Source organism: Streptomyces sp. MS06 (genome assembly GCF_047200655.1).
GTDB lineage: Bacteria > Actinomycetota > Actinomycetes > Streptomycetales > Streptomycetaceae > Streptomyces.
Map to the genome: position 1 here is coordinate 1 of NZ_JBJZOJ010000001.1, position 230,686 is coordinate 230,686.

General features: G+C 73.6%; 182 protein-coding genes and 1 riboswitch (1 of these 183 cut by a window edge). Of the genes, 73 read left to right on the forward strand and 109 right to left on the reverse strand.

Translation table 11 applies throughout. The features are described from left to right. Positions 1-164: 164 nt before the first annotated feature. Complete coding sequence (locus tag ACL02U_RS00005) at positions 165-662, forward strand: nitrate reductase molybdenum cofactor assembly chaperone (RefSeq protein ID WP_412788437.1); 498 nt, start codon at positions 165-167, stop codon at positions 660-662. Positions 663-665: 3 nt separating this feature from the next. Here ACL02U_RS00005 and dnaK read toward each other — a convergent pair whose 3' ends face one another. The 4 genes from dnaK to ACL02U_RS00025 all read right to left on the reverse strand — a co-directional run bounded on the left by dnaK (position 666) and on the right by ACL02U_RS00025 (position 6,187). Then, complete coding sequence (gene dnaK, locus ACL02U_RS00010; RefSeq protein ID WP_412788438.1) at positions 666-2,522, reverse strand: molecular chaperone DnaK; 1,857 nt, start codon at positions 2,520-2,522, stop codon at positions 666-668. A gap of 208 nt (positions 2,523-2,730) precedes the next feature. Beyond that, positions 2,731-3,159, reverse strand: coding sequence for an OsmC family protein (locus ACL02U_RS00015; protein ID WP_412788439.1), 429 nt, complete (start codon positions 3,157-3,159; stop codon positions 2,731-2,733). A 236-nt stretch (positions 3,160-3,395) separates the two neighbouring features. Then, positions 3,396-5,498, reverse strand: a complete 2,103-nt coding sequence (locus tag ACL02U_RS00020; RefSeq protein WP_412788628.1) for a phage holin family protein — start codon at positions 5,496-5,498, stop codon at positions 3,396-3,398. Positions 5,499-5,785: 287 nt separating this feature from the next. Further along, positions 5,786-6,187, reverse strand: coding sequence for a hypothetical protein (locus ACL02U_RS00025; protein ID WP_412788440.1), 402 nt, complete (start codon positions 6,185-6,187; stop codon positions 5,786-5,788). An 82-nt stretch (positions 6,188-6,269) separates the two neighbouring features. Between ACL02U_RS00025 and ACL02U_RS00030 the strand changes: the two genes are divergently transcribed. Both ACL02U_RS00030 and ACL02U_RS00035 read left to right on the forward strand, forming a co-directional pair. Beyond that, positions 6,270-7,043, forward strand: a complete 774-nt coding sequence (locus ACL02U_RS00030) for an MBL fold metallo-hydrolase (RefSeq protein ID WP_412788441.1) — start codon at positions 6,270-6,272, stop codon at positions 7,041-7,043. Further along, positions 7,040-7,687 carry a DedA family protein gene (locus ACL02U_RS00035; protein ID WP_412788442.1) on the forward strand — a complete coding sequence of 216 codons (648 nt, stop codon included), beginning with the start codon at positions 7,040-7,042 and terminating at the stop codon, positions 7,685-7,687. The genes ACL02U_RS00030 and ACL02U_RS00035 overlap by 4 nt, the downstream gene beginning before the upstream one ends. A gap of 51 nt (positions 7,688-7,738) precedes the next feature. Here ACL02U_RS00035 and ACL02U_RS00040 read toward each other — a convergent pair whose 3' ends face one another. The 4 genes from ACL02U_RS00040 to ACL02U_RS00055 form a co-directional block, all read right to left on the reverse strand. Further along, the gene (locus tag ACL02U_RS00040) at positions 7,739-8,809 is read right to left on the reverse strand and encodes an MBL fold metallo-hydrolase (RefSeq protein ID WP_412788443.1); all 1,071 of its coding nucleotides are present in this window, start codon (positions 8,807-8,809) and stop codon (positions 7,739-7,741) included. After that, the gene (locus tag ACL02U_RS00045) at positions 8,806-10,053 is read right to left on the reverse strand and encodes an aminotransferase class I/II-fold pyridoxal phosphate-dependent enzyme (RefSeq protein WP_412788444.1); all 1,248 of its coding nucleotides are present in this window, start codon (positions 10,051-10,053) and stop codon (positions 8,806-8,808) included. The genes ACL02U_RS00040 and ACL02U_RS00045 overlap by 4 nt, the downstream gene beginning before the upstream one ends. Before the next feature lie 260 nt (positions 10,054-10,313). Next, positions 10,314-11,219 carry a hypothetical protein gene (locus ACL02U_RS00050; RefSeq protein WP_412788445.1) on the reverse strand — a complete coding sequence of 302 codons (906 nt, stop codon included), beginning with the start codon at positions 11,217-11,219 and terminating at the stop codon, positions 10,314-10,316. Between the two features lie 242 nt (positions 11,220-11,461). Continuing rightward, a complete protein-coding gene (locus tag ACL02U_RS00055; RefSeq protein WP_412788446.1) occupies positions 11,462-12,307 on the reverse strand; it encodes an RNA polymerase sigma factor SigF in 846 nt (281 codons plus the stop codon). Between the two features lie 490 nt (positions 12,308-12,797). On the opposite strand from ACL02U_RS00055, the gene ACL02U_RS00060 reads away from it, so the two are divergent. Continuing rightward, the gene (locus ACL02U_RS00060) at positions 12,798-13,196 is read left to right on the forward strand and encodes a DUF2795 domain-containing protein (RefSeq protein WP_412788447.1); all 399 of its coding nucleotides are present in this window, start codon (positions 12,798-12,800) and stop codon (positions 13,194-13,196) included. 46 nt (positions 13,197-13,242) lie between these two features. Beyond that, positions 13,243-13,791, forward strand: a complete 549-nt coding sequence (locus ACL02U_RS00065) for a type 1 glutamine amidotransferase domain-containing protein (RefSeq protein WP_412788448.1) — start codon at positions 13,243-13,245, stop codon at positions 13,789-13,791. Positions 13,792-13,841: 50 nt separating this feature from the next. Here ACL02U_RS00065 and ACL02U_RS00070 read toward each other — a convergent pair whose 3' ends face one another. The 3 genes from ACL02U_RS00070 to ACL02U_RS00080 form a co-directional block, all read right to left on the reverse strand. Beyond that, positions 13,842-14,090 carry a DUF6158 family protein gene (locus tag ACL02U_RS00070; protein ID WP_412788449.1) on the reverse strand — a complete coding sequence of 83 codons (249 nt, stop codon included), beginning with the start codon at positions 14,088-14,090 and terminating at the stop codon, positions 13,842-13,844. A gap of 405 nt (positions 14,091-14,495) precedes the next feature. Beyond that, entirely contained in the window at positions 14,496-16,115 is a 1,620-nt protein-coding gene (locus tag ACL02U_RS00075; RefSeq protein WP_412788450.1) for an ABC-F family ATP-binding cassette domain-containing protein, read from the reverse strand. A gap of 95 nt (positions 16,116-16,210) precedes the next feature. After that, positions 16,211-16,867 carry a histidine phosphatase family protein gene (locus ACL02U_RS00080; protein WP_412788451.1) on the reverse strand — a complete coding sequence of 219 codons (657 nt, stop codon included), beginning with the start codon at positions 16,865-16,867 and terminating at the stop codon, positions 16,211-16,213. 67 nt (positions 16,868-16,934) lie between these two features. Between ACL02U_RS00080 and ACL02U_RS00085 the strand changes: the two genes are divergently transcribed. The 3 genes from ACL02U_RS00085 (at position 16,935) to ACL02U_RS00095 (ending at position 19,851) form a co-directional block, all read left to right on the forward strand. Beyond that, positions 16,935-18,428 (forward strand): bifunctional phosphatase PAP2/diacylglycerol kinase family protein, encoded by a 1,494-nt coding sequence (locus tag ACL02U_RS00085; RefSeq protein WP_412788452.1) that lies wholly within the window; start codon positions 16,935-16,937, stop codon positions 18,426-18,428. Between the two features lie 388 nt (positions 18,429-18,816). Continuing rightward, positions 18,817-19,638, forward strand: coding sequence for a class I SAM-dependent methyltransferase (locus tag ACL02U_RS00090; RefSeq protein WP_412788453.1), 822 nt, complete (start codon positions 18,817-18,819; stop codon positions 19,636-19,638). A gap of 42 nt (positions 19,639-19,680) precedes the next feature. Further along, positions 19,681-19,851, forward strand: a complete 171-nt coding sequence (locus ACL02U_RS00095; protein WP_412788454.1) for a hydrophobic protein — start codon at positions 19,681-19,683, stop codon at positions 19,849-19,851. Between the two features lie 185 nt (positions 19,852-20,036). Here the strand turns inward: ACL02U_RS00095 and ACL02U_RS00100 are convergent, their stop codons facing one another. From ACL02U_RS00100 to ACL02U_RS00115, 4 genes are all read right to left on the reverse strand, one after another. Next, the gene (locus tag ACL02U_RS00100) at positions 20,037-20,816 is read right to left on the reverse strand and encodes a GvpL/GvpF family gas vesicle protein (RefSeq protein WP_412788455.1); all 780 of its coding nucleotides are present in this window, start codon (positions 20,814-20,816) and stop codon (positions 20,037-20,039) included. A gap of 212 nt (positions 20,817-21,028) precedes the next feature. Next, positions 21,029-21,205: a hypothetical protein gene (locus ACL02U_RS00105; protein WP_412788456.1), complete on the reverse strand. Its 177-nt coding sequence runs from the start codon at positions 21,203-21,205 to the stop codon at positions 21,029-21,031. Further along, on the reverse strand, positions 21,202-23,049 hold the full coding sequence (locus tag ACL02U_RS00110; RefSeq protein ID WP_412788457.1) for a transketolase: 1,848 nt from the start codon (positions 23,047-23,049) through the stop codon (positions 21,202-21,204). The genes ACL02U_RS00105 and ACL02U_RS00110 overlap by 4 nt, the downstream gene beginning before the upstream one ends. Next, positions 23,046-24,740, reverse strand: a complete 1,695-nt coding sequence (locus ACL02U_RS00115) for an FAD-dependent oxidoreductase (RefSeq protein ID WP_412788458.1) — start codon at positions 24,738-24,740, stop codon at positions 23,046-23,048. The genes ACL02U_RS00110 and ACL02U_RS00115 overlap by 4 nt, the downstream gene beginning before the upstream one ends. A gap of 231 nt (positions 24,741-24,971) precedes the next feature. Here ACL02U_RS00115 and ACL02U_RS00120 point away from each other — a divergent pair, with 231 nt between their 5' ends. Further along, complete coding sequence (locus ACL02U_RS00120; protein WP_412788459.1) at positions 24,972-25,322, forward strand: VOC family protein; 351 nt, start codon at positions 24,972-24,974, stop codon at positions 25,320-25,322. Between the two features lie 90 nt (positions 25,323-25,412). Here ACL02U_RS00120 and ACL02U_RS00125 read toward each other — a convergent pair whose 3' ends face one another. From ACL02U_RS00125 to ACL02U_RS00170, 10 genes are all read right to left on the reverse strand, one after another. Then, positions 25,413-25,964 (reverse strand): GNAT family N-acetyltransferase, encoded by a 552-nt coding sequence (locus ACL02U_RS00125; protein WP_412788460.1) that lies wholly within the window; start codon positions 25,962-25,964, stop codon positions 25,413-25,415. A gap of 65 nt (positions 25,965-26,029) precedes the next feature. Beyond that, entirely contained in the window at positions 26,030-26,278 is a 249-nt protein-coding gene (locus ACL02U_RS00130) for a DUF1049 domain-containing protein (RefSeq protein ID WP_412788461.1), read from the reverse strand. Positions 26,279-26,613: 335 nt separating this feature from the next. Continuing rightward, on the reverse strand, positions 26,614-27,564 hold the full coding sequence (locus tag ACL02U_RS00135) for a S66 peptidase family protein (protein ID WP_412788462.1): 951 nt from the start codon (positions 27,562-27,564) through the stop codon (positions 26,614-26,616). After that, complete coding sequence (locus tag ACL02U_RS00140; RefSeq protein ID WP_412788629.1) at positions 27,561-29,525, reverse strand: prolyl oligopeptidase family serine peptidase; 1,965 nt, start codon at positions 29,523-29,525, stop codon at positions 27,561-27,563. The genes ACL02U_RS00135 and ACL02U_RS00140 overlap by 4 nt, the downstream gene beginning before the upstream one ends. Positions 29,526-29,530: 5 nt before the next feature. Next, positions 29,531-30,835, reverse strand: coding sequence for a M20/M25/M40 family metallo-hydrolase (locus tag ACL02U_RS00145; protein ID WP_412788463.1), 1,305 nt, complete (start codon positions 30,833-30,835; stop codon positions 29,531-29,533). Continuing rightward, entirely contained in the window at positions 30,828-31,661 is an 834-nt protein-coding gene (locus ACL02U_RS00150; protein WP_412788464.1) for a M55 family metallopeptidase, read from the reverse strand. The genes ACL02U_RS00145 and ACL02U_RS00150 overlap by 8 nt, the downstream gene beginning before the upstream one ends. A 250-nt stretch (positions 31,662-31,911) precedes the next feature. After that, positions 31,912-32,637 (reverse strand): methyltransferase domain-containing protein, encoded by a 726-nt coding sequence (locus ACL02U_RS00155; protein WP_412788465.1) that lies wholly within the window; start codon positions 32,635-32,637, stop codon positions 31,912-31,914. Positions 32,638-32,876: 239 nt separating this feature from the next. Beyond that, entirely contained in the window at positions 32,877-35,333 is a 2,457-nt protein-coding gene (locus tag ACL02U_RS00160; RefSeq protein WP_412788466.1) for a SpoIIE family protein phosphatase, read from the reverse strand. A gap of 310 nt (positions 35,334-35,643) precedes the next feature. Then, entirely contained in the window at positions 35,644-38,103 is a 2,460-nt protein-coding gene (locus ACL02U_RS00165) for an MFS transporter (protein WP_412788467.1), read from the reverse strand. A 242-nt stretch (positions 38,104-38,345) separates the two neighbouring features. Continuing rightward, positions 38,346-38,789, reverse strand: a complete 444-nt coding sequence (locus ACL02U_RS00170; RefSeq protein ID WP_412788468.1) for an SRPBCC family protein — start codon at positions 38,787-38,789, stop codon at positions 38,346-38,348. A 259-nt stretch (positions 38,790-39,048) separates the two neighbouring features. Between ACL02U_RS00170 and ACL02U_RS00175 the strand changes: the two genes are divergently transcribed. From ACL02U_RS00175 to ACL02U_RS00200, 6 genes are all read left to right on the forward strand, one after another. After that, entirely contained in the window at positions 39,049-39,300 is a 252-nt protein-coding gene (locus ACL02U_RS00175) for a hypothetical protein (protein ID WP_412788469.1), read from the forward strand. 107 nt (positions 39,301-39,407) lie between these two features. Beyond that, entirely contained in the window at positions 39,408-39,959 is a 552-nt protein-coding gene (locus tag ACL02U_RS00180) for an effector-associated constant component EACC1 (RefSeq protein ID WP_412788470.1), read from the forward strand. Continuing rightward, complete coding sequence (locus tag ACL02U_RS00185) at positions 39,956-41,869, forward strand: caspase, EACC1-associated type (protein WP_412788471.1); 1,914 nt, start codon at positions 39,956-39,958, stop codon at positions 41,867-41,869. Before ACL02U_RS00180 ends, ACL02U_RS00185 begins: the two co-directional genes overlap by 4 nt. A 273-nt stretch (positions 41,870-42,142) precedes the next feature. After that, positions 42,143-43,729 carry an alpha/beta hydrolase gene (locus ACL02U_RS00190; protein WP_412788472.1) on the forward strand — a complete coding sequence of 529 codons (1,587 nt, stop codon included), beginning with the start codon at positions 42,143-42,145 and terminating at the stop codon, positions 43,727-43,729. 255 nt (positions 43,730-43,984) lie between these two features. Further along, entirely contained in the window at positions 43,985-44,383 is a 399-nt protein-coding gene (locus ACL02U_RS00195; protein WP_412788473.1) for a RidA family protein, read from the forward strand. Next, complete coding sequence (locus ACL02U_RS00200; protein WP_412788474.1) at positions 44,380-44,943, forward strand: N-acetyltransferase family protein; 564 nt, start codon at positions 44,380-44,382, stop codon at positions 44,941-44,943. The genes ACL02U_RS00195 and ACL02U_RS00200 overlap by 4 nt, the downstream gene beginning before the upstream one ends. Positions 44,944-45,156: 213 nt before the next feature. Here ACL02U_RS00200 and ACL02U_RS00205 read toward each other — a convergent pair whose 3' ends face one another. After that, the gene (locus tag ACL02U_RS00205) at positions 45,157-45,744 is read right to left on the reverse strand and encodes an adenylosuccinate lyase (RefSeq protein ID WP_412788475.1); all 588 of its coding nucleotides are present in this window, start codon (positions 45,742-45,744) and stop codon (positions 45,157-45,159) included. A 398-nt stretch (positions 45,745-46,142) separates the two neighbouring features. Here ACL02U_RS00205 and ACL02U_RS00210 point away from each other — a divergent pair, with 398 nt between their 5' ends. The 9 genes from ACL02U_RS00210 to pssA all read left to right on the forward strand — a co-directional run bounded on the left by ACL02U_RS00210 (position 46,143) and on the right by pssA (position 57,154). Next, a complete protein-coding gene (locus tag ACL02U_RS00210) occupies positions 46,143-47,948 on the forward strand; it encodes a 3-hydroxyacyl-CoA dehydrogenase family protein (RefSeq protein ID WP_412788476.1) in 1,806 nt (601 codons plus the stop codon). 148 nt (positions 47,949-48,096) lie between these two features. After that, on the forward strand, positions 48,097-48,912 hold the full coding sequence (locus tag ACL02U_RS00215; protein WP_412788477.1) for a TetR family transcriptional regulator: 816 nt from the start codon (positions 48,097-48,099) through the stop codon (positions 48,910-48,912). Positions 48,913-49,354: 442 nt separating this feature from the next. Beyond that, on the forward strand, positions 49,355-50,692 hold the full coding sequence (ccrA, locus tag ACL02U_RS00220) for a crotonyl-CoA carboxylase/reductase (RefSeq protein WP_412788630.1): 1,338 nt from the start codon (positions 49,355-49,357) through the stop codon (positions 50,690-50,692). Positions 50,693-50,709: 17 nt separating this feature from the next. Further along, positions 50,710-52,737 carry a protein meaA gene (locus tag ACL02U_RS00225; RefSeq protein ID WP_412788478.1) on the forward strand — a complete coding sequence of 676 codons (2,028 nt, stop codon included), beginning with the start codon at positions 50,710-50,712 and terminating at the stop codon, positions 52,735-52,737. Continuing rightward, positions 52,734-53,747 carry an HpcH/HpaI aldolase/citrate lyase family protein gene (locus ACL02U_RS00230; RefSeq protein WP_412788479.1) on the forward strand — a complete coding sequence of 338 codons (1,014 nt, stop codon included), beginning with the start codon at positions 52,734-52,736 and terminating at the stop codon, positions 53,745-53,747. The genes ACL02U_RS00225 and ACL02U_RS00230 overlap by 4 nt, the downstream gene beginning before the upstream one ends. A gap of 5 nt (positions 53,748-53,752) precedes the next feature. Further along, positions 53,753-54,277, forward strand: coding sequence for a MaoC family dehydratase (locus ACL02U_RS00235; RefSeq protein WP_412788480.1), 525 nt, complete (start codon positions 53,753-53,755; stop codon positions 54,275-54,277). Positions 54,278-54,279: 2 nt separating this feature from the next. Continuing rightward, positions 54,280-55,485, forward strand: coding sequence for an acyl-CoA dehydrogenase family protein (locus tag ACL02U_RS00240; protein ID WP_412788481.1), 1,206 nt, complete (start codon positions 54,280-54,282; stop codon positions 55,483-55,485). Positions 55,486-55,656: 171 nt separating this feature from the next. Further along, a complete protein-coding gene (locus tag ACL02U_RS00245) occupies positions 55,657-56,313 on the forward strand; it encodes a phosphatidylserine decarboxylase (RefSeq protein WP_412788482.1) in 657 nt (218 codons plus the stop codon). A 22-nt stretch (positions 56,314-56,335) separates the two neighbouring features. Next, on the forward strand, positions 56,336-57,154 hold the full coding sequence (gene pssA / locus ACL02U_RS00250) for a CDP-diacylglycerol--serine O-phosphatidyltransferase (RefSeq protein ID WP_412788631.1): 819 nt from the start codon (positions 56,336-56,338) through the stop codon (positions 57,152-57,154). 172 nt (positions 57,155-57,326) lie between these two features. On the opposite strand, the gene ACL02U_RS00255 is transcribed toward pssA, so the two are convergent. Further along, a complete protein-coding gene (locus tag ACL02U_RS00255) occupies positions 57,327-58,445 on the reverse strand; it encodes a glycerate kinase (RefSeq protein ID WP_412788483.1) in 1,119 nt (372 codons plus the stop codon). A gap of 204 nt (positions 58,446-58,649) precedes the next feature. On the opposite strand from ACL02U_RS00255, the gene ACL02U_RS00260 reads away from it, so the two are divergent. Next, a complete protein-coding gene (locus ACL02U_RS00260) occupies positions 58,650-59,753 on the forward strand; it encodes an ADP-ribosylglycohydrolase family protein (RefSeq protein WP_412788484.1) in 1,104 nt (367 codons plus the stop codon). Between the two features lie 146 nt (positions 59,754-59,899). Here the strand turns inward: ACL02U_RS00260 and ACL02U_RS00265 are convergent, their stop codons facing one another. From ACL02U_RS00265 to ACL02U_RS00275, 3 genes are all read right to left on the reverse strand, one after another. Next, positions 59,900-60,106: a hypothetical protein gene (locus ACL02U_RS00265; RefSeq protein ID WP_412788485.1), complete on the reverse strand. Its 207-nt coding sequence runs from the start codon at positions 60,104-60,106 to the stop codon at positions 59,900-59,902. After that, on the reverse strand, positions 60,103-60,483 hold the full coding sequence (locus ACL02U_RS00270; protein ID WP_412788486.1) for a DUF6415 family natural product biosynthesis protein: 381 nt from the start codon (positions 60,481-60,483) through the stop codon (positions 60,103-60,105). Before ACL02U_RS00270 ends, ACL02U_RS00265 begins: the two co-directional genes overlap by 4 nt. Positions 60,484-60,717: 234 nt before the next feature. Then, positions 60,718-61,908 carry a helix-turn-helix domain-containing protein gene (locus ACL02U_RS00275; RefSeq protein WP_412788487.1) on the reverse strand — a complete coding sequence of 397 codons (1,191 nt, stop codon included), beginning with the start codon at positions 61,906-61,908 and terminating at the stop codon, positions 60,718-60,720. Between the two features lie 90 nt (positions 61,909-61,998). Between ACL02U_RS00275 and ACL02U_RS00280 the strand changes: the two genes are divergently transcribed. The 3 genes from ACL02U_RS00280 to ACL02U_RS00290 all read left to right on the forward strand — a co-directional run bounded on the left by ACL02U_RS00280 (position 61,999) and on the right by ACL02U_RS00290 (position 63,996). Then, positions 61,999-62,547 carry a flavoprotein gene (locus tag ACL02U_RS00280; RefSeq protein WP_412788488.1) on the forward strand — a complete coding sequence of 183 codons (549 nt, stop codon included), beginning with the start codon at positions 61,999-62,001 and terminating at the stop codon, positions 62,545-62,547. Between the two features lie 229 nt (positions 62,548-62,776). Beyond that, entirely contained in the window at positions 62,777-63,307 is a 531-nt protein-coding gene (locus ACL02U_RS00285; RefSeq protein ID WP_412788489.1) for a DUF3761 domain-containing protein, read from the forward strand. 197 nt (positions 63,308-63,504) lie between these two features. After that, positions 63,505-63,996 carry an NUDIX domain-containing protein gene (locus ACL02U_RS00290; protein ID WP_412788490.1) on the forward strand — a complete coding sequence of 164 codons (492 nt, stop codon included), beginning with the start codon at positions 63,505-63,507 and terminating at the stop codon, positions 63,994-63,996. On the opposite strand, the gene ACL02U_RS00295 is transcribed toward ACL02U_RS00290, so the two are convergent. Together ACL02U_RS00295 and ACL02U_RS00300 are read right to left on the reverse strand one after the other, a co-directional pair. Next, entirely contained in the window at positions 63,981-65,180 is a 1,200-nt protein-coding gene (locus ACL02U_RS00295) for a hypothetical protein (RefSeq protein ID WP_412788491.1), read from the reverse strand. The genes ACL02U_RS00290 and ACL02U_RS00295 overlap by 16 nt on opposite strands. Then, entirely contained in the window at positions 65,177-65,593 is a 417-nt protein-coding gene (locus ACL02U_RS00300) for a hypothetical protein (RefSeq protein WP_412788492.1), read from the reverse strand. The genes ACL02U_RS00295 and ACL02U_RS00300 overlap by 4 nt, the downstream gene beginning before the upstream one ends. Before the next feature lie 163 nt (positions 65,594-65,756). Between ACL02U_RS00300 and ACL02U_RS00305 the strand changes: the two genes are divergently transcribed. After that, positions 65,757-66,494, forward strand: coding sequence for an SIR2 family NAD-dependent protein deacylase (locus ACL02U_RS00305; protein ID WP_412788493.1), 738 nt, complete (start codon positions 65,757-65,759; stop codon positions 66,492-66,494). A 60-nt stretch (positions 66,495-66,554) separates the two neighbouring features. Here ACL02U_RS00305 and ACL02U_RS00310 read toward each other — a convergent pair whose 3' ends face one another. From ACL02U_RS00310 to ACL02U_RS00325, 4 genes are all read right to left on the reverse strand, one after another. Further along, on the reverse strand, positions 66,555-67,409 hold the full coding sequence (locus ACL02U_RS00310; protein ID WP_412788494.1) for a DMT family transporter: 855 nt from the start codon (positions 67,407-67,409) through the stop codon (positions 66,555-66,557). A gap of 246 nt (positions 67,410-67,655) precedes the next feature. Further along, complete coding sequence (locus ACL02U_RS00315) at positions 67,656-68,588, reverse strand: ketopantoate reductase family protein (RefSeq protein ID WP_412788495.1); 933 nt, start codon at positions 68,586-68,588, stop codon at positions 67,656-67,658. 151 nt (positions 68,589-68,739) lie between these two features. Beyond that, the gene (locus ACL02U_RS00320; protein ID WP_412788496.1) at positions 68,740-68,880 is read right to left on the reverse strand and encodes a hypothetical protein; all 141 of its coding nucleotides are present in this window, start codon (positions 68,878-68,880) and stop codon (positions 68,740-68,742) included. After that, positions 68,877-69,272: a hypothetical protein gene (locus ACL02U_RS00325; protein ID WP_412788497.1), complete on the reverse strand. Its 396-nt coding sequence runs from the start codon at positions 69,270-69,272 to the stop codon at positions 68,877-68,879. The genes ACL02U_RS00320 and ACL02U_RS00325 overlap by 4 nt, the downstream gene beginning before the upstream one ends. 101 nt (positions 69,273-69,373) lie before the next feature. Between ACL02U_RS00325 and ACL02U_RS00330 the strand changes: the two genes are divergently transcribed. Next, complete coding sequence (locus ACL02U_RS00330; RefSeq protein ID WP_412788498.1) at positions 69,374-69,952, forward strand: SMI1/KNR4 family protein; 579 nt, start codon at positions 69,374-69,376, stop codon at positions 69,950-69,952. A 51-nt stretch (positions 69,953-70,003) separates the two neighbouring features. Here ACL02U_RS00330 and ACL02U_RS00335 read toward each other — a convergent pair whose 3' ends face one another. The 3 genes from ACL02U_RS00335 to ACL02U_RS00345 all read right to left on the reverse strand — a co-directional run bounded on the left by ACL02U_RS00335 (position 70,004) and on the right by ACL02U_RS00345 (position 80,524). Next, positions 70,004-70,537, reverse strand: coding sequence for a hypothetical protein (locus ACL02U_RS00335; RefSeq protein ID WP_412788499.1), 534 nt, complete (start codon positions 70,535-70,537; stop codon positions 70,004-70,006). Between the two features lie 268 nt (positions 70,538-70,805). Next, complete coding sequence (locus ACL02U_RS00340) at positions 70,806-71,339, reverse strand: hypothetical protein (protein WP_412788500.1); 534 nt, start codon at positions 71,337-71,339, stop codon at positions 70,806-70,808. Continuing rightward, a complete protein-coding gene (locus tag ACL02U_RS00345; protein WP_412788501.1) occupies positions 71,333-80,524 on the reverse strand; it encodes a DNRLRE domain-containing protein in 9,192 nt (3,063 codons plus the stop codon). The genes ACL02U_RS00340 and ACL02U_RS00345 overlap by 7 nt, the downstream gene beginning before the upstream one ends. 497 nt (positions 80,525-81,021) lie before the next feature. Between ACL02U_RS00345 and ACL02U_RS00350 the strand changes: the two genes are divergently transcribed. Beyond that, on the forward strand, positions 81,022-82,602 hold the full coding sequence (locus ACL02U_RS00350; RefSeq protein WP_412788502.1) for an FG-GAP repeat protein: 1,581 nt from the start codon (positions 81,022-81,024) through the stop codon (positions 82,600-82,602). 181 nt (positions 82,603-82,783) lie between these two features. Here the strand turns inward: ACL02U_RS00350 and ACL02U_RS00355 are convergent, their stop codons facing one another. The 7 genes from ACL02U_RS00355 to ACL02U_RS00385 all read right to left on the reverse strand — a co-directional run bounded on the left by ACL02U_RS00355 (position 82,784) and on the right by ACL02U_RS00385 (position 93,773). Further along, positions 82,784-83,272: a methylated-DNA--[protein]-cysteine S-methyltransferase gene (locus tag ACL02U_RS00355; protein ID WP_412788503.1), complete on the reverse strand. Its 489-nt coding sequence runs from the start codon at positions 83,270-83,272 to the stop codon at positions 82,784-82,786. Next, positions 83,269-84,768, reverse strand: coding sequence for an AlkA N-terminal domain-containing protein (locus ACL02U_RS00360; RefSeq protein WP_412788632.1), 1,500 nt, complete (start codon positions 84,766-84,768; stop codon positions 83,269-83,271). The genes ACL02U_RS00355 and ACL02U_RS00360 overlap by 4 nt, the downstream gene beginning before the upstream one ends. A gap of 165 nt (positions 84,769-84,933) precedes the next feature. Continuing rightward, positions 84,934-86,346, reverse strand: a complete 1,413-nt coding sequence (lpdA, locus tag ACL02U_RS00365) for a dihydrolipoyl dehydrogenase (RefSeq protein ID WP_412788504.1) — start codon at positions 86,344-86,346, stop codon at positions 84,934-84,936. A 315-nt stretch (positions 86,347-86,661) separates the two neighbouring features. After that, on the reverse strand, positions 86,662-90,639 hold the full coding sequence (locus tag ACL02U_RS00370; RefSeq protein ID WP_412788505.1) for a glycoside hydrolase family 2 TIM barrel-domain containing protein: 3,978 nt from the start codon (positions 90,637-90,639) through the stop codon (positions 86,662-86,664). 258 nt (positions 90,640-90,897) lie between these two features. Continuing rightward, positions 90,898-91,404: an O-acetyl-ADP-ribose deacetylase gene (locus tag ACL02U_RS00375; RefSeq protein WP_412788506.1), complete on the reverse strand. Its 507-nt coding sequence runs from the start codon at positions 91,402-91,404 to the stop codon at positions 90,898-90,900. After that, positions 91,401-92,810 (reverse strand): phytoene desaturase family protein, encoded by a 1,410-nt coding sequence (locus ACL02U_RS00380; RefSeq protein ID WP_412788633.1) that lies wholly within the window; start codon positions 92,808-92,810, stop codon positions 91,401-91,403. The genes ACL02U_RS00375 and ACL02U_RS00380 overlap by 4 nt, the downstream gene beginning before the upstream one ends. A 117-nt stretch (positions 92,811-92,927) precedes the next feature. Then, positions 92,928-93,773: an inositol monophosphatase family protein gene (locus ACL02U_RS00385; protein WP_412788507.1), complete on the reverse strand. Its 846-nt coding sequence runs from the start codon at positions 93,771-93,773 to the stop codon at positions 92,928-92,930. A gap of 412 nt (positions 93,774-94,185) precedes the next feature. Here ACL02U_RS00385 and ACL02U_RS00390 point away from each other — a divergent pair, with 412 nt between their 5' ends. The 3 genes from ACL02U_RS00390 to ACL02U_RS00400 all read left to right on the forward strand — a co-directional run bounded on the left by ACL02U_RS00390 (position 94,186) and on the right by ACL02U_RS00400 (position 97,324). Then, the gene (locus tag ACL02U_RS00390) at positions 94,186-95,193 is read left to right on the forward strand and encodes a glycoside hydrolase family 11 protein (protein ID WP_412788508.1); all 1,008 of its coding nucleotides are present in this window, start codon (positions 94,186-94,188) and stop codon (positions 95,191-95,193) included. A 50-nt stretch (positions 95,194-95,243) separates the two neighbouring features. Continuing rightward, positions 95,244-96,245: a polysaccharide deacetylase family protein gene (locus tag ACL02U_RS00395; protein ID WP_412788509.1), complete on the forward strand. Its 1,002-nt coding sequence runs from the start codon at positions 95,244-95,246 to the stop codon at positions 96,243-96,245. A gap of 395 nt (positions 96,246-96,640) precedes the next feature. Further along, positions 96,641-97,324 (forward strand): hypothetical protein, encoded by a 684-nt coding sequence (locus ACL02U_RS00400; RefSeq protein WP_412788510.1) that lies wholly within the window; start codon positions 96,641-96,643, stop codon positions 97,322-97,324. Positions 97,325-97,472: 148 nt separating this feature from the next. Here the strand turns inward: ACL02U_RS00400 and ACL02U_RS00405 are convergent, their stop codons facing one another. From ACL02U_RS00405 to ACL02U_RS00430, 6 genes are all read right to left on the reverse strand, one after another. Further along, positions 97,473-99,014: an NCS1 family nucleobase:cation symporter-1 gene (locus ACL02U_RS00405; protein WP_412788511.1), complete on the reverse strand. Its 1,542-nt coding sequence runs from the start codon at positions 99,012-99,014 to the stop codon at positions 97,473-97,475. Positions 99,015-99,281: 267 nt separating this feature from the next. Next, positions 99,282-100,304, reverse strand: a complete 1,023-nt coding sequence (locus ACL02U_RS00410; protein WP_412788512.1) for a TIGR03842 family LLM class F420-dependent oxidoreductase — start codon at positions 100,302-100,304, stop codon at positions 99,282-99,284. A gap of 131 nt (positions 100,305-100,435) precedes the next feature. Next, a complete protein-coding gene (gene hydA / locus ACL02U_RS00415; RefSeq protein WP_412788513.1) occupies positions 100,436-101,836 on the reverse strand; it encodes a dihydropyrimidinase in 1,401 nt (466 codons plus the stop codon). A gap of 156 nt (positions 101,837-101,992) precedes the next feature. Next, positions 101,993-103,282: an aspartate aminotransferase family protein gene (locus tag ACL02U_RS00420; protein WP_412788514.1), complete on the reverse strand. Its 1,290-nt coding sequence runs from the start codon at positions 103,280-103,282 to the stop codon at positions 101,993-101,995. Beyond that, complete coding sequence (locus tag ACL02U_RS00425; RefSeq protein WP_412788515.1) at positions 103,279-104,121, reverse strand: nitrilase-related carbon-nitrogen hydrolase; 843 nt, start codon at positions 104,119-104,121, stop codon at positions 103,279-103,281. The genes ACL02U_RS00420 and ACL02U_RS00425 overlap by 4 nt, the downstream gene beginning before the upstream one ends. Before the next feature lie 157 nt (positions 104,122-104,278). Beyond that, positions 104,279-105,922, reverse strand: coding sequence for a hypothetical protein (locus ACL02U_RS00430; protein WP_412788516.1), 1,644 nt, complete (start codon positions 105,920-105,922; stop codon positions 104,279-104,281). Positions 105,923-106,301: 379 nt separating this feature from the next. Between ACL02U_RS00430 and ACL02U_RS00435 the strand changes: the two genes are divergently transcribed. Then, positions 106,302-108,836, forward strand: a complete 2,535-nt coding sequence (locus ACL02U_RS00435) for an ATP-dependent Clp protease ATP-binding subunit (protein WP_412788517.1) — start codon at positions 106,302-106,304, stop codon at positions 108,834-108,836. Between the two features lie 190 nt (positions 108,837-109,026). Beyond that, positions 109,027-109,788 carry a hypothetical protein gene (locus ACL02U_RS00440; protein ID WP_412788518.1) on the forward strand — a complete coding sequence of 254 codons (762 nt, stop codon included), beginning with the start codon at positions 109,027-109,029 and terminating at the stop codon, positions 109,786-109,788. Between the two features lie 848 nt (positions 109,789-110,636). On the opposite strand, the gene ACL02U_RS00445 is transcribed toward ACL02U_RS00440, so the two are convergent. Beyond that, on the reverse strand, positions 110,637-111,092 hold the full coding sequence (locus ACL02U_RS00445) for a DUF6278 family protein (RefSeq protein WP_412788519.1): 456 nt from the start codon (positions 111,090-111,092) through the stop codon (positions 110,637-110,639). A 126-nt stretch (positions 111,093-111,218) separates the two neighbouring features. Here ACL02U_RS00445 and ACL02U_RS00450 point away from each other — a divergent pair, with 126 nt between their 5' ends. Beyond that, positions 111,219-113,021, forward strand: coding sequence for an SGNH/GDSL hydrolase family protein (locus ACL02U_RS00450; RefSeq protein ID WP_412788520.1), 1,803 nt, complete (start codon positions 111,219-111,221; stop codon positions 113,019-113,021). 167 nt (positions 113,022-113,188) lie between these two features. On the opposite strand, the gene ACL02U_RS00455 is transcribed toward ACL02U_RS00450, so the two are convergent. From ACL02U_RS00455 to ACL02U_RS00485, 7 genes are all read right to left on the reverse strand, one after another. Next, positions 113,189-113,968, reverse strand: coding sequence for an exodeoxyribonuclease III (locus tag ACL02U_RS00455; protein ID WP_412788521.1), 780 nt, complete (start codon positions 113,966-113,968; stop codon positions 113,189-113,191). Between the two features lie 50 nt (positions 113,969-114,018). Then, a complete protein-coding gene (locus tag ACL02U_RS00460) occupies positions 114,019-114,654 on the reverse strand; it encodes an MBL fold metallo-hydrolase (protein ID WP_412788522.1) in 636 nt (211 codons plus the stop codon). A gap of 208 nt (positions 114,655-114,862) precedes the next feature. Then, positions 114,863-116,443, reverse strand: a complete 1,581-nt coding sequence (locus tag ACL02U_RS00465; RefSeq protein WP_412788523.1) for an alpha/beta fold hydrolase — start codon at positions 116,441-116,443, stop codon at positions 114,863-114,865. A gap of 495 nt (positions 116,444-116,938) precedes the next feature. Then, a complete protein-coding gene (locus ACL02U_RS00470; protein ID WP_412788524.1) occupies positions 116,939-117,415 on the reverse strand; it encodes a hypothetical protein in 477 nt (158 codons plus the stop codon). A 72-nt stretch (positions 117,416-117,487) separates the two neighbouring features. Further along, complete coding sequence (locus ACL02U_RS00475) at positions 117,488-118,453, reverse strand: hypothetical protein (RefSeq protein WP_412788525.1); 966 nt, start codon at positions 118,451-118,453, stop codon at positions 117,488-117,490. Between the two features lie 125 nt (positions 118,454-118,578). Then, positions 118,579-120,189: a protein kinase domain-containing protein gene (locus ACL02U_RS00480; RefSeq protein ID WP_412788526.1), complete on the reverse strand. Its 1,611-nt coding sequence runs from the start codon at positions 120,187-120,189 to the stop codon at positions 118,579-118,581. Beyond that, the gene (locus ACL02U_RS00485) at positions 120,186-120,974 is read right to left on the reverse strand and encodes an FHA domain-containing protein (RefSeq protein WP_412788527.1); all 789 of its coding nucleotides are present in this window, start codon (positions 120,972-120,974) and stop codon (positions 120,186-120,188) included. The genes ACL02U_RS00480 and ACL02U_RS00485 overlap by 4 nt, the downstream gene beginning before the upstream one ends. Positions 120,975-122,043: 1,069 nt before the next feature. On the opposite strand from ACL02U_RS00485, the gene ACL02U_RS00490 reads away from it, so the two are divergent. The 10 genes from ACL02U_RS00490 (at position 122,044) to ACL02U_RS00535 (ending at position 130,814) form a co-directional block, all read left to right on the forward strand. Then, positions 122,044-123,717: an FAD-dependent oxidoreductase gene (locus tag ACL02U_RS00490; RefSeq protein ID WP_412788528.1), complete on the forward strand. Its 1,674-nt coding sequence runs from the start codon at positions 122,044-122,046 to the stop codon at positions 123,715-123,717. A 164-nt stretch (positions 123,718-123,881) separates the two neighbouring features. Then, positions 123,882-124,433, forward strand: coding sequence for a hypothetical protein (locus ACL02U_RS00495; protein WP_412788529.1), 552 nt, complete (start codon positions 123,882-123,884; stop codon positions 124,431-124,433). A gap of 108 nt (positions 124,434-124,541) precedes the next feature. After that, the gene (locus ACL02U_RS00500) at positions 124,542-125,207 is read left to right on the forward strand and encodes a class F sortase (RefSeq protein ID WP_412788530.1); all 666 of its coding nucleotides are present in this window, start codon (positions 124,542-124,544) and stop codon (positions 125,205-125,207) included. Positions 125,208-125,444: 237 nt separating this feature from the next. Beyond that, on the forward strand, positions 125,445-126,653 hold the full coding sequence (locus ACL02U_RS00505) for a SchA/CurD-like domain-containing protein (RefSeq protein WP_412788531.1): 1,209 nt from the start codon (positions 125,445-125,447) through the stop codon (positions 126,651-126,653). Positions 126,654-126,724: 71 nt separating this feature from the next. After that, positions 126,725-127,150 carry a cupin domain-containing protein gene (locus ACL02U_RS00510; protein ID WP_412788634.1) on the forward strand — a complete coding sequence of 142 codons (426 nt, stop codon included), beginning with the start codon at positions 126,725-126,727 and terminating at the stop codon, positions 127,148-127,150. Further along, a complete protein-coding gene (locus ACL02U_RS00515) occupies positions 127,147-128,436 on the forward strand; it encodes a beta-ketoacyl-[acyl-carrier-protein] synthase family protein (protein WP_412788532.1) in 1,290 nt (429 codons plus the stop codon). The genes ACL02U_RS00510 and ACL02U_RS00515 overlap by 4 nt, the downstream gene beginning before the upstream one ends. Then, positions 128,433-129,716 carry a beta-ketoacyl synthase N-terminal-like domain-containing protein gene (locus ACL02U_RS00520; protein WP_412788533.1) on the forward strand — a complete coding sequence of 428 codons (1,284 nt, stop codon included), beginning with the start codon at positions 128,433-128,435 and terminating at the stop codon, positions 129,714-129,716. Before ACL02U_RS00515 ends, ACL02U_RS00520 begins: the two co-directional genes overlap by 4 nt. Beyond that, positions 129,713-129,970, forward strand: a complete 258-nt coding sequence (locus ACL02U_RS00525) for a phosphopantetheine-binding protein (protein WP_412788534.1) — start codon at positions 129,713-129,715, stop codon at positions 129,968-129,970. The genes ACL02U_RS00520 and ACL02U_RS00525 overlap by 4 nt, the downstream gene beginning before the upstream one ends. A gap of 1 nt (position 129,971) precedes the next feature. Further along, positions 129,972-130,451: an SRPBCC family protein gene (locus tag ACL02U_RS00530; protein ID WP_412788535.1), complete on the forward strand. Its 480-nt coding sequence runs from the start codon at positions 129,972-129,974 to the stop codon at positions 130,449-130,451. Between the two features lie 30 nt (positions 130,452-130,481). Next, the gene (locus ACL02U_RS00535; protein ID WP_412788536.1) at positions 130,482-130,814 is read left to right on the forward strand and encodes a TcmI family type II polyketide cyclase; all 333 of its coding nucleotides are present in this window, start codon (positions 130,482-130,484) and stop codon (positions 130,812-130,814) included. A gap of 32 nt (positions 130,815-130,846) precedes the next feature. Here the strand turns inward: ACL02U_RS00535 and ACL02U_RS00540 are convergent, their stop codons facing one another. The 7 genes from ACL02U_RS00540 to ACL02U_RS00570 form a co-directional block, all read right to left on the reverse strand. Then, the gene (locus ACL02U_RS00540; protein WP_412788537.1) at positions 130,847-131,935 is read right to left on the reverse strand and encodes a methyltransferase; all 1,089 of its coding nucleotides are present in this window, start codon (positions 131,933-131,935) and stop codon (positions 130,847-130,849) included. A gap of 49 nt (positions 131,936-131,984) precedes the next feature. Next, positions 131,985-133,073, reverse strand: a complete 1,089-nt coding sequence (locus tag ACL02U_RS00545; protein ID WP_412788538.1) for a nitrous oxide reductase family maturation protein NosD — start codon at positions 133,071-133,073, stop codon at positions 131,985-131,987. 167 nt (positions 133,074-133,240) lie between these two features. Further along, positions 133,241-135,532, reverse strand: coding sequence for an SWIM zinc finger family protein (locus ACL02U_RS00550; protein ID WP_412788635.1), 2,292 nt, complete (start codon positions 135,530-135,532; stop codon positions 133,241-133,243). A gap of 194 nt (positions 135,533-135,726) precedes the next feature. Next, positions 135,727-138,567, reverse strand: coding sequence for an SNF2-related protein (locus ACL02U_RS00555; protein WP_412788539.1), 2,841 nt, complete (start codon positions 138,565-138,567; stop codon positions 135,727-135,729). 118 nt (positions 138,568-138,685) lie between these two features. Next, the gene (locus ACL02U_RS00560; protein ID WP_412788540.1) at positions 138,686-139,261 is read right to left on the reverse strand and encodes a sugar kinase; all 576 of its coding nucleotides are present in this window, start codon (positions 139,259-139,261) and stop codon (positions 138,686-138,688) included. After that, positions 139,258-140,406 carry an ROK family glucokinase gene (locus ACL02U_RS00565; RefSeq protein ID WP_412788541.1) on the reverse strand — a complete coding sequence of 383 codons (1,149 nt, stop codon included), beginning with the start codon at positions 140,404-140,406 and terminating at the stop codon, positions 139,258-139,260. Before ACL02U_RS00565 ends, ACL02U_RS00560 begins: the two co-directional genes overlap by 4 nt. A gap of 444 nt (positions 140,407-140,850) precedes the next feature. Beyond that, positions 140,851-141,588: a GntR family transcriptional regulator gene (locus ACL02U_RS00570; protein WP_412788636.1), complete on the reverse strand. Its 738-nt coding sequence runs from the start codon at positions 141,586-141,588 to the stop codon at positions 140,851-140,853. 129 nt (positions 141,589-141,717) lie between these two features. Here ACL02U_RS00570 and ACL02U_RS00575 point away from each other — a divergent pair, with 129 nt between their 5' ends. Then, the gene (locus ACL02U_RS00575) at positions 141,718-142,731 is read left to right on the forward strand and encodes a Gfo/Idh/MocA family oxidoreductase (protein WP_412788542.1); all 1,014 of its coding nucleotides are present in this window, start codon (positions 141,718-141,720) and stop codon (positions 142,729-142,731) included. Positions 142,732-142,958: 227 nt separating this feature from the next. Here ACL02U_RS00575 and ACL02U_RS00580 read toward each other — a convergent pair whose 3' ends face one another. The 5 genes from ACL02U_RS00580 to allB form a co-directional block, all read right to left on the reverse strand. Further along, positions 142,959-144,146, reverse strand: coding sequence for a cytochrome P450 family protein (locus ACL02U_RS00580; RefSeq protein ID WP_412788543.1), 1,188 nt, complete (start codon positions 144,144-144,146; stop codon positions 142,959-142,961). A gap of 126 nt (positions 144,147-144,272) precedes the next feature. Continuing rightward, on the reverse strand, positions 144,273-144,980 hold the full coding sequence (locus ACL02U_RS00585; RefSeq protein WP_412788544.1) for a DUF2993 domain-containing protein: 708 nt from the start codon (positions 144,978-144,980) through the stop codon (positions 144,273-144,275). A gap of 334 nt (positions 144,981-145,314) precedes the next feature. Further along, the gene (locus tag ACL02U_RS00590) at positions 145,315-146,130 is read right to left on the reverse strand and encodes an AIM24 family protein (RefSeq protein WP_412788545.1); all 816 of its coding nucleotides are present in this window, start codon (positions 146,128-146,130) and stop codon (positions 145,315-145,317) included. A 179-nt stretch (positions 146,131-146,309) separates the two neighbouring features. Further along, positions 146,310-147,425, reverse strand: coding sequence for an allantoicase (alc, locus tag ACL02U_RS00595; protein ID WP_412788546.1), 1,116 nt, complete (start codon positions 147,423-147,425; stop codon positions 146,310-146,312). Positions 147,426-147,504: 79 nt separating this feature from the next. Then, on the reverse strand, positions 147,505-148,842 hold the full coding sequence (allB, locus tag ACL02U_RS00600) for an allantoinase AllB (RefSeq protein ID WP_412788547.1): 1,338 nt from the start codon (positions 148,840-148,842) through the stop codon (positions 147,505-147,507). A gap of 266 nt (positions 148,843-149,108) precedes the next feature. On the opposite strand from allB, the gene ACL02U_RS00605 reads away from it, so the two are divergent. Beyond that, entirely contained in the window at positions 149,109-149,912 is an 804-nt protein-coding gene (locus ACL02U_RS00605) for an IclR family transcriptional regulator (RefSeq protein ID WP_412788548.1), read from the forward strand. Between the two features lie 225 nt (positions 149,913-150,137). Here ACL02U_RS00605 and ACL02U_RS00610 read toward each other — a convergent pair whose 3' ends face one another. Both ACL02U_RS00610 and ACL02U_RS00615 read right to left on the reverse strand, forming a co-directional pair. Continuing rightward, positions 150,138-150,440: a DUF5955 family protein gene (locus ACL02U_RS00610; RefSeq protein WP_412788549.1), complete on the reverse strand. Its 303-nt coding sequence runs from the start codon at positions 150,438-150,440 to the stop codon at positions 150,138-150,140. A gap of 246 nt (positions 150,441-150,686) precedes the next feature. Then, positions 150,687-152,759, reverse strand: a complete 2,073-nt coding sequence (locus ACL02U_RS00615) for a serine/threonine-protein kinase (protein WP_412788550.1) — start codon at positions 152,757-152,759, stop codon at positions 150,687-150,689. Positions 152,760-152,865: 106 nt separating this feature from the next. On the opposite strand from ACL02U_RS00615, the gene ACL02U_RS00620 reads away from it, so the two are divergent. Both ACL02U_RS00620 and aceB read left to right on the forward strand, forming a co-directional pair. Further along, positions 152,866-153,495, forward strand: coding sequence for a nucleotidyltransferase family protein (locus ACL02U_RS00620; RefSeq protein ID WP_412788551.1), 630 nt, complete (start codon positions 152,866-152,868; stop codon positions 153,493-153,495). Positions 153,496-153,711: 216 nt separating this feature from the next. Continuing rightward, positions 153,712-155,334, forward strand: a complete 1,623-nt coding sequence (gene aceB / locus ACL02U_RS00625; RefSeq protein ID WP_412788552.1) for a malate synthase A — start codon at positions 153,712-153,714, stop codon at positions 155,332-155,334. A gap of 134 nt (positions 155,335-155,468) precedes the next feature. On the opposite strand, the gene ACL02U_RS00630 is transcribed toward aceB, so the two are convergent. Further along, complete coding sequence (locus ACL02U_RS00630) at positions 155,469-156,383, reverse strand: HipA family kinase (RefSeq protein ID WP_412788553.1); 915 nt, start codon at positions 156,381-156,383, stop codon at positions 155,469-155,471. A 425-nt stretch (positions 156,384-156,808) separates the two neighbouring features. On the opposite strand from ACL02U_RS00630, the gene ACL02U_RS00635 reads away from it, so the two are divergent. Then, positions 156,809-158,308, forward strand: a complete 1,500-nt coding sequence (locus ACL02U_RS00635; protein WP_412788554.1) for a SpoIIE family protein phosphatase — start codon at positions 156,809-156,811, stop codon at positions 158,306-158,308. A gap of 717 nt (positions 158,309-159,025) precedes the next feature. Here ACL02U_RS00635 and ACL02U_RS00640 read toward each other — a convergent pair. Both ACL02U_RS00640 and ACL02U_RS00645 read right to left on the reverse strand, forming a co-directional pair. Beyond that, entirely contained in the window at positions 159,026-159,499 is a 474-nt protein-coding gene (locus ACL02U_RS00640; protein ID WP_412788555.1) for an N-acetyltransferase family protein, read from the reverse strand. Between the two features lie 206 nt (positions 159,500-159,705). Continuing rightward, the gene (locus tag ACL02U_RS00645) at positions 159,706-160,728 is read right to left on the reverse strand and encodes a LacI family DNA-binding transcriptional regulator (protein ID WP_412788556.1); all 1,023 of its coding nucleotides are present in this window, start codon (positions 160,726-160,728) and stop codon (positions 159,706-159,708) included. Between the two features lie 234 nt (positions 160,729-160,962). Between ACL02U_RS00645 and ACL02U_RS00650 the strand changes: the two genes are divergently transcribed. Further along, on the forward strand, positions 160,963-162,270 hold the full coding sequence (locus tag ACL02U_RS00650; RefSeq protein ID WP_412788557.1) for an ABC transporter substrate-binding protein: 1,308 nt from the start codon (positions 160,963-160,965) through the stop codon (positions 162,268-162,270). A gap of 482 nt (positions 162,271-162,752) precedes the next feature. On the opposite strand, the gene ACL02U_RS00655 is transcribed toward ACL02U_RS00650, so the two are convergent. Continuing rightward, complete coding sequence (locus ACL02U_RS00655) at positions 162,753-163,892, reverse strand: ATP-binding protein (RefSeq protein WP_412788558.1); 1,140 nt, start codon at positions 163,890-163,892, stop codon at positions 162,753-162,755. Positions 163,893-164,026: 134 nt separating this feature from the next. Here ACL02U_RS00655 and ACL02U_RS00660 point away from each other — a divergent pair, with 134 nt between their 5' ends. Together ACL02U_RS00660 and ACL02U_RS00665 are read left to right on the forward strand one after the other, a co-directional pair. Then, complete coding sequence (locus tag ACL02U_RS00660) at positions 164,027-165,379, forward strand: SWIM zinc finger family protein (protein ID WP_412788559.1); 1,353 nt, start codon at positions 164,027-164,029, stop codon at positions 165,377-165,379. A 103-nt stretch (positions 165,380-165,482) separates the two neighbouring features. Beyond that, entirely contained in the window at positions 165,483-167,138 is a 1,656-nt protein-coding gene (locus ACL02U_RS00665; RefSeq protein WP_412788560.1) for a DUF5691 domain-containing protein, read from the forward strand. A gap of 200 nt (positions 167,139-167,338) precedes the next feature. On the opposite strand, the gene ACL02U_RS00670 is transcribed toward ACL02U_RS00665, so the two are convergent. Then, positions 167,339-167,761, reverse strand: coding sequence for a cobalamin B12-binding domain-containing protein (locus ACL02U_RS00670; RefSeq protein ID WP_412788561.1), 423 nt, complete (start codon positions 167,759-167,761; stop codon positions 167,339-167,341). Between the two features lie 562 nt (positions 167,762-168,323). On the opposite strand from ACL02U_RS00670, the gene ACL02U_RS00675 reads away from it, so the two are divergent. Further along, positions 168,324-169,199, forward strand: coding sequence for a lipase family alpha/beta hydrolase (locus ACL02U_RS00675; protein WP_412788562.1), 876 nt, complete (start codon positions 168,324-168,326; stop codon positions 169,197-169,199). Between the two features lie 292 nt (positions 169,200-169,491). Further along, positions 169,492-171,033 carry a peptidoglycan DD-metalloendopeptidase family protein gene (locus tag ACL02U_RS00680; protein WP_412788563.1) on the forward strand — a complete coding sequence of 514 codons (1,542 nt, stop codon included), beginning with the start codon at positions 169,492-169,494 and terminating at the stop codon, positions 171,031-171,033. Positions 171,034-171,222: 189 nt separating this feature from the next. Here the strand turns inward: ACL02U_RS00680 and pcrA are convergent, their stop codons facing one another. Then, complete coding sequence (pcrA, locus tag ACL02U_RS00685; protein ID WP_412788564.1) at positions 171,223-173,703, reverse strand: DNA helicase PcrA; 2,481 nt, start codon at positions 173,701-173,703, stop codon at positions 171,223-171,225. Positions 173,704-174,188: 485 nt separating this feature from the next. Continuing rightward, positions 174,189-174,359, forward strand: a riboswitch (cyclic di-AMP (ydaO/yuaA leader). An 8-nt stretch (positions 174,360-174,367) separates the two neighbouring features. Here pcrA and ACL02U_RS00690 point away from each other — a divergent pair. Both ACL02U_RS00690 and ACL02U_RS00695 read left to right on the forward strand, forming a co-directional pair. Beyond that, positions 174,368-175,555, forward strand: a complete 1,188-nt coding sequence (locus ACL02U_RS00690; RefSeq protein WP_412788565.1) for an NlpC/P60 family protein — start codon at positions 174,368-174,370, stop codon at positions 175,553-175,555. 268 nt (positions 175,556-175,823) lie between these two features. Next, positions 175,824-176,828, forward strand: coding sequence for a hypothetical protein (locus ACL02U_RS00695; RefSeq protein WP_412788566.1), 1,005 nt, complete (start codon positions 175,824-175,826; stop codon positions 176,826-176,828). On the opposite strand, the gene ACL02U_RS00700 is transcribed toward ACL02U_RS00695, so the two are convergent. Beyond that, on the reverse strand, positions 176,806-177,159 hold the full coding sequence (locus ACL02U_RS00700; RefSeq protein WP_412788567.1) for a hypothetical protein: 354 nt from the start codon (positions 177,157-177,159) through the stop codon (positions 176,806-176,808). The genes ACL02U_RS00695 and ACL02U_RS00700 overlap by 23 nt on opposite strands. A 467-nt stretch (positions 177,160-177,626) precedes the next feature. Here ACL02U_RS00700 and ACL02U_RS00705 point away from each other — a divergent pair, with 467 nt between their 5' ends. After that, the gene (locus tag ACL02U_RS00705) at positions 177,627-178,688 is read left to right on the forward strand and encodes an NlpC/P60 family protein (protein WP_412788568.1); all 1,062 of its coding nucleotides are present in this window, start codon (positions 177,627-177,629) and stop codon (positions 178,686-178,688) included. Between the two features lie 93 nt (positions 178,689-178,781). Here the strand turns inward: ACL02U_RS00705 and ACL02U_RS00710 are convergent, their stop codons facing one another. Both ACL02U_RS00710 and ACL02U_RS00715 read right to left on the reverse strand, forming a co-directional pair. Beyond that, positions 178,782-179,528, reverse strand: a complete 747-nt coding sequence (locus tag ACL02U_RS00710; protein WP_412788569.1) for a LuxR C-terminal-related transcriptional regulator — start codon at positions 179,526-179,528, stop codon at positions 178,782-178,784. After that, the gene (locus ACL02U_RS00715; RefSeq protein ID WP_412788570.1) at positions 179,525-180,853 is read right to left on the reverse strand and encodes a PspC domain-containing protein; all 1,329 of its coding nucleotides are present in this window, start codon (positions 180,851-180,853) and stop codon (positions 179,525-179,527) included. The genes ACL02U_RS00710 and ACL02U_RS00715 overlap by 4 nt, the downstream gene beginning before the upstream one ends. 143 nt (positions 180,854-180,996) lie before the next feature. Here ACL02U_RS00715 and ACL02U_RS00720 point away from each other — a divergent pair, with 143 nt between their 5' ends. Further along, a complete protein-coding gene (locus ACL02U_RS00720) occupies positions 180,997-182,568 on the forward strand; it encodes a PspC domain-containing protein (RefSeq protein ID WP_412788571.1) in 1,572 nt (523 codons plus the stop codon). Then, on the forward strand, positions 182,555-182,797 hold the full coding sequence (locus tag ACL02U_RS00725) for a hypothetical protein (RefSeq protein WP_412788572.1): 243 nt from the start codon (positions 182,555-182,557) through the stop codon (positions 182,795-182,797). Before ACL02U_RS00720 ends, ACL02U_RS00725 begins: the two co-directional genes overlap by 14 nt. Positions 182,798-182,903: 106 nt before the next feature. Here the strand turns inward: ACL02U_RS00725 and ACL02U_RS00730 are convergent, their stop codons facing one another. Next, on the reverse strand, positions 182,904-184,181 hold the full coding sequence (locus ACL02U_RS00730) for a hypothetical protein (protein WP_412788573.1): 1,278 nt from the start codon (positions 184,179-184,181) through the stop codon (positions 182,904-182,906). A 221-nt stretch (positions 184,182-184,402) separates the two neighbouring features. Here ACL02U_RS00730 and ACL02U_RS00735 point away from each other — a divergent pair, with 221 nt between their 5' ends. Both ACL02U_RS00735 and ACL02U_RS00740 read left to right on the forward strand, forming a co-directional pair. After that, complete coding sequence (locus ACL02U_RS00735) at positions 184,403-185,299, forward strand: DUF4429 domain-containing protein (protein WP_412788574.1); 897 nt, start codon at positions 184,403-184,405, stop codon at positions 185,297-185,299. Positions 185,300-185,489: 190 nt separating this feature from the next. Then, positions 185,490-185,981, forward strand: coding sequence for a pyridoxamine 5'-phosphate oxidase family protein (locus ACL02U_RS00740; RefSeq protein ID WP_412788575.1), 492 nt, complete (start codon positions 185,490-185,492; stop codon positions 185,979-185,981). Positions 185,982-186,069: 88 nt separating this feature from the next. Here the strand turns inward: ACL02U_RS00740 and guaA are convergent, their stop codons facing one another. Beyond that, the gene (gene guaA / locus ACL02U_RS00745) at positions 186,070-187,650 is read right to left on the reverse strand and encodes a glutamine-hydrolyzing GMP synthase (RefSeq protein WP_412788576.1); all 1,581 of its coding nucleotides are present in this window, start codon (positions 187,648-187,650) and stop codon (positions 186,070-186,072) included. A 351-nt stretch (positions 187,651-188,001) separates the two neighbouring features. Here guaA and ACL02U_RS00750 point away from each other — a divergent pair, with 351 nt between their 5' ends. Then, complete coding sequence (locus ACL02U_RS00750; RefSeq protein WP_412788577.1) at positions 188,002-188,298, forward strand: chorismate mutase; 297 nt, start codon at positions 188,002-188,004, stop codon at positions 188,296-188,298. A gap of 936 nt (positions 188,299-189,234) precedes the next feature. On the opposite strand, the gene ACL02U_RS00755 is transcribed toward ACL02U_RS00750, so the two are convergent. The 6 genes from ACL02U_RS00755 to ACL02U_RS00780 form a co-directional block, all read right to left on the reverse strand. Beyond that, a complete protein-coding gene (locus tag ACL02U_RS00755; RefSeq protein ID WP_412788578.1) occupies positions 189,235-191,070 on the reverse strand; it encodes a GMC family oxidoreductase N-terminal domain-containing protein in 1,836 nt (611 codons plus the stop codon). A 150-nt stretch (positions 191,071-191,220) separates the two neighbouring features. Further along, the gene (locus ACL02U_RS00760) at positions 191,221-192,858 is read right to left on the reverse strand and encodes a succinic semialdehyde dehydrogenase (RefSeq protein ID WP_412788579.1); all 1,638 of its coding nucleotides are present in this window, start codon (positions 192,856-192,858) and stop codon (positions 191,221-191,223) included. 306 nt (positions 192,859-193,164) lie between these two features. Continuing rightward, positions 193,165-194,922, reverse strand: coding sequence for a serine/threonine-protein kinase (locus ACL02U_RS00765; RefSeq protein ID WP_412788580.1), 1,758 nt, complete (start codon positions 194,920-194,922; stop codon positions 193,165-193,167). A gap of 63 nt (positions 194,923-194,985) precedes the next feature. Further along, a complete protein-coding gene (locus ACL02U_RS00770) occupies positions 194,986-196,908 on the reverse strand; it encodes a serine/threonine-protein kinase (RefSeq protein WP_412788581.1) in 1,923 nt (640 codons plus the stop codon). 169 nt (positions 196,909-197,077) lie between these two features. Then, positions 197,078-199,765 carry a protein kinase gene (locus ACL02U_RS00775; protein ID WP_412788582.1) on the reverse strand — a complete coding sequence of 896 codons (2,688 nt, stop codon included), beginning with the start codon at positions 199,763-199,765 and terminating at the stop codon, positions 197,078-197,080. Positions 199,766-199,955: 190 nt separating this feature from the next. Beyond that, positions 199,956-202,028, reverse strand: a complete 2,073-nt coding sequence (locus ACL02U_RS00780; RefSeq protein WP_412788583.1) for a serine/threonine-protein kinase — start codon at positions 202,026-202,028, stop codon at positions 199,956-199,958. Between the two features lie 195 nt (positions 202,029-202,223). Between ACL02U_RS00780 and ACL02U_RS00785 the strand changes: the two genes are divergently transcribed. After that, positions 202,224-203,321: a serine hydrolase domain-containing protein gene (locus ACL02U_RS00785; RefSeq protein ID WP_412788584.1), complete on the forward strand. Its 1,098-nt coding sequence runs from the start codon at positions 202,224-202,226 to the stop codon at positions 203,319-203,321. Positions 203,322-203,540: 219 nt separating this feature from the next. Here the strand turns inward: ACL02U_RS00785 and ACL02U_RS00790 are convergent, their stop codons facing one another. Then, positions 203,541-205,247, reverse strand: coding sequence for a glycerol-3-phosphate dehydrogenase/oxidase (locus ACL02U_RS00790; RefSeq protein WP_412788585.1), 1,707 nt, complete (start codon positions 205,245-205,247; stop codon positions 203,541-203,543). A 491-nt stretch (positions 205,248-205,738) separates the two neighbouring features. Between ACL02U_RS00790 and ACL02U_RS00795 the strand changes: the two genes are divergently transcribed. Further along, positions 205,739-206,947 carry a nucleotide sugar dehydrogenase gene (locus tag ACL02U_RS00795; RefSeq protein WP_412788586.1) on the forward strand — a complete coding sequence of 403 codons (1,209 nt, stop codon included), beginning with the start codon at positions 205,739-205,741 and terminating at the stop codon, positions 206,945-206,947. 155 nt (positions 206,948-207,102) lie between these two features. Here the strand turns inward: ACL02U_RS00795 and ACL02U_RS00800 are convergent, their stop codons facing one another. The 4 genes from ACL02U_RS00800 to ACL02U_RS00815 form a co-directional block, all read right to left on the reverse strand. Beyond that, complete coding sequence (locus ACL02U_RS00800; RefSeq protein WP_412788587.1) at positions 207,103-208,227, reverse strand: GuaB3 family IMP dehydrogenase-related protein; 1,125 nt, start codon at positions 208,225-208,227, stop codon at positions 207,103-207,105. A gap of 139 nt (positions 208,228-208,366) precedes the next feature. Then, positions 208,367-209,872 (reverse strand): IMP dehydrogenase, encoded by a 1,506-nt coding sequence (gene guaB / locus ACL02U_RS00805; protein ID WP_412788588.1) that lies wholly within the window; start codon positions 209,870-209,872, stop codon positions 208,367-208,369. Between the two features lie 142 nt (positions 209,873-210,014). After that, a complete protein-coding gene (locus ACL02U_RS00810; RefSeq protein WP_412788589.1) occupies positions 210,015-210,605 on the reverse strand; it encodes a sigma-70 family RNA polymerase sigma factor in 591 nt (196 codons plus the stop codon). Positions 210,606-211,556: 951 nt separating this feature from the next. Beyond that, positions 211,557-212,168, reverse strand: coding sequence for a response regulator transcription factor (locus ACL02U_RS00815; RefSeq protein WP_003948568.1), 612 nt, complete (start codon positions 212,166-212,168; stop codon positions 211,557-211,559). Between the two features lie 379 nt (positions 212,169-212,547). Between ACL02U_RS00815 and ACL02U_RS00820 the strand changes: the two genes are divergently transcribed. After that, positions 212,548-212,874 carry a WhiB family transcriptional regulator gene (locus tag ACL02U_RS00820; RefSeq protein WP_412788590.1) on the forward strand — a complete coding sequence of 109 codons (327 nt, stop codon included), beginning with the start codon at positions 212,548-212,550 and terminating at the stop codon, positions 212,872-212,874. A gap of 179 nt (positions 212,875-213,053) precedes the next feature. Here the strand turns inward: ACL02U_RS00820 and ACL02U_RS00825 are convergent, their stop codons facing one another. Then, complete coding sequence (locus ACL02U_RS00825; protein WP_412788591.1) at positions 213,054-213,962, reverse strand: LysR family transcriptional regulator; 909 nt, start codon at positions 213,960-213,962, stop codon at positions 213,054-213,056. Between the two features lie 80 nt (positions 213,963-214,042). Here ACL02U_RS00825 and ACL02U_RS00830 point away from each other — a divergent pair, with 80 nt between their 5' ends. The 3 genes from ACL02U_RS00830 (at position 214,043) to ACL02U_RS00840 (ending at position 216,408) form a co-directional block, all read left to right on the forward strand. Continuing rightward, positions 214,043-214,723, forward strand: coding sequence for an MOSC domain-containing protein (locus ACL02U_RS00830; protein ID WP_412788592.1), 681 nt, complete (start codon positions 214,043-214,045; stop codon positions 214,721-214,723). Between the two features lie 129 nt (positions 214,724-214,852). Next, a complete protein-coding gene (locus ACL02U_RS00835) occupies positions 214,853-215,626 on the forward strand; it encodes an SDR family NAD(P)-dependent oxidoreductase (RefSeq protein ID WP_412788593.1) in 774 nt (257 codons plus the stop codon). An 89-nt stretch (positions 215,627-215,715) separates the two neighbouring features. Continuing rightward, positions 215,716-216,408, forward strand: coding sequence for an ester cyclase (locus ACL02U_RS00840; RefSeq protein WP_412788594.1), 693 nt, complete (start codon positions 215,716-215,718; stop codon positions 216,406-216,408). 244 nt (positions 216,409-216,652) lie between these two features. On the opposite strand, the gene groL is transcribed toward ACL02U_RS00840, so the two are convergent. From groL to ACL02U_RS00860, 4 genes are all read right to left on the reverse strand, one after another. Next, positions 216,653-218,272, reverse strand: coding sequence for a chaperonin GroEL (gene groL / locus ACL02U_RS00845; RefSeq protein ID WP_412788595.1), 1,620 nt, complete (start codon positions 218,270-218,272; stop codon positions 216,653-216,655). Positions 218,273-218,394: 122 nt separating this feature from the next. Continuing rightward, entirely contained in the window at positions 218,395-218,703 is a 309-nt protein-coding gene (gene groES / locus ACL02U_RS00850) for a co-chaperone GroES (RefSeq protein WP_067397107.1), read from the reverse strand. Positions 218,704-218,940: 237 nt separating this feature from the next. Continuing rightward, a complete protein-coding gene (locus ACL02U_RS00855; protein WP_412788596.1) occupies positions 218,941-219,798 on the reverse strand; it encodes a polysaccharide deacetylase family protein in 858 nt (285 codons plus the stop codon). Then, entirely contained in the window at positions 219,795-220,751 is a 957-nt protein-coding gene (locus ACL02U_RS00860; RefSeq protein WP_412788597.1) for a polysaccharide deacetylase family protein, read from the reverse strand. The genes ACL02U_RS00855 and ACL02U_RS00860 overlap by 4 nt, the downstream gene beginning before the upstream one ends. A gap of 90 nt (positions 220,752-220,841) precedes the next feature. Here ACL02U_RS00860 and ACL02U_RS00865 point away from each other — a divergent pair, with 90 nt between their 5' ends. Beyond that, complete coding sequence (locus ACL02U_RS00865) at positions 220,842-222,008, forward strand: THUMP-like domain-containing protein (protein WP_412788598.1); 1,167 nt, start codon at positions 220,842-220,844, stop codon at positions 222,006-222,008. A gap of 69 nt (positions 222,009-222,077) precedes the next feature. Here the strand turns inward: ACL02U_RS00865 and ACL02U_RS00870 are convergent, their stop codons facing one another. From ACL02U_RS00870 to tsaB, 6 genes are all read right to left on the reverse strand, one after another. Then, positions 222,078-223,469: an endo-1,4-beta-xylanase gene (locus ACL02U_RS00870; protein ID WP_412788599.1), complete on the reverse strand. Its 1,392-nt coding sequence runs from the start codon at positions 223,467-223,469 to the stop codon at positions 222,078-222,080. Between the two features lie 255 nt (positions 223,470-223,724). Further along, positions 223,725-224,792: a LacI family DNA-binding transcriptional regulator gene (locus tag ACL02U_RS00875; protein WP_412788600.1), complete on the reverse strand. Its 1,068-nt coding sequence runs from the start codon at positions 224,790-224,792 to the stop codon at positions 223,725-223,727. A 256-nt stretch (positions 224,793-225,048) separates the two neighbouring features. Beyond that, a complete protein-coding gene (locus ACL02U_RS00880; protein ID WP_412788601.1) occupies positions 225,049-225,303 on the reverse strand; it encodes a hypothetical protein in 255 nt (84 codons plus the stop codon). Continuing rightward, positions 225,300-226,472: a tRNA (adenosine(37)-N6)-threonylcarbamoyltransferase complex transferase subunit TsaD gene (gene tsaD, locus ACL02U_RS00885; RefSeq protein WP_412788602.1), complete on the reverse strand. Its 1,173-nt coding sequence runs from the start codon at positions 226,470-226,472 to the stop codon at positions 225,300-225,302. The genes ACL02U_RS00880 and tsaD overlap by 4 nt, the downstream gene beginning before the upstream one ends. Next, positions 226,465-226,986, reverse strand: coding sequence for a ribosomal protein S18-alanine N-acetyltransferase (gene rimI, locus ACL02U_RS00890; protein ID WP_412788637.1), 522 nt, complete (start codon positions 226,984-226,986; stop codon positions 226,465-226,467). Before rimI ends, tsaD begins: the two co-directional genes overlap by 8 nt. Positions 226,987-227,039: 53 nt before the next feature. Next, a complete protein-coding gene (gene tsaB / locus ACL02U_RS00895) occupies positions 227,040-227,696 on the reverse strand; it encodes a tRNA (adenosine(37)-N6)-threonylcarbamoyltransferase complex dimerization subunit type 1 TsaB (RefSeq protein ID WP_412788603.1) in 657 nt (218 codons plus the stop codon). Between the two features lie 113 nt (positions 227,697-227,809). On the opposite strand from tsaB, the gene ACL02U_RS00900 reads away from it, so the two are divergent. Further along, on the forward strand, positions 227,810-228,355 hold the full coding sequence (locus tag ACL02U_RS00900; protein ID WP_412788604.1) for a hypothetical protein: 546 nt from the start codon (positions 227,810-227,812) through the stop codon (positions 228,353-228,355). A 56-nt stretch (positions 228,356-228,411) separates the two neighbouring features. Here the strand turns inward: ACL02U_RS00900 and ACL02U_RS00905 are convergent, their stop codons facing one another. Both ACL02U_RS00905 and ACL02U_RS00910 read right to left on the reverse strand, forming a co-directional pair. Further along, positions 228,412-228,594: a hypothetical protein gene (locus ACL02U_RS00905; RefSeq protein WP_412788605.1), complete on the reverse strand. Its 183-nt coding sequence runs from the start codon at positions 228,592-228,594 to the stop codon at positions 228,412-228,414. A 392-nt stretch (positions 228,595-228,986) separates the two neighbouring features. After that, positions 228,987-230,686 carry the 3' portion of a carbohydrate-binding module family 20 domain-containing protein gene (locus ACL02U_RS00910; RefSeq protein ID WP_412788606.1) on the reverse strand. Its footprint extends 19 nt past the window's final position, so 1,700 of the gene's 1,719 nt are visible here — the last part of the coding sequence; the start codon falls outside the window, past its right edge; its stop codon occupies positions 228,987-228,989.

Sequence of the window (230,686 nt, forward strand, 5' to 3'; positions counted from 1 at the left end):
TGCTTTTCGGATTTCTGGTGCGCACCGGACACCGCGCGGCCGCTCCGCGGACGACGGCGCCGCTTTCGCAACAGACCGCGACGGATCCCGGAGCCGTGCCACGGGCCGGCGGGGAAGCGCGGGCGGACGGCGCTCGGCCGCCGGACGATCGTGAAGGAGGCCCGATGCCCTCGGACGCCGTGTTCTACCAGGCGGCGGCGCTCTGCCTGACCTGCCCGGACGAGGACTTCCGCGCCCGGCTGCCACTGCTGCGGGAAGCGGCTCCGCAGTTGCGCGAGTTCACCGACCACGCCGCGCTGACGCCGGCGGACGAACTGACCGCGCACTACGCGCTGGTGTTCGGCTCCGGCGACCGGCACAGCCTGTACCTGAGCCGGTGGCAGGAGCGGGACGCGGGACGGCGGGCCGCCTCGCTGGAGCGGCTGAAGGACCTGTACCGGGTCCACGGGCTGGAGTTCACCGGCGCGGAGGTGCCGGACTTCCTGCCGGCGGTGCTGGAGTTCACCGCCCGGACCGGCAGCACCGAGCTGCTCACCGAGTACCGGGACGGACTGGAGGGTCTGCGGGCCCGGCTGACCGCCTTCGGTACCCCGTACGCGTCGGTGCTGGCCGCCGTGTGCGCCACGCTGCCGCCGGCCGGACGCAGGGCCGGCGGCGGGTGAGGCTCAGGCCGCTCCGCCGTGCTGCTGGTGCTCCTCGTCGACGATCTCCGCGTCGACGACGGGCTCCTCCTCGGGCGGTGCGGTGCTCTGCCCGCCGCCGTCCGTCTGCTGCGCCCGGGCGTACATGGCCTGGCCCATCTGCTGGCCGGCGGAGGCGAGCGCCTCGGTGGCGGCGCGCAGTTCGGCGGTGTCGGCTCCCCGCTCCAGCAGGTCCTTGAGGGCGGTGACGGCGGACTCGACCTCCGTCCTGGTGTCCGCGGGGACGCGGTCGCCGTTCTCGCGGAGGAACCCCTCCGTCTGGTAGACGAGTTGTTCGGCCTGGTTGCGGGTCTCGGCGGTCTCGCGGCGCCTGCGGTCCTCCTCGGCGTACTGCTCGGCCTCCCGCATCATGCGGTCGATGTCGTCCTTCGGGAGGGCGGAGCCGCCGGTGACGGTCATCTTCTGCTCCCGGCCGGTCGCCAGGTCCTTGGCGGAGACGTGCATGATGCCGTTGGCGTCGATGTCGAAGGCGACCTCGATCTGCGGCACCCCGCGCGGTGCGGGCGGCAGGCCGGTGAGGTCGAAGACACCCAGCTTCTTGTTGTAGGCGGCCATCTCGCGTTCGCCCTGGTAGACCTGGACGCCGACGGAGGGCTGGTTGTCGGCGGCGGTGGTGAAGATCTCCGAACGCCGGGTCGGGATCGTGGTGTTGCGTTCGATGAGTTTGGTCATGATGCCGCCCTTGGTCTCGATGCCCAGGGACAGCGGGGTGACGTCGAGCAGCAGCACGTCCTTGACGTCGCCGCGGATGACCCCGGCCTGGAGGGCCGCGCCGACGGCCACCACCTCGTCCGGGTTGACGCCCTTGTGCGGATCTTTGCCGGTGAGTTCCTTCACCAGCTCGGTGACGGCGGGCATCCGGGTCGAGCCGCCGACGAGGATGACGTGGTCGACCGCGGCGAGCTTCACCCCCGCGTCCTCGACCGCCTGGTGGAAGGGGCCGCGGCAGCGGTCCAGCAGGTCGGCGGTCAACTCCTGGAAGCGGGCCCTGGTGAGCTTCTCGTCCAGGTGGAGGGGGCCCTCGGAGGAGGCGGTGATGTAGGGCAGGCTGATCGTCGTCTCGGTGGAGCTGGAGAGTTCGATCTTCGCCTTCTCGGCGCCCTCGCGCAGTCGCTGGAGGGCCATCCGGTCGCGGCCGAGGTCGACGCCGTTGCGGGCCTTGAACTCCTTCACCAGGTGTTCGACGATCCGCTGGTCCCAGTCGTCGCCGCCGAGGTGGGTGTCGCCGTTGGTCGCCTTGACCTCGATGACGCCGTCGCCGATGTCCAGCAGGGACACGTCGAAGGTGCCGCCGCCGAGGTCGAAGACCAGCACGGTCTGCTCCTCGCCGCGGTCGAGTCCGTAGGCGAGGGCGGCGGCGGTCGGCTCGTTGATGATCCGCAGCACCTTCAGGCCGGCGATCTCGCCGGCCTCCTTGGTGGCCTGCCGCTGGGCGTCGTCGAAGTAGGCCGGCACGGTGATCACGGCGTCGGTGACGTCGTCGCCCAGGTAGGCCTCCGCGTCCCGCTTCAGTTTCTGCAGCACCCGGGCGGCCAGCTCCTGGGCGCGCAGGCGGGCGCCGTCCACCGAACCCTGCTCGGGAAAGCGCCAGCCCGCGTCGCCCATGTGCCGTTTGACCGAGCGGGCCGTGCGGTCGACGTTGGTCACTGCCTGCCGCTTGGCCACCTCGCCGACCAGCACCTCGCCGTTCTTGGCGAAGGCCACGACCGACGGTGTGGTCCGGGCGCCCTCCGCGTTGGCGATCACCGTGGGTTCGCCGCCCTCCAGCACGGCCACCACCGAGTTCGTGGTCCCGAGATCGATCCCGACCGCGCGTCCCATCGCTGTCCCCTTCCGCCCGGGCCTTTCCCCTCTTCCAGCTCAAAACTCGAGCGGTCCGTTGTCAATGGGACCCTCGGTCCGCTCCAGGGGGCCGCAGGGGCCCCGCCGCGGGCGGCATGCCGGTCCGCGGCGGGGCCGGTTCGGATCCTGTGCGGTCGCCCGGAGCGGCGGGAGCCGGTCCGGGCGACCGGTGGGGCGCGGGTGCCGCTCAGACGAGCTTCGCCGACAGGGTGATCGGCACGGCCTTGAGCGCCTGGCTGACCGGGCAGTTGACCTTGGCGTCCTCGGCGGCGGCGACGAACGCGTCGTTGTCGATGCCCGGGACGGTGCCCTCCACCGACAGGTGGACGCCGGTGATGCCCTCACCGGGCTGGAAGGTCACGTCGGCCGAGGTGACCAGCCTGGTCGGTGCGGTGCCGGCCTTGGTGAGGATGTTGGAGAAGGCCATGGAGAAGCAGCTGGAGTGGGCGGCGGCGATCAGTTCCTCCGGGCTGGTCTTGCCGTTCGCCTGCTCGGCGCGCGACGGCCACGACACCGGCTGCCGGTCGATCGCGCCGGAGGAGTCGAAGGCGACGACCCCGCTGCCTTCGAGCAGGGTGCCTTCCCAGACGGTGTGTGCGGAACGCGTGGTGGCCACGTTTGATCCTTTCGCGTCGGGTCCCGCTTGCGGGATTCCTCGGGCCTCCCATCCGATCACACTCCGCCCCGGCGCACGGGCAGGACGAGCCCTCGCGCCGCGAACGGCTGCCCGCGCCAACGCCCTTGCGCCCGCCCGACCGCCCGACCGGCCACCCGGCCACCCGGCCACCCGGCCACCCGGCCACCCGGCCACCCGGTCCGCGACGCCGGGGTACGCCTGGGCGGTGCTTCCCGTCAGGCGCTCTTCCTGTGCCCCGCGGGGTCGGGCGCCGGCAGGTTCTGCCCGGCGTGGTCGGGCTCCGACCGGGCGCGGGTGACGGCTCCCCCGCGGGCCTCCCCCACCGGCACCTGCGGACCGTCGGCCTCGGCCAGCCAGCGGCGCAGCACCCGGTGCACCTGCTCGGCGCCGACGAGATGCTCCCCGTCGGCGACCGGAACGGACAGGTCCAGCGGGGACAGCAGGAACGGCCGGCCCTGCGGACCGCCGAGACCGCCGTGGGAGCCGATCTGCTCCTCGAACGCGAGGACCTCCCCGTCGGCCGGATCGTGGAAGGAGTTGACCATGATGTCGGCGGCGTTCCCGAAGCCGTGCGTGCGGCGGACGGCCTCGGCGGCACCCGGCCCGAACCCGGCGAGCGGCCCCGGCTCCCGCCCCAGCAGCCCGACCGGTATCCGGGCGCCGCGCGCCCCGAGCACCAGCCCGCCGTGCTCGGCACTGCGGACCAGCAGGAAACCGACGCCGGGATGGTTGGCCAGGGTCGGCAGCAGCGCGGGGTGCCGGGCGTCGATCTCCTCCGCGGTCATGCGGTGCGGCACGTCCGGGAAGGAGATCAGGCCCAGGTTGCCGGAGGCCAGCACGATCGGCTCCGAGCGCGGGGAGGGCCGGTACTGCTCCGCCCCCTCCTCCACCGGCCGGCGCAGCGCGGCCCGTACCGCGGCCCGGGCCTCGGCTCCGCTGCGGGTGTGCCGCGCCCGCCGCGGCACCGGCAGCCCGCAGCCGGCCCGCACCAGGTCGGCGAGGGTCAGTCCGTAGCGGGCGCGGAAGGTCTCGCCGGGGCTCTGACCGTGGTCGGACAGGACGACGATCCGGTACCGGCGGGGGGCGTGCTCGGCGGCCTTCTCGATCAGCGCCAGCGAGCGGTCCAGGCGCTGCAGCACCTTCTCCGCGTCGCGGCTGCCGGGACCCGAGTGGTGGGCCACCTCGTCGTAGGCGACCAGGTCGGCGTAGACGGCGGTGCGGCCGGCGAGCAGGTCGCCCATGACGGCGGCCACCACGACGTCCCGTTCGACGACGGTGGCGAAGGCGCGCACCAGGGGGTAGAGGCCGCCGCGCGACACCCGGGGGCGCTGCTTGCGCAGCCGGGCGCGGAGGGACTGGTGGATCTCCCGGCCCACCTCGGCGGCGAAGGAGAGCGCGGTGCGCACGGCGTTGGCGGGGTCGGAGAAGTACGCGAAGTAACCGGCCCGCGACCGGTTGTCCCGGCCCCGGCGGGCGGAGACCGACAGCACCAGGGCGAGCTCGTCGGCGCCGCCGCTGAACAGGTTGCCGCGACTGGCGCCGTCGACGCCGAGCAGGCCGGCGTCACGGGTGCGTTCGACCGCGCGGCGCTGCAGTTCGGCGGCGCTGCTGGGCCGGTTGCACACCATGACCTCCCGGCGGTCCTTCTCGTACCAGCGGAAGGCGGGGACGTCCCGGTTGCTGCCGTGCAGGATGCCGAGCTGGCTGGCGCCGGTCTGGCTGGACCAGTCGGTGCGCCACGGCGTGAGCCGGTGCGTCGCGGCCGGCTCGGGGACGTCGGCGCCCGCGCCCAGCCACCGCGCGGCGGTCGGCATCAGGCCCTTGTCGACGGCGTCGAGGAGGACGTCGTGGCCCACTCCGTCGAGCTGGACGACGACGGTTCCGGGGGCGTCGGGGCAGGGCGGCCGGGCGCGGCGGCGCCGGTCGGCCAGCCGGTACAGGCGGCGCCGGTAGGCGTCGTCGTCGCGTACCGCGAGGGCGCCTCCGGTGGCGGAGGCGACGGCGGACATGACCGCGGCGACGATGACGGCCGTCTCGGGGGCCGCCGCGCTGTCCCCGGAGGGGTTGAGGCGCAGCGCGAGCAGCAGCAGGGAGCCGTTGAGGAAGAACACCAGCAGGCCGAGGACGAGCGCCGGCACGAGCAGCAGCAGCCGTACCATCACCGGCCACACGAGGGCCGACAGCAGGCCGAAGGCTCCGGCGCCGAGCGCGGCGGTGACCGCGATACGGGTGGCGCTGTCCCCGTCGGCGGACTGCAACTGGAAGTCGGGCAGTATCCCGGCGAGGACCAGCATGGTGATTGTGGACACGGCCCACACCGCCACGCTCCGCCCCACCTGGCTGACGGCCCTCCGCCACCACCCCGTTCGCACGACCCGTACACCTCGCGTCCCGGACCGCAGCCACCGCGGACCTGGCTCCACCCTGCCACACGAGCCGACGACCGCGGCGGTGTCCGCCGATGCGCCCGCGGCCCCGGGAGAAGGCGGGGCGAGATCGCGGCCGTGCCGCGGACCAGGGGCCGGGCGAGGCCGCGGCCGTGCCGCGGACCACGGGCCTGGCGGGCTCCGCACCGCCGCCGGCGGCCGCGGGCGGGGGAGGGTGCTCAGCGGCCGTCGTACCCGGCCGTCGGCATGGACAGCCGGCGGTGCACCCGCGCCTTCATCTGGGCGTCGTACGCCGGTTCCGCGCGCCCCACGGTCTCCACCCGAACCCCGCGCCGGGCGCACTCGCCGGTGAACTCGTCCACCGACGCCAGGGCGCTCTCCAGCACCCGGCGGCTGGGCGCGACGAACACGTCGACGCCGGAGCGGACCCCGTCCCAGAGGACGCCGTGGTCGGGCCGCAGTCCGCGGACCAGTAGTTCGCGGGCGACCACGTAGCCGTGTTCGGCGGCCCAGCGGGCGCACATCGCGTGCTGGCTGCGGGAGTCCACCAGGAAGGGATCGGCCTCCAGCTCCTCCAGTGGCGTCAGACTCGCGATCGCCGTGACGCGAACCGGTCTCATGGCGTTCCCCTCACCTCCGGGTTTCGTCGCAGACCCTACTCCTGCCCGTAGGCTTCCGGGAGTCGCGCGAAGGAGGCGGAGGGTGCCGGTGGAGATCACCTGGTGGGGTCATGCCACCTGCGCGGTCGAGGACTCGAACGTACGGGTGCTCACCGACCCGCTGTTCGCCCGGCGCCTCGCCCACCTCCGGCGGCGGCGCGGAGAGCTGCCCCCTCCGTGGGCCCGCCGCGCCGACGTCGTCCTGGTCTCGCACCTGCACGCCGACCATCTGCACCTGCCCTCCCTGGCGCGGCTCGCGCCGGGGACGCACCTGCTGGTGCCGCGGGGGGCGCTGCGCGCCGTACCGGGACTGCGGCGCCTGACCGGGCTGCGGCTGCACGAGGTGGCACCGGGCGACGAGACGGTGGTCGGGGGGCTCCTCGTGCGTGCGGTGCCGGCGGAGCACGACGGGCGGCGGCTGCCGGTCGGACCGCACCGCTGCCCCGCGCTCGGCTACGTGATCCAGGGCGAGGCCCGCACCTACTTCGCCGGGGACACCGGCCTGTTCGAGTCGATGGCAGCGCAGGTGGGGCCGGTGGACGTGGCGCTGCTGCCGGTCGGCGGCTGGGGGCCCCACCTCGGCGAGGGGCACCTCGACGCCGAACGCGCGGCGCAGGCTCTGGCCCGGCTGGCGCCGCGCAGCGCGGTGCCGGTGCACTACGGCACGTACTGGCCGATCGGCATGGACGCGGTCCGCCCGCACGAGTTCCACTCACCGGGCGACGAACTGGTGCGCCTGGCCGCCGTGCACGCCCCGCAGGTCGCGGTGCACCGGCTGGGCCACGGGGAGAGCATCCGTCTGGAGGCCGGGCGGTGACGTCGTGGCTGGGCGGTGCACTGGCGGCGGCCCCCACGACGGTCCCCTCCCCCGCCACGCAGCAGGCCCTGGGGTACCCGTCGCTGTTCCTGCTGGTGCTGTTCGGGGCGCTGGTGCCGGTGGTCCCGACGGGAGCGCTGGTGAGCTCGGCGGCGGTGGTGGCCTTCCACCAGCCGGCGCAGTCGGCGCCGTTCGCGCTGGCGCTGGTGTTCGTGACCGCGTCGCTGGCCGCGTTCTGCGGGGACGTGGCCCTGTACTGGCTGGGCCGGCGCGGGATGCGCTCGCGGGGCGGCTCCCGCTGGCTGGAGACCATCCGGGAGCGGGCGCCGGAGGAGCGGTTGAACCGGGCGCAGGAAGGGCTCGCCGATCACGGGGTGACGGTGCTGGTGCTGTCCCGGCTGGTGCCGGCGGGCCGGATACCGGTGATGCTGGCGTGCCTGCTGGCCGACTGGCCGGTGCGCCGCTTCGCGCGCGGGAACCTGCCGGCCTGCCTGGCCTGGGCGCTCAGCTACCAGCTGATCGGCATCCTCGGCGGCTCGCTGTTCCCCGAGCCGTGGCAGGGCGTGGTCGCCGCGGTCGCGCTGACCGTGCTGATCGGTGCGGCCCCGGGAGTGTGGCGCCGGCTGCGCGGGGAGCCGGCCTAGCGCGGTGGTCCGGTGGGAGGGCGAGGCGGGCCGCCGGTCCGGCGGTGCCCGTCAGTCCAGTACCCGCGAGGCGCCCACCGGCAGGTCCCACAGGTGCTCGGGGTCCAGGCCCGCCTGCCGCCAGGCGGCGCGGACCCGGTCGAGGGGTTCCAGCACGGGCTCGGCGGACAGCACGAACGTCCCCCAGTGCATGGGGGCCATACGGCGGGCCCCCAGGTCCTGGAAGGCCCGGACGGCCTCCTCCGGATCGCAGTGGACGTCCCTGAGCCACCAGCGCGGTTCGTAGGCGCCGATGGGCAGCAGGGCGAGGTCGATGCCGGGGTGACGGCGCCCGATGCGGTCGAACCAGTGGCCGTACCCGGTGTCGCCGGCGAAGTAGACGCGCTGCCCGTCCGGCGCGGTGAGCACCCAGCCGCCCCACAGCGTGCGGCACGTGTCGATGAGGCTGCGCTTGGACCAGTGGTGGGCGGGAACGAAGTCGAAGCGGGTGCCGGACAGTTCCGCGCCCTCCCACCAGTCGAGTTCCGTGACACGGGTGAATCTGCGCCGGTGGAACCAGCGGCCGAGGCCGGCGGGCGCGAACACGGGGGTGTCGCGGGGCAGTCGGCGCAGGGTGGGCGCGTCGAGGTGGTCGTAGTGGTTGTGGCTGATGACCACGGCGTCGATGTGCGGCAGGGCGCTCCAGGCGACGCCGACGGGGGTGATGCGGGCCGGGGTGCCGAGGATGCGGCGGGACCACACCGGGTCGGTGAGCACGGTCAGTCCGCCGATCCGCAGCACCCAGCTCGCGTGTCCCGCCCAGGTGGCGGCGACGGTCCGGGCGTCGGTGCGGGGCAGCGGGCCGGGGGCGAACGGCAGCCGCGGGACGTCCGCGAGTCCGTCCTTGCCAGGGCGGACGGCGCCCTCGCGGGCGAACCTGGCGAAGGCCCTCAGGCCCGGGAGCGGCGCGGTCAGCCGGTCGTGGAAGGCGCGCGGCCACACCCGCCGCTCCCCCAGCGGACGCGGTTCGGCCGGCGGCGGTGACGCGGGTGCGAGGGGGGACGGGGCCGCCGGGGTGCCGGCGGCCCGCACGGTGGCGCCGCCGGCGGCCGTCGGGGTGGTCGGCTCGGACTGGTGCGTCATCGAGGAGGCTCCCATCGCTGGGCGTCGTCTCCGAGGTCGGCGAAGACCGACCTCAGAGTGACCAACGCACGGTGCACCGCGGGCAGTTCCAGCGGCGCGGGGGACGTGAGGGACTCCGTGCGCTCGGCGTCGGTGCCGCCGAGCAGGGGTCCGGTGGAGAGGCGGACGCGCAGCGCGCCGAGATCGTCGCCGAAGCGGTGCCCGCCGGGCGCGGGCATACCGAGCCGGGCGGCCAGGAAGTCCTCCAGCTCCTGCGCGTCCGAGACGCCGTGCCCGGTCAGGCCCGGTCTGAGCGGTCCGAGGTCGGCGTACAGGTGGCGGCCGGCCTGCGGCGGCCGGGCCAGGGCGCCCGAGGCGACGACGGCGGCGTGCGCGGCGGCGGCCAGCCGCGCGTGCAGCCGCACGGTGGCGGCCACCCGGGCGGTGACCGGCTCGGGCTCGCCGAGGGCGTACGCCGCCGCGGAGGCGACGGGCGCGGCCACCCGGGCGCCGAGCGCGGTCAGGATGTCCAGCACGCGGGCGCGGAGACCGTTGCCGTGGCCGTTCGCGGGGAACCGGGCGACCGCGGCGGGCCAGCCGGGCGGCAGCAGCGCCCCGGCCAGGTCGGTGACCACGGTGACCCGGTCGGGCAGCAGGTCGGCGGGGCTGACCGGGACGGTGTCGTGCGGGGCGTGCAGGGTGTCGCGCCAGGTCTCGTCGCTGACCAGGTGCAGTCCGGCCCCGGCGGCCGCCTCCGCGACCTCGTGCAGCACCTCGGGCGGGGCTGCGGTGCCGGTGGGGTCGTCGGCGACGGACAGCACCAGCAGCCGCGGGTCGCCGCCCTCGGCACGCACCCGGCGCACGGTCTCCAGCAGGGCGTACGGGTCGGGGACGCCGCCGCACTCGGCGGGCGTGGCGACGTGGAAGACGGGCCTGCCCAGCAGCCGCGCGTACGGCTCCCACCAGGGCGCGCACGGCCGGGGCACGAGGACGTCGCCGCCGAGCGCGGCGGTCAGCGCCAGCAGCAGCGCCGGCGCCCCGGGGGCGGCGGCCACCCGGTCGGGTGCGGCGGGCAGGCCGCGCCGTTCGAACCAGCCGAGCGCGGCCTCCAGGAGGGCGGGCCCGCCGCCGACCTGCTCGCCGCGGCCGCGGCCGGCGGCCGCGGCGAGGACGGCGGCCAGCTCGGGCAGCACCGGAAGTCCGTCGCCGGGGAAGGGCGGCCCGTAGCGGACGGGGCCGTGGCCTTCGGGAACCGTCCGCAGCATCCGTACCTCCGTGCCGTTGTCGTGCCGTGCCCGCGTGTCCGTGCCCGCGTGCCGTGCCCGCGGTCGCGGTCGCCTGCCACTCGGTCCCCGCGTACGCGACCTCCGCCGCACCCGGCCGGCGCGGGGTGGTCCCCGGCCCGGACCGGGGCGGGATCCGGGAGGACGACCGCGGCCCACGGCGTCCGGGTACCCGCGCGGCCGGTGCGCCAAGGCCGCCGCCCCCGGTCGGGCGGATCGCGCGTCCCCGCCGGCCGTACGGCTCAGCGTCCGGCGTAGTGGCCGCGGTGCCGCAACCGGTGTGCGGCGGCGCCGGCCGCGGCGGCGACGAGCAGACCACCGGCGACCAGCGCGGGCACCGAACCGGCGAAGGCTCCTCCGACCCCGGCACGCGCTCCGTGTTCGAGCACCGCGGCGCCGCAGGAGGATCCGTGCGGTTCGGGACACGGCGTCCGGCTCCCGGCGCCGTCGCGCCGCACGTCGAAGGTGGCGCTCCACGGCTCGCCCCGCCCACCCGGCGGCGCCGGGCAGGTGCCGTCCACCGTCCAGGCCGCGCCGCGGCCGGCACCGCCGTCCGCCGGCCCAGCGGCACCGCGGTCCGCCGGCCACGCGGTGTCCGGGCCGGCCGACCACGCGGTGTCAGGGCTGGCCGACCACGCGGTGTCGGGGCCCGGCGACCACGCGGTGTCAGGGCTGACCGGCCACGCGGTGTCAGGGCCCGCCGACCACGCGGTGTCAGGGCTGACCGGCCACGCGGTGTCCGGGCCCGCCGACCACGCGGTGTCAGAGCCGGCGCCGTGCACGTCCCGGAGGTCGGACTCCGGGGCGATGCGCGCGCTCCCGCGGTAGACCGGACCGGCCGGACCGGCCGGTCCGGCGCCCTCGCCGTCCCCGCCCGGCGTCCTGCGGAGCTCGACGGTGACATCGTCGAAGGCGGCCGAGGTCGCCTCGACCGTCTCCGGCGCGGGTCCGTCCGTCGGGCCGCAGGAGACCGTCACGGTGACCGTGCCGCCCGGCTGCACCGTGCCGGGGCTCACCTCGGCCGCGGGCGCCGCCACCCCGGCGGGCGCGGCGGCCGCGAGGGCGGCACCGGTCAGCGCGGCGACGGTCAGGGTGGCGACGGTCAGGGCACGGAGGGTGCGGCGCGGAGGTCGGACGGTGCGGCGCATGGGGCGGGCTCCTTACCGGGCACGCGTCCGGTGCGGGCCCATACGGCCCATCACAGCCCGCACGGCGCCACGACGCGCGCGGCCGGCCCCGATCGGCGCAAGGAACGCAGCCGACCGGGTGACCACCGCCCGCGGGACACCCGCCCGGCCACCGGAAGGGCCGGACCGGGGCCGGTCCGGGGTCGGTTTGGTTGCGGGTCCGGGGCCGGTCAGACGGCAGGTCCGGCAGGTCCGGGGCCGGATCAGGGCCGAGTCGAGGCCGAGTCGGTCCTGGCAGGCCCGGCCGGCGGTGCCTGGTCGGGTTCCCGGAGCACCTGCTCCCGCAGCCGGCTGCAGGAGCGGTTGATCAGCCGGGACACGTGCATCTGCGACAGCCCCAGTTCCTCGGCTATCCGGCTCTGCGTCATGTCCCCGAAGAACCGCATGTAGAGGATGGCCCGCTCCCGCTCCGGCAGTGCGGCGAGCCGCGGCCGCACCGCCTCCCGGTCGACGACGGTGTCCAGGGCCGGGTCGGGCGAGCCCAGGAGGTCGCCCAGCGCATACCCGTCCTCGCCGCCGGGCAGCTCCGCGTCCAGGGAGAGGGCGGTGAAGCTCTCCAGCGCCTCCAGCCCCACCCGGACGTCCTCCTCGCTGATCCGCGCGTGCGCTGCGATCTCGGCGACGGTCGGCCGGCTGCCGCCGGACGTCTGGGCGAGTTCCTGGCGCGCGAGGCGGACCCGGTTGCGCAGGTCCTGCACCCGGCGCGGCACGTGCACGGTCCACGTGTGGTCGCGGAAGTGCCGCTTGATCTCGCCGGTGACGGTGGGAACGGCGTAGCTCTCGAACGCCTTGCCGCGGTCCGGGTCGTAGCGGTCGACGGCCTTGACGAGGCCGAGGGCGGCGACCTGGCGCAGGTCCTCGTGGTTCTCACCGCGGCTGCGGAAGCGGGCGGCGAGGCGTTCGGCCATGGGCAGCCAGGCCCGCACGATCTCGTCACGCAGGGCCTCGCGCTCCGGGCCGGGCGGAAGGGCGGCCAGCGTGCGGAACGACTCCGACGTGTCGGGGGCGTCGTCGTGGGGGTGGCGCTTCGCGCCGGTTCGGGTACGCATGGTGCCTCGCAACTCCCTGGCGGGTGTGCTCCGGTCGGGCGGTCATCGGGAGGCGCGGCCAGGGGCGGACAGGGATCCGTCCGTCCCGGGACGGTGATCCCTCCCACGGACGTGCCTCCTGTCCGAAGCACTGGTAGAGCACCTGCCCCCGGCGTACAGCGGCAAACACCGGGTCAGGGGTCTGCCCGGATCACCGGGGACGGTGCGGCGGTGCGTGCCCGGATCCGGGCAGCACAGGGCTCCCGTTAGCCGGGCTGCGGGCCGGGAGGTCACCGGCACGGAGGCGGTGGCCCCGCCGCGCCCCGCGTCGCCCCCCGTCGCCCGCGTCGCCCGACGCGCCCCGCGGTGAGGCGGCGGGGGCGGATGCCCGCGCATCGGCTGTTCGGCGGCGGACGGCGCGGATCCGGGAGCGATCCGATCCGCGTGTCCCGTGTCGGTGTGCGCCTCCCGGGTACGCGGGCAGCCCACCCCACAGGACCTGGAGGGACACATGCAGCGAGGCAGCGACCGGATGAGCGTCCACCGGGACGACGAGAGGAAGCACGAACTGCAGGGGCTGCTGCGTTCCGGCCACCCCACCCGCACCGAGGAGTGGCACGATCCCGAGCCGGCGGCCGAGGACGATCCGCAGATCTGGGGCGGCCCGGTGGCGCCCGGCCGCCGGGGCGCGACCGTCGAGTCGGTGCGGCTGGAGCTGGCCCGGGTGCTGGGCCGTACGGCCTTCCCGGCGGCCGCGGGCGAGCTGGCCGGCGAGCTGCGCCGCGGGCATGCGCCGGACGCGCTCGTCGACGCGCTCCTGGGCCTGCCGCGCGGGGAGCGCTTCGGCAACGTCCAGGAGCTGGCGGAGGCCGTGACCGGTACCGGCAGGATCCGGCAGGGGCCCCGGTGAGGGGCCGCGAGCACGGCACGTGCAGGCAGAGTGCGGAGGAACGACCATGCGTATCGCTTTCCTGACCGCTCCCGAGGGCGTCGAGCAGATCGAACTGACCGAGCCGTGGCAGGCCGCGGCGGACGCGGGCCACGAACCGGTGCTGGTGTCGACGAGGCACGGCCGCATCCAGGCGTTCGACCACCTGGACAGGGCGGACACCTTCGCCGTGGACGAGGTGGTCGGCGAGACCTCCGCGGAGTCGTTCGGCGGGCTGGTGCTCCCCGGCGGCGTCGCCAATCCCGACTACCTGCGGACCCACGGCAGGGCCGTGGGGTTCGCGGGGTCGTTCTTCGAGCAGGGACTGCCCGTCGCGGTGATCTGCCACGGCGCCTGGACCCTGATCGAGGCGGACGCCGTACGGGGGCGGCGGCTGACGAGCTGGCCCAGCCTGCGCACCGACATCCGCAACGCCGGCGGCACCTGGGTCGACGAGCAGGTGGAGATCTGCGGCAACGGCCCCAACAAGCTGGTCAGCAGCCGCAGGCCGGCCGACCTCAAGGCCTTCTGCGACGCCTTCCTGGACGTGTTCGCGAAGGAGCAGGAGTCCCGCTGACCTCAGGCACCCCCGCCCTTCGGCCGCCGCGGGGACCGCGGAGGGGGACGCTACGGGCGGGGAGCCTCCGGCTCCCCGCTCCCGCGTCCCCGGGCGCCCTCGCGGGTGCGGCCGGCGGCGACGGGGCGCCGCGGATTGCGGCGCAGGTACTCGCCCTCGAGTTGCGCCATGCGCTCGTTGTGCGCGCGCAGGGCGTCGTTCGAGCCGTACAGCAGGGTGTCGTGGCGTGTGCGGTGGATCGTCTCCAGCTCTCTCATCAGCTGCTGGTCGTCCAGTCGCGTCGGGTCGACTCCGCTCATGGTGGCACCCCGCTCGTCGTGTCGTCCCTCCGGTCCGGGTGCCCGCCCGGGGAGCACGACGTCCTCCGAGCGGCATCCGGGAGGAGCCGTGGATCTCGCCCTTCTCCGTCCACTGTACGAACATTCCGGCCCACCGGCCTCCGTGCGAACCTCCCCCGCCGGGGCAGCCCGGTGGGCACGACCCGGCGGCTGCGGCCCAACCGCGTGGGCGACAGGCCGTTCGTCCGCGTCCGTCCGGACGACCTGACCGGCCTCCTGCACCGTCTCGGGCGTAGTCAGGTGCGAGCGTCGCGGCGTACCAGCGCGGCTCCCGCGCGGTGTCGACCTCTTCGGGCCTGGTGCCGGATGTGCCGGAGCCGGCGAGCGCGCGGTTGAAGCCCGGTGGGGTCGTTGCCTGGTGCGGCGTTACCGGGCCCGTTGCACGCGGCGCTCGTCCCAGACCGGTTCCGGGGTCTCGCGGAGCCGGCCGTCGCTGCCGAAGACGAGGTAGCGGTCGAAGGAGCGGGCGAACCAGCGGTCGTGGGTGACCGCGAGGACGGTGCCCGAGAAGCCTTCGAGGCCCTCCTGGAGAGCCTCGGCGGACTCCAGGTCGAGGTTGTCGGTGGGCTCGTCCAGCAGCAGGGCGGTGGCCCCCTGGAGTTCCAGCAGCAGGATCTGGAAGCGGGCCTGCTGTCCGCCGGAGAGGCGGTCGAAGGCCTGCTCGGCCTGTCCGGTCAGCTCGTAGCGGCGCAGCCTCGACATGGCCGCGCCGCGGTCCTGGGCGTGCTCCTTCCACAGGATGTCCAGGAGGGAGCGGCCGATCAGCTCCGGGTGCGCGTGGGTCTGCGCGAAGTGCCCGGGCACCACGCGTGCGCCGAGCCGCCACTGCCCCGTGTGCGCGACGTCGCCGCCGGCCAGCAGCCGCAGGAAGTGGGACTTGCCGGAGCCGTTGGAGCCGAGGACGGCGACCCGTTCGCCGTAGAAGACCTCCAGGTCGAACGGTTGCATCAGCCCGGTCAGTTCGAGTCCGGTGCAGGTGACGGCGCGGACGCCGGTGCGGCCGCCCTTCAGCCGCATCCTGATGTCCTGCTCGCGCGGCGGTTCGGGCGGGGGCCCGGCCTCCTCGAACTTGCGCAGCCGGGTCTGGGCGGCCCGGTAGCGGGAGGCCAGGTCGGCGCTGTTCTCGGCGGCCTGCCGGAGGGTGAGCACCAGCTTCTTGAGCTGGGCGTGCTTCTCGTCCCAGCGTCTGCGCAGTTCCTCGAACCGGGCGAAGCGCTCCCGGCGGGCCTCGTGGTAGGTGGCGAAGCCGGCGCCGTGCACCCAGGCGTCGGCGCCGGCCGGTCCCGGTTCCACGGAGACGATCCGGTCGGCGGCGCGGGCGAGGAGTTCCCGGTCGTGGGAGACGAAGAGGACGGTCTTGCGGGTCTCCTTGAGCCGCTCCTCGAGCCAGCGCTTGCCGGGGACGTCGAGGTAGTTGTCGGGCTCGTCCAGGAGCAGCACCTCGTCGGTGCCGCGCAGCAGCGCCTCCAGGACGAGCCGCTTCTGCTCTCCCCCGGACAGGGTGCTCACCTGCCGCCACTGCGCCTTCTCGTAGGGCACGCCGAGAGCGGCCGTGGTGCACATGTCCCACAGCGTCTCCGCCTCGTACCCGCGGGCCTCGGCCCAGTCGGCGAGCGCCTGCGCGTAGCGCAGCTGGGCGGCCTCGTCGTCGACGGTGAGGAGGTCGTGCTCGGCCCTGTCGACGGCCCGGGCGGCCTGCCGGATGCGGGGCGGGGCGACGGAGACGAGCAGGTCGCGGACGGTCGTGTCGTCCCGTACGGACCCCACGAACTGGCGCATCACGCCGAGCCCGCCGCTGACGGTGACGGTGCCGCCGTGCGGCTTCAGCTCGCCGGAGAGCAGCCGCAGCAGGGTGGTCTTGCCTGCGCCGTTGGGGCCGACGAGGGCGACCGCGGTCCCTTCGGCCACCCGGAAGGACACGTCGCCCAGCAGCGTCCTGCCGTCGGGGAGGTGGTACTCGAGGTGCGCGGCTTCCAGATGTCCCATGGGGCTGCATTCTGCGAGCCGCCGCGGGGGCACGGCAAACCGTTATCGCCGCCCTTGTCGCCACCGTTGCCGCCGGGGCCCGCCCCGCTGCCGCGTCAGGTGCCCCGGTCCCAGGGCCACCCGGCCGGACCCGGCTCCCCGGACGGGACCACCGTCTCACCGGCCCAGGTCAGCGCCTTCCAGCCGTCGGACGGGGTGCCCTCCAGGACCACCACGCCGGTGTTGCGCAGCCGGTGCGCGGCGGCGAACGGCACGTCGACGTTGTCGGCGCGGGCCGCGCTCCACAGTCGGATGACGGCCCCGTGGCTGACCAGTGCCGCCGTGGTGGGGCCGCCGGCGGCGGCCTCGGCGACGACGGCGTCGTAGCGGCGCAGGACCTCGGTGCCGCTCTCGCCGCCGGGGATGCGCGGGGCGGTGTCGCCGGCGGCCCAGCCGAACACGGTGCGCATGTACCGCCTGCCGGCCTCGGAGTCGCCGGGCTGCGCCTCCAGGTCGCCCGCGGTGATCTCCCGCAGGCCGTCGCGGACGCGTACCGCCAGTCCGCGGGCGGCGGCGAGCGGGGCGGCGGTGAGCTGGGTGCGCACCAGGGTGGAGGCGTAGACCGCGCCGATGTCCTCGTCGGCGAGCGCGGCGGGCAGGGCGGCGGCCTGCTGCTCGCCGAGGGCGGTCAGTCCCGGCCCGGGGACGGCCGTGTCCAGCAGGAGGTCCACGTTGGAGCGGGTCTCCGCGTGGCGGACGAGGAGCAGGCGCATGGGTGGGCTTCCTCCGGGCGGCCGATCCGCAGGTCGGGAAACAGCCACTTCAGGGTATCCGCATCGCATGATTCCCCATTCCGACCTGACCGTGCCCCTGGCGGGCGGGCGTGCTCTGCGCGACCGTCTGCGTGCTCTGGACCACCGGCTGTTCGCGTTCGCCGCCGAGCGGCACTGGCCGGGTGGCGGCCTGGTGCTGCCGCGGCTGAGCCGGAGCGCGAACCACGGGGTGCTGTGGTTCGCCGCGGCGGCCGGGATAGCGGCGAGCCGCAGCCCGCGTGCCCGGCGGGCCGCGGTGCGCGGGCTGGCCTCGCTGGGTGCGGCCTCGCTGGCCGTCAACACGATCGGGAAGCGGTCGGTGCGCCGGGAGCGGCCCGGGCTGGATCCGGTGCCGCTGATGCGGCGGCTGAAGCGTCAGCCGATCACCACGTCGTTCCCGTCCGGGCATGCCGCTTCGGCGGCCGCGTTCGCCGCCGGGGTGGCGCTGGAGTCGCCCGGCTGGGGCGCGGTGGTGGCGCCGGTGGCCCTGTCGGTCGGGGCGTCCCGGGTGTACACGGGCGTGCACTTCCCGAGCGATGTGCTGGCGGGGGCCGCGCTGGGCGCGGGAGCCGCGTTCGCGGTGCGGCGGCTGGTGCCGACGCGGGCCGGCCTGGCGCCGCCGGCCCGGCCGCGTGCCCAGGCCCCGGCGCTGCCCGGCGGGGAGGGCCTGGTGCTGGTGACGAACACGGAGGCGGGCTCGGCGGAGCGGATGCGGGCGCTGCGCGACGTGCTGCCGGGCGCGCGGACGGTGGAGTGCGCGCCCGAGGACGTCGGGGCCGAGCTGGAGGAGGCGGCGACGTACGCCCGGGTGCTGGGGGTGTGCGGCGGTGACGGCACGGTGAACGCGGCCGCCGAGGTCGCCCTGCGGCACGGGCTGCCGCTCGCGGTGCTGCCCGGGGGCACCCTCAACCACTTCGCCCACGACCTGGGGGTGGAGGGCACCCGCGACCTGGCCGCCGCGCTCACCAGGGGCGAGGCGGTCCGGGTGGACGTCGGCCGGTTCACCTCCGGGGAGCGGCGGGGCGTCTTCCTCAACACGCTGAGTCTGGGGGTCTACCCGGAGATGGTGCGGGTGCGGGAGGAGTGGTCGCCCAGGATCGGCGGCTGGCCGGCGGGGATGCTGGCGGCGCTGCGCGTCCTGCGGGCCGACCGGCATCCGGTGCGGGCCGGGTTCGGCGGCAGGGCGCGTCCGCTGTGGTTGCTGTTCGCGGGGAACGGCACCTACCACCGGCTGGGGCTCGCGCCCGGCCGCCGGCTGGACCTCGCGGACGGGGTGCTGGACGTGCGGGTCGTGCACGGCGGTCGCGCTCCGGCGCTCCGGCTGCTTGCCGCCGCGGTCGCGGGCCCGCTGACCCGCAGTCCCGTGCACGCGGCGGTGCAGGTGCCGCGGCTCCGGCTGGACGGCCTCGCTCCGGGCACCCCGCTCGCCTTCGACGGCGAGGTCGTCGAGGTCGGGCCCGAGGTGACGGTGGACAAGCTGCCGCAGGCGCTCACCGTCTACCGCCCGGCGCGCGGGGACTGACGGCGGACCGGGCCCCGGAGCCCCGGCGGACCGGCGCCGGCCCGATGGCGGACCGAGCGGACCGATGGCGGACCGGCCCCGAGGGACCCCGGGCGGCCCCGACCGGGCTCCTATCGGCCCCGGTCGGGCTCGGGCCCGTCCCGGTCCGGCCGCGGTCCGGCGCCGAGCCGCCCCGAGCGGCCGCGGCCCGGCGCCGGACCGCTGGGGAGGGGCGACGGGGGGACCGGCCGAGGGGCACCCGGGCACACCGCCGACCGGCCGGCACACCCCCTCCATGACCACATCACGAGACGCCTATCTCACTATACGGCCAAAGCGCGTACCGTGAAGCCGGTCGCCCCGCCGGGCCCACTCCAGGCGGGGAAGGGACGAGGAGGAGGGCACAGCCATGCCGGAAGCGCGGGAGACGGCCGTCTACACGCACGGGCACCACGAGTCGGTGCTGCGTTCCCACACCTGGCGCACCGCCGCCAACTCGGCGGCATACCTGCTCGGCGCGGTGGAGCGGGACATGAGGATCCTGGACATCGGCTGCGGGCCGGGCACCATCACGGCCGATCTGGCGGAGCTGGTGCCCGACGGGCACGTCACCGGTGTCGACCACGCGCCGGGCATCCTCGACCGGGCCCGCGCCACCGCGGCCGAGCGGGGCCTGGCGAACACCGACTTCGCGGTCGCCGACGTGCACGCCCTGGACCACCCGGACGACAGCTTCGACGTCGTCCACGCCCACCAGGTGCTCCAGCACGTCGGCGACCCGGTGCGGGCCCTGCGTGAGATGCGGCGCGTCACCCGGCCCGGCGGGTTCGTCGCCGTGCGCGACGCCGACTACGCCGCGATGACCTGGTATCCGCAACTGCCCGGTATGGACGACTGGCTGGACCTGTACCACCGGGTGGCCCGGGCCGGCGGCGGCGAGCCCGACGCCGGACGCCGGCTCAAGGCCTGGGCACTGCGTGCGGGCTTCACCGACATCACCGCCACCTCCAGCACCTGGACCTACGCCACCGCCGAGGAGCGGGCCTGGTGGAGCGAGCTCTGGGCGGAGCGCACCGTGGCGTCCTCCTACGCCGGGCTGGCCGTGCGGGGCGGCCACGCGACTGGGGAGCAGCTCGGCGCCGTGGCGCGGGCCTGGCGGGAATGGGGCGAGCGGGAGGACGGATGGTTCGCCGTCCTGCACGGGGAAATTCTCTGCCGCAAGGAAGCCTGAATCCCGTTTTACGGGACACAAGAATGGCAGGAGGTTCACACAATGGTTCCTGTCCTGCTGGTACTGCTGCTGGCATTGCTCCTGTTCGGTCTGGGATTCGCGGTGAAGGTCCTCTGGTGGATCGCGGTGGCCGTCCTGGTGGTGTGGCTGCTCGGCTTTCTCCTCAACGGGGCGAGCGGAAGCGGTGGCCGGCGGCACTGGTACAGATGGTGAAATGCTCCGGGACGTGAGAACCGGGGCAGCGGAGGTCGCGAGCGGCCCGGGCGCCGGACACCGGCCCCGGGCCGCCGCCCGTACCGGACGCACCCCACCGCGGCACCGCGACGCCCGCGGGTGCTCGCGGACACCCTGAGCGCGGGCACGGCGCCCTGCTCACCCGCCCTCCGGCCGGCCGGGGCTCAACCCGCGGCGTCCGCCGCAACGAAGGAGTAGGCCGCCCGCGGACCGTCCAGTTCCACCCGCAGGCCGGGGGCTTCGGCCCGAGCACGCTCCACTTCCGCCACGAATGCGCCGCACCGGGTGCGCGGCACCAGATAGGCCGCGTCGAGCACGTTCCACCCGGCCGCACCGGGAGGTCCCGCGCGCTCCTGGAAGCGGCCCCGGAAATCCTCCGAGAATGCGGTGAGCATTCCGTGCAGCCGTCCCGCGAATTCCTCGGCGTTTCTCCGCGGGTTCTCGCGCACCGCCGCGGGCGTACGCCCCGGTGGCGGCCCGTCCCCGCCGGGTCGGGAATGCGGCACGGCCGGGGAATCCCGCCGACCGCGCGTTCCGGGTGGCGCCGGCTGCTCGATCCGCACCCGGACCGCCCACTCGACGCGGCCGTCCAGCCGGGCCAGCTCGCGCCGGAAGGGCGCCTCCCGCTCCTCCACCATGGAACGCAGCCCGCTGTCGTCCCGGAAGACGGTGCCCGGACGCAGCGGCAGCGGCGTGGTGACGACGGTGAGCGCGTCGACGACGTTGCGGTGGGCCCGCACGGTGGCGTCGAGCCGGTCGGGGTCCGCGAGGCGTGCCCGCAGCGCCTCCTCGGCGAAGTCCCGCTCCGGAACCTCGCTGTGGACGGCGACCAGCCCGCGGTGCGCGAGCCGGCGGGGCGGCGCACCGGCCACCCCGGTCAGTTGCGACTGCAGCGGCGTGTCGAAGGGACGGCACACGGCGTACACGTACCGGGCTCCGGTCATGGCGTTCCTCACCGCCTTTCTCGCACCGGGCCGCGCGGCACCGGTGACGGCCGCGCCTGCCGGACGGGCGCGGCTGCGCCCGATCGGCGCCGTCCCGGGTCCTCCGCGGGGGCATCGGGTGGCCGTGGGACGGCTCCCCGTCCGCCCGTGCCGGTGAGGGCCCGGGCCACCCCTGTCGGTGGGAGTCCCAGGCCACCCCTGCCGGTGGCGGATCAGCCGCCGAGGCGCCGCAGCCGCCGCCACGCGGGCCCCGGCGCATGCCCCCGCCGCGGCAGCAGTCCCTCGTACTCCGCGGTGTCCCCGCGGCCGGGGAAGAGCACCTTGTGGGGCCGGTGCACCCGCACCGTGCGGTGCCCCGCACGGATCGTGCGCCCGGCGTCGCCGCTCACGGCACGACCGCCTCCCCGACCAGCAGCCGCCCGGCCGCCGCGATCGACTCGGCGTCGATGCCCGCGGCGTGCAACTGCTCGGCCGGGCTCGCCGAACCGGGCATCGAACGGACCGCGAGCCGGGCCAGGCGCGGGGCGGGCCGCCCGTCCGAGAACGCCTCCGCGACCGCGTCGCCTAGGCCGCCCTCGGGGTGGTGGTCCTCCACGCTGAGCAGGCATCCGGTGTCCTCGGCGGCCTGCCGCAGGGTGCATACGTCGGCGGGCTTGACCGAGTACAGGTCGATCACCCGGACCGCGATGTCCTCGTCCTGCAGCGCGTCGGCGGCCGCCAGCGCCTCGGGCACGGTGATCCCGGCGGCGACGAGCGTGAGCCGGTCCGTGCCGGAGGAGCGCAGTACCTTGCTGCCGCCGATCGGGAACTCCTCGTCGGGCCCGTACACCACCGGGGTCTTCCCGCGGGAGGTGCGCAGGTAGCGGACGCCGTCCAGCCCGGCCATGGCGGTGACGAGGCGGGCGGTCTGGTGGGCGTCGCACGGGTACAGCACGGTCGACCCGTGCACGGCCCGCATCATCGACAGGTCCTCCAGACCCATCTGCGAGGGTCCGTCCTGCCCGATCGACACGCCCGCGTGCGAGCCCGTCAGGTTGATGCCGGCTCCGCTGACGGACGCCATGCGCACGAAGTCGTGCGCCCGGGTGAGGAAGGCTGCGAAGGTCGCCGCGTACGGCACCCAGCCGCGCGCGGCCATCCCGACGGCCGTCGCGACCATCTGCTGCTCGGCGATGTAGCACTCGAAGTAGCGGTCCGGATGCTCCTTGGCGAAGAACTCCGACCGGGTGGAGTCGCCGACCTCCCCGTCCAGGGCGACCACGTCGCCGCGCGCCGAGCCGAGAGCGGTGAGCGCGTGGCCGTAGGCGTCGCGGGTGGCGACCTCCTCGCCCCGCTCCCAGTGCGGCAGCTCCAGGTGCCCGAGGGGGGCGGGGCGCCCGCCGGCGGCCTCCGGCGGCTCGTGGACGCTCACCCGCAGATCGCGTCGCCCGCCGAGTTCCGTGATCGCCTCGTCCGGTTCGGGCAGCGGCTTGCCGTGCAGGCCCTCGCGGTCCTGGACGGAGGCCACGCCCTTGCCCTTGAGGGTGCGGGCGAGGATCGCGGTGGGCTGGCCGGTGGTGGACAGGGCCTCTCCGTAGGCGCGGTCGACGGCGTCCACGTCGTGGCCGTCGACCTCGACGGTGTGCCAGCCGAAGGCCTGGAAGCGGCGGGCGTAGGCGTCCAGGTCGTGTCCGTGCCGGGTCGGTCCGCGCTGGCCGAGCCGGTTGATGTCGAGGACCGCGACGAGGTTGTCCAGGTGCTCGTACGCGGCGTGCTCGGCCGCCTCCCACACCGAGCCCTCGGCCAGCTCGCTGTCCCCGGTCAGCACCCACACCCGGTAGTCCGCGTGGTCCAGCCGCTTCCCGGCCAGCGCGATGCCGACGCCGACGGGCAGCCCCTGGCCGAGCGAACCGGTGGCCGTCTCGACCCAGGGCAGCCGCTGCGGGGTCGGGTGGCCCTCCAGCCGGCTGCCGCGTTCGCGGAAGGTGAGCAGCTCGGCGTCGTCGATGGCCCCGGCCGCCTTGTACGCCGCGTACAGCAGGGGCGAGGCGTGCCCCTTGGACAGGACGAAGCGGTCGTTGCCGGGGTGGGCGGGGCGGTCGAAGTCGTAGCGGAGGTGGCGGTCGAGGAGTACGGCCATCAGGTCCGCGGCCGACATCGAGGAGGTCGGGTGGCCGGAGCCCGCCGCGTCGGCCGCGCGGACGCTGTCCACGCGCAGCTGCTGGGCGAGTTCCACGAGTTCGGCGGTGTTCATGGGTTCCCTTCCTGGTCGTCGTCGTGGTCGTCGTCGGCCCGCTTCACCGGACCGGGTGCCCGGTGCCGCCCGGCGGGTGCGTCGGCCACCGCCCGGTTCCCGGCCCGCCCGTGCCGCCTCTTCGTCGCCCTTCCGGCCGGCCGGTTCCCCGCCGGCCCACCGCCCGGCTGGCTTCTGGCGGGCTCACCGCCCGGCTGGTTCTTCGCCGGCTCACCGCCCGGCTGGTTCTTGGCGGGCTCACCGCCCGGCTGGTTCTTGGCGGGCTCACCATCCGGCTGGTTCTTCGCGGGCTCACGCGACCGCTTCCGTTGCGGCGCCGCGTCCTCGGGCGGCTCGCAGCCCGCCGTGCTGCTCCGCGTCTCGTCCCCGGCCGTGCCGCGCCGTGGCCCGGCGGGGACCCGGGCCAGTTCCGGCGACGCGGTGTCCAGCGGCACCGAACCCGACCGGACGAGCCCCAGCTGTACGCCCTGGCGCGGCAGCACGGCGTCCAGGAGCCAGTCGGCGGCGACCCGTACCCGGTTCCCCGGCATGGCGGCGAGGTGGTAGCCGCGGGCGACGACGCCGGCCGCCGGGCCGGACAGCGGGAGGCCCAGCGGGTTCGCGGCGGCCTGCACGCCACCGAGGTCGACGACGAACCCCCAGTCCTTGTGCCGGTACGGCTCCAGCTCGCCCCCGCTGAGTGAGGCGGCGACGTTGCGGCCCGCCTGCCGGCCCTGCCGCCAGGCGTGCTGCGCGGTCATCGGCGTGTAGTTCCCCGGCTTCTCCAGGTCGGGCACGGCGGCGGCGTCGCCGCAGGCGAACACCTCGGGCCGGCCCGGCACCCGCAGGCTGGGCTCGACGAGCAGCCGGCCGCGCTCCATCGGCAGGCCCAGCGACTCGGCGAGCGGGTCCGGCCGTACACCCACGCACCACACCAGGCTGCGGGTGTCGACGAACTCGCCGTCGCTCAGCAGCACCCCGCGGTGCGTGGCCTCCCGCACGCTCGTCCCGGTGCGCACCTCCACGCCCCGCTCCCGCAGCACCCGGTCGGCGGTGCCCGACATCCGTTCGTCCAGCCCGGGCAGTACCCGGTCGGCGACGTCGAGGAGCATCCAGCGGGGCCGCAGGCCGGTCCGCAGCGGATGCCTGCGGACCAGGGCGTCGGTGAACAGCTGCCCCTGGGCGGCGACCTCGGTGCCGGTGTAGCCGGCGCCGACGACGACGAAGGTGCACCGCGCGGAGCAGTCCGCGGGGTCCTCGGCGGCGGCCGCGAGCTCGATCTGCCGGGTGACGTGGTCGCGCAGGTACAGCGCCTCGGGAAGACCGCGGAAGCCGTGGGCGTGCTCCGCGATGCCGGGGACGGGCAGCAGCTTGTTGACGCTGCCGGCGGCCAGCACCAGCCGGTCGTACTCCAGGGTGCCCGGTTCTCCCTCGGGGCCGGTGTAGTGCACGGTGCGCCCGTCGAGGTCGACGGCGTCGGCCTCGCCGAGCACCAGCCGCACCCGGCGCAGTGTGCCGGAGAGGGAGACGGTCACCCGGCGCGGTTCGAGGATGCCCGCGGACACCTGCGGCAGCAGGGGGAGGTACAGGAAGTAGTCGGTGGGGTTGAGCAGGGTGACGTCGGCCCGCCCCCTGGCCAGGCGTGCCAGGGTACGGGCCGCGCGGTAGCCGGCGAAGCCGGCACCGACGATCACGATGCGGGGTCGACTCACGGTTCGCCTCCGGCGGTACGGGTCTCGTACGAGGCTGTCCGCGTTTCCCGCGCCGGTCGCACCAAACACCGTCGGCTTGCCGAACACCGGCAGGTTGCCTCCGGCGGCGCCGGGGCACCCGGCGCCGGGGCCGTCGGACGGGGTGCGCGGACCCGGGGACCGGGGCGGGCCGGCTGCGGGGATCGGGCGAAACGATCTCGGGGTCCGGCCGCCGCAACTAAGGTCGTCCGTATGGAGATTCTGGGTGCCACGCTGCGTGTCTACGTCGACGACCTCGACTCCGCGATCCCGTTCTACGAACGGCTGGCCGACGGCCCGGCGATGCGGTTCGCGCGGGGCGGGCTGCAGGTGGCCGCGGTCGGCTGCTTCCTGCTGATGAGCGGCCCGGCGGCCGAGTTGGAGGTGCTGCGCAGGGTGGGCGCGACGATCGCGGTCACGGACGTCGAGGAGGCCCGGAAGACGCTCGTCGAGCTGGGCGCCGACATCATCGCGGGCCCGGTGCCCACCCCGGCCGGCCGCAACCTGATCGCCCGGCATCCGGACGGCACGGTGTACGAGTACGTGGACCGCGGCCGCCCCTGACCGGCCCTCGGTGCCGGTGGCGTGCGCGCCGCCGGGAACCGCACGCCGCGGCGCGGCGGCTTCCGTATCGCCCGGTGGGCGGCGGTCCCGTCAGGCCGACGGGCGGGTCTCGGCGGTGACGGCCCAGCGTTCGTGGTCCCGCCAGTCCCCGTCGATGAAGATCATTCCGGGTGAGAAGCCCTCGTACCGGAAGCCGCAGCTGCGCGCGAGGGCGATCGACGCGGTGTTGCCGGGCTGCACGTTGATCTCCAGCCGGTGCAGCCCCATGGGCCCGAAGGCGTGGCCGACGACCAGGCCCAGTGCCTCCTTCATCAGCCCGCGTCCCGCCGCGTGCGCGAAGGCGCCGTAGCCGAGCGCACCGTTCAGGAAGCCGCCCTGGACGATGTTGTTGATGTTGATGAATCCGGCGATGCCCCCGCCGGAGCGTTCACAGACCAGGAATCCGGCCTTCGTCGGGTCGTCGATGAGCCGGGCGGCGTAGGCGGTGTACGCGGCCTGGCTGTACGGCGGGAACAGCCACGGCTGGTGGAGGGCCTTGCTCTCCCTGGCCCGGGCGGTGAACTCGGGCCCGTCGGCCTGGGTGAAGTGCCGTATTCCGGTGCGGGGGCCCTCGGCGAGGTAGCGGGAGGCGCTGTGCGGCATTCCGTCACCCTACGGGCTGCTGCGAACGTCCGCCGCGGGTGCCGTGCGGGACTGTCGCAGCGCCTTCAACGCCGGCGTTTCACGAAGTAGGCCCCGCAGAGGGCACCGATGATCCACAGGACGAGCAGTGCGGCCCACAGCGGCATGGTCACTTCGGGAATCAGCAGCCGGATCTTCGTCTGCTGGGTGTTCTCGAAGATGAAGATCAGGGCGAGGACGAAGAGCACGAGGACGGCGATCCGGGCGGGTGTCAGGGCTCCGCCGCGACCGCCTTCCTTCGTGCCGTCCGCACTCCTCGAGGACTTCGGGCTCATACGTCCAGCGTGGCCCCGCAGCGCGCGGAGCGCACGGCGAGGCACGTTCCGCGGGGTTCTCGCGGACCCACGGAACCGAGGGGGCAGCGGGTGGGCGGGGCGGACGACTCGACGGCGCGGCCGTGCCCCGGACGGCGACCGGCCCGCTCGCCGCAGCCGCGCCCCGGGGCGCGCCCCGGGGCGCCCGCCCGGCCGCCACCCCGGTCGGCGGACCCCCGCCCGGCCGCCACACCCCCGCCGGGAGGGCGCACCCCCCGCGGCCGCCCGCACCCCCGCGGCCGCCACTCCCCCGCCCGGCCGGCGCACACCCGCGAGGGAGCCGTGCCGTCGGCGGGTCAGCGCAGGGCGGGCTGGTCGAGCGTCAGGGTGCCCGCTTCCGCGTCGAGTTCGGCGGCGACCCCGAGCGGCACGGTGAGCGCGCCGTCGCAGTGGCCGAAGCCGAACTCCTCGGCGACGGGGATCCCGAGGCCGCCGAGCCGGTCGGCGAGGACCGGGCGCAGCTCCTCGTAGGGGCCGCACCGGTCCCAGGATCCGAGGACGATTCCCGCGGCGCCGTCCAGACGACCGGACCGCAGGAGGTGGGTGAGGCTCCGGTCGACCGCGTAGGGCGCCTCGGCCACGTCCTCGACCAGGACGAGTCCGCCCCGGGCGGCGCTGCGGGTGTGGGGCGTGCCGGTGCCGGTGGCGAGCAGGGCGAGGCAGCCGCCGAGGGTGACGCCCCGGGCGCGTCCGGGCACCAGGGCGGAGCCGCGTCCGGTCAGTGTCCGGACGGCCTCCGGGGTGAACAGCGTCGCCCTCAGGTGCTCCCGGGCGTGGGCGTTCTTGACGAAGTCGGCGCCGGCGGTCACCGGCCCGTACAGGGTGACCAGTCCGAGGCGCACGGCGAACGCCTCGTGCAGTGCGGTGCTGTCGCTGAAGCCGACGAACACCTTCGGTCCGGCGGCCCGCATCGCCTCCCAGTCCAGCAGGTCGGCGATCCGCTGCGCACCGTAGCCGCCCCGGGCGCACAGCACCGCGTCCACGGACGGGTCGCACCAGGCGCGCTCCAGGTCCGCGGCGCGCTCGGCGTCCGTCCCGGCGAGGTACCGGAGGTCGCCGTGGACACCGCGGGCGTGCGGCGCCAGGACCGGGTCGAGGTCCCAGCCGCGCAGCAGGTCCAGCCCGGACTCCAGCCGCTCCTCGGCCACCGGCCCGCTGGGGGCGACGACCGCCACCCGGGCGCCGGGGGCGAGCCGGGCGGGGCGTACCAGGGGCCGCGGTGGTTCCGTCCTGCCCGGAGCCTTCATTCGGCCAGCTCCAGGGTCGGGACGCCGGGGGCGCCGAGCCCGAAGACCTGTGCGTACAGGGAGAGTTCCGCCTCCAAGGCACGGACCACGGTGTCCGCCCGGCGGAAGCCGTGCCCCTCGCCCTCGAAGGCCAGGTAGGCGTGCGGCACCCCGCGGCCCTCCAGGCGGGCGAGGAAGCGCTCGCACTGGACGGGCGGGCAGATCACGTCGTCCAGCCCCTGCAGCAGCAGGAAGGGAGCGGTGATCCGGTCGGCGTGCTCGGCGGGCGACCGCTCGGTGTACCGGGCCGGCACCTCGGCCAGCGGTCCGATCAGGGTCTCCAGGTACCGCGACTCGAAGTCGTGGGTCTCCCCCGTGGCCCAGCCGGTGAGGTCGAGTACGGGGTAGCTGATCGTGCCGCAGGCGTAGACGTCCGTGCCGGCCAGGGAGGCGGCCGTGGTCCAGCCGCCGGCGCTTCCGCCGCGGATGGCGAGGCGGCTCCGGTCCGCGGTGCCCTCGTCGGCGAGGGCGAGCGCGACGGCCGCGCAGTCCTCGACGTCCACCACGCCCCACTGCTCGCGCAGCCGGTCGCGGTAGGCGCGGCCGTATCCGGTGGAGCCGCCGTAGTCGACCTCGGCGACGCCGATGCCGCGCGAGGTGAAGTAGGCGATCTCCAGGTCGAGCACGAGCGGCGCCCGGCCGGTGGGTCCGCCGTGCGCCCACACCACGTACGGCGGCAGTTCGGCGCCGGGCGCGACGCAGCCGGGGTTGTGCGGCGGGTAGACGTGGGCGTGGATCTCGCGGCCGTCGGGGCCGGTGAAGGCGCGGATCTGCGGTTCGGGGTAGTGCGCGGGGTCCACGGCGTCCCGGTGCGCGGCGCCGATCACCCGGGCCCGGCCGGTGGCGGTGTCCAGCTCCACCACCTCGTGGGCGCTGCGCGGGCTGGCGCCGACGGCGGCGACCCGGTCGCCGTGCACCGCCAGCGTCGGCGCGAACTCGGTCCACGGCCCCGCCACGTCGACGACTTCGCCGGACTCGGGGTCCAGTACGCCGAGCACTGTCGAGCCGCGGCCGTGGACGACGGCGACGAGCCCGCTGCGGAGCGGGGCGAACCAGCGGTGCCCCAGCTTCCACAGCGGCCCGCCGAACTCCTCCTCGCGGGGGCACAGCGGCTCGTGGTCGCGGTAGAGGTTCCACCAGCCGGTGCGGTCGCTGGAGTACAGCAGGGCGCCGTCGGACGCCCAGTCGGCCTGGGCGATGGACTCCCCGGGCCCGCCGGCGACCGTGCGCGCGCCCTTCAGGGTGCCGTCCGCGGCGACGTCCGCGACGACGAGTTCGGTGCCGTCCCAGGGCATGCGCGGATGGTCCCAGGCGAGCCAGGCGGCGCGCCGGCCGTCCGGCGAGAGGCGCGGACCGGTGACGAAACGGTGCCGCTCGGGTGCCAGTTCGCGTACGGCGGCACGGTCCTCGGCGGCCGAGCCGTCCAGGGGTACGGCCACCGGCACGCGCCGCACGTCGCCGGGCCCGTCACCGGTGAACTCCTCCAGTACGCACCACACCTCGCCGCGTTCCGGCAGCAGCCGGGGCTCCGCCCAGCGCAGCCCGCCGCCGACCGGCGAGTGGGGGGTGAGCGGGCGGGGCTCGCCGCCGGGCGTGAAGCGGTACAGCCGCTGGTCGGCGAAGTGCACGAAGACCACGAGCGGTGCGCCGGCCTGCACGACGCCCGCCCAGGGCGTGCCACCGTACTCGATGACCCGGCTGCGCACGTTCCACGGCGCGGGCAGCACCGACTCCTCGCCGCCGTCCGGACGGCGGCGCACCAGGGTGCGCCGGCCGCCCTCGGCGGGCCGCGGCTCGGTCCACCAGGCCTCCTCCCCGACGAAACCGACGTACTCCGGGTGCCCGTCGTGGGCGGCGGCCAGCGCCGCGTCGATCGGCGACGGCCATGCTCCGTACGGCAAGGTCTGCACGTTCTCCCCCAACACCCTCACGCCGTCCGCAGGAAGCGGTCCAGCACTCTGACACCGAAGTGCAGCGCCTCGACGGGCACCCGCTCGTCCACTCCGTGGAACAGCGCCTGGTAGTCCAGCCCCTCCGGCAGCTTCAGCGGCGCGAAACCGTAGCCGGTGATGCCCAGCCGGGAGAACTGCTTGGCGTCGGTGCCGCCCGACATGCAGTAGGGCACCACGTGCCCCTCCGGCGCGAACTCCTCGACGGCGGCCCGCATCCGTGCGAAGGTCGGCGAGTCCACGGGCGCCTGGAGGGGCACCTCGCGGTGCTCGTACTCCCATTCCACGTCCGGTCCGGTGAGCCGGTCGAGGGTGCCGCGGAACTCGTCCTCGCCGCCGGCCAGGCAGCGTCCGTCGACGTGGGCGACGGCCGCGCCCGGGATGACGTTCACCTTGTAGCCGGCGTCCAGCATGGTGGGGTTGGCGCTGTTGCGGACGGTCGACTCGACCAGCTTGGCGGCCGGGCCGAGCTTCTGCAGCAGGCCGTCCACGTCGTCCAGGTCGGGGTCGACTCCGTACAGCGCGGCCAGTTCGGTGAGCGCGGCGCGCACGGTCGGGGTGAGCCGCAGCGGCCACTCGTGCTCGCCGATGCGGGTGATCGCGGCGGCCAGCCGGGTCACCGCGTTCTCCCGGTTGACCTTGGAACCGTGGCCGGCGCGCCCGTGCGCGGTCAGCCGCAGCCAGGCGGTACCGCGCTCCCCCGCGGCGATCGGGTACAGCTGCCGTCCGCCGCCGTCGTGGAAGGTGAACGCGCCGGACTCGCCGACGCCCTCCGTGCACCCTTCGAACAGTTCGGCGTGCCGGTCGGCGAGGAAGCCCGCCCCGTCCTCCGCGCTGGCCTCCTCGTCCGCGGTGAACGCGATCACGATGTCGCGCCGGGGCCGCACGCCCCGCCTGGCCCAGGAGCGCACCACGGCGAGGATCATCGCGTCCATGTTCTTCATGTCGACGGCGCCCCGGCCCCACACCACGCCGTCGCGGACCTCCCCGGAGAACGGGTGCACGCTCCAGTCCGCCGGCTCGGCGGGCACCACGTCCAGGTGGCCGTGGACCAGGAGTGCGTCGGCGGACGGGTCGGTGCCGGTGATCCGCGCGACCACGTTGCCCCGCCCGGCGGTGCGTTCCAGCAGCACCGGTTCCAGCCCGGCGCCCGCCAGTCGCTCGGCGGCGTACTCGGCGGCGGGCCGCTCCCGGCAGTCGCCGCCGCCCCGGTTGGTGGTGTCGATGCGGATGAGGTCGGACGTGAACCGGACGACCTCGTCCAGCGCCTGCTGGTCAGCCATACTGCTCCTCCACCGCCGCCGAGGCGATCGTGGTGACCGCCTTGAACGTGCGGATCCCCTGGTACATGGTGGCGCTGGTGTAGGCCACCTTGCGCTCCCCGATCCGCTCGACACCGGGCACCACGGTCGCGGCCGTCGCCAGGTGCTCGGCGTCGAACTCGACGGCCACCGTATACGGTCCCCCCTGACCCGGTCGGCCGCGCACCGCCAGCGCGGCCGCCTGCTCCGCGGCGGCCCGGATGTCGGCGGCGGTGCGGGCCGGGGTGCGGCAGACCGCCGCGTAGCGCGAGACGTGGTCCTTCACCGCGACCTTCAGCGCCTCGGGCGCGTAGCCGAGGGCGTCCTCGCAGGCCACGTCGTCGCCGGTGACGAGGACGACGGGGACGCCGTACTCGGCGGCGACGTGCGCGTTGAGCAGGCCCTCGCTGGCCCGTACGTCGTTCAGCCACACCCCGGTGATCTGGTTGGCGAGGTAGGTGTGCGCCAGGACTCCCTCCATGCCGGCCCCGGCGTGGTAGCCGAGGAAGGCGACGCCGTCGACGTCGCCGTGCTGGACGCCCTCCACCATGGACAGCTCCTTGTGCCGGCCGGTGAGCATCTGCGCCCGTTCGTCCAGTCGCTCCAGCAGCAGATTGCGCATCGTCCAGTGCGCCTCGTTGATGAGCACCTCCTCGGCGCCGCCGTCGAGGAAACCGAGGACGGCCGCGTTGACGTCCGAGGTGAACATCGCGCGGCAGCGCTCCCACTGGGGGGTGCCCGGCAGCACGTCGGCCGGCCAGGTCACTCCGGTCGCACCCTCCATGTCGGCACTGATGAGGATCTTCATGGTGAGCCACGTTACGTGTCGTTCAGGCGGGCGGCCATGCGGCCGGGCGGATCGCCGCACGGCACCGGCCGGATCCGCTCCTGACGGCCCGGCAGGGGTGGGGCCGGGGCCGGTGGTTCGCCCACCGCGCGGGACGCTCCGCCCGGCGGCCGGTGCACGGCACCGCAGGGCTGGCCGGGCGCGCCGGTGGGCCGGTGCGCGCCGGTGGGCCGGTGCGCGCCGGTGGGCGGTCGGCGGAGCTGCCGGTGTGTCAGCCGGCGCGGCCGGCCACCAGCCAGGTCGACGGGAGTTCGAGGAGGGCGCCGTCGGGTCCGTGCTCCGTGGTGGCCAGGGCGAGTTCGCCGCCCGCCAGCACGGTCAGCCCGGCCGCGCCCAGGTACCCGGGCAGTGCCGCGTCGGACACGTCGGCCGGTGCGATGCCGTGCCGGAGCACCGGTGCGAGCTTGGCGGGCGGACCGCCGGGGCCGGACGCCAGCCGGCGCAGGACGGAACCGGCGGCCTCCCCCAGTTCGACGACGAGGGCCCGCCCGCGGGTGCCGACCAGCGCGGCGATGCCGTCCACCAGGGGCTGCCGGTCGTCGGGGTCGCACTGGTGGAGCACGCCCCGCAGGTACACGTTGGTGTCGCCGAACTCCGCGTGCAGCGCCTCCAGCTCGCCCTTGCGCGCCGCGTCCAGCATCCGGTACTCCGCCCGGCCCCCGGGGTCGGCGTCCCGGGCCCGGTCGAGCGCGGCGGCGGCCAGGTCGACGCCGAGCACGGGACGGAAGTGGTCGGCGAGGAAGCGGGTCTGGGTGCCGTTGCCGCAGCCGAGGTCCACCAGCGGCAGCCCCGGGTCGGCCAGGTGGGGCGTGAACAGGGCGAGGTGGCGCGCGGCGGTGAGGGAGGGCTCCGCGTCCCAGAACACCGCCCCCGGCCCGCCGGGCGCCTCCCGCCAGAAGCCCTCCCAGGCCTCGCGGTACCTGCTCGTCACGCTCATGCCCAACTCCCCTGACTGCGACGCCTGTCCGTCGGTCCTGACGGGCCGGTACGGTCTGTCGGTCCGCCGGGCGCGGCCACAGGCAGGCAGACCGTCTCCGCGCGCCCCGTTCGCGCTCCGCGCACTCCCACTCGCCCCCTCACGCCCCCTTACGCCCCTTCCGTGCCCCGTCTGCGCCCTTTCGGAACCCCCTCCGCGCCCGCGTCCGGGCCCCCTCCGCGCCCCCGTCCGGGCACGGGTCAGCGGCGCGGCAGGGCCAGTTCGCACCACACCGTCTTACCGGCCGGGGTCCGGCTCGCGCCCCAGTCCCGGGCCAGGGCGCTCACGATGCGCAGCCCCCGCCCGAACTCGTCGGCTGGGCCGGCGTCCGTGAGGACCGGCAGTTCGTGGTCGTCGTCGTCCACCTCGCACAGCAGGGTGTCGCCGCGCACCAGGCGCAGGGCGACGAACCGGCTGCGGGAGTGCCGCAGGGCGTTGGTGACGAGTTCCCCCGCCACGAGGGCGGCGGTGTCCGCCAGCGCGGGCAGTCCCCAGGACCGCAGTTGCGCGCGGACCCCGGTCCGCGCGCGGCCGACCTCGGCGGCGGCCGGGTCGAGCCGCCACTCGGCGACGTCCTCGGGAGGGATGCCGCCCAGGCGGGCCATCAGCAGCGCCACGTCGTCCTTGCGCCCGCCGCGCGTGTTGAGGGCCCGGATGATGGTGTCGCAGGCCTCGTCCATGGAGGCGGCCGGGTGGGCGGCGGACTCGCACAGGGTCGCCAGACCCACGCCGATGTCCACGCCGCGCATCTCGACCAGTCCGTCGGTGCACATGACCAGCCGGTCGCCGGGCCGCACGGGCACCCGCAGCGTGTCGAACGGCACACCGCCCACGCCGACGGGCGCGCCCGTGGGCGGGTCGAGCAGTTCGCTGCGGCCGTCCTCGGCACGGACCAGGACCGGCGGCACGTGACCGGCGTTGGCGAGCTGCAGCTCGCCGGCGATCGGGTCGTAGACGGCGTACTGGCAGGTCGCCAGGTAGGACTCGCCGAGCCGCCGGGCGAGGTCGTCGAGGTTGCGCAGCAGCCGGGCGGGCGGCAGGTCGAGGGCGGCCAGGGTCTGCACGGCGGTGCGCAACTGGCCCATCATGGCTGCCGAGTTGAGTCCGTGGCCCATGACGTCGCCGACGACGAGGGCGGTGCGGGCGCCGGGCAGTTTCACCGCGTCGAACCAGTCCCCGCCGACCCGGCCGAGCAGCGTGCCCGGCAGGTAGCGGGTGGCGATGTCGCAGCCCGCCATGTGCGGCGGGATGTGCGGCAGCATGCTGTCCTGGAGGGTCTCGGCGATCTGCTCCTGGTGGGTGTACATGCGCGCGTTGTCGAGTACCAGGCCGGCGCGGGCGGCGAGTTCGGCGCCGGTGACCCGGTCCATGTCGTTGAACTCGGCGCGCTCGGGGTGACGCAGCAGGATCATGAAACCGAGCACCACGTCGCGTGCCTTGAGCGGCACGACCAGCATCGAGCGGTGCGTGATCAGCGGCCGGATGTCCCGCTTGTCGAACTGGGAGGCGATGGCGTGGCCCGCCTCCTCGCTGATGTGCGGCACCAGGACCGGCGCGCCGGAGGTCATGCACTGGAAGAAGGGGGTGTGGGCGGGGAACGGCATGGCCTCGCCGACGGGGACCACGTCGTCCCAGCGGCCCGGCTCGTCGGTGTGCTCCAGGGCGACCCGGTGCCACAGCGTGGTGGTGTCCGGCGCGCCCGAGGGGAAGCCCTCCCCGGCGACGACCTGTTCGCGCAGGTAGGTGCCGGCCACGTCGGTGAAGCGCGGCACCACGGCCCTGCTGACCTCGGTGATGGTCCGCGCGAGGTCGAGGGAGGTCCCGATCCGTCCGCTGACCTCGTTGAGGAAGGCGAGGCGCTCGCGTACGGCCGCGTACTCGAGGTCCTCGGCCCCGCCGGACGGGTCGCGGGCGGGCGGCGCCCCGTGCACGGTGGCCGGGGTGGCCCGCTCCCGGCGGGTCCGACGCCCGGACCGCCGGGGGACACCCCAGTCGGGGGTGACGGGAACCCGGTCGTTCTGGCTGAACTCCAGCACGGGATAACCGAGTTCGAGAACCTGCGCGACGATGCGGCCGCTCTCCACGACGCTCATGCCGGGCATGATCTCGGGCAGCCGGCGGGCCAGTTCGTCGGCGCCGGGGAAGTCGGTGTGCAGCGCGAAGGCGGGGGCGATGCGCTCGACGGCGGTGCCGTGCCGGTCCTCGCGGGCCAGTCCGGCCGCGTCGGCGGCCAGTACGAGCAGCCGCTCGGGTCCGGGGCCCACCAGCGGGTAGGCCCACCACAGCACGTCGGCGCGACCCGATCCGGGCACGGTGAGCCGGGCTCGCCCGGCGGCCGGGTAGGCCAGCCCGCCGCCGAGCGAGGCCTCCAGTTCGTGTTCCGGTCCGCCGTGCTCCGGGCTGAGGCCTGCGGTCTCCTGCTCGTCCGGCTCCGGCAGCGCCCCGGAGACCGGCAGCAGGTCGGTCACCGGCCGGGCGACGGCGTGCTCCCTGTCGGTGCCGAACAGCCGGCGCGCGCCGCGGCTCCAGTGGGAGACCAGTCCGTCGCGGTCGACGACGACCACGGCGAGCGGGACGCGCCCGCCGGACGCCTGCCCTGCCGCGGCGGTCCCCCGAGCGCGAGCGGGGAGCGTGTCCCCTTCCGTGCCACGGTCCATGGCTCAGGCCCTCTCTCCCCACGGCTGGGCAAGATCTGCTTCCCCCGCTCCACGGTACGGGCAGGGCCCGGACCGCGGTGAGGCAACCACGGAATTGGTCGAACCGGTGGCACCCGGGGCTGCGCCCGGCGGCGTTCCGGTCCGCGCACCGGGCGCGGAACACGGTGCGCGGCCCGTCTCCTCCCCCGCGGCCGTCTCCTCCCCCACGGCCGGCCCCGCCCCCGCCGCGTGGCCGTGACCCGGCCGGCCGCCTCCGCTCCGCCGCCGCCGGCTCCTCCGGGCTCCGCCCGCGTCGCCGCGGTTTCGGCGTTCAGTCCTCGTGGCCGAGTTGGAGGTCCCGTTCGGTGCGTCCGCCGCCGGCCACCTGGAGGACGGTGGCCACGGGCGGGTATCCGGCGGCGATCACGGTGTACTCGCCGGACGACAGGTCGACGAACCTGAAGGTTCCGTCGGCCCCGGTGGTGAGGGTGTCGAGGACGTTGCCCGCAGCGTCGAGGAGCGTCACCCGGGCGTCCTCCACGGGCCGCCCGCCGCCGGCGCGCACGGTGCCGCGCAGCAGCGCCCCGCCGGCCAGCTCCACGTCCTGGCGGGTCTCCCGGGACGCCTGGACGCTGACCGGGAGGGCGGCCGGGCGGAAGGCGGGGGCGCTCGACGCGAGGGTGTACTCCCCTGCCACCAGCTCGGTCATGACGTAGCCGCCCTCGCGGCCGCTGCGGGTGGTCGCGACGACTTCGCCGTGCACGTTGGTGAGCGTCACCGTGGCGTCCCGCACCGGGGTGCCGTCGGCGGTGAGGACGCTCCCGGCCAGCCGTCCGGCGCCGCCCAGGACGACGTCCAGTTCGACGGGGCGTTCGCCGACGGTGACGGAGACGGCCTGCGGCTGGTGCCCGCCCGCGGCGGCGATCAGCACGTACGCACCGGTTCCGGGTGTGGAGAGCGCGTACCGGCCGTCCTCGGCGCTGGCGCCGCGCCCGATCTGCTGTCCGACCGCGTCGATCAGGGTGAGCGCCGCGCGGGGGACGACCGTCCCGTCGTGGTGCTGCACCGTCCCGCACACCGGCACTCCGCCGGTGTGCGGGACACGGGTCTGCGGCAGCGCCGACCGGGCGGCGGCGTCCTGCGCGGAGTCGGCCCGGACGCGGTCCGCGGGCGCGGTGCCGCTGACCGCGGAGTCGGTCCGGCGGTCGGGGGCGCGGTGGGACGCTGCACTGGTCAACAGGGGTTTCTCCTTGAGGAAGAAGGCGATGAGCAGGCCGAGGGCCAGCACCGGCACCAGGTACAGGAAGATCCGCGGCATCGCGTCGGCGTACGCGTGGATGTAGGCATCGCGCAGTGCGGGCGGCAGGGTGCGTACCAGCTGCGGGGTGATCGACTCGGGGTCGGGCAGGGCGGGGCCCGCGCCGGCGGGCAGCCGCCGGTGCAGCGCGTCGGCGAGCCGGCCGGCGAAGAGGGTGCCGAAGACGGCGGCGCCGACGCTCCCGCCGATCTGGCGGAAGTAGTTGTTGGCGCTGGTGGCCGTGCCGAGGTCGGCCGGGCGCACGGAGTTCTGCACCGCCAGCACCAGCACCGGCATCACCATGCCGATCCCGGTGCCGAGCACGGCCATCCAGACGCTGTAGTGCGACCGGGGGGTGCCGGCGTCGAGGCGGGACAGCAGCCACATGCCGACGGCGGCGAGCGCGGCACCGAGGACCGGGTAGGCCTTGTAGCGGCCGGTGCGGCTGATGAGTTGCCCGGAGACGATCGACGCGGCGACGATGCCGCCCATCATCGGCAGCATCAGCAGCCCGGACCCGGTGGCGGAGGCCCCGTCGACCATCTGCAGGAAGGTCGGCAGGTAGCTGGCGGCCCCGAACAGGGCGACGCCGGTCACGAGCCCGACCAGCCCGGTGACGACGAACACCGAGTCCCGGAACAGCCGCAGCGGGATGAGCGGTTCGGCGGCGAAGTGCTCGGCGACCAGGAAGAGCACGGTCGCGGCGGCCGCGCCGGCGCCGAGGCCGAGGACGGTGCGGGAACCCCAGGCGTACTCGGTGCCGCCCCAACTGGTCAGCAGGACCACGCAGGCCGAGGCGACGGCCAGCAGCAGGGCGCCGGGGACGTCCAGTCGGGGCCGGGCGGCGGGCCTGGGCAGTTTCAGCACGACGGTGACGACGGCGAACGTGACCAGACCGAAGGGCACGTTGACGTAGAAGCACCACCGCCAGGAGAGGTGGTCGGTGAAGTAGCCCCCGAGGAGGGGGCCGGCGACCGAGGCGAGCCCGAAAGCGGCACCGATCAGTCCCATGAACCGGCCGCGCCGACGCGGCGGCACGATGTCCGCGATGATGGCCTGCACGCCGATCATCAGTCCGCCGGCGCCGACGCCCTGCACGGCGCGGAAGGCGATGAGCTGGTCCATGGTCCCCGCCCGGCCGGCGAGGGCGGAGCCGACCACGAAGACGAGGATGGCGAACTGGAAGACGCCCTTGCGGCCGAGCAGATCGCCGAGCTTGCCGTAGATCGGCAGGCCGACGGTCGAGGTGAGCAGATAGGCGGTGATCGCCCAGGACATCCGGTCCAGTCCGTGCAGCTCGCCGACGATCCGCGGCAGGGCGGTGGCCACGATCATCTGGTCGAGAGCGGCCAGGAGCAGCGCGAGCATCAGGCCGAAGAACACCAACCGCACCCGGCGGGAACCGAGTTCGCCGACCGGAGCGGGTGCGGGCGGCTGCGGGGGCGGTGCTGCTTCCTCCCGCGCTCCGTCCTCGACCGCGGTGATCGCGCCCACCTTGCCGCTCCCCTCGTCGCACCCGCCGCGCGCTGCACCGGCGATCCCTCGCAGAACCTGCGTGACGGGACAACCGGCCGCGGGCGCGGCGGGTTACGGCGGGGCGGCTCCGCCCGGCGGAGATCCACTCGATCCGGTGAGCGGGCCGGGCAGCCCCTGAACGACCCCCGTGCGGGGAGGACTTGCGCCGTTCCCGCGAGCCCGGTTCACGTCCGGGGCGGACGATCCCCGTGCGGGAGGACCTACTTCTCGACCTCGGCGGCGAGGCGCTCCAGGAGCGCGTCGTAGATGCGGCTGAGGCCCTTCGGCGCGAAGGTCTTCTCGAAGAAGCCGCCGATACCGCCGGCGCCGTTCCAGAGGGTGGTGACGACGACGCGGGAGCCGCCCTCGCCGGCCGGGGTGACGGTCCAGGTGGTGACCATGGAGGAGTTGCGGTCCTTCTCGACCAGCCGGCCGTCGCTGGGCTCGCTGACCTCCAGCAGGCAGTCGCGGACCCGCTTGCTGGTGGCCTGGAGCTTCCAGTGGACGAGAGTGCCCTCGCCGTCCCCGCCCTCGCGCACCTCGTACTCGCTGAAGTGCTCGGGCAGCAGCTTCTCGCGCGCACCGCTGTAGTCGGCGAGGGTGTCGAACACCTTCTCCGGGTCCGCCGCGACGATCCGCTCGGTAGTGGCCTCGACCTGCGCCATCGGTTCCTCCAGGACTGAGCTGTAGGGGTCGGGGCAAGCCAACCACCCCGATCGTCAACCACCCAAATCGGGGTGGCGGAACCGATCGTTCGAGGGTATCGGCACGATCAGGAATGACGCTCGCACGATCATGGGAACAGATGTTCTATTCTGGCTTCGTGAGCGGTCGCTCGGCGGCGCGCACGGTCTCCCCCGCCGCGCCCCGCCCGCCCTTCGAGCCGACCGCCGACCCGCACCGTGGCCGCACCCGGGAGGTCGCATGCCGAGCACACCGCGCGCAGAGAGTGCCTGGAAGGCCATGGCCGGCCGGGCCCGGGCCGGGGCCGGGGCCGGGGAAGCGGCGTCCGCGGCCCGCCCGGCCGCCGACCCCCCGCCCCCGGGCCGCCCGACCGCCGGACTGGCCGCGGACGCCGCCCTGTTCGACGGGGACCCCGGGCGGGCGGAGGTCCGCGTGACCGCATCCTGGCTGCTGCTGCGCGACCGTACGAGACGCCGGCTCGAAGGCCGTTGACCGCCCTCCCGCACCGGGCGGCTCCGCAATATCGCGATAAGCCCTCTGGCCGCTTTCGCGCGCTTCTATGATGGTTCATCACCTGCACGGCGGAGGGGGAGCGGACGGTGGATGTCCGGCTGACGGTCACGACCGGGAGCGGCGACCAGGAGGCGCGGGGTGAGCGGAAGCGTCCGCGACCCGACGGGACGTCCCTGCTCCGGTGGCTGCACGCCGATCCCGATCTGCGGGGCGCGGCCCGGGTGGGCGCATCGGCGCCCCGCCCGGGGAGCGGCGAGATGGGCGGAGCTCTCGACACGGTGAACGTCGTACTCAGCAACGCGCTCGCCTTCGGCAGCCTGGTCACCGCCGTCGCCGCCTGGCGCACCAGTCGCCCCCGGCCACCGCGGGTCCGCATCGAGCGGGACGGGGTCGCCGTCACGCTGCAGGAGGGTTCACCGCAGGACATCGCGCGCATTCTCGCCACCTGGCCCGCGGGCGGCCCGGAGCCCGACGCGGACCGGGCGCCGCAACGCGACGCCGACCGGGCGCCGCAGCCCGAGGCCGACCCGGTGCCGCAACCCGACGCCGGCCCGGTGCCGCAACCCGACGCCGACCCTGGAGCGGAGGACCACACCGCCGGCGGTGACCAGAGGCCGGAGAGCACGGCCGGGCGGTGACCGCGCTCTCCGACCCCGACCGCTCCCGCGCCGTCCTGATCGGCGTGCACACCTACCGCAAACTCGGCGACCTGCCCGCAGTCCGGCACAACCTCGAGGGTCTGCACCGGGTGCTCACCGACAGCGGGGTGTGGGGGCTGCCCGCCGACCGGTGCACCACGCTGGACCAGCCGGCCGGCGCGGAGGACGTCCTGGACGCGGTGGCGCACGCCGCCACCGAGGCATCCGACACGCTCCTCGTCTACTACGCGGGCCACGGCCTCACCGACCCGCACGCCGAGGAGCTGTACCTGGCCCTCCCCGACACCGACGCGGACCGCGAGTACACCGCGCTGCGCTACGAGTACCTGCGCCGCGCCGTCCTCGCCCCGTCGGCCACCGCCCGGCGGACCGTCGTCGTCCTCGACTGCTGCTACAGCGGGCGGGCGCTGGTCGGCAGCATGAGCGCGGGTGAGCACCTGGCGGAGCACGCCGTCGTCGAGGGAACGTGCCTGCTGACCGCCGCCGCGGAGACCCGGACGGCGCTGGCGCCGCCGGACGAGACCTACACCGCGTTCACGGGGGAACTGCTCACCGCACTCAACGAGGGCATTCCCGACGGCCCGGACCCGATCGACATGGACACCCTCTTCCGCCACCTGCACAGATCCCTGGCGGCCCGGTCACGTCCGCTGCCGCAGCAGCGCAACCGCAACGCCGGGGGACGCATCGCCCTCGCCCGCAACCGGGCGGCCGCCGCCGCGTCCCCCTCAGCGCTCCGATCCGCGCCTCCGGAGACGAGTCCGGGCATACTCCCGCGGCGGCACATGCTGCTCGGCGCCATCGGGACGGGCACGACACTCCTGGGCGGAACGGCCTGGTTGATCAATGCCCGGAACGGCTCCGGCAGCGCCGGCGATCCGGCGGGAAGAACCGGATCACCGTCTGCACACGACCCCACGGAACGTACCGCGGCAAAGGAGCGGTGGCGGTTCCGCACCGGGGACGGCGTGGCCTCCCCCGCAGTCCGCGAGGGAACCGTCTACGTCGGAAGCAACGACGAGAACCTGTACGCGGTGCACGCCGCGAGCGGGGAGCAGCGGTGGCGGTTCTCCACGGACGGCAGCCCGACGAGTGACCGCCCGCCCGCGCTCGGCGACGGAGTCGTGTACACCGGCACGCTCTCCGGGGCGCTGTACGCGCTCGATGCCGCGAACGGGAAGCAGCGGTGGCGGTTCGACATCGGTTTCGACGTCTTCTCCTCCCCGGTCCTGGCAGGCGGCCTGGTCTACGTGGGGAACCTGAACGGCGTGGTGTACGCCGTCGACGCGGACAAGGGCACGGAGCGGTGGCGGTTCACCGCGGCAAGCAAGATCACCTCGTCGCCGACCGTGTCCCACGCCCTGGTCCTCTTCGGCTGCGACGACCGCCTGCACGCCGTCGACGCGGCGAGCGGCCGGGCGCGGTGGCACATCGCCACCGGAGGGGCGGTGTTCACCGCCCCGGAGGTGGCCGACGGCAAGGCCTACTTCGGCGGCGAGGACAAGAAGCTCCGCGCCGTCAACGTGTACACGCAGAAGGAGGAGTGGACCTTCACCGCGAAGGGTGAGATCGAGGGCGCCCCGACCGTGGCGGACGGCATGGTCTACTTCGGCAGCGCCGACGGCAACCTCTACGCCCTGGACACCAGAACGGGCAGCAGGAACTGGGCATTCCGCACCGCGGGCCAGCTCCTGGGCGGGCCGACCGTGGTCGACGGCACCGTCTACTTCGGCAGCGACGACCACAACCTCTACGCCCTGGACGCCGCAACGGGCCGGAAGAAGTGGGCGTTCCGCACCGCGGACGGGGTCCGGTCCACACCTCTCCTGGCGGACGGCACCCTCTACTTCGGCAGCCGCGACGGTGCCCTGTACGCGATCAGACTCTGAACGCCGTTCGGCACGGCGCCCCCTGGGACACCCTGGGGCGAAGAACCGAGGGCGCCTCGGAGCGGAACCGGTCGGGCGGCGGACCGGACCCGTGGCCGCCGGGCAGCCGAACCGGTCCCGCCCTCGCCGCAGTCGGCGCGTTCGAGCGGATCAGGCGACGCAATCGGGTCAACTGTCACCGGAACGTGCTCTTCCCACGCGGCTTTCCGGGACGATGCGGCAGGACCGCGACCCGCGCGGTCCTCCACAGTCCGCCCTGGGAGGCGAAGCCCTATGGGAAAACGCGCAGCCGTGCTGTGCGGCGCCGCCGTTGTCGTGGCCGGTTCGTTCACGGCCGTGCCCGCGCAGGCGAGCACGCCGCAGCCGCCGCGTCCGGCGCACGCCGCACACCTCACCTGGAAGGCGTGCGGCACCACCCGCTATCCGTCCCTCCAGTGCGCGTCCCTGGAGGTGCCGCTCGACCACGCGCGGCCGCGGGGCCGGCAGATCACCCTGGCGCTGACCCGCGTCCCGCACACCGCGAAGACCTACCAGGGCCCGCTGCTGGTGAACCCGGGCGGGCCGGGCGGCAGCGGCCGGACCCTGGCCGGGTTCGTCGCCTCCGCACTGCCCGATTCGGTCGCGGCGCAGTACGACGTCGTCGGCTTCGACCCGCGCGGAGTCGGCAAGAGCGAGCCGGCCCTGGACTGCGAGCCGGGCCACTTCGACCCCGTGCGCCCCGACTCGGTGCCGCTCACCCGCGCCGTCGAGCGGGCCAACCTGAACCGCTCCCGCTCGTTCGCCGCCGCCTGCGGCAGGAAGTACGCCGACCTGCTGCCGTACATCGACACCCTCAGCACCGTGCGCGACATGGACTCGATCCGGCGGGCGCTCGGCGCGCGGAAGGTCAACTACTTCGGCTACTCGTACGGCACCTACCTGGGCGCGGTCTACGCCAAGCTCTACCCGCACCGGGTCAGGCGCCTGGTGCTGGACTCCGTCGTCGACCCGACCGGCGTCTGGTACGACGACAACCTCACCCAGGACCTCGCCTTCAACGACCGCCACCGCGCCTTCCTCGCCTGGATCGCCCGCCACGACGCGACGTACCGGCTCGGCACCGACCCGGCCGCGATCGAGGCCGAGTGGTACGCGATGCGGGCCTCGCTCGCCCGCAAGCCGGCGGGCGGCAGGGTCGGGGCGTCCGAGCTGGAGGACACCTTCATCCCGGGCGGCTACTACGACGGCTACTGGCCCGCCCTCGCCGAGGCGTTCGCCGCCTACGTCAACGACAAGGACAGCGCCCCCCTGGAGGCGGCGTACGAGGACTTCGCCGCCGTCGACGCCGCCGGCGACAACGGCTACAGCGTCTACACCGCGGTGGAGTGCCGGGACGGGCACTGGCCGCGGAACTGGCAGAAGTGGCGCGAGGACAACTGGGCGGTGTACCGCAAGGCACCGTTCATGACCTGGAACAACGCCTGGTACAACGCGCCGTGCGCGTTCTGGCCCACGCGCCCGCTGCACCCGGTGAGCGTCGCCAACCGCAAGCTGCCGCCCGTCCTGCTGTTCCAGGCGACGAACGACGCGGCGACCCCGTACGAGGGCGGCGTGACGATGCACCGCATGCTCGCCGGCTCCAGCCTGGTGGTGGAGCAGGGCGGCGGGAACCACGGCATCACGCTCAGCGGCAACGCCTGCCTCGACAAGTACCTGTCCGACTACCTGGCGGACGGCACGGTGCCGCGCGGCCGCGGCGAGGCGGACGCGGTGTGCGCGAGGTCTCCCGAGCCGGAGCCGCGCAGCGCCGAGAAGGCGTCGAGCGCCCCGCGCGGTTCGCACGGCTCGACCCTGCACGGGCTGCTCGGATTCCGCGGCTGACCCCGGGCCGGCTCGTTTGCCCCCGAACCGGCGCGTGTGACCCCGAACCGGCTCCTCGGCCCCGGCGGCCGGGGAGCCTTTCGTGGGCCCTGGCCCCGCGGGGGAGGAACGCCCGGGCGCGGGTGGAGCCGCCGCCCGTGGCCGTGCCACGGCCCCGCGGGGCGGGAGCGCCCGCGCGGGACCGCCGGCGCGCAGGGCGGACGCCGCGGGGAAAACGGTGCGGGCGATGTCGGTGCGGTGGTTCATCATGTGGCCATGAGTGAGCCGACCAGGATTCCCGCCCCCGAGGGCGTCGCACCCGCCGCCCAGTACAGCCATGTCGTGACGGGCGCCGGTCGCTTCGTCGCCGTCTCCGGCCAGGTCGCCCTGGACGGGGAGGGGCGCCTCGTCGGCGACGGCGACGCGGCGGCGCAGGCACGGCAGGTGTTCGAGAACCTGCGGCGCTGCCTTGCCGCCGCCGGCGCGGACTTCGGCGACGTCGTCAAACTGACCTACTTCGTCACGGACATGGCGCACATGCCGGCGATCCGCGCCGCCCGGGCCGCGCACATACCGGACGACCGGCTGCCCGCCGCGACCGCGGTCCAGGTGGCCGGACTGGTGCGGCCGGAGTTCCTGATGGAGGTCGAGGCCTTCGCGGTGGTCGCCGGATGAGCGCCGCGGTGGTGCGGGAGATGGCGGCCGCCGACTGCGAACGCGTGGCCGAGATCCGGGTCGGCGGCTGGCGGGCGGCCTACCGGGGTCTGATGCCGCAGCCGTTCCTCGACGGGCTCAGCGTGGCCCGGGACGCCGAGCGGCACCGGGAGCGTCTGCGGCGCGGCGACGGCAGCGTGCTGAACCTGGTCGCCGAGCAGGGCGGGGAGTTGGCCGGCTGGGCCTGTCACGGCCCGTACCGCGACGGCGGGTCCCGCACCGGCGACGCGGAGTTGTACGCGCTCTACGTCGACCCCGACCGGTGGGGCACCGGTGTCGGGCGGGCCCTGCTGGAGGAGTCGGTGCGCCGCTGCTCGGCTGCCGGGCGGCCGCGGATGCTGCTGTGGGTGCTGCGGGACAACACGCGGGCCCGGCGCTTCTACGAGCGGGCCGGGTTCCGCCCGGACGGCGCCGAGGAGCCCTTCGAGGCGGGTGGCGTCCCGGTGCCCGAGGTGCGGTGCGCCAGGAGCCTCGCGGTGCGGGGCGTGGACGCGGTGTCGCCCGGCTGTGGAGTGCGGTGAGAGGGGCGGCGGTCCGGTCGGGACCCGGGCTCCGGGACGGACCCCGGTGACAGGGTCGGCCGGAGCGGGTCGGCCGGGTGGTGCGGGTCGGCGGGCGCGGCGTGGTGTGGATCCGGTCGCGCACCCGGTCCCGGGCCGCCGGCCGCGGACCGGGCCGGGACCGGGGCAGGGTGCAGCCGACGGGGTGGGACCGGGCCCGCCGGCCGTACCGCGTCAACCGCGCTGCTTCGGGATCCGCGCCAGTGCCCGGACCGCCGCCTCGGCGAGGGCGGGGTGGGCGAGCGCGTCGTTGAGCACCTCCCGGGCTCGCTCGTCGCCCAGGGTGCCGAGCCCTTCCACGCAGGCGAGGGCCACCCGCCGGTAAGGGTCGTGGGGGCGCAAGCGCCGCCGGAGCGTGGTGATCAGGGCGGGGACGGACTCCGGGGCCTGCAGCGCGGCGAGCAGCCGGACGGGGTGCAGGGCGTAGGCGACGCGGAGTTCGTTGGTCGCGAGGGCGGCGGCCGCGCGGGCGGTGCGGGGATCGCCGAGGCGGGACAGGGCGTGGGCGGCCGTGGCGCAGCGCGGCGGGTCGCGGTGGTTGAGCAGCAGTACGAGGCTCTCGAAGGCCCGCCGGTCGCCGGCCAGGCCGAGCCGGAACGCGGCCAGTTCCCTGGCCCACAGCGGCTGTCCGGGGGCGGTGAGCACCTCGGCCAGGGTGTCCGGGTCCTCGGTGGCGGCCAGCCGGTCCAGCCGTTCGGACTCGGTGGCGTCCCCGGCCTCCCGCCGTAAGCGTTCCGTGAGCGCTCGCAACTCTTCGTTCATGCGCCCGAGGGTAGGCCGGTCGTCGCGGCAGTGGGACCCACCTCACAAACTCGAAGGGGTGGCGTGCTCGTTACCCACCGGTTAAGCTCAGACGAGCGGGTTACCCACCCGCACTCCCGCGCGGCGGTTTGGTGACGCAGCCGTCGCAGCGGATCGCCTCTCCGGCCTCCAGGGCCGCGGAGGAAGTCGGTTCGGTACATCGCGTACCTCAGTACGGCACGGCCCCGGGACAGGGCCGGTCGGTTCCGCCCCGCCCGGACGTGTGCGCGTCCTCGGCGGAGGCACCGGGCGTGTGCGCCAGCAGCCCGGCACTACACCCGCAATCGTGCACGCCCCCGGTGCGTCTCGGCGCACCGGGGCGCGCTTTCCGTCGTCACCCTCATTCCTGGAGTCCCGCGATGGCCGCTCCCCTTTCCGACACCTCTCTGTCCCCGCTCCGGACCGTCGCCGTCGTCGGCCTCGGCACGATGGGCACCGGTATCGCCGAGGTCCTCACCCGGGCCGGCCGCACGGTCGTGGGCATCGACGTCAGCGAGGCGCAGGCGGCGCGCGCCGTCGCCGCCCTCGAGACCGCGACCGCCCGCTCCGTCGCCCGCGGCCGGCTCACCGAGCCGGAGCGGGCGGAGGTGCTCGCCCGGCTGCACACCTCCACCGAGCTGCGCGCGGCGGCCGACGCCGACCTGGTCATCGAGGTCGCCCCGGAGTCGTACGAGACCAAGCAGCAGATCCTGCGCGAGCTGGACGGCGTCGTGCGGCCCGAGACGATCATCGCGACGGGCACCAACGCGCTGTCGGTGACGCGTCTGGCGGCCGACTCGGCCCGCCCGGAGCGCGTGCTGGGTCTGCACTTCTTCAACCCGGCGCAGGCGATGAAGCTGGTCGAGGTGGTCTCCTCGGTGCTCACCGCGCCCGGAGCCGTCGCCGCGGTCACCGACCTCGCTATCGACCTGGGCAAGGAGCCCGTCGCGGTCGGCGACCGGCCCGGGTTCGTCGCCGACGGGCTGCTGTTCGGCTACCTCAACCAGGCTGCGGCGATGTACGAGGCGAGGTACGCCTCCCGCGAGGACATCGACGCCGCGATGCGGCTGGGCTGCGGGCTGCCCATGGGCCCGTTGGCGCTGCTGGACCTGATCGGCGTGGACACCGCCCGCACCGTCCTGGATGCCATGTACGCGGCCTCCGGCGACCGGCTGCACGCCCCCGCGCCGATCCTGAAGCAGCTCAGCGAGGCGGGCCTGACCGGCCGCAAGGCGGGCCGCGGCTTCTACACCTACGAGGCCCCCGGCAGCGCGAGCGTGGTCCCGGACGCGCTGACCCCGTCCGGGAGCGACGCGCCGGCCGGGGGGCGTTCGGTCCGCTCGGTGGGTGTCGCCGGCTCGGGCACCATGGCCTCGGGTATCGCCGAGGTGTTCGCCAAGGGCGGGTACCGGGTGGTCCTCGCGGCCCGCAGCGAGGAGAAGGCGCAGGCCGCGAAGGCCCGGATCGGCAAGTCGCTCGCCCGTTCCGTGGACAAGGGGCGGATGACCGCCGAGGCCGCGGCGGAGGTCCTGGACCGGATCGCGCCGGCCGGCTCCTACGACGCCTTCGCCGAGGTCGACCTGGCCGTGGAGGCGGTCGCGGAGGACCTGGAGATCAAGCGGCAGCTCTTCGCGGCGCTGGACAAGGTGTGCAAGCCGGGCGCGGTCCTGGCCACCACCACCTCCTCGCTGCCGGTGGTCGCCTGCGCCCGCGCCACCTCGCGCCCGCAGGACGTGATCGGGATGCACTTCTTCAACCCGGCGCCGGCCATGAAGCTGGTCGAGGTGGTCCGTACGGTGCTCACCGCCGACGACGTCCACGCGACGGTGCGCGAGGTGTGCGGGACGATCCGGAAGCACGCCGTCGACTGCGGGGACCGGGCCGGGTTCATCGTGAACGCGTTGCTGTTCCCGTACCTCAACAACGCCGTCAAGATGGTGGAGGAGCACTACGCGAGCCTCGACGACATCGACGCGGCGATGAAGCTGGGCGGCGGCTACCCGATGGGCCCGTTCGAACTGCTGGACGTGGTGGGGCTGGACGTCTCGCTCGCCATCGAGAAGGTGCTGCACCGCGAGTTCCGCGACCCGGGTCTCGCTCCGGCTCCGCTGCTGGAGCACCTGGTGGCCGCGGGCTGCCTCGGCCGCAAGACCGGCCGCGGCTTCCGCGAATATGCCCGCCGCTGACCGTTCCGGCGACTGGTGGAGGGCCGACCGGGACTGGGGCGGGCTGCTCGGGCCCGGCTCCGGCCGGACCGGCCCTCCCCCGCCCGCGGAGGGCGGGGGAAACCCCGGACCTGCGCACGGAGCTGCGCGCATGCAGTACTTTCGGGTCATGTCCCAGCCCGCCAGGTCCTCCCGTACACCAGCCACGCCCGACGCGCCGGAAAGTGCCGCGGGCAGCCGCGCGGCCGCCCAGCGGCTCAAGATGCGCCGAGAACTGGCGGCAGCCGCGATGGAGCTGTTCTCGACCAAGGGTTACGAGGCGACCACCGTCGACGAGATCGCGGCCGCGGCCGGGGTCGCCCGCCGCACCTTCTTCCGCCACTTCCGCTCCAAGGAGGAGGCGATCTTCCCGGACCACGACGACACCCTGGTCCGCGCCGAGGCGGTGCTGAACGCGGCCCCGGCGCACGAGCACCCGCTCGACACGGTGTGCCGCGGCATCAAGGAAGTCATGAGGATGTACGCGGCCCGGCCGGAGATCTCGGTCGCGCGCTACAAGCTGACCCGCGAGGTGCCCACCCTGCGGGAGGCGGAGATCGCGTCGGTGGCCCGCTACGAGCGCCTGTTCACCCGCTACCTGCTCGGGCACTTCGACGAGCACGCCCACGACGACGACGCCAACGACGATCCGCTGCTCGCGGAGGTGGCCGCGTCCGCGGTGGTCACCGCCCACAACCACGTGCTGCGGCGCTGGCTGCGGGCGGGCGGCCAGGGCGACGTGGAATCGCAGCTCGACCACGCCTTCGCGATCGTCCGCAAGACGTTCGGCACGGGGATCATGGCGGGCCGCACCACGTCCCCGAAGGAGCCGGCGGCGACGGCGACGGCTTCCTCGCAGGGCGAGGTGCTGGTGACGGTCGCCCGCACCGACGCACCCCTCGACGAGGTGATGCGCACCATCGAGCAGGCTCTCAAGGAGCGCTGAACGAAGCCCGCCGCGGTGTCCCCGGACACCGTGCCGCTGTGATGACGGCCACCCTGCGGGGTGGCCGTTTTGGCATGTCGGAGGGGCTTTTCGACGGACTCGGCGGGCCCGTTCGATCGATCATCGCTCATCTGTTACGTAAAGATTTCATCTGAGAGCAATTTCTGGCACTGAGTGCCTTGCGACCTGACACGGTGTGCCATACGTTGAAGGTGTCCGGGCGGCCGGCGTGCAGCGACCATTCGTACGCCGGCTGTCCCCGCAAGCCCGACCTTGCGCGCCCGGACGCCTGCGTCACAGGCACCTCTCGCGCCACAAAGCGCTGCCGAACAGCACCACCCCGCCGAACCGACGGCACACCCCCATCCCCTCTCAGCAGCACCGACGTAACCCTCAGCGCCCCTCCCTCAGGGCGCTCACCGCCGGAGGCAACACCGTGACCGTGAAGGACATCCTGGACGCGATCCAGTCGCCCGACTCCACGTCGGCCGACTTCGCCGCTCTCCCGCTCCCCGAGTCGTACCGCGCGATCACCGTGCACAAGGACGAGACGGAGATGTTCGCGGGCCTGGAGACCCGCGACAAGGACCCCCGCAAGTCGCTGCACCTGGACGAGGTGCCGCTGCCCGAGCTGGGCCCGGGCGAGGCCCTGGTGGCCGTCATGGCCTCCTCGGTCAACTACAACTCGGTGTGGACCTCGATCTTCGAGCCGCTCTCGACCTTCGGCTTCCTGGAGCGCTACGGCAGGGTCAGCGAGCTGACCAAGCGCCACGACCTGCCGTACCACATCATCGGTTCCGACCTGGCCGGCGTGGTGCTGCGCACCGGTCCCGGCGTCAACGCCTGGCGGCCCGGCGACGAGGTCGTCGCCCACTGCCTGTCGGTGGAGCTGGAGTCCTCCGACGGCCACAACGACACCATGCTCGACCCCGAGCAGCGCATCTGGGGCTTCGAGACCAACTTCGGCGGGCTCGCGGAGATCGCGCTGGTCAAGTCCAACCAGCTGATGCCCAAGCCGGACCACCTCAGCTGGGAGGAGGCCGCCGCCCCGGGGCTGGTCAACTCCACCGCCTACCGCCAGCTGGTCTCCCGCAACGGCGCCCAGATGAAGCAGGGCGACAACGTCCTGATCTGGGGCGCGAGCGGCGGCCTCGGCTCCTACGCCACCCAGTTCGCACTGGCCGGCGGCGCCACCCCGATCTGCGTGGTGTCCTCGCCGGAGAAGGCGGAGATCTGCCGCGCGATGGGCGCCGAGGCGATCATCGACCGCAACGCCGAGGGCTACCGGTTCTGGAAGGACGACAACGAGCAGGACCCGCGGGAGTGGAAGCGGTTCGGCAAGCGGATCCGCGAGCTGACCGGCGGCGAGGACGTCGACATCGTCTTCGAGCACCCGGGCCGCGAGACCTTCGGCGCCTCGGTGTACGTCACCCGCAAGGGCGGCACCATCGTCACCTGCGCCTCCACCTCCGGATACCTGCACCAGTACGACAACCGCTACCTGTGGATGTCGCTGAAGCGGATCATCGGCTCGCACTTCGCCAACTACCGCGAGGCATGGGAGGCCAACCGCCTGATCGCCAAGGGCAAGATCCACCCGACCCTGTCCAAGGTGTACTCCCTCGAGGACACCGGCCAGGCCGCCCACGACGTGCACCGCAACGCGCACCAGGGCAAGGTCGGCGTGCTGTGCATGGCCCCCGAGGAGGGCCTGGGCGTGCGCGACCACGAGATGCGCGCCAAGCACCTCGACGGCATCAACCGCTTCCGGAACATCTGAGGACTCCGAGGTCATAGATGACTGAGCGTCAGAAGGACCGGCCGTGGCTCATGCGCACCTACGCCGGTCACTCCACGGCCGAGGCGTCCAACGAGCTGTACCGGCGCAACCTCGCCAAGGGCCAGACCGGCCTGTCGGTGGCCTTCGACCTGCCGACCCAGACCGGCTACGACCCCGACCACGTCCTCGCCCGCGGCGAGGTCGGGCGGGTGGGCGTGCCCGTCTCGCACCTCGGTGACATGCGACGGCTGCTCCAGGACATCCCCCTGGAGCAGATGAACACCTCGATGACGATCAACGCCACCGCCATGTGGCTGCTGGCGCTCTACCAGGTCGTCGCCGAGGAGCAGGGCGCGGACATCACCAGGCTCCAGGGCACGACCCAGAACGACATCGTCAAGGAGTACCTGTCCCGGGGCACGCACGTGTTCCCGCCGGGGCCCTCGCTCCGGCTGACGACGGACATGATCGCGTACACGGTCTCCCACATCCCGAAGTGGAACCCCATCAACATCTGCAGCTACCACCTGCAGGAGGCGGGCGCCACACCGGTGCAGGAGATCGCGTACGCGATGTCCACGGCGATCTCCGTGCTGGACGCGGTGCGCGACTCCGGCCAGGTGCCGCAGGAGCGCATGGGCGACGTCGTCGCCCGGATCTCGTTCTTCGTCAACGCCGGCGTCCGGTTCGTCGAGGAGATGTGCAAGATGCGCGCCTTCGGCCGTATCTGGGACCGCATCACCCGCGAGCGGTACGGCATCGAGAACCCCAAGCAGCGCCGCTTCCGCTACGGCGTCCAGGTGAACTCGCTCGGCCTTACCGAGGCGCAGCCGGAGAACAACGTCCAGCGGATCGTGCTGGAGATGCTGGCCGTCACCCTGTCCAAGGACGCCCGGGCCCGGGCGGTGCAGCTGCCGGCCTGGAACGAGGCCCTGGGCCTGCCCCGGCCGTGGGACCAGCAGTGGTCGCTGCGGATCCAGCAGGTCCTCGCCTACGAGAGCGACCTGCTGGAGTACGAGGACATCTTCGAGGGCTCGAAGGTGATCGAGGCGAAGGTGGCCGAACTGGTCGAGGACTCCCTCGCGGAGATCGAGCGGATCCAGGAGATGGGCGGCGCGATGGCCGCCGTCGAGTCCGGCTACCTCAAGTCGCAGCTGGTGGCGTCGCACGCGGAGCGCCGGGCCCGGATCGAGTCCGGGCAGGAGAAGATCGTCGGCGTCAACGCCTTCGAGGGGACCGAGCCGAACCCGCTGACGGCCGATCTCGACACCGCCATCCAGACGGTCGACCCGGCCGTCGAGGCGCGGGTGATCACCGCGCTGCGGGACTGGCGCGACTCCCGCTACCAGCCGCCGTTCAACCACCCGCGCCCCTGCAAGGCGCTGGAACGGCTGAAGGAGGCCGCCCGGGGCACCGCCAACCTGATGGAGGCCACCCTGGAGTGCGCCCGCGCCGGGGTCACCACCGGCGAGTGGGCGGGGGCCCTGCGCGAGGTGTTCGGCGAGTACCGGGCGCCGACGGGGGTGTCCTCCGCACCGGTGGCGGTGACCGCCGAGGAGGGCACCCAACTTGCCGAGGTGCGCCGCAGGGTGGACGCCACCGCCCGCGAGCTGGGCGTCGGCAAGCTGCGCTTCCTGGTCGGCAAGCCCGGCCTGGACGGGCACTCCAACGGGGCCGAGCAGATCGCCGTACGGGCCCGCGACGCCGGCTTCGAGGTGGTGTACCAGGGGATCCGGCTCACCCCGGAGCAGATCGTGGACGCCGCGCTCGCCGAGGACGTGCACGCCGTCGGCCTGTCCATCCTGTCCGGCTCGCACGCGCAGCTGGTGCCGGACGTGCTGCAGCGGCTGCGTGTGGCCGGTGCCACAGATATACCGGTGATCGCCGGTGGCATCATCCCCAACGGTGACGCCGAGGATCTGCGTGCCGCCGGAGTGGCCGCGGTCTTCACCCCGAAGGACTTCGACATCACCGGGATCATCGGCCGCATCGTCGACGAGATCCGCACCGCGAACAAGCTCGACCCCCTGGAGGTCCCCGTATGACCGCCCGTCCGTCCGCCGCCTCCGCCCACACCCCGGGCGGCTCCGCGGCCCCCTCGGTCAACCGGCTCCGTCCCCGGCGCTCCTGCCTGGCGGTGCCGGGCTCCAACCCGCGCTTCCTGGAGAAGGCCCAGGGCCTCGCCGCCGACCAGGTCTTCCTGGACCTGGAGGACGCCTGCGCCCCGCTGGCCAAGCCCGAGGCGCGCCACACCATCGTCAAGTTCCTCAACGAGGGCGACTGGACCGGCAAGACCAGGGTGGTGCGGGTCAACGACTGGACGACCGAGTGGACGTACCGCGACGTCGTGACGGTCGTCGAGGGCGCCGGCCCGAACCTGGACTGCATCATGCTGCCGAAGGTCCAGGACGCCCAGCAGGTGGTCGCGCTGGACCTGCTGCTGACCCAGATCGAGAAGACGATGGGCTTCGAGGTCGGCCGGATCGGCATCGAGGCGCAGATCGAGAACGCCCAGGGCCTGAACAACGTCAACGAGATCGCGCAGGCCTCCCAGCGGCTGGAGACCATCATCTTCGGCCCGGCCGACTTCATGGCGTCGATCAACATGAAGTCGCTGGTCGTGGGCGAGCAGCCGCCCGGCTACCCGGCGGACGCCTACCACTTCATCCTGATGAAGATCCTGATGGCGGCGCGCGCCAACGACCTCCAGGCGATCGACGGCCCCTACCTCCAGATCCGCAACGTGGAGGGCTACCGCGCGGTCGCCCAGCGTGCCGCGGCGCTCGGGTTCGACGGCAAGTGGGTGCTGCACCCGGGCCAGGTCGAGGCGTCCAACGAGATCTTCTCGCCCTCCCAGGAGGACTACGACCACGCCGAGCTGATCCTCGACGCGTACGACTACTACACGTCCGAGGCGGGCGGCAAGAAGGGCTCCGCGATGCTCGGCGACGAGATGATCGACGAGGCCAGCCGCAAGATGGCGCTGGTCATCGCGGGCAAGGGGCGCGCCGCCGGTATGCGGCGCACCAGCACGTTCGAGATCCCGGAGGCGTGAGGGCCATGCAGTTCGGACGCACCTACGAGGAGTTCGAGGTCGGGGCGACGTACAAGCACTGGCCGGGCAAGACGGTCACCGAGTACGACGACCACCTGTTCTGCCTCCTCACCATGAACCACCACCCGCTCCACATGGACGCGAACTACGCGGAGAGGACGACGGACTTCGGCCGGAACGTCGTCGTCGGGAACTACGTGTACTCGCTGCTGCTCGGCATGTCCGTGCCGGACGTCTCCGGCAAGGCGATCGCCAACCTGGAGATCGAGTCGCTGCGGCACGTGGCGCCGACCTTCCACGGCGACACGATCTACGGCGAGACGACCGTGCTGGACAAGTGGCCGTCGAGGTCGAAGAACGACCGCGGCATCGTGCACGTCGAGACCAAGGGCTACAAGCAGGACGGCACGCTGGTGTGCGTGTTCCGCCGCAAGGTGATGGTGCCCACCGAGACGTACATCAAGGAGCGCGGCGGCGAGCAGCCCGGCCGCCCCGAGCTGAACGCCCCCACGGAGAAGTCGGAGAAGTAGTCATGGCCCGTCTCGCCCAGACCGCCGGTCTGACCGACGTCCAGCAGGAGATCCTCTCCACCGTCCGCGACTTCGTGGACAAGGAGATCATCCCGGTGGCGACCGAGCTGGAGCACCGCGACGAGTACCCGCAGGCGATCGTCGACGGACTGAAGGAACTCGGCCTGTTCGGGCTGATGATCCCCGAGGAGTACGGGGGTCTGGGCGAGTCGCTGCTCACCTACGCCCTGTGCGTGGAGGAGATCGCCCGCGGGTGGATGTCGGTGTCCGGCATCATCAACACGCACTTCATCGTGGCGTACATGCTCAAGCAGCACGGCACCCAGGAGCAGAAGGACCACTTCCTGCCGAGGATGGCGGCCGGCGACATCCGGGGCGCCTTCTCGATGTCCGAGCCGGGCCTGGGCTCGGACGTGTCGGCCATCACGTCGAAGGCCGTGCGGGACGGCGACGAGTACGTCCTGAACGGCCAGAAGATGTGGCTGACCAACGGCGGCACCTCGTCCCTGGTGGCCGTGCTGGTCCGCAGTGACGAAGGACACCCCGAGGGTACGGCCCCGCACAAGTCGATGACCACCTTCCTGGTGGAGAAGGAGCCCGGCTTCGGGGAGGTCCGCCCCGGCCTCACCATCCCGGGCAAGATCGACAAGATGGGCTACAAGGGTGTCGACACCACCGAGCTGATCATGGACGGCCTGCGCGTTCCCGCCGACCGGGTGCTCGGCGGCACCACCGGCCGAGGTTTTTACCAAATGATGGACGGCGTGGAGGTCGGCCGGGTCAACGTGGCGGCACGCGGTTGCGGGGTCGCGCAGCGTGCTTTCGAGCTCGGCGTCCGGTACGCCCAGCAGCGTCACACTTTCGGCAAGGCGATCGCCCGCCACCAGGCCATTCAGTTCAAGCTGGCGGAGATGGGCACCAAGGTGGAGGCCGCTCATGCCATGATGGTGAACGCAGCCCGCAAAAAGGACTCCGGGGAACGAAACGACCTCGAGGCCGGGATGGCGAAGTACCTCGCCTCCGAGTACTGCAAGGAGGTCGTGGAGGACGCCTTCCGGATCCACGGCGGCTACGGCTTCTCCAAGGAGTACGAGATCGAGCGCCTCTACCGGGAGGCACCGATGCTGCTGATCGGTGAGGGTACTGCCGAGATCCAGAAAATGATCATCGGCCGCCGACTGCTCGAAGAGTATCGATTCCAGGGATAAATGTCCGGATACGGGGTGTTATCTCCGGGAGGAAGGTCACACCCCGTCAGCACTCCCCGGCGATCGACTCGGCTTCCTGGCTTACCCAGTTGTGGCCGTGAACCGCTACGATCGCCGGAAAGCCGCCGTCCCCCTCCTGAAGCGCGGCATCATCCGCTACGAAGGTCATCCATGCCCCACAGCCAAACCTCTGCACCAAGCGACAGCCGAGTCGGTGTACGCCTCGCTCGCGGAGCATCGCCGTGGCTTCTCCCGACCGTCGCCACCGCAGCCGTCAGCCTGGCCCGCGCCCGCCGCTCGGGTGCCGCCAAGGCGATCGCCGTCCCCGCCACCGCGCTCGCGGCGGGGATGCTGTGGTTCTTCCGCGACCCCGAGCGCGAGATCACCCAGGGCAGGGTGATCTCGCCCGCCGACGGCGTGGTGCAGAGCATCATGCCGTGGAAGGACGGCCGGACCCGCGTCGCGATCTTCATGAGCCCGCTCAACGTCCACGTCAACCGCGCCCCGCTGTCCGGCACGGTGACGTCGGTCGAGCACGTCCCCGGCGGCTTCGTTCCCGCTTTCAACAAGGAGAGCGAGAACAACGAGCGCGTAGTCTGGCATTTCGACACCGAACTCGGCGACATCGAGATGATCCAGATCGCCGGCGCGGTCGCCCGCCGCATCGTGCCCTACCTCCCGGAGGGGACGAAGGTCGAGCAGGGCGACCGGATCGGTCTGATCCGCTTCGGCTCGCGTGTCGACCTCTACCTGCCCGAGGGCGTGGAGGTCGCGGTCGAGGTCGGCCAGAAGACCGTGGCTGGGGTGACTCGCATTGACCGTGATTGATCCGGAGACCCAGACGGGCTGGGTGCCCGAGGCGGACGAGCTGGACGACGAGGAGGAGATGCCGCTGTCGCTTCGGCTGTCGATAGCGGACACCCTCACCCTCGGCAACGCCACCTGCGGCTTCATGGCGGTGTACTTCACCACCACCGGCATCCTGATCCCGCACCTCACCGGCAGCCAGGAGTCGGGCATGGCCCGCCACAGCGCGGCCACGGCGGTCATCCTGATGCTCTGCGCGGCGGTCTTCGACCTGTTCGACGGACTGGTCGCACGCAAGCTGCGCAGCTCCCCCATGGGCGCCGAGCTGGACAACCTCTCCGACCTGATCAGCTTCGGCCTGGCCCCGGCCTACTTCGTGCTCGTCTACGGCATGGTCGCGGACGACGCCCACCAGAGAGTGGCCGCACTCGGGGCGATCGTGGTCCTGCTGGCCGTGGTGCTGCGGCTGGCCAGGTTCTCCTGCGTGACCATGAAGGACGGCGTGTTCCAGGGCATGCCGAGCCCGTTCGGCGCACTGACCGTCGTCTCGATCGTCCTGCTGGAGCTGCCCTTCGTGGCGACCCTGCTGGCCATCCTGGGGACGGCCTGGCTGATGGTGAGCCGTGTGGAGTACCCCAAGCCGCGCGGGCGCCTCGCGGTGGCGATGCTCTCCTGGATCGTCCTCTCGATGGGCCTGCTGGCGGCCTGGGCCTTCGACGCGCCGAGCGGCCAGCTCCTGCTCCAGACGGGCTGCGCGCTGCAACTGGTGATGGGCGCGGTGATCCCGCTGTTCGCCACGGCGCGCCGGGTGAACAACTTCCGCGGCAACCGGCGTGAGGCGCGCACCGCGCAGCTCCCGTAACACCCTCGGCCGAACCGAAGGGCCCCGTACCGGTGACCGACACCGGCACGGGGCCCTGCGCGTTCCCGGCTGTCCCTCGACCGGCGGCAGCCGCTCACCCTCACGCCAGGTGGCCGCCCACGCTCTCACGCCAGGTGGCGGCCCGCGCTCACCGCCAGGTGGCCGCTCACGCTCACGTCAGGTAGTCGCCGCCGATCCGAGCGGCGACCCGCTCCAGGATCGGCCCCGCCTCGGCGATGCACTTCGCCACGTCCGGCTCGGCCTCGGTCAGCGGGTAGGCCCGCCGGATACCGGCCCGCCCCAGCATCTCCGGGGCCAGCGCCAGCCGCCCGCAGACCGCGACGACCTCCTTGCCCGCCGCACGTGCCGCGGCGGCGACGCCCGCGGGCGCCTTGCCGTGCAGGGTCTGCTCGTCCAGCGATCCCTCTCCGGTGATCACCAGCTCGGCCCGCTCCAGCGCCGGGGCGAAACCCAGCACGTCCAGCATGACCTCGATGCCGGCCCGGAACCGCGCCCCGAGCAGCAGCGCGCCGTACCCGATGCCGCCCGCGGCACCCGCGCCCGGGGACGCGGCGCACTCCGCGGCCCGCGGGCCCACGGCCGCCTCCAGCACCTTCGCGAAGTGCGCGAGCGCCGCGTCCAGCGCCCGCACCTCCTCCGGCGCCGCCCCCTTCTGCGGTCCGTACACCGCGGGTGCGCCCTTCGGGCCGGTCAGCGGGTTGTCCACGTCGCTGGCGAGCACCAGCTCCACTCCGGACAGGCGGGGGTCCAGCCCGGACAGGTCCGCCGAGGCCAGCGCGGCGAGCCCGCCGCCACCCGGCGGCACCGGTTCCCCGTCCGCGTCCAGGAAGCGCGCGCCGAGCGCCGCCAGCATCCCCGCGCCGCCGTCCGTCGTCGCGCTCCCGCCCACGCCGAAGACGATGGTGCGCGCCCCCGCGTCCAGTGCGGCCCGCAGCAGCTCGCCGGAGCCGTACGTGGACGCGGTGAGCGGCGCGAGGACCCCGTCCGGCAACCGCTGCAGCCCGCTGGCCTCGGCCATCTCCACGACCGCGGTGTCCCCGCGGACCGCGAACGCGGCCGTCACCTCCTGACCGAGAGGTCCGGCGACCCCGACCTCCCGCCGCTCGAATCCGGCCGCGACGGCCGCGTCGACCGTCCCGTCGCCGCCGTCGGCCACGGGCAGCGCCTCCACCTCGACGTCCGGCGCGACCCGGTGCAGCCCGGCCGTCACCCGCTCGGCGACCTGCACCGCCGTCAGCGAGCCCTTGAACTTGTCCGCGGCAACCAGCACTCTGCGAGTGCGGTGCCCAGCAGCGTCCGCCACCTTCGTCTTCCCCTTGCTCTCCGGGCCCCGACGCATGTCGGGGCCAGTCGCGCCGCTGCGACCCTAACCGGAGACCGCCCGCCCCGTCATGCCCCGCCCGCACCCTGGAACACGCCGCGCGACCGCACCGGATGTCGCGACCGCACCGGATTTTTCGGGTACACCGGTTCCATGACCACTGTCGGCACCCCGTCCCGGCTCGCCGACCGCGTACTGGGCGGCTGGCTCGGCCGGATCGCGGGCAACATGCTCGGCAAACCGGTGGAGCAGGGCGAGGTCTGGACCCGCGCCCGCATCGACCGCTACCTGCGCACGGCCGGAGCCCTCCCGCTCACCGACTACCTTCCCGAACCGCCCGCCCCGCGCGGCGGGCAGGACGAGGACCTGGCGGCGCTGCTGCGCCCGGAGTGGCGGCAGTGCGTGCGCGGCCGGATCGACGGCAGCTGCCGCGACGACGACGTCGACTACGCGATCCTCGGCCTGGACCTGCTGGAGACCTGCGGTTTCGGCTTCAGCACCGAGCAGGTGGGCGACCTGTGGCTGCTGAGGCTGCCGTACCGGCAGACGTTCACCGCGGAGCGCGCGGCCTACCGAAACCTCGCCTGCGGCCTCCGGCCACCGCTCACCGCCACCCACGACAACCCGTACCAGGAGTGGATCGGCGCCCTCATCCGCGCCGACATCCACGGCTGGACCCAGCCGGGCGCCCCGCGCGGTGCGGCCGCGCAGGCCCGCCGCGACGCCGTACTGTCGCACACCGGCAACGGGGTCTACGGAGCCATGTGGGCGGCGGCGCTCGTCTCGTCGGCCTTCACGGCGCCCTCGGTGCGGGACGCGGTGGAGGAGGCGCTGGCCGTGATCCCGCCCGGCTGCCGGCTGGCCCGCACCGTCCGCCGGGTGCTGACCCTGTACGAAGCCCACCTGAGCTGGGAGGACACCCTCACCACGATCGACGGGGAGACCGCCGGCCAGGGGTGGATCCACACCGTCCCGAACGCCGCCGTCATCACGGCGGGCCTGCTGTACGGCGACGGCGACTTCACCCGCACCGTCGCACTCACCGTCCGCGGCGGCCTGGACACCGACTCCAACGGCGCCACCGCCGGCTCGGTCGCCGGCGTGCTGAACGGGGCGGAGGCCATCCCGGACCAGTGGACCCGGCCGCTGCGGGACACGGTACGCAGCGCGGTGTTCGGCTTCGACGGGGTGCGCGTCAGCGAGCTGGCCGAGCGCACCCTCCGGCTGATCGGGGCGGAGCGGCAAGCGCAGGGGTAGTCGCCCCGCGCGGGAACCGCCGGGCGGCAGCGCGGTCACGTTGGGTGGACCTCGCAGCTCTCGACGAGGCCCTCTCCACGCCGGCAGGGAGGCGAGGGCCTGGTCCGTCACGACCGACCCGTACACGGCCGGACCAGCCACCGCCTTCACGGCCGCAGCGCCTCCGCGACCAGGACCCGGGCCGGGATCCGCACCGCGTCCGGGTCCGGGCCGACCAGGTCGACGTGTACGCGGTGCGCCCAGATGTCGCAGCCCGGCCCGCTGTTCGCGTCCTCGTGGCCGAGGTGGACGGCGTCGTCCGGGCCGGCGATCGGCTGGCCGCAGCCGCGGCAGATGCACGCCAACGTCGTCACCGGTTCCCGCCGTCCAGGTTCCCCAGGTGATCGCACAGAGCGCCCACGGAGCGGGCCAGCCGCTGGGCGTGCGCGATACCTGCGGGGAACGTCCGGCCCGGCTCCAGGCCGAGCCGCATGCGCGCCTCCCCGACGCACGCGAGCGCGCAGGCGCGCGGCACGTCGTCCTTCGGCAGCTTGCCGGCCCTGGCCTCCACCTCGGGGATGGCGAGCATCATGTGCCCGCGCAGTTGGAGCGTCAGCGTCTCCAGTTCCTCGGGTGCCGACGGCTCGGCATCCCCGGCAAGGAGCCGACGCACCACGTCGCGCATGGTGGGGATGTCGAGCGGACGCGAGTCCCGCCCTGTCGTGCCCGGCGGTGGGGCGGTAGCTTTCATGATGTCGACGCTCCTTCGTAGCGTTGGCCGGCCCCGGAGCCGTTGACGCGGCTGCCGGGGCGCCTGCGGCGTCAACGGCTGCGGGGCCGCGAGGGAGCACGGGCCGCTGCTGCCCAGACCGTTCCGGCCGTGTCCCATCAAGCCGCACCCGCATCGCCATTGACCAGGCGTGAGAACAGCGTGACCCTCCGGGAGGGCCGGAACTCTCACAGTTCTGTGAGAGCGGTGAGAGTGCTACAGGCCGACCCAGGCGGCCATGTGGTTGAGGGTGTCCGGGGTACGACGCGACAGGTGGATCAGAGCGGTGATCGTCTCCCGAGCTGCTGGGTGGTATCGCGTCTGCTCGGGGGCCATGCGGCGGGCCTCCACCAGGGCCTTCAGCGCATCCTCGGTGTGCCCGGTCTCCACCTCGGTGCGGGCCAGATCGACCAGGAAATGGGCGCGGCGTGATGTCGCGAGCGGCGTCGGCAGCTTCTTCCTGATCTTCCAGCCCTTGGCCAGTGCATCGTCGTAAAGGCGCATTTCGACAGCGGCGGACATCTCGTGCAGGTCCACGTTGGTCGGACCGAAGCTGAGCCAGTGTGTTTCAGAGGCATCACCGATCCGCTTCGCGATGCGGCGCGCTTCGGCGATGTGGGCCGTCACGGCGGTCGCCGACTCGGCGCGGGCGGAGATGACCGAGGCCCCCAGATGCAGCTGCCCGGCGACGGCTTGCGCCTCGCGGGTGTCCTCGGCCTGCCCGAGGACGCTGTGGCCGGCAGCCACCAGCCGCTGCCCGATCCGGTACTCGCCCTCCCTGAAGTACACCAGCGCCCGCATGTACTGGCGCACGGCAGCCAGACACGGGTCCGAGGCGCGCTGCGCCGCCCAGTCCAGGCGGTCCAGCGCAACGGTGGACAGATCGTAGTAGCCGAGCTTCACGCTGATGTCGTGCGCGGTGCGGTAGGTGGACGCCAGGGCCTGCCACAGCGCGGTCGAAGGCGTCGACCATGCGCTGTGGGTCAGCTCGGCGATGAGGAGCGGTAGTCTGCGGGCCGCACTCCGCAGGTGCGTGGCCCGCACCGCCCTGCACAGATCTTCCGCTCCCGCGATGAGCCGTCCTACCGGCCGTACCGTCAGGTCCGGGTTCGGACCGAGGTCGTACAAATCGAGGGACTCCCGGATCGGCCGGACCGCTTCGGCGAGCCGGTCACGCTGCAATTCGGATACGTACGGCTGCCCAGTGAGCACCGTGACGTCGATACCCAGAGCCTTGGCGCACGCGGCCACGAAGTCGGTGGTGGCCGGACGGGCACCGCACTCCACCTGAGTCAGCAGGCTGTACGAGTAGGGCAGACGCTCGGCAAACTGGCGTTGTGTGAGCCTCGCCAGCTTGCGCTGTTCGCCGATGCGTGCGCCCGTGTGATTGCCGTCCAGTGCGGGCATACCGGTCTCCGTTCTTGGCACCCGCCTGGAACGGTACCCGCCCTCGACTCCTTTGAGAGTGGGGTCGGTTACGTGTGGTCGGATGGGTGCATGACGACAACCCGCCACGTGCTCTACCTGTTCGGCTCCGCCGCTCCACCGGTCCTCGACATCGCGACTGTGGTCCGGGACGCGCAGGAGCGAGGCTTCGACGTGTGCCTCGGCCTCACGTCGACCGCCGCCCGCTGGCTCGCACCCAAGCTTGCGGAGCTGGAGCGGCTGACCGGGCATCCGGTACGCAGCGAATACAAGCTGCCCGGCGAGCCCGACGCGTGGCCGAAGGCGGACGTGATCGCGTTCGCACCGGCGACCTTCAACACGGTCAACGCGTGGGCGCTGGGCCTCACCCGGGAATTCGTCGTCGGGGTCGCCGCCGAAGGCATCGGCAAGAACATCCCGATGGTGGCGATGCCGTGCGTGAACGCCGCCTACGTGCGCCATCGCCAGTTCGAGCGGAGTATCGCCGAGCTGCGCGCGATGGGCGTCACCTTCCTGTACGGCGAGGGAGGCTTCGTCCCGAATCAGCCCGGCCAGGGCAAGCCGACGGACTACCCCTGGCGGCTGGTCCTCGATGCGGCGGAAGACGTCTGCCGAGCGTAGCTGCAACGCACCGACAGCTCCCGTCGTTCGGGACGTGAGCTGTCCGGATTCGGTCGCAGGCTGCAGCAGTGGCGGGGCTGATGTGGGCCCGTCACGGTGCTGTAGTGGGCTGGAGACGAGTCCTGGCACCGCGGCGTCGACGTCACGAACCGATGACTGCCCCGCCATTTCTCTGACGGGGCGTCATGCCAGTCGCTACGGTCGTGCCTCCAATCCACTTGGGGGACAGATGAGCAATCCGTACGCCATACCGCCGCGGCCGCCCGTACCTCCCGCTCCTCCCGCTCCTCCCGCTCCTCCCGCTCCGAAGTGGGCGCGGAAGCGGTACGTTCTGCCGGCGGTCGGCCTGGCCTTCTTTCTCGGTATCGGTGCCGGCGCGAGTGACCCGAATGACGGCAACAGCACTTCGCCGGCGGCGGACACGGTGCGGCCGACCGCGACGGTCACCGCCACGGCCACGATCACCGAAACGGCGGCACCGGAGCCCGCGCCGACGGTGACGGCCACGAAGACGGTGAAGGTGAAGGTGACCGTCACCGCGCACGCAGCCGCGGCCGGCTCGGGGAGCAGCGGAGGGTCGTCGGGCGGTGGCGGATCCTCCGGCGGGTCGTCGGGAAGCGGGGGGTCTGGTTCGTCCGGCGGTTCGAGTGGCGCCGGTGGCGGTGCGACTGCTCGGTGCAATGACGGAACGTACTCGTATGCGGCGCACCATTCGGGTGCGTGTTCGCATCACGGAGGCGTGGCGGTGTTCTACCGGTAGGCGGGCGCAATCTGGGGTGACCGGCTGCAGTGTGACGAGCTCCCCTGTACACCAGCGTACGAAGGGCAGCACCGGACGCCGCACGCCACGGCGTCGACGGTCGCCGCTCGAGGCCGTCGAGCACGGGTGACAGCCGCAGCTCCGGGCGCACCGCGTGCTTTGGCCGTGCCGGTGCTCGGGCTGGATACCCTGCCCGGGTGACCACTGCTGACTTCGCCGCGTACATCGCCTCCCTCCCCCGCGTGCTGGCCGGAGCAGCGGCCCTGTTCCGGGATTCCCGGGGCCGGGTGCTGCTCGTCGAGCCCAACTACCGGGAGGGCTGGGCGCTGCCCGGGGGCACCGTCGAGTCCGACGACGGGGAGACCCCGCGCCAGGGCGCGCGCCGCGAGACGGCCGAGGAGATCGGCCTGGACCGTGCCCTCGGCCGGCTGCTCGCCGTGGACTGGACGCACGGCACCGGTCGACCGCCGCTGGTGGCCTACCTGTACGACGGCGGCGTCCTCACCGAGGAGGACCTGAAAGCGATCCGGCTGCAGGAGGAGGAGCTGCTGTCCTGGCGGCTGGTCGCGCGCGAGGAAGTGACCGGGTACCTGCCGGGATCCCTGGGCCGCCGGGTGCTGGCCGCACTGGACGTCCTCGCCGACGGCTCCGGCACGGTGGAACTGGAGAACGGTCACCGGGCCGGGTAGTCGGCGAGTGTGTGCGACAGCCCGGTCAGCCTCCTCTTCCGTGCGGCGGAGGAGTAGGCGTACAGGAACGGCCACTGGGGGCCGGTGAAGGTGGTGGGGGCGCACCCCATCTGCTTCAGCAGCCCCGCGCCGACCGGGTACACCGCGGCCGCCAGCCCGACGAAGCCGCCCGGGCCGATCGGGCCGAGGATGCCGTCGACTGCCGCCTGGACCAGGCCGACCGCGCCGACCGCCGTGGACACGGGGTGTGCCCGCAGCTCGCTCAGGGGGCCGACGAACCGTCCTCCGTCGAGTTCCCGGCGCAGTCTCCCGATGACCGCCCCGTCGAGGGCGCGACGGTTGTGGTGGCGGTAGAGCTCGCACATCTCACCGAGCCAGTCGAGCAGCTCCCGGCGGCCGTCGCCGCGCATGAAGGCGTCCAGGTCGCGCGGTCCGGCGTGGATGTCCAGGTGCCGGAGCACGTCGAGGAGCTGCTCGGACAGTTCCTGGGCGCGCGAGTCGGCCGGCCGGGGCTGCGGCCTCGGGCCGGGCTCGTCGGAGGGCTGCGAGTCGGCGATCAGCTGGAGGAAGCGCCGTTGCTGGGCGTCCAGGAACAGGGGGGTCTCCGCTCCGGACAGCCGCAGGGCCTCGCCGTGGTTGTAGGCGTCGCGCAGGATCCACCGGGCGATGCTCTCGCGGTCGCCGCCACCGCGCGCCCGCGCGGTCTCCAGGACGCCCATCGGCAGTTTGGGGACACGGCTGCGGAACACCCGGTTCCAGTAGGTCACCTGCTCGGGGTGGGCGGCCAGGTGCCGTCGGGCCTGCGTCATCCCGTCCTCCGGCGGCGCCACGAGCACCCGGCGCCGGTCCCGGGGCAGGCCCTCGTCGTTGCGGAGGAGGGAGCGGAGCGCGTCGTCGATCCTTCCCTCCCAGCGGGCGTACGGCCAGGGGTGGTCATTCCGGAACGACGGCTCGGTCAGCCATTTCTCCCGTGCCAGGATGCGGATGTAGCCGTCCTCCACGTACCGGACGAAGTCCCTCTCCGAGATCGCGCTGGCCTGCTTCACCAGTGCGCTGGACGGGGCCCAGAGGTTCAGCGGCTGGCTGACCGCGAGCAGCCGGTGCAGGCTGCGGTACCCTCCTTCGCCGTATTCGCTGATGTGGCAGAAGGTGGGGAAGGTACGGCCGGAGCTGCCTGCGGTCATCGGGTCACCTCCCGCCGCACGGTCTCTCCGCCGCCCGGCTCGTAGACCTCGTCGCAGATCCCCAGGAGTGTCAGTTCGCGGTCGGCCTCGTTGCGGACTGCGTGGGAGACGCCGGGCGGGATGCGGACCACCACGGCGGACGTGCCGGCGAACGTGCGGTGGACCGGGTCGGTGCCGTCGCCCGAGTCCCAGTGCAGCGACCATCGCGCGCAGGGCATGACGACGAGGATCTCGTGGCGGCGGCGGTGGAAGTGGTTCCCGCGCACGCAGCCCGGCCTGACGGTGGTGGCGTGCAGGTCGCGCACCGGAACGGGTGAGCCGCCGGCGAGCCAGTCCGGCGGAACGGCGAAGCTGGATCCCCGGCCGTCCCCCGTGTCGTCGAGTTCCAGGAACTCCAGCCCCACCGAGCTCATGGCCCCCCTCTGAGCCGAGCTCCCCGCCTCACCCGTGGGGAGCACCCGGCGCCAAGGTACGCGCGCGGTCGAGTACTGCCAAGGCCGCCCGGCACGCGTTCACTCGCGCGCGACGGGAAGAAACCGTTCGCCGGAACTCCGGGCGCGTCCTACCCTCGGCAGCATGACCAAGCCGCCCCTCGTCGCCGTCCTCAGCGGTGCCGGTGTCTCCACCGACTCCGGCATCCCTGACTATCGCGGGCCCAACGGGCTGTGGCGCCGTGATCCGGAGGCGGAGAAGCTCGTCACCTACGAGTACTACATGGCAGACCCGGAGATCCGGCGCCGGTCCTGGCAGATGCGCCGGAAGAGTCGCGACTTGCAGGCCGGGCCGAACGCGGCGCACCGAGCGATCGCCGAGCTGGAGCGATCCGGCGTGCCGGTGCGCGTCATCACGCAGAACGTGGACGGACTGCACCAACTCGCCGGTACGTCCGCGCGCAAGGTGCTGGAACTGCACGGCAACGTGCGGAACGTGGTGTGCACGCGGTGCCACGCACGCGGGCCGATGGAGGACGCCCTCGCCCGCGTCGACGCCGGTGAGGAGGACCCGCCGTGCCGGCGGTGCGGGGGCATCCTGAAGTCGGCGACGGTGATGTTCGGTGAGCGTCTGGATCCGGTCGTCCTGGGCGAGGCGGCCTCCATCTCAAAGGCCTGCGAGGTGTTCGTGGCTGTCGGGACGAGCCTCCAGGTGCAGCCCGCGGCGGGTCTGGCCGGCGTCGCCGCGGACCATGGCGCCCGGCTGGTCATCGTCAACGCCGAGCCGACGCCGTATGACGAACTCGCCGACGAGGTCGTCCGCGAGCCGATCGGCACCGCGCTGCCCCGGCTGCTGCGCGACCTGGCCGGGACGGACGTCTGAGCGGTCCGCCCGGCGGTCCGCGCCGGCATCCGTCGTCGTGCGCGTGCTCCGCCGTGCGCCTCACAGTGACTCCGCCTCGCTTCTGGCCAGGGCGAACACTCCGACGACGATCAGCGCAACCCCGCCGGCCAGCGGGAGCAGCCACCAGCCGCCCCGCACGCGCTCCTCGTACACCAGCACGCCGAGCAGCAGGCTCACGGTGGCGTCGCCCAGTGTGAGCGCCGGCTGCGAGGCGACCAGCGGCCCGCCCTGCATCGCGTGTTCCAGCAGGAGCATGGCGCACACCCCGGTCGCGGCGAAGGCGTAGGTCTGCCACGAGGTCAGGAAGGCCTCGATGCCGTCGTCGGAGAGGATGTGCACCGCGGTCTTCATCAGGCCCGCGGTGAGGGCGAAGCAGATCGCGGTGGCCGTGCCGAGGAAGGCGGCGCGGAGCCTGCCCGGGGAGCACTTCAGCCCGGCCAGGGTGAGCACGGCAACGGCGCCCGCGCAGGCGGCCAGCACGGGAAGCCAGCGGTCAATGGCCACGTGCGTGCGGTTGCCCTCGGGCGAGGCGGACCACAGCGCCAGGCCCAGCCCGGTGACGACGGCGAGGAGTTGCAGCATCAACGGGCCGGAGGGGCGGCGGCGTTGCAGCAGGGAGGCGAGCAGCAGGGCGAGCGGCAGTTCGAGGACGAACAGTGGCTGGACGAGGGAGAGCGGACCGGTCGCCAGGGCGACCGCCTGCCAGACGCCGGCCGCGACGACCGTCGCTATCCCGGCCAGCCATACCGGCCGTCGCAGCAGGTCGAGGATGAGCCCCGGGCGGAACCCCTTGGACTGCGGCACGGTCAGCGCGGCCCGGCGCTGCAGCACGGTGGCGAGCGCGTTGCTGAGCGCGGCCAGCAGCGCGAAGAGTGTCGGCACGACGATCCCCATGCGCTCATCCTTCGCGATACCGCCCGCCCTCGGGCCCGGCGACACGCGCTGCCGTGCCGCTCAGGAGGTGTGTCTCGCTCCCGGACGCGTATGCCGTCTCCGGAGCATTCGGGGTATGCCTCCCCCGGTAGGCAGTGATGCCGTACAGGAGGGAACGGTGTTCCGTGCGGCTTCGCGTCGGTCGCCGCCCGGGCGGCGGCCGACGCGGTCACTCCACGGCCGTGCCGGCCGGGGAGGCCGGACAGGCTAGTGGCCCGCTGCCCGCAGTTCCCGCAGCAGCCGGGCCGTCACCGGCGCGGGCACCGCGTGCCGGTCGGCCGCGCGCAGCAGCGCGCCGCCGATGGCGTCGAGCTCCAGTGGCCGGTCGGCCTCCGCGTCCCGCTGCATGGAGGACTTGGCCTCGTCGGGGAAGGCCGCATAGCGGGCGAGGGTCGCGGCTGCGTCGACGGGTGCGCCGCAGGCGCGGCTGACCGAGGTGGTCTCGGCGACCAGGGCCTGCAGTTCCTCGTGGTGGCGGGTGCGTACCTCGCCGAGGGGTGCGCCGTACCGGGTAGTGAGGAGCGCGAAGGGGGCGAGGAAGGCCAGCTTCGCCCAGAGGATCCGGTTCTCGTCCTCGGCGACCCGGGCCGTCACCCCGGCGGAGGACAAGACGGACGCCAGGGACTCGACTTCGGCGGGCGGTGAGGTGGCCGAGGCCAGGTCGATCTCGGCGAAGGGGCTGCCGTGCTCGATGACCACGGGCCCGTCGTGCGTGCCTGCTGCGGGGGCGGGGCGGCTGGACTCGACGCGGATCACGCCGGCTACCACCCGGTCGGGCCGGTAGCGGGCGCGGAGGGTCGCAGGGTGTTCGACGCCGTTCAGCAGCGGTACGAGGAGGGCGTCGCCGAGGACGGCGGGGGGAAGGCGGGTGAGCGCGGTGTCCAGGGTGGTCTGTTTGACGGTGACGAAGCAGGCCGCGACCGGCTCCCGCAGTTCGGTGTCCGCTTCGACGGCGGCGGTGAAGTCGCCGAACTGGCTGCTGCGTACGGCGATACCGCTGCCGCGCAGCTGATGCGCCGTCTCCTCGCGGGCCACGCAGATGACGCGGTGACCGGCGCGGGACAGCAGTGCGGCCAGCAGTCCACCGACACCGCCCGGTCCCAGAACGGCCACTGCGGGCTTGCTCGTGTCGAGCGTCATGGAGTCGTCCTCTCGTGGGTCGGCCCCGGTGATCGGTGGCCGCCTGAGAGGAATTGTGGCAGAGGGGCGGGCGCGGCTGATCTACCGGTACCCACCGCTGACGGCGGCGGGCTGCGGACGGACCGTCGTCCGTGGCCCGCCGCCTGCCCGATCAGCCGACCCTGACGTCCGAGTCGCCACCGGGGAAGGGATCGGGCAGCCCCCAGGGCGGCACCGCTCCCGATATCAGCCCGGCCAGCAGAGACACCAGGCCGTCCTTGTACTCCCACCAGTCGTCGTTCCGCGTACTCACGACCACCGGCCAGGCATCCGGTTCCGGACCGCCCGTGCGCCAGTAGAAAGTGTCACCGGAACTCGAATCCGCACAGCAGAGCAGCCCCCTGGCTGCGGATACGGCACATATCTGTGGGCCATGTCGTCCTCGGCCAGGCTCTCCAGAGCGTCCGCCGCACCTATCGCGACCGCTGCCGACTCGGCTTCCTCTCCCGGCGTCACCGTGTTGACCAGCAGGAACCCATCGATCTCGATCGTCGGGTAGGCCTCGCTCAGCTCCTTGAAATCACGGGGTACATCCGTACCGAGCGCCTCGGCGTACGCCGACCAGTCGATCTCCCGGTCCCGCACGGGCCGCGCGGCCCGCAGCGCGGGCAGAACTCGCTCGAGTTCCCTGACACGGCTCAACATCAGTGCCCCTTTCCCAGTCTGCTCTGCTCGCGACACACGTGTCTGACGGCGACGCCTCACGCCCGTCGGGGCGAGGCACGCAGGGTGGCAGACTGTCCGCCATGCTGGCCACCATGGGGGCGCAGAACCCCGAGCAGAGGATCACGCAGCCGGCCGAATCGCTGCGCCGGCTCGAGGAAGCGGTACCGACACTGACCGCACTGCGCAGGACGCGGCCTGCCGTCATCGACTGGGCGCGGGCGGAGAGCGCTCTGGGAACACCGTTGCCCGGCGACTACAAACTCCTCGCCGAAGCCTACCCCTCGTTCGCGTCCAGCGGTGGCTACCTGCGGGTGGGCCTGCCGGCACCGGGCGACGGGCAACCGCTGCCCGACACCGAGGAACTGCTGGACATCGTCCGGGACTGGTGGGAGGAGGACATGTCGATGGGCCTGCCGCCGCACCCCGCTCCCGGAGGGCTGCTGCCCTGGGCCGACTCCGAACAGGGAGACCTGTTCCTCTGGTCCACGACGGGGGACGCACCGGACGACTGGCCCGTCGTCGTCGCCCCCAGGGACCACCCGTGGTGGCAGTACGCAGGCGGAGCGGTGCAGTTCCTCGCCGACCTGGCGGACGGCACGCTCGCCCCCTGGGGCCTGATCGACGTACACGACGACGGCGTCACAGCCCTCGCGCCCTGACACGACGACACGGCGCGTCCCGCAGAAGTGGGGACGCGCCGTGCTGGCGCCTCAGTAGTCGCAGGACACAGTGGGCGCGTCACCGGGGAAGTCCGGGGGCAGCCCGTCGGGCGGTACGGTGCCGGACACCAGACCCGCCAGGTATTCCGTCAACGTGCCGCGGAACTCGCACCAGTCGTCGTTGCGGCCCGCCACGAGGACGGTCCAGTCGTCCGGGCTGTCGCCGACCGTGCGCCAGTAGAAGTCGTCCCCGTCGCAGGAGTCTCCCCAGGGCACCAGTCCCCCGGGCTCCGGAAAGGGGACGTATCCGTGCGCCATATCCGCGTCACGCAGGTTCCTCAACGTTCCCAGCATCTGCCGCACACCGGCCACGAAATTCCGCTCCCGTCCCGGCTCGGGAACGTGGACGGAGAGGAAGTCGTCCAGAACGAACGACGGGTAGGCCCTGGACATCTCAACGAAGTCCGCCGGGAACCTGCAACCCACCTCGCGCTCGATGAAATCCCAGTCCACGGGATTCACATCGGCCGATCGGTACTCGCGCAGGGCGGGAAGTACCTCTTCCAGCCGGCTCAACATCAGCACGTCACCTGGTCTCCCGGGGCGTTCTTCACGAACACCCCACTGAACAGAACTCCATCGGTATCGGAAACAGCCGTCATGTTGATGCCGGTGGAAAGTGCGGGGACGCGACACGTCGTCGCTCCCGGCGTCCGGCCCGCACCCGCACCCGCACCCGCACATGCACATGCACATGCACATGCACATGCAGTACGGAAGCGCATGCCGGCAGCACCGCCGACCGAGCCGCTGCGGGCTACGGACCGTCGTCCGTGGCCCGCCGCCTGCTCGATCAGCCGACCCTGACGTCCGAGTCGCCACCGGGGAAGGGATCGGGCAGCCCCCAGGGCTGCACCTCTCCCGAGATCAGCCCGGCCAACAAGGACACCAGGCCGTCCTTGTGCTCCCACCAGTCGTCGTTCCGCGTACTCACGACCACCGGCCAGGCATCCGGATCCGGACCGCCCGTGCGCCAGTAGAAGATGTCTCCGGAACTCGTCTCCGCGCAATGGAGCAGGCCGCCGGGCTGCGGGTAGGGCACATAGCCGTGAGCCATGTCGTCCTCCGCCAGATCCTCCAGCACGTCCAGACCGCGCAGCTTGCTGGTGGCCGACCGGGCCTCCTGCCCCGGCTTCGCGGTGCCGACGAGCAGGAACCCAGCGACCTCGATCGTCGGGTAGGCCTCGCTCAGCTCCTTGAAGTCACCGGGTACATCCGTGCCCAGCGCCTCCGCGTATGCCGACCAGTCGATGTGCCTGCGCTCGGCGGGCCGTGCGGCCCGCAGTCCGGGCAGGACGCGCTCGAGTTCGCTGAGACGGCTCAACATGAGTGGCCCTTCCTCTGCTGATTCGCGACGGAGGTGTTGAACAGTACTCCGTTCTTCGTCATGGCCGTCATCTGAATCGCGTCCGGCTGCGGCGTCGTGGTGTTCGGATAGCTCAGCTGTCCCGAGTAGAGGACCGCTCGGCCAGCGCGGAGCTGCTTGGCGATCCTGTTCTCGCATCGCTTCATGCCACTGGTGTTCATGAGGCGATAGCCGGTGAAGAGGTTCTCCGAGATCCAGTCGCCTCCGAACCGGTCCGCGATGATGTGCGTCCGGTTGTAGATGTACAGGTCGTCGCTGTCCTTCGGGTTGGGGTCGGGGAAGCCCGCGACGTACGGGTTGCCGCCGTCGTCACGCCCCTGGTTCGGCTTCTTCAGGTCGCTCGGGCAGATGACCGCGACCGCCCCCTGCGGACGGTTGTTGACCATCGGCTGGTAGTGGAACCGCTCCGACTTCGGACGCGAGCACGGGTCGTCGTCGGAGCCGTTGCCGCTGCCGGGCGGGGTGCTGGGCTGCGGCGACGGGGCGTTGCGCGGGTCGAGGTCGGTGTCGCCGTCGGGGTTGTACTTGAAGTACTTCTTCAGCTGCTCGGGGGTGAGGTGCAGGTCCTTCTGCGCCCTGGTGAACGCGTCGTCGACGAACCGCTTGTGCTCGGTGTCCGCGTCCGGGTCCGTGGTCGGTCGGGCGGCGACGCTCTGCAGGGCGAGCTTGATGAGCAGGGCCCACGGCGGCGGCGGGGGCGGCGGGGGCTTGATCGGGCCTCGGGGCCGCTGCGGGCCGCGCCCGGGGTCACCGTTCGGATCGCCGTCGGGGTCGCCCTTCGGGCGGCCCTTAGGCTTGCCGTTGCCGCGCCCCGAGCACCTCCTGTGGCAGGTGTCGGAGGAGTCGGTGGTGGTCGACGGGGAGTCCAGCAGGGACGTCGCGTACGCCGCCATCGCCGCGGCCGCGGCCTTCGCCGACTGCGAGATGGACGAACTCCACGACGACAGTCCGCTCGACGAGGTGGCGGCGCTGCTGGAGCTGGAGGACGAGCCGGAGGACGTCCACGAGTCCCAGTGGTCGGCCGTCCACTTCGCTCCGCCGCCGACCACGGTGGCCACGGTGGTGGCCACGCCCAGGTCGACCAGGGCCTCGCCGAGGGCGATGCCGCCGAGCACGCACAGGCCGAAGCAGTGACCGCTCGGGTCGGTCGTGGTGAGCGGGTTGCCGGCGCCGTAGGCGTAGCGGTTGGCGTTGCCGGACGGGACCGGGCTCAGGGTCCAGGAGTCGCGGGCGGAGAAGCCCCCGGTCTCCGGGTCGTACCAGCGGGCGTGCATGTCGACCTGGCCGGTGTCCGGGTCGGTGTACTCGCCCTGGTAGCCGAGGGTGCCCTGGGTGCCGGACTGGTCGGTGACCTTGCCGAAGGGCGAGTAGCCGGTGGAGCCGGCGAGGGTGCCCGAGGTCGGGTCGAAGGTGCCGGTGACGTCGCCGTGCTGGTCGGACAGGACGGCGGCGGCGCCGGTGCCGTCGGTGGCGGCGGAGGCCAGGGCCTCGCCGTCGGGGCTGCGCAGGACCAGTTGCCCGCCTCCGGCGACCAGGTTGTTGGACTGGTCGGCGTAGGTGAGGGTCTGGCTGCCCTGCTTCACCAGGCGGCCGAGCGCGTCGTAGGCGTAGGTCGTGCCGTCCGCGGTGGTCATCCGGCCGAGGGCGTCGAAGGCGGCGGTGTGGCTGGTGCTGCCGTCGGTGCTGCCGGTGCGGGTGCCGCGGGCCGAGTAGGTGTAGGTGGTGTTCCCGGCGCTGACGAGGCGGTTGCGGGCGTCGTAGGTGGCGGTGCCGGTGCCGGCGGAGGTGCGGTTGCCGGCGGCGTCCCAGGTGTAGTCGGTGACGTTGCCGTTGACGCCGGTCCAGCTGGTCAGGCGGCCCGCCCGGTCGTAGCCGTAGCTCTGGCTGCCGGAACCGGCGGTGCCGGTGGCCGACTTGGAGGTGAGGCGGGAGTCCGCGTCGTAGCCGTAGGTCACGGAGGCGGTGGTGGTGCCGCCCGGTGCCTTGAGGGTGTCGGAGGTCAGCCGGTCCAGCGGGTCGTAGGCGAGGGTGCGGGTGGCGCCGCTGCCGCCGTACTGGACCGAGGTGAGCCGGGAGGCGGTGTCGTAGCCGTACGTCTGCGTCGTGCCGGTCAGCGGATCGGCCGCCGAGGTGAGCCGGCCCGCGCTGCCGTAGCCGAAGGTGGCCTGGCCGGCGGCGTCGGTGCGGCCGGTGAGGCGGCCCTCCTCGTCGTAGGCGAAGGTCGCGCTGCCCGACGGGCCGCCCGAGGACAGCAGGTCGCCGCGGTCGTCGTAGGCGAAGGTGTCGGTGCCGCCCGGTGCGCTCACCGAGGTGACGCGGCCGACGGCGTCGTAGCCGAAGGTGTCGGCGGTGGTGGACGCCTCGGCGCCGGAGCCGGTGGCCCGGGTGATCCGGCCGAGCGCGTCGTAGGTGCGCTGCTGGGTCACGCCGCCGGGCTGGATCTCCTGCACCGGCCGGTCGGCCGCGTCGTACACCGTGGTCCAGGTGCGGTCCGCGGCGGCCGGGTAGGTGGCCGTGGCCGGTTCGACGACGGATTCGGGCTTGCCGTGGCTGGTGAACGTGTACCAGGTGGTGTTGCCGCGGCCGTCGGTGAACCGGGTGCGGTTGCCGTCGGCGTCGTAGCCGAAGGTGCTGGTGATGGAGGTGTCGGCGTCGACGGGTTCGACGAGCCCGGTGAGGTGGCCGAGGGCGTCGAAGGTCCGGGTCGTGGTGTGGCCGAGCGCGTCGGTGACCGCGACCGCGTTGCCGTCGGCGTCGTAGGTGGAGGAGGTGACGCGCAGGGTGGTGCCGGTGCCGTCCTCGTCGGTGGTCGCGGTGGCCCGGCCGGCGAGGTCGTAGGTGGTGCGGGTGGTTCGGCCCTGCGGGACGGTCACCGACGCGGGCAGGCCGGTCGGGCCGTAGGTGCGGGTGGTCACGCCGCCCGCGGCGTCGGTGGTGGTGAGCGGGTCTCCGGCCGCGTTGTAGGTGCTGGTGGCTGCCAGGCCGGTCGGGCTGGTCACCGAGACCTGGTTGCCGGCGTCGTCGTAGGCGAGCTTCGTGGTGAACGCGCCCGGTGCGGGCTGCCGTTCGATCCGGGTGCGGGTGACCGGGCGGCCCAGGTCGTCGTAGGTGGCCTCGGTGCGGGCGCCGTTCGGGTCGGTGGCCGACAGTTGCTCGCCCAGCAGGTCGTGGGTGAACGTCGACACCGGGGCGGACGCGCCGTCGGTCGGGGCCGGGGCGGTCGCCTTGGCGAGGTTGCCGAGCTGGTCGTAGGTGTAGGTGGTGGTGTGGCCGAGGGCGTCAGTCTCCGCGGCCAGGTCGCCCTTGGCGTCGTAGGTGCGGGTGATCTGCGCGGTCAGCGGGGCGGAGGCGCCCGGCGGGGTGTAGTCGGGCAGCGTGGTGGCGACCTGGCGGCCCAGCCCGTCCAGGTCGGTGTGGACGACCGTGCCGTCGGGGCCGCGGCTGTCGACGGCCTCGCCGAAGGTGTTGTAGCCGACGGTGCGGGTCGGGCGGGCGGTCGCGGAGGACTGCTGCGTCTCGACGGTCACCGGCGCGGACTGCGTCTCGACCAGGCGGCCGAACGCGTCGTAGGTGTAGTCGGTGGTGTGGTCGGCGGCGTTCGCCCCGGTGGCGTTGCCGCGCGGGGAGGTCTCCGACACGGTCAGTCCGCGGTCGTCGACGACGCGGGTGGTGACCAGGTCGTCGGTGCCGTTCTCCACGGTCCGCCGGGTCATGGCACCGGTGACGTCGCGCTGGTAGGTGACCTTCTCGGTGCGGGTGCCGCCCGCGCCGGTGCGGGTCTCCCCGGTGATCGCGCCGCCGGCGTCGTAGGTGTAGGCGACACGGCGGGCCAGGCCGTCGGGGTCGAGGACCTGGGCGGTGGTGCGGCCGGCGGCGTCCACCTCGTAGGCGGTGGTGACCTTGCCGTTGCCGGTGGTCTCCTCGGTGAGGTGGCCGGCGGCGTCGTAGGTGCGCTCGCTCAGCACCAGGTCGCGGGTGGAGCCGTCCGGGTCGTGGAAGCCGGAGAGGATCTCCTTCGCCTGCAAGCCGTCGTCGTAGTAGGTGTACCGGGTGGTGCGGCCCATCGCGTCGGTGTGCTCGGCGAGGCGGCCGGCCGGGTCGTAGGCGTAGGAGTCGAGGACGAGGTCGGTGGCGGCCGACGGGTCGTTCGGGTCGCCGGTGTAGTCCTCCAGGGTGCGGGTGGCGAGCTTCCCGAGCGCGGTGTAGGTCGACCGGTAGCTGTAGGCGCCGGCCATGGAGCGGCTGGTGCGGTGGCCGTAGGCGTCGTAGCCGTAGGCCTCGGTGCGTCCTTCGGGGTCGGTGACGGTGGCGACCCGGCCGTGCGCGTCGTAGGTGTACGCGGTGGTGCGGGTGGCGTCGCCGCCCGCGGTGTCCGCGACGGCCTCGGTGAGCTGGTTGCCGTCGGCGTCGTAGGTGTAGGTGGTCTTCGCCTGGTGCTGCTCGCCGGTGACCGCGTTGGTGGTGGCGGCCCCGGTGACGGTGGTCGGGCGGGACTCGCCGTCGTAGGCGGTGGTCGTGGTGACGCCGTTCGGGTGGGCGTCGGAGACGACGGTGCTGCCGGTCTCGCGGCCGAGCGCGTCGTAGGCGTACTCGGTGACCAGGCCGGCCGGGTCGGTCAGCGACGCCAGGTCGCCGGCCGCGGTGTAGGCGCGGGTGGTGGTGCCGCCGCGGGCGTCCGTCGTGGTGGACAGCAGGCCCGCCGGGACGGTGCCGCCGCCGACCGCCGCCTCGGTGCCGTCGGTGTAGGTGTGGGTCTCGGTGCGGCCGGACGGGAAGTCCGGGGTGGCCGGGGTGGTGGTGGAGGTCCGGTCGCCGTAGGCGTCGTAGCCGTAGGACGTCTTGTACGTGTCGTCGGTGGCGCTCGCGCTGCGGGCGTCCCGCTCGGCGGTCAGCTGGTCGTTGCGCGGGTCCAGCGGGTCGGAGGCGTCGAGGTAGTAGCTGTAGTAGGTGGTGTGGCAGGTGTTCTCGTCGGCGGTGTCACGGCAGGTGGTCTGCGAGACCTTGTTGCCGCGCTCGTCGTGGCCGAGGCGGGTGACGGTGCCGTCGGGTCCGGTGGTGGCGGCCATGAAGCCGCCGGTGTCGTAGTCGAAGGTGCCGGTGTGGCCGGCCGCGTCGGTCTGCGAGATCAGCCGGTAGCCCTGCAGCGGGTCGTAGGTGTAGCTCGACTCGCGGTCGTCGGGGTCGGTGACCGTGACGGTGGCGGTGGTCTTCGCGGCAACGGCGGGCTGGTCGTCGGTGGCCGGCCGGGCCTCGGTGCCGGTCCGCCGATAGTCGGAGACCTGGTACGTGCCGCCGTCGCCGTCGGTGTAGGAGGACACCCGGTCGTGCTGGGTGTCGTAGGCGACCTGGGAGTGCGTGCGGCCGCTGGGCAGCGTCACCTCGGTGAGCTGCTGGGCCGCGGAACCGGCCGCGTGGTGCTCGGCGATCGTCTGCGCGCCCAGCGGGCGGGTGTACACGGCGACCTCGTCGATGTCGCCGGTGAAGTAGTGGGTGCCGCTGGACAGGCCCGACCAGCCCTGGTTGGCGTAGCCGGCGCCGACGAAGACCTGCTGGCCGTCGCGCATCTCGACGGTGCCGGACAGGCTGCCCACCTCGGCGCCGTCCAGGTACAGGGTCTGTGTGCTGCCCGCGCCGGTCAGGGCGACGTGGTGCCAGGCACCGTCGGTGACGGCCTGCGCGGACACGATCGGCTTCGTACCGGTGTACTCGGACGTGTAGAACTGCCCGCGCAGCTTCCCGTCGCCGTCGACGCTCAGGAACGGGCTGTACTGCGACGGCGTGGTGTCCAGGGCGCTGTTCTGCAGCGTGGCGAGGACGCCGGAGGTGCTGGTGCGGAACCACATCTCGACGGTCAGGAACGGGCTGTCGGTGAACTGCTGGTTGGGCAGTTGCAGCGAGGACGTGGTGCCGTTGAAGGTGGCGGCCGTGTCGGTACTGCCGGTCAGGGCGCCGTCGGTGCCGAGCGCTACGTCGCGGTAGGTGGCGGTGTGGTCGGTGCCGCCGGGCAGCAGGTCGCCGGAGGCCTTGGTCGAGCCGGGCTCCTCGTCGAGGCGCCAGTAGGCCAGCGGTCCGGCGTCCTGGACGACGGTCCGGGCGTGCGAGCCGGTGCCGTAGGTGTACGCGGTGCAGGAGCCGGCGGCGTCCTCGGGACCGCAGACCCCGGTCAGCTTGTCGCCGGAGTAGCTGTAGGTCCAGGTCAGCGGGTCGGCGCCGGCCTCGGGGGCGTCGGTGGTGACGGTCGCGACGTGCCCGCCCGACCAGGTCAGGTGCAGTGCCCGGCCACCGGTCGCGGTGACGGTGGTCAGCTCGTCCGACGCGTTGTAGGCGAAGGTCTCGGCGCGGCCGCGGAAGTCGGTGACACCGGTGATGCGCCCGCCGTCGTCGAAGACGTAGCCGGTCTGCTCCTTGTCGGTGAGCTTCCAGCCGCCGCCGGTGACGGCGGTGAGGGTGGAGAAGCTGCCGTACGGGGGCGCGTAGCTGCCGTCGGGGTTCCTGCCGAAGCGGACCTGGCGGCCGGAGGGCAGGGTGGCCACCACGTTGCCGGTGCCGTCGTCGTCGGGCTCGATCCGCATGTCGTAGCGGGTGGACCAGCCGGCGCCGAAGGCGTTGTCGGAGCGCGGGTCGCGGCTGTTGTAGGTGCGGGTGACGGTCAGGCCGGGGCCGACGGTCGCCACGGTGGCGTCGGTGTCGGTGGTGGTGTAGTTGCCGATGCCGGGATCGACCTCGTGACCGGTGCCGTTCAGGCCCTGTCCGCCGAGGTGGGAGGTGATCGCGGGCTGCTCGACCGCCGTGGTGAACGTGTAGTAGGGGGTGAGGGGGCTGGACAGGCCGTTCTCGCGGGCCTTGACCCGCCAGACGTACTGCTTGCCCCAGGTCAGCTTGCCGGCCGGGACGTTCCAGGTGCGGCGGCTCTGCCAGTCGGAGTTGAAGCAGTTGACCGGGGCGGAGGTGGTGCCCTCGCACACCTCGAACCAGTGGTCGATGGCGGCGCCGGCCGGGTAGTTGTCGATGCTCTGGGCGTCCATGAAGAGCGCCGGGGTGAGGCTGCCGACCTGGCCGCCGGGGCGGGGGTAGATGGCGGCGATGTGCGGGCCGACGTCGACCGAGGTGACGACGGCGGTGTACGGGGTCACCTGTTCACTGGAGAACCACTTCTGGTCCCGCAGCCGCTGCACGTCGAAGTTGATTTTGTACTTGCCCGGTGGCAGCGCGGGTATGCGGGCGTTGAGGGTGGCGTCGTCGCCGGGGGTGAGGCGCTCGTTGAGGCGGGTGAAGGCCACCTGGTTCATCAGGGCGCCGGTGCTGTAGTCGCGCACCCGGGCGCCGAGGCGTACCTCGTTCCAGCCGAGCGGCTCCCAGGTGAAGTCGCCGAGGTTCTTGACGTTGACGGAGACCTCACCGCTCTGGCCGCCGGTCACCGGGGCGGTCTGCGAGCCGACGGTGTACTGGGCGCCGTAGCCGGTGTGGGTGATGGCCAGGTAGGGCTTGTTGGTCGAGTTGGCGCTGCCGAAGCGCTTCCACGGGCCGGAGGTGGTGAAGTCGGCCCAGATCGCCAGTCCGTTGTTGGTGATGGATCCGTCGACCCAGCCCTGGACCAGGTCGGTGCCGTTCTGGCCGAGCTTGATGACGCGGTACTTCGAGCCGCCGCAGTCGGTGCCGTAGGCGAAGGAGTCGGAGGCGATCACGTTGCTGGCGCTCGGCGGCCGGTTGTTCCAGGTGACCGTGGTCGAACTCCACGAGCCGCCGACCCGGTTGACGGTCATCTTCTGCGCGGTGCAGCTGGAGGACCAGACGTTGTAGAGGCCGAGGTCGGCGTTGAGGATGTAGCGGTTCTTCAGCTGGCTGGTGACGTTGTCGAAGCGCATGTAGCTGATGGCACGGCTGCCGCCGGCGTCGTAGCTGCCGATCTTCAACTCGTCGTCACCGGCGAAGTTGCTGTCCGGCCAGTCGTCCTGGACGAAGGAGTCGCCGTTGGTGTCGATGTCGTCGACGCTGGGGTCCACCTTGACCGGGAAGACCCGCTCGGGGGCGTTCAGCCAGGTGTCGTCCAGGTCGACCTCCAGGGACCACTGGGCGCCGTGGTGGACCAGGCGGTAGTCGACGTCGCCGGAGAGGGCGGGGCCGCCGGTCTTCGGGTCGTGGGAGGAGTCCTCCATCCAGCCCTTGGGGATGACCGCCTGGGCCTTGCCGGCGGCGTCCTTGAGCAGGACGGCGCCGTGCGCGTCCAGGGACGGGGTCAGTCCGCCCAGTTCCAGGGGGAACGTCCAGGTGTGGGGGGCGTCGGCGGACTTGAGGACGATGGTCTCCTTGACGGCGCCGTGCGCCGCCTTCAGCACCACGTCGGAGTCGCGCCGGATGCCCTCGTAGTGGGCGGCGTCGTCGTGCACCCGGGCGTCGGCGGCTCCGGCTCCGGTGAGGCCGAAGCCCACGGCGTGCCGACCGTCGTCGACCTTCAGTTCCGCCAGGTTGCGGTCGTCGCCGTGCCGGGCGAGGGTCAGTCCGGTGTCGTCCGAGGCGGCGGCGAGCCGGTCACCGGCCTTCGCGGTGTCCTTGGCCGCGCCCTTGGCCTTGTCCGCGGGCACCAGCGAGGTGTCGATGTCCTGCCAGGCGCCGGAGGAGTCCTGGTAGTGCACCGGATCGGTGTAGACCCGGGTGGTCTGCGTGCCGTCCGGGTTCTGGAACTCCTTGGAGTTGGCGGTGCGTTCGCCGGGGAGTTCGACGCTGCGGCGGCTGTCGAAGCCGGCCTCGTCCCCGGTTTCCGCGGCCGGCGCCGGTTGCAGCTTCGGCGTCCTCGGCTTCGGCTCGACGGGGACGAAGCCCGGTCCGGGGTCCTGCAGTGGCAGGGCGCCCTTGCCGGTCTTCAGGTCGCCGGGGTCCGCGGAGTTGCGGCCGCCCGCGTCGGTGCGCCCGGCTCCGACCTCGTGCTTGCGGCCCTCGGCGCTGCCGGTGCGCTGCTCGGGCGCCTTCGTGTCCGCCCAGGGGGCGGTGGCGGCCCTAGCCGTCGACGTCAGCACGGGCGACGGCAGCAGGGTCGCGCACAGCGCCAGCAGCACACTGCCGGACGTGAGCGCGGCAACGCGCGCCGGACGCCCGGCACGGCGGTGCCGGAGGCCCGTCAGGGAACGGGGGCGGGAGCGGCTGGGCACGGAACTCCTTCAAACCACAAGGCCGGTCGCCCGTACGCGGGCGACCGGCCAGAAGCAGGGGTGCCGGACGCGTCCCGCCTGACGGCACGACACACCCGAGCGGCGTAAACACTAGATGATCAGCGACATTTTCAGCCATGTGCACGCCAACGAATTGGTAACAAGATCACGCTCCGGGAACCGCCCGCAGTGCCGGCGCGAACCGGTCCGGAAGGCCCAACTCACCGTTCCAGCAACGGAGAAGCGAGGCCTTGAGGACTCGAGGCAGGCCCTGCTGCGGCACCCCAGTCGTGATCGTTTCGAGATGCGGGGAGGACTAATCTGCGTCATCGACCGCAGGCGCCGCGCCCAGTCCACCACGCGGAGTGCCCGTGGTCCTCCCCTGTGGACGGCCCGTGCACCGCACGCGGCACGGCCGGCACCGGTGGACCCAGCCGCGTCCGGGCACCCCCGGTCGAGCCGACTCCGCAGCAGCGAAGGACAAGTGAAGGGCAGTCATGGCCGAGAAAGCCGACACCGCCGACACCGGCACACCTGCCGTACGCAGCCGCCGGCCCCGCGCCTGGCACGTGATGGTCGCCCTGCTCGCCTGCACGGCCGTCATCACGACGGCCGCACTCACCTCCGGGTCCGGCGGTGCGGCGGTGCCCTACGACTTCAACGGCGACGGCCTGCCCGACCTCACCGTCGGCCTGCCCGGCAACACCGTGAACGGGCACCCTGGCGCCGGCTCGGTCATCATCGCGAACGGCACCTCCAGCGGCCCCGCGAGCACGTCCGTGCGCATCGACCAGCAGTCCCCGCAGGTCCCCGGCGCAGCCGAGGACGGCGACAGCTTCGGACAGAACTTCACCAGCGCCGACTTCAACAACGACGGCTACGCCGACCTGGCCGTCTCCAGCCCCATCGAGGCCATCGGCGACACGCAGGGCGCCGGCATGCTGACGGTGCACTACGGCTCCTCCGGCGGCATCTACGACTCCCGGACCGACAGCTTCACCGAGGACACCGCGGGCATGCCGGGTGCCGTCGGCTGGGACGAGATCTTCACGTACTCCCTGGCCGCGGGCGACCTCAACGGCGACGGCTACGCCGACCTCGCCCTCGGCCAGCCGCTGGACTCGGCGGGCGGCAAGGCCAACGCAGGCACCATCAAGGTGATGTTCGGCTCGGCGAGCGGGCTCAGCGCCGCCGACACCGTCCAGATCGACCAGAGCACCCCGAACGTCCCGGGCGGACCGGAACCCGAGGACCGCTTCGGCGAGCAGGTCGCCATCGGCGACATCAACGGCGACGGCGTCGGCGACCTGGTCTCCGCCACCATCGGCGAGCAGATCACCGGCAGCTCGGACCGCGGCTCCCTGCACGTGATGTACGGTCCCATCACCGACGCCCCGGCGGCGGGCGGCTACATCGACTCCGGAAACGTGGCCGGCATCGGCGAGTTCGCGGGCAGTGCCCTGGCCCTCGGCCACTTCAACGACGACCCCTATCTCGATGTCGCCGTCGGCGTATCCGACCAGGAGATCGGCGATCGCGGCGCGGCCGGACGCCTGGCCGTCTTCTACGGCGACGCCAACGGCCTGTCCACCGACCGCGTGGACCTGTTCGACCAGGACACCCCCGGCATCGCCGGCGGACCCGAGTCCGAGGACTACTTCGGCAGCTCGCTCGCCGCGGGCGACTTCGACGGCGACGGCGTCGACGACCTGATCGTCGGCATGCGCAGCGAGGCCATCGGCTCCGCCACCGGCTCCGGTGCCGCGCTCGTCCTGTTCGGCCACGACACGGCCGGCATCACTTCCAGCGGCGCCCTGTGGATCGACCAGGACACCGCGGGCGTTCCCGGCGTCGTCGCCGTCGGCGACCACTTCGGCTGGACCGTCGGCGCCCTCGACACCGACGGCAACGGCCGCGTCGAACCGCTCGTCGGAGCACCCGGCAACGCGGCGGGCACGGTCACCGTGCTCAAGGTCAGGCCCGGCACCCTGGAGTCCGCGGTCGCGCTGGCCGAGAAGGACCTGGGATGGTCCGCAGGCAGCGACGGCGACGCCTTCGGGATCTCCCTGGCGCACTGACGCACCCGCGCCGCGGCGCCCCGGCACCCGGGCGGCATCCCGCCGGAGCGCCGGGGTGCCGTGCGTCGTCCGCCTCCGCCTGCGCCCTCGGCGACAGCGACTACGGCTGCGGCTGCGACAGCGACTACGGCTGCGGCTGCGGCTGCGGCTGCGACAGCGCCGCGGGTCCCGGGGAGTCCGGTCAGAACAGGGCGGTCCGCGCCTCGAAGTCCAGCAGCCGCTGCTTGCGGCCGACGCCGCCGCCGTATCCGGTGAGGCTGCCGTTGGCGCCGATGACGCGGTGGCAGGGCACGATGATGCCGATCGGGTTGCGTCCGTTGGCGAGTCCCACGGCGCGGGAGGCGCCGGGTTTGCCGAGCGCGTCGGCGAGTTGGCCGTAGCTGCGGGTCTCGCCGTACGGGATGAGCTGCAGCTGACGCCAGACGCTGCGCTGGAAGGGTGTTCCGTCCAGGCGGAGTTCGAGGTCGAACTCCTTCAACTCGCCGGCGAACCAGGCCTCCAGCTGCTCCTCGGCGGCCGCGAACGGGACGGCACCGGCGTCGGGCGTTCCGAACGCCTCCTCCGGCGGGCGGTGGCGCTGCTCGGTCATGTACAGCCCGCACAGCAGGCCGTCCTCGGCGACGAGGGTGAGCGGGCCGTACGGGCTGTCGATCACGGTGTGCTGCTTCATCGGTGCACGTCCTCGGAAGGGGAGGGAACGGGGAGGGAGTTGATCGGGTGGCTGTCGGTGGCCCACAGGTACTGGACCGCGTAGGCCCGCCACGGGCGCCAGGCGGCCGCGCGTGCGGTGAGGGCCGCGGGCGTGGAGGGCAGCCCGAGGCCGCGGGCGGCGCGGCGGACCCCGAGGTCGGTGGCGAGGAAGGCGTCGGGGTCGCCGAGGGCGCGCATGGCGATGACGTCGACCGTCCAGGGGCCGAATCCGGGCAGCGACAACAGGTGCGCGCGGGCGTCCGCCCAGTCGCAGTCCGGGCCCAGGTGGAGGCGGCGCTCCGCCAGACGGGTGACGAGCGTGGTGAACGTGGTGCGGCGGGTGCGGGGCATCGCCAGCGCCTCGGGGTCTGCCGCGGCGAGTGCTTCCGGGGTGGGGAAGAGGTGGCTCAGGCCGCCCTCCGGATCGTCGACCGGGTCCCCGTGCGCGGTGACCAGGCGGGCGGCGTGGGTGCGGGCGGCGGCGGTGGAGACCTGCTGGCCCAGCACGGCCCGGACGGCGAACTCCGCCTCGTCGACGGTACGCGGCACCCGTCGTCCGGGGGCCCTGTCGACCAGCGGCGCGAGCTCCGGGTCCCGGCGCAGTTGCCCGTCGACTGCGACCGGGTCGGCGTCCAGGTCGAGCAGGCGGCGGCAGCGGCTGATCGCGACGGGCAGGTCGCGCAGGTCGCCGAGGAGGAGGCGGCAGGCCACGTGGTCGGGGGTCGGTGCGAGGGCGGCGATGCCGTGCCCGTACGGCAGCCGCAGGGTGCGCCGGTAGGAGCCGTCCCGCCACTCCTCCACCCCGGGCACCGCGGTGGCCGCGAGATGCCCGAACAGGTTGTCCGGGTGGAGCGGTGCGCGGAACGGCAGCCGCAGGGAGAGGGCGCCGGAGGCGCCGGGCGGGGCCGCGTCCCGCGGCGCGCGGGCGCGCAGCCCGCTCGGCGACAGGGCGAAGACCTCCCGCACGGTGTCGTTGAAGGTGCGCACGGAGGCGAATCCGGCGGCGAAGGCGATGTCCGCCATGGGCAGCGCGGTCGTCTCGATGAGCAGGCGGGCGGTCTGGGCGCGCTGGGCGCGGGCGAGGGCGAGCGGACCGGCGCCCAGCTCGGCGAGGAGTTCGCGCTCCACCTGGCGGGCGCTGTAGCCGAGCCGGGCGGCGAGACCCGCCACGCCGTCGCGGTCGACGACCCCGTCGGTGATCAGGCGCATGGCGCGGGCGGTGAGGTCGGCTCGCCGGTTCCACTGGGGTGATCCGGGGCTGGCGTCCGGGCGGCAGCGCTTGCAGGCGCGGAACCCGGCCTGCTGGCAGGCGGCCGCGCTGGGGTAGAAGACCGTGTTGCCGGGCTTCGGGGGGACGACCGGGCAGCTCGGCCGGCAGTAGATGCGCGTGGTGAGCACTGCGGTGTAGAACCAGCCGTCGAAGCGCGCGTCCCTGGACCGGACGGCGCGCAGGCAGCGCTCCCGGTCGGTGTGCATGGCGTTCCGCATGGGTCCAGCATGGCGCGCGCGTCAGCGCCGGGCTGGCGAGAAAACGACATCGACCTCGCGTGGTCTGCGACGACCCGGATCGCGGGCGGGTGGCCGGTGCACCGGGCCGGACGGGGCCCGCCCTGGGCGGGCCCCGGTGCAAGCGCCGCTCCGCTAGAAGTTGATCATGTGGCCGGCGAGTCCGTGGACCGCTTCCTTGACGGCCTCGCCCAGCGTCGGGTGGGCGTGGACGTTGCGTGCGACCTCGTGGACGGTGAGGTCCCACTGCTGCGCCAGGGTCAGTTCCGGCAGCAGTTCGGTGACGTCCGGGCCGATCAGGTGCCCGCCGACCAGCTCGCCGTACTTGGCGTCGCTGATGAGCTTGACGAAGCCGGTGGAGTCGCCGAGGCCGTGTGCCTTGCCGTTGGCGGTGAAGGGGAACTTCGCCACCTTCACGTCGTAGCCGAGTTCCCGGGCCTGCGCCTCGGTGTAGCCGAAGCTGGCGATCTGCGGCTGGCAGTAGGTGGCCCGCGGGATCATCGCGTAGTCCAGTTCCATGGTCTCCGCGCCGGCGAGCGTCTCGGCGGCGACCACGCCCATGGCCTCCGCGGCGTGCGCCAGCATCAGCTTGGCGGTGACGTCGCCGATGGCGTAGATGTGCGGCACGGAGGTGCGGCAGCGGGCGTCGACGTCGATGGCGCCGCGCTCGGTGACCTGCACGCCGGTCTTCTCCAGGCCGTACCCGGCGACGTTCGGGGCGAAGCCGATGGCCTGCAGCACCTTGTCGGCCTCCAGCACCTGCTGGGAGCCGTCCTTGGCGGTGACGGTGACGCGGACCTGGGGTCCGGACTCGTCGATGGAGTCGACGCGGGTGGAGGTGAGCACGTCGATGCCGAGCTTGCGGTACTGCTTGGCCAGCTCCGCCGAGACGTCGGCGTCCTCCAGCGGGGCGACCCGGTCCAGGAACTCGACGACGGTGACCTTCACGCCGTAGTTGTGCAGCACGTAGGCGAACTCGATGCCGATCGCTCCGGCGCCCGCGATGACGATCGAACGGGGCAGGTCGTCGGCGAGGATCTGCTCCTCGTAGGTCACCACCCGGGCGCTGCGCTTGGTGCCGGGCAGCAGCTTCGGGGTGGCGCCGGTGGCGATGATGCACTGGTCGAAGCCGATGGTGCGCTTCGAGCCGTCGTATCCGGCCACCTCGATGGTGTGCGGGTCGAGGAAGGTGCCGCGGCCGTCGAACTCGGAGATCTTGTTCTTCTTCATCAGGTAGTGGACGCCCTTGACGCGGCCGTCCGCGACCCGGCGGCTGCGGCGGAAGGCCTCGCCGTAGTCGAAGGAGACCTCCCCGTCGACCTTGATGCCGAAGGTCTTGGCCTCGCGGGTGACGATGTGCGCCAGCTCGGCGTTGCGCAGCAGGGCCTTGGTGGGGATGCAGCCCACGTTCAGGCAGACGCCGCCCCAGTACTTCTCCTCCACCACGGCGACGCGTTTGCCCAGCTGGGCGGCGCGGATGGCGGCGACGTAGCCGCCGGGGCCCGCGCCGAGGACCACGACGTCGAAGCGCTCGTCCTGCTCGACCATGAGGAGTTCCTTTTCGATGAGGTTCGGTACCACGGGATTCTTTCGCCCCGTACCGCTCCTCGCCACACCGATCGCCGATCATGCCCGCCGGGCCGCTGTGACTTTGGTCCCTCGGAGCGGCGGCGGGCACCCCGAGAGCCCCGCCGGGCCGGTTCCCCGGACGCCCCCGCCCGGCGGGGCGGTCCGGCGCCGCGGGGCGGTCCGGCACCTCGGGGCGGTCCGGCACCTCGGGGCGGTCCGGCACCGTGGTGCGGCAGGCGGCTGCCGGTGTCGGTGCGCGGTGCCGGCGGCCGCCGGCCGGAGGAGGGGCCCGCGCTACGCGGAGAACGGGTCGGCGGTGGGCCGCCTCGCGGCGGCCGGTGCCTCGCCGACGTCGGTGAGAGGCCGCAGCCGGTACGTGTACGAGTAGTCCCGGTCGGCGAACAGTTTGTACGCGTCGTGGGTGTGCGCGCCCCAGCTGTTGTCGCCGCCGACGCCCATCTGCCGCAGGTTGACCCGCAGCACGACCTCCTCCCGCGGGGTGAGCTGGTAGGCGTGGCGGGCGCCGCAGGACAGGTCCTCGGGGGTGAAGTGCGAGGCGTTGACCTCGACCAGCGGCTCCCCCGCGACGAGCAGGCCCGCCCCGTGTCCGTCGGTCAGCGCGGCCCAGCGCACCTCGGTGCGGTTGCCGTTCTCCTGCGGGCGGATGTACGGGGTCCCCTGGTCGGTGACCTTGCCGGAGTGGCGTCCGACGTCGGTGCCGTCGTGCCGGTCCCAGTAGTTCTCCTCGGGGCCGCGGCCGTAGTAGTGCAGGTGCTCCAGGCGGGCCGGCAGCAGGAGCAGGGTGCCGACCTCGGGGATGTACGGCAGGGTCGCCGCGCCCGGGTGCAGGGTGTTGTCCACCTTGACCTCGCCGTTCCCGAACACGGTGTAGACGGTGGTCCAGGACGACTCGACGGTGGTGGGCAGGGTGCCCGCGACCTCGATCCGCACGGCCCGGTCCCCCGCCGCGCGGACCCGCACGCCGGTGACCGCCCGGCGGGCGCCGGCGTCCCGCCAGGTCCGGTTGCGGGTGTGCTGTCCGTTGCCGTGGTCGTTGTCGGTGGGGGCGCGCCAGAAGTTCGGCGCGGGTCCGGAGGTGACCAGGCAGGCGCCGCGGGCCTCGTAGGAGGTGATGACGCCGGTGCGCTTGTCGACGGTGACGGAGAAGTCCGCGCCGGTGACGGTGACGGCCCCGGCGCCGTCCGCGTACCGCAGGGCGGGGACGCTCTCCAGGGGGACCGGTGTCACGGCGGGACCGCCCGCGTCGACCGGGAACTGCTGCCGGGCCACCTCGAAGCCGGCCTCGGCCCAGGGCGTGTCCTCGCGGGTGGTGAAGGACAGGTCGAGGAAGTACTCGGTGCCGGGTGCCGGGTCGTCGGGCAGCGGGAACGGCACCCGGACGTCCTTCGCGGTCAGCGGCGGTACGTCGAGCTGGGCACGGGTCAGGCGGCCCTGTGCGACGGTGGCGCCGTCGGCGAGCAGCGTCCACCTCGCGTCGAGTTCGCGCAGGTCGGTGAAGAGGTACTCGTTGGTGAGGGTGAGGGTGCGGGGGTCGTCCCCGGCGGGGGCCGCGTCGACGGCCTGGTAGATCCGTTTGACCTCGGCGGCCTTGCCGGTGTGGCGGCGGTCCGCGGTGAGGATGCCGTTGGCGCAGAAGTTCCCGTCGTCGGGGTTGTCGCCCCAGTCGCCGCCGTACGCGAGGAAGGTCTTCGCCCGCGGCCGCCGCTCGGTGACACCGACGGTGGCGGCGTCGAACCAGAACCGGACCCCGTCGTCGCCGGGCCCGCGGCCGCCGGCGGCGAGTTCGGCGGCGCCCAGCGCGCGGGCGTAGACCCGGGCGCGCCGGACCGTGCCGCTGAGCAGGCGGGTGGGGTTGTCCGCGTCGGTGGCGAGCGACAGCGGTGCGGTGTTGCTGTCGGGGCGCCGGCCGGTGCTGCGGGTGGCCCGCACGGCGCCGTCGACGTGGAGGGTGAGGGTGCCGGCGTCCGCGTCGAAGGTGCCCGCCACATGGTGCTCGGTGCCGGTCCAGTCGTCCGGCAGGGCCCAGCTCGCGGCGATCCACCGGCCGTCGCCGTGGATGAAGAACTCCAGCCTGTCGCCGGTCTGCTTCAGGGCGTACTGGGTGTCCCCCTTGGCCAGGATCGGCTGGTGGTAGCCCGTCACGTGCGGGGTGAACCAGGCTTCCAGGGTGAGGGAGCCGGTCAGGTCGAGGCGGTCGTCGCGGGCGAACACCGTGGCGCCCGAGACGCCCGAGGCGCGGTCGAAGGAGGCGGACGGGTCCAGGAGTTCACCGCGCAGCCGAACGGGCCCGGTCTCCGCCAGGAGGGTGCGCCGCGGAGTGGGCCGGCTGAGCGCCTGGTCGGCGAAGTCCCAGATCCAGCCGCCCTGGAGCACGTCGTGGCGGCGGACGACGTCCCAGTACTCCTTGAGGTTGCCGTTGGAGTTGCCCATGGCGTGCGCGTACTCGATCATCACGTACGGCCTGGTGTCGTCGGTGTCGCGGGCCCGGGCCTCCACCCGGTCCGGGCTGTCGTACATGTGGGAGCGGATGTCGCTGATGCCGGGCCGGTCGTCGCCCTCGTACTGGATGACGCGGGTCGGGTCGTGGGAGCGGATCCAGTCGTGCATGGCGGTGAAGGTGCTGCCGCCGCCGGCCTCGTTGCCGAGGGACCAGATGACGACCGAGGCGTGGTTCTTGTCGCGGTGGACCATGTTCCGGGCGCGGGCGACGCAGGCGGCGCTCCACTCGGGGTGGTCGCCGGGGTACTCGCCGCGGATCCCGTGGGTCTCGAGGTTGGTCTCGTCGACGAGGTACAGGCCGTACTCGTCGGCGAGTTCGAGCCAGTGCGGGTTGTTCGGGTAGTGCGAGGTGCGGACGGAGTTGATGTTCATCCGCTTGACGGCGGCGATGTCCTCGGCGAGGTCGCCCCGGGTGAGGGCGGTACCGCGGTCGGGGTGCATCTCGTGGCGGTTGGTCCCGCGCAGCGAGACCGGTTTGCCGTTGATCCGCATCAGGCCGTCCTTCAGCGCGAACTCGCGCAGGCCGACACGGTGCGAGAGGACCTCGGTGACCTTCCCGGCGGGGTCGCGGAGCCGGAGGACGGCGGTGTAGAGGTAGGGGTGCTCGGCGGACCACAGCCGCGGTGCGGGCACGTCCTTCGCCGACCGCACGGTGACGTCCCGGCCGGCGGGGACGGACCCGAGGTCGGCCGGCTGCTGCAGCGGACGTGTCCAGACGGGGTGCCCTGCGGCGTCGTACAGCATGGCCTCCACCGTGTACCGGCCCGAGGCGTCGGCTCCGTAGGCGCGGATGCTCGCGGCGACGTCCAGCGCGGCGGTGGTGCAGTCGTGGCCGAGCGGGGTGCGCAGGGTGAAGTCGCGCAGGTGCACCGCGGGGGTGGAGTACAGGTAGACGGAGCGGAAGATGCCGCTCAGCCTGATCATGTCCTGGTCCTCCAGCCAGTCCCCGTCGGAGTAGCGGTAGACCTCCACCGCGATCTGGTTGGTGCCGGGGCGGAGGTGGTCGGTGACGTCGTACTCGGCGGGGGTGTAGGAGTCCTCGTGGTAGCCGACCAGGATGCCGTTGATCCACACGTAGTGGGCCGACTTGACGCCTTCGAAGTGCAGGAAGGTCCGCCGGTCCGCCCAGTGCGCGGGGACGGTGAAGGTGCGCCGGTACTGGCCGACCGGGTTGAAGCGGGTCGGCGCGGCCGGCGGCTGCGGCTCCTCGCCCAGGCCGTTGGCACCCCAGTACGGATAGGTGATGTTCACGTAGACGGGTCTGTCGTACCCGTGCTGCTGCCAGACCGCGGGGACGGGGATGGTGTCCCAGTGCCGGTCGTCGAGGTCGGTGCGGTGGAAGTCTGGGTCCCGGTCGTCGGGGCGGTCGGCGTGGGCGAACCTCCACCGCCCGTCCAGGCTCAGCCGGTACGGAGAGCGGGTGCGGTCGGCGGCCAGGGCCTGCGCGGTGCTCGCGTACGGCATGAGGGTGGTGTGCGGGGGCTCGGTGCCCCGTTCGAAGACATCCATCCGCCCGTTCCACTCCGGCCGTTCCGGCCCGGCCGCGCCGGAACCGGCCGCGAGGGCCGTCCCCTGCGGTCCGGCCAGGGCCAGCGCACCCAGTACGGCCGCCGAGGACTCCAGGAGTCGGCGGCGGCTGACGAGGGGGCGGGCCGGCGGGGCGGGGCGGGCGGGCCGGGAGCCGTGCGGGTGCGGGTGCGGGTGCGGGTGCGGGTGCGGGTGCGGGTGCGGGTGCGGGTGCGGGTGCGACATGACCGTGGCCTTCCTCGTGACGACCGTGCGTGACGCGGACTGAGACGTGGTCAGTTCCTGTTTATTGCTGTTGATATTTCGAACGGAGGCGCATACGTCGAGACCTCATGGCCGAACCATCAACGAAAAGACACCTGCTGAACCAGGGTCACCCTAGAACTCCGGCAGATCCCGGGCAATCATCCTGTCGGAGTTTGTGTGTTCCTGATGATGCGCGCACGGCGAGAAGTGGACACCCGGACCGGCACCGGAGCCCCGTCAGCCGAGTTGCAGGGCGAAGGCCTCGTAGGCGCGGTCGTCGAACAGCACGAACCGCACCTCCTCGACCGCCGTCCGCACGCCGCGCACGGTGTCCACCGCGATCCGCGCCGCATCCTGCATCGGCCACCGGTAGACGCCGGTGGAGACGGCCGGGAACGCCACCGTGCGCGCGCCCAGTTCGTCGGCCACCCGCAGGGACTCGCGGTAGCAGGAGGCGAGGAGCGAGGGGTCGCCGCCGGGCCGCCAGACCGGGCCGACGGTGTGGATCACCCAGCGCGCGTCCAGTTCGCCCGCCGTGGTGGCGACGGCCTGACCGGTGGGCAGGCCGCGGCCGTACCGGGAGGCGCGCAGCGCCCTGCACTCCTCCAGGATCGCGGGACCACCGCGCCGGTGGATGGCGCCGTCCACGCCGCCTCCACCGAGGAGGGAGGAGTTGGCCGCGTTGACGAGGGCGTCGACCTGCTGACGGGTGATGTCGCCGCGGACGATGGTGAGAGCCGTCATGACCGGCGCAACCTCCTCCAGACCGCCTTCGCCGCATTGTGCCCGGACATGCCGTGCACTCCCGGCCCGGGCGGCGTGGCGGAGGAGCAGAGGAACACGGCCGGGTGTGCGGTGGCGTAGGGGAACAGGGACGGTCTGGGCCGCAGCAGGGCCTGGAGCCCGTCGACCGCTCCGGTGGCGATGTCCCCGCCGACGTAGTTGGCGTTGCGGGCGGCCAGTTCGGGCGGCCCCGCGACGGCGCGGGCCAGGACCCGGTCGCGGAAACCGGGGGCGTACCGTTCCAGTTGGCGTTCGAGGGCGTCGGTGAGGTCGCCGGTCCAGCCGTGCGGGACGTGCCCGTAGGCCCAGAAGACGTGCTTGCCCTCGGGGGCGCGGGTCGGGTCGACCACACCGGGCTGAACGGTGATCATGAAGGGGCGGTCCGGTGCGTGGCCCTCCCGGGACGCGGCGCGCAGGGCGGCGCCGATCTCGGCGCTGTCGGCGCCGATCTGCACGGTGCCGGCGGTGCGGGCCCGGGGGGCGGTCCACGGCACGGGCCCGTCGAGGGCATAGTCGATCTTGAAGGCGCCGGGCCCGTAGCGGTAGTTGCCGTAGGCCCGGCCGAGGCCGGCGATCCGGGCGAGGGCGGTGGGCGAGGTGTCGAAGACGTATGCCCGCGCCGGGGGCAGGTCGTCCAGGCGCTTGACCTCGTAGTCGGTGTGGACGGTGCCGCCGAGGTCCTTCAGGTAGGCGGCCAGCGCGTCGGAGATGGCCTGCGAACCGCCGCGGGGCACGGGCCAGCCGCGGGTGTGCGCGGCGAGGGCGAAGACCAGGCCGACGGCACCGGTGGCGAATCCGCCGAGCGGGGCCATGGCGTGCGCGACGAGCCCGGCGAACAGCGTGCGGGCCCGCTCGTCGCGGAAGCGGCGCATCAGCCAGGTCGACGGCGGTAGCCCGGCCAGGCCGAAGCGGGCGAGGGTGACCGGGTCGCGCGGCAGCGAGGTCGACGGCAGGGACATGAAGTCCCGCACCAGCGTGTCCCACCTCGGCAGGAACGGCTCGACCAGACGGCGGTAGGCGCCCGCGTCCCGGGGGCCGAAGGAGGCGGTCGTCTCGGCGACGGAGCGCGACAGCACGGCGGCGGTCCCGTCGGCGAAGGGGTGCGCCATGGGCAGGTCGGGATGCAGCCACCGCAGGCCGTAGCGGTCCAGCGGCATCGCACGGAACGCCGGCGAGCTGACGGCGAGGGGGTGCGCGGCGGAGCACGGGTCGTGGCGGAAGCCGGGGAGGGTGAGTTCCTCGGTGCGGGCCCCGCCGCCCACGGTCTCCCGCGCCTCGAAGAGGGCGACGGAGAAGCCGCGGCGCGCCAGCTCCACGGCAGCGGTCAGTCCGTTCGGCCCCGCACCCACCACCACCGCGTCGAGCATCGACGGCACCTTCGGACTCCTTCGTCTGTCGGCGACCTGCAAGGGTCAGCATAGGACGGCGCCCCGGCCCGCCCCGCCGCGCGGGTGGCATCCGGTGCTGCGCACCGGGCGGGGCGCTCAGCCGGCGTCCGCCAGCAGCGCGGCGATCCGGCGCGCGGTGGCCGCGTCGCGCGCGGCGGTGAACGGCAGGGTGTTGCCGCCGGTGATGCGGAAGGGCTCCCCGGTGCCGGTCAGGTGGGCGCCACCGGACTCCTCGACCAGCAGCAGCCCCGCCGCATGATCCCAGGCGGCCTCCCAGGAGAACGCCACGGCCTCCAGCTCGCCGCGCGCGACCGCCAGGTACTCCAGTCCGGCCGAGCCGCACGGCCGGGGTGCGATGCCCTCGGCACTCAGCCCGAGGAGTGCGCGCTTCTGCTGGTCGGTGGTGAAGTCGGGATGGGAGGTGGCCACCTCCCAGTCCCGGCCGGCCGCGGGCGGCCCGGCGTGCAGGCGCCGCCCGTCGAGGAAGGCGCCGCGGCCCCGCACCGCGGTGGCGAGCAGGTCGCGGGCGGGCGCGTAGGTCCAGGAGGCGCGCACCACGCCGTCCAGGGCGAGCGCGACGAGGGTGCAGAAGCCCTCCTCTCCGCGCACGAACTGCCGGGTGCCGTCGACCGGGTCCACGATCCACACCGGGTCCGGGCCCTGAATCGCCCCGTAGGAAGCGGGGTCGGCGTGCACCGCCTCCTCGCCGACCACCACCGAACCGGGCAGCAGGGCGCCCAGTACCGCGGTGAGGTACTCCTCCGCCTTGCGGTCGGCGTCCGTCACCAGGTCGTGCGGTCCGGACTTCTGGTCCACCTCGTGGGCGGTGAGGCCGCGCCAGCGCGGCATGATCTCGGTCGCGGCCGCCTTGCGGACGGCCTCCTCGACCTCGGTGGAGCGGCTGGTCAGAAACTCGTCGATGGTTTCACTGTTCTTGATCACCTCTCCATGAGAACACGAGGCGCTGACAATCCCCGCCCGACCGGTGCACTCCCGGTGGAATCGACGTGAACATCAGGCGCGGCGACCCGGCGGCAACCGCGGGGGCGTGTCCGGCGCGGGGGCAGGCGAGGCGTCGCACAGCACGGGGACCAACAGGCTCGAAAGATTTTCGCAACTTTCGAATTTCTACGATCTTGAATTGCGGTGCGTACGAAAGCACTTCCGCGATGCCTCGGCCGCGATTCCGCCAGCATCACTCCGACCTGCACATCTCTCCATGCAGAGCACCCCAGCCCATATCGAAGCTTTCGAAATTTGTACCGAAACTATTGACAGTTGATGTGGGCAGCTCAAAACTGCCGTGCGGAAACACCGCGGAAACAATCCGCTCCCCCCTCTCCAGGAGGCACTCATGGCCCAACAGCGCAGCCGCCTGTGGCTGCTCGTCAGCAGAAGCTGGATCCTCGTCCTCGCCGCCGTGGCGGCGCTGATCGTGCCGAGCGCCGCCAACGCCGACACGGCCGTCACCTCGAACCAGACCGGCAACAACAACGGGTACTACTACTCCTTCTGGACCGACTCCCAGGGCACCGTGTCCATGAACCTGGGGTCCGGCGGCAACTACAGCACCAGTTGGAGCAACACCGGCAACTTCGTGGCCGGCAAGGGCTGGAGCACCGGCGGTCGCAGGAGCGTCGACTACTCGGGCAGCTTCAACCCGTCCGGCAACGCCTACCTGTCGCTGTACGGATGGACCACCAACCCGCTGGTCGAGTACTACATCGTCGACGACTGGGGCAGCTACCGGCCCACCGGAACCTACAAGGGCACCGTCACCTCCGACGGCGACACGTACGACATCTACGAGACCACCCGCACCAACGCCCCCTCCATCGAGGGCACCCGGACCTTCAACCAGTACTGGAGCGTCCGGCGGAACAAGCGGTCGAGCGGCACCATCACCACCGGCAACCACTTCGACGCCTGGGCCGGCCACGGGATGAACCTGGGCAGCTTCAACTACATGATCCTCGCCACCGAGGGCTACCAGAGCAGCGGCAGCTCCAACATCACCCTCGGCAGCACCGGGTCAGGCGGCGGTACCGGCGGGAGCGGTGGCGGAACCGGCGGCGGGAGCGGCGGCGGGAGCGGCGGCGGTTGCACCGCGACCCTGTCCGCCGGCCAGCAGTGGAGCGACCGGTACAACCTCAACGTCTCGGTCTCCGGCGCGGCCGACTGGAAGGTCACCATGCACGTCCCCACCCCCGAGAAGATCATCGCCACCTGGAACATCAGCGCCGACTACCCCGACGCGCAGACACTCGTCGCCACACCCGACGGCAACGGCGACAACTGGGGCGTCACCATCCAGCACAACGGCAACTGGACCTGGCCCACCGTCACCTGCAGCACCACCTGAGCCCCCGCACCCGAGGCCGTAGGAGACCCCACACACAGGAGAACCACCCCATGAGAATCAGACCCCGTCTCTCGTTACGCCCCCTCCTCACGGGCCTGGCCGCCCTCACGACTGCACTGGCGGCCACCCTCACCGTCAACGCCGCGCCGGCCCAGGCCGCCTCGTGCAGCAACGGGTACGTCGGGCTCACCTTCGACGACGGCCCGTCCGGCACCACGTCGACCCTGCTCGCCACGCTCCGGCAGAACAACCTGCGGGCGACCATGTTCAACGAAGGGCGGTACGCGGCCGCCCACCCGTCCCTGGTGCGGGCGGAGGTCGACGCCGGCATGTGGGTCGGCAACCACAGCTACACCCATCCGCACCTGACCCAGCTCAGCCAGGCGCAGATGGACTCGGAGATCTCCCGGACCCAGCAGGCCGTGGCCGACGCGGGCGGCGGCACACCGCAGCTCTTCCGCCCGCCGTACGGTGAGACGAACGCGACCCTGCACTCCGTCGAGGCGAGGTACGGCCTCACCGAGATCATCTGGGACGTGGACTCGCAGGACTGGAACGGCGCCGGGACCGACGCGATCGTGCAGGCCGCCGGCCGGCTCACGAACGGCCAGGTCATCCTGATGCACGACTGGCCGTCCAACACCATCGCCGCGATTCCGCGCATCGCGCAGGGACTGGCGGCGCGCGGACTGTGCGCCGGCATGATCTCACCGCTGACGGGCCGTGCGGTCGCCCCCGACGGTGGCACCGGCGGCAGCGGTGGCGGAAACGGCGGTGGGAGCGGCGGCGGTTGCACCGCGACCCTGTCCGCCGGCCAGCAGTGGAGCGACCGGTACAACCTCAACGTCTCGGTCTCCGGCGCGGCCGACTGGAAGGTCACCATGCACGTCCCCACCCCCGAGAAGATCATCGCCACCTGGAACATCAGCGCCGACTACCCCGACGCGCAGACACTCGTCGCCACACCGGACGGCAACGGCGACAACTGGGGCGTCACCATCCAGCACAACGGCAACTGGACCTGGCCCACCGTCACCTGCAGCACCACCTGACAGCGCTGCGCCGGGTGCGCCCGGCGCAGCCCGTCGGTTGGGCGGCGCGCGGCCCGCCCGCGCGCCGCGACCGGCCCGGCGCCGGTCCGCGGTGCCGGGCACGGGCCGCCCGTAGCGCTCCGGGCGGCTCCGGAACGTCTCGTCCCGCTCCTCGCATCCGCGGTCGGCCGCATCGGGAGCGCGCTTCCACAGGCCGCCTCTTCACTTCATATCACCTGACAAATCTGACTATTTCTCCCGGAAAATCGCAGGTGGAGCGGCCGCGGTGGGCACTTCGGCGTCACCGCCCCGGCACGGAGCGAGTTCACCCTTCCGCACCGCGGGGACTCGTGTGAGACTGTCGTCCCGTCCGCAGTGTGGACCACCTCCGCACCATCCCCCACGAGAAGTGCGCCGTGCGTTTGCTTCCCCTGCCGCTCGCCCTGACCGCGCGACTGTCCCCGGTGGCCGTGCTCGCCGCCATGGGCTGGGCGCTGTCGTCCGGTCCGCTCGCTCCCGCCCCGGCCGCCGGTCACGAGGCGCCCCACGAGACGACGGCGACCCGCTCGCCCTCCGCACCGTCCGCCACGGCGCAGCCGAAGGCGTACACGACGGCGCCCGCCCCGTGCACCAGCCTGGCGGCGAAGACCATCACCTCCCTGGTACCGGGCGCGAAGACCGCCGGCAAGGAGATCCCCTCCACGGACCCGAAGATCCGCCGCACCTGCTCCTGGAACGCCCTCAAGGGCTACGACTACCGCTGGCTGGACATCTCCTTCGAGATCACCGACTCGAACGAGAAGGCGCAGAAGGCGTACCAGGCGCGGGTGACGCAGAAGTCCGGCGGCGGGGCCGTCCCGGGCCTCGGGGACCAGGGCTACTCGGTGGTGAACCTGACCACCGAGGACAAGCAGCAGACCCGCGAGGGCACCGTCATCACCCGCGCGGCCAACGCGCTGGTGGTGGTCACGTACAACGGCAGCGACTTCGAGACGAAGAAGGCGCCGGACACGGACGAGATCAACAAGGGCGCCATCAAGGCCGCCAAGGAGGCGGTGGCGGCACTGGGCCACGACACCGCCAGCACGCCCGCGAACTGACGCCCCCTCTGCCCCGGCCTGCGGGCCGGGGCAGTGAGGAGCCGATCCCGTCGGCCGGAGCACTCGACGGCATCGCTCCCGGTGCGCGACCGATGCTGCACCGCCCGGCCGGACACGGCCGCACCGCGACGGGTCCCGGTGGACGCGCTCATCCCCCGCTGGTCGCCTCTGCGGTGCGCCGGCCGGCGGCCGTCAGTGCGAGGTAGACGACGAGGGACGTACCCAGCCCGACGGCCCACCCGTAGTCGGCGAGCGGTTTGAGGACGGGCACGAGGCCGTCGACGGGGAAGGGGCCGGCCTTGCCGCCGTCCGCGTCGAGGGTGGAGTACGAGCCCCCGACGGCGAGCAGCCCGCCCACGGCGAACGCGACCACGGCCCGCCAGTTCCAGCCGCCCGTGTACCAGTAGCGTCCCCCGGCCACGTACAGGTCGGCGAGGTCGAGGACGGTGCGGCGGACGATCCAGTAGTCCGCGATCAGGATGCCGGCGACCGTGCCGAGGAGCCCGCCCACCACGCCGAGCCAGGTGAAGATGTACAGCTCGGGTGTCGAGGTCAGCTTCCACGGCATGACGACGACCCCGACCACGCCGGTGATGATCGCGCCGGTGCGGAAGTTGATGACCTTCGGGGCGAGGTTGGCCAGGTCGTACGCGGGTGAGACCACGTTGGCGGCGAGGTTCACCGAGATCGTCGCCACGAAGACGGTGACGAGCGCGAAGAGCAGGCCGAAGACGTTGTCGGTCCGGCCGGCCAGCGCGACCGGGTCCCAGATCGCCGCACCGTACACCTCCTGCGAACCGGAAGTGACGAGGACCGACATGAGCGCGAACAATGTCATGGTGGTGGGCAGCCCCAGGGTCTGCCCCCAGACCTGGGCGCGCTGGCCCTTGCCGAAGCGGGTGAAGTCGGGGATGTTCAGCGACAGCGTCGACCAGAAACCGATCATGCCCATCAGACCGGGGAAGAACACCTTCCAGAAGTCGGCGCCCCAGCCGACCTTCGACGGCTCGTGCAGCAGCGGACCGAAACCGCCGGCCTTGTTCGCGATCCAGATCAACAGCACCACCGCGCCCACCAGCACGAACGGGGCCGCCCAGTTCTCGAAGCGGCGCAGGGTCTCCATGCCCCGGTAGATGATGGCCAGTTCGAGGACCCAGAAGGCCAGGAAGCACAGCCACAGCGTCCACGGGTAGCCGCCGACCTCGCCGGCGTCCGCCCAGCCGCCGAAGATCTTCCCCAGCAGCACGAAGATGCCCTGTCCGCCGATCCAGGTCTGGATGCCGAACCAGCAGCACGCGACGGCCGCGCGCACCATCGCCGGCAGGTTCGCGCCCCGGACGCCGAACGAGGCCCGGGCAAGCACGGGGAAGGGGATGCCGTACTTCGGACCGGCGTGGCCGGTCAGCAGCATCGGCAGCAGGACGATCACGTTGGCCAGCGCGATCGTCAGCACCGCCTGCCTCCAGTCCATGCCCAGCGCCACCAGACCCGAGGCCAGCGTCCACGACGGGATGCAGTGCGCCATGCCGATCCACAGGGCGACGAAGTTGTACGTGGTCCAGCGGCGTTCGGCCAGCGGGACGGGTCGCAGGTCGTCGTTGGCGTAGCGGCTGCCTGCCGGGTAGGCGTCGGCCGGCAGCTCGACGGCGGCCCCGGACGAGGGGGCGGGTATGGGAGCGGTGTCAGTCATTCGGCGGACCCATCGGATGAGGTGGACGGGGAGGACCGTGCGGGTGCGATGGGGGGTGGCGCGTGACACGCCCCGACCCCCTTCCCGGCGGGCGGGAAGGGCGGATTCGGGTGGGCCGTGCCGTGGCGGGGTTCGGTGGCAGGGGGCGGACGGGGGCGGTCGGTGGACGGGGATCTGCGAACGGAGATCGGTGGAGGGGGTTCGGTGGGCGGGGGCGGGAGGGGCTTGCGCGGGGAGGGGTTCGGTCGGGGCGCCCGGAGGAGGCGGTCAGCCGTTGAGGGCGGGGATGACCTGGTTGCCGTAGGCGTCGATGACCGTCTCCTGCGCGTCGTGCATGTCGTAGACGGCGAACTGGTCGACGCCCAGCTCGCGCAGCGCGGTCAGCTTCTCGATATGCCGTTCGACCGGGCCGACGAGGCAGAAGCGGTCGACGATCTCGTCCGGCACGAAGGCGGTGTCGGGGTTGTCGGCACGGCCGTGGTGGGAGTAGTCGTAGCCCTGGCGGGCCTTGATGTAGTCGGTGAGTTCGTCGGGGACGGCCGCCGAGTGCTCGCCGTAGCGGGAGACCAGGTCGGCGACGTGGTTGCCGACCATGCCGCCGAACCAGCGGCACTGCTCGCGGGCGTGCGCGAGGGCCGCCGGCGAGTCGTCCTCGGTGACGTAGGCGGGGGCGGCCACGCAGACGGTCACCGCGCCGGGGTCGCGTCCCGCGGCCGCGGCGGCGTCCCGGACCGCCTTCACCATGTACTCGGTGAGGTAGAGGTCGGCGAGCTGGAGGATGAAGCCGTCGGCCTCCTCACCTGCCATCCGGAGTGCTTTGGGGCCGTACGCCGCCATCCACACGGGGAGTTCGGCGCCCTCCTTGATCCACGGGAAGCGGATGACGGTGCCGCCGCCCAGGTCGGCCTCCTCGCCCCGGCCCAGTGCGCGGATCACCTTCATGGCGCCGCTGATGCGGGCGAGGGTGTTGGGCTTGCGCCCGGCGACCCGCATGGCCGAGTCGCCGCGCCCGATCCCGCAGACGGTGCGGTTGCCGAACATGTCGTTGAGGGTGGCGAAGCTGGACGCGGTGACCTCCCAGGTGCGGGTCCCGGGATTGGTGACCATCGTGCCGACCTTCAACCGGGAGGTCCGGGCGAGGATCTGGCTGTAGATGACGAAGGGCTCCTGCCACAGCACGGCGGAGTCGAAGGTCCACCCGTGCGTGAACCCGGCGTCCTCCGCGCGCTTCATCAGCTCCACCACCCGGGAGGCCGGGGGATCGGTCTGCAGGACAAGTCCGAAGTCCATGGGAAATCCTCACTGATGACGTTCGAGGCGGCGGGGCGGAGCCGTGCGGGCGACCGGACCCCGCGGCTGGAGCGGTGGGATGAACGGGCTGCGGACGGCCGGCGCACCCGGGGGCCGTCCGCGGCGGTCCGCTAGTTCAGGTACTGGCAGGTGGAGCGCGGGGTGTAGACGCCGTGGCCGGCGTGGCCGGTGTACTTCCGCTCGGTGACGACGGGTTCGCCGCGGGAGAGGACGGTCTCGACCCGGCCGGTGACGCGCCGGCCCTCGTAGGCCGAGTAGTCGACGTTCATGTGGTGCGTCTCGGCGGACATGACCTGCTCGGCGTGCGGGTCGTAGACGACGACGTCGGCGTCGGCGCCCGGCGCGAGGGTGCCCTTCTTCGGGTACAGGCCGAACATGCGGGCCGGGGTGGCGCAGGCGATCTCGATCCAGCGGCGGCGGGAGATGTGGCCGTCCAGTACGGCCTGGTGGAGCAGGTCCATCCGGTTCTCCACCCCCGGCAGGCCGTTGGGGATCCTGGAGAAGTCCCCGCGGCCGAGGTCCTTCTGCCCGGTGAAGCAGAAGGGGCAGTGGTCGGTGGAGACGACCTGGAGGTCGTTGGTCCTGAGCCCCTTCCACAGTCGGGCCTGGTGCTCCCGCGGGCGCAGCGGCGTCGAGCACACGTACTTCGCGCCCTCGAAACCGGGTTCGGCGAGGTTGTCGGTCGACAGGAACAGGTACTGGGGGCAGGTCTCCCCGAAGACGTTCAGGCCGTCGTCGCGGGCGCGGGCCAGCTCGGCCACCGCCTCCGTGGCCGAGACGTGCACGACGTACAGGGGCGCGCCCGCGACCTGGGCGAGGCGGATGGCGCGATGGGTGGCCTCGGCCTCCAGGAGCGCCTTGCGGACCTCGCCGTGGTAGCGCGGGTCGGTCTCGCCGCGGGCGAGCGCCTGCTCCACCAGGACGTCGATGGCGATGCCGTTCTCGGCGTGCATCATGATCAGCCCGCCGTTGTCGGCGGACCGCTGCATGGCGCGCAGGATCCGGCCGTCGTCGGAGTAGAAGACGCCGGGGTAGGCCATGAACTGCTTGAAGCTGGTCACGCCTTCCTCGACCAGCAGGTCCATCTCCTTGAGCGTCTCCTCGTTGACGTCGGAGAGGATCATGTGGAAGCCGTAGTCGACGGCGCAGTTGCCCTCCGCCTTGGCGTGCCAGGCGTCCAGCCCCTCGCGGAGCGGGCGGCCGACGGTCTGGACGGCGAAGTCGACGATCGTGGTGGTGCCGCCCCAGGCGGCGGCGCGGGTGCCGGTCTCGAAGGTGTCGGAGGCGAAGGTGCCGCCGAAGGGCAGTTCCATGTGCGTGTGGACGTCGACGCCGCCCGGGATGACGTACTTCCCGGTGGCGTCTATGGTCCGGTCGGCCGTCCAGGCCTCGGCAGCCGGGGTGCCGGTGGCGGCGAGGGCGGCGATGCGGCCGTCCTCGATCAGGACATCGGCGTGGATCTCGTCGGAGGCGGTGATGACGAGGCCACCACGGATGACGGTACGGCTCATGCTCCCTCTCCTGCCGCTCGTGCCTGCGGTTGTGGGCTGCGGATCGTGCGGGACGGGTCGTGCGGTGGGCTGCCGCCGGTCCCGGTGCGGCGGCGACGGCACCGGAACCGGGGCGGTGGGGCAGCAGGACGGCGGGGCGACGGGACGGCGGTCGGGCTACTCGTTCAGGCTCAGCAGGGCGCGTTCGAGGATCGCCGCGCCCTCCTCGGCCTCCGCCACGGTCAGGGACATCGGCGGGGCGACGCGCAGCGCGCTGGTGTCGTGGCCGCCGCCCTTGCCCAGGAGGAGGCCGTCGGAGCGGGCCGCCTCCAGCACGGCGGCCGCGGCGGCGGGGTCGGCCTCGCCGGTTCCGGGCCGGGCCAGCTCCACGCCGATCATCAGCCCCCGTCCGCGGACCTCACGGACGGCGGGTACCTGTGCGGCGACGCTCCTCAGCCGCTCGATGAGCAGGCCGCCCACCCGCCGGGCGTTGCCCTGGAGGTCGTGTTCGAGCAGGTAGGCCAGGTTGGCGAGGCCCGCCGCCATGGTGATCTGGGTGCCGCCGAAGGTGGAGATGCTCTGCGAGTCCAGACAGTTCATGATCTCGGAGCGGGCGATCACCCCGCCGACTGACATCCCGTTGCCGATGCCCTTGGCGAAGGTGACGATGTCCGGCGGGCCGTTGCCGGCGTGCGCCTGCCAGCCCCAGAAGTGGTCCCCGGTGCGGCCCCACCCGGTCTGCACCTCGTCCGCGATCCAGAGCACGCCGCGCTCGGCGAGCACCTCGCGGAAGGCGGCGTAGAGGCCGTCGGGCGGGGAGGTGAACCCGCCTACGCCCTGGACCGGTTCGGCGATCAGGGCGGCGGGTGCGCGGGTGTGGCCGAGGAGGTCCTCCAGGTCGGCGACGCAGGCCGCGGTGAAGGCGTCGTCGTCGAGGTCGGCGAACGGGCCGCGGGAGCGCACGCCGCCGTGGACGTAGAGGGTCTGCAGCGGGGACAGCGAGGTCGGGGACCAGCCGCGGTTCCCGGTGATGCCGACGGCGCTGAAGGAGCGGCCGTGGTAGCTGTTGCGCATCGCGAGGACCGTGTTGCTGCGCCGGTGGGTGGTGGCGAGCAGCAGTGCCGTGTCGTTGGCCTCGGTTCCGGAGGTGGTGAAGAAGACCCGGGCGTCGGGGATGCCGCTCACCCGGGCGATGCGCTCGGCCAGGTCGACCATGGGCCGGTTGAGGTAGAGGGTGGAGGAGTGCACGATGCGCCCGGCCTGCTCGGAGACCGCCTTGGTGACCTCGGGCAGCGCGTGCGCGGTCATCGTGGTGAGGATGCCGCCGAAGAAGTCGAGGTAGCGGTTGCCGTCGGCGTCCCAGACGTGGCGTCCCTCGCCGTGGGTGATCTCGATCGGGTCGTCGTAGTACAGCGCGAGCCAGTCCGGCAGCACGGCCCGGTGGCGCCCCAGCAGGTCGCGGTTCACGGCTGCACCAGCCCCTCGTAGGCGTCGGGGCGGCGGTCGCGGTAGAAGGCCCACTGCTGCCGTACCTCGTCGATCAGGTCGAAGTCGAGGTCGCGGACGAGGAGTTCCTCCTTGGAGTCGCTGGCCACCTCGCCCACGAACCGGCCCCGCGGATCGACGAAGTAGCTGGTGCCGTAGAAGTCGTTGTCGCCGTACTCCTCCTGCCCGACCCGGTTGATCGCGGCGACGAAGTACTCGTTGGCCACGGCTGCCGCGGGCTGCTCCAGCTGCCACAGGTGGGCGGAGAGGCCGCGGTGGGTGGCCGAGGGGTTGTAGACCAGCTGGGCTCCGTTCAGGCCGAGTTGCCGCCATCCCTCCGGGAAGTGGCGGTCGTAGCAGATGTACACGCCGACCTTGCCGACCGCGGTGTCGAAGACCGGCCAGCCCAGGTTGCCCGGCTTGAAGTAGTACTTCTCCCAGAACCCCTTGACCTGCGGGATGTGGTGCTTGCGGTACTTGCCGAGGTAGCTGCCGTCGGCGTCGATGACGGCCGCGGTGTTGTAGTAGAAGCCCGGCTGCTCGATCTCGAACACCGGGACGACGACGACCATGCCGGTCTCGCGGGCCAGGTCCTGCATCCGGCGCACGGTCGGCCCGTCCGGCACGGGTTCGGCCCACCGGTAGTGCTCCGGTTCCTGGACCTGGCAGAAGTAGGGGGAGTTGAAGACTTCCTGGAAGCCGATGACCCGCGCCCCCCGGCGGGCGGCCTCACGTGCGTGCTCCTCGTGCTTCGCCAGCATGGACTCGGTGTCGCCGGTCCAGGTGGCCTGGACCAGAGCGGCGCGTACGACGTTGGCCATGAGCTGCTCCTTCGACAGGACGCCAGAGCCTCTACGCCCGTAGAGCAGGCGGTAGAGGGAAGACCGTAAGCCCCGGCGGCGGGCTTGCCAAGACCATCGTCGCCAACCCGCTGGGAACGAGCGCGTTTCACACTCCGGTGGGTGAGCGACCCGCCGGTCAGCCGGCGAGGCCGGCGACCCGCAGCGCGTGCAGGAGGTCCCAGTGCCGTTCGTCGGAGACCCCGTGGGCGGCGTGCAGCAGCAGGGGGGCGATCAGCGGCGGGTCGGCCGCCGCGCTCAGGGCTGCCTCGGCGGGTGTGCGGACCCGCACGTACGCGTCGACCAGCGAGCGCACCTCGCGGTCGCGGCCCTCCGCGGCCAGCGTGCACACCGCGGCCCCGATCTCGGCCGCGGAGCGTGCCACGCCCTGCCGCAGGACCTGCTGCCCGTCGGCGGCGTGCCCGGCCGCGGCGAGGGCGTCGGCGGCCGCCACGAGCCGGTCAGCGGGCAGGGAGGACGCCTCCCACAGCAGGGTCGCCCAGTCCGCGCCGAGCCCCGCCTGCCGCAGCTCCGCCGCGAGCGGCGGGAAACGGGCGGCCGGCCACCACGCGGCCTCCACCAGCACCGCGTGAGCCTCTCCGGTGCGTCCCTCCGCGCGGAGCCGCACCAGCCGGGCCACGGCGTCGGCGACCTCCTTGCGCGCCGCCTCGTCCACCGGCTCGGTGCGCGGGCGTGCCTCGTCGCGCTCCCCCGGCCCGGCTCCGGCGAACCGCGCCCCGCGGGGGGTGCCGCCCGCGGCCGCGGGCGCCTCCGGAGCGGCGGCGGAGGGGGGTGCGGGTGCCGGCGCGGTGTCGTCGACGGCGAGTCCGGCGAAGCGGGCGCTGCCCCGGCGGCGCTTGCGGGTCTTGGCCGGCGGGTCGGGCGGGGCGGGCGGTCGCGGGGTGGCCGGGGCGCGGGCGGCGGGCGCGGCACGCGGGCCGGCCGGTGCCGGTCGCGGGGCGCGGCCGGCGTCCGCGGGGGATTCGCCCGCGGGGGCCCGCGGGTCGGGGCCGCCACCGGAGCGGGTGTGCGGCACCCCGCGGCCGGCGTGCGGATCGGGGGCGGCCGGGTGGGGAGCCGGGACCGCCGGGTGGGGGGCCGGGGCCGCCGGGTGGGGGGTCGGGGCCGCCGGGCGGGGGCCGGCCGTCGCGTGGCCCTGCCACGGGCCGGCGGCACCGGCGCCGCGAGGCCGGGCGGCGTCCGGTCCGGTCTCCGCTCCCCCGCCGTGCTGCCCGGGCCGGCGGTGCGGTGCGAACGGTGCCGGGGCGCCGGTCAGCCGGCGGTCCGCCTCGGCGAGGCGGGCACGGAGTTCGGCGCAGCGGGCCGTGGCGCGTTCGTGGTCGTCGCGGGCCCAGGCGAGGTCGTGGCGGAGCGCGCCGGCCTCCTCCGCGGTGGCGGCGGTGGCGGCGCGCCGGTTCAGCTCGGCGAGGCGGTCCGCGGCGTACCGCTGCTCGCGGAGCATCACGTCGATCCGGTCACCGAGCGCGTCCCGGCCGCCCGGCCGCGCGTCGTACGCGGCGAGGGCGGCGGCGTGCAGGGCCGAGGCCCGTTCCCGCTCCGCCGCCGCGACCGGTGTGCCGTACTCGGCGGCGAGGTCGTGCAGCAGCGCCTCCACCACGTCCCACGGCGGCACCTCCCGCCCGTCCAGGCAGGCGCGCATGCCGTCCGGATCGCGTTGCCAGAACACCGCGCACCATCCGCCGCCCGGGTCGAGTCCGGCCAGCAGCCCGTCCAGAAAGTTCGCGAACTCCCGTACCCTGCCGGGGAGTTGTTCCACAGTCATCGCCCAACTCCCACCCAGAGAGGAGCACTCCGTACGGTAGCCAACACGAAGCGTGTTACGGACTCGATACGGGGAGTTTTCAGCGGGACTGCATGGATCTTCCGGTGCCGCCGCACACCGGTGAGCCGGCGGACCCGCCACCGCACGGGGCCGCAACGGCGGGTGCGGCACCGGGCGGCGCGCCCCCCGCGCGCCCCTGCGCGCCCGTCCGCGCCCGTCCGCGCCCGTCCGCGCCCGTCCGCGCCCGTCCGCGCCGGGGGGCGGGTCCGGCAGGGCGTCCTGCACATGCCCCACGGATCGGAACGTGCCATCGTGGCATGAGCGGCCCGCAACCCGGACACCCGATCCCCGCACGTCGTCAGCGATCGAATGGAGCGCCATGACCAGCGGCTTCGTCGGCCCGGAGGGCGACCCCTTCGGGGAGTTCCTCGCCCGCTTCTTCGGCGGCCCGCGCCCCGGCCCGCGGCAGATCGACATAGGCCGTCTGCTCAGCCAGCCTGCCCGGGACCTGGTGCGGGGCGCCGCCCAGTACGCCGCCGAGCACGGCAGCCGGGATCTGGACACCGAGCACCTGCTGCGGGCGGCGCTGACCGCCGAGCCCACCCGCACTCTGCTGAGCCGGTACGGCACCGATCCCGACTCGCTGGCCTCGGAGATCGACGAGCGGTCCGGTCCGCCGCAGCAGCCGGCGGGCGAGCCGCCCCCGCCCACGTCGCTCTCGCTCACCCCCGCCGTCAAACGCGCCCTGCTCGACGCGCACGACCTGGCGCGGACCTCCGGCGCCGGGTACATCGGCCCGGAGCACGTGCTGAGCGCGCTGGCGGCCAACCCGGACTCCGCGGCCGGGCACATCCTGAACTCGGCGCGCTTCAGCCCCTCGGGACTGCCGCCGGAGGCGGCGGAGGGCGCACCGCCGGGGGCCGAACGGCAGCGCGCCACCGGCACGCCCACGCTCGACAAGTACGGCCGCGACCTCACCGAGCTGGCCCGTCAGGGGCGTATCGACCCGGTGATCGGGCGGGACGAGGAGATCGAGCAGACCGTCGAGGTGCTGTCCCGGCGCGGGAAGAACAACCCGGTCCTCATCGGTGACGCGGGCGTCGGCAAGACCGCCATCGTGGAGGGCCTGGCCCAGCGCATCGCGGAGGGGGACGTACCCGACATCCTGCTGGACCGGCGCGTGGTCGCCCTCGACCTGACCGGAGTGGTGGCGGGCACCCGCTACCGGGGGGACTTCGAGGAGCGCCTGAACAACATCGTCGAGGAGATCCGCACCCACTCGGACCGGCTCGTCGTGTTCATCGACGAGGTGCACACCGTCGTGGGCGCCGGGTCCGGCGGTGAGGGCGGGGCGATGGACGCGGGCAACATCCTCAAGCCCGCGCTGGCCCGGGGGGAACTGCACGTCGTCGGCGCGACCACGCTGGAGGAGTACCGGCGGATCGAGAAGGACGCGGCGCTGGCCCGCCGGTTCCAGCCGATCCTGGTGCCCGAGCCGAGCGTGCCGGACGCCGTCGAGATCCTGCGCGGGCTGCGCGACCGCTACGAGGCGCACCACCAGGTGCGCTACACGGACGAGGCGCTGGTCGCCGCGGTGGAGTTGTCCGACCGGTATCTCACCGACCGGCGGCTGCCGGACAAGGCGATCGACCTGATCGACCAGGCGGGCTCCCGGGTGCGGCTGCGGGCCCGCACCAAGGGCACGGACGTGCGGGCCATGGAACGCGAGGTCGAGCAGTTGGTCCGGGACAAGGACCAGGCGGTCGCCGACGAGCAGTACGAGCAGGCCACGCGGTTGCGCGACCGGATCGCGGAGCTGAAGGAGCGGATCACCCGGACGGCGGGGGACGGCGAGGCCGACGAGGGCCTGAACCTGGAGGTCACCACGGAGGCCGTGGCCGAGGTGGTGTCCCGGCTGACCGGCATCCCGGTCAGCAGCCTCACCCAGGAGGAGAGGGACCGCCTGCTGCGCCTGGCGGAGCATCTGCACCAGCGGGTCATCGGTCAGGACGAGGCCGTCGCGGCGGTGTCGGAGGCGGTGCTGCGCAGCCGGGCGGGGCTGTCCAGCCCGGACCGCCCGATCGGGAGCTTCCTGTTCCTCGGCCCGACCGGCGTCGGCAAGACGGAACTGGCGCGGGCGCTCGCCGAGGCACTGTTCGCCAGCGAGGACCGCATGGTCCGCCTGGACATGAGCGAGTACCAGGAACGGCACACCGTCTCCCGCCTGGTCGGCGCGCCGCCCGGGTACGTCGGGCACGAGGAGGCCGGCCAGCTCACCGAGGTGGTGCGCCGGCACCCGTACTCGCTGCTGCTGCTCGACGAGGTGGAGAAGGCGCACCCCGACGTGTTCAACATCCTGCTGCAGGTGCTGGACGACGGACGGCTGACCGACTCGCAGGGCCGCACCGTGGACTTCACCAACACGGTCGTGGTGATGACCAGCAACCTCGGCTCGGAGGCGATCACCCGGCGCGGCGCGGGCATCGGGTTCGGGGCCGGTGGCGCGGAGGCGGACGAGGCGGCGCGCCGCGAGCAGGTACTCCGGCCGCTGCGGGAGCACTTCCGGCCGGAGTTCCTCAACCGGATCGACGAGATCGTCGTCTTCCGCCAGCTCACCGGCGAGCAGTTGCGGCAGATCACCGACCTGTTGCTGGAGCAGACCCGCCGGCTGCTGCACGCCCAGGGCATCGCCCTGGAGTTCACCCCGGCGGCGGTCGACTGGCTGGCCGAGCGCGGCTACCAGCCCGAGTACGGTGCCCGCCCGTTGCGCCGCACCATCCAGCGGGAGGTCGACAACCAGTTGTCCCGGCGGCTGCTGGACGGCAGCGTGCGCGAGGGTGCCCGGGTGACGGTGGACGTCGCGGACGGCCGGTTGGTGTTCCACCGGCTCGACCGGCCGGCCGCCGCACTCTGACCGCCGCACTCCGACCGGGGTGTCCCGGCGGGCCGGGACACCCCTCGTACGGCGTCGCCGGACGGACGCCGGGCCCGCCGCGGGCGCGGCGGGGCCGGCCGGGGGGCGGTGCCCGGCGCCGGCTTCGGGGCGAGGGCCGGGGCGGGTGCCTCGAACGGCCGTCCGCCCGGGACCGCTACCATGCGCGCCCATGAATGACGACCTGCGCAACATCGTTCTCGGCGTGATCGCAGCGGGCCTCAGCGCCGCGCTCGGCTGGCTGGCCCGCACCTCCCTGTGGAAGCGGAGACTGCGGCGCAAGCAGGCGTTCTTCGGGCTGCCGGAGAACGCGGAGTCCCTGCTCGTGGTCAACCGCGATCCGGCGACCTCGGAGCCAGCGGTGCACCGCTTCGACGTCTTCGCGCTCCTGGAGCTCGCCGCGCTCATCAAGGACTGCGGCGCTCACGTCCAGATGGTCACCCAGGACTCGGCGCACCAGGGCTTCGGGGAGCGGACCGAGTTCTGCGTCGGGGGGCCGGCCTCCAACCGCCGCATGCTGGCCCACATGTCGGCGATGCTGCCCGGGGTGCGGGTCAACGTCGACCCGGAGCCGGGCCCGGACCGGGGCGCGTTCCAGATAGGCGCCGAACGGTACCGGATGGACCCGGGCGTCACCGAGTACGTCCTGCTTGCCAGGTTGACGGCCGGCCAGAACCGCGACGCCCGGCCGGTGTTCCTGTTCTGCGGCCAGCGGGCCATCACCAACCAGGCCGCCACCCGGTATCTCGCCCGCAACCACGAGCGGCTGGCCCGCAAGCACGGCGGAAACTCCTTCGTGCTGCTGCTGAAGGTGGTCAACTCCCAGGCCTACGGACCGGATGTGGTCGAACTGGTGGGGGATGTGACGCGTGCGGCCCAGGCTCCGCTGCCGGTGACCGAGCAGTCCCGCACCTCGCATCGGGCGGGTTCCTGACCCGGCGGCGGAAACACGACAGGAGGCAGGACGCAGGACCGCGGAGGCGGGCGGGCGTCGGGGACGGAAGGAGCGTCGGGGACGGGAGGGTCGGGCCGGACCCGCGGCGGGGCCGGAGCGGCCGGTCCCGGCCCGGGGGCGAGCGCAACCCGTCCGGCACGCGGCTGACCTTCTCCTCGCCGGCGGTCGGCCCTGGTGGGTGCCGATCCCGCCGCACGAGCAGTGATCTCCGGCCGCGGCCGGCCGGGTATGGCTCTTGTGATCCGCCACCCCTGGGGCCAGGGGCGGCGTCGGGTGTCCGCCTGGCGGCAGCGTCCCCGGTGCGGCCCCGGCGGTGCCGTGCGGCATCGGTGCCGGTCACCGCCGCCCGCGGGGACGAAGGCCCCATCCTAGTCGAGAGCCGCGCCGGGCCGGGCTGCCCCTGGCGGGGCGCTGCCGCGCCGGGGCGCGCCGGGACGGGCCCGCGGCGGTTCCCGCCGCCGGGCGACGGGCGTTGACGGGGCGGGGCCGGTGGCGGGGCGGGGCCCGCCGCGGCCGGGCCGGACCGGCCGGGCGCTGCGCGCGACCCCGATCCGGAGCACGGCACACGCCCGGGATGCCGAACGCGGGTCGCAGGATGGTCCCCTTTCCTCAGCGCTGGGGGATCCCGTCCCACGGGACGTGCGGATCCCCGAAGTACCTGCCGGAGTCAGGCAGTTCGATCGACGGATCGACGGCCGTCCGCAGCCCTGTCCACTTCCCGCAACCCGCTTCCCGCAACTCGCTTCCCGCTGTGTCCTGTTGCCGCAACCTACCCACCCCGTACCGCACACGCCTGGCGACACGCACTTTGCGAGCATAAGCCGTATTTATCCCCCGGGCGGGGTGTGCGTTCCGTCGGGCGGCCGGCCCGCCTCGGCGACCTCCGCGTAGGTCTGGCACAGCTCCGGAACGCCACGGGCCGCCCAGCCGCGGCCCGCCTCCGTCACGTCGACCTCGCGTCCGGAGGCCAGCCGCACCACCGGCTGCTCGCCGCCCCGCATCGCCCAGGCGGCACCGCCGACGGTGCGCACGATCACCGTGCCGAGGTAGAACCCGGCGTCGTTGCCGAGTGACGGCAGCAGTTCCTCGTCGTCACGCCAGCGCGGCAGCAACTGGTCGAGTTCCGCCAAGGAGGCCACGCTGTCGTCGAGTTCGACGCCGGCCCGCGCCGCCTGCGCGCGCAGCAGCTCGCATTCGGACAGCAGGGCGGCCGCCCCTTCCGGATCGGCGAAGGGTTCGCTGTCCCGCTTGCCGCGACGACCACCCAAAAAAGGGATGTTCATACGACCAGCGTGACATTCGCTCCCCTGTACGCACCACAGGGCGCGCGGAGGGGCCCGTACGGCCGATCCCGGCAGGGGCACGGGCATGGCGCGTTGACCGGCCCGTACCGCCTACCTACGGTCGCGATGCGCCTTTTCACCCGCCGCGTGCAGAAGGAGTGGTCCGTGGGCCGAGCCGTCCGGGGCCTGGTGGTGGCCCTCACCCTGTGTGCGGGGGTACTCGCGCCGGTCGGCGCCGCCACCGCCACCCGCCCGTCGGCGGCCCTCCCGCTGCCGCTGGAGCTGCTGTTCGACAACACCGCCGTCAGCGAGGACGTGCGGCCCGCCGAGGCCGACTTCGACGGTGCGGGACGCTCCCTGCCGGCACCTGCACTTGCGGCCGCAGGCTGGACACCGGGACGGACCCTGGACGTCCAGGGCACCCGGCTGACCTGGCCGCGCAGCGCTCCGGGCCGACCGGACAACGTCCGCGCCGAGGGGCAGCGCGTCGACGTCCGCGGACGGGGCGACGCCCTCGCCTTCCTGGTGGCCGGGACCGCCGGCTCCGCCACCGGGGGCGCCGGCACGGTCCGCTACGCGGGCGGCGGCCGCTCCTCCTACCTGCTCTCCGCACCGGACTGGCGCACCGGCCCGCTCGCGACCAAGGCGGTGGCGCTGCCGTACCTGAACACGCCCGGCGGCCCGGTCACCGCGACCGTGCGGCTGTACGTGGTGACGGTGCCGCTGCTGCGGGGAGGTCGGGTGCGGTCCGTCACCCTGCCGCACGCGCCGGACCTGCACGTGTTCGCGATGGCGGTGCACAGCGCGGCACCCGGCTGGACGGGCAGCTGGGCGGCCTCGACCTCCGGGTATCCGGCCGTGGGCCCGTGGACCGACCGCACGCTGCGGCTGGTGGTGCACACCTCGGTGGGCGGGCCGGGGGTGCGGCTGCGTTTCGCCAACACCTTCGCCGCGGAGCGGGTGCGGATCGGTGGTGCGACGGTCGCGGTTCGCGCGAGCGGGGCGGCTGCCCGCGGAACGCCGCTCCCGGTGTCCTTCGACGGCTCGGCGGGCGTGACGCTCCCGGCGGGGGCGCAGGCGGTCAGCGACCCGCTGCACTTCGCGGTACCCGCCGACGCCGACCTGCTGGTGAGTTTCCACCTGCCGGACCGGGTGGCCGCGGCACCGGTGCACCGGCTCGCCCGGCAGCGGTCCTACCTCAGCGGGCCGGGCGACCACACGGCGGACGTCTCCGGGTCCGCGTTCGACGCCGCACTCACCTCCTGGCCGCTGCTGACCGGGGTCGACGTCGCCGGCGGGCCCGGGTCGGTGGTGGTGCTCGGCGACTCGATCACCGACGGGACGGGGTCGACGGCGGGCGCCGACCGGCGGTGGCCGGACGCCCTGGCCGCCAGGTTGCGGGGCCGGAGCGGTGCCCCGCGCTACGGCGTCCTCAACCAGGGCATCTCTGCCAACCGTGTGGTCACCGACCACTATCCGGGGGACGGCGTGTCGACCGACCAGGCCGGGGTGAGCGCGCTGCACCGGCTCGACCGGGATGTGCTGGCGCAGACCTCGGTGCGCACGTTGGTGGTCCTCGAGGGCGTCAACGACCTGCTGGCCGGTACCCCGCCGGCACGGATCACCTTCGGGCTCGCCGAGCTCGCCCGCCGCGCGCACGCCCGCGGCGTGCGCGTGCTGGCGGCCACGCTCACCCCCTGCTCGGGCTGGCGCGCCTGCACCGGCACCGTCGACGCCCGGCGGGCCGCGGTCAACTCCTGGATCCGCGCATCGGACGCCTTCGACGCGGTGCTCGACTTCGACGCCGTGGTGCGCGACCCGGCACGGCCGGACCGGCTGCTGTCCGCCTACGACAGCGGCGACCACCTGCACCCCGGGGACGCGGGATACGCCGCGCTGGCCGCGTCGGTCGACCTGGCCCTGCTGTGACGCTCTCCGGCGGGCCCGAGCGGGCGGCGGGCAGGGGGTGAGGGGTCCGGCAGGCGCGGGAGCGAGGGGGCGGTGGTCGGCCGCCGGGCGCCGGGCGCGGGGGCGGCCGGCGGGAGCGGACTGCGGGGGCGGGCGGCTCGGGGCCGGGCGGCTCGGGGCGGGGGAGGCTACACGTCCAGGTCGACGACCACGGGGGCGTGGTCGGAGGCGCCCTTGCCCTTGCGCTCCTCGCGGTCGACGTAGGCGTCCTTGACCGCCTCGGCGAAGGGCTCGTTGCCGTACACCAGGTCGATGCGCATCCCGCGGTTCTTGGGGAAGCAGAGCTGGCGGTAGTCCCAGTAGGTGAAGGGCCGGTCGTACTTCAGCGGCCGCGGCACCACGTCGGACAGGCCCGTCCCGCGCAACGCGGCCAGGGCGTCCCGCTCGGCCGGGGTGACGTGGGTGGAGCCCTCGAAGGCCGTGCGGTCGTAGACGTCGTCGTCCGTCGGGGCCACGTTGTAGTCGCCGAGGACCGCGAACGGGCGGTCGGCCCGCGCGTCGTCGGCGACGGCCGCCCGCAGCGCCTCGAACCACCGGAGCTTGTAGGCGTAGTGCGGGTGGTCCACCTCGCGGCCGTTCGGCACGTACACCGACCAGAGGCGGACCGGTCCGCAGGTGGCGGCGAGGGCGCGGGGCTCGACCGCGCCCTCGTACCCGGGGTCTGAGGGCAGGCCCTTGACCACGTCCGCCAGGCCGACGCGGGAGAGCACCGCCACACCGTTCCACCGGCCGGTGGCGTGCACCGCCGCCTCGTAGCCCTTCTCGCGCAGCTGCTCGAACGGGAACTGGTCCTCGGCCAGCTTGGCCTCCTGCAGGCACAGCACGTCCGTGCCGCTGCTCTCCAGCCAGGCCAGCAGCCTCGGGAGGCGTGCGGTGATCGAGTTCACGTTCCAGGTCGCGATGCGCATGTCCTCAACCTACCGGGCGGGACCGACAACGCGGTTCCGCCCGCCGCGCCTCACACGTCGGCGGTGGTTCCCGGCGCGAGCCGCTGGTGGTCGGCGCCGCCGAGGGCGCCGATCTGGCGGTCGTAGATCGGGCGGGCCAGGTCGGTGAGGAGTGCGTCGTGGATGTCGTAGGCGCGCTGCGGGCGGACCTCGCGGACGTAGTCGATGACCTCGGAGATCTTGTTCCACGGCGCCATCACCGGCAGCATCAGGGTCTCCACCGGCTGGTCGGGGACGGTGAGCGCGTCACCGGGGTGGAAGAGCCTGCCGCCCTCGAACAGGTAGCCGACGTTGGTGACGCGCGGGATGTCCGGATGGATGACCGCGTGCAACTCGCCGTGGACCTGCACCTCGAAGCCCGCGGCGGTGAAGGTGTCGCCGTGGCCCACGGTGTGCACCCGGCCGGGGAAGGCGGCGGAGATCTGCTCGGCGACCGACCTCAGCGTCCAGACCTCGGTGGCCGGATCGGCTTCCAGCGCGGTGCGCAGCCGTGCCTCGTCGAAGTGGTCGGGGTGCTCGTGGGTGACCAGGATGGCGTCCGCGCCGAGGGCGGCGTCCTCCTCGCTGAACACACCGGGGTCGAGGACGAGCGTGCGGCCGTCCTTCTCCAGGCGCACGCAGGCATGCGTCTTCTTCGTGAGCTTCATTCCTCCATCCTGCCTCCCGCACGGCCGCGGCGGAGGCGGCCACCCGGGTGCGCTCACCACCCGGCTACCGACTGCGGCCCGCTCCCCCGCCGGCCGGTCGCCGCCCCGACCGGTTTCGGGGATGCCGCCCGCGGGTGCGGCCGGTCCCTCGCGGCGCCGACCGGCCTTCGGGCGCACCGACGCCCGCCCGCGGCCGCACCGGCGCCGGTCACTCGGCGGACGCGGTCTCCTCGCGGACCACCTGCTGCGCCACCGCGAACGCGCGGTTCGCGGCGGGCACCCCGCAGTAGACCGCGGTCTGCAGCAGGATCTCCCTGATCTCGTGCGGGCCCAGCCCGTTGCGCAGTGCGGCCCGGGTGTGGGCGGCCAGATCCTCCAGGTGGCCGCCGGCGACCAGGGCGGTGAGGGCGACGCAGCTGCGCAGCCGTCGGTCCAGCGCGGGCCGGTCCCAGACCTCGCCCCAGGCGTAGCGGGTGACGAGCTCCTGGAAGTCGGCGGAGAAGTCGTCGGTCAGCGCCAGTACCCGGTCGACGTGGGCGTCCCCGAGCACTTCGCGGCGCACCTTGATGCCGGTGTCGTACGGATCCGGGCGCCCGGCCGGCCGCGGCTCGGCGGAAGACGCGCCCTCGACGGGCGAGGCGGGCTGGGCAGACTGGGCGGGCGGGGCCGGTACGGCGGGCACCGGGACCGGATCGGAGGCGAACGGGACCGGATCGGGGGCGGGGGCGAACGGTGCCGGTTCGGGCGCCGGGGCGGGGCCGTCCAACGGGACCGGGCCGAGCTGCGGAACCGGGCCGAGCTGCGGGGTGGGGCCGAGCGCTGGAGTGGGAATCGGGAACGGGTCGAAGGGCGCGGCCGCCCGGGCGGGGTCGGCGGGTGCCGCCGCCTGGGTCGTGGCGGGCCCGGGCGGGGCGGGGACCGGCGCGGGGGGTGCCATCGGCATCGGGGCCGGACCGGCCGGTACCGCCGCCGGGATCGGGGCGGCGCCGGTGGCGGACTCGGGGGTGGCCGGCCAGGAGGCGGAGAAGTGGTTCAGGAGCAGTTCGGTGACGGCGGCCGGCTGCTCGACGGGGACCAGGTGGGAGGCACCGGGGACGACGGCGAACCGGGCGTCGGGGATGCCGGCGACCAGGGTGTGGGCCTCGGCGGGACCGGTGACCTGGTCCTCCGAGCCGGCGAGGACCAGGGTCGGTACGCCGATGCGGGCGAGTTCGTGGCGCACGTCGAAGGCGGCGAGCGCCTCGCAGGCGGCCACGTAGCACCCCGGGTCGGTGGTGCGCACCATCTGCACGGCCCAGTCGGTGATCGCGGGCTGCGCGGAGGCGAAGCCGCCGGTGAACCAGCGCTCCGGCGCGGAGCGGGCGATCGGCTCCAGTCCACCCGCGCGGACGGTCGCCGCGCGCTGCCGGAACTCGTCGGCGGTGCCGAACCGGGGGGAGGCGGCGATGAGCGCGAGTGAGGCCAGCCGCTCCGGGTGGCGCAGCGCCAGCTCGGCACCGATCGCGCCGCCGAAAGCGCAGCCCGCGTAGCCGAAGTGCCGTACGCCCAGGGAGTCGAGGGTGGTCAGCAGCCGTACCGCGAGTTCGCCGACGGATCCGGCGGGAACGGCGGGCGTACCGCCGTGACCGGGCAGCTCGAACCTGAAGACGCGCCAGTGCCGGGCCAGTTCGGGGACCTGACGGTCCCACATGTGCCATGTGGTACCCAGGGAGGGACCCAAGATCAGGACGGGAGCGTCTTCTGGCCCGTCAAAGCGGTAGTGCAGGGTGTTCGACGGTGTCTCACTCACGTCTCAGACCCTCTCACGTATCACGAAACCTCACACAGCCCGGGAACCCGGCGGCTCTTGACCCTTTCGGCGCGGCACGTCCGGCACTGCTGGAACCCTCGGGGATCCAGATACGAGTTCTCCGGCGTGTACGCGTGGCTGTGGGGACAGCGCGTCCACCGGGCTCGCGCGGTGTCCCAGTCCCTGCACCGGAGGGCTTCCTTCTTTGGCACGGCTTCCATGTGGTCCGGGTTGCAGCATGCGTGAAGTGCCGTCCCCAAGGATCGGCATGACGCACCTGGAAGCCCTCCGAAATCTCACCGGCCAACAACCTGAACCCCACACGGCGGACAAGCTGTGTCTTCCCTCGTAGGAGACCTGGCCGTAGCCTGACTGTTCAGCAGCAGTGATCGGGTGCGGGGCAGGCGGCCCACCGCGCAGTCGCGAAGGTTTGCCGTGCCACGGCGCGTCACCACGGGCCCGCCGGTGGTGTACCGGCGGGCCCGTAGCCCTGGATCAGGACATCCAGGAGCTGCCGCTGCAGTTCGTGGAGTTGACCCAGCGGTGCGACCGGATGTTGTTGTTCATGTTGTAGCCGGTGGTGAACGTGTTGCGGGACAGGTCGTCCACGAAGTACTCGTTCGGCGAGAGGCATCCGTAGCCGCCGCTGTAGCCGGAGTAGTAGTAGAACGCGACGACGTCGAGGTTGCCGACGTAGCCTGCGTTCATGACGGACGACGCGGCGTCCTGGTCGGAGCCTCGGAAGGCGCCGGCGTTGTCACCCCAGTTGGAGTCGTTGCCCGCGGTGTGGCCCAGCAGGTTGTAGCAGTAGGTGCTGTTCCAGGCGTACATCTGGCCGTTGCGTCCGGGCCAGACGGAGTTGCAGTGGTTGGCGGCGGCGACGTCGGGGGCGGCCGTGGCCGCGGCCGCGGGGACTGTGGTGCCGGCGGCGGCCAGGCCGAGGGCCGCGATGGTCATGGTGAGCTTGCGCATGTTCTTCCTCCGGTTCGTCCGCCTTGTCGAAGGCGTATCGGTCCGCGGCCGGTCGCCGCGGAAGAATCGAGGTCAGGCCCGTGGTTGGACCAGCTCTTCGGCGTGCTTGAACGCCGTGCGCATCAGGAGCCAGTAGGTGTCGACGGTGCTGCCGTACTGCTTGCGCAGCCGACCCACGTAGAGCTTCTCGCACGCGGTGCCCACCGACTTCAGGGATGTCTCGCGAGCGCATCGGGCGTCCGCGACGGCCGTCTCGCGCTCCGCCTTCAGCGCCTCGCCGGCCGTGGCCGACCGCTCGCTCAGCGCGGTGCGCTGCCGCACGGCGTCGTGCGCGGCCTGCGGGTCGTCGTAGGAGTAGCCGTGTTGCCGCATGCACCGCGACCAGGCCGCGACCGCGGTACGCAGCCGCTTGTCGCGCATCAGTTCGGGAACGTACAGCGGCCGCAGATTGGTGGCGATCTTGGCGGCGTGGAACCAGGCCACCGGATCCCCGTACAGCTTGCTCTCGGCCTCAGCCGTGCAGCCGCCGAGCCTCTTGCGGACCTCGCCGCGCCCGCCGGGCAACTGGGCGGTGAGCAGCCGTGCCTGGTCGCCGCCGTCGAGCGCGGTGTCGTAGGCGGCGCGGCGCGCGGCGGACAGGCTGCCGCGATAGGCGGCGTTCGGATTGTGGCGCCGGGCGCGGTCGGCCTTCATGTCGATTCCGCTGCCGTAGCCGTACCGGCGCGCCCACTCCACGTCATCCTGTACGTAGCGGACGGGCCGGCTCTCCTCCAGCGTCAGGATGCGGGTCTCCCAGTAGGAGAAGCCGTGCCGGTTCATGCACTGCTTGGTCAGCCGCTCCTCGGCGTCCGAGATACGTAGCTGCTGCTGCCAGGTCAGCGGCCGGACCGGCGCGGGCCGAGCGGTGGCCGCACCGGCGGCGCCGGACCGCGGTTCTTTCCCCGAGGGCTGTGCGGCGCAGCCGGTCGCGGTCGCCGTCAGGGCGGCCGCGACCGCGACCGCGCACACCCAGCCGAACGTGCGTTTGCCGTATGGCACGTGCCATGCACCCCCTGTTGCCACGCCATCCCTCGATGTGACACTCACACCATGGCCGTCGGATGGTGGCCGGGGTACCTCATAAATCTGAGGGTCACCTGGACGGGGCGCGCGGGGTGCCGGGTTCAGCAGTGTTCGGTCCAGCGGTGGGACATCGGGCGCAGCGGCGTGGGCAGGTTGTGCCGTGTGCCGACCTCGACGCAGCCCAGGCGATCACGCAGTGAGTCCCGTGCGAAGTAGACGACATCGATGAAGATCTCGCCCTGGGTCGTGTCGTGGCCGTTGTTGAAGACCGACAGGGCGTCCCTCTTGCCCGCCCAACTGCACGTGGTTTCGCCGCGCGCCCAGTCCGTGTCGTCGCCCTCCCAGGCGCACATCGCGCCCGTGCCGTCCCGCCCGGTGAAGAAGCAGACGTCACCCGGCAGACAGCGGTCGTATCCGACGGGCTGGGCGGAGGCGGTGGGGGAGCCGGTCTTCGCGTGCTGTTCCCGGTGGTCGGCGGCCGGACCGGCCGTGGCGGGGCGCTTCGCGGGGGGCGAACCGTCAACGGCCGGCGGAGAGTTCGAGCCGAGGCCGAGGCCGAGGGCGGTCAGGGCGGCCACGCCGGTCAGGGCCAGCAGGGCACGGACGCGGGTGCGCCGCGCAGCGGACGGCGAGCCGCGCGGCTTCATCAGGGGCCACGGAGACTCTCCGGCCGGCGCGGGGCCGTCGGCCGCTTGCCGTACCCGCGGCAGCAGGGAGGCTGCGTCGTACCGGGCGCGGTCGCGGTGGGTGGGGGACAGGCAGTCCCGGACGATGCCGCGCCAGGCGTCCGGCAGCCCGGCGGACAGGCGCAGCTCCTCGGTGCCGCGGGCATAGCGGACCCCGGCCTCCCGGCGGACGGCCGACGTGCCGCCGGGAAGCGGGTGGGCGCCGGTCAGGACGACGTGCGCGAGGACGCCGAACGCCCAGATGTCGGCGCTGGGCCGGATGCGGGTGCCGCGTTCGTCGACCTCCGGCCACAGCAGTTCGGGCGGCGTGTAGTCGGGGGTCGCGAAGGCGGGGGAGTAGGCGTGGCTACCCTCCAGTTCCGCGGCCATGTTGAAGTCGGCCAGCCGGACGGAACCGTCCTGCATCAACAGCACGTTGGCCGGTTTGAGGTCGCCGTGCACCCAGCCCGCGCCGTGCAGCTGCCGCAGTCCCTCGCAGACCTGCGTGAGCAGCACGGGTCCCTCTGCAGGTGGCCGTTCGGCCCCGGCCAGCAGGTCGGCGAGCGAGCCCGCCGCCCGTTCCAGTACGAGGACGGTGGCGCCGTCGAGCTCCGGATGCGCCGGGTCGTCGACCGTCAGTGTCTCGTACAGGCGGATCAGCCGCGGGCTGCGCAGCCGCCGCAGCAACGCCACCTCGCGGTCGGCCAGTTTTTGCAGATGGCTGAGCCGGCGCGGTGTGCAGGTGCCGGTGGGCAGGAACTTCAGCGCAGCCGTCGGCGGCGGATCGGCGGGCCGGTGCGCGGAACCGCGGCCGCCGCCGCTCGCGGCCGGGCCGGTGTCCGGTCCTTGGTCCGCCTTCTCAGCACCGGGGGCGCCGTCCCTCGACGTCCGCTCACCATCCGCCTCCGCCTCCGCCCCGTCCCGCCGGCGTTCGGCGGCGTAGACGCTGCCGAACGCGCCGGAGGCGAGCGGTTCCAGGACGCGCCAGGCGCCAATGCGGTAGCCCCGGGGGACGTCGACGGAGTAGGACCCTCGGCGGCCGCTCATCTGCGGGCCGCGCCGAGCGTGCGGGACGGGGCGGCCAGCATCACCAGATCGTCCTCCCGCACAAGGTCGAAGCGGAGCGCCAGGGACACCAATTGCTCCTTCTTGCCGTTCAGGCGCGGGCCAGGATCGGCAGTCCCCGGGCTCGGCTTGAGACGCAGCTTCACCGCGAGGTAGTCGATGTTCCACTGCACCGACGTGCGGGACGCGGCCGGCCAGGCGGGCCGCAGCCGTTCGGCGACCTGGTCGACGGTGGGCAGTGGGGCGTGCGGTGCGCCGCGCAGGCGGGGCTCGCACAGGGCGGCCAGTACCGCGAAGTAGCGCTTGGAGGTGTCCAGGGAGAACGCGGGCGCGGTCGTGGCCCCGTCGAGGCCGGCCCCGTCGCTCAGGTAGTCGTGGCGCGGCGCCCACACGTCCAGCGGCAGCAGGTCGCCGGCTGCCGGCAGCACGATCCGGGAGAACTCGAAGGGGACCGGCGCGTCCAACCGCCCCGGCCCGACCTTGATGTGCTCGCCCGCGCCTTCCGGGTTCTCGACGACGTACGTCTGCTCGCGGCTGAGGTTGCTGAGTATCCAGAAGGCGCCCTGTGCGGTGATCTCACCGGCTCTGCGGGAGACCCCGTCGTGCGCGATGCCGAGGTCGTTGTCGCGCGCGGACCGGCCGAAGGTGAGCAACTCACCCGGCGCGAGCCTGATCTGAAGGTGGTTTCGCTCGTGTCGTCGCCGGTGCTGCGTGCGGCCATGGCGGTCCTCCGTGGTCGGTGGAGGTATCACGATGATGGTGTACAAGGTGCGTCTCCCCGTGCCGGACGGCTACCCCGCCAGACTAGGTCGACGCACCAGAGCCGTGTCCTCCCTCGAACGGGTGACACGGCTCTTGGGTGCGAATTGGCGCGAACTGTTCAGTGGCACGGGCGCGTTCGAAGACGCGGCGCCGGACGCTCAATGGCGCGGCGGGTGAACCAGGCGCTGCCGTTCTCGTTCGCGCAGAACACGATGACCGGGATGCCGAGGATCCGGCTGACCAGGGCGAAGACGTTCGCGCCGAAGAGGCTGGTCAGTAGCTATTCAGCGGGGTAGGACCGGGTGACCAGGCGGCAGTGGGGGTGAGGGCGTGGGGGGTTCCACGCCCCGGTGGTGAACAGGCGCTTGAGGGCGTCGTAGCGTCCGATGCCCCATTTGCCGGCAGTGGACGGGAGGACTGGACGATCGCGAAGTCGGCGAGTCCTTTGGAGGGCGCGCCGGCAGCCGCCGGAGGAGCGTTGCCCACGGACGGTCTCTACAACCTGTGCCAGCTCGTGCCCAGCGAGGGCCCCGGGACCAGGACCGGTGCCTCCGCGGGCCCGTCGACTCGGTAGGGACACGGGCGCCGTCCCGGGCGGCGGGCGGCACTGGCCGGGGTGCGGACGGCGAGGCCGTGCGGCGGTGTGTGCGGGGAACGGCGGAGAGGCGGATAGGCGGAGTGGCGGAAAGGCGGAGTGGCGGAAAGGCGGACCTGCGGGGGTGGTGCCGGAAGGTGCTCGCGGCAGGCGCTGCCCCCCGGCGACCGGTCCCTTGCAGTGCACACCCCGGGGCGGCACGGGCTCTGCTCCCAACCCCTGACCGCGGTTCGCCCGGCCCATCGGGCGCGGATGCACCTTTCCCGAGGCCGATGCACATTCCCCGAAAAGGCAGACCGGGGTCCCGTGCACGCCGCCCGTCCGGCCCCCGCGGGCGACGGAACGGTGCGGATCGCTCCGAACGGGTCCCCGATCCCGTCCGAGTGGGTGAAGCCTGAGCCGTCGCCCGCCCGGCGGGGCATGGATGTGGTCCCGGCCGCACCGGCCGAGACACGGACGCGAGGCACTGGAGGCGAGTGATGGTGCAGGAAACCGAGCCGACCGGCCACCCGACGGATCCGGTACACCGGGTGCCGGTGCTCATCGTGGGCGGTTCCCTGGTCGGCCTGTCCACCTCGCTGTTCCTGGGGCGCCTGGGGGTGCGGCACACTCTGGTCGAGCGTCACGCCGGCACGTCCATCCACCCCCGCGGCCGCGGCAACAACGTGCGCACCATGGAACTGCTCCGGGTGGCCGGCGCCGAACAGGGTGTCCGGGCGGCCGCCGAGACGCTGTCCGGCAACCACGGGATCCTGCAGGCACCCGCCCTGGTCGGGGACTCCGGCGAATGGCTGTTCAAGGAGATCGACCCGGGCGGCGGACTGGCCCGCTTCAGCCCGAGCTCCTGGTGCCTGTGCAGCCAGAACGACCTGGAGCCGGTCCTGCTCGACCACGCGGTACGGCTCGGCGGCGACCTCCGCTTCGGCACCGAACTGCTGTCGTTCGACAGCGACGCCGGCGGCGTGACCGCGGTCGTCAAGAGCCGGGACACCGGCGAGCACACCACGATCCGCGCGGACTACCTGGTGGCCGCGGACGGCCCCCGCAGCCCCGTCCGCCGGCAGCTCGGCATCGGGCAGAGCGGCCCCGGCGACCTGTTCCACAACATCAGCGTCACCTTCCGCTCCCACCGGCTCGCCGAGGTGGTGGGCGACCGCCGCTTCATCGTCTGCTACCTGACCCGCCCGGACGCGGACGGCGCCCTGCTGCCCGTGGACAACCGGGAGAACTGGGTCTTCCACGCCCCCTGGCACCCCGAACGCGGCGAGACGGTGGAGGACTTCACCGACGAGCGCTGCGCGGAGCACATCCGCCGCGCGGTCGGGGACCCGGACCTGGACGTGGAGATCACCGGCCGGGCGCCCTGGCACGCCGCGCAGCGCGTCGCGACCGCCTACCGCTCGGGACGCGTGTTCCTGGCCGGCGACTCGGCGCACGAGATGTCGCCGACCGGGGCCTTCGGCTCCAACACCGGCATCCAGGACGCGCACAACCTGGCGTGGAAGCTCGCCGGGGTGCTCGGCGGCTGGGCCGGGGACGCGCTGCTGGACAGCTACGACGCCGAACGCCGCCCGGTCGCGGAGGCGACCAGCGCCCGGGCCGCCGCCCGTTCGGCGGAGCACAGCCACCCCGGCTTCGCTCCGCCGCCCGGCGCGGGCGGCGGACCCCGCCGCGGCATCCTGGGCGTGGCCCTCGGCTACCGCTACCCGCGCGGCGCCGTCGTCGGCGCCGACCCCGAGGCGCCCGTGGTCCCGGCGGAGGGACTGGACCTGACCGGCGCGCCGGGCAGCAGGGCGCCCCACATGTGGCTGCGGCACGGCGGCGAACGCGTCTCCACCCTCGACCTGTACGAGCGGTCGCTCGTCCTGCTGAGCGGCGCGGGTGCGGGCGCGGGCTGGCACGAGGCCGCCGTCCGCATCGCGGAGGAGTCCGCCGTGCCGCTGACCTCGTACCGCATCGGCGGCGCGGACAGCCGGGGGGCCGACCTGACGCCGGAGGACGACACCGACTGGTCGGCCCTGCACGGCACGGGGCGCGAGGGAGCCGTACTGGTCCGGCCGGACGGGTTCGTCGCCTGGCGCTCGCCGGGGCCGGTCCCGGACGCCGCGGCGGCACTGCGCCGGGTCCTGGCCGGTGTCCTGGGCGCGGACTGACGGGCCCGCACCGGGCGGGGCACCCGGTCGCTCGACGCGGTCACCCGGACGACCCGCCCCGGGTGGCAGCGGGCGGGCTCCCGGCTGACGGTGGATCACGCCGGCGCGGGTTCGCAGCGCTGATGTCACGTCAGCCACCCGGACGCCGGCGGAAGGAACGTCAGATGCGCTCTGCTCGCACACTCCTGACCACTGCCGCGGCCTCGGCCGTCCTCGTCGTCGGCGCCCCCGCCGCCTACGCGGCGGCCGCCGGCGGCTCGGACCAGGGGGACTCCTCCCACAGCCGGGAACACGGCAAGGAGCACGGCAAGGACGCCGGCCACGAGAAGCCGCACGGCGGCATGCACACCGGCGGTGGCGCACTCACCGCGGTGAACGACGACTGGGGCGGCGCGAAGGACCCCAAGGCCGACCACGGCAAGGACGCCGGCCACGAGAAGCCGCACGGCGGCATGCACACCGGCGGTGGCGCACTCACCGCGGTGAACGACGACTGGGGCGGCGCGAAGGACCCCAAGTACGACCCGGAGACCTACCGCAAGGACTCCGGCAACTCCTGGAGCGGTGACCACGAGAAGCCCAGCGGCGGCATGCACACCGGTGGGGGCGCACTGGCCTCGCCGACGGTGACGACGGGCGGGCTGGCCGTCGTGGCGGTGGCGGCCGCCGGTCTGTACGCGGCGCGCCGCAGGAGGACCGCCGGAAGCGCGGCCTGAGCCATGCCGGACGCGATAGCCGCCGCGGCCGCCGCGCGCGCCGCGCGGCGGCCCGGCCGGCCCCCTCCTTCCCCCGCTCGGCTGCCGTGACCAGTGAGGTGGTGTCCGATGGCAGCGCCCCCCTCCTCCCCCGCCCACGACGGACCGGACCTTTCGGAGCCCGCCGCCCGTTCCCCCGTGACGTTGTTCGCCGCCGTCGTCCTGCTGGCGCTGGCCATGAGCCTGCTCGGCGGACACGGCGGGGCGTCCGAACCGGCCGCCTCCCCTCCCGGGCGCGCCTCGGTGGTGGACACGCCCTCCCCCCGCCCGTCGGGCAACGGCCTGCCCCGCTCGAAGCCGGTGCGCCTGATCATCCCGAAGATCTCCGTCGACGCCCCGTTCACCGCACTGTCCATCGGTTCCTCGGGGCACCTGAACCCGCCGCCCGCCGGCGACACCAACCTCGTCGGCTGGTACGCCGAGGGCCCCTCCCCCGGTGAGATGGGCACGTCCATCATCGCCGGACACGTCGACACGGTGACGTCGGCGGCCGTCTTCGCACGCCTCGGGGAACTCGAGAAGGGCGACGTCTTCCGGGTCGAGCGGGCCGACGGGCGCACCGCGTCCTTCACCGTCGACGACGCCGAGACGTTTCCCAAGGACGACTTCCCCGACCAGCGGGTGTACGCCGACGCCGACCGGGCCGAGGTCCGGCTCATCACCTGTGCGGGCGACTACGACCACTCGGTGAAGGACTACCTGGACAACCTGGTCGTCTTCGCCCACCTGGTCTGAGCGCCCCGCCTGCCGGTCACCCGCGCAGTTCCCCGGAGTAGCGCGCGGGTGGCGACGGGCGCAGGATCGAGAAGCGCCGACGTCGCCTCACGGCATCCGGCGCCGCCCCCTCCTCCCTTCCGTGTCTCCCCCTGCCCGTTTCCCCTTCTGCCGCGCCCGTTCCCCGTCCTCCGTTCACCCCTGTCCTCCCTTTCGTCCCTTCCCGCTTCCCTCTCCCTTCGAAGGAGTTGTGTCCGGATGACCACCACCTCGGAACGCACGCCGGAAGGCGCGCCGCAACAGGCCCCGCACGGCGGCCCCCAGTCGTGGGCGCGCCACGTACCCCAGCGGATCTCGCAGTCCGTGTTCGACGGCTCCCCGCTCCGTGTCGTCCTGCTAGTGGACGTGCACGACGGAGCCCAGCAGCAGTTCCTGGAGGCGTACGAACAGCTGTGCAACCAGGTCGCGTCCGTGCCCGGGCACGTCAGCGACCAGCTGTGCCAGTCCATCGAGAACCCCTCGCAGTGGCTCATCACCAGCGAGTGGGAGAGCGCCCCGCCGTTTCTGACCTGGGTGAACAGCGAGGAGCACGTGCAGATGGTGCGACCGCTGCACAACTGCGTCCGGGACACCCGCTCGCTGCGCTTCCACATCGTCCGGGAGACCGGCGGTCCCGCGGCGGGCGGCGCGCCGGAGGACCGGCGGCTGCAGTCCGCGCCGCGGATCGGCGACGGGGTGATCCGGCACGCGCTCACCTTCACCGTCAAACCGGGCAGTGAGCGCACCGTCGCCGAGATCCTCGCCGGGTACACGTCTCCCGAACCCAGGGTCGACGACACCACCCGGCTGTGCCGCACCTCCCTGTTCATGCACGGCAACCGGGTGGTGCGCGCCATCGAGGTGCGGGGCGACCTGCTCGCGGCGCTGCGCCACGTGGCGCGGCAGCCGGAGGTGCGGGCCGTGGAGGAGGCCATCAACCCGTACCTGGAACAGGACCGGGACCTCGACGACCCCGAGTCCGCCCGCGTCTTCTTCACCCGGGCGGCGCTGCCCGCCGTGCACCACGTGACGACCGCCGAGCCCACCGGGCGGAACGGCACGGACGCCGCGGACGTCGAACGGCACGCACTCTTCTACCCGGCGCGTCCGGGCTGCGGGATGCGGTTGGCGGAACTCCTGGCCCGGCGGGACGCGGCGGCCGGCGATCCGGACGGACCGGTGCTGCGCAGCACCGTCTTCCAGCGGGACGACGTCGTGGTCCGGCTGATCGACGTGCGCGGCGCGCTCGACGCCCGGGCCGAGGCCGCCCTCGGTGTCGACGAGCCCGGCCTGGCGGACGAGCTGGCCGCCCTGCTGGACACCGACGCCCTCGGTGCGGACGCCCCCGCCGGCAGCGGTGCCGCGGCCGGACTGCTGGGCCGGGCGCACATGGACCTCATCACCGACCGCAGCGCACCCGACGCGTGACCCGTCGGCGCCCGGACACCCGACCCGCAGATGATCGGAGAGAGCTCGTGACCCCAACCAGTCCCAGAGTCGTGGACCTCAGCGAGGTACAGCCCAACACCCGGCGCGGCGGCGATCTGCGCGCCCTGCTCACCCCCACCACGGCCGGCTCCACCAGCGGCTTCATGGGCGTGGCGATCGTGCAGCCCGGGGATCGCATCGGCGAGCACTACCACCCGTACTCCGAGGAGTTCGTCTACGTGGTGTGCGGACAGCTCGAGGTGGACCTGGACGGTTCGCCGCACCCGCTGCAGCCCGAGCAGGCGCTGCTGATCCCCGCTCATGTGCGGCACCGCTTCCGCAACGTCGGGAACGTGGAGGCGCGCATCGTCTTCCACCTGGGCCCGCTCGCCCCCCGTCCGGACCTCGGCCACGTCGACACCGAGGAGACCGGACACGCCGCCGCGGCGGACGCGGCCGCGGAGCAGGGCTCCGCCAGGCCTCGGGTCCGCACGTGACCAGGCGCGTCGCGGTCACCGGCCTGGGCATAGTCGCGCCCGGCGGCACCGGTGCACCGGCGTTCTGGGACCTCCTGGCGGCCGGGCGCACGGCGACGCGGGGCATCACCTTCTTCGACCCGGCCGGACTGCGCTCACGGATCGCCGCGGAGTGCGACTTCGACGCGGCGGCCCACGGCCTGGACGCGGAGCAGATCGCGCGGTGCGACCGGTACATCCAGTTCGCGCTCGTCGCCGGGGCCGAGGCGGTGCAGGACGCCGGACTCGACCTGGCGCGCGTGGACCCCTGGCGGGTCGGGGTGTCGCTGGGCACGGCCGTCGGGGGAACCACCCGGCTGGAGCACGACTACGTCCTGGTCAGCCGGAACGGGGAGCGCTGGGACACCGACCACCGGCAGGCGGGCCCGCATCTGCACCGCGCGTTCGCGCCCAGCACGCTCGCCGCCACGGTCGCGGAGCGCTTCGAGGCGCGCGGGCCGGTGCAGACCGTCTCCACCGGCTGTACCTCGGGACTGGACGCGCTCGGGTACGCCCTGCACACCATCGAGGAGGGGCGGGCCGACATCTGCCTGGCCGGCGCCTCCGACTCTCCGATCTCCCCCATCACGATGGCCTGCTTCGACGCCATCAAGGCCACCTCCCCCAACAACGACGACCCCGCCCACGCCTCGCGCCCCTTCGACGCGGACCGCGACGGGTTCGTGATGGGCGAGGGCGGGGCGGTGCTGGTCCTGGAGGAGCTCGACCACGCTCGGGCCCGCGGCGCCGACGTGTACTGCGAACTGTCCGGGTACGCCACCTTCGGCAACGCCTACCACATGACCGGCCTGACCGGTGAGGGCCTGGAGATGGCCCGGGCCGTCGAGCACGCCCTCGACCACGCCCGGCTCGACCCGACGGCCGTCGACTACGTCAACGCGCACGGCTCCGGTACCCGGCAGAACGACCGGCACGAGACCGCCGCGGTCAAGAGGGCGCTGGGCGCGCACGCCTACCGCACGCCGATGAGTTCCATCAAGTCCATGGTGGGCCACTCGCTCGGCGCGATCGGGGCGATCGAGGTCGCGGCCTGCGTGCTGGCCCTGGACCACCAGGTGGTGCCGCCCACCGCGAACTACGAGACCCCGGACCCCGAGTGCGACCTGGACTACGTCCCGCGCGTCGCACGCGAGCAGCGGCTGGACAACGTGCTCTCCGTCGGCAGCGGGTTCGGCGGCTTCCAGTCCGCCGTGGTCCTGACCCGACCGGAGGACAGCACCCGAGGGCCCAGGAGGAGCACACGATGAGCAGACCGGAGCCGCGGGGAGCGGCGGCCGTCACCGGCATCGGGGTGATCGCCCCCAACGGGGCCGACACGGAGGCCTTCTGGAAGTCGACCAAGGAGGGCATCAGCGCGCTGGACCGGATCACCCGGGAGGGGTGCGACCGGCTCCCGCTCCGGGTGGCGGGCGAGGTCCGCGACTTCGACCCGGCGGCGGCGGTGGAGGAACGGTACCTGGTCCAGACGGACCGGTTCACCCACTTCGCGCTGGCCGCGGCGGACCTGGCGCTGGCCGACGCCGGACTCGGGCACGCCGACAGCGACGGCTCGCCGTCCTCACCGCTGTCCCCGTTCGCGGTGGGCGTGGTCACCGCGGCCGGTTCCGGCGGCGGCGAGTTCGGGCAGCGCGAACTGCAGAACCTGTGGTCGAAGGGCAGCCGCTTCGTCGGGCCGTACCAGTCCATCGCCTGGTTCTACGCCGCGAGCACCGGGCAGATCTCCATCCGCCGCGGCTACAAGGGCCCCTGCGGTGTCGTCGCCTCCGACGAGGCGGGCGGCCTGGACGCGCTGGCGCACGCCGCGCGGACCGTCGCGCGGGGCACCGGCGCCGTCGTGGCGGGTTCGACGGAGGCGCCGCTGGCCCCGTACTCGATGGTGTGCCAGCTCGGCTACGGGGAGCTGAGCACCGCGGCCGAACCCGACCGGGCGTACCGCCCGTTCACCGCCGGCGCCTGCGGGTTCGTGCCCGCGGAGGGGGGTGCCCTGCTCGTCGTGGAGGACGAGGTCTCGGCCCGGGAGCGGGGGGCGCGGGTACGGGCGGTCCTGGCGGGGCATGCGGCGACGTTCACCGGCGCGGCCCGCCGGGCCGAGTCCCGGGAGGGGCTGGCACGGGCGATCCGGGGCGCGCTGGACGAGGCGGGCTGCGCGCCGGAGGAGATCGACGTGGTCTTCGCGGACGCCCTCGGCGTGCCCGAGGCGGACCGGGCGGAGGCCCTCGCCCTCGCCGACGCCCTCGGCGGCCACGGCACCCGCGTACCGGTCACCGCGCCGAAGACCGGGATCGGGCGGGCCTACGGCGCCGCACCGGTGCTGGACACCGCGGCGGCCGTCCTCGCGATGGAGGAATCCCTGATCCCGCCCACCCCGCACGTCTTCGACGTCTGCCACGACCTCGACCTCGTGACCGAGCGGGCACGCCCCGCCGAGCTGCGCACCGCGCTGGTCCTCAGCCGGGGGCTCATGGGGTCGAACTCGGCGCTGGTGCTGAGGGCACCGGCCACACAGCAAAGGAGAAGAACGGCATGAGTGAACGCATCACCGTGGAGGAACTGGCCGAGCTGATGAAGACGGCCGCCGGAGTCACCGTCGCCCCGGAGGAGCTGCAGCAGCGCTTCGACTCCGGGTTCGACACCCTGGGCCTCGACTCGCTCGGGCTGCTCGGGATCGTCGGCGAGCTGGAGAACCGGTACGGCACCCCGATGCCGGCCGACGCGGAGCGGTCGCGGACCCCGCGGCAGTTCCTTGACCTCGTCAACAGCGCGATCCCCGCGGGAGCCTGACATGGCCGGCCACACCGAGAACGAGATCACCATCGCCGCGCCCGTCGACCTGGTCTGGGACATGACCAACGACGTACCGAACTGGCCGCGGCTGTTCAGCGAGTACGCCTCCGTGGAGATCCTCGACCAGGAGGGCGGCCGGACGACGTTCCGGCTGACCATGCACCCCGACGCGAACGGCAAGGTGTGGAGCTGGGTCTCGCAGCGGGAGGCGGACCGGGACGCGCTCACCGTGAACGCCCACCGGGTGGAGACCGGTCCGTTCGACCACATGAACATCCACTGGCGGTACGAGGAGGTGCCGGGCGGCACCCGGATGGTGTGGACGCAGGACTTCGCCATGAAGCCGGACGCACCGGTCGACGACGCCTGGATGACGGACAACATCAACCGCAACTCCAAGACGCAGATGGCCCTGATCCGGGACCGGATCGAGAAGGCCGCCGCCGACCGGGGCTCCGCGCCCGGCCTGACCGACTGATCCCAGCCGAGCCGCACGGAGGAAGATCCCATGCACCAAGCCCTGATCGTCGCCCGGATGGCGCCGGGGTCGGCCCCCGACATCGCGAAGGTCTTCGAGGAGTCCGACCGGGGCGAACTGCCCGGCCTCGTGGGCGTCGCCCGGCGCAGCCTGTTCCACTTCGGTGACGTGTACCTGCACCTGATCGAGTCGGAGAAGGACCCCGGTCCCGCCGTCGCCCGGGTGGCCGGGCACCCCGAGTTCCGGGACGTCAGCGAGCGGTTGTCGGCTTACGTCAGCGCCTACGACCCGGCGACCTGGCGGTCCCCGAAGGACGCGATGGCACAGCGCTTCTACCTGTGGGAGCGCGGGCCGTCGGCCTGACCCCACCGACCGGACCGGCGGCGGCGCGTGCGTCAGGCGGGGACTCGGCAGTCGAAGGCGTGCAGGTAGGGGTTGACCGGGTGGATGCCGTGGACGGCGAGTCCGGCGCCGGTGAGCCGGGCGGTCATGCTCTCGGTGGTGTGCTTGGCGCCTCCGACGTTGAGGAGGAGCAGCAGGTCCATCGCGGTGCTGAACGGCATGGAGGGGGTGTCGTCGACGAGGTTCTCGATGACCACGACCCGGGCTCCCGGGCCGCCCGCCTCGATGACGTTGCGCAGGGTGCGGGCGGTGCTGTCGTCGTCCCACTCCAGGATGTTCTTGATGATGTAGACGTCGGCCCGGACCGGGACGGCGGCCCGGCAGTCGCCGGGCACGATCCGCACCCGGTCCGCGAGCGAGCCGCCGGGGCGGAGCCGCGGGTCGGCGCGTTCGACGACGCGCGGCAGGTCCAGCAGGGTCCCCTGCATCGCGGGGTACTTCTCCAGCAGCCCGGCCACGACGTGGCCCTGCCCGCCGCCGACGTCCGCGACCGAGGTGCTGCCGGACAGGTCCAGGTGGTCCGCGACGTCGCGCGCGGACTGGGCGCTGGACCGGGTCATGGCCCGGTTGAAGACCTCTGCGGACTCGGGGGCGTCCTCGTTGAGGTAGGTGAAGAACTCCTTGCCGTAGAGGTCCTCGACGACGTTCCCTCCGGTGCGGACCGCCTCGTCGAGCCGGGGCCAGGCCGCCCAGGTCCACGGCTCGGTGCACCACAGGGTGATGGAGCGCAGGCTGTGCGGGTCGTCCTCGCGCAGCAGCCGGGAGACGTCGGTGTGGACGAACGTCCCGTCCTGCTGTTCGGCGAAGACTCCGTGGCAGGTCAGGGCCCGCAGCAGCCGGCGGAGTGTCCCCGGGTCGGTCCGCACGGCGGAGGCCAGGTCCTCGGCGGTCGCGGGGGCGTCGCCGAGCGCGTCGGCGACGCCCAGCCGGGCCGCCGCGCGGAGAGCGGCCGCCCACGCGGCCCCGAAGGCGAGTTCCCTCAGCCGCATGGCGGGCGGCGGGGCGGGGGCGCCGGCCGGGGGGTGGACGGCGGGGCCGGACCCCGTGGCCCCGGCGGGCGGTGTCGTCTGAGCGGTCGTCATCTGCGGTGTCCTTTCCTTCCCGGGCCTTCGGCGGCCGCGGGTCGCCCGGTCAGCACAGTCCCGCGGGGCGGGACGCCCGGCAGTCGTTGCCGCGGAAGGTGTTGTCCTTGCCGGTGGCCACGTCGACGAGGTCCGCCGGGGAGTTGTCCTTCAGCACGTTGTCCGTGACGCGGTTCCGGTCGCTGGTGACGCCCACGAAGCTCTTGAACAGCACGACGCCGCCCGACATCGGGGAGGTGCCGGCGTTGCCGGTGATCAGGTTCCGGGTCACCAGGGTGTCCTCCGCACCGGTCAGCACGATGCCGGAGCCCTGGATGGCGTTCAGCCGGGCGGTCTTCGGGCAGGACTTGTTGTTCCGGTCGACGCGGTTGCCGCGCACGGTGAGGGCGCCGGCCTTGGGCTTGTTCTCGTCGCCGACGACGAACATGCCGGCGCAGTTGCCGGCGAGCAGGTTGTCCTCGACGGTGAGGTTGCGCAGGCGCCGGACGGTGAGTCCGATGCGGTTGCCCTGGAGGCGGTTGTGCGCGACGACGGTGCCCCGGGTGTCCTGTGCACCTGCCTCGCTGCGGATCGTGTTGGCGAGGAACAGGCCCGCGTCCCCGTTGTTCCGGGCGGTGTTGTGGCGGAACTCCGCGCGGACGGAGCGCTCCTGGGCGATGCCCCACACGCCGTTGCGCACCGCGGTCACCTTGCGCACGGTCAGGCCGTCGGTGGCCATCGAGAACAGTCCGGTGCTGGTGAAGCCGGTCACGGTCAGGTCGGCCACGGTGACGCCGCGGACGTCCCGGTCCTTGCTGCCCACCACGCAGATGCCGTTGCCGCCCTCCGCGCAGCCGGTGGCGGCGGCCCGGTCGGCCGCGGGGGCGACCTTCGTGTCGCCGGGCGAGATCACGGTGTCGCGGCCGACGCCCCGCAGGGTCAGCCCAGGGGTGGTGATCTTGACGCTCTGGCGGTAGGTACCGACGGTCAGCTGGACGGTGTCCCCCGGAGCGGCCGCGTCCACCGCCTTCTGGATCGACTGGCCGGGGAAGACGAGGTGGACGCGGTGTCCGGGATGCGCGGCCGGCGGGGCGGCCCCGAGCCCTGCCCCGAGGAGTGCCGCGGTGCACACCAGATAGGTGAGAGGGTATTTCTTCATATTTCGCACGCTAAGGCGCTTCCTTCCCGGGCGGGCGGTATAGGCCATCTGATGGCGTGTCACCGGGCATCCGGGAAGTCCCGGCGTGTCGCACCTGGTCGGGGGGCACGTCGCCGCCGCGGTGCGGGCGGGCGCGGGAGCGCTCGGCCACCGGTAGGGGGAACGGCTCAGCAGCCGCCGTGGACGTCGGCACCGGTGAGCGCGCCCACCGGGTCCGGGTCGGCGGTGCCGCGCGGCCACCAGTCGTCCGTGCCGGGCTCCGACTCGTAGGCGTACCACAGGCCGTCCCGGCCGAAGCGGAGCTGGAGGTGTCCGGCCGGGTGGGTGAGGCGGTTGCGCGACGGCCGGAAGGCCGGCAGGTCGGCCGCGAGGAGCAGCGGGCGGGCACGATCGAAACGCCCGGCGGGTGGATCCCAGGGCTCCTCCATTACGGCGAGCCCGTCGGGCCCGCCCTGCCGCCAGGCGGCGACCGCCCGGGCCAGCTCGGCCGGGGTGCGGCCGGCCGCCGAGGCGAGCGAGGCGTACAGGGCGCGGGTGGCGGCGGTGAGCCCGGAGCCGGGGCGGGCGGCCGCCAGGCGCACCGCGTCCTGCCACAGCGTCAGCGTGCCGACCGGGTCGGTCGCGGTGGTGAGCAGGGTGTGCGCGCGGGCGGCGGCGTCGGACGCCAACTGGTCCAGGGCGAAGGGGTCGGGCCCGTCGGGCACGCCGGGATAGGCGGGCGGCTGCTCGGGGTGCGCGGGCACCGCCGGCGGCTCGGGCAGCGGCGGCAGCCGCCGTTCGGCGAGGGCCTCGACGGCCCTCACCCCCGGCAGCGGCTCCGGCTGCCGGCTGCGTGCGGCGCGGACGGCGCTGCGGCGGGACAGCGCGTCCAGCAGCTCGCGCTCGCCGCGGCCGCGCAGCAGGAGCAGGACGAACGGGTCGGCGTCCAGCAGCCTTGCCGTCTGGTAGCAGAGGGCCGCGGCGTGCTTGCACGGGTGGCCGCGGTCCGGGCAGCTGCACCGCGGATCCAGGTCGCCGGGGCCGGGCAGCAGTGGGACGCCGCAGTCGGCGAGGGAGTGCGGCATCTCCTTGTCGAGCAGTGCGGCGATGTGCCCCGACCGGTCGGCGGCGGCATCCAGGAACCGCTCCCAGTCCGCGTCACGCAGCGTGCGCAGCCGCACCTGGACGCGGTACGGGCGGGGGCGGCTGCCCTGCACGTACGCCAGCAGGAGCCCCGGCGTCACCGTGATCGCGTCCACGCTGCCCTGCTGCGCGTACCGGCGGCCCCGGACCAGCCGCCGGACGTCCAGCGCGCCCTCCTCCAGCGCGGTGACCCAGGCGTTGCCCCACCAGGTCTCCGCGAACCGGTCGCCGTCGCCGGCGGAACGGGTCCCGCCCGCGGCGGCCGGGAAGGCGGGGAAGGTACGCCGGTGATCGCCGTCGCGAGCGGGCGCCGCCATCGAAGTCGGGGTACGGGGAGCCCCGGTCGGGCCCGTTGCGGCGGGTGGGTGGTGCGACGCGGACGGGAGGTCCGCCTCGTGGAGGTGCGGGTCTTCGGACGAGTACGGGACTTCGGCCGAGGCTGACCTCGGGTCCTCGGGTGCAGGCGCCGGGCCGGACGGGCGCGGGGCCTGCGGCGGGGACGGGATGTGCGGCCGAGGCGGGGTGTGCGGCGGAGGCGTGCGGGGCGGTCGGGCGGGCTCGGACGGGGCCGGGGTGACGGGTGGCCGCGGGGTGTCGGGGGCGGGGCCGCCCGGGGGCCGGGATCGGCCGGCGGGAGCGTCGGCGGGCGGCGTCGGGTGCGGGGCGCGGTCGGAGGGCCGTGCCCGGGTGAGGGACGGCGTCTCGCGGCCGGCCGGGGAGTCGGGCTCCGTGCGGTTCCCGGGGCGCGGCGCATGCTCCCCCAGCCGCTCCGTCCCGGTCCCGGCCCCGGTCTCCCGGGCGGCGTCCGCCGAACTCCGCCGGGCCTCGGCGCGGGCGGCCCGCAGTGCCTGACGTGCCACGTCCGCCGGGCGGGCGGTGTCGCGGTCGGACCTCTCCGTCGCGCCGGCGGACCGCCGTGTCGGACCGGCGGACGGCGCGGCCGGGCCGCCGGCAGGCCGAGCCGCGTCGCCTCGCGCCGCGGCGGAGCCGTCGGTGCGCGGGGGGTGCGGTCCGGCGGAGTCACCCGAGGTGATCCCGGGGGGACTCCCTGCGGGCCCCGCGACAGCGCCCGTGACGGGGCCAGCGGTGGTGTCCTCCGCCGCCGGCCCGACGGGTTCGGCCCCGGAGGCCACGGAGGCCCCGGAGGTCGGGGCGTCGGCGGAGGTCGGGGCGTCGGCGGAGGTCGGGGCGTCGGCGGAGGCCCCGGGCCGCCGGCGGCCCCGCCTCTGCGCCGCGGCCCGCCTGAGTGCCGCGCGAGCGGCGTCGGCGGCCCGCGCGCCTCCGCCGACCGGCGCACCCCGGTCCCCGGCCCCCGTCGGTGCCGGGAGCCCCGGCACGTCCCCGCCGCTGCCGCCGGCGGGAGCGCCGCCGCAGGAGGGGGCTGGCTGTTCGGCCGCCGCCCGGCGGGGCGGCTCAGCGTCACCGTGGTCGGAGTGGCCACCACGGTGGGAGAGGTCACCACGGTCGGAGTGGTCGCGGGCCTCGCGCAGGGCGCGTCGGGCCGCGTCGGCGGGGCGGTCGGTGCTGCTCATCACGTCCCCCTGCGCAGCGAGACCAGGTCGGCCAGTTCTCGGTCCGTCAGCTCGGTCAGCCCCGACTCGCCGGAGCCCAGGACGGCGTCCGCCAGAGCGCGTTTCGCGGCGAGCATCTCGGCGATGCGGTCCTCGACGGTGCCCTCGGTGATCAGGCGGTGGACCTGGACCGGCTGGGTCTGGCCGATGCGGTAGGCGCGGTCGGTGGCCTGTTCCTCCACGGCCGGGTTCCACCAGCGGTCGAAGTGGACGACGTGCCCCGCCCTGGTCAGGTTGAGGCCGGTGCCGGCCGCCTTCAGTGACAGCACCAGCACGGGGACGGCGCCGCTCTGGAAGCGGTCCACCATCCGTTCGCGCTCGGGGATCGCGGTGCCGCCGTGCAGCAGGTCGACGGGGACGGCTCGGGCGGTGAGGTGGGCGGCGATCAGCCGGGCCATGCCGACGTACTGGGTGAAGACCAGGGCGGAGCCGTCCTCGGCGAGGAGCGTGTCCAGCAGTTCGTCGAGCAGGGCGAGTTTCCCCGAGCGGGCGGCGAGCCGGTCGGTGTCCCGTCCGGTGTGGCGCTCCTTCAGGTAGAGCGCCGGATGGTCGCAGATCTGCTTCAGGGCGCCCAGCAGCTTCAGCACCAGGCCCCGGCGGGCGATGCCCTGCGCCGACTCGATGGCGAGCATCGACTCGCGGACCACGGCCTCGTACAGCGAGGCCTGTTCGCGGGTGAGCGGAACGGGGTGGTCGGTCTCCGTCTTGGGGGGCAGCTCGGGGACGACGCCGGGGTCGGACTTCTTGCGGCGCAGCAGGAAGGGGCGGACCAGCCGGGCCAGCCGCGCCACCGCCTCCTCGTCCTCCCCGGTCTCGACAGCGCGGGCGTGCCGGGCCCGGAACGACTTCAGGGGGCCGAGCAGGCCCGGCGTCGTCCAGTCCAGCAGGGCCCACAGCTCGGAGAGGTTGTTCTCGACCGGGGTGCCGGTCAGCGCCACGCGCGCCGGGGACGGGATGGTGCGCAGGGCTCGGGCGGTCGCCGAAACGGGGTTCTTCACATGCTGCGCCTCGTCGGCGACCACCATGCCCCAGGGCCGGTCGGCCAGGGCCGGTGCGGCCGAGCGCATCGTGGCGTAGGTGGTGAGGACGAAACCGCCGTCCAGGCCTTCGAGGCTGCGGTCGGATCCGTGGTGGCGGCGGACCGGGACGCCGGGGGCGAATCGGGTGATCTCCCGCTGCCAGTTGCCGAGCAGCGAGGCCGGGCAGACGACGAGGGTCGGCTCGGCGCGGGCGCGGGCGAGGTGCAGGGCGATGACGGTCACGGTCTTGCCGAGCCCCATGTCGTCGGCGAGGCAGCCGCCGAGGCCGAGGGAGGTCATCAGCTCGAGCCAGGCCAGTCCGCGGAGTTGGTAGTCGCGGAGGGTGGCGTGCAGGCCGGGCGGCGGTTCGGCGGGGCGCAGTCCGGCGGTGAGCCGCTCCCTCAGGACGGCCAGCGCCCCGACGGGGACGGCCTCGACCGTCTCGCCGTCGACCTCCGTGGAACCGGTGAGCGCGACGGACAGCGCGTCGACCGGGTCGAGCAGGCCGAGTTCGCGCTTGCGGGCCTTGCGGACGAGGGCCGGGTCGACGAGCACCCATCGGTCCCGGAGCCGGACGACGGGGCGGTGCGCCTCGGCGAGGGCGTCCATCTCGGCCTCGGTGAGGGGATCACCGTCGAGGGCGAGCTGCCAGCGGAACCGGAGCAGTTCCCCGCTCTCGAAGAAGCCGGTGCCGTCGGTCGCCGAGCCCGGTGCGGGCCGTACCTCGGCGCGGGCGCTGAGGTCGTGGGCCAGGTCCCGGGGCCAGTGCACGGCGACGCCGGCCGCGGCGAGCCGGGTGGCGGCGACGCCGAGCAGTTCGCCGAGTTCGGCTTCGGAGAGGGTCAGCACGTCCGGTGCGTCCTGCTCGGTGAGCCGGGCGAGGGGCGCCCAGACCCGCGCCGCGCGCCGTACCGCCAGGGCCGCGTCGACGCGTGCGCGGGGGCCGAACGCGGCGTCCGCCCCGCCCGACCACAGGGCCGCCGCGTCGGCCACCAGGGTGGGGTCGGCGAGGCTGTGCACCTGCACGATCACCGCGGCGGCGCTGCGGCTGCCGTCGCCGTCCTCCTCGGTGTCGAACAGGTCGTCGGCAGACAGGTCCAGGCGCAGCGAGACGCGGACGCCCGCGTCCATGCCGGCGGCGACCTCCGCGGCCCAGTCCCGGGCGCCGGGCAGGTGTTGCGCCTCGCGGGCGGCGAAGGGCCGGCCGAGGGCGTGCGGGGCGGCGGGAGTGCGGGGCAGGGTGTCGGCGACCGCGTCGAGGAAGGCGCGCATCAGCGCTTCGGGCGCGGGCAGTCGCAGCGGGCCCGGGCCGGGCAGCGGAACGGCGTGGCCCTCGGGGGGCAGGGCGGCGGCGACGGCTCTCAGGTGGGCCAGGTCGTCCGGGTCGAGCGGGCCGGCCCGCCAGGCGTCGTGACCGGTCGGGGTGAGGCCGGGCAGCAGGCGGCCGCGGGCCGTGAGCCGCAGGGCGTGCAGTGCGGCCGCGCCCCAGCAGGCGGTGGCGGGGTGGGCGGCGGGGTCGCGGCGGGCACGCACGAGCAGCGGCAGTGCCTCGTCCAGCGGCAGCGTGAGTGCGGGGGTGTCGCGGCGGCGGACGGTACTGCCGTGGCGCCGTACGACCGTGAGCCGCGCCGGTTCCACGGGGTCCGGCTCGGGCAGGGGCGCGCCGTCGGGGTCCCAGAAGGCGACGCGTCCCGCGCGCGGCAGGGGCGCGGGAAGGAAGACGGCGGCGAGCCGCACCGGCACCCGCTCGGCGCGCCGGGCCGGCGCGGTCGTGTCGCCCATGGGTCCTGCCACCTCCCGTCCACCGGACGTCCGCCGATCGGACCGAACGTCTTCGACTCTACGGGCGGGCTCTGACAACCGGCCCGGGAGGACCGCGGGAGGCGGCCGCCCGGCGGTGTCAGGGGACGGTGCGGGAGACGACGTACACCATCGGGTAGTCCGGGTCGGACATGTTCACCACGACGTCCTGGGTGGGGGCGGGGTCCTTCTGCGTGTGCACCAGGCCCCACCAGGGCCCGGGTCCGGTGAAGTCCCACCCGGTCACGGTCCGGTCGCGGCCGCTGATGGGCAGGGCGCCCTGCCTCAGGTGCGTCCGGTCGGTGCCCATGGCCTCCAGGAAGGCGTCCAGTCCGGCGCTGCGGGCCTCGAACTGGGTGTAGAGGCGGCTGGTCTTCCAGTTGTTGGTCTCGTAGTGGGCGACCTTCCAGGCCGGCGAGGGGACCGGGACCTCGTAGAGGCGGCGCTGCACCCTCGACGGCCACCCGGTGGTCAGGCCGGTCGCGGAGTACTTGTCCGCCTTGTCCTTGCCGGCGTCGCGGCTCTGGTCGGCGGAGATCATCAGGTAGCCGGCGGGGACGCCGATGAGCAGCACGATGATGAGCAGGGTGAGCGCCCTGCGCCGGATGCGGTGGCCGCGGTCCTCGGGGCGCGGCTCGGCGGGGGCCGCGGTGCGGTGCGGCAGCGAGGCGGTCACACGGTGTCCCGGGTGGCGCGGCGGGCCTGGACGTACCGTTCGTAGCGTTCGTTGCGCTCGACGCGGCGCCGCTTGGCGCGCCGGAACCGTCGGGCCACCAGGCGGGCCAGGTCCGCGGCGCCGACCATGCCGGCCTCGGGGCCGAGCTGGGCACGCACCAGACGGGCCTCGGGGCGGTAGCCGCGTCCGGTGAGGTGGCGTTTGAACGCGTCCCGTGCGGGGCCGATCAGCAGGTCGTCGGCCGCCGACACGCCGCCGCCGATGACGAAGCAGGACGGGTCGAGGGCGGCGGCCAGGTTGGCGATGCCGACACCGAGCCACTGGCCGATGTCCTGCAGCAGTTCCACGCACATGGCGTCGCCCTGGCGGGCCAGCTCGGTGATCACCGGGCCGGTGATGTCCCCGATGTTGCCGTTCACGTGCTCGATGATCCCGTACGCCACCGGGGAGTCCGCCGCGGCCAGTTCCCGGGCCTCTCGGACCAGGGCGTTGCCGGAGCTGTACTGCTCCCAGCAGCCGCGGTTGCCGCAGGGGCAGCGGTGGCCGCCGGGCACGACCTGCATATGGCCGAACTCGCCCGCCACGCCGTACTTGCCCCGCTTCACCTGGCCGTCCTCCAGGATGGCCCCGCCGATACCGGTGCCGAGGGTGATCATGACGAGGTGGTCCTCGCCGCGTCCGGCGCCGAACCGCCACTCGGCCCAGGCGGCGGCGTTGGCGTCGTTGTCGACCAGGACGGGAACGGCGAGCCGTCCGGAGAGGCGGTCGCGCAGCGGCTCGTTGCGCCAGGACAGGTGCGGCGCGAACAGGACCCGGTTGCGGTCGGCGTCCACCCAGCCGGCCGCGCCGATCCCGACCGCGTGCACGTCGTGCCGGTCGGACAGGTCCAGCACCAGTTCGACGATGGTGTCCTCCACCACCTGGGGGCTCTTGGACTTGTCCGGGGTCTCGGCGCGCAGCTTCTCCAGGATGTTGCCGTCGGCGTCGACGACGCCCGCCATGACTTTCGTACCGCCGATGTCGATGCCCACCGTCGGCACCCGGGGCGCCGTCAGATGGGAGCGGCGCTCCCGGGTGCCGACGGTTCTCAGGGCCGGAGCCCGGCGGGAGCCGATGGGGGCGGTGAGGTCGCGGTAGGTGCTCATCGGCCCCGATTGTGCCTCACCGTGCGGGCCGGTGCGGGGTGGGGCGGCACGGCGCGGGGGCCGTCGCCGGCGGTGGCGCGCGAGCAGCCGCGGGGCGTGGCGCAGGGCGCCCAGGTCGGAGCCCCCGGGCGGCTGCGGGGGCAACTCGTGCCGCGGTACGGAGGCGTGCGGGACGGAGGCGTGCGGGAGGCGGGCCCGCCGTCGCGCCCCGCCTCGGCGGGGCGAACCGCTTCCGCCGCGAGCCTCCGTGGTGCGGGTGGCGGGTCGCAGGTGAGGAGTGCCACGCCGGGGCCGCGTTCACCCGCCGCCGCGGGCGGTTCGGGGCCACGCCGGGCCGGGCTCCGTTCCGGAGGACATGTTGTCCGGTCATCAGGACATGAACGCACGGCAGACCGGTGGCCGGTGCGGGCGGGGTGGTCGAGGTGCTCGGGGCCGCCCGGGAACTCAGGGGCGCACGAGGAGCTGGAACTCGAAGGAGTAGCGGCCGGGCCGGTAGGTGTGGTCGGCGAACTCGACCGCCCGGCCGGTGTCGTCGAACGTCGTGCGCCGCATGGTGAGCAGCGGGGCGCCCGCGTCCTCCCCGAGCCGCTCGGCCTCGGCGGCGGTGGCGGCACGGGCACCGATGGACTGGCGCGCGCTGTGCAGGGTGATGCCGGCGGAGCGCAGCAGGCGGTACAGGCCGGTGCCCTCCAGCCGTGCGGTGTCCAGGTCCAGCAGGCCGGGCGGCAGGTGGTTGCAGAGGTACGCCATCGGCTCCCCGTGCGCCAGTCGGAGCCGTTCCACGCGGTGCACGTCACCGCCTTCGGACACCCCGAGCGCCGCCGCGACCTCGGCGGACGCCGGCACCACCGTGTTGACCAGGACCCTGGTGGCCGGCTGCCGGCCGGCCGCCTCCAGGTCGTCGTAGAGGCTGCTGAGCTCCAGCGGCCGCTCGACCCTGCTGTGCACGACCTGGGTGCCGACGCCCCGGCGGCGCACCAGGAGGCCCTTGTCGACCAGGGACTGGATGGCCTGGCGGACGGTCGGGCGGGACAGACCGAGGCGTGCGGCGAGCTCGATCTCATTGCCGAGCAGGCTGCCCGGGGTCAGCTCGCCGCGCTCGATAGCCGCCTCCAACTGCTGGGACAGCTGGAAGTACAGGGGGACCGGGGAGCTTCTGTCCACCCCGAGGTCGAGCCGCACGGTCGGGTCCGTTCCTGGTTTGGGCACGGCCCGAGCGTAGCCCCGTGCGCTGTTGACGGGAAGTTGTGCCGTCAGGTTGTCCGGACAAACTCATTGACAGCGTGCCGGGGCGCGCCGCACTTTTGATCCATGCGCATCGGGGTCATCGGGACGGGCCGGCTCGGCACCGTCCACGCGAACACGCTGAGCCGCCATCGCGAGGTCGGCTCCCTGATCCTCACGGACGCCGAGCCGGCGCGGGCCCAGGCCCTGGCGCTGAGGCTGGGCGAGACGGCCGCTCCGGGAGTCGACGAGATCTTCACCTGGGGTGTCGACGCGGTGGTGATCACTACGGCGACGCAGGCCCACGCGGAGCTGATCGGCCGGGCGGCCCGGTCCGGCCTGCCGGTGTTCTGCGAGAAGCCCGTCGCCCTGGACCTGCCGGGCACGCTCCAGGCGATCGCCGAGGTGGAGGCGGCCGGAACCGTGCTGCAGATGGGCTTCCAGCGCCGCTTCGACGCGGGCCACGCGGGTGCCCGGGAGGCGGTGCGTTCCGGCCGGCTCGGCAGGCTGCACACCGTGCGGGCGGTGACCTCCGACCACGCGGTGCCGGAGGCCTCGTGGCTCGCCGCGTCGGGCGGGCTGTTCCGGGACACCCTGGTCCACGATTTCGACGTCCTGCGCTGGGTGACCGGCCGCGAGGTGGCCGATGTGTACGCGGCCGGCTCGGATGCCGGTCCCGGGGTGTTCCGGGAGGCGGGGGACGTCGACACGGCCGCGGCCGTCCTCACGCTGGACGACGGCACGCTCGCCACCGCTACGGCGACCCGGCTTAACGGCGCCGGCTACGACGTGCGCATGGAGCTCGCCGGAGAGAGGGACCAGATCGTCGTCGGGCTGGACGACCGCACCCCGATCGCCTCGACCGAGCCGACCGGGCCGCCGGCCACCGACAAGCCCTGGCCAGGTTTCCTGGAGCGTTTCGCGCCCGCCTACGAGGCGGAGCTGGCGGCGTTCGTGGAGGTGGTGCTGGGTGAGCGGGCCAACCCCTGCGACGGCCGGGAGGCGCTGCAGGCGCTGCGGATCGCGGAGGCCTGCGAGGTCTCGCGGCGGGAGCGCAGGCCGGTGCGGCTGGCGGAGATCCCGGTCCGGGCCGGGGACTGACGCCGGCCGCGGACCCGTCCGGCGCCCCCGCCGGGACCACCGCCCGCCGGGCTCGGCCCCCACCGGTGCGCGGCCCCGCCCAGGCCCGCGGCCGGCCCCGGGCGGCCGGGTGCCGACGGGCCCGGGCGACTCCGTGCCAGGGCCTGGCGATGCGGTGCCCGGGTGAGGTCGTGCCCGGGTGACGCACCCGGTCAGGGTGCCGGGATGCGGCGGACCGTGGCGGCGGGCTACCAGCGCACCGGCAGGCTGCGCACGCCGCGTATCAGCGTGCCCGGCAGCCACTCCCCGGCAGGACCGTCCGGGGCGAGTCCGGGTGCCCGGTCCAGGAGGGTGCGTATCGCGGTGCGCGCCTCGAGGCGGGCGAGAGGGGCGCCGAGGCAGTAGTGGATACCGTGGCCGAAGGCGAGGTGGCCGCGGTCGTCACGGCGCATGTCGAAGCGGTCGGGATCGGGGAAGCGGTCGGCGTCGCGGCCGGCGGCGGTGAGCCCGATCGTCACCGAGTCCCCCCGGCCGATGCGCGTCCCGCCGATCTCCAGCGGCTCCGCGGCGAACCGGAAGGTGGCGTTCTCCACCGGGCCCTCGTACCGCAGCATCTCCTCCACCGCGCCGTCGAGCAGGTCCGGCTCGGCTCGCAGCTCGGCGAGGCGGTCGGGGTGGCCCAGCAGGGTGTGGACGCCGCTGGTGATGAGGTTGACGGTGGTCTCGTGGCCGGCGACCAGGAGGAGGAAGGCCATGCCCAGCAGCTCCTGCGCCGACAGCCGGTCGCCGTCGTCCGCGGTGGTGCGGATCAGGTCGCTGAGCAGGTCGTCGCTGGGGCCGGCACGCCGCTTGCGCTCGATCAGCTCACCGAGGAACTCGGCGAGCCCGACGAAGGCGGCGTGCTCGCTCTCCGCGCCGGCGGGCGCGACGGTCTCGTTGGACAGCTTGCGGAACTCGGCGCGGTCCAGCTCGGGGACGCCGAGCAGCTCGCAGATGACGGTGATCGGCAGCGGGTAGGCGAAGGCATCCACCAGGTCGGCGCGGCCGAGCGGCAGCATCGCGTCCAGCAGCTCGTCGGTGATCTGCTGGACGCGTGGCCGCAGCCGTTCCACCCGGCGCACCGTGAAGGCGCGCGACACGAGTGCGCGCAGGCGGGTGTGCTGGGGCGGGTCGGCGGTCAGCAGGTTGGTGCCGATCAGCTCCCTGTCGAGGAAGATCACGCCGATCCTGCTGCCGTCCTTGGCGAGCCGGGGGTCGGCGAGCGCCGCGCGCGCCTCCTCGTATCCCACGACGAGCCAGGTCACGTGGTGCGCCTCGGGTTCCGGCAGCCGCACCCGGTGGACCGGGCCGCGCTCCCTCAGTCGTGCGTACACCCGGTGCGGGTCGTCGCGGAACGCGCTGCCGTACTCCCCCAGGTCGACGATCTCGTCCGCCACCCCGGTCTCCCCTCCCCGTAGGACCCCGTACACGCGTTGAACGCGCGAGCCGCCGGTGAAGTGCCCGAAACACGGGGTCTCGACCACCCGGTCCCGGGACGGGGCACGACGGGGGCGTCCGGGCGGTCAGCGGGCGAACCGGCTGCCCAGGACGACCTGGTGGCCGACCAGGTCCATCCGCACACCGTCGTCGCCCGCGTGCACGGCGGTGACGCCGACACCGTCGGGCAGCGGGATGCGCCACATCGCGCTGCCGCGCTTCACCCCCGGGATGTCGATCCCGAACTCGTCGCCGGCGAGCTGGAGCTGCGCGGTGGTGTGGACGGGCGTCTTCGCGCCGGTCTGGAAGTCGACCAGGTCGCCCGACACGGTGACCTTGTCGCCACCGGCCGGCGCGACGGTGAACTGCCCGTTCGCGAGGCGCCCGATGACGGCGGCCAGGCTGTCGTAGGGGAGGGTGAGGGAACCGGAGGCGCGGTTCGCCTCCGCGGAGCGCGCGGTGAAGGACGGCGCCCGCACGTCGTACAGGTCGATGTGCAGGCCGGTGAGGTCGAGGTAGCCGCCGGAGCGGTTCGTCTCATTGCTCACCGTGAGGTGGTCGGCGTCCAGCTCGACATGGCCGAAGTGGCGGCCGAGAAGCTGGGTGACGAACGGGAAGCCGGTGACGGACACGCTCAGGTTGGCGTCGGTGCCGCTGCCGTACCCGTACTTCTGCGCCGCGAGATGCGCGGCCTCCCTGTTCGCGTAGTGCACCGCGAGGCGGTCCGCCGCCGCGAACAGCACGGCGAGCACCACCACTGTGATCGTGAGGACCTTCACCCATCGGCGTCGCACGCCGTTCCCCCCTCGTTCCCCGTTCTCCTGCGGAAGCCTCCGGATCGTTGGTCGCCGGCGGAGGCTTCCCGATCATTGTGCAGTGCACCCGAGTCCGCGCTGCAGCGGGCCCCCGCAGTCGGGTCCGCGGCCCGGAGCGAGGGCCCGCCAGGATAACGATTGGCATGCCAATGACAATTCCGTGGATTCCACGGCACGTCTGTTGAATTCCGGGGAAGTCAATAACCAGTGGGCCCGGCTCCGCGCGGTGGAGCCGGGCCCACCCGTCCGGCGGACCGGGGACGGCGGGCCGCGGCGCACGGGCCCCGGTCTCCGCCGGGCGCACTCCGCCGGCTCATCCGGCGTGCGTGGAGAAGAGCCCGCCGGTCGGGCCCTGTTTGTCGCCGCCCTGCGCCTTCTTCAGGGCGTTCGCGAGACCCTCGATGGTCAGGGACTGCAGGATGACCCGGCCGCGCCCCTCCAGCGTGGCCAGGGACAGGCCCTCACCGCCGAAGACCGCGTTCATGAGGCCCTGCCGGTTGAGGCCGCCGATGCGCTGGACGCCGTACTGGATGCCCTCCTCGAAGGCGACCACGCAGCCGGTGTCGACCTCGATGCGCCCGCCGAAGTCGGACGGGTCGAGGTCGATGAAGTTGCCCGCGCCGGCGATGACCACCGTGCCGTGCCCGGTGAACTTCTCCAGGATGAAGCCCTCCCCGCCGCTCATGCCGGTACGCCCGCCGCGGAAGGCGATGCCGAAGTCGACCGTGGACTCGGCGGCCACGAAGGCGTCCTTCTCCGCGAACCAGGCGCGACTGCCGTCCAGCTCCAGGGCGCGCATCTCGCCGGGAAGCACTCCGGCGAAGCCGACGGTCCCCTCGCCGCCCTGCGAGGTGAAGTACTGGAAGGCGAGCGACTCACCGGCCAGGGCCCGCTGGCCGACCTGCATGGCCGTCCCCATGGCCTGACGCAGCATGCCGCCCATGCCGCCGCCCCCACCGCCCTGCTGCGAACCGCCGCTGTTCGACGGGCCGGACAGGCGGGTCTCCATGGTCACGTTCGCGGTCTTGAACAGGAACTTTCCCGCCTCGCAGTAGACGGTCTGACCGGGTTGCAGGTTCACGACCGCCATCTGCATGGCGTTGCCGACGATTTCTTGCTGAAGAGTCACACGGTGCATAACGCGCAAGCGGCGGCGCGAAGTTCCAACCCTGCCGGAGATGTCGGCAACTTTCACTTTTGTCCGATACGAGGTGTGCGAGACCGCCGGTGCGGCGCGCCCCGCGCCGCACCGGGGCGGGGCGCGCGGGAGCGGAGCGGGGCGCGGGGCACGCGGGAGCGGGGGGAGGTTCAGCCGCCCAGTTCCTGGTGGCGCGCCGCCAGCCGGGCCGCGCCGTCCTCCGTCAGGGAGCCGTACAGGCGCAGTCGGGAGATGCCCCCGTCCGGGAAGATGTCCACCCGCGCGTGCGTGCCGACGGCCGGGGCCGGGAGCACGAAGCGGTGGTCGGTGTCGGGCTGCAGCCGGGTACGCGGCAGGATCTCGCGCCACTCCCCGTCCTCGCCGTCCCGGACCGACACCGAGGCCCAGCCGGCGCTGTTGCCCTTGAGGTAGGCGGTGTCGATCCCCACCGCCCGGATCTCGGCCCGGCCCACCAGCCGGTAGCGGATCCAGTCGTTGCCCCGGTCGCGGCGGCGGCGGGTCTCCCAGCCGTCGTCCATCTTGCGGGAGCGGCCCGGCTGAACGGTGTTGGTGGCCGGCGAGTAGAACAGGTCGGAGGCGTCCTCCACGCTGCCGCCGTTCTCCAAGGCGACGACGTCGAAGGTGCCGAGCACCTGCAGCCACGCCGGGTCGGGCGCGACCTCTCCGTGGACGCGGAGCCGCGCGACGCCCCCGTCGGGGAACTGGTTGAGGCGCAGGTGGGTGAAGCGCTGCTCGACGTCCACCGCGAAGCCGTTGGCCGCGTGCCCGCCGACCGGCGTGCGCGGAACCAGGGTGGTCCACTTGACGTCCTCGGCGAGCAGTTCCTCGGGGGACGGCGAGCCCGGGACGGAAGCGGCTTCCACCGACACGGCCTGCGGGTGGTTGCCGCGGAAGTGAGCGGTGTCCACGACGACGCCGCGGACGACACCGGGCGCGCCGAGCCGGATCAGCGCCCAGTCGTGGTCGTCGGCGTCCGGCCAGGGACGGTCGGCGGAGCCCCCGCGGCGGCGGCGGGTCTCCCAACCGTCCATGATCTTGCCCTTGTGGCCGAAGCGCTCGGGATCGAACTCGGGGCGTTCGGGCAGCAGCAGGTTCTCGCGCTGGGCGAAGAACTCGTCGTTGGCGGCGATGACTCCGGCACCGAGCCGGCGGTCGGCGAGGTCGGCGTGGTGGGTGAACGGGAAGTCGGCGGTGCGGTAGTCCGCGTACGGGTCCCCGCCTCCGTAGGGATGGGCGTCGCCGGTGAAACTCGGAATCGCCGTCACGGTGATCAGATGGTCCTTTCTTCGGTCGGCCGCTGCCGGCGCGGTGCCGGGCGGCGGTGCGCGGGCGAAACACCCCCGGCTAGGGCCGCCTCGTCAGCAGTCGGCCCCTCGGGTCGGTGAACTCACCTCCCGCGAAGATGCGTTCGCCGCGGAGCCAGGTGGACTTCACGACGCCGTGCAGGGTCTTGCCGGCGTATGCCGTGACGCGGTTGCGGTGCTGGAGGGCGGCCGGGTCGACGGTGAAGGCCTCCTCGGGTGCGAGGACGGCGAAGTCGGCGTCGCGGCCCGCCTCGATGGCCCCTTTCTGCGTCAGCCCGGCCAGTTCGGCGGTGCGCGAGGACATCCAGCGGACCACGTCCTGAAGTCCGTGGCCGCGCGTGCGGGCCTCGGTCCACATCGCGGCCAGGCTGAGCTGGAGACCGGAGATGCCGCCCCAGGCGGTGGCGAAGTCCGGCGTCTTGAGGTCGGCGGTGGACGGCGAGTGGTCGGTGACCACGCAGTCGACGGTGCCGTCCGCCAGCGCCTGCCACAGCAGGTCCCGGTTCGCGGACTCGCGGATGGGCGGACAGCACTTGAACTCGCTCGCGCCGTCCGGGACCTCCTCCGCGGTCAGGGTCAGGTAGTGGGGGCAGGTCTCCACGGTGACCGCCACGCCCGCCGCCCGGGCGGCGCGGATCAGCGGCAGCGCGTCGCCGGAGGACAGGTGCAGCACGTGCACACGCGCACCGAGCCGCTCGGCCTGGGCGATCAGGGCGGCGATGGCGGTGTCCTCGGCGTCGCGCGGCCTGCTGGCGAGGAAGTCGGAGTACCGGGGGCCGCCGCGCTGCGGGGCGGCGGCGAGGTGGTGCGGATCCTCGGCGTGCGCGATGAGCAGGCCGCCGAAGCCGGCGATCTCCGCCAGCGAGCGGGCGAGCTGCTCCTGGTCGAGAGGCGGGAACTCGTCCACGCCGGACGGCGACAGGAAGGCCTTGAAGCCGAAGACGCCGGCCTCGTGCAGCGGTCGCAGGTCCTTGACGTTGTCGGGGAGCGCGCCGCCCCAGAAGCCGACGTCCACATGCGCCTTGTCGGCGGCGACCCGCTGCTTGGTCCGCAGGTGGTCGACGGTGGTGGTGGGCGGGAGGGAGTTGAGCGGCATGTCCACCAGGGTCGTGATGCCGCCGGCCGCCGCCGCCCGGGTCGCGGTCCAGAAGCCCTCCCACTCGGTGCGGCCCGGGTCGTTGACGTGCACATGAGTGTCGACCAGGCCCGGTAGCAGCACGTCGTCGCCGAGGTCCTCCAGGCGGGCGCCGGCCGGGATCTCGGCATCGTGCGGCAGTACGGCCGCGACCCTCCCGTCACCCACGACGACGGCCGCGGCGCGCACCCCCTGGGGGGTAATGACGCGCCGAGAGCGCAGCACCAGTTCAGCGTCGGACACCCGGACCCCTCTCCGATCTCCTTGCGCGTTACCTCCGGGTAACGGATTTCAACGATCTGTTGAAGCTCTGTTCGCGAGTCTTCACTCCGGACCCCCCGCCGTCAAGGGTCCACCCGCCGGCGGCACACCCGGCGCGCCCGTTCTGGACGTTTCCACAAAGTGGAATTAGAATTCCGACAAGCAGAACGTAGCTATGCACGAGCGGGGCGTCAACCGACCGCCGGGTAGGCTTTCGTCCTCTCCGCCAGCCCCGAAAGGAACGCGCCGTGCCGACGTCCAGCGCCAGCACCACCGACTCCGCCAAACCCGCCGCCGGCGGGGTCCAGTCCCTGGAGCGCGCCTTCGACCTGCTGGAGCGGATGGCGGACGCGGGTGGCGAGGTCGGCCTGAGCGAGCTGTCCGCGAGCAGCGGACTGCCGCTGCCCACCATCCACCGGTTGATGCGCACCCTGGTGGCCTGCGGATACGTACGCCAGCAGCCCAACCGCCGCTACGCGCTCGGCCCGCGCCTGATCCGGCTCGGCGAGTCGGCCGCCCGCCTGCTGGGCACCTGGGCACGCCCCTACCTCGCCCGCCTGGTCGAGGAGACCGGCGAAACCGCCAACATGGCACTCCTCGACGGTGACGAGATCGTGTACGTGGCGCAGGTGCCGTCGAAGCACTCGATGCGGATGTTCACCGAGGTGGGCCGACGCGTCCTGCCGCACTCCACGGGCGTCGGCAAGGCCCTCCTCGCCGACTTCCCGGCCGAGGAGGTCCGCGCGCTGCTCGCCCGCACCGGAATGCCCGCCGCGACCGAGAGGACGCTCACCACCCCGGAGGGCTTCCTGGCGGCGCTGGAGGACGTGCGCCGGACCGGCTACGCGGTGGACGACAACGAGCAGGAGATCGGTGTGCGCTGCCTGGCGGTCTCCGTGCCCGACTCCCCCACGACGGCCGCCATCTCGATCTCCGGTCCGGCGGGCCGGGTCACGGAGGCGGCGACCGAGCGGATCGTGCCGATCCTCCAGCAGGTGGCCCGCGACCTCTCCGAGGCACTGGCCAGCTCGGGCGGCAACGGGACGGCCTGACATCCCCCGAGGGGACGCGGCGTCCCCCGGACACCACATCCCCCCGACGCCGCGTCCCCTCGACGGCCTGACATCCCCCGGGCCCCGGACGGCCTGCCATCCCCCCGGCCCGGCATCTCCCGGGCCCGAGGCCGCGCCGGGGACGGAGCTCCGGCCCCCGGGCGGGGCGGGCGACGCGCATCCGGACCGCGCGGCGGACCCCGGCGCGGGCCCCCGGGCGGGCGGTCAGCGCAGCGGCGGGCGGCCGAACAGGTCCACCGCCTCGCGGACCTCCGCGAGGCCCGGGGCGAGTGCACTGACCGAACCGATGGCACCCGCGACCAGGAGCAGGGAGCGGCGCAGACGCCGTATCTCCGGGGCACCCCCGGCGGACATGGCGGCCAGCGCGGCCAGTTCCTCCTCGGCGACGCCCCGGTCCGGGAACTCCGCGGGGTGCGCGGCCAGCTCCCGGCGCAGCCGGGACACGGCGGCACGCAGCCCCGCGGCCCGAAGTTCCTCGTCGCGGCCGGTCACCCGCCTCTGCTCCATGCTCCGCAACACGGTCCTCCCCTTCGCACGTTCCTTGCGCGTCGTCCCCGGTGCCGGCCGCCGGCGTCGCCCGGACTCCCGATCGGCCGGCATGGGACCCGCCCCCCTGACGGGGCCCCGACCGCTCGGCGAGGGCCCCGCACACCCGGCGGCGGAGCCCGACCCGCCTGTGAGACCGACCAGTTAACGCCACGTCACCCGCTCGGCGCCAGTCCGCTGCGTCATCGGTTTGTCACAGCGCGTGCCTCACAGCGCCCCCCGCCACACCTCCACGTCGAGGGTGGCGTAGCGGCTCGGATCGGAGTCGGGGGACAGACCCTGGAAGGTGATCAGGCCGATGTCTCCGGTATCGGTGAGGACGCAGATCTGCTGGCCCTTGGCGAGAGCGTCGGTACTCACGGATCCGGCGTAGCGGGTCTCCGTGCGGCAGGTGTCCAACGTGCCCTGCTGCGAGCGGCTCAGCAGGATGAGGCGGCCGTCCGTCGAGAGACTCCCGCTGTTCCAGCTGTAGGCGATGTCGCCCTCCGACTCGTCCCTGACCGGTTTGAGCGCATCGTCACCGAACGTCAGGTGGTAGGCGTCGACCAGGTCGATCCCCGACTTCGCCACGTCCGGCGGCGCATCGCCGGGGACCGTGCTGGTTGCGGTCGGGGAGGGAGCCGAGGTGGCGGCAACGCCCCCGACCCCGCTGCCCGCGTCGCCGCCGGCAGCACCGCCCGCATCGCTGCCGGCATCGCTGCTGGCGGGAGCGGCAGCGGACGCGGTCTCCCGACCGGCCGGGCTCGTGGTGCTGCCGCCGCCCTGGGCGGCCTGGGCGCCCTGATCCTGCTGCTCGCCGCGGGTCAGCACGTAGGCCGTGCCCGCGCCGGCCGCCGCGAAGACCAGGACGCCGACCAGGGCGGCCACGGCGAGTCGCCTCCCGCGGCGAGCAGGCGGCGGTGCCGGCGGTGCGGGCAGGGCGGCGGTGGCCGGGCCCTGGGGTGACGGGCCGCCGGGCCACGGTGCGGCTGCGGGGCCGAAACCGGGCGGCGGGGTGGCCGGAGCGGAGACCTCGGTGGGGACGTAGCCCGCCGGCGCGGGCCCGCCGGCGGCAGGACCGACCGGGCCGGCCGGAGCCGAGGCGGGCCCGGCGCCGGACGCCGCGGCTGCCGCGGGAGGCTCGTAGGCCGCCGGGGGCGGTGCGGCGGGCGCGGTCGGTCCCGGGGCCGTCGGGGACGGGTGCGCCGCAGATGGGGCGGGGGCGGGTCCGGGCGGCGGGGTCGCTCCCTGCGGGTGCGGCGGGGCGGGCGCGGCCGGCGGCATCGGCGGGATGCCCGGCCGGGGGGCGCCGGCCGCGGGCGGGGCCGTCCGGGGGCCGGGATCGGCCGGCGGGGACTGGGGCGGCGCCGGAGCGGCCACCCGGCCGGTGATGTCGGCGGCGACGGCGCTGGGAAGCCAGTCCTCCGGGCGGCGTAGCACGGTCTCGGCGTTGGCCTCCTGGCAGAGCGCGATGACCTCGGCGACGGAGGGCCGGTCGTCGGGGTTCTTCGCCAGGCACCGGGTGACGAGCTCGCGTACCCGCTCGGGCACCTCGTCCAGCTCCGGCTCCTCGTGGACGATGCGGTACAGCACCCCGTGCCCGGTGCCCTCCCCGAAGGCGGGCGTGCCCAGGGCCGCGTACGCGGCCACCTGGCCGAGGGCGAAGAGGTCGGTCGCGGGGGTGACCTCCCGCCCGGCGGCCTGTTCGGGCGCCATGAAGGACGGGGTGCCGATGGTGATCCCGCTGCCGGTGAGGGATGTCGCGTCGGCCGCGCGGGCGATACCGAAGTCGATGACGCGGGGGCCGTCGGAGGCGAGCAGCACGTTCGACGGCTTCAGGTCGCGGTGCACGATGCCCGCGCCGTGGATGACGTGCAGCGCCTCAGCGATACCGGCGACCAGCAGCAGCACCGTCGGCACCGGCAGCGGGCCGTGCGCGGCGACCGTGTCGGCCAGGGACGGGCCGGGCACGTACGCCGTGGCCAGCCAGGGCCGGGGCCCGTCGGGGTCGGCGTCGATGACGGGCGCGGTGTACAGGCCCTGGACCCGTTGCGCGGCGTCGACCTCCCGTTTGAAGCGGCGGCGGAACTCGGCGTCCTCGCTGAACTCCGGACGGATCACCTTCACCGCCACGGCGCGACCGCCGGGCGTGTACGACAGGTAGACCTTGCCCATGCCGCCGGCGCCGAGCCGGGCGGTGATCCGATACCCGGCGACCGTCCCGGGGTCTCCCGCCTCCAGCGGCCGGAACACGTCCTCGTTCCCCGCCGTCTTTCCTGCCGAATTGCCAGCCGAAGTCAACTCACGCTCCATTGCGCCCACTTGGTCCGCGGTTCGGGACGGCTCCCATGAAACCCGATGTGGCACGCGGGCTCCACCCGGTCGGGTGCGGTATGCAGGAATCGTGATGACATCTCGGACCACACCGGAGACGACCGCGGGCACACCGGGGGTCGCGGTCGCGGGCCTGCTGCTCGCCGCGGGCGGCGGGAGGCGGCTGGGCGGGCGCCCCAAGGCGCTGCTCGAGCACCGGGGGCGGCCACTGGTGGACCACGCGGTCGGGGTTCTGCGGGCGGCCGGCTGCGGGCGCGTCCACGTGGTGCTGGGAGCGCGGGCCGCGGAAGTCCGCGCGCGGGCGCGGCTGGAGGACTGCACGGTGGTGGAGAACCCGGAGTGGGAGCAGGGCATGGGTTCCTCGCTGCGCGCCGGTCTGGACTCGCTCGCCGGGACCGGGGCGGTTGCCGCGCTGGTGCTGCTGGTCGACCAGCCGGGCATCGGACCGGCGGCGGTGGCACGGGTACGGGGCGCCTGCGAGGACGGGTCCTCGCTGGTCTCGGCCGCCTACGACGGCGTCCGCGGGCACCCGGTCCTGTTCGGCGCGGACCACTGGGCCGGCATCGCGGCGAGTGCGACCGGCGACCGGGGGGCGCGCGCCTACCTGGCCGCGCGCCGGGAGGAGGTCACCCTGGTGGAGTGCGGGGACGTGGCACTGCCCTACGACATCGACACTCCCGGCGACCTCGTGCACCTTCGGTGAACGGGGTGGCACGGGGCGCCACCTTGCCTCGACCCGGAGAATCTCGACATCAACAAACCATTGAAGTTCCACGATAAGGAAACTAGTATCCACTGACCAGAAGCACCCGACCTCCCCTCTCGCGACCGCAGCCGAGCCGGGGACGGCGATCGCGGTGTGAATGCCCTGATTGCACCTCTAGGCACCCGGTGCCACCGCTGAAGGAAGTGACAGTTCATGTCCGCACCAGCGCCGTCCCCGCTGGCCATCGTCGACGCCGAGCCCCTGCCCCGGCAGGAAGAGGTCCTCACCGACGCGGCGCTCGCCTTCGTGGCGGAGCTGCACCGGCGGTTCACGCCGCGTCGGGCCGAACTCCTCGCCCGCCGGGCCGAGCGCCGCGCCGAGATCGCCCGCACCTGCACCCTCGACTTCCTCCCGGAGACCGCCGCCGTCCGCGCCGACGACTCCTGGCGCGTCGCCCCGGCCCCCGCGGCACTCGACGACCGGCGCGTCGAGATCACCGGCCCCACCGACCGCAAGATGACCATCAACGCCCTGAACTCGGGCGCCCGGGTCTGGCTCGCGGACTTCGAGGACGCCTCCGCGCCGACCTGGGAGAACGTCGTCCTCGGTCAGCTCAACCTGATCGACGCCTACACCCGGAACATCGACTTCACGGACGAGCGCACGGGCAAGTCCTACGCGCTGCGACCCGACGGGGAACTCGCCACCGTCGTGATGCGCCCGCGCGGCTGGCACCTGGACGAGCGTCACCTGCTGGTCGACGGCGAGCCGGTGCCCGGCGCCTTCGTCGACTTCGGCCTCTACTTCTTCCACAACGCCCGGCGCCTGCTCGACCTCGGCAAGGGCCCGTACTTCTACCTGCCGAAGACCGAGTCGTACCTGGAGGCCCGGCTCTGGAACGACGTGTTCGTCTTCGCCCAGGACCACCTCGGCATCCCCCAGGGGAGCGTGCGCGCCACCGTCCTGATCGAGACGATCACGGCCGCGTACGAGATGGAGGAGATCCTCTACGAGCTGCGCGACCACGCCTCGGGGCTGAACGCGGGCCGCTGGGACTACCTGTTCTCCATCGTGAAGAACTTCCGCGACGGCGGCGAGCGGTTCGTGCTGCCGGACCGCAACGCGGTCACGATGACCGCCCCGTTCATGCGGGCGTACACCGAACTCCTCGTCCGCACCTGCCACAAGCGGGGTGCGCACGCCATCGGCGGGATGGCCGCCTTCATCCCCTCCCGCAGGGACGCCGAGGTCAACAGGGTCGCCTTCGAGAAGGTCCGCGCCGACAAGGACCGCGAGGCGGGCGACGGCTTCGACGGCTCCTGGGTGGCCCACCCCGACCTGGTGCCGATCGCCATGGAGTCCTTCGACAAGGTGCTCGGCGACCGGCCGAACCAGAAGGACCGGCTGCGCGAGGACGTCGACGTCAGGGCGGCCGACCTGATCGCCGTCGACTCGCTCGACGCCAAGCCGACGTACGCGGGCCTGGTCAACGCGGTGCAGGTCGGTATCCGCTACATCGAGGCCTGGCTGCGCGGCCTCGGCGCGGTGGCCATCTTCAACCTGATGGAGGACGCCGCCACGGCCGAGATCTCCCGCTCCCAGATCTGGCAGTGGATCAACGCCGGCGTCGTCCTCGACAACGGCGAGCGGGTCACCGCCGAACTGGCCCGCGCGGTCGCCGCCGAGGAGCTGGAGAACATCCGCGCGGAGATCGGCGAGGAGGCCTTCGCCGGCGGCGACTGGAAGCGGGCCCACGACCTTCTGCTGAAGGTGGCGCTGGACGAGGACTACGCCGACTTCCTCACCCTGCCCGCCTACGAGCAGCTCCGGGGCTGAGGCGCCGCGCGCCGGTCCGCCCGGCGGGCCGGCGGGCCGGCCGCGGGACCCGGCCGACCGCGGCCGGCCCGCAGCGGCCGGTCAACGGCAGTCGGTCAACGGCAGTCGGTCAACGGCGGCCGGTCCGCCGGGAGTCACTCCAGGTGCGCCGACCCGTCCGCCTCCACCTGCGGCCTGCCGTGCAGATCCGGAACGTGCCGGAGCCAGGGCGGACGCCCCCGGCGGGTGCGCGCGGCCCGCCGGGCGTCCTCGGCCGCGAGTTCCTCCCGGGTGGGGAAGTCGGTCGGCAGCCAGGCCGCGGAGGCCCGCACCCGGGCGAGCAGATGATCCACGTACGCCTGCCGGGCCCCGGCGGGACTAGCGCCGCCGTCCGGCCCCTCCAGCCAGGCGTCGGGCACCGCCGCGAGCACCTCGTGCAGCAGTTCCGCGGTCACCCTCGGTGCGAGTTCCGCGTCGGCGGCGCGCACGTCGGGGGCGTGGCGCCCGAGGGCGTGGTGCCGGAAGTCGTACCGCTTCGCGGGATCGGCGCCCTCCCAGCGGTGGTGGAAGACCAGCGCGGCCCCGTGGTCGATCAGCCACAGCCGCGGCGGCGCGACGCCCAGCGTGGGCCAGACCAGCAGGTTGGAGCTGTGGACGGTGCGGTCGACGTTGGCGGTCAGCCCGTCCAGCCAGACGATCCGCCCGGCCTCCAGCGGGTCCACGGGAAAGTCCGCGGCGACCTCCGGAGTGAAGTCCCTCGCGCCCGGGAGGAAGTCCATGCCGAGGTTCACGCCGGCGCTGGAGCGGTGCAGGGCGCGCACCTCCTGGTGCGGCTCGGAAGCGGCGACGGCCGGATCGAAGTGCACCAGGACCAGCTCGGGGAACCGCAGTCCGAGCGCCCGCGCCAGCTCCCCCACGACCACCTCGGCCACCAGCGCCCTGCGCCCCTGCGCGGAGCCGGTGAACTTCACGACGTAGGTGCCGGAGTCGTCGGCCTCGACGATCGCGGGGACGGAGCCGCCCTCGTGCAGCGGCGCGACGTAGCGGGTCGCCGTCACCTCGGTCAGCATTTCGCCAGGTTACGCGATCTCCTGACCCTGCAATCCACGACCTTCCTCGGGCCCCCGCGCTCCGGGGAGTCTGCCACGAGCATCTCTGGGCAGACTCCGGGGAGTCGCTGCCGGCGCACTGATTCCCCCGCTGCTCCAGTGGTCCTTCAACGCCCTCGGCGCTCGCCTCACTCCCTCCGGATCAGGCGGATCCCTGTCAGCGTGTCCACCGCTCGGGAAGAGGCCCGGACCATGCGACGCCATGGTGCAGCCGCAGCAGAGGGGGAAGGCGGAGTAGTACTGTGGTAATAGTGACCCAAAACGGGCGACACCGGTGATTTCCTGACAGGCACCGCGAACGCAGCTCGCCGGTGCCTGCCGCTTTGTGCCGAGTGGGGTCATCGAACCGACCGGTCGGCGAGTACGTGGCGGATGGTGATAGCCGGATGGGTGCACTGGTCCACAGCTCGCCCTCGTCAGGCGGAAGCCGTCGGCTGCTCCTGACGCTGCCGAGCTTCGCCCTGGTGCTGGTCACCGCCATCGTGGTGTTCTCGTCACCGCGCGACCACTTCGGGCTTCTCCTTGCCGCGGTGCCGCTTCTGGCGGCGGCCGTGCACACGGTCCCCGCCACCGCGTTGCTGGGCGCGCTCACGGTCGCCGTGTACGCGGCTGTGCACAGCGGCCGGGCCGACGTCTGGGACGTGTGGGCGATCAAGCTCGGCCTGGTCGCCGGGGTCAGCCTGGTGGGGGTGCTGCTGGCCCAGGCCCGGGCGCGTGAGAGGCGCCTGAACGTGACCGAGGACGTGGCGTTGGCTCTGCAGCGTGAACTGCTGCCGCGTGCAGTGCCCTCGCTGCCTGCGGTGGAGGCGTGCCACCACTATGTGCCGGCGGACTCCTCGGCGGGCGTCGGCGGGGACTGGTTCGACGTGATCCCGCTGTCCGGCAGCCGGGTGGCCCTGGTCATCGGCGATGTCGTCGGGCACGGTGTCCACGCCGCCGCCCTGATGGGGCGCTTGCGCACCGCCGTCCACACTCTCGCCGATCTCGACCTCGCTCCCGCGGAGCTGCTCACCCGGATGAACGACCTCGTGGTGCGCCTGGGCGAGGAGGATCCGGAGCGCGAGCCCGGCGCCACACTGCTGTTCCTCGTCTACGACCCCGTCACCGGAGGCTGCACCATGGCCGGCGCGGGGCATGCGCCTGCCGCGCTCCTGACGGCCGACGGCAGCGTCGAGTTCCTCCGACTGCCCGAGACCCCGCCCCTGGGGATCCCGGCCACCGTGTTCGAGGACAAGGAGTTCCACCTCGACCCCGGCACGGTCATCGTCCTGTACACCGACGGACTGCTGAACCTGCGCGTGCAGGAGACCGACGACGCTCTCGCCCGCCTGGCCCGCGCTCTGACCGCCCCCGCGGCCGGCACTTCGCTCCACCAGTTGTGCGACCGCGTCTGCACCGCCACCCTCGGCCGCGGCGGCAGCGACGACGACGTCGCCCTGCTTCTCGCCCGGACGCAACGCCTGAGCGACGGCCACGTCGCGCACTGGGAGCTGCAGCCCGGTCTCCGGGCCGCAGCCCACGCCCGCGCCCTGGTGTCCGAGCAGCTGCGCCTCTGGGGGCTCGAGGACCGCCTCTTCTCCACCGAGCTGATCGTCAGCGAGCTGGTCACCAACGCCGTCCGGTACGCCGCTCCGCCCTTCACCCTGCGACTGATTCGCTCCCAGGTACTGATCTGCGAAGTAAGCGACGGCGCCAACACATCCCCGCATCTGCGCCGAGCCCACACCACGGACGAAGGCGGCCGCGGCCTCTTCCTCGTCAGCCATGTCGCCGACCGTTGGGGCACCCGCCACCACCGCGCCGGCAAGACCATCTGGGTCGAGCAGTACCTTCCCGCCCTCCCCCCAGCCGCAGCACACCGCGGCCGGGTAGCCGGCGACAAGTAGCCCACACCGGCGGTGACCGTACGCGGCGCACTCGAACAGGCCGTGTTCTGCGCGCCAAGGGTGCCGAGGGAGCATGCGGGCGACCGGGAACCGTTGCGGAAGTCCCGGTCGCGCGGGGTCCGGCACCCTTCGGGGGCGTCGTCGTGGTCACGGTTGCGCGTCCGGTCGGCCTTCCGGCATGCTGCCCCGCGTCCGCAGCGAGCAGGGCATCCGGCCAGGGCCTGTCCGACAAATGATCAACGAGCGGGTACGTGTTCGACCCGATCGCCTTGCCGTGCTGCCGCCGGCCGGTGATTCTGGGCAGGTGCCAGGACAGAGGAAGAGGAAGCGGCGACAGGAGGACGCGCGGCAGCGGCGTGCTTCTCGTATCGCGCCGGACGCGGGGCGGTGGGAAGTGGTCGTCGAGACTCGGGACCAGGCGGAGATGCGTACGTGGTTGCGCCGTCTCCGGGAGGCAGGAGTCGACGGGCCGACGATCCGGATCGACACGCTGTGCGGGCGACTCACACTGCCGACCACGTACCGGCTGAGCCGTTTCGTGACGGACCCGGCCCGAGAGTCCGAGCACGAGCACCCTGATCGTTGACCACGGCAGGTCGAGGTGAGTTGACGGATACAGCGTGGGAGCGGATGGAGCTCTCCCCAGGCCCGACATTCCCTCGCCAACGTGGCGTGACCGGATCGGTCACGCCGTGCGGCTCGCGCGGGCGGGCCGGTTCACCGGGTACGGGCGGGCGTCCAGCGAAGGGTCATGTCCGGCAGGTTCTCCATGTTGCGATCGCCGTCGCTGGTGTCAAGGACGGTGAAACCGTGGCGCTCGTAGAACGCCCGTGCGTCGGTGTTCTGCTGAAAGACCTGCAGAGACACCCTGTCCGGGCTGTGCCGCCTGACCTCGTCGAGGAGTAGCGTGCCGATGCCCTGCCGACGGGCGTCGGGGCGCAGGTAGAGGTGTTCGAGCATGTCGCCGTCGAGGGCGGCATAGCCGGCGATCTCCGCATCACGCACTGCGACCCAGGTGCGGCACTGCTTGAGCAGGACGTCCCGGACCCATCGGGTCACCTGCTCGTGACTGCGTTTCTGCACTGGAAGATAGGGCATGGTCGCCGACCGGGAAGTCATGTGGATGCGTGCGATCACGCCTGCATCCGCCTCCGCCGCGAAACGAATCCGAGTCTTGCCGTCGTCACTCACACCCGGGAACCTACAGGGTGGTCAGGGACTCCATCCAACGGTTAAGCCGGTGGCCCCATGGGAGTTGACCGTGTCGCGCTCGGCCCCACACAGGAGGCAGGCCGGTATCGCATGCCCGGGGAAGGCGGCGCATGGGCCCGTCCGACGACGCGGGCCCCTGCGCGACACTTCCGCCGCCGGGGACGGGAGTCGGAGGCGACCCGGGTTCACCTGGGGGCGGTGCTTCCCCTGATGACGAGTTCGGGTTCCACGGAGCCGGGGACGACGACACCGTCGGGGTCGGTGATGTGCCGCAGGAGGTGGGCGACCGCGAGTTCGCCGGTGCGGGAGAAGGGCTGGGCAATGGTGGTCAGCGGAGGGGTGCAGTAGGCCGCGAGGTCGATGTCGTCCATGCCGACCAGAGAGACGTCCTCGGGCACGCGCCGGCCGAGTTCGGTGAGGGCGCGGATCACGCCGAAGGCCATCTCGTCGCTGGCGACGAACACCGCGGTGGCGTCGGGGATGCGGCCGACGATGAGTCCGTTGCGGTAGCCGGAGGCGGGCGACCAGTCACCCTCCAGCTCGGGCGGCACCGGCCGGCCGGCCGCCTCCAGGGTCTCGCGCCATCCGTCACGCCGGCCGGCGGCCTCCAGCCACATCTCGGGGCCCGCGATGTGCCAGACCGTCTCGTGGCCGAGGTCGAGCAGGTGCCGGGTGGCCAGGCGGGCGGCCAGCGCCTGGTCGATGGCGACGACCTCGGTGGTGTCGGTGCGAGAGCCGTCGATGGTGATGGTGGGGACGGCCCGGGTCAGCTGCTCGATGCGGGGGCTGCTGTGGATGAGCGGCACGGAGAGGATCACGCCCTCGACGCCCTGGTCCGCCAGCCGGGAGAGCGCCGCCTCTATGGCGGAGGTGTCCAGCGAGGCGGTGGTGGCCGTGCTGACCGCGTACCCGGCGGCCTGCGCCGCGTGCTCGATGCCTGCGGTGACGGCCGTGCGGGAGTAGAAGGTGGTCTGCAGCGTGACCACGCCGATGGTGCGGCTGCGGCCGGAGGACAGCATCCGCGCCGCGTTGTTGCGGCGGTAGCCGAGCTGCTCCACTGCCGCCAGCACCTTGGCCCGGGTGCGCTCCTGCACGTTGGGGTGGTTCGACAGCACGCGTGACACCGTCTGCGCCGACACGCCGGCGGCCCGCGCCACGTCCGCCATCCCCGGCGGCCGCACCCTGACCTGCGCACCCTGCTCGGACATGGCTTCCTTCCTCTGGCCGACCCCACCGATGATAACGCTCTCATTCTCCACGGTCAGCAGCACCCGGGGGTGCCCACCGAAGTCACCGCCCCAGACGTCTTGGCATCGATAACATTCTCTGCCATAGTCTCGCTCCATCGAAGCGCTCCGGTGCCTGCTCCGGCAGCACACCGGCCGCCCCGCGGCCCCTGTGGAGTGCCCTCGCCCAGCTCGCAGCCCGTTGTAGGAGTAGCCGTGAAACATACAGTTCTGCGTCGTTTTCTGGGCTCTGCCGGAGCGCTGACGCTACTGCTCGCCGCAACGGCGTGCTCCGGTGACGCCGGTGGCGGCGCATCACCGGAGTCCGGGAAGTCATCGATCACATTCTGGGGCTGGGCTCCGGGTTACGCGGACGCGGTCGAGGCGTTCGACGCCTCGCACCCCGACACCCGGGTCACCTACCAGGCCGTCCAGCCGGGCGCCAAGGGCGGCTACCAGAAGATGCTGAACGCGGTGAAGGCGGGCAACGCGCCCTGTCTGGCACAGCTGGGGTACGAGACCCTGCCGAGTTTCGCCGCGCAGGGCGCCCTGCAGGACGTGTCCGGCGAGGTCAGCGCAGCCGACCAGGCCGACTTCCAGGAGGCCGCCTGGAACGCGGTCACCCTGGGCAAGCAGGTCTTCGGCGCCCCCGTCGACACCGGCCCGATGGCGCTGTTCTACAACAAGAAGGTCTTCGACTCGCTCGGGCTGAAGCCGCCGGCCACCTGGGCCGAGTACCGGACCGCGGCCGAGAAGATCCACGCCTCCTCCCCCAAGCGCTACATCTCCTCGCCCTACCTCGACTACGACTACGCGGGACTGGCCTGGCAGGCCGGCGCCGACTGGTTCGCCACCAAGGGCGACGCCTGGCAGGTCACGATGGACTCGGCAGCCAACAAGAAGGTCGCCGACTACTGGCAGGGCCTCGCCGACGACCACCTGATCAGCAGCGCGCCGATGTACGACCAGGCGTGGTACACCGGCCTGGGCGACGGCGACATCGCCACCGTGGTCGGCGCGGTCTGGCAGGCCGGGGTCATCAAGGGCGGCGCGAAGAACGGCGCCGGGCAGTGGGCGGTCGCCCCGATGCCCCAGTGGGATGCGGGCAACCTCCGGACCGGCAATGCCGGCGGCTCCGCCACCGCGGTCCTCAAGGGCTGCGACGACCCGAAGGCCGCCTGGGAGTTCGCCCACTGGCTGAGCACCGACCGCGAGGCCTACGGCACTCTGGTCGAGAAGGCCGCTCTGTACCCGGCCGCCGAAAAGCTCCTGGACCTGCCCCAGCTCGCCAAGGGCGACGCGTACTTCGGCGGTCAGAACATCTACAAGGTCTTCGCCGACGCCGCGTCGCAGGTGAGGACGGGGTGGACCTGGGGGCCGCTGATGACCAGGACGGCGGCCGACCTCGATGACGGCCTGGGCAAGGCGTGGGCGGGCAAGGGCACCATCGCCGGCGCGCTGGGCACGGCGCAGAAGCAGACCATCGCCGAGATGGAGAAGCAGGGCCTGAGCACCACTCCGTAGCGGCTTCCCGGCGGCGGGGGGGGGGGGGGGGGGACCCCCCCCCCCCCCCCCCCCCCCCCCCCCCCCCCCCCCCCCCCCCCCCCCCCCTCCCCCCCCCCCCCCCCCCCCCCCCCCCCCCCCCCCCCCCCCCCCCCCCCCCCCCCCCCCCCCCCCCCCCCCCCCCCCCCCCCCCCCCCCCCCCCCCCCCCCCCCGCCGGGCTCCCCGGCCGGCCGGGGAGCCCGGCGGTGGTGGCGCGGCCCGCCGGGAGCGGGCGGGCGACTCGCCGGGCCCCGCGGGCGGCCGCCGGACGTCCCGCCCCCGCGCGCCGCACTCCCGCGCATCCCGTGCCCCGCCGGGCCGGTCCTCGCGGTCGCGCGGCCCGCCGGGCGGGGCCCCGCGGTGCCGGCCGCCGTGCGGGGCTGCGCCGGCCCGGCCGAGGGCGTGCTCCCTCGGCGGGAGGCGGGGGGCGTGCGCCGCCGGCCGGTCCCCTCCTGCCTTCCGGTCATGCGCTCACCTCCCGGCAGGCGCGGTAGAAGTCCGTCCAGCCGTCGCGCTCGCGGACCACGGCCTCCAGATACTCCTGCCAGACGACCCGGTCGGCGGCGGGATCGCGGACCACGGCGCCGAGAACGCCCGCGGCCACGTCGCCCGGTCGCAGCAGCCCGTCGCCGAAGTGTGCGGCCAGCGCCAGACCGCCGGTGACGACGGAGATCGCCTCGGCGGTCGACAGCGTGCCGCTGGGCGACTTCAGTTTCGTCCGGCCGTCGGCGGTGACGCCGTCGCGCAGTTCCCGGAAGACGGTGACGACGCGGCGGATCTCGTCCACGCCGTCGGGCACCGCCGGCAGGTCGAGGGAGCGGCCGATCTGGTCGACGCGCCGCGCGACGATGTCGACCTCGACGTCCACGCTCTCCGGCAGCGGCAGTACGACCGTGTTGAAGCGGCGGCGCAGGGCGCTGGAGAGGTCGTTGACCCCGCGGTCGCGGTCGTTGGCCGTGGCGATCAGGTTGAAGCCGCGGACCGCCTGAACCTCCTGTCCCAGCTCGGGTATCGGCAGCGTCTTCTCCGACAGGATCGTGATCAGCGTGTCCTGCACGTCGGCCGGGATGCGGGTCAGCTCCTCGACGCGCGCCGTGGTCCCCTCCGCCATGGCCCGCATGACCGGGCTGGGCACCAGCGCCTCGCGGCTCGGCCCGTGGGCGAGCAGCCGGGCGTAGTTCCAGCCGTAGCGGATCGCTTCCTCGGGTGTACCCGCCGTGCCCTGCACCAGCAGTGTCGAGTCGCCGCTGACCGCCGCGGCCAGGTGCTCGGACACCCAGGTCTTCGCGGTGCCGGGCACCCCGAGCAGCAGCAGCGCGCGGTCGGTGGCAAGCGTGGTGACGGCGACCTCCACGATGCGCCGGGGGCCCACGTACTTCGGGGTGACCACCGTGCCGTCCGGCAGGGTGCCGCCGAGCAGGTACGTCGCCACCGCCCAGGGCGACAGCCTCCAGCGCGGCGGGCGGGGGCGGTCGTCCTGCGCCGCCAGCGCGGCGAGTTCGTGGGCGAAGGCGTCCTCGGCGTGCGGACGCAGCGCCCGGGCCGCGCCCGCCGGGTCCTTCTCGTCCGGTGCGGCGGCAGCCGTCCCCGCGGACACAGTCATGGCAAAGTCCCCCTCCAGCTGGGCCGGTTCGGATCTGGTGTCCACCGTGCACCACGGCACTGACAATCGGCTCCGACCTGCGAAGACGCTTGCCGCGGCGGTCATTGTCAGTGGCGGGTCCTACGGTCGGGGACATGAATCAGCAGGGGGAGCGGTGGAGCGCGGAACAGGTGCTGGCACTGGCGCCTGACGCCGCGTCACGCAGGGCGGGCGGCAGGCTGGGCACGGCCGGTCCGTGGTCCGAGGCCGGCTGCGGCACCGAGGGGGCGGTGTGGGGACTGTGCAAGGGCAGCGGAAGCAGCCCGTACCGGACCGCCGTCGACCTCGCGGGCGACAGCGGGCCCGGGTACCGGTGCAGTTGCCCGAGCCGCAAGTTCCCGTGCAAACACGCGCTCGGCCTGCTGCTGCTCTGGGCGGAGGAGGATCCGGCGGTGGCGCCGGGGGAGCCGCCGGCGTGGGCGGCGCAGTGGATCACGGGACGACGCGGGCGGTCGGAGGAGAGGCGGTCGGCGGCCTCGGGTGCCGGGCCGGGTGCGGCCGACCCGGAGGCGGCCCGGCGCCGCGCGGAGCGCCGGGCCGCCCGGGTCACCGCGGGAGCGATCGAGCTGGAGCAGCGTCTGGCGGACCTCCTGCGGGGCGGACTGTCGGAGGCCGAGCGGGCGGGGTACGGACTGTGGGAGGAGACGGCGGCCCGCATGGTCGACGCCCAGGCGCCCGGCCTGGCGGCGCGGGTCAGGGAACTGGGCGCGATACCGTCCTCGGGCCCCGGCTGGCCCGTACGCCTGCTGGAGGAGTGCGCCCTGCTGCACCTGCTGGACCAGGGCTGGCTGCGCCGCGAGGAGCTGCCCGGGGACCTGGCGGCGACGGTCCGGTCCCGTGTGGGGCTGCCCGGCACGGCGGACGGGCCGCCGCTGCGCGACGAGTGGCTGGTGCTCGCCCGGTACGACACCGCGGACGCGAAACTGACCACCCGCCGCGTCTGGCTGTACGGCGCCGCCTCGCACCGCACGGCGCTGCTGCTGTCGTACGGTGCCGCCGGACGGGCTCCGGAGCTGGCCCTGCCGGTCGGGCTGGCCCTGGACGCCGAGGTGTCCGCCTACCCGGGCGCCGGGCAGCAGCGGGCGGCTCTGGGGAGACAGTTCGCCTCGGCGGTGCCGTCGTCGGTCCGGCCGCCCGGGGTGCCGGTGCCGCAGGCCGCCGCCCGCTACGGGGCGGCCCTGCGGGACGACCCGTGGCTGGAGTCCGTCCCGGTGACGCTGGAGCGGGTGGTGCCGGCCCGGGACGGCGACTCCTGGCAGCTCGCCGACGCGGACACGGACGCGGCCCTGCCGCTGACCTCCGTCGCCCGGGCCCGCCCCGGGCTGTGGCGGCTGGTCGCCTTGTCGGGCGGCGCGCCGGTCACGGTCTTCGGTGAGTGCGGCCACCGCGGCTTCACCCCGCTGACGGCCTGGCCGGAGGGAGCGGGCGAGGCGGTGGCGCTGTGCTGACGGCACCTGAGCGGCCGGGCGGCCGCCCTGCCTGGTTCCGTCCCCGGCCGGAAGGCCCGGACATCCACAGAGGACCGGACGTCCACAGAGGAGGAGAGCCCCGATGGACCAGACCGTGACCCCGGCGGACCCGCTCACGACGGGCGACTGGGAGGACCTGGTCACCGCGGCGCTGCTGGGTACCGAGCGCCGCCCCCCGCCCGGTCCGGGCTCCGGCCGGGAGGCTCCGGTGGCGCTGCTCGACGCGGCCGCCGCGGCGACCGTGCGGCGGCGGGCCGGGCTACGGGCGGCACCCGCCGCGCAGCGCCCGGATCGGGCGCCCGCCGACCCCCGTCCGCCCCTGCCCGCGGCGGCGGCCCGCCGGCTCGCGGCGCTGCTGGCGGACCGTCCGGGGGCGGGGGGCGGCCGCCGGGGCGCGGCCCCGGACCTGCGGGAGTTGCTGCCGCAGTGGCTGGCGGCGGCGAACGGGTACGGCTATGCGGCGCCCCCGCCGCTGCTGCCCGCCCTGCTGGACGCGGCCCGGGGACGTACGGACCTGCGTCCGGCGGTGCTGGAGTTCGCCGGTCCGCGCGCGCTGTGGCTGGCTCGGATGAACCCGGAGTGGCGGTTCGCGCTGCGCTCGGCTCCGGGCGGCGCGGCGGCGCCGCCCGAGGACGCCGAGCGTACCGGCCGGCTCTGGCGGGAGGGGTTGTTCGCGGAGCGGGTCGCCCTGCTCGCGGCGCTGCGGGCGCGCGATCCGCAGTCCGCTCGAGAGCTCCTGGCGACCACATGGGCCGCGGAGCGGGCCGAGGACCGGCTGATGTTCGTGGACTCGTTGCGCACCGGTCTCGGCCCGGGCGACGAGCCGTTCCTGGAGCAGGCGCTGTCCGACCGGAGCCGCAATGTGCGGGCGACGGCGGCGGAGCTGCTGTCCGGGCTGCCGGACTCCGCGCTCGCCTCGCGGATGGCGGCGCGTGCCGCGACGTGTGTGGCCGTCGACCACACCCGTGACACGCCGACGCTGGTCGTCGAGGCGCCGCACTGCTGCGACGCGGACATGGAACGGGACGGTGTCGTCGCCCGGCCGCCGGCCGGCCGGGGCGAACGGTCCTGGTGGCTCGGCCAGGTGGTGGAGGCGGCCCCGCTCGGGTCCTGGCCCGCGCGGCTGGGCGGGCGGACGCCCGGGCAGATCGTGGCGCTGGCGGTGGCGGACGACTGGCAGGGCGAACTGCACGGGGCGTGGTGCCGTGCCGCGGTGCGGCAGCAGGACGCCGAGTGGTCGAGGGCGCTGCTGGGCGCGCCGTCGGCCCCCGGGGCCGGCGGCCCCGGCGCGGTCTCCCTGGCCGAGCGGGCCGGACTCCTCGGAGTCCTCCCCCCGGAGGAGCGGGCCGGCTGGGTCGCCGGCTTCCTCTCCGCGCACGGCCTGTCCGAGGCGTTCCAGCTGCTCGGCGTGTGTGCCGTGCCCTGGGCCGCTCCGCTCGGGCGGGCGGTCGTGGACTCCCTCAACATCGCGCGCGACGCGGGGAGCTACCCGTGGAGTTTCAGCGGGGTGATGGGCCTGGCCGAGCGCTGCCTCGACCCGGCGGAGTCCGGACGTCTGGACGGCCTGCTGGCAGTGCCGGACGAGCCGGAGCACGCGTCCCCCGGGGCCGGTGGCTACTGGGCGGAGGCGTTCCAGCGGTTGGTGACGACGTTGCGGCTGCGCGCGTCGATGGCCGAGGAGCTGCGGGCCGCGCGGCCCGAGGGCCCGTCGGTGCCCTCCCGACCTGGCGGCCGCTGAGGGGGGTGCCGTCTGTCGGGCGGGGCGTCTGCACAGCCGGAGCCCCGTCGAGTGGGAGCCCGAAGGCGGCCGGTCCCCGGGCCGGACGCCCCGGGCCGGCCCCGGCGAACGGGGTGCCCGGGACCGGCGACCCGGGTGCGGGTGGGCGGGGCGGCGGTCACCGGGCCCCTGGCACCCACCCGGCCGCGCCGGACGTCTGCTCAGCTGCCGGAGGCGGCGGGCTGGCGCGCGTGGGCCCGCACCCAGTCGACGATGGACTGGGTCGTCGCCCCCGGGGTGAAGATCTCCGCGACGCCCTTCTCCTTCAGCGGCGCGATGTCCGCCTCCGGGATGATGCCGCCGCCGAACACCAGGATGTCCTCCGCGTCGCGCTGCCGGAGCAGGTCGATCACCGCGGCGAAGAGCGTGTTGTGCGCTCCGGAGAGGATGGACAGCCCGATGGCGTCGGCGTCCTCCTGGATCGCGGTGTCGACGATCTGCTCGGGAGTCTGGTGGAGCCCGGTGTAGATGACCTCCATACCGGCATCGCGCAGGGCCCGCGCGATCACCTTGGCTCCGCGATCATGGCCGTCGAGCCCCGGCTTGGCCACCACCACGCGGATCGGACCGGCTGCCACACCCATCACTGCCTCCATGAAGCGAATACATCCATCCGTACCGAAGTCATGAGTACCCACCGTCCGCTGCACCGGTCGTGCCGCCGTGGCACGGATGCCCCGCGCCGAAGCGGCCGGGGAAGTGAACGAACGTTATCGCCAGCATCCCGCAACCGGCGGTTTCACGGAGCGCAGGGAGGGGGAAATCACATGGAGGGACACGTTCGCCGCGCAGCGTTCCGGACGCTCGCGGCCCGGGGACCGCTGTCGGCGGAACCGGGGTCGCGGCGGGGCCTGCGCGAGGGGAGCCGCCTCGAGGCACCCCCACCGGAGCACAGTAGGAAGCCGCACACCGCTCCGGTGAGCAGCGTCGACGCAGGGACACACGGCCAGCAGGGCGGGCAGAGCAAGGGCGGCGGGGAGTCCGTCGCCGCGTCGGCGGGAGACCCCGGAGCGTCATCGGCGCCACCGGCGCTCTCGCCCACCCCACATGGTCCGCACGTGTCCGTCGACCGCCTCGACCGCGACTGCCCACGGACTGCACACGGGGGACAGGGCCGTCCTCGCGCGTGCCGACAGGAGGTCGGCCATGAAGGTGACCAGGGTTCTGCAGCCCGCGCTGCCGTTGTGCCGGCTCTTCCTTCCCGCCAGGCTGGCGGGCACGTCCGTGGCGCTGCTGAAAGCGACCGCGCTGGAGGCGGCCATCCTCGCGGGACACCTCCTGCTCTACCCGTCGGGCATCGTCCCGGAGCGCCGCGAACCCGCCCGGCCGCTGGTTCCGCCGCAGGACGGTCCGGACCCGGCGAGGCTGCCGGGTCCGGACCGGCCGCCGGTGGTGCTGCTGCACGGCTTCATCGACAACCGGTCGGTCTTCCTGCTGCTGCGCCGCAATCTCGCCCAGCACGGCCGGCAGCGCGTCGAGTCCCTCAACTACTCACCGCTGACGTGCGACATCCGCGGCGCCGCCGCACTGCTCGGCCGGTGCATCGAGGAGATCTGCGAGCGCACCGGCAGCAGCCGGGTGGACATCGTGGGGCACAGCCTCGGCGGCCTGATCGCGCGCCACTACGTTCAGCGACAGGGTGGTGACCAGCGCGTACGCACACTGGTCACCCTCGGCACCCCGCACTCGGGCACCCGCGTGGCGCCACTGGCCGACATCCACCCCCTCGTGCGGCAGATGCGCCCCGGCTCGGCGGTGCTGGAGGAGCTGAACCGGCCCGCGCCCGACTGCCGCACCCGGTTCGTCAGCTTCTGGAGCGACCTCGACCACCTGATGGAACCACTCGATGCCGCCTGCATCGACCATCCCGACCTGAACGCGGAGAACGTCCGGGTGAGCGGGGTGGGGCACCTCGCGCTGCCCGTGCATCCCGCGGTGGCGGCGGGCATACGGCAGGCGCTGGACGCCGAACTGCCCGGCGCCGACTCCACCGGGCCGGCGAGCGGCGTCACGGTCGCCTAGCGCCACGGCATGTGAGCCGCGTCCGCGGCGCGAGCCTTCGGACGTCCGCCCTACGGCCTCCCGGGTCGGGTTCGGGGCGCGCGGAGCCGCTTTTCGGGCCGCCCGAACCGGTCAGGAGTCGAACAATCATCGAACACAGTGCCAAGGGTGTGCCCGCCGTTCGCCCGAAGGCAGCCGAATGCCCGTTTCCTGCGGGCGCGAAACCTGACGAAGATTGTCGCGCCCGCATACCGCCGGGTACAGTCACCGCACTGCTCTGGCAGCCCCTGTTGTCGAGGCGAAAGAGAAGTTGGTGAACGACCGTCACCCGTCGGGAATCATGACCACCCCGGCCCCGGCTTCCGACGCCCCCTCGGCGCACTACCCGCCGTACGGCACCCAGGACGCCTCGTACGGAGACCTCACCACCTACGGCGGCTACGACGCGAACGGGTTCTCCGCCGACGGCCACGGCACCGCGGACTTCCAGGCCGACCCTCTTCACGGCGGATACCCGGGCGGCGCCACCGGCGGCTACGACAGCTCGTCGTGGTCGACCGACGGCAGCGGGACGCCGTACCCGGACACGTACGCGACGCACTACGCCGCCTGCGACACCGGCGCCTACGACGCGACCGCCTGGGCCGCCGACCAGCACCACCTGTCCAGCCTTCCGCAGCAGGCCACGGCCGCGGACCTCTCCGGCCGGTGGGACTCCTCCGGCCAGTGGGACGCCTCGCCCTGGCTGCAGCCGCAGGATCCGTCCACCGCCGACCCCACGCAGCAGTGGGACTGGGGCACGCAGTCCTACGAGACCGGCACCTACGACGCGACGCAGTGGAACGGCGAGGGCGGGACCCCGGAGCCGTACGCGCAGCAGCCCGACCCCGGGCAGCCGGGGGCGGAGGCCCAGGAGGCCTGGTCGGAGACCGGCGCACCGCAGTCGACCGCCGTCTTCGAGCAGCCGGTCGACGAGCACGCCGCGGGCGAGGACGGGCCGTCCGCCACCGGCGAGCTGCCCGCGGTGGACATGCCGTCCGCCGCATCGCCCGCCGACGGCCCGGACGGCCCGGCGGAAAGCGCTGCGGTCCGCCCCCCGCGTGCCGCCTCCCGCGGAACCCGCTCCCGCCGGCGCGCTCCCGCCAAGCGGTCCGCGCTGCTCACCATCGCCGTGCCGTCGGTGTGTGTGATGGGTGTCGCCGGCATCGCCGCGGCCTCCGTGGGGACCTTCGACGGTGACGGCCGGGACGCCACGGCGTCCGCACCGGATCCGGGCTCGGTGAAGCAGTCCCCCGCCAACAGCAAGCTGGACACCCAGCTCGCGAAACTCTCCGCCGGAGCCGACGACTTCGTCGACCGGGCCAGCCGCACCCAGGAGCGCATCGACCTCAAGGCCGAGCAGGAGGCCGAGCGGAAGAAAGCGGCGGAGGAGGCGGCCCGCAAGGAGCGGTTGCGCCCCAAGTTCGCCCTTCCGGTGGCGCAGCGCGGGCTCAGCGCCTACTACGGCCAGGCCGGCGTCAACTGGATGTCGGTCCATACCGGCATCGACTTCCCGGTGTCGTACGGCACTACCGTCATGGCGGCGACCGACGGTGTCGTGTCGACGAAGTGGAACAGCGCCTACGGCAACATGATGATCGTGACGGCGAAGGACGGCACCCAGACCTGGTACTGCCATCTGTCCCGGTACCGCGTCGCCCCCGGCACTACCGTGAAGGCGGGACAGCCGATCGCGTACTCCGGGAACTCCGGCAACACGACCGGTCCGCACCTGCACTTCGAAGTGCGCCCCAACGGCGGCTCGACGATAGACCCGCTGCCGTGGCTGCGCAGCCACGACCTCGACCCCACGTAGCAGGGGCCGGGCCGTAAGGTCCGAAGCCGAAGCGGGTCGGGCCCCGCCCCGCACCCCGCCCGTGCCCCGCCCTGTGACCTCCTGGCCCACTCTCACGCCCCCTGCGCGGCTCCCGGCCCGCGGCGCCGCCGGGTGGGTGGGACGAAACGCGCCCCGGGGGCGCTCAACCCCCCGGGGGCACTCAACCGGTCAGAGCTTCTCCACCGGTGCGTACCGCAGCAGCAGCCGCTTCGGCTTGGCGTCGCCGAAGTCGATCGTCGCCTCCGCGTTCCCGCCGGAGCCCTTCACCGCGACCACGGTGCCGAGACCGAACTGGTCGTGCGTCACCCGGTCCCCGACGGCCAGCCCGACCACCGGCTTCTCGTCGGTGCGCCGGGTGGCGAACCCGGACGCGCCCGAGGCCGAGGAGCGGGAGCGGGAGGAGGACAGCGACGCCGCCACCCCCGACGCGGGGCCGGTGGAGACCGGCGCGGTCGCCCCGGTGCGTTTCCAGTCGACGTGCACCGCCGGGATCTCCTCCAGGAAGCGGGAGGGCGGGTTGTACGAGGGCTGGCCCCAGGCGCTGCGCATCGTCGACCGGGTGAGGTACAGCCGCTCCCGCGCGCGGGTGATGCCGACGTAGGCCAGGCGGCGCTCCTCCTCCAGTTCCTTGGTCTGGCCGAGGGCGCGCATGTGCGGGAAGACGCCGTCCTCCATGCCGGTCAGGAAGACGACCGGGAACTCCAGGCCCTTGGCGGTGTGCAGGGTCATCAGCGTGATGACGCCGTCGCCGTCCTCCTCGTCGGGGATCTGGTCGGAGTCGGCGACCAGCGCGACCTGTTCCAGGAAGTCGGCCAGGGTGGCGCCCGCGGCCTCGTCCCGCTCCTGCTCGAACTCCAGAGCCACCGCGGCGAGTTCCTGGAGGTTCTCGATCCGGGTCTCGTCCTGCGGGTCGGTGGACGCCTGGAGTTCGGCCAGGTAGCCGGTGCGTTCGAGGATCGCCTCCAGCACCGTCGCGGGGCCCGCACCGGACTCGACGACCGTCCGCAGGTCCTCCATCAGCGTGTTGAACCGCTTCACGGCGTTCGCCGACCGGGCCGCCATGCCGTAGGCCTCGTCCACCCGGCGCAGCGCCTGCGGGAAGCTGATCTTCTCGCGCTGGGAGAGGGCGTCGATCATGGCCTCGGCCCGCTCGCCGATGCCACGCTTCGGCACGTTGAGGATGCGGCGCAGCGGCACGGAGTCCTCCGGGTTGGCCAGCACCCGCAGGTAGGCCAGTACGTCCCGGACCTCCCTGCGCTCGTAGAAGCGCACTCCGCCGACGACCTTGTAGGGCAGGCCGACGCGGATGAAGACCTCTTCGAAGACACGTGACTGCGCGTTGGTGCGGTAGAAGACGGCTACGTCGCCCGCCTTGGCGTCGCCCTCGTCGACCAGGCGGTCTATCTCGTCGGCGACGAACTGGGCCTCGTCGTGCTCGGTGTCGGCGACGTACCCGGTGATGCGCGCGCCGGTGCCCGCGTTGGTCCACAGGTTCTTCGGGCGGCGTGACTCGTTGCGCTCGATGACGGCGTTGGCCGCGGTGAGGATGGTCTGCGTGGAGCGGTAGTTCTGCTCCAGCAGGATCGTGGTCGCGTCCGGGTAGTCCTCCTCGAACTGGAGGATGTTGCGGATGGTCGCGCCACGGAAGGCGTAGATGGACTGGTCGGCGTCGCCCACCACGCACAGTTCGGCGGGCGGCAGGTCGTGCTCGGCGGGCGGGACGTCCTCGTCGTGCGCCCCGGTGCCGACCAGTTCGCGGACCAGGGCGTACTGGGCGTGGTTGGTGTCCTGGTACTCGTCGACCAGGACGTGCCGGAAGCGGCGGCGGTAGTGCTCGGCGACGTCCGGGAAGGCGCGCAGCAGGTTCACCGTCGTCATGATCAGGTCGTCGAAGTCGAGCGCGTTGGCCTCGCGCAGCCGCGACTGGTAGAGCGCGTAGGCCTGCGCGAGGGTCTTCTCGAATCCGTCGGCGGCCTGGGCGGCGAAGTCCTCCTCGTCGATCAGCTCGTTCTTCAGGTTGCTGATCTTCGCGCTGAAGGACTTGGGCGGATAGCGCTTGGGATCGAGGTCGAGATCCCGGCAGACCAGGGCCATCAGCCGCTTGGAGTCGGCGGCGTCGTAGATGGAGAACGACGAGGTGAAGCCGAGTTTCTTGCTCTCCCGGCGCAGGATGCGCACGCAGGCGCTGTGGAAGGTCATCACCCACATGGCGTTCGCGCGCGGGCCGACGAGCTGCTCGACGCGCTCCTTCATCTCGCCCGCGGCCTTGTTGGTGAAGGTGATCGCGAGGATCTGCCCGGGGTGCGCTCCCCGTTCGGCCAGCAGGTGCGCGATGCGGTGGGTGAGCACCCGGGTCTTGCCGGAGCCGGCGCCGGCCACGATGAGCAGCGGGGAGCCGGAGTGCACCACCGCGGCGCGCTGGTTGTCGTTCAGTCCCTCCAGCAGCGCGGCGGGGTCCACCACCGGCCGCGGGGAGCCGTCGCGGTAGTGCGCGTCGCGGTCGGGCGGCACGTCGAACTTCCCGCCGAACAGATCGTCCGGAATCGACTCCGGAGCGTGGTCGTCCTCGGGTGGCGGCGGGAGGTGCTCCTCCTGGGCCCGCGGGGCCTGGAGGTCCGCCAGGAAGCTGTCGTCAAAGAGGCTGCTCATCGCTCTCCGAGTCTAGGGCGCCGCACTGACAGCTCGCGGCCGCCTCGGGAAGACCGTCCGGATCGGCGCCGAACCGGTCCGCGACGGCGACCCGTGTGCTGCGGCGGGCGGTACGGGAGCGCGGTACGGGAGCGCGGTACGGCGGAGGGCGTGCCGCGCCGGGAAGGGTCGCCGGTGGTTCCCCGGACGGGACCGGCGGAGGGGTCGGGACGGACGGTGCGAACGGGGTGGCCGGGGGTTCCGGGGAGGCAGGCGAGAAGTCGCCCCCGGGGCGGACCCGGAGCGGGCCCGGAAAGCGCCTTCCGGGCCGGGAAGGGCCCGAGTGGTATCGGAAACCTTCCGGAAGGGTCACGCTGAGCAACGCTCCGGGATCAGGTCACGAAAATGTATCGGGCATATCACTCATCAACCTTCACAGGAGCCTCACGAGTTGGCTACCGTGCCGGTCGGGCCGCAGGGCAGCCACCGGCGAACGTCGTCGGGCCGCGCGGCCTCCGCCGAGTCCGACGCGCCCGCACGGCGCCCGGAGCCGGGGACCCAACCGAGACCTGGGGTGAATCGGGCCGTTCCGTCACCGGTACGGCCCGTAGGGCCAGCCTTCCGAACCGTCCGCCCGAACCCGACAGCTAACCCGGTAGGCGGAACATGGAAGGAGTCGCCTCCCTTGGCGTCGCACCGCAAGTCGCGTCCCGCAGGCAACCGGGTGTCCGGTATCCGCACCCCCGCAATCGCCACGGCCGCCCTGACCTCCGTCGCCCTGCTCTCCCAGACGGCCGACGCCTCGCCCTCCACCGACGACCGGCCGAGCCTGGAGGAGGTCGAGAAGAAGGTCGACGACCTGTACCGGCAGGCCGAGGCGGCGACGGACAAGTACAACGCCGCCAAGGAGCGGACGACGAAGCAGCGCAAGCGCGTCGACACCCTCCTGGACCAGGTCGCCGAGCGCACCAGGGGGCTCAACGACGCCCGGGAGGAACTGGGTTCCTTCGCAGCCGCCCAGTACCGCACCGGCGCGGCCGTCCCCGACACGGCGACCTTCCTGCTCGCGGACTCCCCGCAGGACTACTTCGACCACGCCCAGGTGATGAACCGGCTCACCGGACGCCAGAAGGCGGCGGTCGACGACTACATCACGCAGCAGTCGCAGGCCATGGAGCAGCGCCGGGAGGCCACCGAGAGCCTGCAGACGCTGACCGAGACCCAGGACGACCTCAAGGCCGCCAAGGCGACCGTCCAGAAGAAGCTGTCGGATGCGCGGGACCTGCTGTCCAGGCTGACCGCGGAGGAGAAGGCCCGGCTGGCCGCGATCGAGAAGCAGAAGCAGGAGGAGGCGGCCCGCAAGGCCGCCGAACTGGCCCGGCAGCAGGCGGAGGAGCAGCAGCGCCAGGCGGATGCCGCCGCTCAGCAGCAACAGCAGGCGCAGACCGGCGACACGTCGGGGACCGGCACGTCCGACAGCGGCTCCTCGGGCACCTCCACCGGCACCGCCTCCGCCACCCAGGCCGACAAGGCCCTCGCCTTCGCACGCGCGCAGATCGGCAAGCCCTACGTCTGGGGCGCCACGGGCCCCGGCTCCTACGACTGCTCCGGTCTCACCCAGGCCGCCTGGAAGGCCGCCGGTGTCGACCTTCCCCGCACCACCTACGACCAGGTGAACGCCGGCACCACGGTGCCGCTGTCCCAGGCCAGGCCCGGGGACCTGGTCTTCTTCTACAGCGACGTCAGCCACGTAGGCATCTACATCGGCAACGGGATGATGATCCACGCTCCGAAGCCCGGTGCGTACGTCCGCGAGGAGTCGATCTACTACGACGGCGAGTCGGCGATCCACAGCGTGGTGCGGCCGGCCTGACCCGCCCGGGGCCGCGCTCGGCCCCACCCGTACGGAGGCGCGTCCCGGGTGCGCGGGGCCACGCCTCCCGGCCTCCCGGCAGGCCCCCAGCGCGCCCGAGCGCACTCTGGGGGCGCACTCCGGCGCGTGAGGGGCGCACGGCCATCCCGCGCCGGGGTGCGCCCCGATCACCCGCGCTCTCGCCTCGTTCACCGGGAAGCGCGACAACAGGGCGTGGCGGGCGCCGCCGCGGAGCGGTTGGCGGCTGCCGGAGCACTAGCATCGGCCCATGCCCGCCTCCCACCTCCTGCGCGCCTGGTGGGCGCGGCGTCCGCCGGCGGCCGGAGCCGCCGTGACGGCGACCGGCGCGGTGGCGCTCGCCTGCGATCTGGCCGGCCGGGAGGTGCTGTCACGGATCCTGCTCGTGCTGGCCGGCGCAGCCTGGCTGGGGCTCGCGGCTGACCTGGCCGTCCGGTTTCCGCCGGGCCGCCGGGACCGGTCCGCGGGGGCCGGGAGTCCCGCCGCGCCGACGGCGGTGGCGGCGACCACCGTGGTGGGCACCGGGGTGTGCGCACTGGGCTGGCTGTGGCTCGGCGAGGCGCTGCTGGCACTGGCCGTGGTGCTGTGGCCGGCGCTGCTGGCTGCCGCCGCACCGGGCTGGCGGCGGGGCGTGCCGGGGTCGGTGTTCCTCGGCTGCGTGGCCACGCAGGGGCTGGCCGTGCTCGGCGCGACGCTGGCGCGGGCCGAGGGGGCGCCCTGGCTCGGGTACGTCTCGCTCGCGGTGTTCTGGGCCGGCCTCGCGCTGTACTGCCTCGCGCTGCTCTGCTTCGACCCGCGGGAGGTGGCGAGGGGTGCCGGGGACCAGTGGATCGCCGGCGGGGCGCTCGCGTTCTCGGCGCTGGCCGGGTCGGGGCTGCTGGCGGCGGACGACGCCCTGTCCCTGTGGAACGACGACGACCGCGGCGTCCTGCACCGGGTGACCGTCGGGCTGCTGGTGCTGGGGCTGTGCTGGTACGCCGTGCTGCTGGTCGCCGAGGTGGCCAGGCCCCGGCTCCGCTACGACGTGCGGCGCTGGTCCACCGTGTTCCCGATGGGGATGACCGCCGCGGCCGTCCTGTCCGTCGCCGGCGTGGTCGGCGTGCCCGGACTGCGGGATCCCGGCCGGGCGCTGCTGTGGGTGGCGGTGGCCGCGTGGTGCGTGGTCGCCGCGGGGGCGCTGGGCGCGGTGCGCTCGGCGGGCGGGGCCGCGGGTTCCGCCGGGGCCGGGGGCTTCAGGTCCACAGCACCGCGATGAAGACGTTCGCCGTGGTCAGCAGACCCACCAGCCCGAACAGCCGCTTGTCCACCGTCTCCTCGTCCCGCTTCACGTAGACCAGGCCGAGGATCACGATCAGCAGGGCCAGCTTCACACCGATCTTGATGTTGTCGACCGGGTGGTCGTCCGCCTGGTTGAGGCCGACCAGCACCACACCGGTGACCAGCATCGTCAGCGCGCCGTGCAGCATCGCGGGGACGAAGCGGGCGGTCCCGCGGCCCATGGCCTTCATCTGGGTGAGGAAGCCGCCGAGGAGGGAGGCGATGCCGACGATGTGCAGGCCGACGAAGAGATGGATGAGTACGTCCATGGAAGCGGAGCCTAATCGGGGTCCCCGGCGCCGCCGACACCGGGCCACCGCAGGGCGGAGTCCGCTGCCGCGGGTCGCCGGCACCCGGCCGATGCGCACCCATAGCATTCCGCCGCCCCCTCGGGTCCCGCGGTCGGGCACATTGATCATCGCTCCGCGCGAAGACGGCGGCGGCCGCTCGCCCCGGCGATCACGCACGGCCTCCTTTCGCGCAGACGCCGCCATTTCCTTTCATCCGTTACCAAGTCGACACCGGCACGCCTAGCGTCCTTTCCCAGGTGGTCGACTCCCCACCGCCGCTCGGGCCAGGGGCGGCAGTCGGACACCACCGCCGAGAAGGCCCGGCGGCGGCACGTTCCCCCTTGTGCGGACCGCCGCCGGGCCGAGCAGTCCGACCCTCGGCGGTCGTACGCCGCTCCACTCAGCGGCGGCCGCACGAGTGGTACGGAAAGGACGTGCAAGTCCACGTGGCAGCGCACCGCAAGCACCGACAGCGCTCGCTCAGCGGCCATACGGTCCGCACGGCCGTCACCGTGGCCCTGGCGGGCGTGGCGACCGCGACGGCCTTCGACGGCACCGGCCACGCCGCGCCGCCGCCCACACCGGCGCAGGTCAAGGCCAGGGTGGACAAGCTCTACCGGGAAGCGGAGGTCGCCACCGAGAAGTACGACGGGGCCGAGGAGGAGGCGCAGGCGGCGCAGCGGCACCTGAAGACTCTCCGGGACGAGGCCGCGCGCCGGGAGGACCGGCTCAACGCGGCGCGGGACGCGCTGGGTTCGATCGCCGCGGCCCAGTACCGCGAAGGCGGACTGGCCCCGGCGCTGCAGCTCACCCTCTCCGACGACCCCGACCAGTACCTCGACCGTGCCGCCTTCGCCGAACGGGCGGGCGACCGGCAGGCGGAAGCCGTCGAACGGGTCCGCACCGAGCTCCGGGAGATCCGGCAGCTGCGCGGGGCCGCACGCGTCGAACTGGCCACGCTCACCTCCCGGCAGGCCGAACTGCGCCGGCAGAAGAAGACGATCGACGGCAAGCTGGACACCGCGCGCCGCCTGCTGGACCGGCTCACCGCCGAGCAGCGCGCCCGGCTCACCCGGCAGGGCGGTACTGAGCGTGCCTCCCGGACCGCGACCGGCGGCCGCACCGGGCTGGCGGCACCCGGCTCCGTGACCGCGCCCGACTCCCGTGCTGCGGCGGCCGTCTCCTACGCGTACAGCAAACTCGGCAGCCCCTACGTGTGGGGGGCGACCGGACCGAACGCCTTCGACTGCTCCGGGCTGGTGCAGGCCGCGTACCGGTCCGCCGGAGTCTCACTGCCGCGCACGACCTACGCCCAGATCGACGCGGGGCGGCGCGTGTCCCGTTCCGAACTCCGCCCGGGGGATCTGGTGTTCTTCTACTCCGGTATCAGCCACGTCGGGCTCTACATCGGCAACGGCCAGATGATCCACGCGCCCAACCCGTCGGCACCGGTCCGGGTCGCGCCGATCGACGAGATGCCGTTCGCGGGGGCGACCCGGGTGGCCTGAGACGGCGGCCGGTCCGGGCACCGCCGTGCGCGGGGCCTGCCGCCGCCCCGCGGGCCGGACGGTGCCCGCGCCGGGCCGTCCCCGCTCGTGCCGTCAGACCAGGCGGCGGGCCGTCGCCCAGCGGGTCAACTCGTGCCGGTTGGAGAGCTGGAGCTTGCGCAGTACCGCCGAGACATGGGACTCGACGGTCTTGACGGAGATGAACAGCTGTTTGGCGATCTCCTTGTAGGCGTAGCCGCGGGCGATGAGGCGCAGCACCTCTCTCTCGCGCTGGGTGAGGCGGTCGAGGTCCTCGTCCACCGGCGGTGCGTCGGTGGAGGCGAAGGCGTCGAGCACGAAACCGGCCAGGCGGGGCGAGAAGACGGCGTCGCCTTCCTGGACGCGGAAGACGGAGTCGACGAGGTCCGCACCGGTGATCGTCTTCGTCACATACCCCCGGGCGCCGCCCCGGATGACGCCGATCACGTCCTCCGCCGCGTCCGACACGGACAGCGCGAGGAAGCGGACCGGCCGCTCCGGGTCGGCCATCAAGGCCGCGCAGCGGCGCAGCACCTCCACTCCGCCGCCGCCCGGCAGGTGCACGTCGAGGAGGACCACCTCGGGGCGGGTCGCGGTGATGGCCGTGACCGCCTGGTCGACGTCGGCGGCCTCGCCGACCACCTCGACACCGGTCTCCTCGGTCCGGCCGATCTCGGCCTGCACCCCGGTGCGGAACATGCGGTGGTCGTCGACGAGGACCACACGCACACGGCGGTCCCCGCCGGAGGAACCGCCCTTCCCCGCGGACTCGGCCGTCCCCGCGGACTCGGCCGTACCGTTCGTCTCGGTCGGGTCGCTCATGACGTCTTCTCCGCCCTCTCCATCTCCAGCTCGACCTCGGTGCCGCCGCCCGGAACTCCGCGCAGTCGCGCCGTGCCTCCGTTGCGTTCCATACGGCCGATGATCGACTCCCTGACGCCCATGCGGTCGGCGGGGATCGAGTCCAGGTCGAACCCCGGGCCGCGGTCTCGTACGGACACGAAGACCGACATCCCCTCGACCTCGGCGTAGACCTGCACCGCTCCGCCCTCGCCACCGTACTTGGCCGCGTTCACCATCGCTTCGCGCGCGGCCTGCATCTGCGCACCGGTCTTCTCGTCGAGCGGGCAGTCCCCGACGACCACCACCTCGATCGGCACGCCGTGCTTGTCCTCGACCTCCGCGGCGTTGCGCCGGACCGCGTCGGCGAGTGTGGCCGGCTCGTCGGCTTCGTCCTTGCCGGTGCCCTCCGGTTTGTAGAGCCAGGTCCGCAGGTCCCGCTCCTGGGCGCGGGCCAGACGGCGCACCTCCCCCGCGTTGTCCGCGTTGCGTTGTATCAGCGTCAGGGTGTGCAGCACCGAGTCGTGGACGTGGGCGGCGACCTCGGCGCGCTCCTGCGCACGGATACGCATCAGCCTCTCCTCGGAGAGGTCCTGGGTCACGCGGACCAGGTACGGACCGGCCAGGAGCGTGATTCCGACGAGGACGGCGAGCGCCGCCTGCAGAACGGATCCCAGGTGGGCGGCCGATCCCTGCAGGACGAAGATCGCCGAGACGCCCGCGGTGACGAGGAGGACGCCCGCGCCGGCGCGCAGCAGTGTGAGCGTACGGCGGCGGCTGCCGACCTCGACCCAGCGGGCGCGGCGGGCGTTGTCCGCCTGGCGCCAGACCAGGGCGACACCGGCAGCGACCAGGACGGCGGGCAGGAGGTAGGCCTTGGCCGCACTGCCCAGGTTGACGCTGCCCACGAAAGCCATCGCCACGACGACCATGAGGAGCAGGGCGACGATCTGGCCCCGGTCCGGTTTGCGTCCCACGAGTCTGCGCCGGCCGTCGGGCGAGGTCTCCGTGGCGACCGGGGAGGACGGCCTGTCCTCCCCGACACCGCCCACTCCGAGCGGAACGAAGAACCAGAACGCGGCGTACAGCAGTGTGCCGAGGCCGTCGGCCATGAACAGGCCGACGAAGACCAGGCGCACCCAGACCACGGGCAGCCCGAGGTGCCCGGCGAGGCCCCGCGCCACGCCACCCAGCCAGCGTCCGTCACTGCTGCGGTAGAGCCTGCGCGGCGGCCGCGGTTCGGCGAGGGGCGCTGCTGCGGCTTCCGGCATGCCACTGATGGTCACACGGCGGACGGTCCGGAGCATCAGGGTCCGTCCCCGAGACTCCCCTGATCTTCGGCCGCCCCGCCCGTCGAACGCTTCCCCGGGCTCGGCTCAGGGGTGATATCAGGGTCCGGCCAGGGTCGTCCCGACTGCCGCCCGGGCGACGCGCCCGTCACCATGGACGCATGACCGATCACCACCACGCCGCCGCCCCGGGGCCCGGGACGCCGCGCGGGGCCGGCGCCGCAGCCGGCCCGGGCGCCGCGACCGGCCCGCCCGGGGAGCCGCGCGCACACGCGGAACCGGGCGGGCACCGCCGACCGGGCAGCCAGGCCCCGGCTGCGGAGGGCGCGGGTGCGGAGGGCGCGGGTGCGGAGGGTTCCGGAGCACCCGGGCCGGGCGCGCGGAGCCCGGGCGGGGCCGCCCCGGCGGAGGAGGCGACGCGGCCGCCCGGGTTCCGCCGCGAGCGGCAGGGCAAACTGCTGGCCGGCGTGTGCTCGGGGCTGGGACGGCAGTGCGACATGGACCCGGTGATCTTCCGGATCACGCTGGCGGTACTCTCCGCGACCGGCGGCATCGGCCTCATCTTCTACGGTTTCACCTGGCTGCTCGTCCCCTACGACGGGGAGCGGGAGGAGGAGAACGAGGTCCGCAAGATCCTCACCGGACGCGTCGACGGGCAGGCGCTCACCGCGGTGCTGTTCGCGCTGGTCGGTTGCGGCGTGTTCCTGTCGATGCTGAACAACGGCACGGTGCTCACCTTCGCCGTCGTCGTCTCCCTCCTCCTCGCGGGCGCGGGCTACTGGTCGCAGCGGCGCGGCGCGCCCGATCCGGATCTGCTCAGCGCGCAGGCAGCGGCGGACGCCCCGCCGGAGGCCAAGGCGCCGCCCGCCCCGGCCGCCTACCCCTCCTGGTGGCGCGACCCCATCGTCAAGGACGGCACCCACGTCGGCGGCACGGGTTATCTGTGGGGGCCCCAGGACTCCCGCGACCGCGACATAGCGGCGGCCGTCAACCTCAGCCTCACCGGCCACGAGGGGCACGGCGGCCGGACGAGCGGCGAGGGGGCCGTCGGCGCCGCGCAGGCGCCGCCCGCCCGAGCCCGGGAGCCGGAGCCGCGCGGCCCCCGATGGATCGGCGGCTGGGTCTTCCTGCTCGCCCTCCTGGCGGGCGGTCTGGGCACCGGGCTGACCTGGCAACGGCACCCGCTCGGCAGCAGCCTGCAGACGGGCCTGTCCTGTGCGCTGCTGGCGTTCGGCCTGGGCATCGCGTTCAGTGCCTTCCTCGGCCGGACCGGGGCCGGATCGGTCTTCCTGGCGCTCGTCACGGCGGGCCTGCTGGCCGCCTCCACCGCCCTGCCCGCGAACATCGGCACGCACTGGACACGCACCACCTGGCGGCCCGCCACGGTGGCCGGTGTCCAGGACACCTACGACCTCGGCACAGGTGTCGGGACCCTGGACCTGTCGGGTCTCGAACTCGGCGAGGGGCAGACCCTGGCGACCAGAGCGGAGGTGGGGGTGGGGCGACTGCGGGTGGTCGTGCCGCGGGACGTGACCGTGCGGGTCAGCATCGACGTGGGAATCGGCGACATCCGACTGCCCGGCGAGGAGTCGAAGGACGTGGACGTGGCACCGGACAAGCACAAGCGGGTGACGCTGCCGCCGGCGGACGGGGCCGGTACCGGTGCGGGCACCGTCGCCCTGGATCTGAAGGTCGGTGTGGGACAGGCGGAGGTGAGTCGTGCTGCGTCATGAGTTCCAGCCCGGACGACTGGTCGCCGGCTGCGCCCTCCTGCTCACCGGCGTCGTCTACGCGGGTGACGCGGGCGGGCTGTGGAAGACCCCGTGGTTCGCGGTGATCCCGATGGTCGTGGGCGGGCTGTGCCTGGCCGCCGCGGTCGGCGTCGTGGCCCGGCAGATACGCGGCCGCCGCAGCCGGGGACGCAGCCACGACGCCGCGGCACCATCGGGCCGGACACCCTGACGCAGCGCCACGGGCGGCGACGGGACGAGGACGGCGGCGGCTCGCGGACGGCCGCCCGGCGGGCACACCGCGGCCGGCAATCCGTTCGGGGGCTGCCTGCCGGTCCTCAGTCCGTCACGTCGATGGCGTACCGGTTGGTCTCCACGCCCGCCGCCGTCACCACCTGCACCTCCACGCGCCCCGGCTCCACGTCCGCGGGGACGGGCACGGTCAGGAGCGTGTCGGTGGGGTTGCTGAAGCCGCCGCGGACCGGGACCAGGGGCACGTGGACGTGGACCGGGCCGACCCGGACCGCCATGCGGGCGAGGCGGTCGGCGCCCTGGGCGCCGGGCGGGACGAAGCATGCGCCGCGGATCTCGATGTCGTCGCCGGTGCGGATGGGGGCGTCGAGGTCCCCGGCCTCCCTCGCCCTCACCACGGAGAGGATCACCGGGCGTCCGCCCTCCGCGTACTTGCCGGCCAGGTAGGTCGCGGCGGACACGAGCACCACGGCCGCCAGTCCCCAGGGAAGGTCCGGCAGCCGGTCGGGCCGGCGGGCCAGGCGCACCGCGGCGAACAGCAGGGCGACGGCGCCGGTCACGACGTACTGGATGTCGGCGAAAGAGCCCCGTCCGGAGTCGTCGGTGAGCAGGTCGGCGGCGCGGGGGCGGTCCGCGTGGACCTTCTGCAGCCGCTGGGAGTGCACCCGCAGTCCGACCACTCTGCGCACCAGCACGGCGATCCCGCACACCACCGCGAGCACCGTCACCACACCTGCACCGCGGGCCAGTTCGAGCCCGGACAGCAGAGTGTCCCGCTCTCCGTGCGCGGAGGCGGCCGCGAGCCGGACGGCCAGCACCAGCACCGCGTAGGCGACGAAGAGCACCCAGGCGGCCGCGACCGCACGGGAGGTGGACAGGCGGTTGTCCTCGCCGACGACGGGTGCGAGCGCGCCGCCGCGCGCCCGGTGGAACCAGGACGCGCCGGTCAGCGCGGCGGCGACGACCAGAGCGGACAGCAGCCCGGCCGTGCGCGCAGCGGTCCAGCCGGCGCCGACCGCCGTCAGGGACTGGCCCAGCAGCAGCGCGACGACGGCCGCCCACACCCCGGCGGCCGTGCGGCGCCACAGCCGGTCCAGCCAGGCCCCGCCCGCGGCGCGGCGGCGTTCGGCGACCAGCGCCGCCGACTGGGCGAGCTCCTCGGAGACCCACTGGCGGGACGCCGAGGGCGAATGCGCGACGGCCGCGGGGACGCCCCGGCCGGCGGCGAACTCCTCGCGCCTGGCCAGGAATTCGGCCACCGCCCTGCGGTGCCCCGCACGCGCCCCGTGCGGGCAGTCCCCGCAGGTGCAGCCGCCCCCGTGGAACGCGGTCCCCGCGCCCCGACCCGCCTCCTGCACCGCCACGCCCGACGCCCGCCTTCCCCGTCCTTGCACCCGCTGCGCCGCCGTGACCCGCCACGTTCCGACGCTGCGGCCACGTTCCCACAACTCCGCTGCCTTGAAGGCGAATTGTGCCGTATCCGGCCCTGCTCGCAGACGGCGGTCCCGGGCGGGGCAGGCGGCGGTCCCGGGTGGGGTGGGCGGGAGGGGCGCCGCCGTGTTGACCCGACTGCGAGAATTTCCGTATGGCCGAGATCATCCAGCGTGACGGGGCCTGGGCCTTCGACGGCACGACGGTCAGGATCACGCCGGGACTGCACCGCACCGTGCCGCTGTTCCGGCAGACCTACGGGGAGGTCGCCGTACCGCTGGAGGCGGTGGCGGGTGTCGTCTACGAACCCGAACGCAGGCGCGGCCGACTGCGGATGACGCTGCGTGAGGGCGCCGACCCGCTGCTCCAGGCGACCGGCGGGCGACTGCCGGACGCGGCGGACCCGTACCGGCTGGCGGTGGACGTCGACCGGTCGGGGATCGCCGAGTACTTCGCCGAGGAGATCCGCCGCGCTCTGCTGCTCGACGGGATCCCCAAGGACCCGGCGAGGGCGTACCTGCTGCCCGGGCCGCCGGTGCCGGTGTCCGTGCGGTCCTCCGACGGCACCGTCTCCTTCGACGGGACGCAGGTGCGCATCGACTGGGCCGACACCTCGGACCGGGTCAAGCGGGCGACCGGGCCGCGGATCATCGCCCTCGGTGATCTGGTGCAGGTCGAGTGGTTGCCCAACTCCGTCCACGCGGAGGGTTTCCTGCGTTTCGTCACCCGTGAGACGGTGTTCTCCAAGCTGCCGGCGCAGAAGGACCCCTACGCCATGGACCTGTGGGGCAACGCCCGCCGGGACCTGCTGACGGCCCTGGTGGCGACCGCCGTGACGGCCCGGCTGCCGCATCCCTCCGTGCGTGTCGCTGACCCGGCCGAGGACGAGTGGCCAGGGGCGGGGGCCGCGGCGGGCGCCGCGCACCCGCCGGCCGACCACCACGACGTACTGCTGCGCCGGTTGCGGGAGCTGGGTGAGCTGTACCGTGAGGGCGTCCTCACCGACGAGGAGTTCGCGCGGACGAAGGCGGCGGTGCTGCGCGGCTTCTGAGGGGGCAGGGCGCGACCTGCACGGCCTGGGGGTGGGCGTGCGTGCACCGGCCCGAACGGGCGTTTCCCGACCGCCCACTCGTCCGCGGAGCTCGGTGGGGTGGTCGGCACGCTTCCGGTGATCCGCGCGGGAGGGACCTTCGTTCCCGGAGCGGAGAGCGGATGCGCGGCTTCGGCGCCACACTCGTCGTATGACAGCAACGCAGCCCGCGGCGGCGCCATGGGCGGCTTTCGCAGCCGCCGAACCGGAACTGGCCGGGATCGTCGAGGAGCGCTTCCGCGCTTTCACCCACCACACGCTCGCCACTCTCCGCAAGGACGGTTCGCCCCGGACCAGCGGCCTGGAGGTGGAGTTCCGTGCCGGAGAGCTGTGGCTCGGCATGATGCCGCAGTCCGTCAAGGCGCTCGACCTGCGGCGCGACCCGAGGTTCGCGCTGCAGGCGAACCCCGGGCAGGGCACCTCCATGGGCGGCGGCGACGTGCGGATCTGCGGGCGGGCGCACGAGGTGGCCGAGGGCGAGGTGAAGGCCGCGTACGCGGAGGAGGTGGAACCGCCGCAGCCGTTCCACCTCTTCCGCACCGAGCTGACGGAGGTCGTGCGGACCCGCGTCGAGGACGACTCCTACCTGCTCGTCCAGGTCTGGAGGCCCGGGAAGCCGGTGCGCACTCTCAAACGGACCTGAGCGGGCCGGGGACCGGGCCTGGGACCGGGGCCTGGGACCCGGCCCGGGACCGGGCCAGGGCCTGGGCGGAGCGACCCGCGCCGGGGCCTCACTCCCACTCGATGGTGCCCGGGGGCTTGGAGGTGATGTCCAGGACGACGCGGTTGACGTCGCGGACCTCGTTGGTGATGCGGGTGGAGATCCGGCCCAGGACCTCGTACGGCAGCCGCGACCAGTCGGCGGTCATGGCGTCCTCGGACGACACCGGCCGCAGGACGATCGGGTGGCCGTACGTGCGGCCGTCGCCCTGGACGCCGACGGAGCGGACGTCCGCGAGCAGCACCACGGGGCACTGCCAGATCTCGCGGTCGAGGCCGGCCGCGGTCAGCTCCTCGCGGGCGATGGCGTCGGCCTCGCGCAGCAGGTCGAGGCGCTCCTTGTTCACCTCGCCGACGATGCGGATACCGAGGCCCGGGCCCGGGAAGGGCTGCCGCTGGACGATCTCCTCCGGCAGCCCGAGCTCCTGCCCGACCATCCGGACCTCGTCCTTGAACAGCTTGCGCAGCGGTTCGACGAGCTGGAACTCGAGGTCCTCCGGCAGACCGCCCACGTTGTGGTGGGACTTGATGTTGGCGGTTCCGGTACCGCCGCCGGACTCGACCACGTCGGGGTAGAGGGTGCCCTGGACGAGGAACTCCACCGCGGGGCCCTGGTCGGCGATGATCTCGGCCTGGGCCTGCTCGAAGACCCGGATGAACTCCCGGCCGATGATCTTGCGCTTCTCCTCGGGGTCCGAGACCCCGGCGAGCGCCTCGAGGAAGCGCTGCTCGGCGTCGACGACCTTGAGCTGCACGCCGGTCGCGGCCACGAAGTCCTTCTCGACCTGCTCCGTCTCCCCCTTGCGCATCAGCCCGTGGTCGACGTACACGCAGGTCAGCTGGGAGCCGATGGCCTTCTGCACGAGGGCCGCGGCCACGGCGGAGTCCACCCCGCCGGACAGGCCGCAGATCGCCCGCTTGTCGCCGACCTGCGCGCGGATGGCGGCGACCTGCTCGTCGATCACGCTGCCCGTGGTCCAGTTCGGCTTCAGGCCCGCACCGCGGTACAGGAAGTGCTCCAGCACCTGCTGGCCGTGCGTGGAGTGCATGACCTCGGGGTGGTACTGGACCCCGTACAGCTTCTTCTCGTCGTCCTCGAACGCGGCGACCGGAACGACGTCCGTGGAGGCGGTGACGGTGAAGCCCTCCGGCGCGGCGGAGCAGGCGTCGCCGTGCGACATCCACACGTGCTGCTCGGCCGGGGTGCCCTCGAACAGGGTGGACGACGTCCTGGAGACGTGCAGTCCGGTGCGGCCGTACTCGCGGGACCCGGTGTTGTCCACCGTGCCGCCGAGGCTCCGCGCCATGAGCTGGAAGCCGTAGCACATGCCGAACACGGGGACGCCGGCCCGGAAGATCTCGGGGTCCAGGCTGGGGGCGCCCGGCTCGTACACGGACGAGGGTCCGCCGGAGAGGATGATCGCCGCCGGGTTCTTGGCGAGCATCTCCGCCACCGGCATGGTGCTCGGCACGATCTCGCTGTAGACCCGGGCCTCGCGGACGCGACGGGCGATGAGCTGGGCGTACTGCGCGCCGAAGTCGACGACCAGGACGGTGTCGGGGGCGGCGGCAGCGGGGGTCGCTGATGACACGGGGTGCCTTCTGGTGGTCGGGCGGGGGTCTGTGCTTGCCGATTCTACCGGGGTGCCGGTGGGCGGCCGTCCGCCCGCGAGGGGCTGCGGAGCCGGGTACGCGTCTCAGCATCCGAGCCGACCGGGATGCGCCTTGGCCACCGCGGCCGGCCCGGGCATACTGGGGCCATGCTCTCGCACCAGACGTTCCTGTTTACCTATGGCATCCGGCCCCCCGGCTGCCATGGTCGTGCTGCTTGAGCAACTGACAAGCGACTTCCCAGGCGCCCCGGGCCGACAAGGTCCGGGGCGCCTGGCGTTCGCGGACCCGTCGCTCCGGGGCACCGACACCATCCGAGGAGGAGCCCCGAGATGACCGCCACCACTCCGGAGGCAACGGAGAAGACCGGCGCCCGCACCGACGAGGCGGCGCACCTGATCGCTGACGCCAGGGAGCGCATCGACGCGCTCGACGACCGGATCATCGGCCTGGTGCAGGAGCGGATGGCCGTGTCCGCGGAGATCCAGGAGGCGCGGATCACGTCCGGCGGCCGCCGCGTGAACCTCTCCCGCGAGATGGAGGTCCTCGGCCGCTACCGGGACGCTCTGGGCCGGCCGGGTACCGCGCTCGCCATGACGCTCCTCGAACTGTGCCGGGGTCGCATCTGAGTTCGCACGCGTTCTCACCCGTACGGCGCGTGACCGCCGGTGAACGGCTTCGTTGGTCCCGGTGTCCGTGCCAGCCAGGGGCGGGCCCGAAAGAACCACGCGTGGCTCGCTGGAGCGATGAGGCGTACGGATCGTGCCGTGCGTCGTGGGACCTCGCTCCGGGAAGTGACCGGACGGCAGGGGACAGCAGCCCGGTCACCCAAGAGAACGGTCGGCTCCGGGGACGCCCGGGGCCGTCCGGCGGACATTGCAAATATGCACCGATGCCGGCCCGAACGGTTGCGGGCGCCGCTCTCGTCCAGCACGATGCCAGGAAAGCCAAGTCCCGTCCCCGACAGTCGTATTCGTCCGGTACGGCCGCACCAGCGGGGGCCGAGACCAGCGGCGCAACCCCCCGGCGCCGCTTCCCCAGGCACCGGCGCTGCCCTGACGCCGGTGCTGACCCAAGAAGGGCCCCGCGGCACAACTCCCCCGCGGGGCCCTTCGCTCTGCCCCCACCCGGGCGACCCCGCGCACCTCACGCACGCCGCGCGCCGGCGACCACCGCACCCCGGGCCCCGCAGGCCCCGCGCCCCGGGCACCCCCGCAACCACCGCGCCCGGCACCCCGCAACCCGCGACCCGGCACTCCGGCGGATCAGCGCCCCGCGCTCCCGCCGGGCAATCGCGCGTCCCGGGCCGCCCACGAAGAGACTCTTGTGGCACAAGTCACACAAGAGACTGAAGGGAGCCTCACAACCCTGACCGCCCCTCACCGATCCAACAGGGCGATACCGGGCCGCCACGCCCACCCCGCGACGGGGAGCCTTGACACGGTTCACCACCGGGTCGAGGCGCGGCCGACCGGCCCGGCATGCCTGAGGGACCTGCACTCGGAGGGGGGCGCAGGTCCCTCAGGCATCCGGAGCCGGTGCGCACGGAACTCGGGGCCGGCGGGCTACTCCGCCTTCGGCGGCACCGACGGCATCCCCAGGAACGGGAGCCGCAGCGCACCGAAGGCGTCCGCCGGAACCGCCGGGGACTTCGGCTCGACCGGCTTCAGCCGGGTGTAGGCGGCCCGCTGGTTCGGGCGGGGGTCGGCCTCTCCCTTGTTGGGCCAGAACGACATGGCGCGTTCCGCCTGCGCGGTGATCGTCAGGGACGGGTTGACGCCCAGGTTGGCCGAGACGGCCGCGCCGTCGACGACCGAGATACCGGGATAGCCGTACAGCCGGTGGTACGGGTCGATGACACCCGCGTCCGGGGAGGCGCCGATCGGGCAGCCGCCCAGGAAGTGCGCGGTGAGGGGGGTGCCCATCAGTTCGCCGACGTTGGAGCCGGCGAACCCGTTGATCTCCGCGGCGAGGGCCGAGGCGCCCTCCGTGGCCGCCCTGATCTGCTTGGGGTTGGGAGCGCCGTGCCCCTGGCGGGCGGTGAGCAGGCCCTTGCCGACGCCCGAGGGCTTGAGGTGGGTGGTCAGGGAGTTGTCCAGGGACTGCATCACCAGGCCGATGATGGTCCGCTCCGACCAGCGGCGGTTGGAGAGGGACCGCAGCACCAGCATCGGATGGCGGACCGCGTTGGCCAGCCAGGCTCCGGCCCGGGAGCCGCCCTCGGCGTACGGGACCTGGAGGATCGACAGGCCGCCCATCGAGTTGGAGCCCTTGCCGTAGCGCACCGGCTCGATGTGGGTGTTCGCGTCCGGGTGGACGGAGGAGGTGATGGCGACGCCGCGGGTGAAGTCGGCTCGCGGCTCGCCCGTCGCCTTCCGGTAGCGGCGGTCGTCGGTCTGCGCGCCGACCAGCGCCTCGGAGTTGGTGCGGGTCAGGTCCCCCAGCCGCTCGGAGAGGTGCGGGAGCACGCCGGTCGCCTTCATGCGGTGCAGCAGGGTCTGGGTGCCGTAGGTGCCCGCGGCCAGCACCACCTGCCGTGCGGTGAAGACCCGGCCGCGCCCCTTGCGGCGGTCGTCGGTGGGCAGGGTGGTCACCGCGTGGCCGCCGCGGGAGTCGGTCGTGACGGAGACGACCGTGGTCAGCGGGTGGACCACCGCGCCCGCCCGCTCGGCGAGGTGGAGGTAGTTCTCGGTGAGCGTGTTCTTCGCGCCGTGGCGGCACCCGGTCATGCACTCGCCGCACTCGGTGCAGGCCTTGCGGGCGGGACCGGCGCCGCCGAAGTACGGGTCCGGGGCAGTCCGCCCGGGCTCCGCCTTCACCGAGCCGTCGGAGTCCTCGCCGTCGCCGAAGAACACCCCGACCGGCGCCAGGTGGAAGGTGTCGCCGACGCCCATCCGCTCCGCGGCCGCCTTGAGGTGCACGTCGGAGGGGGTCATGGTCGGGTTGAGACGGACCCCGAGCATGCGTCTGGCCTGGTCGTAGTACGGCTTCAGCTCCTCCTGCCAGTCCGTGATGTCCCGCCACTGCGGGTCCTCGAAGAAGGGCTTCGGCGGCACGTAGAGGGTGTTGGCGTAGTTGAGCGAGCCGCCGCCGACCCCGGCGCCCGCGAGCACCATGACGTTGCCGAGCAGGTGGATGCGCTGGATGCCGTACATCCCGAGCCGGGGTGCCCAGAGGTAGTTCTTCAGGTCCCAGGAGTTCTTCGGCAGGGTCTCGGGGGTGAAGCGGCGGCCGGCTTCCAGGACGCCGACGCGGTAGCCCTTCTCGGTGAGGCGCAGGGCGGAGACCGAGCCGCCGAAGCCCGAGCCCACGATGACGACGTCGTAGTCGTAGCCCTCGTCGTCGTCCTGGACCGGCGCCTGCGCGGGTGCCCGGACGGGGGCTGAGTGCTCCTGTGACACGTGCTCTCCTCGGTCGGAACCGGTACGGGACGACCGGCGTCGGTGTGGTCCAGCGGGTGCCCGGAAGGTCCCGTGCGGTGCCCTCGGCGTCCGGTGCGACGAGAGCCGGGCGGGCGGCGCGGGTGCCGGGCCGGGCCTTCGCAAAGCTCCCTAGCGGAAACGGAGTGCCTTCATCAGCCGGAGGCTCCTGCTCATGAACGCCGCGTACCGCTCGTCGTCCATACCGAGCGACGGGGCCATGGGGAGCAGCCGCTGCTGGGCCACCGTCTGGGCCTCGGTGTACTTGAGGAGGCCCTCGGAGCCGTGGCGGCGGCCGAGCCCGGAGTCCTTCATGCCGCCCATCGGGGACTGGGCGCTGCCGTAGGCGGAGGCGTAGCCCTCGTTGACGTTCACCGTGCCGCTGCGCAGGCGGGCGGCGACCTCGTGCCCGCGGCGGGCGTCCTTCGTCCACACCGAGGAGTTCAGTCCGTACGGGGTGGCGTTGGCGTGGTCGACCGCCTCGTCGTCGGTGGTGAAGCGGTACACGGAGACGACCGGGCCGAAGGTCTCCTCCGTACAGACCGCCATCGGCTCCGCCACTCCGTCGAGGATCGTCGGTTCGTAGAAGTAGGGGCCGACGTCGGGGCGGGCCACCCCGCCCGCGAGCACCCGCGCGCCCTTGGCGACGGCCTCCTCCACGTGGCGGGCGACCGTCTCCAGTTGGCGTTCGCCCACCAGAGAGCCCATGTCGGCGCCGTAGGCGAGGGAGGTGCCGAGCCGCATCGCCCTGGTGCGGGCGGCGAACCGGTCGAGGAACGCGTCCGCGACCGACGCGTGGACGTACAGCCGCTCGATGGAGATGCACAACTGGCCGGCCGAGGAGAAGCAGGCGCGGACGGCGCCCGCCGCGGCCCTGTCCACGTCGGCGTCGTCCAGGACCAGCATGGCGTTCTTGCCGCCGAGTTCGAGGGAGACGCCGACCAGGCGGGCGGCCGCGCGCCCGGCGACCTCGCGGCCGGTGCGGGTGGAACCGGTGAAGGACACGTAGTCGGCGTGCTCGACGACCGCCGGGCCGACGACCGGTCCGTCGCCGATGACGACCTGGAAGACGGCGGGCGGCAGTCCCGCCTCGATCAGCAGGTCGCGGGCCCACAGGGCGGTCAGGCAGGTCTCGGTGTCCGGCTTCATCACCACGGCGTTGCCCGCGACGAAGGCGGGCAGCGCGTCGCCGACCGACAGCTCCAGGGGGTAGTTCCAGGGGGCGATCTGGCCGACCACTCCACGCGGGTGGCGCAGCTCGGTGACCCGGGTGAGGACCGGCACGGCGCCGGTGTGCCGCTTCGGACGCAGGTAGGCGGCGGCGCGGCGGCCGTAGTGGCGGGCCGCGACGGCGACCGCCTGCACCTCCTCGTGGGCGTGCAGTCGGGCCTTGCCGGTCTCCAACTGGATCAGGTCCAGCACCTCGGCCTGCCGCTCGAGGACCAGGTCGTGGAAGCGGAGCAGGACCGCCGCGCGCCGGCGGAGCGGGGTGCGCGCCCAGACGGACTGGGCGGCGCGGGCCGCTTCGAAGGCCCCGGCCACGTCCTCGGGAGTGGACTCGGGCAGGTCGGCGAGCTTGTCGCCGGTGAACGGGGTGTGGTTGGCGGTACGACCGGAGCCGGCCACGCCCTTGGTGAGGCGCGCGACCAGCGCCGGGGTGACCACGTCGGCGGCGGTGCGGGCGCCTGCGGGCGCGGGGGCGAGGGGGTTGGTGCCGGTGCCCTCGGGGGTGCCGGGGCCGGTCGGTGCCGGGGCCTGCGAGTCCGTCATGAGCCGCAGGGTATGACGGCGGGAGGACTTTGGGTACCCGTCGGTAACGCAGCTTCACCGGGCACTCACATGACGCCAGTGATCACTGGCAACAAAAGCGCTGATCAGGGCGTTTCCCAGTGGCAATCGGCGCCACGAGGAAAATCGGGTGCGCCGCGGGCGGAACGCGGCAGGTCCCGGGCGGCCGCGGACGCTCCAGGACCGGACGCGGGTGCTCCCCCGGACCGGACGCGAGTGCTCCCCGGACCCCGGCGTCGAGCGGTCGCCGGGCGGCGCCGCGCGCGGTCTCCTCCGGACCCGCCCGCCTCACCCGCGCGTGAAGGTGTCCACCGCCACGTCGAAGTACTCCCGGGCCTCCCGCACCTTCCCGACCGGCGCGGACACCCACACGTCGTACATCCGGCCGCCCTCCTCCCACGACAGGTCGTAGGTGTGCCGCGGCCCCTCCGCGGCGCTGAAACCGTTCCAGGTGAACTCCCAGAGTGCGGCCGGATGCCCCCGGTGGCGGGTACCGGTGACCCGGCCGTCGCGGTATCCGGGATTGGTGTCGGGGCCGGCCGCGTCCGCCCGCCGCAGCACGACGAATGGGCCGCCCGGTTCCGGGGCGGCGACCTTGACTCCGAGGCGGAACGTCCCTGCGGTCTGGCCGCGGGCGGCGCCGCCCGGCGACAGGTACACGACGCGGTCGCCCTGCACGCTTCGGGTGAAGCCGTCCGGCACGGCGAGGCTGAACCCGGCCGGGTCGTCGGCGAGGCGGAAGCCGGACGGGGCGGTGGTGCGTCCGGCGGGGGAGGGGGAGCGGCCGCCGCTCGGCCCGGCCGCGGGGCTGCCGGGGCCGCGAGTGCCGGTGGTGGACCCGGCGGGAGCCGTGGACGTGGTCGCCGGCGGCGTCGGTGTTCCGCCCCCGCCGCCGCCCCGGTGCACCAGCAGTGCGACCGCCGACGCCCCCGCCCCGGCCATCGCGGCGACCAGCAGCACGGCCACCAGCACACTCCGCGGGGACCGGCCCCACCCGCGCCGCGGGACCGCCGGAGCCGCCGGCCCCGGCAGGCCGCGCTCCGCGACCGGGTACCCGGTCGCCGCAGGCCGTCCGGCCTCCCGGCGGAGCGGTCCGGGAGTCGTCGGCGCCGGCAGGCGGCCGGTGTCCAGGAAGGTCTGCAGCATGCGCTCCGCCGGCTCCGCGTCCAACCGCAGGTCCGGGTCCCGTTCCAGCAGGCCCCGCACGAGCGGCAGCAGCGGCTCGGCCTGCGGGGGCGTGCGGATCTCGGCGGTGACGACGGCGTGCAGGATGCCGCCGAGCGAGTCGCGCCGGAAGGGCGACTCGCCGCTGAGCGCCGTGCACAGCAGCGCACCGAGCGACCACAGGTCGGACTCCGGCCCGGTCCTGGCGCCGGACATCCGCTCGGGTGCGGTGTACTCGGGCGAGCCGACGAAGGAGCCCGTCTCGGTGAGTGTGGTGGCACCCGCGACCTGCGCGATCCCGAAGTCGGTGAGGACGACGCGCCCGGTGCCGGACTCGACCAGGACGTTGGCCGGTTTGATGTCGCGGTGCAGTACCCCGGCCCGGTGCGCCGCACGCAGCGCCCCCAGCAGGGCCAGTCCGATGCGGGCGGCCTCCGGGGGGTCCACGGGGCCGTGCCGGGCCACCCGGTCCGCCAGCGAACCGCCCTCGATCAACTCCATGACGATGTACAGGCGTCCGCCGTGCTCCACGACGTTCTCCACGACGTCCCCGGCGGTGTCCCCACGGGCCGCCGCGGCACCGTCGCCGTGCACGCCGACGCGGAACTCCCCCGCCACGTCCGCCACGACGTCGTGCACGACGATGATGTGCGGATGGCGGAGCTGGGCGACCGCGCGCGCCTCCCGCAGCGTCCGGTCGCGCTGGCGCCGCGCCCGGGCCGCGTCGAGGCCCTCGTCGAGGAGGATCTCCTTCACCGCGACGCGCCGGCCGAGCAGTTCGTCGGTGGCCCGCCACACGATCCCCATGCCGCCGCGCCCCAGCCGGGCCTCCAGCCGGTAACGGCCCGCTATCACACGGACGTCGTCCCCCTCGGTCCCCATGCGCCCCATCATGCCGCACCGGACCGCCCGCCTCCGGGGCGTCGTCCGGCCAACCACGCGGCGTCACACGTGCGGTTGCCAGGTTTGCAGCACGGTCGTGAACTGCTTCCGTGCGGTCTCCCAGTCCTTCGCGGGTGCGGACATGTACAGGGCGTACTCGGTGCCGTCCCGGTCGATGTACGTCTCGTCGGTGGCCCGGCGCGGTCCGGGGAACTCGGTGTCCTTCGCCAGCGCGGTCCAGGTGTAGTCCCACAGCGAGGCGGGCCGGTCGCGGTAGGTGTTCGGCTTCAGGGTCACGCGCGCGTAGTCGACCAGCCGTTGGAGCTGCTCCTCCAGGTCGAGCTGGTGCAGGTTGGGGTCGGCGAAGTCCGGCGACTTGTCGATGGCGACGCGGAGGAAGTGCTCGCCGCCGTCGGGTGTGTAGTCGATCTGGGTGAGGTCTCCGGACTGGCTGAAGACCTGCCGTTGCCAGCCGTCCGGCAGGGCGAGTTGGAAGCCGAGGGGGTCGGTGACGGAGTGCCAGCCGTCGGGGACGGTGCCGCCCGCCGACGCGGGGTGCGGGCTTCCGGTGGCCGACGCCGACACGGACGGTGAGCCCGTCGGGCCGCCGCGGCCGGTGCGGTCCCGGTCCCACTGCTGCAGCACGACCGCGGTGCCCGCGCCGACCACGGCGGCGACCGCGACGACGAGTGCGAGGATCCGCAGGCGCCGGCCCCGGCGGCGCGGGGCCGGCGGCGGGGTCGTGGGGCCGGTGCGGGGCGTCCGCCCGGCAGGGCCGGCGGGCGGCGCTCCTCCGGCGGGGCCGTACGGGCCGTAGACGCCGTCGCCCGGCCGGTACGGCGGCCCCGGAGCGGCAGTACCGGGCCCGCCGGGTGCCCCTGTCCGTCCCGTTCCCCCCGTTCCCCCCGTTCCCCCCGGAAGTCCCGCTCCCCCGGATGCCCCTGCCCCCGCGGGTGTACCTGCGGGCGTTCCCGGGCCGCCGGGTGCCGCCGGACCGTAGGACGGCCCGGTGGACCCGGTTCCACCGTAGGACGGCCCGGTGGACCCGGTTCCGGGCGGGAATCCGGTGCCGGTTCCGTACACCGACGTCGGGCCCGTGGGGGGAACACCTCCCGCCGGCCCGCGCAGTGGAGCGTGCTCCGTGGGGACGTACGCCTGCGCGGCGCGCGGGTTGCGGCCCTCCGCCGCCTCGGCGAGCATCTGCTCGGCCTCGGCCGCGTCGGGCCGGGTGGCCGGGTCCTTGCGGAGCAGTGCGGAGATGATCGGAGCGAGCGGGCCGGCGTGCCGGGGTACCTCCGCCTCCTCCTCGACGACCGCCTGCATGGTCGACAGCGGCGAGGTCCGCCTGAAGGGCGACCTGCCCTCCACCGCCGTGTAGAGCGTGGCGCCCAGGGCCCACAGGTCGGAGGCGGGACCGGGGGCGTTGCCGCGGACGCGCTCCGGGGCGAGGTAGTCCACCGAGCCGATGACCTCGCCGGTCCGGGTGATGGTGCTGTCGCCCTCGATCTGCGCGATGCCGAAGTCGGTCAGCAGGATGCGGCGGTCGTGGCCGAGGAGGACGTTGCCGGGCTTGACGTCGCGGTGCAGGACGCCGGCCGTGTGCGCGGCGCGCAGGGCACGCAGCACCCACATGCCGATGCGTGCCGCCTCGGCCGGCTCGACGCGGCCCTGCTCCTTGACGGTGTCGGCGAGGGAGCCGCCCTCGACGAGTTCCATCACGATCCACGGCCGGCCGTCGTGTTCGAGCACGTCGTGCACGGTGACGACGGCCGAGTGGTTGATGCGCGCGGCGGCCCGCGCCTCCGAACGGGTACGCGCCAGCAGGACCGCCCGGTCGCCCTCCGAGGCGTAGAGCGAGGCGGTCAGCTCCTTGATCGCGACCGCGCGGCTCAGCAACTCGTCGTGTGCGTGCCACACGCGGCCCATGCCGCCGCTGCCGATCGGGTCGGCCAGCCGGTAGCGGCCCGCGAGAAGCCGGCCCTGCATCTGATTCACGTTGCCCCGCAATGCTCTTGACAGGGTCAGACTAGGCATCGGCCTGTTCGCGGGGAACCGGCGGGGTGCCACGGTGACCGCACTGTGACGGTTGCCTTACACGGTCGCTGCGAGCGGCGGGAACCGCCGTCACCTCGGCCGTTCGACCGGCTGCGGCGCGTCACCGCCCCGCTCGGCCGACCGGCCGGTACGAGGCCGCGGCCTGCTCGTAGAGCCGTGTGACCTCGTCCCGTTCGGCCTCCGGACCGCGGACCTGCACCACGTGGTAGCGGCCGTCGATCAGCAGCGCCAGGTTGCGCACGAACAGCTCCCGGCCGTCGGTGCCGGTCCAGGTGAACTGGCCCTCGGCCATGGTGCGTCCGCCGACCTGAATGGTCTTCAGCCCGGTGGCGGTGGCCCAGGAGGAGGCGCGGTAGGGCTGCAGTTCGCGTTCGTGCTCGCGCTGGTAGACCATCGGGTCGCTCCCGTAGGCGTCCGTGCCGTCCCGCCCGGGGACGACGATCAGCTCGAAGTGCCCGTGCGTGTAGACGACCTGTCCGCTGCCGTTCTTCGGGGCGCGGGTCCAGCCGTTCGCCACGGCCACCCGGAAGCCGGCCGGGTCGTCGCGCAGCGTGAACCCGTCGGGCAGTTCGGCACCGTTGGTCTGGGTCTGTGTCGAACCGTCCGCGGACGACGGGCCCTCGGAGTCCCCGGTGGACGAGGAGGAGTCGGCCGAGGGGTGCCCGGAGGCCGAGGGGCCGGGCCCGTCGCCGCCGCCCGGCGCGGGCTGCGAGCCGACCGGGTCGGCGGCGCCCGCGGCGGCCCGGGCGGCACCGGCCGCCCCCTCCCGGTCGGACCGTGGCATGAACAGCATGGCGTAGGCGACCGCCGCCGCCAGCCCGAGCAGGACCAGCAGGAGCAGCGCCCGGCCCAGACGGCGCGGCGAACGCGGCTGGTTGCGGGCCCTCTTGTGGCGCCCGTGCGGGTTGGTCGCGGGCAGCCCGGCCCGCCGCCTGCGCACCAGTTCGCCCCGGCGGCGCAGGATGGGCAGCCGGCCGGTGTCGGCGGGCGGCGCGGAGACGATGTGCGCGCCCGCGTCCGGCTCGGGCGCGGAGCGCACCAGCGAACGCAGCCAGCCGCGCAGTTCCTCGACGTCGGGCCGCTCGGTGGGGTCCTGGCGCAGCAGCGATTCGACGACCGGCCTCAGCGGCCCGCACTCCTCGGCGAAGGCGGGCGGCTCGGCGCACACCATCTGCACCAGTTCGGCGGTGGACTCCTCCGGGTACGGCGCGTGGCCCTGCACCGACCGGAACAGCAGTGCGCCCAGCGCCCACAGGTCGGTGGCCGGCCCGATCGGCGCGGCAAGCTGCCAGTTGTCGTGGACGGGGCCGGCCTGTTCGGGTGCCCACCGCTCGGTGACCGCCCCCACCAGGGTCATCCGGGCCTGCCGGGCACGCTCGGCGGCGAGAGCGGTGGTGGGGCCGCGCCGGGCGGTGGCGCCGGGCTCCGGGGCGTCCCAGCCGGCGGGCTGCCGCGGCCGGGACACCTCGACGGCGGCGGAGGGGCCCGGACCGTGACGGCCCGCGGTGTCCCCTCCCGGGCCGGATCCGCCCGCCGGCGTCTCCCCCGGGGCCGCGGGGGCCGGAACCGGGCCGAGCCGGGTGCCGGGGGCGGCGCCGTCGGGGGCTGCCGCCCACCCCGCCGGTAGCGCGGGGGCGGAGCCGGGCGCGGGGGCCGCGGAGGGCGGCAGCGGGGACCGGGGCCGTTCGTCGGGGTGCCGGGGGTCCGGGCCGACGGCCGGGCGCCCGCCGGGCAGCGCCGTCCGGCCGTCCTGCCGGGCGGTCTGTCCGGGCTGAGCCTCCTGGACCCGGGCCGCGGCCCGTGCACCCGCCCGGTAGGCGGCGATCGCACCGGCCCGTGCGGCCCGGACGTCCCGGGCGTCCCGGACCTCACCGGGGCCCGCCGGGCGGGGGGCGAGGGCGGCCGGCGCGCCGTCCGCCGCGCCGCCGCCGGAGACCGGCGGAGTGCGCGCCACCCGCGCCTGGATGGCGGCCCTCCGTGCCGCCTCCGCGTCCTCGGGCCCGGCACCCCCGGGGGCTCTCGGGGGCGCGGTGCGCGCGAGGGGGCCCGCGGGCGGGCTCGCGGCGTCCGCCGCGGCGGACGGCGGGGCCGCGGCGGATGCGGCGACGCCGTTCGGAGCGGAGGCGGGCGGGGTGCCCTCGGCGGGACCGGGGTCGCCGTCGTCCAGGGCGGGCACCGGGTCGTAGCCGCACAGGGCTTCCTCAGCGGCCCCGGCAGCGAGGCCGGTGAGCAGGACCCGCCCGTCGTCGCAGACCAGCACGGTCCGGGCGGTGACGTTGCGGTGCACCCAGCCGTGGGCGTGCAGCACCCGTAGTGCGGTCAGCACGTCGGAGGCGACCTCGGCGGCACGGTACGGGGTCAGCGGCCGCTCGCCGAGCAGTTCGGCCAGTGACCTCGCGGCCACCGCCTCGCTCACGATCCACAGCGAGCCGCCCTCGGCGAACACGTCGAAGACCTGGTCCAGCCGCGGGTGGTCGGGGATCCGGGCGACGGCCTGCACGGCGTCCACCGCGCGCCGGACCGCGGGGTCCGGGTTCCGGCGCGGGTCGGGGCGACCGCGTGGGGCCGGCCGCCGGGCCGCGTGGTCCCGTGCGGTGAAGCCCTCGGGATGCCCTTCCGCGTCGAGCACCTCCGCCTCGACGACCTCGGGCAGCGGCACCTGCCGGACCAGGACCTCCTGCCCGCTGTAGGTGTCGAAGGCCGGAGTCTCGGTGAGTTCGTACTCGTCGGAGGCCGGCAGCGGCAGGCGGTAGCGGTCGGCGAGCACTCGTCCCGCGTAGTCGTCCACGTTGCCTCCCCCGGCCGCACGGTCGGTCAGTTCCGTTCGACACACGTACCGTTCCGCTCTTCCCGCCGGATGCGTACGGTCCGTGGGCATTCACGATACGTGCCTGAGGCAACCCGCAAAGAGAGGATGCGCGATCCGGTGCGGGATCCCGCGCTGCGTCCCGTGTCCCGGGCCGCGCGGGAGCCCCCCGTCACTTCTTCGGCACGAAGGTGTCGCCCAGCGTTCGCCAGGTGTCGCGGCGCAGTTCACCCTGCCAGTCGTCGGCCTTCGCCGTGTACATCAGCGCGTAGCCGAGGTGGTCGCCGACGACGAAGCCGCGGTCGACGGTGCGGTACGTCGTCCCGCCCGAGACGTGGGTGAACTCCCAGTCGGCCGTGTTCCAGCCGTGGAAGTCGACCTTCTCTATTCGTATCCGGTGGTACTGCGAGAGCTTCATGTAGCCCTCCTGGTTCTGCCAGTCGGCGACCGGGTCGCCCTTCGGCGCCGAGGTCCAGGCGACCAGGAGTTTCTGCCCGTTCGGACCGGTGAACCGGTCGCCCGCGGAGTCGTGGGTCCGGTACCGCCAGCCCGCGGGCAGGCCGATCGAGTAGCCCTGGTGGCTCCGGTACGTCGTCGCGGCCGCGGACCCGCCGGTGTCGGATCCGCCGGCGCCGGCGGCCGGAGCGGTCGCGTCGGCGCTGTTCTCGGCACCCGCGCCCGGTCCGCCGCCGGCGGCGGGGGATGCTTCCCGGTCCGCGTCGGCGGTGTCGGCGCCGTCCTCCTTGACGGAGGGTCCGGCGCCGGCCGCCGCGCTCGAGGGCCCACCGGCCCGCGCGCCGTCCGAACCGGCGTCGCCGCCGCCGAGCGTCAGGCCGAGCACCAGACCCAGCACCGCCAGCACGACGACCACCGCGATGATCACCATGGTGCGCCGGGGGACGACGTCGGTGAGCGGGGCCCTGGGCGCCGGGCGGGGCGGCAGGTCGAGGTCCGGCGGCGGCACGACCGGCCATCCGGAAGCGCGGTTGCCGGCCGGGGCGTTGCCGGGCTGCGGCTCGCCGCGCTCGCTGTCGGCGGGCGCGGCTCCGGCACCGGACGCGGGGGTGAGGTCGGCCCCGGCGCCGGGCCCCGCGGCGGAACGGCCGCCGGAGGAGCCCGTACCGCCGGGGGTGCCCGTACCGCCGGGGGAGGCCGTGCTGCCGGGGGTGCCCGTGCCGCCGGGGGAAGCGCTGCCGTCGGCGTCCGCCGACCGGGAGGTGGAGGCGGGGGCTGCCGGGGCCGTCGCCGTGGACGCTCTGCGTACCGAGCGCAGCGCCCCGCGCAGCCGCTCCGCGGGGGAGTCCGGCTGCGCCGGCAGCGGTACCACCCGGGTGGCCTCCGCCGCCTCGCCCGGCCGGTTCTCCGAGCCGGGGGCGCGCACCACGGCCTCCAGCATCCTGCGGGCGCCGGCGTCGTCGAGCCGCTGGACAGGGTCCTTGGTGAGCAGCCCGCGGATGACGTCCTTCAGCGGGCCGGCGTTCTTGGGGTCCTCGAGCGGCTCGGTCATCACGGCGGTGAGCGTGGCGATGGCGGAGCCCTTGTCGTAGGGGGGTGCGCCCTCGACCGCCGCGTACAGCAGACCGCCCAGCGACCACAGGTCGGCTGCCGGGCCGGGTTTGTGGCCGCGCGCCCGCTCCGGGGAGATGTAGGACGGCGCGCCGACGAGCATGCCGGTGGAGGTGATGGACGGGTCGCCCTCGACCTGGGCGATGCCGAAGTCGGTGAGCACGACCCGGCCGTCCTCGGCGATCAGGACGTTCGACGGCTTCACGTCCCGGTGCAGGATGCCCTCGCGGTGCGCCGAACGCAGCACGTCGAGGACCGCGAGCCCGACCTCCGCGGCACGCTTCGGCTCCAGCAGGCCGTCCTCGCGGATGACCTCGGCGAGCGAGTTGCCCTCGACCAGCTCCATCACGATCCAGGGGCGGTCGTCCTCCTCGACCACGTCGAAGACCGTGACCGCGCTGGGGTTCCGGATCCTCGCGATGGCCTTCGCCTCACGCAGGGTCCGGGTGATGAGCCGGCGTTTCTCCTCCTCGTCGATGTTGGACGGGAACCGCAACTCCTTGACGGCGACCGTCCGCCCGAGCGTCTCGTCCTCGGCCCGCCACACGGTGCCCATGCCGCCCCGGCCGAGTACGTCGCCCAGCCGGTACCGCCCGGCGAGAAGTCGCGCGCTCCTGTCCTGAAGAGCGTCCCGACGACTGTCCTGACGAGATGTCCCCGCCCGCTCCGCCTCCGACATGCGTCCCCTCAAACAACCTGCCCCGACAGAGCCTTCATTGTCCCTCACCGGACAAGTGGCCGGAGCACCCAGGGTGCTCCTGGGCGGAGACGGTTTCGGCGGGCCGCTTCCGGGGCCCCCGCCCGGACACCCCGGCGGGCGCCGACGCGACCGTTCTCCTGCATGATGGCCCGCGACACCGGGAGGAGCGTCACGATGCCGTTGCCACGGAGGCTGTGGGCCGGGCCCCTCTGCCTGCTGTTCCTGGTGCTCACGACGACGAGCGCGCCCGCCGGGTCGGCACCGTCGCGGGACGCGGTCCTCCCGCTGCTGGTCGACGGGCGCGGAGTCGCCACGGCGGCGCTGCTGGTCCGGGAGGAGTCCGGTGGTACCCGCTTCGCCGCGACCGGTCCGGGCATCGCCCGCGGCGACCACTTCCGCGCCGGCAGCATCACCAAGTCGTTCATCGCGACGGTCGTCCTGCAACTGGCCGCCGAGGGCAGGCTGTCGCTGTCGGACACGGTGGAGCAGCACCTGCCGGGACTCGTGCGGGGGGCGGGCCACGACGGGCGCGCGCTGACCCTGCGCAGCCTGCTCACCCACACCAGCGGCCTGTACGACTTCGCCCGGATCACCGGCGGGACGGTGCCCGTCGCTCCCGTGCAGGCCGTCCGTCTCGCTCTCACCCACCCTCCGGCCGACCGCGGCCGCTTCTCGTACTCCAACACCAACTACGTGCTGCTCGGCATGGTGGTCGAGCAGGTCACCGGCCGCACCTACGCCGCCGAGGCCGAACGCCGCGTCATCGCTCCGCTGGGTCTGTCCGGCACCTCCTTCCCCGGGAACCGCACTTCGCTTCCTTCGCCGCACGGCCTGGCCTATGCCGCCGACAACTCCGACGTCACCGCGCTCGACCCGCGGGTGGCCGGGGCCGCGGGTGAGTTGGTGACCACGCTCGCCGATCTGGACCGCTTCTACGCGGCACTGCTCGGCGGTGAACTGCTGCCCCCGCGCATGCTGCGGGAGATGCTCGACACCCGGACCGCACACGGCGCGTACGGTATGGGCCTGTTTCCGCTGAAGCTGCCGTGCGGCATCACGGTGTGGGGGCACAACGGCCGGATAGCCGGCAGCTACGTGCGGAGCGCTGCCACACCGGACGGCCGTCGCGTCCTCACCTTCCGGGTGAACACGACGGCGATCGCAGATCCCGGTCTCGAACCCGCACTGCTCGCGGCCGAGTTCTGCCCTCGCACTGTTGACAACGTCCGGCCCGCACGCGGCGCTCCCGCTTCGCCCCACCCGTTCGAGTGAAAGAGCGGTGCTGAGCCCCGCCCGAGGCAGCCGGAGGCGGACGGGGCGTGCCCGCGCCGCCCACCGGCCCGCACGGCACCCCACCGGCCCGCACCGCACCCCACCGGCCCGCACGGCACCCCGCAGGCCCGCGCCGCACCCCGCAGGCCCGCGCCGCGCCCCGCAGGCCCGCGCCAACCACCGAGGGCTACCAACCGCCGCGGGCCCGGTCCGCCCCGCCTACAGCGGAACGATGTCCGGTGCGCCGAGCCGCGCCGCGTCCGCCGTCAGGTCGTCCGGCTGCCGCTGCGACTCGCGCTCCGCCTCCACCCGCTTCTCGTAGTGCCGGACCTCGCGTTCGATGTGGTCCTCGTCCCAGCCGAGCACCGGGGCCATCAGCTCGGCGGCCTCGCGGGCGCTGCGGGTGCCCCGGTCGAAGGTCTCGATGGAGATGCGGGTGCGCCGGGTGAGTACGTCGTCCAGGTGCCGGGCTCCCTCGTGGGAGGCGGCGTACACGACCTCGGCGCGCAGGTAGTCGTCGGCGGCGTGCAGGGGTTCGCCGAGCGAGGGGTCGGCCGCGACGAGGTCCAGGACCTCCTCGGCCATCGCCCCGTAGCGGTTGAGCAGATGCTCGACGCGGACCGCGTGCAGGCCGGTGCGGGCGGCGATCCGCGCCCGCGCGTTCCACAGCGCCCGGTAGCCCTCCGCGCCCAGCAGCGGCACCTCCTCGGTCACGCACTCCGCGACGCGCAGGTCCAGCCCGTGCACCGCCTCGTCGACGGCGTCCTTGGCCATCACCCGGTAGGTGGTGTACTTGCCGCCCGCGACGACGACCAGGCCCGGTGCGGGGTGGGCGACGGTGTGCTCGCGGGACAGCTTGCTGGTGGCGTCGGACTCGCCGGCGAGCAACGGGCGCAGTCCCGCGTACACACCCTCGACGTCGTCGCGGGTGAGCGGCACCGCCAGTACCGAGTTCACGTGCTCGAGGAGGTAGTCGATGTCGGCGCTGGAGGCGGCGGGGTGCGCCTTGTCCAGGTCCCAGCCCGTGTCGGTGGTGCCGACGATCCAGTGCCGTCCCCAGGGGATGACGAACAGGACGGACTTCTCGGTGCGCAGGATCAGCCCGGTCGAGGAGTGGATGCGGTCGCGCGGCACCACGAGGTGGATTCCCTTGGAGGCGCGGACGTGGAACTGGCCCCGCTCCCCCACCATCGCCTGCGTGTCGTCGGTCCACACTCCGGTGGCGTTGACGACCTGTTTGGCGTGGATCTCGTACTCCCCGCCGGCCTCGACGTCCTCCACCCTGGCGCCGACCACCCGGGCGCCCTCCCGCAGGAAGCCGGTGACCCGGGCGCGGTTGGCGGTCTTCGCGCCGTAGGAGGCGGCGGTGCGCACCAGGGTGGCGACGAACCGGGCGTCGTCCATCTGGGCGTCGTAGTACTGCAACGCGCCGACCAGCGCGTCCCTCTTCAGGCAGGGCGCCACGCGCAGGGCGTGGCGGCGGCTCAGGTGGCGGTGCAGGGGCAGGCCCCGGCCGTGGCCGCGGGCCATCGACATCGCGTCGTAGAGTGCGACGCCCGAACCGGCGTACAGCCGCTCCCAGCCCTTGTGCTGGAGCGGGTAGAGGAAGGGCACCGGCTTCACCAGGTGGGGGGCGAGCCGTTCCAGGAGCAGCCCGCGCTCCTTGAGCGCCTCGCGGACGAGCGCGAAGTCGAGCATCTCCAGGTAGCGCAGGCCGCCGTGGACGAGCTTGCTGGACCGGCTGGAGGTGCCCGACGCCCAGTCGCGGGCCTCGACCAGCCCGGTGGCCAGGCCGCGGGTGACGGCGTCGAGCGCGGTGCCGGCTCCGACGACTCCGCCTCCGACGACCAGTACGTCCAGTTCCCGCTCCGCCATCGCCGCGAGGGACTCGGCACGCTGCGCCGGCCCCAGTGTCGCTGTCCTCACCGCTGCCTCCCGCTGGTCCTTGGCGTCGGCCGCGCCCGTCGGGCGAAACCCGATCCCCTCCACCCTGCCCAAATTCTGACCGGCCCGCCCGGCTCCGGCCACCAGTCGCCCCCGGGCCCGTGGACAACACCTGCCGAACTCTCGGCGCGGCGCCCGCCGGAAACGGCCCGGCACTCCCGGCGCGACGCCCACCACGCAGCCCGGCGCGACACCTACCGCAGCCCGGCCCGACGCCTACCGCAGCCCGGCCCGACGCCCACCGCAGCCCGGCGCGACGCCGGCCGCATCCGGGCTCCGCGCCCGCGCCCGGCAGGGCACTCGCGGCAACTCGGGCCCCGTCCCCTCCCCCGGCACAACACTCGCCGAAACCAGGCGACCCAATACCGCATATCGGTCATATTTACTCTTAGTCTGACAGAGCGCTAGCCCGTCCTTACCACCGGGCTTGCCCACCTGTCCCGCTTCGGCTACTGGGAAGGACGGCCCACGCCATGCCCGCAGATCTCGCCGTCATCGGACTCGGCCCGCTCGGACTGCCCCTGGCCCAGGCCGCCGTCGCCGCCGGCATCCCCACCGTCGGCTACCGGACCGGCCCGGAGACCGGTTCGCTCAGCCCAGCAGAACTGCGCCGCATGCTCGCCCGCGGATTCCGCCAGGCCACCGGTGCCGCCGAACTCGGCCGGGTGCGCACCGCCGTCATCTGCGCGCCCACCCCGCGCGCCCCCGACGGCGGCCTGGACCTCGGCCAGGTGGAGTCCGCGGCCCGCACCCTCGCCGCCCGGTTGCGCCCGCACACCACCGTCGTTCTCGAGTCCCCCGTGCCCCCCGGCACGACGGAGGACTTCCTGCGGCCGCTCCTGGAGGCGGGCTCCGGTCTGCGCGCGGGGCGCGACTTCCATCTGGCCCACTCACCCAGCCGGGTGGACCCCGGCGACCGCGGTGCCCTGGTCACCGCCCCGAAGGTCATCGGCGGCCTCACCCCGGCCTGCACCGAGTCGGCCGCCGCCTTCTACGGCCGGATCAGCGACAAGGTGGTACGGGCGCGCGGCCTGCGCGAAGCCGAGACCGTGCAGCTACTGGAAACCAACTACCGCCATGTCAACATCGCGCTCGTCAACGAGATGGCCGTCCTCTGCCACGAGTTGGGCGTCGATCTGTGGGACGTCATCCGCTGCGCGGAGACCAGGCCCTTCGGTTTCCAGGCCTTCCGCCCGGGCCCCGGCGTCGGCGGCCACACCGTGCCGCAGGACCTGACCGGGCAGGGGGGCGGCCGGGGACTGCGCATGGTCGAGTTGGCCCAGCAGGTCAACGGACGGATGCCCCGCTACGTCGTCCAGCGCGCCGCCGCCCTGCTCAACGAGCACGGCAAGTCGGCCCGCGGGGCCCGCGTGCTGCTGCTCGGCGTCACCTACAAGGCGGACCTCCCCGACCGGCAGGGCGCGCCCGCGGAGGAGATCGCGACGGGCCTGATGCAGCTCGGCGCCGCCGTCAGCTACCACGACCCGCACGTGCCGTCGTGGAGCGTCCTGGACCGGCCGGTACCCCGCGCGGACTCGCTTTACGAGGCAGCGGCCGGCGCCGACCTGACGATCCTGCTCCAGCAGCACCGGACGTACGACCTGCAGGGGTTGTCGGTGAAGGCGCAGCTACTGCTGGACACCAGGGGCGCCACACCGACCGGGGCGGCACACCGGCTCTGAGACCGACCCGGCAACACACCGGCTCCGAAACCGGCCGGAACGGCGCACCGAATCCGAAACCGACCCGGGCGGCGCACCGACTCCGAAACCGACCGGGACGGCACACCGGCCGCCGCGGCACGGGTCCGCGGCGGCCGGTGTGCGTCGGAGCGGCCTCAGCGGCGGTGCTGCGAGTCGGCCACCGTCACCTCGACCCGCTGGAACTCCTTGAGCTCGCTGTAGCCGGTCGTGGCCATGGCGCGGCGCAGCGCGCCGAAGAAGTTCATCGAGCCGTCGGGCGAGTGGGAGGGACCCGTGAGGATCTCCTCCATGGTGCCGACGGTGCCGAGGTGGACCTTCTGGCCGCGCGGCAGCTCCTCGTTGACGGCCTCCATGCCCCAGTGGTGGCCGTTGCCGGGCGCGTCGGTGGCGCGGGCCAGCGGAGAGCCCATCATCACCGAGTCGGCGCCGCAGGCGACCGCCTTGGGCAGGTCGCCGGACCAGCCGACACCGCCGTCGGCGATCACGTGCACGTACCGGCCGCCGGACTCGTCCATGTAGTCGCGGCGGGCGGCCGCCACGTCCGCCACCGCGGTCGCCATGGGGACCTGGATGCCGAGCACGTTGCGCGTGGTGTGCGCGGCGCCGCCGCCGAAGCCGACGAGGACGCCGGCCGCGCCGGTGCGCATCAGGTGCAGGGCGGCGGTGTAGGTGGCGCAGCCGCCGACGATCACGGGCACGTCGAGTTCGTAGATGAACTGCTTCAGGTTCAGCGGCTCGTGCGAGTGCGAGACGTGTTCCGCCGACACCGTCGTGCCGCGGATGACGAAGATGTCCACGCCCGCGTCGACGACGGCCTTGGAGAACTGCGCGGTGCGTTGCGGGGACAGCGCGGCGGCGGTGACGACGCCGGAGTCGCGCACCTCCTTGATGCGCTGCCCGATCAGCTCCTCCTTGATGGGAGCGGCGTAGATCTCCTGGAGTCGGCGCGCCACCGTCTCGTCGGGCAGCCCGACGATCTCGTCGAGCAGCGGCTGCGGATCCTCGTACCGCGTCCACAGGCCTTCGAGGTTCAGCACGCCGAGGCCGCCGAGCTCGCCGATGCGGATCGCGGTGGCCGGGGAGACGACCGAATCCATGGGGGCGGCCAGGAACGGCAGCTCGAACCGGTAGGCGTCGATCTGCCAGGCGATCGAGACCTCCTTCGGGTCCCGCGTACGGCGGCTGGGAACGACGGCGATGTCGTCGAAGGCGTACGCCCGGCGGCCGCGCTTGCCGCGCCCGATCTCGATCTCAGTCACGTCTGTGGCCTTTCCCTGATGCGTTGCAGCGCCTTCCAGTATCCCCGACGGGTACGACAACGGCGGCCCCGGAGGGTGCCGGGGCCGCCGTTGTCGGCCGTCAGGTGTCGCTCGGGCGCGCGTCACGCCCGCGCGTGCCTCACTTCTTGTTGCTGTAGTTGGGTGCCTCGACCGTCATCTGGATGTCGTGCGGGTGGGACTCCTTCAGACCCGCCGAGGTGATCCGCACGAAGCGGCCCTTGGACTCCATCTCCGACACGGTGGTGGCGCCCACGTAGCCCATGGTCTGGCGCAGGCCGCCGACGAGCTGGTGGAGGACGTTGGAGAGGGGGCCGCGGTAGGGGACCTGGCCTTCCACGCCCTCGGGGACGAGCTTGTCGTCGGAGGCCACGTCCGCCTGGAAGTAGCGGTCCTTGGAGTAGGAGCGGCCCTGGCCGCGGGACTGCATGGCGCCCAGGGAGCCCATGCCGCGGTACGACTTGAACTGCTTGCCGTTGATGAACAGCAGCTCGCCCGGGGACTCCTCGCAGCCGGCGAGGAGGCTGCCCAGCATGACCGAGTCGGCACCGGCGGCGAGGGCCTTGCCGATGTCCCCGGAGTACTGCAGGCCGCCGTCGCCGATCACCGGGACCCCCGCGGCGCGCGCGGCGAGGGCGGCCTCGTAGATCGCGGTGACCTGCGGGACGCCGATACCGGCGACCACGCGGGTGGTGCAGATGGAGCCCGGTCCGACACCGACCTTGATGCCGTCGACTCCGGCGTCGATCAGCGCCTGGGCGCCGTCCCGGGTGGCGATGTTCCCGCCGATCACGTCGACGTCCACGCTCGACTTGATCTTCGCCATCCAGTCGAGCGCGTTGCTGTTGTGGCCGTGCGAGGTGTCGACGACCAGGAAGTCGACACCGGCTGCGGCGAGGGCCTGGGCGCGTTCCAGGGCCTCCGGACTGGCGCCCACGGCGGCGCCGACGAGCAGGCGGCCCTTGGCGTCCTTCGCGGCGTTGGGGTACTGCTCGGCCTTCACGAAGTCCTTGACCGTGATCAGGCCCTTGAGGACGCCCTGGTCGTCGACCAGGGGAAGCTTCTCGATCTTGTGCCGGCGCAGCAGTTCCATGGCGTCGGGGCCGGAGATGCCGACCTTGCCGGTCACCAGCGGCATGGGCGTCATGACCTCGCGCACCCGGCGGGAGCGGTCCGTCTCGAAGGCCATGTCACGGTTGGTGACGATGCCGAGCAGCTTGCGCTCGGCGTCCGTCACCGGGACTCCGCTGATGCGGAACTTGGCGCACAGCTCGTCGGCCTCGGCCAGCGTGGCGTCCGGGTGGATGGTGATCGGGTTGGCCACCATGCCGGACTCGGAGCGCTTGACCAGGTCGACCTGGTTGACCTGGTCCTCGACGGAGAGGTTGCGGTGCAGGACGCCGACGCCGCCCTGACGTGCCATGGCGATCGCCATCCGCGACTCGGTGACCTTGTCCATCGCCGCGGACAGCATCGGGATGTTGACCCGGACGTTGCGGGAGATGCGGGACGAGGTGTCGACCGCGTTGGGGAGCACGTCGGATGCGCCCGGCAGCAGCAGCACGTCGTCGTACGTGAGCCCGAGGGTGGCGAATTTACCGGGCACTCCGTCGACGTTTGCAGTCATGACACCTTCCCCATATGGCCTTGCTCGGTGCGGATGTCCATGCTAACGGGAAGTCGGGCCGTCTCATTCCACGGCCCGGGACCGGTTCCGGCTTCGTGTGTTCGTACGGGAACGGGTGGCCGCCTGTTCAACGAAGGTGCGGTTACTGCTCTGCGAGTGCGCGCAGGCGGTTCAGCGCGCGGTGCTGGGCGACCCGGACCGCGCCGGGTGACATTCCCAACATCTGCCCCGTCTCCTCGGCGGTGAGCCCCACGGCGATACGCAGCAGCAGCAGCTCCCGCTGGTTCTCGGGCAGGTTGGCCAGGAGTTTCTTCGCCCATTCGGCGTCGCTGCTGAGCAGGGCCCGCTCCTCGGGGCCGAGCGAGTCGTCGGGACGCTCGGGCATCTCGTCGGACGGTACGACCGTGGAGCCGGGGTGGCGCATGGCGGCCCGCTGCAGGTCGGCGACCTTGTGCGCGGCGATGGCGAAGACGAACGCCTCGAAGGGGCGGCCGGTGTCGCGGTAGCGGGGCAGTGCGAGCAGGACCGCGACGCAGACCTCCTGGGCGAGGTCCTCGACGAAGTGGCGGGCGTCGCCGGGCAGCCGGGACAGCCGGGTGCGGCAGTAGCGCAGCGCCAGCGGGTGGACGTGGGCGAGCAGGTCGTGCGTGGCCTGCTCATCACCGTCGACGGCACGGTGCACGAGTGCGCCGATCGGCCCCTGGGCAGGGGTGGCCGCCTCGTCGTCACGCATCCGACCATGGTGCCCTGCGCCCGCGCGGTCCGTGGCGCCACGCCCGTCCTTGTGCACTGAAGCGTTATGAGCAGGTGCGCTGGAACTCATCCCCTGCGCCCTCCCCTTCCGCTCGACCGACTCGTCCCCGAGGAACTCCACACCTCAAGGATGCGGCATCCGCGGGGAAACGAGCAGCGGCCATCCGGCGGGCTCTGCGAGAGGTCCGCCCGACCGGGCGCTCGGGGCGCCTCCGGGGCCGCCCGGAGTAACCCGCCGGGCGGCGGACGCGGCCGCTCCAGGAGGCTTCCTCGTGCAGGGCCGCCGCACTGTCCGGGCCACTGCCCGGCCCGTGAGCGCCGCAACCGGCGAAGCCACCGCCCGGCCCGCCGCCGTCGCTGCGTCCACGGCCACCGCATACCCCGCGGCCGCCTCACCATCCGCAACGACCCCACCGACCGCAAGGACCCCACCGACCGCAAGGACTCCTCCGTCCGCGGTGATCTCACCGTCCGCGGAGATCTCACCGTCCGCGGAGATCTCACCGTCGGCGGAGATCTCACCGTCGGCGGCGAGTCCACCGCACGCGGCCGTCGCACCGTCGTGAGGCGGCCGGCGGCCCGGAGGGCGTCGCCGCGGAGGGGGCCGGGAGCCCGCACACCTCCCGCGGCCTCCGTGGCGCACAACGATCCGGGGCCCGCCACGACGGGCCGCGTCCCTGTCGGACCGGCGGGGCTTCGGGGTCCCACGGACCGTGCGGCGCCCGGGCGGTCCCGGGGACCCGTGCGTCTCCGGGCACCGGCGCTGCGGCGGAGGTGCGTGCACCCGCTGCTCGACGGGGCGCCCACTGCGGCGCCCTGCCGTGCCGGCGAGCGCGGCCCGGGTGGGCCGCCGCGCGGGCGGGCCACGCTCCGGTGCGCCCCCGCACGGCATCCGACGTGGCGGTCGGCGGCCCGCATCCCGGCGCAGAGCTCAGCGCACCAGGCCCCACCGGAAGCCGAGCGCCACCGCGTGTGCGCGGTCCGAGGCGCCGAGCTTCTTGAACAGCCGCCGGGCGTGCGTCTTCACGGTGTCCTCGGAGAGGAACAGTTCCCGGCCGATCTCGGCGTTCGAGCGGCCGTGGCTCATACCCTCCAGGACCTGGATCTCCCGTGCGGTGAGGGTGGGCGCCGCCCCCATCTCCGCGGAGCGCAGCCGGCGCGGGGCGAGCCGCCAGGTCGGGTCGGCGAGGGCCTGCGTGACCGTGGCGCGCAGCTCGGCGCGCGAGGCGTCCTTGTGCAGGTAGCCGCGGGCGCCGGCCGCGACGGCTAGCGCGACGCCGTCCAGGTCCTCGGCGACGGTCAGCATGATGATCCGCGCACCGGGGTCGGCGGACAGCAGTCGACGGACTGTCTCCACGCCGCCCAGGCCGGGCATGCGCACGTCCATGAGAATGAGGTCGGATCGGTCGGCGCCCCAGCGGCGGAGGACTTCCTCGCCGTTGGCCGCAGTCGTCACGCGCTCGACGCCGGGCACGGTCGCGACCGCGCGGCGGAGCGCCTCTCGGGCAAGCGGGGAGTCGTCGCAGACGAGGACGGAAGTCATGGCCGCCCTCCGCAGCTGATGCGCGTCACCTTGTGCCTCCAGGCTGGTACGAATCGTCACCTGTGCGGTCGACCGTCTCGGACGCCTGCCCGAGCGCTTGTGTTTTCAACCGCCTCCGCACTCTCAACGACGGTCACCCGAAAGAGTTACGGGGCTGTATGCCATCTTGAGCACTCTACGTGAGGGCACGGACACGGCGAGAGCACGCGCGGGAGACCTGCAACCTTTCGTCACAACCATGCCCCGTTCGGCCCTATTTCTTCCCATGTGCTGGTGTCTGAAGCTAGATTCGCAATGGGTCATATTTTCATCTCGTTAGATCGTAGTTGTACGGTCATGGGCACCGTATCCGCTCGAAACGGCTGCAAGGGGTCACGCAATGGCAGATTTCTCCCGCCTTCCCGGACCGAACGCGGATTTGTGGGACTGGCAGCTGCTGGCTGCCTGCCGCGGGGTGGACAGCTCGCTCTTCTTCCATCCGGAGGGCGAGCGCGGTGCGGCTCGAAGCGCTCGCGAGAACTCGGCCAAGGAGGTCTGCATGAGGTGCCCGGTCCGCGCACAGTGCGCGGCACACGCGCTGGCGGTGCGGGAACCGTACGGCGTGTGGGGCGGATTGACAGAGGATGAGCGCGAGGAGCTGATGGGGCGGGCACGCAACCGCCTGGTGACAGCGGCTGGCGGCGGCAATGCCGCACCACCGCACTGAAGGAACGTTTTTTCGACCATGATCCGAGGGCACGCGGCACGCGTGCCCTCGTTCCTGTCAGGACCGGTCCCGGCCCCGGGACCCGAGGGGTCGGGAGACCGTGGGGCACACGGATGCCCCTGCCGGCGCCCCTGCCGGCGCGGGGACGACCGGGGCCGACGGTCGTCCCCCTTCGCGGATCAGGGGGTGCGCGGTCGCTCCGCCGCGCGGGCGAGTTCGTCCAGCGTCGCCGCGACCGCCGGCACCTTGGCCAGATCGGGCAGCGTGAGCGCGACGACCTCCCTGGGGACCGGCGGCTCCAGCGCCAGGGTGCGCACCCCCCGCGGTCGTACCGACTCGATGGCGAGCCGGGGCAGTACCGCGACGCCGAGACCGGAGCCCACCAGCCCCACCACCGCGGGGTAGTCGTCGGTGGCGAAGTCGATACGCGGTGTGAAGCCCGCGCTCGCGCAGACCTCCACCAGCTGGCCCCGGCAGCGCGGGCAGCCGGCGATCCACGGCTCCCCGGCGAGGTCGCCGATGGCCACCGAAGCGGCCGGCGCGAGCGGGTGCCGCTCGGGGACCAGGGCGACCAGCGGGTCGGTCAGCAGCGGCCGCACGACCAGGTCGTCCCACTCCTCGGCTCCGGAGGCGCCCGCGTAGTGGAACGCCAGCGCGATGTCGCAGTCGCCGGCCCGGAGCCGGTCGACCGACTGCGGCGGCTCGGCCTCCTCGAGGGAGACCCGGGTGCCGGGGTGTGCGGCGCGCAGCGCGGCGAGCGCACTGGGGACGAGGGTGGAGCTCCCGCTGGGGAAGGACACCAGGCGGACCCGGCCCGCGCGCAGTCCCGCGATGGCGGCGACCTCCTCCTCGGCGGCGGTCAGCCCGGCGAGGATGCCGGCCGCGTGCCGGACGAGGGCCTCGCCCGCCTGCGTCAGCCGCATCTCGCGGCCGGCCCGCACCAGGAGCGGCGTCCCGACGGACGCCTCCAGCGCCTTCATCTGCTGGCTGACGGCGGGCTGGGTGCAGCCCAGCTCGCGCCCGGCCGCCGAGAAGGACCCGGTGGCGGCGACGGCGCGCAGGACGCGGAGATGACGAGCCTCGATCACCCCTCGAGCATAAGCGGGCCTTGGATACGAGGCGAAATACCGCGTCGACACTTTGACAACCGGTCGCCTACCGTACGGTCATGAAGCTTCTGTCAGTGAACCTGGGCCGTGCGCGCGCCGTGCCCTACACCGATCAGCCCGAAGGGCTCACCGGTATCGACAAGCGGCCGGTGGAAGGCCCGGTACGGGTGGCGGCGCCGGGGCCGAGGGGCGCCGGCGCGAGCGGGGTGGCCGGCGACGCGGTGTGCGACACCCGCCACCACGGCGGCGACCACCAGGCGGTGTACGCGTTCGCCCGCGAGGACCTGGACGCGTGGGCGCGCGTGCTGGGCCGGCCGCTGGCGCCCGGGGCGTTCGGGGAGAACCTCACCACCGAGGGCGTCGACGTGTCCGGGGCGCTCATCGGCGAACGGTGGCGGGTCGGGGCCACGCTGCTGCTGGAGGTGACCAGCGGACGCATCCCCTGCCGCACCTTCCAGGGTCATGTGGGCGAACAGGGCTGGGTGAAGCGTTTCACCGAGCGCGGTGCGCCGGGCGCGTACCTGCGGGTGGTCGAGCCGGGCGAGATCCGGGCGGGCGACCCCGTCGAGGTCGTGTACCGCCCGGAGCACGAGGTGTCGGTGGCGCTGCAGTTCCGCGCGGTCACCACGGAGCGGACGCTGCTGCCGCGCCTGCTGGCGGCGGGGGAGGCGCTGAACCCGGTCGCGCGGGAGACGGCGCGGAAGTACGTGGCGCAGCGGGAGACCGACGCGGCCCCCTGAAGCGTCGAGATCCCGGTCGGTCCTCCGGGGCGGAGGTCTGCGGGGCGGGACGTCCGGGAGGCGGACGAAGCACGGCTCGGCGGTCGGCGAAGGACGGGTGCCGTCGGTCCCGGTAACTACGCTTGGGCCATGACAACGGCTCTTATCACGGGATCGACCGCGGGAATCGGTGCCGCTTTCGCGCGGCGGCTGGCTGCGGACGGGCACGATCTGGTGCTCGTCGCGCGGGACACCACACGGCTGCGCGAGCAGGCCACCGAGTTGCACGACCGGCACGGCGTCGAGGCGGAGGTGCTGTCGGCGGACCTGGCGACGGACGAGGGCATCGAGGCGGTGGCCGCGCGTCTCGGCGACCGCCGCAGACCCGTCGACCTGCTGGTCAACAACGCCGGCTTCGGCAACAAGGGCCGCTATCTCGACGTGCCGATGGCCGACGAGCTGCGGATGCTCAAGGTGCACTGCGAGGCGGTGCTCCGGCTGACCTCGGCCGCGGCGGAGCCCATGCGGTCGCGCGGCCGGGGCGGCATCGTCAACGTGGCCTCGGTGGCGGCGTTCGTGCCGCGCGGGACGTACGGGGCGTCCAAGGCGTGGGTCGTGCAGTTCACCCAGGGTGCGGCGCGCGATCTGGCGGGCTCCGGCGTGCGGCTGATGGCGCTGTGCCCCGGGTTCGTCCGCACCGAGTTCCACCAGCGGGCCGGAATGGGCACGGACAACATCCCGAACTGGCTGTGGCTGGACGCGGACAAGCTGGTGGCGGCGGCGCTGACCGACCTGGCGCGCGGCAGGTCCCTGTCGGTTCCCGACCCCCGGTACAAGGCGCTGACGGGGGCGGCGAAGCTGGTCCCGCGGGGCATGCTGGGCGGGATCTCCTCGCGGACGGGACGCAAGTACGGTCCGCGCTGAGCGGCGCCGCCGAGCGGTGCGGGTCCGGAGCCGGTGGGAGCATGGAGGTGTGGCGGATACCGGACCCGCGGTGGACCGGAGGCGAGAGCATGACCTTCGTACAGCTCATCGACTGCAGGACGAGCCGGCTCGACGAGATGAACCGGCTGCTGGACAGGTGGATGGAGCAGACGAGCGGAAGGCGGACGGCCACCCACGCGGTGGTCGGCAAGGACCGCTCGGACGCCTCCCATCTGATCGAGATCGTGGAGTTCCCCTCGTACCAGGACGCGATGCGCAACTCGAACCTGCCCGAGACCGACAGGATCTTCCAGGACATGGTCGCGCTCTGCGAGGAGATGCCGACCTTCACCGACCTCGACGTGGTGCGCGACGAGCAGCTCAACGTGCTGACGGCCCGGGCCTTCTTCGCGGCCATGGGCGAGGGCGCGCCGGAACGGTCCGGCGAACTCCTCACCGAGGACTACGTCGACCACGACCCCTCCAACCCGCACCCGGTGCGGGGCCTAGAGGCGGTCGCCGCGGAGTACGCCGGGTGGCGTGCCGCCTTCGACTTCCGCTTCCGCGTCGACGACCAGTTGGCGCAGGACGACCGGGTCTCCACGCGGTGGATGTGGCTCGCCCGGCACCGGGGCGAGTTCCTGGGCATCCCGGCGTCCGGCCAGGACGTGAAGATGGCCGGGATGACCTGGCAGCGCTTCCGCGACGGGCGGATCTGCGAGGGCTGGTGGAGCTACGACCGGGCCGGCCTGCTGGAGCAGCTGGGCGTGCTGGCGCAGTGAGCGGGCTGCGCGGTCCGGGACCCGCGCGGCGGTGGCACCGGATGCCGCCCGCAGGCACCGCCGGGCGCGTGGACGGCGAGCCCGAGGACGGTCGGCCCGTGGGCGGTCGGCCCGTCGACGGTGGGCCCGTCGACGGTGGGCCCGTCGACGGTGGGTAGGACGGCGGGCGGGGCGACGGGCGCGGCGACGGGGAAGGCCCCGTTCCGCGGGCGCGGGAACGGGGCCTTCGGGGCGAGCGGTGGGCTCAGTGGGCGTGCCCGTGGCCGGCGGCGGCCGGCTCCTCCTCTTCCTTCTTCTCGACGACCAGGGTCTCGGTCGTGAGCATCAGGGCGGCGATGGAGGCGGCGTTCTCCAGGGCGGAGCGGGTGACCTTCACCGGGTCGATGACGCCGGCCTTGACCAGGTCGCCGTACTCGCCGGTGGCGGCGTTGTAGCCGTTGCCCTTCTCCAGCTCCTTGACCTTGGAGACGATGACGTAGCCCTCCAGGCCGGCGTTCTCCGCGATCCAGCGCAGCGGCTCGACGACGGCGTTGCGGACCACGGCGACGCCGGTGGCCTCGTCGCCGGACTTGTCGAGGCTGCCCTCCAGGACCTTGGAGGCGTGCACCAGGGCGGAACCGCCACCGGAGACGATGCCCTCCTCGACCGCGGCGCGGGTCGCGGAGATGGCGTCCTCCAGGCGGTGCTTGCGCTCCTTCAGCTCCACCTCGGTGGCGGCGCCGACGCGGATGACACACACGCCGCCGGCCAGCTTGGCGAGGCGCTCCTGGAGCTTCTCGCGGTCCCAGTCGGAGTCGGTCGCCTCGATCTCGGCCTTGATCTGCGCGACGCGGCCCTCGACGTCCTCCTTCTTGCCGGCACCGTCGACGATGGTGGTGTCGTCCTTGGTGACGGTGATGCGGCGGGCGGAGCCGAGCACCTCGATGCCGACCTGGTCGACCTTGAGGCCGACCTCCTCGGAGATGACGGTGGCGCCGGTGAGGACCGCCATGTCCTGCAGCATCGCCTTGCGGCGGTCGCCGAAGCCGGGGGCCTTGACGGCGACGGCGTTGAAGGTGCCGCGGATCTTGTTGACGACCAGGGTCGACAGGGCCTCGCCGTCGACGTCCTCGGCGATGATCAGCAGCGGCTTGGAGGAGTTGGCCTGGATGACCTTCTCCAGCAGCGGCAGGAGGTCGGCGATGGCGGAGATCTTGCCCTGGTGGATGAGGACGTACGGGTCCTCCAGGACGGCCTCCATGCGCTCCTGGTCCGTCACGAAGTACGGCGACAGGTAGCCCTTGTCGAAGGCCATGCCCTCGGTGAAGTCCAGCTCCAGGCCGAAGGTGTTGGACTCCTCGACGGTGATGACGCCGTCCTTGCCGACCTTGTCCATCGCCTCGGCGATGAGCTCGCCGACCTGCTGGTCCTGGGCGGACAGCGCGGCCACGGCGGCGATGTCGGACTTCTCCTCGATCGGCCGGGCGGTCGCGAGCAGGTCCTCGGACACGGCGGCGACGGCCGCGTCGATGCCCTTCTTCAGCAGCGCCGGGGAGGCACCGGCGGCGACGTTCTTCAGGCCCTCGCGGACCAGCGCCTGGGCCAGCACGGTGGCGGTGGTCGTACCGTCACCCGCGATGTCGTTGGTCTTGGTCGCCACCTCCTTCACCAGCTGGGCGCCGAGGTTCTCGTACGGGTCCTCGACCTCGACCTCGCGGGCGATGGTGACGCCGTCGTTGGTGATGGTCGGCGCACCGAACTTCTTGTCGATGACGACGTTGCGGCCCTTGGGGCCGATGGTCACCTTGACGGTGTCGGCGAGCTTGTTGACGCCGCGCTCGAGGGCGCGACGGGCGTCCTCGTCGAACTTCAGGATCTTCGCCATGGGAGCGTGAGCCCTCTCGGAAATCTGGGGTGTGAAACGAACTGCGCCCCGGGCGCCCGGCTTCCTGTGGGTTGCGGGGGGCCAGGGGCGCAGCTGAAGCGTTGGCTTCGGGTGAAGTCCGCCTACTTCTCGATGATCGCGAGCACGTCGCGGGCCGAGAGCACGAGGTACTCCTCGTTGTTGTACTTCACCTCGGTGCCGCCGTACTTGCTGTAGAGCACCACGTCGCCGACCTTGACGTCGAGCGGCAGACGGTTGCCGTCCTCGAAGCGGCCCGGGCCGACGGCCAGGACGACGCCCTCCTGGGGCTTCTCCTTGGCGGTGTCCGGGATGACCAGGCCAGAGGCCGTGGTCTGCTCGGCGTCCAGCGGCTGGACCACGATACGGTCCTCGAGCGGCTTGATGGCAACCTTGGAGCTGGTGGTCGTCACGATCCGACCTCCCCCTTCGGAGATCTCACGGGGTTAACTGTCTGAGGTGGCGACCAGGTCGATCCGTCGTCGCGGGTGCCGGACCTGCCCGTCGCGTATTGGCACTCTCCTGTGGCGAGTGCCAGAGCCGAGACTATGACCGGGATTAGCACTCGGTCAAGCGGAGTGCCAGTTGCCGTTCGGCGCGGCGCACCGCACGGCCGCCCCGGAGGGGTCGGGAGCGGAGCGGAGCAGCTCCTACAGGTAGTCCTCCAGGCGCCCCACCGACAGTCCCTCCCGCTGTGCCGCCTCGAGCAGCCGCACCGTGCGGGCCCGCAGGTCGGCGCCGCCGGTGCCGTCCGGGTCGACGGCGACGATGTCGCCGGGGCGCAGCCGGTGCGGGCCGCGGGTGAAGGCCGGTCCGGCACCCTCGCCCGGAGTGGCCCGCCACAGGACCACCGCGGCGACCCCGCAGTCCGCGGCGGCGCGCCGGGTCATCGGGTCGTGGGCGCCGTAGGGCGGCCGGAGCAGGCGGGGGCGGACGCCGAAGCGGGCCCGGAGCTTGTGCTGCTGCCCGCAGATCTCGGCGCGCTGGCCGGCGTAGGGCAGGCCGCCCAGGGCGGAGTGGTCGAGGGTGTGGTTCTGGATGCCGGCGCCCACCGCGCGCAGGCGGGCGAGCTGCCCGTAGCCCGGTCCGAGGACGCTGTCGGTGAGGAACAGGGTGACCGGCAGGTGGAGTTCGCGGACCATGTCGAGCAGGCGCGGGTCGCGTTCGACGCCGTCGTCGTAGGTGAGGAAGACGACCCTGTCGCGGGTGGGGACGTGGTCGACGACCGGCGGGAGGCCGGGGCCGGCGCTCCCCGCGGGGCGCCGCCGCGTGTGTCGCGGGGGCGGGGTCAGGGGCGCGGAGAGGCCCCAGCGGCGGTACGGCGGCGCCGCGGCGGCGGCCGCCTCGGGGCCGGCCCGCCCGGCCGGCCGGGGGCGGGGCTGCCCGGACGTCCGCCCGTCGGCGCGGCGGTGCGGGCCGGTCGGCGGGTGCGCGCAGCCGGGGAGCAGGGCGAGGGCGAGGGCCGCCACCAGGGCGGCGGGGAGCAGCGCGCGCCCCCGGAGGCTCACAGGTAGTCCTCCAGGCGCGCCACCGCGTAGCCCTCCGCCGTCACCTTCTTCAGGAACCGGCGGATCATGTCGGGCATGGTGCCCTTCCACTCCTTGCGGCCCCGGAAGTGGGTGAGGACGATGTCGCCGGGGTGGAGGTCGCGGTCCGACTCGCGGTACTCCCAGTGGTCGACGTAGACCTCCTCGTCCCACAGGGGGGCGTACTCGATCCCGCAGGATTTCGCGGCGCGCAGGGTGTCCTGGTTGTAGTTGCCGTACGGCGGCCGGAAGACGGTCGGGCGGGTGCCGTACTGCTTGCGGATCACGTCCTGCATCCCGCAGATCTCGCGCTTCTGGCTGCGGTAGGACAGCGCGGGCAGGTAGCGGTGGTGGAGGGTGTGGTTGTTCAGGGTCACGCCGCGGGCGTGCATCTTCCTGAAGTAGCCGTAGTCCTTCCTGATCAGGTAGTCGCTGAGGAAGGCGGTGTAGGGGATCTTCAGATCGCTCATCATGCGGAGGAACGCCGGGTCCTTCTCGGCGCCGTCGTCGATGGTGAGGAAGACGACCTTCTGCTTGGTGGGGACCGTGGTGAAGACGGGCGGCAGCCCGAGCTCCTCGTGGTCGTCCACCTCGAAGCCCTTGCGGGTGGTGACGTGCGGCTTCTTCGCGGGCGGCGGCGGCGCCTTCAGCGGGATCGCGGACAGGCCCCAGCGCTTGGCGGCCGCGGCTCGGGCGGTGTAGTCGGCGCGCAGTCTGCCGGCGTACGAGTCGAGGGCGCGGGCGGCCGGGGCCTGGAGCCTGCGCTGCTGGCCGGGGGCCGGGCGGACCTGCGTGGAGCCGTCCTGGGCGCAGGCCGAAGCGAGGGCGGCGAGGGCCAGCGCGGCGAGGGCGCCGCGGGTGGCGGCGCGGCGGCGCCACCGCGCCCGTGATCGCACCCGCACCCGATATTCATCGTTTTGTACGACTACTCGCATGGTGCCGGATCCTCGCAGTCCCCCGCACCGGATCCGGCCCGACACCCGCGCCGGAGGCGCACCGTCCACCGGCTGGCCCACAATGGGCCGGTGAACGATCTCGCCCCCCTGCTCACCCCGGAGGGCCGCGCCCTCCTCGACGAGGTGCGCGGCACCGAACCCGCGCAGGAACTCGCCGTCGCCACCCGGCTGCGCCGGGACCATCCCGCCGAACTGGTGTCGGCGGCGCTCGGCCAGGCGAGGCTGCGGCAGCGGGCGGTGGCCAAGTTCGGGGCCGAGGACGCCGGGCGGATGTTCTTCACGCCGAACGGGGTGGAGCAGTCCACGCGGGCCGCCGTCGCCGCGTACCGGGCCGCCCGGTTCCGGGCCCTCGGCGTCACCTCCGTCGCCGACCTGTGCTGCGGTATCGGGGGCGACGCGATCGCACTGGCCAGGGCCGGCATCCGGGTGCTGGCGGTGGACCGGGACCCGCTGACGGCGGCGGCGGCGCGGGCGAACGCGGCGGCGCTCGGGCTGGGCGCGCTGATCGAGGTGCGGCAGGCGGACGTCGCCGACGTCGACACGTCCGGGTACGACGCGGTGTTCGTCGATCCCGCCCGGCGCGGCGGCCGGGGCCGCGTCTTCGACCCGGAGGCGTACTCGCCGCCCCTGTCCTGGGCCGTCGACGCCGCCCGCCGGCGGCCCCGCGCCGCCCTGAAGATCGCTCCCGGGGTCCCTCACGAGGCGGTGCCCGGCGACGCCGAGGCCGAGTGGATCTCGGACGGCGGGGACGTGAAGGAGGCGGTGCTGTGGTTCGGCACCGCTCCCGGCACGGTACGGGCCACCCTGCTGCCGGGGCCGCGCACGCTGACCGGGCGCGGACTGCTGGATCCGGCGGTGCGGCCGCCCGGCCGGTACCTGTACGAACCCGACGGTGCCGTCATCCGGGCCCATCTGGTCGCCGAGGCCGCCGAGGAGCTGGACGGCGGGCTGATCGACGCGACCATCGCCTACGTGACGGCGGACGAGCTGCGCCCGACCCCGTACGCCTCCGCCTACGAGATCACCGACCGCCTCCCGTTCAACGTGAAGAAGCTGAAGGCGCTGCTGCGGGAGCGGGAGGTCGGGGTGCTGACCGTGAAGAAGCGGGGGTCGGCGGTGGAGCCGGAGGAGCTGCGCCGCAAGGTGCTGCCGCGGCCGCACGGGAAGCGCTCCGCGACGGTGTTCCTCACCCGGGTGGCGGGCGCGCCGACGATGCTGCTCGGCGCACCCGCCTGACCCCGGTCCTCCACCGGCCCGGACCCCACCCGGCCCGGTCCCACCTGTCCCGGGGCCGCGTGCGGCCGCTCAGCCCAGGGTCACCTCCGGGACCGGGTTGCTGCCGCTCCAGGACGCGTTGAACCCGAAGGTCACCGAACCGCCGTCCGGCACCGTCCCGTTGTAGGAGGCGTTGGCGCAGCTCACCTCGGCTCCGGACTGGGAGCAGCCGGCGTTCCAGGCCTGTGTGAGGTGCTGGCCGGCGCCGAACGTCCAGTGCGCCCGCCAGGACGACAGCGAGGCACCGGAGCAGGAGAGGGTCACCTGACCGGTGAAGCCGGTGTTCCACTGGTTGACGACGCTGTACGCGGCCGTGCAGCCCTCCGGGGGCGTACCGCCACCGCCGTCACCGCCGCCGTCGCCGCCGCCCGTGTCACCCGTGCCGCCCAGGGCCTCGGCGATGGCGGAGTAGGCCGGCTTGGGCTGGTAGTCGCCGTCGTACGGGGTCGCCGCGCCGTAGCCGTCGAAGACGTCCGGGATCCAGGAGTCGGAGTCGGCGAAGCCCCACACGGTCACGCCGACGCAGCGGGTGACCGCGGTGCAGGCGGAGACGACGCTCTTGAAGTCGGCGGCCTGCCGGGTCAGCTTGCCGCTGTCCGACGGCAGTTGCATACGGACGTCCAGCTCGGTGATCGCCACGTCGACGCCGAGGTCGGCGAAGCGCTGGATGTTCTGCTGGAGCGTGGAGGGGACCTGGCCGAGGATCAGGTGCGCCTGGAGGCCCACGCCGTCGATCGGGACGCCGTCCTGCTTCAGCGACCTGACCAGGTCGTACAGACCGTCGCTCTTCGCGTTGACGCCCTCGACGTTGTAGTCGTTGATGTACAGCTTGGCGCCCGGGTCGGCGGCGTGCGCCCAGGTCAGGGCGTCGGCGATGTATCCGGAGCCGAGGTTGTCGGACCAGAGGTCGGAGCGGAGGGTGCCGTCCTCGTTGAAGGCCTCGTTGACCACGTCCCAGGAGGCGAGGCGGCCCTTGTAGCGGCCGACCTCGGTGTCGATGTGGTCGTGCAGCAGGGTGCGGAGCTGGTCCGGGGTCCAGTTCCCGTTGGTCAGCCAGCTCGGGTTCTGGCTGTGCCAGACCAGGGTGTGGCCGCGCACCTGCTGGTCGTGGGCCTCGGCGAAGTCGACGACCCGGTCGGCCGCGGACCAGTTGTAGCTGCCCTGGCTGGGCTCGACCGACTCCCACTTCATGGCGTTTCCGGGCGTGAGGGAGTTGAACTCCCGGCCGGCGATGTCGGCGTAGGTGCCGCTCAGCTTGGAGCTGGTGACCGCGGTCCCGACCACCTTTCCCTGGGCGGCGGCCAGATCGCGCAGCGGCGGGTCGGCGGCGTGCGCGCCCGGCGCCGCGAGGAGCAGGGCGCCGACCGTCGCGGCCCCGGTGAACAGGGACGTCAGTGGTAACCCGTGTCTCAGAGTTCTCATATGGAAGCCTCCGAAAGTTTCGGTTGTGTTACCGATTTACTTCGGAGCAGTGTGCGGGTACATGTCACACCCGTCAATACGGCGACCGCGCTCCCCTCCGCCCCGGCACCCGCCCGCCACGCTGCACGTGCCACCCGGCACCGGGCACCCGGCACTCGCGGACCCGCGGACCGCTATCCGCCGTCCGCTATCCGCCGTCCGACGTCCGACGTCCGACGTCCGACGTCCGCAACACGTGGACCGCTGCCCGCGGCCCTACTCCACCGGCTGCCGCGCGGTGTGCGGCTCCGCGGTGCTCGCCCGCACCACCAGGCTGGTGGCCAGCTCCACCCTGGTGGCCACCGCCGGCCCGTCGGCGCGCCCCAGCTCCAGCACCAGCCGGGCCGCCGCCTCGGCCATCTCCGTCAGCGGCTGCCGCACGGTCGTCAGCGGCGGTCCCACCCAGCGCGAGACCGGCAGATCGTCGAACCCGACGACGCTGACGTCCTCGGGGATGCGCAGGCCCAGCTCGCGCGCCGCCTCGTACAGACCGAGCGCCTGGAGGTCGTTCCCCGCGAAGACGGCGGTGGGGCGGTCGGGCAGGCTCAGCAGTTCGCGGCCGAGGCGGTAGCCGGCCTCGTGATGGAAGTCACCGGTGCGCAGCAGTGCGGGTTCGGCGGGCAGACCGGCGGTCTCCAGGGCCGCCCGGTAGCCGTCGATCCTGGCCCGGCTGCACATCATCCGCTTCGGGCCGCTGATCGCACCGATCCGGGTGTGGCCGAGGTCGACCAGGTGGCGGGTGGCGGCCAGTCCGCCCTGCCAGTTGGTGGCGCCGATGGACGGCACGTCGACACCCGGGTCGCCGGCCGGGTCCATCACCACGAACGGGATGGAGCGGCTGGTCAGCAGCGCCCGCTGGGACTCGTCGAGGTCGGACAGCACGAGGATCACCCCGTGCGGGCGGCGGGCCGCGACCTGGTCGGCCCAAGTGCGGCCCGGGGTGAGCCGGCCCGCGCTCTCGCTGAGCACCACACTCAGCCCGGCGTCCCGGGCCACGTTCTCCACGCCCCGGATGACCTCCATCGCCCAGGCGCTCTCCAGCTCGTGGAAGATCAGGTCGATCAGCGGTGAACGGCTGGCCTCCGCCCGGCGGCGCCGGTACCCGTGCGCCCGCAGCAGTTCCTCGACGCGGCTGCGGGTGGCGGGGGCGACGTCGGCCCGGCCGTTGAGGACCTTCGAAACAGTCGGTGCGGAGACGCCGGCCTCGCGGGCGATCTCGGCGAGCGTCGCGGTCCGGCTGGACCGGCTACCGGTCGGGGTCTCGGCAGGCTCGGGGGGTGTCATGGCGGGGATCGTATCCCCGCGAGGTCACTTGCCGTACCCCCTGCGACACCATGGAGTACCGGGACTTTCGCCCTAAAAACCGAAAGATTCGGTTCGCCTGAAGCCCTCGTGCCCTCCTACGGCACTCTCCGCAGGCCTCCGCACTCCGCACCCCGCGCAGCCCGCAGCCCGCAGCCCGCAGCCCGCAGCCTCCAGGGCGCTACGCGGTTCTCTGCGCCCCGTCGGCCCCGTGTCCCTGCGGCCCCGCTAGTCCCCGCTAGTCCTCCACCACCTCGAAGCGCCAGCGGTGGACTGCCCTCGTCACCAGCTCCCCGCCGGGCTCGGGCAGCTCGGGCAGGTCGGCGTCGAGCGCCGCGTCCCACCAGGTGATCACCAGCACCCTGTCCTGCGGGGCCCTGAGCGTCTCGCGGCGCAGCGGCCGCGCGGCGAGCTGCTGGGCCCGGACCCAGGCGAGCAGGTCCGCGCCCCGGCCGGCGACGGCCCGGGCCTCCCACATCAACGCGACGGTCACGAGTACAGGTTCTCCTCGCCGACCGCGTGCACGTGCCCGTGCCCCTGGGCCGAGGCCTGCTGGCCGTGGCGGTGCCGCCGGCGCCCGCGGGCGTCGTCCTCGCCGGCGCCGTCGTCCTCGTGTCCGGTGCCGGGGACGTGCGGTTCGGTCACCGGCAGGGAGGAGTCGGCGGACAGGTCCCACGCCGAGGTCGCGCGTCCCCGGGCGACCATCTCGGCGCCCAGCGCGGCGACCATCGCGCCGTTGTCGGTGCACAGTTTGGGCCGCGGCACCCGCAGCCGGATCCCGGCCCGCTCGCACCGCTCCTGGGCGAGCACCCGCAGCCGGGAGTTGGCGGCGACCCCGCCGCCGATCATCAGGTGGTCGACGCCCTCGTCCTTGCAGGCCCGTACCGCCTTGCGGGTCAGCACGTCCACCACCGCCTCCTGGAAGGAGGCCGCCACGTCCCGCACCGGGACCTCCTCCCCCGCGGCCCGCCGCGCCTCGATCCAGCGGGCCACCGCCGTCTTGAGCCCGGAGAAGGAGAAGTCGTACGCCGCGTCCCGCGGGCCGGTCAGACCGCGTGGGAAGGCGATGGCGCCCGGGTCGCCCTCCCTGGCGTACCGGTCGATGACCGGTCCGCCGGGGAAGCCCAGGTCGAGCACCCGGGCGATCTTGTCGAAGGCCTCGCCGGCGGCGTCGTCGATGGTCGCGCCCATCGGGCGGACGTCGGAGGTGATGTCGCTGGACAGCAGCAGCGAGGAGTGGCCGCCGCTGACCAGCAGCGCCATGGTCGGCTCGGGCAAGGGGCCGTGCTCGAGCTGGTCGACGCAGATGTGGGAGGCCAGGTGGTTGACGCCGTACAGCGGCTTGCCGAGCGCGTAGGCGTACGCCTTCGCCGCCGAGACTCCGACGAGCAGGGCGCCCGCGAGGCCCGGCCCGGCGGTCACCGCGACGCCGTCCAGGTCCCGTGCCGACACGCCCGCCTCACGCAGCGCGCGGTCGATGGTGGGCACCATGGCCTCCAGGTGCGCCCGCGACGCCACCTCGGGGACGACGCCGCCGAAGCGTGCGTGCTCGTCGACGCTGGAGGCGACGGCGTCCGCCAGCAGGGTGGTGCCGCGGACGATGCCGACGCCGGTCTCGTCGCAGGAGGTCTCGATGCCGAGGACGAGGGGTTCGTCAGCCATTGCTCTCGGTTCCTTGTTCTGGGGCGGAGCCCGCGGCGGTGCCGCTGTCGGGTGTCGTGGTCAGGCGCATGACCAGGGCGTCGACGTTGCCCGGCTGGTAGTAGCCGCGGCGGAAGCCGACGGCCTCGAAGCCGAAGCGCTCGTACAGCTTCTGGGCGCGGAGGTTGTCGACCCGGCACTCCAGCATGACCTCGACGCACTCGAAGGCGGTGGCCGCCCGCAGCAGCTCGGTCAGCAGCCGCGCGCCCAGGCCGGTGCCCTGGTGGTCGCGGGCGACGGCGACGGTCTGGACGTCGGCGACCGCTGCGGCACCGCTGTCGGAGGCGGCGCCGGCGGCGGCCAGTCCGGCGTAGCCGACGATCCGGCCGCCGTCCTCGGCGACCAGGTACCGCCGGGTCGACTCCGGGCCGCGCGCATGCGCCAGTTCGGACCAGAACATGCCCCGGGACCAGGCGTCCTCGGGGAAGAGGTCCTTCTCCAGTTGCAGCACGGGATCGATGTCCCACCAGCGCATCTCGCGCAGCCGGGCCGCGGGGCGCCCGGTGGCGTGCTCGGTCGGTTGCTCGGTCACTTGGGGGTGACCACCTTGTAGTTCTTGGGGACCTGGGCGTCGGGCCGCCGCAGGTACAGCGGCCGGGGTGCGGGCAGTTCCTCGCCCGCGGCCAGCTTCTCGGAGGCGAGCCGGGCGAGGGCCGCCGCGGACACGTGGTCGGGCTCGTGCGCGCGGGGGAACGTGTCCGGGTAAAGCAGTGCGCCGGCGCCGACGGCCGGCATGTCGCGGACCCGGTCGGCGATGTCGGCCGGCCGGTCGACGGCGGGACCGGTCAGGCGGGTGCGGGAGTCTGCGTACGTCGCCCAGTAGACCTCCTTGCGCCGGGCGTCGGTCGCCACGGCGAAGGGGCCCTCGACGATGTCGGCCGCGTAGGCCAGCCCGTCCAGGGTGCACACGCCGTGCACGGGAACTCCGAGCGCGAGCCCGAGGGTGTCGGCGGTCATCAGGCCGACCCGCAGCCCGGTGTACGGGCCCGGGCCGATGCCGGTGACGATCCCGGTGACCGCGTCGAGCTTCAGCCCGGCCTCGGCGAGCACCCGGTCCACGGCCGGCAGCAGCAGTTCGCCGTGCCGGCGTGCGTCGACCTGGCTGGAGGATGCGATGACGTCCGTGCCGTCGTACAGCGCGACGGTGACGGCGGGGGTGGCGGTATCCAGAGCGAGCAAGAGCACGCGAACAGCCTACGGCGCCCGCGCCGCCCGCACGGCAGCCCCGGTGGGACGGCACCCTGCTGCTAACGTCGCCGGCAGTACGACATATCGGGCGATTGCTGAGGTGGGCGACGGTGGCAGGCAGCAGCTCCCTATTCGTGGCCGGGCTCACCGCGGCGGCGCTGACCACGGTGGGCGTGCTGACCTGGCAGGCCTCGGCGAGCGTCCCGGGGGACTTCGGCAAGCCGCGCGCGAGCGGCACCCCGGCGGCGAAGGCGGCCGGGGAGCAGCGCAGCCCGACCGCGCTGCCACGCGGCTCCGGTTCGGGTGAACGGGTGGTGTACTCGGTGGACGGCGACCGGGTGTGGCTGGTCGGCGCCGGCGGCAAGGTCCTGCGGACCTACCTCGTCGAGCCGGGCACCGTGGATCCGGCGCCGGGCACCTACACGGTCGGCTCCCGCTCCAACTCGGTGATCGGCACCGACGGCACTCCGGTCGAGCACATCGTCCGCTTCACCAGCGTGGACGGCGTCACCATCGGTTTCAGCACGGCCGTCGGGAGGACCCGCCAGGTGCTGGACTCGGTGGTGAGGACGGGCGGCATCCGCGAGGAGGCGGCGGACGGGGACGCGATGTGGCAGTTCGCGATGATCGGCCGGAAGGTCGTGGTGGTGCCCTGACCCGCCCTCGCCCCCGGCCGGGACCGGGCGCCGCCCGTACCCGCGTGCCGGGGCGTTCAGGCGGCCGCGCGGTGGTCGGGGTCCGGCGCCCCGGGGTTGCCGGCCGGGTGGTCCGGCGCTTGCGGCGGTCGGGAGACGGCGTCGGCGGCGGCGCAGGACGCCAGCAGTTCGCGCATGGAGGGGGCGGTGGCCGTGGCGGGGCGGGGTCGCGGCTGCTCGGCGGTCGGTGCTGCGGACACGGACGCCTCCTGGTGGCTCGGGTCGGCCGAGGCTTCACTTAGGTACACCTAAGTACAAGCGGGCTACCATGTGACCACGCCGTGCGGCCCGGACGCAACAGCTTCCCGACACCGTGTCGGAACGTTCGTGCGAACCTCCCGGGCCGCCCCGGGAGCCGCTCCCGCCCCGTGAGCCGCTCGCGCGTCGGCCCGCCGACCCCCGTCTGGGGTGCGGCGGGCCGTCGCGCGCTCCGGGACGTCCGCCCCGAGGGGAGGTCCGTCAGTCGCGTCAGGTGTCGTCAGTCGCGTCAGGTGTCGTCAGTCGCGTCAGGTGTCGTCAGTCGCGTCAGGTGTCGTCAGTCGCGTCAGGTGTCGTCAGTTGCGCCAGGTGTCGTCAGTTGCGCCAGGTGCCGTCAGTTGCGCCAGGTGTCGTTGAGCGTCACCTTCCCGGAGGACGGAACGGTCGCGGTGCGGTTGGCGCCGCTCTCCCAGGTGACGTTGCCGCTGCCGTCCTTGCGGATGTACTTGTACTGGAAGGACGTACCGGCCGGCAGGCTCAGGTCCAGCGTCCAGACGGGGTAGGTCGCGGAGGACATCGGCAGCGCGCTGGAGGTGTTCCAGCCGCCGAGAGCGGAGATGTCGCCGACGACGTAGATGTTCTGGCCGTACACCGTGGTGGCGTTCACCGCGAACGACGCCCCGGTGGCGACGGAGCCGCCGCCGCTGCCGCCCCCGGACGTGTCCGAGCAGGATGCCCCGGCGTAGAGGGCCACCGCGTCGTTCGCCCCGATGGTGGCGGTGAACCTGCCGTCGGAGCCGACGGAGTACGTGTCGCCGGCGTGCTGGACGTCGCAGTAGGTGCCGGAGGGCAGGGAGGTCTGGAAGGTCCGGCTGAGCGAGCCGCCCTCGTGGTTGATGGCGACGTAGCCCTTGCTGCCGCGGCCGAAGGCGATGGCGTTGTCGCCGTCGTCCCACCAGTCGGTGACGCCGGTGCCGGAGACGGCGTTGCGGAAGCCGACCATGCCCGCGATCTGCGGCCAGGCGTGCTGGCACTTCCAGCCGTCGCTGTAGCAGGCGTTGACCTGGCCGTTGTTGGGCGGGCCGGCGTCGTTGCTGGAGAACTCGTAGCCGGAGTAGACGTTCGGCGAACCGTAGGGCCAGGCCAGCACGAACACGTTGGCCAGGGTGTAGGTGGCGTTGTCCTTGTAGCTGAGGGTGGAGCCGTTGCGCTCGGTGTCCCAGTTGTCGACGAAGGTGCGGGCCTTGTCGCTGGAGAGGTAGCCGTCGCCCCAGGACTCGCCCCACTGGCTGAGGTAGGACAGCTTCTCGCTGCTGAAGATCCGCTTGAGGTCGAAGGCTCCCTTGAACTCGTCGACGTCGCCGGTGCCGGTGTACTCGGAGGGCTGGACGGCCTCGCCGGCGCCGTAGATGGCCTCCTGCACCCAGTAGATGTTCGGGTTGCTCAGCTTGGACTTGATCGCGGCCAGGTCGCTCGCGGCGATGTGCTTGGCGGCGTCGATGCGGAAGCCGTCGACGCCCATGGAGATCAGGTGGTTCATGTAGCCGGCGATGGTGGAGCGGACGTAGTCGCTGCCGGTGTCCAGGTCCGCCAGGCCCACCAGCTCGCAGTTCTGCACATTGGAGCGGTCCTGGTAGTTGCTGATGTCCTGCCGGCAGGAGTGGAAGTCCCAGTCCTGGTAGTAGCCGGGGTAGTTGTACTTGGTGTAGTTCGTGCCGTCGGTGCCGGTTCCGGAACCGGCCGACATGTGGTTGATCACCGCGTCGGCGACGACCTTCACGCCCGCGCTGTGGCAGGTGTTGATCATGTTCTGGTAGTCGGACTCGCTGCCGAGACGGTTCTGCAGCTTGTAGCTGACCGGCTGGTACGCGGTCCACCACTGGCTGCCCTGGATGTTCTCGGTGGCGGGCGAGACCTCGACGTAGCCGTAGCCGGCCGGGCCGAGCTGGTCGGTGCAGGCCTTGGCGACGGAGTTCCAGTTCCACTGGAACAGCGTCGCGGTGACGTCCTTGTTGCCGGGCGGCGCGGCGTAGGCCTGCTGCGACGCCACGCCGGCCAGTCCCGCCGCCGCGACGGCCGCGGCGACTGCGCCGT

Excerpts from the sequence above, each read along its gene's own strand:
- ACL02U_RS00005 (WP_412788437.1), top strand. The coding sequence starts at position 165 with ATGCCCTCGGACGCCGTGTTCTACCAGGCGGCGGCGCTCTGCCTGACC.
- dnaK (WP_412788438.1), bottom strand. The coding sequence starts at position 2,522 with ATGGGACGCGCGGTCGGGATCGATCTCGGGACCACGAACTCGGTGGTG.
- ACL02U_RS00025 (WP_412788440.1), bottom strand. The coding sequence starts at position 6,187 with ATGAGACCGGTTCGCGTCACGGCGATCGCGAGTCTGACGCCACTGGAG.
- ACL02U_RS00040 (WP_412788443.1), bottom strand. The coding sequence starts at position 8,809 with ATGACGCACCAGTCCGAGCCGACCACCCCGACGGCCGCCGGCGGCGCC.
- ACL02U_RS00045 (WP_412788444.1), bottom strand. The coding sequence starts at position 10,053 with ATGCTGCGGACGGTTCCCGAAGGCCACGGCCCCGTCCGCTACGGGCCG.
- ACL02U_RS00050 (WP_412788445.1), bottom strand. The coding sequence starts at position 11,219 with ATGCGCCGCACCGTCCGACCTCCGCGCCGCACCCTCCGTGCCCTGACC.
- ACL02U_RS00055 (WP_412788446.1), bottom strand. The coding sequence starts at position 12,307 with ATGCGTACCCGAACCGGCGCGAAGCGCCACCCCCACGACGACGCCCCC.
- ACL02U_RS00060 (WP_412788447.1), top strand. The coding sequence starts at position 12,798 with ATGCAGCGAGGCAGCGACCGGATGAGCGTCCACCGGGACGACGAGAGG.
- ACL02U_RS00065 (WP_412788448.1), top strand. The coding sequence starts at position 13,243 with ATGCGTATCGCTTTCCTGACCGCTCCCGAGGGCGTCGAGCAGATCGAA.
- ACL02U_RS00070 (WP_412788449.1), bottom strand. The coding sequence starts at position 14,090 with ATGAGCGGAGTCGACCCGACGCGACTGGACGACCAGCAGCTGATGAGA.
- ACL02U_RS00075 (WP_412788450.1), bottom strand. The coding sequence starts at position 16,115 with ATGGGACATCTGGAAGCCGCGCACCTCGAGTACCACCTCCCCGACGGC.
- ACL02U_RS00080 (WP_412788451.1), bottom strand. The coding sequence starts at position 16,867 with ATGCGCCTGCTCCTCGTCCGCCACGCGGAGACCCGCTCCAACGTGGAC.
- ACL02U_RS00085 (WP_412788452.1), top strand. The coding sequence starts at position 16,935 with ATGATTCCCCATTCCGACCTGACCGTGCCCCTGGCGGGCGGGCGTGCT.
- ACL02U_RS00090 (WP_412788453.1), top strand. The coding sequence starts at position 18,817 with ATGCCGGAAGCGCGGGAGACGGCCGTCTACACGCACGGGCACCACGAG.
- ACL02U_RS00095 (WP_412788454.1), top strand. The coding sequence starts at position 19,681 with ATGGTTCCTGTCCTGCTGGTACTGCTGCTGGCATTGCTCCTGTTCGGT.
- ACL02U_RS00100 (WP_412788455.1), bottom strand. The coding sequence starts at position 20,816 with ATGACCGGAGCCCGGTACGTGTACGCCGTGTGCCGTCCCTTCGACACG.
- ACL02U_RS00110 (WP_412788457.1), bottom strand. The coding sequence starts at position 23,049 with ATGAACACCGCCGAACTCGTGGAACTCGCCCAGCAGCTGCGCGTGGAC.
- ACL02U_RS00120 (WP_412788459.1), top strand. The coding sequence starts at position 24,972 with ATGGAGATTCTGGGTGCCACGCTGCGTGTCTACGTCGACGACCTCGAC.
- ACL02U_RS00125 (WP_412788460.1), bottom strand. The coding sequence starts at position 25,964 with ATGCCGCACAGCGCCTCCCGCTACCTCGCCGAGGGCCCCCGCACCGGA.
- ACL02U_RS00130 (WP_412788461.1), bottom strand. The coding sequence starts at position 26,278 with ATGAGCCCGAAGTCCTCGAGGAGTGCGGACGGCACGAAGGAAGGCGGT.
- ACL02U_RS00135 (WP_412788462.1), bottom strand. The coding sequence starts at position 27,564 with ATGAAGGCTCCGGGCAGGACGGAACCACCGCGGCCCCTGGTACGCCCC.
- ACL02U_RS00145 (WP_412788463.1), bottom strand. The coding sequence starts at position 30,835 with ATGGCTGACCAGCAGGCGCTGGACGAGGTCGTCCGGTTCACGTCCGAC.
- ACL02U_RS00150 (WP_412788464.1), bottom strand. The coding sequence starts at position 31,661 with ATGAAGATCCTCATCAGTGCCGACATGGAGGGTGCGACCGGAGTGACC.
- ACL02U_RS00155 (WP_412788465.1), bottom strand. The coding sequence starts at position 32,637 with ATGAGCGTGACGAGCAGGTACCGCGAGGCCTGGGAGGGCTTCTGGCGG.
- ACL02U_RS00160 (WP_412788466.1), bottom strand. The coding sequence starts at position 35,333 with ATGGACCGTGGCACGGAAGGGGACACGCTCCCCGCTCGCGCTCGGGGG.
- ACL02U_RS00170 (WP_412788468.1), bottom strand. The coding sequence starts at position 38,789 with ATGGCGCAGGTCGAGGCCACTACCGAGCGGATCGTCGCGGCGGACCCG.
- ACL02U_RS00175 (WP_412788469.1), top strand. The coding sequence starts at position 39,049 with ATGCCGAGCACACCGCGCGCAGAGAGTGCCTGGAAGGCCATGGCCGGC.
- ACL02U_RS00190 (WP_412788472.1), top strand. The coding sequence starts at position 42,143 with ATGGGAAAACGCGCAGCCGTGCTGTGCGGCGCCGCCGTTGTCGTGGCC.
- ACL02U_RS00195 (WP_412788473.1), top strand. The coding sequence starts at position 43,985 with ATGAGTGAGCCGACCAGGATTCCCGCCCCCGAGGGCGTCGCACCCGCC.
- ACL02U_RS00200 (WP_412788474.1), top strand. The coding sequence starts at position 44,380 with ATGAGCGCCGCGGTGGTGCGGGAGATGGCGGCCGCCGACTGCGAACGC.
- ACL02U_RS00205 (WP_412788475.1), bottom strand. The coding sequence starts at position 45,744 with ATGAACGAAGAGTTGCGAGCGCTCACGGAACGCTTACGGCGGGAGGCC.
- ACL02U_RS00210 (WP_412788476.1), top strand. The coding sequence starts at position 46,143 with ATGGCCGCTCCCCTTTCCGACACCTCTCTGTCCCCGCTCCGGACCGTC.
- ACL02U_RS00215 (WP_412788477.1), top strand. The coding sequence starts at position 48,097 with ATGTCCCAGCCCGCCAGGTCCTCCCGTACACCAGCCACGCCCGACGCG.
- ACL02U_RS00225 (WP_412788478.1), top strand. The coding sequence starts at position 50,710 with ATGACTGAGCGTCAGAAGGACCGGCCGTGGCTCATGCGCACCTACGCC.
- ACL02U_RS00230 (WP_412788479.1), top strand. The coding sequence starts at position 52,734 with ATGACCGCCCGTCCGTCCGCCGCCTCCGCCCACACCCCGGGCGGCTCC.
- ACL02U_RS00235 (WP_412788480.1), top strand. The coding sequence starts at position 53,753 with ATGCAGTTCGGACGCACCTACGAGGAGTTCGAGGTCGGGGCGACGTAC.
- ACL02U_RS00240 (WP_412788481.1), top strand. The coding sequence starts at position 54,280 with ATGGCCCGTCTCGCCCAGACCGCCGGTCTGACCGACGTCCAGCAGGAG.
- ACL02U_RS00245 (WP_412788482.1), top strand. The coding sequence starts at position 55,657 with ATGCCCCACAGCCAAACCTCTGCACCAAGCGACAGCCGAGTCGGTGTA.
- ACL02U_RS00260 (WP_412788484.1), top strand. The coding sequence starts at position 58,650 with ATGACCACTGTCGGCACCCCGTCCCGGCTCGCCGACCGCGTACTGGGC.
- ACL02U_RS00270 (WP_412788486.1), bottom strand. The coding sequence starts at position 60,483 with ATGAAAGCTACCGCCCCACCGCCGGGCACGACAGGGCGGGACTCGCGT.
- ACL02U_RS00275 (WP_412788487.1), bottom strand. The coding sequence starts at position 61,908 with ATGCCCGCACTGGACGGCAATCACACGGGCGCACGCATCGGCGAACAG.
- ACL02U_RS00280 (WP_412788488.1), top strand. The coding sequence starts at position 61,999 with ATGACGACAACCCGCCACGTGCTCTACCTGTTCGGCTCCGCCGCTCCA.
- ACL02U_RS00285 (WP_412788489.1), top strand. The coding sequence starts at position 62,777 with ATGAGCAATCCGTACGCCATACCGCCGCGGCCGCCCGTACCTCCCGCT.
- ACL02U_RS00295 (WP_412788491.1), bottom strand. The coding sequence starts at position 65,180 with ATGACCGCAGGCAGCTCCGGCCGTACCTTCCCCACCTTCTGCCACATC.
- ACL02U_RS00300 (WP_412788492.1), bottom strand. The coding sequence starts at position 65,593 with ATGAGCTCGGTGGGGCTGGAGTTCCTGGAACTCGACGACACGGGGGAC.
- ACL02U_RS00305 (WP_412788493.1), top strand. The coding sequence starts at position 65,757 with ATGACCAAGCCGCCCCTCGTCGCCGTCCTCAGCGGTGCCGGTGTCTCC.
- ACL02U_RS00310 (WP_412788494.1), bottom strand. The coding sequence starts at position 67,409 with ATGGGGATCGTCGTGCCGACACTCTTCGCGCTGCTGGCCGCGCTCAGC.
- ACL02U_RS00315 (WP_412788495.1), bottom strand. The coding sequence starts at position 68,588 with ATGACGCTCGACACGAGCAAGCCCGCAGTGGCCGTTCTGGGACCGGGC.
- ACL02U_RS00325 (WP_412788497.1), bottom strand. The coding sequence starts at position 69,272 with ATGTTGAGCCGTGTCAGGGAACTCGAGCGAGTTCTGCCCGCGCTGCGG.
- ACL02U_RS00330 (WP_412788498.1), top strand. The coding sequence starts at position 69,374 with ATGCTGGCCACCATGGGGGCGCAGAACCCCGAGCAGAGGATCACGCAG.
- ACL02U_RS00340 (WP_412788500.1), bottom strand. The coding sequence starts at position 71,339 with ATGTTGAGCCGTCTCAGCGAACTCGAGCGCGTCCTGCCCGGACTGCGG.
- ACL02U_RS00350 (WP_412788502.1), top strand. The coding sequence starts at position 81,022 with ATGGCCGAGAAAGCCGACACCGCCGACACCGGCACACCTGCCGTACGC.
- ACL02U_RS00355 (WP_412788503.1), bottom strand. The coding sequence starts at position 83,272 with ATGAAGCAGCACACCGTGATCGACAGCCCGTACGGCCCGCTCACCCTC.
- ACL02U_RS00360 (WP_412788632.1), bottom strand. The coding sequence starts at position 84,768 with ATGCACACCGACCGGGAGCGCTGCCTGCGCGCCGTCCGGTCCAGGGAC.
- lpdA (WP_412788504.1), bottom strand. The coding sequence starts at position 86,346 with ATGGTCGAGCAGGACGAGCGCTTCGACGTCGTGGTCCTCGGCGCGGGC.
- ACL02U_RS00370 (WP_412788505.1), bottom strand. The coding sequence starts at position 90,639 with ATGTCGCACCCGCACCCGCACCCGCACCCGCACCCGCACCCGCACCCG.
- ACL02U_RS00375 (WP_412788506.1), bottom strand. The coding sequence starts at position 91,404 with ATGACGGCTCTCACCATCGTCCGCGGCGACATCACCCGTCAGCAGGTC.
- ACL02U_RS00380 (WP_412788633.1), bottom strand. The coding sequence starts at position 92,810 with ATGCTCGACGCGGTGGTGGTGGGTGCGGGGCCGAACGGACTGACCGCT.
- ACL02U_RS00390 (WP_412788508.1), top strand. The coding sequence starts at position 94,186 with ATGGCCCAACAGCGCAGCCGCCTGTGGCTGCTCGTCAGCAGAAGCTGG.
- ACL02U_RS00395 (WP_412788509.1), top strand. The coding sequence starts at position 95,244 with ATGAGAATCAGACCCCGTCTCTCGTTACGCCCCCTCCTCACGGGCCTG.
- ACL02U_RS00405 (WP_412788511.1), bottom strand. The coding sequence starts at position 99,014 with ATGACTGACACCGCTCCCATACCCGCCCCCTCGTCCGGGGCCGCCGTC.
- ACL02U_RS00410 (WP_412788512.1), bottom strand. The coding sequence starts at position 100,304 with ATGGACTTCGGACTTGTCCTGCAGACCGATCCCCCGGCCTCCCGGGTG.
- hydA (WP_412788513.1), bottom strand. The coding sequence starts at position 101,836 with ATGAGCCGTACCGTCATCCGTGGTGGCCTCGTCATCACCGCCTCCGAC.
- ACL02U_RS00425 (WP_412788515.1), bottom strand. The coding sequence starts at position 104,121 with ATGGCCAACGTCGTACGCGCCGCTCTGGTCCAGGCCACCTGGACCGGC.
- ACL02U_RS00430 (WP_412788516.1), bottom strand. The coding sequence starts at position 105,922 with ATGACTGTGGAACAACTCCCCGGCAGGGTACGGGAGTTCGCGAACTTT.
- ACL02U_RS00435 (WP_412788517.1), top strand. The coding sequence starts at position 106,302 with ATGACCAGCGGCTTCGTCGGCCCGGAGGGCGACCCCTTCGGGGAGTTC.
- ACL02U_RS00440 (WP_412788518.1), top strand. The coding sequence starts at position 109,027 with ATGAATGACGACCTGCGCAACATCGTTCTCGGCGTGATCGCAGCGGGC.
- ACL02U_RS00445 (WP_412788519.1), bottom strand. The coding sequence starts at position 111,092 with ATGAACATCCCTTTTTTGGGTGGTCGTCGCGGCAAGCGGGACAGCGAA.
- ACL02U_RS00450 (WP_412788520.1), top strand. The coding sequence starts at position 111,219 with ATGCGCCTTTTCACCCGCCGCGTGCAGAAGGAGTGGTCCGTGGGCCGA.
- ACL02U_RS00455 (WP_412788521.1), bottom strand. The coding sequence starts at position 113,968 with ATGCGCATCGCGACCTGGAACGTGAACTCGATCACCGCACGCCTCCCG.
- ACL02U_RS00460 (WP_412788522.1), bottom strand. The coding sequence starts at position 114,654 with ATGAAGCTCACGAAGAAGACGCATGCCTGCGTGCGCCTGGAGAAGGAC.
- ACL02U_RS00470 (WP_412788524.1), bottom strand. The coding sequence starts at position 117,415 with ATGCGCAAGCTCACCATGACCATCGCGGCCCTCGGCCTGGCCGCCGCC.
- ACL02U_RS00480 (WP_412788526.1), bottom strand. The coding sequence starts at position 120,189 with ATGAGCGGCCGCCGAGGGTCCTACTCCGTCGACGTCCCCCGGGGCTAC.
- ACL02U_RS00490 (WP_412788528.1), top strand. The coding sequence starts at position 122,044 with ATGGTGCAGGAAACCGAGCCGACCGGCCACCCGACGGATCCGGTACAC.
- ACL02U_RS00495 (WP_412788529.1), top strand. The coding sequence starts at position 123,882 with ATGCGCTCTGCTCGCACACTCCTGACCACTGCCGCGGCCTCGGCCGTC.
- ACL02U_RS00500 (WP_412788530.1), top strand. The coding sequence starts at position 124,542 with ATGGCAGCGCCCCCCTCCTCCCCCGCCCACGACGGACCGGACCTTTCG.
- ACL02U_RS00505 (WP_412788531.1), top strand. The coding sequence starts at position 125,445 with ATGACCACCACCTCGGAACGCACGCCGGAAGGCGCGCCGCAACAGGCC.
- ACL02U_RS00520 (WP_412788533.1), top strand. The coding sequence starts at position 128,433 with ATGAGCAGACCGGAGCCGCGGGGAGCGGCGGCCGTCACCGGCATCGGG.
- ACL02U_RS00525 (WP_412788534.1), top strand. The coding sequence starts at position 129,713 with ATGAGTGAACGCATCACCGTGGAGGAACTGGCCGAGCTGATGAAGACG.
- ACL02U_RS00530 (WP_412788535.1), top strand. The coding sequence starts at position 129,972 with ATGGCCGGCCACACCGAGAACGAGATCACCATCGCCGCGCCCGTCGAC.
- ACL02U_RS00535 (WP_412788536.1), top strand. The coding sequence starts at position 130,482 with ATGCACCAAGCCCTGATCGTCGCCCGGATGGCGCCGGGGTCGGCCCCC.
- ACL02U_RS00540 (WP_412788537.1), bottom strand. The coding sequence starts at position 131,935 with ATGACGACCGCTCAGACGACACCGCCCGCCGGGGCCACGGGGTCCGGC.
- ACL02U_RS00545 (WP_412788538.1), bottom strand. The coding sequence starts at position 133,073 with ATGAAGAAATACCCTCTCACCTATCTGGTGTGCACCGCGGCACTCCTC.
- ACL02U_RS00555 (WP_412788539.1), bottom strand. The coding sequence starts at position 138,567 with ATGGGCGACACGACCGCGCCGGCCCGGCGCGCCGAGCGGGTGCCGGTG.
- ACL02U_RS00565 (WP_412788541.1), bottom strand. The coding sequence starts at position 140,406 with ATGAGCACCTACCGCGACCTCACCGCCCCCATCGGCTCCCGCCGGGCT.
- ACL02U_RS00575 (WP_412788542.1), top strand. The coding sequence starts at position 141,718 with ATGCGCATCGGGGTCATCGGGACGGGCCGGCTCGGCACCGTCCACGCG.
- ACL02U_RS00610 (WP_412788549.1), bottom strand. The coding sequence starts at position 150,440 with ATGGAGCAGAGGCGGGTGACCGGCCGCGACGAGGAACTTCGGGCCGCG.
- ACL02U_RS00620 (WP_412788551.1), top strand. The coding sequence starts at position 152,866 with ATGACATCTCGGACCACACCGGAGACGACCGCGGGCACACCGGGGGTC.
- aceB (WP_412788552.1), top strand. The coding sequence starts at position 153,712 with ATGTCCGCACCAGCGCCGTCCCCGCTGGCCATCGTCGACGCCGAGCCC.
- ACL02U_RS00630 (WP_412788553.1), bottom strand. The coding sequence starts at position 156,383 with ATGCTGACCGAGGTGACGGCGACCCGCTACGTCGCGCCGCTGCACGAG.
- ACL02U_RS00635 (WP_412788554.1), top strand. The coding sequence starts at position 156,809 with ATGGGTGCACTGGTCCACAGCTCGCCCTCGTCAGGCGGAAGCCGTCGG.
- ACL02U_RS00645 (WP_412788556.1), bottom strand. The coding sequence starts at position 160,728 with ATGTCCGAGCAGGGTGCGCAGGTCAGGGTGCGGCCGCCGGGGATGGCG.
- ACL02U_RS00655 (WP_412788558.1), bottom strand. The coding sequence starts at position 163,892 with ATGACTGTGTCCGCGGGGACGGCTGCCGCCGCACCGGACGAGAAGGAC.
- ACL02U_RS00660 (WP_412788559.1), top strand. The coding sequence starts at position 164,027 with ATGAATCAGCAGGGGGAGCGGTGGAGCGCGGAACAGGTGCTGGCACTG.
- ACL02U_RS00665 (WP_412788560.1), top strand. The coding sequence starts at position 165,483 with ATGGACCAGACCGTGACCCCGGCGGACCCGCTCACGACGGGCGACTGG.
- ACL02U_RS00670 (WP_412788561.1), bottom strand. The coding sequence starts at position 167,761 with ATGGGTGTGGCAGCCGGTCCGATCCGCGTGGTGGTGGCCAAGCCGGGG.
- ACL02U_RS00675 (WP_412788562.1), top strand. The coding sequence starts at position 168,324 with ATGAAGGTGACCAGGGTTCTGCAGCCCGCGCTGCCGTTGTGCCGGCTC.
- pcrA (WP_412788564.1), bottom strand. The coding sequence starts at position 173,703 with ATGAGCAGCCTCTTTGACGACAGCTTCCTGGCGGACCTCCAGGCCCCG.
- ACL02U_RS00695 (WP_412788566.1), top strand. The coding sequence starts at position 175,824 with ATGCCCGCCTCCCACCTCCTGCGCGCCTGGTGGGCGCGGCGTCCGCCG.
- ACL02U_RS00700 (WP_412788567.1), bottom strand. The coding sequence starts at position 177,159 with ATGGACGTACTCATCCATCTCTTCGTCGGCCTGCACATCGTCGGCATC.
- ACL02U_RS00710 (WP_412788569.1), bottom strand. The coding sequence starts at position 179,528 with ATGAGCGACCCGACCGAGACGAACGGTACGGCCGAGTCCGCGGGGACG.
- ACL02U_RS00715 (WP_412788570.1), bottom strand. The coding sequence starts at position 180,853 with ATGCTCCGGACCGTCCGCCGTGTGACCATCAGTGGCATGCCGGAAGCC.
- ACL02U_RS00720 (WP_412788571.1), top strand. The coding sequence starts at position 180,997 with ATGACCGATCACCACCACGCCGCCGCCCCGGGGCCCGGGACGCCGCGC.
- ACL02U_RS00735 (WP_412788574.1), top strand. The coding sequence starts at position 184,403 with ATGGCCGAGATCATCCAGCGTGACGGGGCCTGGGCCTTCGACGGCACG.
- ACL02U_RS00740 (WP_412788575.1), top strand. The coding sequence starts at position 185,490 with ATGACAGCAACGCAGCCCGCGGCGGCGCCATGGGCGGCTTTCGCAGCC.
- ACL02U_RS00750 (WP_412788577.1), top strand. The coding sequence starts at position 188,002 with ATGACCGCCACCACTCCGGAGGCAACGGAGAAGACCGGCGCCCGCACC.
- ACL02U_RS00760 (WP_412788579.1), bottom strand. The coding sequence starts at position 192,858 with ATGACGGACTCGCAGGCCCCGGCACCGACCGGCCCCGGCACCCCCGAG.
- ACL02U_RS00765 (WP_412788580.1), bottom strand. The coding sequence starts at position 194,922 with ATGGGGACCGAGGGGGACGACGTCCGTGTGATAGCGGGCCGTTACCGG.
- ACL02U_RS00770 (WP_412788581.1), bottom strand. The coding sequence starts at position 196,908 with ATGCAGGGCCGGCTTCTCGCGGGCCGCTACCGGCTGGCCGACCCGATC.
- ACL02U_RS00780 (WP_412788583.1), bottom strand. The coding sequence starts at position 202,028 with ATGTCGGAGGCGGAGCGGGCGGGGACATCTCGTCAGGACAGTCGTCGG.
- ACL02U_RS00785 (WP_412788584.1), top strand. The coding sequence starts at position 202,224 with ATGCCGTTGCCACGGAGGCTGTGGGCCGGGCCCCTCTGCCTGCTGTTC.
- ACL02U_RS00795 (WP_412788586.1), top strand. The coding sequence starts at position 205,739 with ATGCCCGCAGATCTCGCCGTCATCGGACTCGGCCCGCTCGGACTGCCC.
- guaB (WP_412788588.1), bottom strand. The coding sequence starts at position 209,872 with ATGACTGCAAACGTCGACGGAGTGCCCGGTAAATTCGCCACCCTCGGG.
- ACL02U_RS00810 (WP_412788589.1), bottom strand. The coding sequence starts at position 210,605 with ATGCGTGACGACGAGGCGGCCACCCCTGCCCAGGGGCCGATCGGCGCA.
- ACL02U_RS00815 (WP_003948568.1), bottom strand. The coding sequence starts at position 212,168 with ATGACTTCCGTCCTCGTCTGCGACGACTCCCCGCTTGCCCGAGAGGCG.
- ACL02U_RS00820 (WP_412788590.1), top strand. The coding sequence starts at position 212,548 with ATGGCAGATTTCTCCCGCCTTCCCGGACCGAACGCGGATTTGTGGGAC.
- ACL02U_RS00830 (WP_412788592.1), top strand. The coding sequence starts at position 214,043 with ATGAAGCTTCTGTCAGTGAACCTGGGCCGTGCGCGCGCCGTGCCCTAC.
- ACL02U_RS00835 (WP_412788593.1), top strand. The coding sequence starts at position 214,853 with ATGACAACGGCTCTTATCACGGGATCGACCGCGGGAATCGGTGCCGCT.
- ACL02U_RS00840 (WP_412788594.1), top strand. The coding sequence starts at position 215,716 with ATGACCTTCGTACAGCTCATCGACTGCAGGACGAGCCGGCTCGACGAG.
- groL (WP_412788595.1), bottom strand. The coding sequence starts at position 218,272 with ATGGCGAAGATCCTGAAGTTCGACGAGGACGCCCGTCGCGCCCTCGAG.
- ACL02U_RS00860 (WP_412788597.1), bottom strand. The coding sequence starts at position 220,751 with ATGCGAGTAGTCGTACAAAACGATGAATATCGGGTGCGGGTGCGATCA.
- ACL02U_RS00870 (WP_412788599.1), bottom strand. The coding sequence starts at position 223,469 with ATGAGAACTCTGAGACACGGGTTACCACTGACGTCCCTGTTCACCGGG.
- ACL02U_RS00875 (WP_412788600.1), bottom strand. The coding sequence starts at position 224,792 with ATGACACCCCCCGAGCCTGCCGAGACCCCGACCGGTAGCCGGTCCAGC.
- tsaD (WP_412788602.1), bottom strand. The coding sequence starts at position 226,472 with ATGGCTGACGAACCCCTCGTCCTCGGCATCGAGACCTCCTGCGACGAG.
- rimI (WP_412788637.1), bottom strand. The coding sequence starts at position 226,986 with ATGCGCTGGTGGGACATCGATCCCGTGCTGCAACTGGAGAAGGACCTC.